This is a genomic window from Isoptericola croceus, from assembly GCF_029382255.1.
GTDB classification, from domain to species: Bacteria; Actinomycetota; Actinomycetes; order Actinomycetales; family Cellulomonadaceae; genus Isoptericola; species Isoptericola croceus.
In genome coordinates this window covers 1-215679 of record NZ_JARLLG010000007.1, presented here as the reverse complement: position 1 = coordinate 215679, position 215679 = coordinate 1, and the positions used below count along the sequence as shown (strand labels likewise).

At 71.3% G+C, this 215679-nt stretch carries 219 protein-coding genes, 7 tRNA genes, 1 other RNA gene and 5 pseudogenes; 89 read left to right on the top strand and 143 right to left on the bottom strand.

From position 1 onward, the window contains the following. Positions 1-82: 82 nt before the first annotated feature. The 6 genes from PZC42_RS15820 to tig all read right to left on the bottom strand — a co-directional run bounded on the left by PZC42_RS15820 (position 83) and on the right by tig (position 6287). Positions 83-1333, bottom strand: coding sequence for a baeRF2 domain-containing protein (locus PZC42_RS15820; RefSeq protein WP_277212543.1), 1251 nt, complete (start codon positions 1331-1333; stop codon positions 83-85). A gap of 129 nt (positions 1334-1462) precedes the next feature. Then, entirely contained in the window at positions 1463-1840 is a 378-nt protein-coding gene (locus tag PZC42_RS15815) for a chorismate mutase (RefSeq protein WP_277212541.1), read from the bottom strand. Positions 1841-1917: 77 nt separating this feature from the next. Then, positions 1918-3183, bottom strand: coding sequence for an ATP-dependent Clp protease ATP-binding subunit ClpX (clpX, locus tag PZC42_RS15810; RefSeq protein WP_277212540.1), 1266 nt, complete (start codon positions 3181-3183; stop codon positions 1918-1920). Positions 3184-3339: 156 nt separating this feature from the next. After that, a complete protein-coding gene (locus PZC42_RS15805) occupies positions 3340-4065 on the bottom strand; it encodes an ATP-dependent Clp protease proteolytic subunit (protein WP_277212539.1) in 726 nt (241 codons plus the stop codon). Positions 4066-4117: 52 nt separating this feature from the next. Then, the gene (locus PZC42_RS15800) at positions 4118-4720 is read right to left on the bottom strand and encodes an ATP-dependent Clp protease proteolytic subunit (protein WP_277212564.1); all 603 of its coding nucleotides are present in this window, start codon (positions 4718-4720) and stop codon (positions 4118-4120) included. A gap of 202 nt (positions 4721-4922) precedes the next feature. After that, the gene (gene tig / locus PZC42_RS15795; RefSeq protein ID WP_277212537.1) at positions 4923-6287 is read right to left on the bottom strand and encodes a trigger factor; all 1365 of its coding nucleotides are present in this window, start codon (positions 6285-6287) and stop codon (positions 4923-4925) included. Between the two features lie 243 nt (positions 6288-6530). On the opposite strand from tig, the gene PZC42_RS15790 reads away from it, so the two are divergent. Further along, a complete protein-coding gene (locus PZC42_RS15790; RefSeq protein WP_277212534.1) occupies positions 6531-7346 on the top strand; it encodes a nucleotidyltransferase domain-containing protein in 816 nt (271 codons plus the stop codon). Positions 7347-7373: 27 nt separating this feature from the next. Here PZC42_RS15790 and PZC42_RS15785 read toward each other — a convergent pair whose 3' ends face one another. Then, positions 7374-7991, bottom strand: a complete 618-nt coding sequence (locus PZC42_RS15785) for a helix-turn-helix domain-containing protein (RefSeq protein WP_277212532.1) — start codon at positions 7989-7991, stop codon at positions 7374-7376. Positions 7992-8058: 67 nt separating this feature from the next. On the opposite strand from PZC42_RS15785, the gene PZC42_RS15780 reads away from it, so the two are divergent. Then, on the top strand, positions 8059-9012 hold the full coding sequence (locus PZC42_RS15780) for an NAD(P)/FAD-dependent oxidoreductase (RefSeq protein WP_277212530.1): 954 nt from the start codon (positions 8059-8061) through the stop codon (positions 9010-9012). 25 nt (positions 9013-9037) lie between these two features. Here the strand turns inward: PZC42_RS15780 and PZC42_RS15775 are convergent, their stop codons facing one another. Further along, the gene (locus PZC42_RS15775; protein WP_277212528.1) at positions 9038-9517 is read right to left on the bottom strand and encodes a nitroreductase/quinone reductase family protein; all 480 of its coding nucleotides are present in this window, start codon (positions 9515-9517) and stop codon (positions 9038-9040) included. 93 nt (positions 9518-9610) lie between these two features. Between PZC42_RS15775 and PZC42_RS15770 the strand changes: the two genes are divergently transcribed. After that, positions 9611-10312 (top strand): TetR/AcrR family transcriptional regulator, encoded by a 702-nt coding sequence (locus PZC42_RS15770; protein WP_277212525.1) that lies wholly within the window; start codon positions 9611-9613, stop codon positions 10310-10312. A gap of 55 nt (positions 10313-10367) precedes the next feature. Here PZC42_RS15770 and PZC42_RS15765 read toward each other — a convergent pair whose 3' ends face one another. Further along, positions 10368-10853 (bottom strand): DUF4190 domain-containing protein, encoded by a 486-nt coding sequence (locus PZC42_RS15765; RefSeq protein WP_277212523.1) that lies wholly within the window; start codon positions 10851-10853, stop codon positions 10368-10370. Between the two features lie 120 nt (positions 10854-10973). Between PZC42_RS15765 and PZC42_RS15760 the strand changes: the two genes are divergently transcribed. Then, positions 10974-11336: a YidH family protein gene (locus tag PZC42_RS15760; RefSeq protein WP_277212521.1), complete on the top strand. Its 363-nt coding sequence runs from the start codon at positions 10974-10976 to the stop codon at positions 11334-11336. Further along, positions 11333-11677, top strand: a complete 345-nt coding sequence (locus tag PZC42_RS15755) for a DUF202 domain-containing protein (RefSeq protein ID WP_277212519.1) — start codon at positions 11333-11335, stop codon at positions 11675-11677. Before PZC42_RS15760 ends, PZC42_RS15755 begins: the two co-directional genes overlap by 4 nt. Before the next feature lie 36 nt (positions 11678-11713). Here the strand turns inward: PZC42_RS15755 and PZC42_RS15750 are convergent, their stop codons facing one another. The 6 genes and pseudogenes from PZC42_RS15750 to PZC42_RS15725 all read right to left on the bottom strand — a co-directional run bounded on the left by PZC42_RS15750 (position 11714) and on the right by PZC42_RS15725 (position 14078). After that, positions 11714-11878, bottom strand: a complete 165-nt coding sequence (locus tag PZC42_RS15750) for an alkyl sulfatase C-terminal domain-containing protein (protein ID WP_498041193.1) — start codon at positions 11876-11878, stop codon at positions 11714-11716. A 72-nt stretch (positions 11879-11950) separates the two neighbouring features. Beyond that, positions 11951-12282: pseudogene (locus tag PZC42_RS15745) on the bottom strand (alkyl sulfatase dimerization domain-containing protein); the annotation flags it as partial. 34 nt (positions 12283-12316) lie between these two features. Next, positions 12317-12580 (bottom strand): hypothetical protein, encoded by a 264-nt coding sequence (locus tag PZC42_RS15740; RefSeq protein WP_277212518.1) that lies wholly within the window; start codon positions 12578-12580, stop codon positions 12317-12319. Positions 12581-12598: 18 nt separating this feature from the next. Beyond that, entirely contained in the window at positions 12599-13189 is a 591-nt protein-coding gene (locus PZC42_RS15735; RefSeq protein WP_277212516.1) for a hypothetical protein, read from the bottom strand. A 4-nt stretch (positions 13190-13193) separates the two neighbouring features. Continuing rightward, positions 13194-13805, bottom strand: coding sequence for a hypothetical protein (locus tag PZC42_RS15730; protein ID WP_277212515.1), 612 nt, complete (start codon positions 13803-13805; stop codon positions 13194-13196). 199 nt (positions 13806-14004) lie between these two features. Next, positions 14005-14078 (bottom strand) — tRNA-Pro (locus PZC42_RS15725). A gap of 132 nt (positions 14079-14210) precedes the next feature. Here PZC42_RS15725 and PZC42_RS15720 point away from each other — a divergent pair. The 5 genes from PZC42_RS15720 (at position 14211) to PZC42_RS15700 (ending at position 18362) form a co-directional block, all read left to right on the top strand. Beyond that, positions 14211-14281: transfer RNA gene (locus PZC42_RS15720), tRNA-Gly, on the top strand. 179 nt (positions 14282-14460) lie between these two features. Continuing rightward, positions 14461-15498 (top strand): lytic polysaccharide monooxygenase, encoded by a 1038-nt coding sequence (locus tag PZC42_RS15715; RefSeq protein ID WP_277212514.1) that lies wholly within the window; start codon positions 14461-14463, stop codon positions 15496-15498. Between the two features lie 522 nt (positions 15499-16020). Beyond that, positions 16021-16956, top strand: coding sequence for a cysteine synthase A (gene cysK / locus PZC42_RS15710; protein ID WP_277212512.1), 936 nt, complete (start codon positions 16021-16023; stop codon positions 16954-16956). After that, positions 16956-17561, top strand: coding sequence for a serine O-acetyltransferase (gene cysE, locus PZC42_RS15705; protein WP_277212510.1), 606 nt, complete (start codon positions 16956-16958; stop codon positions 17559-17561). The genes cysK and cysE overlap by 1 nt, the downstream gene beginning before the upstream one ends. 63 nt (positions 17562-17624) lie before the next feature. Further along, the gene (locus PZC42_RS15700; RefSeq protein WP_277212509.1) at positions 17625-18362 is read left to right on the top strand and encodes a VOC family protein; all 738 of its coding nucleotides are present in this window, start codon (positions 17625-17627) and stop codon (positions 18360-18362) included. A 9-nt stretch (positions 18363-18371) separates the two neighbouring features. Here PZC42_RS15700 and PZC42_RS15695 read toward each other — a convergent pair whose 3' ends face one another. Beyond that, a complete protein-coding gene (locus PZC42_RS15695) occupies positions 18372-18770 on the bottom strand; it encodes an MmcQ/YjbR family DNA-binding protein (RefSeq protein WP_277212507.1) in 399 nt (132 codons plus the stop codon). A gap of 107 nt (positions 18771-18877) precedes the next feature. Between PZC42_RS15695 and PZC42_RS15690 the strand changes: the two genes are divergently transcribed. Further along, positions 18878-19909 carry an LLM class F420-dependent oxidoreductase gene (locus PZC42_RS15690; protein WP_277212562.1) on the top strand — a complete coding sequence of 344 codons (1032 nt, stop codon included), beginning with the start codon at positions 18878-18880 and terminating at the stop codon, positions 19907-19909. A 4-nt stretch (positions 19910-19913) separates the two neighbouring features. Here the strand turns inward: PZC42_RS15690 and PZC42_RS15685 are convergent, their stop codons facing one another. Further along, on the bottom strand, positions 19914-20243 hold the full coding sequence (locus tag PZC42_RS15685) for an MGMT family protein (protein ID WP_277212505.1): 330 nt from the start codon (positions 20241-20243) through the stop codon (positions 19914-19916). Between the two features lie 65 nt (positions 20244-20308). Here PZC42_RS15685 and PZC42_RS15680 point away from each other — a divergent pair, with 65 nt between their 5' ends. Together PZC42_RS15680 and PZC42_RS15675 are read left to right on the top strand one after the other, a co-directional pair. Beyond that, complete coding sequence (locus PZC42_RS15680) at positions 20309-21616, top strand: GNAT family N-acetyltransferase (protein WP_277212504.1); 1308 nt, start codon at positions 20309-20311, stop codon at positions 21614-21616. 27 nt (positions 21617-21643) lie between these two features. Further along, positions 21644-22711 (top strand): protein kinase family protein, encoded by a 1068-nt coding sequence (locus PZC42_RS15675; protein WP_277212502.1) that lies wholly within the window; start codon positions 21644-21646, stop codon positions 22709-22711. On the opposite strand, the gene PZC42_RS15670 is transcribed toward PZC42_RS15675, so the two are convergent. Continuing rightward, entirely contained in the window at positions 22708-23730 is a 1023-nt protein-coding gene (locus tag PZC42_RS15670; protein WP_277212501.1) for an Fpg/Nei family DNA glycosylase, read from the bottom strand. The genes PZC42_RS15675 and PZC42_RS15670 overlap by 4 nt on opposite strands. Position 23731: 1 nt before the next feature. Continuing rightward, entirely contained in the window at positions 23732-24190 is a 459-nt protein-coding gene (locus tag PZC42_RS15665; RefSeq protein ID WP_277212500.1) for a ribose-5-phosphate isomerase, read from the bottom strand. A gap of 81 nt (positions 24191-24271) precedes the next feature. Here PZC42_RS15665 and PZC42_RS15660 point away from each other — a divergent pair, with 81 nt between their 5' ends. The 3 genes from PZC42_RS15660 to PZC42_RS15650 are packed head-to-tail and all read left to right on the top strand — an operon-like array spanning position 24272 to position 28541. After that, on the top strand, positions 24272-26284 hold the full coding sequence (locus PZC42_RS15660) for a M13 family metallopeptidase (protein ID WP_277212499.1): 2013 nt from the start codon (positions 24272-24274) through the stop codon (positions 26282-26284). Positions 26285-26343: 59 nt separating this feature from the next. Next, on the top strand, positions 26344-26871 hold the full coding sequence (locus PZC42_RS15655) for a PH domain-containing protein (RefSeq protein WP_277212497.1): 528 nt from the start codon (positions 26344-26346) through the stop codon (positions 26869-26871). After that, complete coding sequence (locus PZC42_RS15650; protein ID WP_277212495.1) at positions 26868-28541, top strand: PH domain-containing protein; 1674 nt, start codon at positions 26868-26870, stop codon at positions 28539-28541. Before PZC42_RS15655 ends, PZC42_RS15650 begins: the two co-directional genes overlap by 4 nt. On the opposite strand, the gene PZC42_RS15645 is transcribed toward PZC42_RS15650, so the two are convergent. Continuing rightward, the gene (locus PZC42_RS15645) at positions 28535-29497 is read right to left on the bottom strand and encodes a hypothetical protein (RefSeq protein WP_277212494.1); all 963 of its coding nucleotides are present in this window, start codon (positions 29495-29497) and stop codon (positions 28535-28537) included. The two genes, PZC42_RS15650 and PZC42_RS15645, sit on opposite strands and share 7 nt — an antisense overlap. 280 nt (positions 29498-29777) lie before the next feature. Between PZC42_RS15645 and pepN the strand changes: the two genes are divergently transcribed. Then, a complete protein-coding gene (gene pepN, locus PZC42_RS15640; protein WP_277212492.1) occupies positions 29778-32354 on the top strand; it encodes an aminopeptidase N in 2577 nt (858 codons plus the stop codon). Positions 32355-32427: 73 nt separating this feature from the next. On the opposite strand, the gene malQ is transcribed toward pepN, so the two are convergent. Beyond that, positions 32428-34596 (bottom strand): 4-alpha-glucanotransferase, encoded by a 2169-nt coding sequence (malQ, locus tag PZC42_RS15635; RefSeq protein ID WP_277212561.1) that lies wholly within the window; start codon positions 34594-34596, stop codon positions 32428-32430. Positions 34597-34706: 110 nt separating this feature from the next. Between malQ and PZC42_RS15630 the strand changes: the two genes are divergently transcribed. Next, complete coding sequence (locus tag PZC42_RS15630; protein WP_277212491.1) at positions 34707-35702, top strand: mechanosensitive ion channel family protein; 996 nt, start codon at positions 34707-34709, stop codon at positions 35700-35702. A 49-nt stretch (positions 35703-35751) separates the two neighbouring features. On the opposite strand, the gene PZC42_RS15625 is transcribed toward PZC42_RS15630, so the two are convergent. Beyond that, complete coding sequence (locus PZC42_RS15625; RefSeq protein ID WP_277212489.1) at positions 35752-35991, bottom strand: PTS sugar transporter subunit IIB; 240 nt, start codon at positions 35989-35991, stop codon at positions 35752-35754. A 138-nt stretch (positions 35992-36129) separates the two neighbouring features. On the opposite strand from PZC42_RS15625, the gene PZC42_RS15620 reads away from it, so the two are divergent. From PZC42_RS15620 to PZC42_RS15605, 4 genes are read left to right on the top strand one after another with little or no spacing between them, the layout of a single operon-like run. Then, positions 36130-36513 carry a globin gene (locus PZC42_RS15620; RefSeq protein ID WP_277212487.1) on the top strand — a complete coding sequence of 128 codons (384 nt, stop codon included), beginning with the start codon at positions 36130-36132 and terminating at the stop codon, positions 36511-36513. An 18-nt stretch (positions 36514-36531) separates the two neighbouring features. Continuing rightward, positions 36532-37434, top strand: a complete 903-nt coding sequence (locus PZC42_RS15615; protein ID WP_277212485.1) for an acyl-CoA thioesterase — start codon at positions 36532-36534, stop codon at positions 37432-37434. Between the two features lie 45 nt (positions 37435-37479). Next, positions 37480-37767 carry a DNA topoisomerase IB-related protein gene (locus PZC42_RS15610; protein WP_277212484.1) on the top strand — a complete coding sequence of 96 codons (288 nt, stop codon included), beginning with the start codon at positions 37480-37482 and terminating at the stop codon, positions 37765-37767. Next, positions 37764-39293 (top strand): SDR family oxidoreductase, encoded by a 1530-nt coding sequence (locus PZC42_RS15605; protein ID WP_277212482.1) that lies wholly within the window; start codon positions 37764-37766, stop codon positions 39291-39293. Before PZC42_RS15610 ends, PZC42_RS15605 begins: the two co-directional genes overlap by 4 nt. A gap of 31 nt (positions 39294-39324) precedes the next feature. Here PZC42_RS15605 and PZC42_RS15600 read toward each other — a convergent pair whose 3' ends face one another. After that, positions 39325-41163, bottom strand: a complete 1839-nt coding sequence (locus PZC42_RS15600; RefSeq protein WP_277212480.1) for an ABC transporter ATP-binding protein — start codon at positions 41161-41163, stop codon at positions 39325-39327. Between the two features lie 104 nt (positions 41164-41267). Here PZC42_RS15600 and PZC42_RS15595 point away from each other — a divergent pair, with 104 nt between their 5' ends. Continuing rightward, positions 41268-41873 carry a TetR/AcrR family transcriptional regulator gene (locus tag PZC42_RS15595; RefSeq protein ID WP_277212478.1) on the top strand — a complete coding sequence of 202 codons (606 nt, stop codon included), beginning with the start codon at positions 41268-41270 and terminating at the stop codon, positions 41871-41873. A 97-nt stretch (positions 41874-41970) separates the two neighbouring features. On the opposite strand, the gene PZC42_RS15590 is transcribed toward PZC42_RS15595, so the two are convergent. Both PZC42_RS15590 and PZC42_RS15585 read right to left on the bottom strand, forming a co-directional pair. Then, positions 41971-44661 (bottom strand): glycoside hydrolase family 48 protein, encoded by a 2691-nt coding sequence (locus PZC42_RS15590; protein ID WP_277212475.1) that lies wholly within the window; start codon positions 44659-44661, stop codon positions 41971-41973. 101 nt (positions 44662-44762) lie between these two features. Then, positions 44763-47375 (bottom strand): substrate-binding domain-containing protein, encoded by a 2613-nt coding sequence (locus PZC42_RS15585; protein ID WP_277212473.1) that lies wholly within the window; start codon positions 47373-47375, stop codon positions 44763-44765. 124 nt (positions 47376-47499) lie between these two features. On the opposite strand from PZC42_RS15585, the gene PZC42_RS15580 reads away from it, so the two are divergent. The 4 genes from PZC42_RS15580 to PZC42_RS15565 all read left to right on the top strand — a co-directional run bounded on the left by PZC42_RS15580 (position 47500) and on the right by PZC42_RS15565 (position 55492). Then, positions 47500-48549 (top strand): LacI family DNA-binding transcriptional regulator, encoded by a 1050-nt coding sequence (locus tag PZC42_RS15580; RefSeq protein WP_277212472.1) that lies wholly within the window; start codon positions 47500-47502, stop codon positions 48547-48549. A gap of 112 nt (positions 48550-48661) precedes the next feature. Then, positions 48662-50968 (top strand): glycoside hydrolase family 6 protein, encoded by a 2307-nt coding sequence (locus PZC42_RS15575; RefSeq protein ID WP_308199843.1) that lies wholly within the window; start codon positions 48662-48664, stop codon positions 50966-50968. A gap of 115 nt (positions 50969-51083) precedes the next feature. Further along, entirely contained in the window at positions 51084-52532 is a 1449-nt protein-coding gene (locus tag PZC42_RS15570) for a glycoside hydrolase family 10 protein (RefSeq protein WP_277212471.1), read from the top strand. Positions 52533-52762: 230 nt separating this feature from the next. After that, a complete protein-coding gene (locus PZC42_RS15565) occupies positions 52763-55492 on the top strand; it encodes a cellulose binding domain-containing protein (protein WP_277212469.1) in 2730 nt (909 codons plus the stop codon). 111 nt (positions 55493-55603) lie between these two features. On the opposite strand, the gene PZC42_RS15560 is transcribed toward PZC42_RS15565, so the two are convergent. From PZC42_RS15560 to PZC42_RS15520, 9 genes are all read right to left on the bottom strand, one after another. Then, a complete protein-coding gene (locus PZC42_RS15560; protein WP_277212468.1) occupies positions 55604-56101 on the bottom strand; it encodes an acyl-CoA thioesterase in 498 nt (165 codons plus the stop codon). A gap of 77 nt (positions 56102-56178) precedes the next feature. Beyond that, positions 56179-57864 (bottom strand): GTPase, encoded by a 1686-nt coding sequence (locus tag PZC42_RS15555; protein ID WP_277212466.1) that lies wholly within the window; start codon positions 57862-57864, stop codon positions 56179-56181. Then, complete coding sequence (locus tag PZC42_RS15550) at positions 57861-59906, bottom strand: dynamin family protein (protein ID WP_277212464.1); 2046 nt, start codon at positions 59904-59906, stop codon at positions 57861-57863. The genes PZC42_RS15555 and PZC42_RS15550 overlap by 4 nt, the downstream gene beginning before the upstream one ends. Positions 59907-59988: 82 nt before the next feature. Next, complete coding sequence (locus PZC42_RS15545) at positions 59989-60954, bottom strand: aminoglycoside phosphotransferase family protein (protein WP_277212463.1); 966 nt, start codon at positions 60952-60954, stop codon at positions 59989-59991. Between the two features lie 143 nt (positions 60955-61097). Next, positions 61098-62780: an energy-dependent translational throttle protein EttA gene (ettA, locus tag PZC42_RS15540; protein WP_277212461.1), complete on the bottom strand. Its 1683-nt coding sequence runs from the start codon at positions 62778-62780 to the stop codon at positions 61098-61100. Between the two features lie 101 nt (positions 62781-62881). Continuing rightward, positions 62882-63466 carry a single-stranded DNA-binding protein gene (locus PZC42_RS15535; protein WP_277212459.1) on the bottom strand — a complete coding sequence of 195 codons (585 nt, stop codon included), beginning with the start codon at positions 63464-63466 and terminating at the stop codon, positions 62882-62884. A gap of 50 nt (positions 63467-63516) precedes the next feature. Further along, on the bottom strand, positions 63517-65094 hold the full coding sequence (locus PZC42_RS15530; RefSeq protein ID WP_277212457.1) for a GTPase: 1578 nt from the start codon (positions 65092-65094) through the stop codon (positions 63517-63519). Beyond that, entirely contained in the window at positions 65091-66746 is a 1656-nt protein-coding gene (locus PZC42_RS15525) for a GTPase (RefSeq protein WP_277212456.1), read from the bottom strand. Before PZC42_RS15525 ends, PZC42_RS15530 begins: the two co-directional genes overlap by 4 nt. A 95-nt stretch (positions 66747-66841) precedes the next feature. Beyond that, positions 66842-67162 carry a DUF3467 domain-containing protein gene (locus PZC42_RS15520; protein WP_277212455.1) on the bottom strand — a complete coding sequence of 107 codons (321 nt, stop codon included), beginning with the start codon at positions 67160-67162 and terminating at the stop codon, positions 66842-66844. A 365-nt stretch (positions 67163-67527) separates the two neighbouring features. Here PZC42_RS15520 and PZC42_RS15515 point away from each other — a divergent pair. The 5 genes from PZC42_RS15515 (at position 67528) to PZC42_RS15495 (ending at position 68879) form a co-directional block, all read left to right on the top strand. Beyond that, positions 67528-67601 (top strand) — tRNA-Arg (locus PZC42_RS15515). 175 nt (positions 67602-67776) lie between these two features. Then, the gene (locus tag PZC42_RS15510) at positions 67777-67977 is read left to right on the top strand and encodes a hypothetical protein (protein WP_277212454.1); all 201 of its coding nucleotides are present in this window, start codon (positions 67777-67779) and stop codon (positions 67975-67977) included. Further along, complete coding sequence (locus PZC42_RS15505; protein ID WP_277212453.1) at positions 67974-68096, top strand: hypothetical protein; 123 nt, start codon at positions 67974-67976, stop codon at positions 68094-68096. Before PZC42_RS15510 ends, PZC42_RS15505 begins: the two co-directional genes overlap by 4 nt. Positions 68097-68106: 10 nt before the next feature. Beyond that, positions 68107-68745, top strand: a complete 639-nt coding sequence (orn, locus tag PZC42_RS15500) for an oligoribonuclease (protein ID WP_277212451.1) — start codon at positions 68107-68109, stop codon at positions 68743-68745. 58 nt (positions 68746-68803) lie between these two features. Next, positions 68804-68879: transfer RNA gene (locus PZC42_RS15495), tRNA-His, on the top strand. A 142-nt stretch (positions 68880-69021) separates the two neighbouring features. Here PZC42_RS15495 and PZC42_RS15490 read toward each other — a convergent pair. From PZC42_RS15490 to PZC42_RS15480, 3 genes are all read right to left on the bottom strand, one after another. After that, positions 69022-69492 carry a hypothetical protein gene (locus PZC42_RS15490; protein WP_277212450.1) on the bottom strand — a complete coding sequence of 157 codons (471 nt, stop codon included), beginning with the start codon at positions 69490-69492 and terminating at the stop codon, positions 69022-69024. Positions 69493-69746: 254 nt separating this feature from the next. Continuing rightward, a complete protein-coding gene (locus tag PZC42_RS15485; RefSeq protein ID WP_277212449.1) occupies positions 69747-70655 on the bottom strand; it encodes an ATP-grasp domain-containing protein in 909 nt (302 codons plus the stop codon). 24 nt (positions 70656-70679) lie between these two features. Then, entirely contained in the window at positions 70680-72155 is a 1476-nt protein-coding gene (locus PZC42_RS15480) for a dihydrolipoyl dehydrogenase family protein (RefSeq protein ID WP_277212448.1), read from the bottom strand. Between the two features lie 230 nt (positions 72156-72385). Here PZC42_RS15480 and PZC42_RS15475 point away from each other — a divergent pair, with 230 nt between their 5' ends. Genes PZC42_RS15475 through PZC42_RS15455 form a run of 5 tightly spaced genes read left to right on the top strand, consistent with a single transcriptional unit; the run spans position 72386 to position 76947 of the window. Beyond that, on the top strand, positions 72386-73006 hold the full coding sequence (locus PZC42_RS15475) for a biotin transporter BioY (RefSeq protein WP_277212446.1): 621 nt from the start codon (positions 72386-72388) through the stop codon (positions 73004-73006). Positions 73007-73008: 2 nt separating this feature from the next. Then, positions 73009-74460: a class I adenylate-forming enzyme family protein gene (locus PZC42_RS15470; protein WP_277212444.1), complete on the top strand. Its 1452-nt coding sequence runs from the start codon at positions 73009-73011 to the stop codon at positions 74458-74460. Further along, positions 74457-75545 carry an acetyl-CoA C-acyltransferase gene (locus PZC42_RS15465; RefSeq protein ID WP_308199842.1) on the top strand — a complete coding sequence of 363 codons (1089 nt, stop codon included), beginning with the start codon at positions 74457-74459 and terminating at the stop codon, positions 75543-75545. Before PZC42_RS15470 ends, PZC42_RS15465 begins: the two co-directional genes overlap by 4 nt. Continuing rightward, on the top strand, positions 75542-76222 hold the full coding sequence (locus PZC42_RS15460) for an energy-coupling factor ABC transporter ATP-binding protein (protein WP_277212443.1): 681 nt from the start codon (positions 75542-75544) through the stop codon (positions 76220-76222). Before PZC42_RS15465 ends, PZC42_RS15460 begins: the two co-directional genes overlap by 4 nt. Further along, positions 76219-76947: an energy-coupling factor transporter transmembrane component T family protein gene (locus tag PZC42_RS15455; RefSeq protein ID WP_277212442.1), complete on the top strand. Its 729-nt coding sequence runs from the start codon at positions 76219-76221 to the stop codon at positions 76945-76947. Before PZC42_RS15460 ends, PZC42_RS15455 begins: the two co-directional genes overlap by 4 nt. Here the strand turns inward: PZC42_RS15455 and PZC42_RS15450 are convergent. Both PZC42_RS15450 and PZC42_RS15445 read right to left on the bottom strand, forming a co-directional pair. After that, positions 76841-77524 (bottom strand): response regulator transcription factor, encoded by a 684-nt coding sequence (locus PZC42_RS15450; protein ID WP_277212441.1) that lies wholly within the window; start codon positions 77522-77524, stop codon positions 76841-76843. The genes PZC42_RS15455 and PZC42_RS15450 overlap by 107 nt on opposite strands. Next, the gene (locus tag PZC42_RS15445; RefSeq protein ID WP_277212440.1) at positions 77521-79509 is read right to left on the bottom strand and encodes a GAF domain-containing sensor histidine kinase; all 1989 of its coding nucleotides are present in this window, start codon (positions 79507-79509) and stop codon (positions 77521-77523) included. The genes PZC42_RS15450 and PZC42_RS15445 overlap by 4 nt, the downstream gene beginning before the upstream one ends. 198 nt (positions 79510-79707) lie before the next feature. On the opposite strand from PZC42_RS15445, the gene PZC42_RS15440 reads away from it, so the two are divergent. Continuing rightward, the gene (locus PZC42_RS15440; protein ID WP_277212439.1) at positions 79708-80202 is read left to right on the top strand and encodes a hypothetical protein; all 495 of its coding nucleotides are present in this window, start codon (positions 79708-79710) and stop codon (positions 80200-80202) included. Continuing rightward, positions 80199-80819 (top strand): hypothetical protein, encoded by a 621-nt coding sequence (locus tag PZC42_RS15435; protein WP_277212438.1) that lies wholly within the window; start codon positions 80199-80201, stop codon positions 80817-80819. Before PZC42_RS15440 ends, PZC42_RS15435 begins: the two co-directional genes overlap by 4 nt. A 63-nt stretch (positions 80820-80882) precedes the next feature. Here PZC42_RS15435 and trmB read toward each other — a convergent pair whose 3' ends face one another. The 5 genes from trmB to PZC42_RS15410 form a co-directional block, all read right to left on the bottom strand. Beyond that, the gene (gene trmB, locus PZC42_RS15430) at positions 80883-81689 is read right to left on the bottom strand and encodes a tRNA (guanosine(46)-N7)-methyltransferase TrmB (RefSeq protein ID WP_277212436.1); all 807 of its coding nucleotides are present in this window, start codon (positions 81687-81689) and stop codon (positions 80883-80885) included. A 32-nt stretch (positions 81690-81721) separates the two neighbouring features. After that, on the bottom strand, positions 81722-82129 hold the full coding sequence (locus PZC42_RS15425; protein ID WP_277212435.1) for a pilus assembly protein CpaE: 408 nt from the start codon (positions 82127-82129) through the stop codon (positions 81722-81724). Positions 82130-82229: 100 nt separating this feature from the next. Next, positions 82230-82302, bottom strand: a tRNA-Lys gene (locus PZC42_RS15420). A 48-nt stretch (positions 82303-82350) separates the two neighbouring features. Further along, positions 82351-82426 (bottom strand) — tRNA-Lys (locus tag PZC42_RS15415). 87 nt (positions 82427-82513) lie between these two features. After that, entirely contained in the window at positions 82514-82876 is a 363-nt protein-coding gene (locus PZC42_RS15410) for a GroES family chaperonin (protein WP_277212434.1), read from the bottom strand. A 98-nt stretch (positions 82877-82974) separates the two neighbouring features. On the opposite strand from PZC42_RS15410, the gene bcp reads away from it, so the two are divergent. Together bcp and PZC42_RS15400 are read left to right on the top strand one after the other, a co-directional pair. Further along, a complete protein-coding gene (gene bcp, locus PZC42_RS15405; RefSeq protein ID WP_277212433.1) occupies positions 82975-83457 on the top strand; it encodes a thioredoxin-dependent thiol peroxidase in 483 nt (160 codons plus the stop codon). A gap of 92 nt (positions 83458-83549) precedes the next feature. Then, positions 83550-83631 (top strand) — tRNA-Leu (locus PZC42_RS15400). 84 nt (positions 83632-83715) lie between these two features. Here the strand turns inward: PZC42_RS15400 and trxA are convergent. Next, positions 83716-84093, bottom strand: a complete 378-nt coding sequence (trxA, locus tag PZC42_RS15395) for a thioredoxin (protein WP_277212432.1) — start codon at positions 84091-84093, stop codon at positions 83716-83718. 142 nt (positions 84094-84235) lie between these two features. Here trxA and PZC42_RS15390 point away from each other — a divergent pair, with 142 nt between their 5' ends. Beyond that, a complete protein-coding gene (locus tag PZC42_RS15390; RefSeq protein ID WP_277212431.1) occupies positions 84236-84805 on the top strand; it encodes an NUDIX hydrolase family protein in 570 nt (189 codons plus the stop codon). Between the two features lie 34 nt (positions 84806-84839). Here the strand turns inward: PZC42_RS15390 and PZC42_RS15385 are convergent, their stop codons facing one another. From PZC42_RS15385 to PZC42_RS15375, 3 genes are all read right to left on the bottom strand, one after another. Continuing rightward, positions 84840-86486 carry an ATP-binding cassette domain-containing protein gene (locus PZC42_RS15385; RefSeq protein ID WP_277212430.1) on the bottom strand — a complete coding sequence of 549 codons (1647 nt, stop codon included), beginning with the start codon at positions 86484-86486 and terminating at the stop codon, positions 84840-84842. 106 nt (positions 86487-86592) lie between these two features. After that, positions 86593-88263 carry a sodium:solute symporter family protein gene (locus PZC42_RS15380; RefSeq protein ID WP_277212429.1) on the bottom strand — a complete coding sequence of 557 codons (1671 nt, stop codon included), beginning with the start codon at positions 88261-88263 and terminating at the stop codon, positions 86593-86595. Continuing rightward, positions 88260-88583: a DUF4212 domain-containing protein gene (locus tag PZC42_RS15375; RefSeq protein WP_277212427.1), complete on the bottom strand. Its 324-nt coding sequence runs from the start codon at positions 88581-88583 to the stop codon at positions 88260-88262. Before PZC42_RS15375 ends, PZC42_RS15380 begins: the two co-directional genes overlap by 4 nt. Before the next feature lie 268 nt (positions 88584-88851). Here PZC42_RS15375 and PZC42_RS15370 point away from each other — a divergent pair, with 268 nt between their 5' ends. From PZC42_RS15370 to rdgB, 7 genes are all read left to right on the top strand, one after another. Next, positions 88852-89313: a hypothetical protein gene (locus tag PZC42_RS15370; RefSeq protein ID WP_277212426.1), complete on the top strand. Its 462-nt coding sequence runs from the start codon at positions 88852-88854 to the stop codon at positions 89311-89313. Between the two features lie 73 nt (positions 89314-89386). Beyond that, positions 89387-89722, top strand: coding sequence for a hypothetical protein (locus tag PZC42_RS15365; protein ID WP_277212424.1), 336 nt, complete (start codon positions 89387-89389; stop codon positions 89720-89722). Further along, the gene (locus PZC42_RS15360) at positions 89719-91419 is read left to right on the top strand and encodes a sodium/solute symporter (RefSeq protein ID WP_277212423.1); all 1701 of its coding nucleotides are present in this window, start codon (positions 89719-89721) and stop codon (positions 91417-91419) included. Before PZC42_RS15365 ends, PZC42_RS15360 begins: the two co-directional genes overlap by 4 nt. Next, the gene (locus tag PZC42_RS15355) at positions 91406-92746 is read left to right on the top strand and encodes a histidine kinase (RefSeq protein WP_277212422.1); all 1341 of its coding nucleotides are present in this window, start codon (positions 91406-91408) and stop codon (positions 92744-92746) included. Before PZC42_RS15360 ends, PZC42_RS15355 begins: the two co-directional genes overlap by 14 nt. A gap of 6 nt (positions 92747-92752) precedes the next feature. Then, positions 92753-93577, top strand: coding sequence for a LytR/AlgR family response regulator transcription factor (locus PZC42_RS15350; protein WP_277212420.1), 825 nt, complete (start codon positions 92753-92755; stop codon positions 93575-93577). A 100-nt stretch (positions 93578-93677) separates the two neighbouring features. Then, positions 93678-94415 (top strand): ribonuclease PH, encoded by a 738-nt coding sequence (rph, locus tag PZC42_RS15345; RefSeq protein ID WP_277212419.1) that lies wholly within the window; start codon positions 93678-93680, stop codon positions 94413-94415. 2 nt (positions 94416-94417) lie between these two features. Beyond that, entirely contained in the window at positions 94418-95086 is a 669-nt protein-coding gene (gene rdgB, locus PZC42_RS15340; protein WP_277212418.1) for an RdgB/HAM1 family non-canonical purine NTP pyrophosphatase, read from the top strand. A gap of 8 nt (positions 95087-95094) precedes the next feature. On the opposite strand, the gene PZC42_RS15335 is transcribed toward rdgB, so the two are convergent. The 6 genes from PZC42_RS15335 to clpS form a co-directional block, all read right to left on the bottom strand. Then, positions 95095-95379: a hypothetical protein gene (locus tag PZC42_RS15335; protein WP_277212417.1), complete on the bottom strand. Its 285-nt coding sequence runs from the start codon at positions 95377-95379 to the stop codon at positions 95095-95097. A gap of 61 nt (positions 95380-95440) precedes the next feature. After that, positions 95441-95806: a DUF3054 domain-containing protein gene (locus PZC42_RS15330; RefSeq protein ID WP_277212416.1), complete on the bottom strand. Its 366-nt coding sequence runs from the start codon at positions 95804-95806 to the stop codon at positions 95441-95443. A gap of 23 nt (positions 95807-95829) precedes the next feature. Beyond that, entirely contained in the window at positions 95830-96633 is an 804-nt protein-coding gene (locus tag PZC42_RS15325; protein ID WP_277212414.1) for an MBL fold metallo-hydrolase, read from the bottom strand. Beyond that, the gene (gene murI, locus PZC42_RS15320; protein ID WP_277212413.1) at positions 96630-97433 is read right to left on the bottom strand and encodes a glutamate racemase; all 804 of its coding nucleotides are present in this window, start codon (positions 97431-97433) and stop codon (positions 96630-96632) included. The genes PZC42_RS15325 and murI overlap by 4 nt, the downstream gene beginning before the upstream one ends. 100 nt (positions 97434-97533) lie before the next feature. After that, positions 97534-98208, bottom strand: a complete 675-nt coding sequence (locus PZC42_RS15315; RefSeq protein WP_277212412.1) for a DUF2017 family protein — start codon at positions 98206-98208, stop codon at positions 97534-97536. After that, positions 98205-98516, bottom strand: coding sequence for an ATP-dependent Clp protease adapter ClpS (gene clpS, locus PZC42_RS15310; RefSeq protein ID WP_277212556.1), 312 nt, complete (start codon positions 98514-98516; stop codon positions 98205-98207). The genes PZC42_RS15315 and clpS overlap by 4 nt, the downstream gene beginning before the upstream one ends. 74 nt (positions 98517-98590) lie before the next feature. Here clpS and PZC42_RS15305 point away from each other — a divergent pair, with 74 nt between their 5' ends. Further along, positions 98591-100024 carry a nicotinate phosphoribosyltransferase gene (locus PZC42_RS15305; protein ID WP_277212411.1) on the top strand — a complete coding sequence of 478 codons (1434 nt, stop codon included), beginning with the start codon at positions 98591-98593 and terminating at the stop codon, positions 100022-100024. Between the two features lie 212 nt (positions 100025-100236). Continuing rightward, entirely contained in the window at positions 100237-100791 is a 555-nt protein-coding gene (locus tag PZC42_RS15300) for a maltokinase N-terminal cap-like domain-containing protein (protein ID WP_277212410.1), read from the top strand. A 23-nt stretch (positions 100792-100814) separates the two neighbouring features. Here the strand turns inward: PZC42_RS15300 and PZC42_RS15295 are convergent, their stop codons facing one another. The 9 genes from PZC42_RS15295 to PZC42_RS15255 form a co-directional block, all read right to left on the bottom strand. After that, positions 100815-102626: a DEAD/DEAH box helicase gene (locus tag PZC42_RS15295; protein ID WP_438802960.1), complete on the bottom strand. Its 1812-nt coding sequence runs from the start codon at positions 102624-102626 to the stop codon at positions 100815-100817. Positions 102627-102673: 47 nt separating this feature from the next. Then, on the bottom strand, positions 102674-102994 hold the full coding sequence (locus PZC42_RS15290; RefSeq protein ID WP_277212409.1) for a DUF3039 domain-containing protein: 321 nt from the start codon (positions 102992-102994) through the stop codon (positions 102674-102676). Between the two features lie 48 nt (positions 102995-103042). Next, on the bottom strand, positions 103043-103825 hold the full coding sequence (gene nagB, locus PZC42_RS15285; protein WP_277212408.1) for a glucosamine-6-phosphate deaminase: 783 nt from the start codon (positions 103823-103825) through the stop codon (positions 103043-103045). A gap of 50 nt (positions 103826-103875) precedes the next feature. Next, positions 103876-105195, bottom strand: coding sequence for an extracellular solute-binding protein (locus PZC42_RS15280; RefSeq protein ID WP_277212407.1), 1320 nt, complete (start codon positions 105193-105195; stop codon positions 103876-103878). Continuing rightward, positions 105192-106244, bottom strand: coding sequence for an ROK family protein (locus PZC42_RS15275; RefSeq protein ID WP_277212406.1), 1053 nt, complete (start codon positions 106242-106244; stop codon positions 105192-105194). Before PZC42_RS15275 ends, PZC42_RS15280 begins: the two co-directional genes overlap by 4 nt. 1 nt (position 106245) lies before the next feature. Further along, entirely contained in the window at positions 106246-107145 is a 900-nt protein-coding gene (locus tag PZC42_RS15270; RefSeq protein ID WP_277212405.1) for a carbohydrate ABC transporter permease, read from the bottom strand. Further along, positions 107142-108083, bottom strand: a complete 942-nt coding sequence (locus PZC42_RS15265; RefSeq protein WP_277212404.1) for a carbohydrate ABC transporter permease — start codon at positions 108081-108083, stop codon at positions 107142-107144. The genes PZC42_RS15270 and PZC42_RS15265 overlap by 4 nt, the downstream gene beginning before the upstream one ends. Positions 108084-108177: 94 nt before the next feature. Beyond that, positions 108178-109512: an extracellular solute-binding protein gene (locus tag PZC42_RS15260; RefSeq protein WP_277212403.1), complete on the bottom strand. Its 1335-nt coding sequence runs from the start codon at positions 109510-109512 to the stop codon at positions 108178-108180. Positions 109513-109605: 93 nt separating this feature from the next. Then, on the bottom strand, positions 109606-110757 hold the full coding sequence (locus PZC42_RS15255; RefSeq protein ID WP_277212402.1) for an ROK family transcriptional regulator: 1152 nt from the start codon (positions 110755-110757) through the stop codon (positions 109606-109608). 177 nt (positions 110758-110934) lie between these two features. On the opposite strand from PZC42_RS15255, the gene PZC42_RS15250 reads away from it, so the two are divergent. Beyond that, entirely contained in the window at positions 110935-111915 is a 981-nt protein-coding gene (locus tag PZC42_RS15250; RefSeq protein WP_277212401.1) for a DUF4349 domain-containing protein, read from the top strand. Positions 111916-111930: 15 nt separating this feature from the next. On the opposite strand, the gene PZC42_RS15245 is transcribed toward PZC42_RS15250, so the two are convergent. The 6 genes from PZC42_RS15245 to PZC42_RS15220 form a co-directional block, all read right to left on the bottom strand. Next, positions 111931-113091, bottom strand: a complete 1161-nt coding sequence (locus PZC42_RS15245; RefSeq protein ID WP_277212400.1) for a type III PLP-dependent enzyme domain-containing protein — start codon at positions 113089-113091, stop codon at positions 111931-111933. A gap of 7 nt (positions 113092-113098) precedes the next feature. Continuing rightward, entirely contained in the window at positions 113099-114829 is a 1731-nt protein-coding gene (locus PZC42_RS15240; RefSeq protein ID WP_277212399.1) for a BCCT family transporter, read from the bottom strand. 120 nt (positions 114830-114949) lie between these two features. Beyond that, positions 114950-117493, bottom strand: a complete 2544-nt coding sequence (gene hrpB, locus PZC42_RS15235; protein WP_277212398.1) for an ATP-dependent helicase HrpB — start codon at positions 117491-117493, stop codon at positions 114950-114952. Positions 117494-117602: 109 nt separating this feature from the next. Further along, positions 117603-117905 carry a hypothetical protein gene (locus tag PZC42_RS15230; protein ID WP_277212397.1) on the bottom strand — a complete coding sequence of 101 codons (303 nt, stop codon included), beginning with the start codon at positions 117903-117905 and terminating at the stop codon, positions 117603-117605. Positions 117906-118084: 179 nt separating this feature from the next. Further along, positions 118085-118451: a transfer-messenger RNA gene (gene ssrA, locus PZC42_RS15225) on the bottom strand. 120 nt (positions 118452-118571) lie between these two features. Beyond that, entirely contained in the window at positions 118572-118994 is a 423-nt protein-coding gene (locus tag PZC42_RS15220; RefSeq protein ID WP_277212396.1) for a MarR family winged helix-turn-helix transcriptional regulator, read from the bottom strand. A 76-nt stretch (positions 118995-119070) separates the two neighbouring features. Between PZC42_RS15220 and PZC42_RS15215 the strand changes: the two genes are divergently transcribed. Further along, the gene (locus PZC42_RS15215) at positions 119071-119745 is read left to right on the top strand and encodes an SgcJ/EcaC family oxidoreductase (RefSeq protein ID WP_277212395.1); all 675 of its coding nucleotides are present in this window, start codon (positions 119071-119073) and stop codon (positions 119743-119745) included. A gap of 46 nt (positions 119746-119791) precedes the next feature. Here the strand turns inward: PZC42_RS15215 and smpB are convergent, their stop codons facing one another. From smpB to PZC42_RS15170, 9 genes and pseudogenes are all read right to left on the bottom strand, one after another. After that, entirely contained in the window at positions 119792-120295 is a 504-nt protein-coding gene (gene smpB, locus PZC42_RS15210) for an SsrA-binding protein SmpB (protein ID WP_277212394.1), read from the bottom strand. A 118-nt stretch (positions 120296-120413) separates the two neighbouring features. Beyond that, positions 120414-121904 (bottom strand): peptidoglycan DD-metalloendopeptidase family protein, encoded by a 1491-nt coding sequence (locus tag PZC42_RS15205; RefSeq protein WP_277212393.1) that lies wholly within the window; start codon positions 121902-121904, stop codon positions 120414-120416. 4 nt (positions 121905-121908) lie between these two features. Next, entirely contained in the window at positions 121909-122820 is a 912-nt protein-coding gene (gene ftsX, locus PZC42_RS15200) for a permease-like cell division protein FtsX (protein ID WP_277212392.1), read from the bottom strand. Between the two features lie 306 nt (positions 122821-123126). Then, positions 123127-123804: pseudogene (gene ftsE, locus PZC42_RS15195) on the bottom strand (cell division ATP-binding protein FtsE); the annotation flags it as partial. A gap of 251 nt (positions 123805-124055) precedes the next feature. Continuing rightward, a complete protein-coding gene (gene prfB, locus PZC42_RS15190; RefSeq protein ID WP_277212390.1) occupies positions 124056-125165 on the bottom strand; it encodes a peptide chain release factor 2 in 1110 nt (369 codons plus the stop codon). 22 nt (positions 125166-125187) lie between these two features. Next, complete coding sequence (locus tag PZC42_RS15185; protein WP_277212389.1) at positions 125188-125553, bottom strand: ankyrin repeat domain-containing protein; 366 nt, start codon at positions 125551-125553, stop codon at positions 125188-125190. 177 nt (positions 125554-125730) lie between these two features. Then, positions 125731-126828: an RICIN domain-containing protein gene (locus tag PZC42_RS15180; protein WP_277212388.1), complete on the bottom strand. Its 1098-nt coding sequence runs from the start codon at positions 126826-126828 to the stop codon at positions 125731-125733. A gap of 323 nt (positions 126829-127151) precedes the next feature. After that, the gene (locus PZC42_RS15175; RefSeq protein ID WP_277212387.1) at positions 127152-128252 is read right to left on the bottom strand and encodes a ricin-type beta-trefoil lectin domain protein; all 1101 of its coding nucleotides are present in this window, start codon (positions 128250-128252) and stop codon (positions 127152-127154) included. Between the two features lie 654 nt (positions 128253-128906). After that, positions 128907-129062: a hypothetical protein gene (locus PZC42_RS15170; RefSeq protein ID WP_277212385.1), complete on the bottom strand. Its 156-nt coding sequence runs from the start codon at positions 129060-129062 to the stop codon at positions 128907-128909. A gap of 194 nt (positions 129063-129256) precedes the next feature. Between PZC42_RS15170 and PZC42_RS15165 the strand changes: the two genes are divergently transcribed. Then, complete coding sequence (locus PZC42_RS15165; RefSeq protein WP_277212384.1) at positions 129257-131341, top strand: family 43 glycosylhydrolase; 2085 nt, start codon at positions 129257-129259, stop codon at positions 131339-131341. Between the two features lie 160 nt (positions 131342-131501). Here PZC42_RS15165 and PZC42_RS15160 read toward each other — a convergent pair whose 3' ends face one another. Together PZC42_RS15160 and PZC42_RS15155 are read right to left on the bottom strand one after the other, a co-directional pair. After that, a complete protein-coding gene (locus tag PZC42_RS15160; protein ID WP_277212383.1) occupies positions 131502-131834 on the bottom strand; it encodes an ArsR/SmtB family transcription factor in 333 nt (110 codons plus the stop codon). Beyond that, positions 131831-132301, bottom strand: a complete 471-nt coding sequence (locus tag PZC42_RS15155) for an SRPBCC family protein (protein WP_277212382.1) — start codon at positions 132299-132301, stop codon at positions 131831-131833. Before PZC42_RS15155 ends, PZC42_RS15160 begins: the two co-directional genes overlap by 4 nt. A 71-nt stretch (positions 132302-132372) precedes the next feature. Between PZC42_RS15155 and PZC42_RS15150 the strand changes: the two genes are divergently transcribed. Both PZC42_RS15150 and PZC42_RS15145 read left to right on the top strand, forming a co-directional pair. After that, positions 132373-132750: a VOC family protein gene (locus PZC42_RS15150; protein WP_277212381.1), complete on the top strand. Its 378-nt coding sequence runs from the start codon at positions 132373-132375 to the stop codon at positions 132748-132750. A gap of 75 nt (positions 132751-132825) precedes the next feature. Further along, positions 132826-133353, top strand: a complete 528-nt coding sequence (locus tag PZC42_RS15145) for a putative glycolipid-binding domain-containing protein (RefSeq protein ID WP_277212379.1) — start codon at positions 132826-132828, stop codon at positions 133351-133353. A gap of 24 nt (positions 133354-133377) precedes the next feature. Here the strand turns inward: PZC42_RS15145 and PZC42_RS15140 are convergent, their stop codons facing one another. After that, positions 133378-134472, bottom strand: a complete 1095-nt coding sequence (locus tag PZC42_RS15140) for a Fic family protein (RefSeq protein WP_277212552.1) — start codon at positions 134470-134472, stop codon at positions 133378-133380. A 551-nt stretch (positions 134473-135023) separates the two neighbouring features. After that, positions 135024-135329: an RICIN domain-containing protein gene (locus tag PZC42_RS15135; RefSeq protein ID WP_277212378.1), complete on the bottom strand. Its 306-nt coding sequence runs from the start codon at positions 135327-135329 to the stop codon at positions 135024-135026. A gap of 430 nt (positions 135330-135759) precedes the next feature. On the opposite strand from PZC42_RS15135, the gene PZC42_RS15130 reads away from it, so the two are divergent. Beyond that, the gene (locus PZC42_RS15130; RefSeq protein WP_277212376.1) at positions 135760-138864 is read left to right on the top strand and encodes an RICIN domain-containing protein; all 3105 of its coding nucleotides are present in this window, start codon (positions 135760-135762) and stop codon (positions 138862-138864) included. 210 nt (positions 138865-139074) lie between these two features. On the opposite strand, the gene PZC42_RS15125 is transcribed toward PZC42_RS15130, so the two are convergent. Together PZC42_RS15125 and PZC42_RS15120 are read right to left on the bottom strand one after the other, a co-directional pair. Continuing rightward, positions 139075-139848, bottom strand: coding sequence for a FadR/GntR family transcriptional regulator (locus tag PZC42_RS15125; protein WP_277212375.1), 774 nt, complete (start codon positions 139846-139848; stop codon positions 139075-139077). A gap of 67 nt (positions 139849-139915) precedes the next feature. Next, entirely contained in the window at positions 139916-140665 is a 750-nt protein-coding gene (locus PZC42_RS15120) for a FadR/GntR family transcriptional regulator (RefSeq protein ID WP_277212374.1), read from the bottom strand. A gap of 80 nt (positions 140666-140745) precedes the next feature. Between PZC42_RS15120 and PZC42_RS15115 the strand changes: the two genes are divergently transcribed. From PZC42_RS15115 to PZC42_RS15080, 8 genes are read left to right on the top strand one after another with little or no spacing between them, the layout of a single operon-like run. Continuing rightward, entirely contained in the window at positions 140746-142041 is a 1296-nt protein-coding gene (locus PZC42_RS15115) for an ABC transporter substrate-binding protein (protein ID WP_277212373.1), read from the top strand. Next, positions 142038-143051, top strand: coding sequence for a carbohydrate ABC transporter permease (locus tag PZC42_RS15110; protein WP_277212372.1), 1014 nt, complete (start codon positions 142038-142040; stop codon positions 143049-143051). Before PZC42_RS15115 ends, PZC42_RS15110 begins: the two co-directional genes overlap by 4 nt. Next, positions 143051-143878, top strand: a complete 828-nt coding sequence (locus PZC42_RS15105; protein WP_277212371.1) for a carbohydrate ABC transporter permease — start codon at positions 143051-143053, stop codon at positions 143876-143878. The genes PZC42_RS15110 and PZC42_RS15105 overlap by 1 nt, the downstream gene beginning before the upstream one ends. A 4-nt stretch (positions 143879-143882) precedes the next feature. After that, on the top strand, positions 143883-145100 hold the full coding sequence (locus PZC42_RS15100) for a mandelate racemase/muconate lactonizing enzyme family protein (RefSeq protein WP_277212370.1): 1218 nt from the start codon (positions 143883-143885) through the stop codon (positions 145098-145100). Next, positions 145097-145939 carry an amidohydrolase family protein gene (locus tag PZC42_RS15095; RefSeq protein ID WP_277212369.1) on the top strand — a complete coding sequence of 281 codons (843 nt, stop codon included), beginning with the start codon at positions 145097-145099 and terminating at the stop codon, positions 145937-145939. Before PZC42_RS15100 ends, PZC42_RS15095 begins: the two co-directional genes overlap by 4 nt. After that, positions 145936-146883 carry an aldo/keto reductase gene (locus PZC42_RS15090; protein WP_277212368.1) on the top strand — a complete coding sequence of 316 codons (948 nt, stop codon included), beginning with the start codon at positions 145936-145938 and terminating at the stop codon, positions 146881-146883. The genes PZC42_RS15095 and PZC42_RS15090 overlap by 4 nt, the downstream gene beginning before the upstream one ends. Before the next feature lie 41 nt (positions 146884-146924). Further along, on the top strand, positions 146925-147773 hold the full coding sequence (locus PZC42_RS15085) for a fumarylacetoacetate hydrolase family protein (RefSeq protein ID WP_277212367.1): 849 nt from the start codon (positions 146925-146927) through the stop codon (positions 147771-147773). Next, positions 147770-148540, top strand: a complete 771-nt coding sequence (locus PZC42_RS15080) for an SDR family NAD(P)-dependent oxidoreductase (RefSeq protein ID WP_277212366.1) — start codon at positions 147770-147772, stop codon at positions 148538-148540. The genes PZC42_RS15085 and PZC42_RS15080 overlap by 4 nt, the downstream gene beginning before the upstream one ends. Positions 148541-148546: 6 nt before the next feature. On the opposite strand, the gene PZC42_RS15075 is transcribed toward PZC42_RS15080, so the two are convergent. The 8 genes and pseudogenes from PZC42_RS15075 to PZC42_RS15040 form a co-directional block, all read right to left on the bottom strand. Then, positions 148547-149008 carry a hypothetical protein gene (locus tag PZC42_RS15075; protein WP_277212365.1) on the bottom strand — a complete coding sequence of 154 codons (462 nt, stop codon included), beginning with the start codon at positions 149006-149008 and terminating at the stop codon, positions 148547-148549. Beyond that, a complete protein-coding gene (locus PZC42_RS15070) occupies positions 149005-149451 on the bottom strand; it encodes a pilus assembly protein (protein WP_277212550.1) in 447 nt (148 codons plus the stop codon). Before PZC42_RS15070 ends, PZC42_RS15075 begins: the two co-directional genes overlap by 4 nt. Positions 149452-149456: 5 nt before the next feature. After that, positions 149457-149876 (bottom strand): TadE family protein, encoded by a 420-nt coding sequence (locus PZC42_RS15065; RefSeq protein WP_277212364.1) that lies wholly within the window; start codon positions 149874-149876, stop codon positions 149457-149459. After that, complete coding sequence (locus PZC42_RS15060; protein ID WP_277212363.1) at positions 149860-150072, bottom strand: hypothetical protein; 213 nt, start codon at positions 150070-150072, stop codon at positions 149860-149862. The genes PZC42_RS15065 and PZC42_RS15060 overlap by 17 nt, the downstream gene beginning before the upstream one ends. A gap of 18 nt (positions 150073-150090) precedes the next feature. Next, positions 150091-151023, bottom strand: a complete 933-nt coding sequence (locus PZC42_RS15055) for a type II secretion system F family protein (protein ID WP_277212362.1) — start codon at positions 151021-151023, stop codon at positions 150091-150093. Further along, a pseudogene (locus tag PZC42_RS15050) lies at positions 151020-151271 on the bottom strand (type II secretion system F family protein); the annotation flags it as partial. The gene PZC42_RS15055 and the pseudogene PZC42_RS15050, both read right to left, overlap by 4 nt. 320 nt (positions 151272-151591) lie before the next feature. Further along, a complete protein-coding gene (locus PZC42_RS23600; protein WP_306575230.1) occupies positions 151592-152182 on the bottom strand; it encodes an HU family DNA-binding protein in 591 nt (196 codons plus the stop codon). 236 nt (positions 152183-152418) lie between these two features. Then, positions 152419-152652: a hypothetical protein gene (locus PZC42_RS15040; RefSeq protein ID WP_277212361.1), complete on the bottom strand. Its 234-nt coding sequence runs from the start codon at positions 152650-152652 to the stop codon at positions 152419-152421. A 724-nt stretch (positions 152653-153376) separates the two neighbouring features. On the opposite strand from PZC42_RS15040, the gene PZC42_RS15035 reads away from it, so the two are divergent. Beyond that, a complete protein-coding gene (locus PZC42_RS15035) occupies positions 153377-153952 on the top strand; it encodes a hypothetical protein (RefSeq protein ID WP_277212360.1) in 576 nt (191 codons plus the stop codon). 23 nt (positions 153953-153975) lie between these two features. On the opposite strand, the gene PZC42_RS15030 is transcribed toward PZC42_RS15035, so the two are convergent. Next, positions 153976-155742, bottom strand: coding sequence for a sigma-70 family RNA polymerase sigma factor (locus tag PZC42_RS15030; RefSeq protein WP_277212359.1), 1767 nt, complete (start codon positions 155740-155742; stop codon positions 153976-153978). A 359-nt stretch (positions 155743-156101) separates the two neighbouring features. Between PZC42_RS15030 and PZC42_RS15025 the strand changes: the two genes are divergently transcribed. Then, complete coding sequence (locus PZC42_RS15025; RefSeq protein WP_277212358.1) at positions 156102-156479, top strand: ArsR/SmtB family transcription factor; 378 nt, start codon at positions 156102-156104, stop codon at positions 156477-156479. 39 nt (positions 156480-156518) lie between these two features. Here the strand turns inward: PZC42_RS15025 and PZC42_RS15020 are convergent, their stop codons facing one another. From PZC42_RS15020 to PZC42_RS15010, 3 genes are read right to left on the bottom strand one after another with little or no spacing between them, the layout of a single operon-like run. Continuing rightward, a complete protein-coding gene (locus PZC42_RS15020; protein ID WP_277212357.1) occupies positions 156519-156692 on the bottom strand; it encodes a hypothetical protein in 174 nt (57 codons plus the stop codon). 13 nt (positions 156693-156705) lie between these two features. Then, positions 156706-157797 carry a hypothetical protein gene (locus tag PZC42_RS15015; protein WP_277212356.1) on the bottom strand — a complete coding sequence of 364 codons (1092 nt, stop codon included), beginning with the start codon at positions 157795-157797 and terminating at the stop codon, positions 156706-156708. Then, positions 157797-157979 carry a hypothetical protein gene (locus PZC42_RS15010; RefSeq protein ID WP_277212355.1) on the bottom strand — a complete coding sequence of 61 codons (183 nt, stop codon included), beginning with the start codon at positions 157977-157979 and terminating at the stop codon, positions 157797-157799. The genes PZC42_RS15015 and PZC42_RS15010 overlap by 1 nt, the downstream gene beginning before the upstream one ends. A 228-nt stretch (positions 157980-158207) precedes the next feature. Between PZC42_RS15010 and PZC42_RS15005 the strand changes: the two genes are divergently transcribed. Next, entirely contained in the window at positions 158208-158474 is a 267-nt protein-coding gene (locus PZC42_RS15005) for a hypothetical protein (RefSeq protein ID WP_277212354.1), read from the top strand. Positions 158475-158695: 221 nt separating this feature from the next. Here the strand turns inward: PZC42_RS15005 and PZC42_RS15000 are convergent, their stop codons facing one another. The 4 genes from PZC42_RS15000 to PZC42_RS14985 all read right to left on the bottom strand — a co-directional run bounded on the left by PZC42_RS15000 (position 158696) and on the right by PZC42_RS14985 (position 162688). Continuing rightward, complete coding sequence (locus PZC42_RS15000) at positions 158696-160465, bottom strand: alpha/beta hydrolase (RefSeq protein ID WP_277212353.1); 1770 nt, start codon at positions 160463-160465, stop codon at positions 158696-158698. 174 nt (positions 160466-160639) lie between these two features. Further along, entirely contained in the window at positions 160640-161065 is a 426-nt protein-coding gene (locus PZC42_RS14995; RefSeq protein ID WP_277212352.1) for a hypothetical protein, read from the bottom strand. Positions 161066-161163: 98 nt separating this feature from the next. Next, positions 161164-161430 carry a hypothetical protein gene (locus PZC42_RS14990; RefSeq protein WP_277212350.1) on the bottom strand — a complete coding sequence of 89 codons (267 nt, stop codon included), beginning with the start codon at positions 161428-161430 and terminating at the stop codon, positions 161164-161166. Positions 161431-161779: 349 nt separating this feature from the next. After that, the gene (locus PZC42_RS14985) at positions 161780-162688 is read right to left on the bottom strand and encodes a hypothetical protein (protein ID WP_277212349.1); all 909 of its coding nucleotides are present in this window, start codon (positions 162686-162688) and stop codon (positions 161780-161782) included. Positions 162689-163465: 777 nt separating this feature from the next. Here PZC42_RS14985 and PZC42_RS14980 point away from each other — a divergent pair. The 11 genes from PZC42_RS14980 to PZC42_RS14930 all read left to right on the top strand — a co-directional run bounded on the left by PZC42_RS14980 (position 163466) and on the right by PZC42_RS14930 (position 170409). Then, the gene (locus PZC42_RS14980) at positions 163466-163969 is read left to right on the top strand and encodes a hypothetical protein (protein WP_277212347.1); all 504 of its coding nucleotides are present in this window, start codon (positions 163466-163468) and stop codon (positions 163967-163969) included. Then, positions 163966-164493: a hypothetical protein gene (locus PZC42_RS14975; protein WP_277212346.1), complete on the top strand. Its 528-nt coding sequence runs from the start codon at positions 163966-163968 to the stop codon at positions 164491-164493. The genes PZC42_RS14980 and PZC42_RS14975 overlap by 4 nt, the downstream gene beginning before the upstream one ends. Positions 164494-164518: 25 nt before the next feature. Then, positions 164519-165286 (top strand): hypothetical protein, encoded by a 768-nt coding sequence (locus tag PZC42_RS14970; RefSeq protein WP_277212345.1) that lies wholly within the window; start codon positions 164519-164521, stop codon positions 165284-165286. Positions 165287-165320: 34 nt separating this feature from the next. Then, positions 165321-166307 carry a DUF7007 domain-containing protein gene (locus tag PZC42_RS14965; protein WP_277212344.1) on the top strand — a complete coding sequence of 329 codons (987 nt, stop codon included), beginning with the start codon at positions 165321-165323 and terminating at the stop codon, positions 166305-166307. A 231-nt stretch (positions 166308-166538) separates the two neighbouring features. Next, a complete protein-coding gene (locus tag PZC42_RS14960) occupies positions 166539-167786 on the top strand; it encodes a hypothetical protein (protein ID WP_277212343.1) in 1248 nt (415 codons plus the stop codon). Then, the gene (locus PZC42_RS14955; RefSeq protein WP_277212342.1) at positions 167783-168592 is read left to right on the top strand and encodes a hypothetical protein; all 810 of its coding nucleotides are present in this window, start codon (positions 167783-167785) and stop codon (positions 168590-168592) included. Before PZC42_RS14960 ends, PZC42_RS14955 begins: the two co-directional genes overlap by 4 nt. 55 nt (positions 168593-168647) lie before the next feature. Further along, on the top strand, positions 168648-168818 hold the full coding sequence (locus tag PZC42_RS14950) for a hypothetical protein (RefSeq protein ID WP_277212341.1): 171 nt from the start codon (positions 168648-168650) through the stop codon (positions 168816-168818). Between the two features lie 54 nt (positions 168819-168872). Then, the gene (locus PZC42_RS14945; protein WP_277212340.1) at positions 168873-169319 is read left to right on the top strand and encodes a hypothetical protein; all 447 of its coding nucleotides are present in this window, start codon (positions 168873-168875) and stop codon (positions 169317-169319) included. Next, the gene (locus PZC42_RS14940; protein WP_277212339.1) at positions 169316-169798 is read left to right on the top strand and encodes a hypothetical protein; all 483 of its coding nucleotides are present in this window, start codon (positions 169316-169318) and stop codon (positions 169796-169798) included. Before PZC42_RS14945 ends, PZC42_RS14940 begins: the two co-directional genes overlap by 4 nt. After that, positions 169795-170184 (top strand): hypothetical protein, encoded by a 390-nt coding sequence (locus tag PZC42_RS14935; protein WP_277212338.1) that lies wholly within the window; start codon positions 169795-169797, stop codon positions 170182-170184. Before PZC42_RS14940 ends, PZC42_RS14935 begins: the two co-directional genes overlap by 4 nt. Before the next feature lie 27 nt (positions 170185-170211). After that, a complete protein-coding gene (locus tag PZC42_RS14930) occupies positions 170212-170409 on the top strand; it encodes a hypothetical protein (RefSeq protein WP_277212337.1) in 198 nt (65 codons plus the stop codon). 122 nt (positions 170410-170531) lie between these two features. Here the strand turns inward: PZC42_RS14930 and PZC42_RS14925 are convergent, their stop codons facing one another. Further along, entirely contained in the window at positions 170532-171002 is a 471-nt protein-coding gene (locus tag PZC42_RS14925) for a hypothetical protein (protein WP_277212336.1), read from the bottom strand. Between the two features lie 231 nt (positions 171003-171233). Then, on the bottom strand, positions 171234-171974 hold the full coding sequence (locus PZC42_RS14920; RefSeq protein ID WP_277212335.1) for a YfbU family protein: 741 nt from the start codon (positions 171972-171974) through the stop codon (positions 171234-171236). 118 nt (positions 171975-172092) lie between these two features. Between PZC42_RS14920 and PZC42_RS14915 the strand changes: the two genes are divergently transcribed. After that, a complete protein-coding gene (locus tag PZC42_RS14915) occupies positions 172093-173148 on the top strand; it encodes a hypothetical protein (protein WP_277212334.1) in 1056 nt (351 codons plus the stop codon). 3 nt (positions 173149-173151) lie between these two features. Here PZC42_RS14915 and PZC42_RS14910 read toward each other — a convergent pair whose 3' ends face one another. Genes PZC42_RS14910 through PZC42_RS14900 form a run of 3 tightly spaced genes read right to left on the bottom strand, consistent with a single transcriptional unit; the run spans position 173152 to position 175860 of the window. After that, positions 173152-173418, bottom strand: coding sequence for a hypothetical protein (locus PZC42_RS14910; protein ID WP_277212333.1), 267 nt, complete (start codon positions 173416-173418; stop codon positions 173152-173154). Further along, positions 173415-174701 carry an AAA family ATPase gene (locus PZC42_RS14905; RefSeq protein WP_277212332.1) on the bottom strand — a complete coding sequence of 429 codons (1287 nt, stop codon included), beginning with the start codon at positions 174699-174701 and terminating at the stop codon, positions 173415-173417. The genes PZC42_RS14910 and PZC42_RS14905 overlap by 4 nt, the downstream gene beginning before the upstream one ends. A gap of 37 nt (positions 174702-174738) precedes the next feature. Beyond that, positions 174739-175860 carry a hypothetical protein gene (locus PZC42_RS14900; protein ID WP_277212331.1) on the bottom strand — a complete coding sequence of 374 codons (1122 nt, stop codon included), beginning with the start codon at positions 175858-175860 and terminating at the stop codon, positions 174739-174741. Positions 175861-175947: 87 nt separating this feature from the next. Between PZC42_RS14900 and PZC42_RS14895 the strand changes: the two genes are divergently transcribed. From PZC42_RS14895 to PZC42_RS14870, 7 genes and pseudogenes are all read left to right on the top strand, one after another. Continuing rightward, positions 175948-177204, top strand: coding sequence for a vWA domain-containing protein (locus PZC42_RS14895; RefSeq protein ID WP_277212330.1), 1257 nt, complete (start codon positions 175948-175950; stop codon positions 177202-177204). A gap of 82 nt (positions 177205-177286) precedes the next feature. Then, positions 177287-178429 (top strand): sigma 54-interacting transcriptional regulator, encoded by a 1143-nt coding sequence (locus PZC42_RS14890; RefSeq protein ID WP_277212329.1) that lies wholly within the window; start codon positions 177287-177289, stop codon positions 178427-178429. Then, positions 178426-178671, top strand: coding sequence for a DUF7455 domain-containing protein (locus PZC42_RS14885; protein WP_277212328.1), 246 nt, complete (start codon positions 178426-178428; stop codon positions 178669-178671). Before PZC42_RS14890 ends, PZC42_RS14885 begins: the two co-directional genes overlap by 4 nt. Positions 178672-178985: 314 nt before the next feature. Then, positions 178986-179492, top strand: a pseudogene (locus PZC42_RS22675) (helix-turn-helix domain-containing protein); the annotation flags it as partial. A 138-nt stretch (positions 179493-179630) separates the two neighbouring features. Beyond that, the gene (locus PZC42_RS14880; protein WP_277212548.1) at positions 179631-179909 is read left to right on the top strand and encodes a glutaredoxin domain-containing protein; all 279 of its coding nucleotides are present in this window, start codon (positions 179631-179633) and stop codon (positions 179907-179909) included. Then, positions 179906-180103, top strand: coding sequence for a hypothetical protein (locus PZC42_RS14875; protein WP_277212327.1), 198 nt, complete (start codon positions 179906-179908; stop codon positions 180101-180103). Before PZC42_RS14880 ends, PZC42_RS14875 begins: the two co-directional genes overlap by 4 nt. Before the next feature lie 38 nt (positions 180104-180141). After that, entirely contained in the window at positions 180142-180594 is a 453-nt protein-coding gene (locus PZC42_RS14870; RefSeq protein ID WP_277212326.1) for a hypothetical protein, read from the top strand. A 73-nt stretch (positions 180595-180667) separates the two neighbouring features. Here PZC42_RS14870 and PZC42_RS14865 read toward each other — a convergent pair whose 3' ends face one another. The 12 genes and pseudogenes from PZC42_RS14865 to PZC42_RS14810 all read right to left on the bottom strand — a co-directional run bounded on the left by PZC42_RS14865 (position 180668) and on the right by PZC42_RS14810 (position 186370). Continuing rightward, on the bottom strand, positions 180668-181249 hold the full coding sequence (locus PZC42_RS14865) for a hypothetical protein (RefSeq protein WP_277212325.1): 582 nt from the start codon (positions 181247-181249) through the stop codon (positions 180668-180670). A 100-nt stretch (positions 181250-181349) separates the two neighbouring features. Further along, positions 181350-182567 (bottom strand): hypothetical protein, encoded by a 1218-nt coding sequence (locus PZC42_RS14860; protein ID WP_277212324.1) that lies wholly within the window; start codon positions 182565-182567, stop codon positions 181350-181352. Positions 182568-182696: 129 nt separating this feature from the next. Next, positions 182697-182948, bottom strand: a pseudogene (locus tag PZC42_RS14855) (transposase); the annotation flags it as partial. Beyond that, positions 182945-183580, bottom strand: coding sequence for a hypothetical protein (locus PZC42_RS14850; protein WP_277212323.1), 636 nt, complete (start codon positions 183578-183580; stop codon positions 182945-182947). The pseudogene PZC42_RS14855 and the gene PZC42_RS14850, both read right to left, overlap by 4 nt. Further along, a complete protein-coding gene (locus PZC42_RS14845; protein ID WP_277212322.1) occupies positions 183577-183822 on the bottom strand; it encodes a hypothetical protein in 246 nt (81 codons plus the stop codon). The genes PZC42_RS14850 and PZC42_RS14845 overlap by 4 nt, the downstream gene beginning before the upstream one ends. Then, positions 183819-184211: a hypothetical protein gene (locus PZC42_RS14840; protein ID WP_277212321.1), complete on the bottom strand. Its 393-nt coding sequence runs from the start codon at positions 184209-184211 to the stop codon at positions 183819-183821. The genes PZC42_RS14845 and PZC42_RS14840 overlap by 4 nt, the downstream gene beginning before the upstream one ends. A 40-nt stretch (positions 184212-184251) precedes the next feature. Beyond that, positions 184252-184527, bottom strand: a complete 276-nt coding sequence (locus tag PZC42_RS14835; protein WP_277212320.1) for a hypothetical protein — start codon at positions 184525-184527, stop codon at positions 184252-184254. Then, positions 184509-184844, bottom strand: a complete 336-nt coding sequence (locus tag PZC42_RS14830; protein WP_277212319.1) for a hypothetical protein — start codon at positions 184842-184844, stop codon at positions 184509-184511. The genes PZC42_RS14835 and PZC42_RS14830 overlap by 19 nt, the downstream gene beginning before the upstream one ends. Next, the gene (locus PZC42_RS14825; RefSeq protein ID WP_277212545.1) at positions 184841-185266 is read right to left on the bottom strand and encodes a DUF2493 domain-containing protein; all 426 of its coding nucleotides are present in this window, start codon (positions 185264-185266) and stop codon (positions 184841-184843) included. The genes PZC42_RS14830 and PZC42_RS14825 overlap by 4 nt, the downstream gene beginning before the upstream one ends. After that, complete coding sequence (locus tag PZC42_RS14820) at positions 185266-185568, bottom strand: hypothetical protein (RefSeq protein ID WP_277212318.1); 303 nt, start codon at positions 185566-185568, stop codon at positions 185266-185268. Before PZC42_RS14820 ends, PZC42_RS14825 begins: the two co-directional genes overlap by 1 nt. Beyond that, positions 185568-186155: an oligoribonuclease gene (orn, locus tag PZC42_RS14815; protein WP_277212317.1), complete on the bottom strand. Its 588-nt coding sequence runs from the start codon at positions 186153-186155 to the stop codon at positions 185568-185570. The genes PZC42_RS14820 and orn (PZC42_RS14815) overlap by 1 nt, the downstream gene beginning before the upstream one ends. Then, positions 186152-186370 carry a hypothetical protein gene (locus PZC42_RS14810; protein WP_277212316.1) on the bottom strand — a complete coding sequence of 73 codons (219 nt, stop codon included), beginning with the start codon at positions 186368-186370 and terminating at the stop codon, positions 186152-186154. The genes orn (PZC42_RS14815) and PZC42_RS14810 overlap by 4 nt, the downstream gene beginning before the upstream one ends. Positions 186371-186493: 123 nt before the next feature. Between PZC42_RS14810 and PZC42_RS14805 the strand changes: the two genes are divergently transcribed. Continuing rightward, the gene (locus PZC42_RS14805; protein WP_277212315.1) at positions 186494-186826 is read left to right on the top strand and encodes a hypothetical protein; all 333 of its coding nucleotides are present in this window, start codon (positions 186494-186496) and stop codon (positions 186824-186826) included. A 21-nt stretch (positions 186827-186847) separates the two neighbouring features. Here the strand turns inward: PZC42_RS14805 and PZC42_RS14800 are convergent, their stop codons facing one another. The 18 genes from PZC42_RS14800 to PZC42_RS14715 form a co-directional block, all read right to left on the bottom strand. Continuing rightward, on the bottom strand, positions 186848-187825 hold the full coding sequence (locus tag PZC42_RS14800; RefSeq protein WP_277212314.1) for a DUF4192 family protein: 978 nt from the start codon (positions 187823-187825) through the stop codon (positions 186848-186850). Continuing rightward, the gene (locus PZC42_RS14795; RefSeq protein ID WP_277212313.1) at positions 187822-188475 is read right to left on the bottom strand and encodes a hypothetical protein; all 654 of its coding nucleotides are present in this window, start codon (positions 188473-188475) and stop codon (positions 187822-187824) included. The genes PZC42_RS14800 and PZC42_RS14795 overlap by 4 nt, the downstream gene beginning before the upstream one ends. Further along, entirely contained in the window at positions 188472-189185 is a 714-nt protein-coding gene (locus tag PZC42_RS14790; protein ID WP_277212312.1) for a hypothetical protein, read from the bottom strand. Before PZC42_RS14790 ends, PZC42_RS14795 begins: the two co-directional genes overlap by 4 nt. Next, positions 189178-189468 (bottom strand): hypothetical protein, encoded by a 291-nt coding sequence (locus PZC42_RS14785; protein ID WP_277212311.1) that lies wholly within the window; start codon positions 189466-189468, stop codon positions 189178-189180. The genes PZC42_RS14790 and PZC42_RS14785 overlap by 8 nt, the downstream gene beginning before the upstream one ends. 27 nt (positions 189469-189495) lie before the next feature. Then, positions 189496-190107 (bottom strand): hypothetical protein, encoded by a 612-nt coding sequence (locus PZC42_RS14780; protein WP_277212310.1) that lies wholly within the window; start codon positions 190105-190107, stop codon positions 189496-189498. Between the two features lie 88 nt (positions 190108-190195). Then, the gene (locus PZC42_RS14775) at positions 190196-190579 is read right to left on the bottom strand and encodes a hypothetical protein (protein ID WP_277212309.1); all 384 of its coding nucleotides are present in this window, start codon (positions 190577-190579) and stop codon (positions 190196-190198) included. Continuing rightward, positions 190576-190713, bottom strand: coding sequence for a hypothetical protein (locus tag PZC42_RS14770; protein ID WP_277212308.1), 138 nt, complete (start codon positions 190711-190713; stop codon positions 190576-190578). Before PZC42_RS14770 ends, PZC42_RS14775 begins: the two co-directional genes overlap by 4 nt. Next, positions 190710-191321 carry a metallophosphoesterase family protein gene (locus tag PZC42_RS14765; RefSeq protein ID WP_277212307.1) on the bottom strand — a complete coding sequence of 204 codons (612 nt, stop codon included), beginning with the start codon at positions 191319-191321 and terminating at the stop codon, positions 190710-190712. Before PZC42_RS14765 ends, PZC42_RS14770 begins: the two co-directional genes overlap by 4 nt. Before the next feature lie 45 nt (positions 191322-191366). Beyond that, entirely contained in the window at positions 191367-191612 is a 246-nt protein-coding gene (locus PZC42_RS14760; RefSeq protein WP_277212306.1) for a hypothetical protein, read from the bottom strand. Positions 191613-191632: 20 nt separating this feature from the next. Continuing rightward, positions 191633-192067 carry an HNH endonuclease gene (locus PZC42_RS22585; RefSeq protein ID WP_277212305.1) on the bottom strand — a complete coding sequence of 145 codons (435 nt, stop codon included), beginning with the start codon at positions 192065-192067 and terminating at the stop codon, positions 191633-191635. Next, positions 192064-193185: a hypothetical protein gene (locus PZC42_RS14750; protein WP_277212304.1), complete on the bottom strand. Its 1122-nt coding sequence runs from the start codon at positions 193183-193185 to the stop codon at positions 192064-192066. The genes PZC42_RS22585 and PZC42_RS14750 overlap by 4 nt, the downstream gene beginning before the upstream one ends. 94 nt (positions 193186-193279) lie before the next feature. Continuing rightward, positions 193280-193735, bottom strand: a complete 456-nt coding sequence (locus tag PZC42_RS14745; protein WP_277212303.1) for a single-stranded DNA-binding protein — start codon at positions 193733-193735, stop codon at positions 193280-193282. Positions 193736-193863: 128 nt separating this feature from the next. Then, on the bottom strand, positions 193864-198021 hold the full coding sequence (locus PZC42_RS14740) for a DNA polymerase III subunit alpha (RefSeq protein WP_277212302.1): 4158 nt from the start codon (positions 198019-198021) through the stop codon (positions 193864-193866). Between the two features lie 83 nt (positions 198022-198104). Next, entirely contained in the window at positions 198105-198512 is a 408-nt protein-coding gene (locus PZC42_RS14735) for a hypothetical protein (protein ID WP_277212301.1), read from the bottom strand. Between the two features lie 22 nt (positions 198513-198534). After that, on the bottom strand, positions 198535-198750 hold the full coding sequence (locus tag PZC42_RS14730) for a hypothetical protein (RefSeq protein WP_277212300.1): 216 nt from the start codon (positions 198748-198750) through the stop codon (positions 198535-198537). Positions 198751-198882: 132 nt separating this feature from the next. Continuing rightward, a complete protein-coding gene (locus tag PZC42_RS14725) occupies positions 198883-201087 on the bottom strand; it encodes a DEAD/DEAH box helicase (RefSeq protein WP_277212299.1) in 2205 nt (734 codons plus the stop codon). Between the two features lie 32 nt (positions 201088-201119). After that, positions 201120-201839, bottom strand: a complete 720-nt coding sequence (locus PZC42_RS14720; RefSeq protein ID WP_277212298.1) for a hypothetical protein — start codon at positions 201837-201839, stop codon at positions 201120-201122. A gap of 57 nt (positions 201840-201896) precedes the next feature. Then, positions 201897-202340 (bottom strand): hypothetical protein, encoded by a 444-nt coding sequence (locus tag PZC42_RS14715; protein ID WP_277212297.1) that lies wholly within the window; start codon positions 202338-202340, stop codon positions 201897-201899. Positions 202341-202614: 274 nt separating this feature from the next. Between PZC42_RS14715 and PZC42_RS14710 the strand changes: the two genes are divergently transcribed. Continuing rightward, complete coding sequence (locus PZC42_RS14710) at positions 202615-203220, top strand: hypothetical protein (protein WP_277212296.1); 606 nt, start codon at positions 202615-202617, stop codon at positions 203218-203220. Here PZC42_RS14710 and PZC42_RS22580 read toward each other — a convergent pair. The 8 genes from PZC42_RS22580 to PZC42_RS14670 form a co-directional block, all read right to left on the bottom strand. Beyond that, a complete protein-coding gene (locus PZC42_RS22580) occupies positions 203144-205459 on the bottom strand; it encodes an ATP-dependent DNA helicase (protein WP_277212295.1) in 2316 nt (771 codons plus the stop codon). The two genes, PZC42_RS14710 and PZC42_RS22580, sit on opposite strands and share 77 nt — an antisense overlap. Before the next feature lie 32 nt (positions 205460-205491). Beyond that, a complete protein-coding gene (locus PZC42_RS14700; RefSeq protein ID WP_277212294.1) occupies positions 205492-206634 on the bottom strand; it encodes a hypothetical protein in 1143 nt (380 codons plus the stop codon). A gap of 132 nt (positions 206635-206766) precedes the next feature. Next, complete coding sequence (locus PZC42_RS14695; protein WP_277212293.1) at positions 206767-210792, bottom strand: ATP-binding protein; 4026 nt, start codon at positions 210790-210792, stop codon at positions 206767-206769. Next, positions 210789-211871, bottom strand: a complete 1083-nt coding sequence (locus PZC42_RS14690) for a hypothetical protein (protein ID WP_277212292.1) — start codon at positions 211869-211871, stop codon at positions 210789-210791. The genes PZC42_RS14695 and PZC42_RS14690 overlap by 4 nt, the downstream gene beginning before the upstream one ends. Further along, positions 211871-212200, bottom strand: coding sequence for a hypothetical protein (locus PZC42_RS14685; protein ID WP_277212291.1), 330 nt, complete (start codon positions 212198-212200; stop codon positions 211871-211873). Before PZC42_RS14685 ends, PZC42_RS14690 begins: the two co-directional genes overlap by 1 nt. 6 nt (positions 212201-212206) lie before the next feature. Continuing rightward, the gene (locus tag PZC42_RS14680) at positions 212207-212839 is read right to left on the bottom strand and encodes a hypothetical protein (RefSeq protein WP_277212290.1); all 633 of its coding nucleotides are present in this window, start codon (positions 212837-212839) and stop codon (positions 212207-212209) included. Between the two features lie 105 nt (positions 212840-212944). Continuing rightward, positions 212945-213412, bottom strand: coding sequence for a hypothetical protein (locus PZC42_RS14675; RefSeq protein ID WP_277212289.1), 468 nt, complete (start codon positions 213410-213412; stop codon positions 212945-212947). Positions 213413-213503: 91 nt separating this feature from the next. After that, positions 213504-215162 (bottom strand): RecB family exonuclease, encoded by a 1659-nt coding sequence (locus tag PZC42_RS14670; RefSeq protein ID WP_277212288.1) that lies wholly within the window; start codon positions 215160-215162, stop codon positions 213504-213506. Positions 215163-215679: the final 517 nt, after the last annotated feature.

The window sequence follows — 215679 nt, the reverse complement described above, 5'->3', positions numbered from 1 at the left end:
CTGGGGCGGGCGGGGCGGCCCGGGGGGGGGGGGGGCGGCGGGGGGGGGGGGGGGGGCCCCCCCCCCCCGGCGTCCTGGGTGGTCAGATCGCCATGCGACGAGCGCTGTCCCCGCTCATCGAGTCGGCCGACTCGTGCGGGGTCCCGTCGTCGTGCCACCGCAGCGTCGCCCCGACACCGTCCATCAGCTCGACGGAGCCCGCGGGCGCGAACGTGAGGCCGGCGTCCTGCGCGACGGCGGCGCGCAGCAGCGCGGACGCCGCAGGCAGCTCCTCCAGCCCCTCCGAGACGCCCAGGCCCTCGAGCTGGGCCTTCGCGACGCCGATGTGCAGCGGCTCCGGCCCGATCCATAGGTGCCGGCCGTTGAGCAGCCCTCCGAACCACGGTCCACCGGCATCGCCGTCGCTCCAGGAACGCAGGGCACGAGCCGCGTCGTCGGCCAGGTCCTCCGACAGCACGAGGCGCTTGACCTGCCCGCGCGAGAGCATCTCGACGACGTCGTCCACGCTCGTCACCGCCCCCGCCTCACGGCCGAGTCCCTCACGCAGCTCGGCCAGGGATCGCTCCTGACGACGCTCGCGGAACGCGTCGAGCGCGTCGGCCGCCGCCGTCGCGAAGGCGTCCGGGTGCACGCCGGTGCCCTGGCGCCCGCCACCCGGCACCTCGACGGTGAGCCGGGAGGCCTCCTGACCGAGGGCGCCGCGCACGAGGTTCACGGCTCGCACGTCCCCGGTGATCAGCACGATCTCCGGCTGCGCGGCCGCCACGCGTCGCCCGATCTCCGCGGCGACCGCCTCCGCGTTGCGGCGCCACGAGTCCTCGGCGCGGGACTCGATCGTGGCTCGCTTGGTGGACGTGCTGGACGTCTTGGAGACCTCGTCGTGCGAACCCTCGAACGTCTCCGACTCGCCGACCAGGTGGCCCTCGCCGTCCACGGCGCTGAAGTCCGCACCCTGACGGTCGACGGCGACGAAGAGCGCGTCCACCGACTGGTCCGCCGAGCGCGCGGCCTGCAGCAGCGACGGCACCTGGTGCCAGACACCGGCCATGACGGCCGGCGGTTCGCGCAGCACCCGATCGACCAGGACGCCCTCGGCGTCAGCGATGAGTACCCGTCCGTGCGGTCCCGGAACCCTCGTGGGCCGGTCCACCGCCTCGTCCAGGTCGCGGAGCACACCGTCCGGCGCGCCCTGCTTCGCGAGCATCCGCCGCACCGAGCGCCAGCGGTTCGCCACGTCCCGGTCACCGGCCTCGGCCGCACGCGTCGCGTCCAGATAGACGGTCGCGAACGGGCCCGGGTGGCCGACGAGAGGTTTGAGCCATTCGATCGTCATGCAGGATCCCCCTTGGGTCCGTCGACTGTGCCTCCCAGCGTGCGACGGATCCAGGTGGCGCGCCACCCGCAGGACCCGGTCAGCGGGATTCGTTCGCAGTCGACGAAACGAGCGCTACCTCGACGCTCTTCAACTGTAGGTGTCGAGGGGTGGCGCGTTCCCCGCACGCTTGCCGGCCGCGTGCTCGGCAGCGATCCGCTCGTGGTGGCGGATGACCTCCGAGACGATGAAGTTGCGGAACTGCTCGGCAAACTGCGGGTCGAGACCTGCCCCGGAGGCAATCGTCTTGAGGCGGTCGATCTGCTGGCGGTCCCGCTGCGGGTCGGCCGGCGGCAGCCCGTCGGTCGCCTTGAGCTCACCGACCCGCTCGGTCGCCCGGAACCGTTCGGCCAGCAGGTGGACCAGCGCCGCGTCGATGTTGTCGATGGTGCTGCGCAGCGCGAGGATCTCGGGAGGCAGCGCCCGTCCGGTCTCGGGAACGGGCGCTTCGTCGAAGGGCTGGGCCATGTGCCGATCCTACGGTCGCCGGTGGCCCCCGGGGCGCGTGACCGGCATGTGACCTTCGTCCGCGGGCCGGAACGAGGTCAGGCGGACTTGCGGTTGCGCACCGGGCCCGAGGTCCGCGGGACGATGGTCGGGTTGACGTTCTGCTCGACGACGTCGCGCGTGACGACCACGCCCTCGACGTCGTCGCGGCTCGGGACGTCGAACATCACCTGCTGGAGGACCTCCTCCATGATGGCGCGCAGACCGCGGGCGCCGGTGCCACGCAGCAGTGCCTGCTCGGCGATGGCGTCGATGGCGTCGTCCGCGAACTCCAGCCGCACGCCGTCGATCTCGAACATGCGCTGGTACTGCCTGACGAGCGCGTTGCGGGGCTCGGTGAGGATCCGCACCAGTGCCTCGCGGTCGAGCGGGGAGACGGACGCGATGACAGGGAGCCGACCGATGAACTCCGGGATCAGACCGAACTTGTGCAGGTCCTCCGGCCGGACCTCCGAGAAGAGGTCCTCGTCCCCGCCCGACTCCATCGGCGCCGAGAACCCGATGCCGCGCCGGCGTGCCCGGGCGGCGATGATGTCGTCCAGACCGGCGAAGGCACCCGCGACGATGAACAGGACGTTCGAGGTGTCGATCTGGATGAACTCCTGGTGCGGGTGCTTGCGACCACCCTGCGGAGGGACCGAGGCGCTCGTGCCCTCGATGATCTTCAGCAGCGCCTGCTGGACGCCCTCGCCGGAGACGTCCCGGGTGATCGAGGGGTTCTCCGCCTTGCGGGCGACCTTGTCGACCTCGTCGATGTAGATGATGCCCGTCTCGGCCTTCTTGACGTCGTAGTCAGCCGCCTGGATGAGCTTGAGCAGGATGTTCTCGACGTCCTCGCCCACGTAGCCCGCCTCGGTGAGGGCCGTGGCGTCCGCGATCGCGAAGGGGACGTTGAGCATCTTGGCGAGGGTCTGCGCGAGGTACGTCTTGCCCGTACCCGTGGGACCGATCAACAGGATGTTGGACTTCGAGATCTCGACGGAGTCCTCGTCGTCCTTCACCGGCGGGGCGGCCTGCACCCGCTTGTAGTGGTTGTACACGGCGACCGCGAGGGCGCGCTTGGCGCCGTCCTGGCCGATGACGTACTGCTCCAGGAAGGTGAAGATCTCGCGCGGCTTGGGCAGCTCGGTCATCCCGACCTCGGCAGCCTCGCCGAGCTCTTCCTCGATGATCTCGTTGCACAGGTCGATGCACTCGTCACAGATGTACACGCCCGGTCCGGCGATGAGCTTCTTGACCTGTTTCTGAGACTTGCCGCAGAACGAGCACTTGAGCAGGTCTGCGCCGTCACCGATACGAGCCACCTCGGGCCTCCCTTGTCTCGTGCAGGTCCTTCACCCATTCCACACCACCCGGGCCCCGTTGTCAGCACGATTGGCCCGGTGTGGCGTGACCCGGGGCAACCGACCTGTCGTCGGGGCCCCGGGTCACGAGTCGTCGCACGCCTTGGCGGTGACCGGTCAGCGCTCGAGCTGCAGCGCCTTGCGGGACTCGAGGACCTGGTCGACGAGACCGTACTCCAGGGCCTGGGCCGCCGTGAGGATCTTGTCGCGCTCGATGTCGTCGCGGATCTGGTCGACCTCCTTGCCGGTGTGGAAGGCGAGCGTCGCCTCGAGCCACTCGCGCATCCGGATCAGCTCGTTGGCGTGGATCTCGATGTCGGAGGCCTGGGCGTAGCCGCCGTTCTCCATCGCCGGCTGGTGGATGAGGACGCGGGCGTTGGGCAGCGCCAGGCGCTTGCCCTTCTGGCCGGCGGCCAGCAGCACCGCCGCGGCGGACGCCGCCTGCCCGAGGCAGACGGTCTGGATCTGCGGCTTGATGAACTGCATCGTGTCGTACAGCGCCGCCATGGCCGTGAACGACCCACCCGGCGAGTTGATGTAGATCATGATGTCGCGGTCCGGGTCCTGGGACTCCAGGACTAGCAGCTGCGCCATGACGTCGTCGGCCGACGCGTCATCGACCTGGACGCCCATGAAGATGATGCGGTCCTCGAACAGCTTCGTGTACGGGTCCTGACGCTTGAAGCCGTACGGCGTGCGCTCCTCGAACTGGGGCAGCACATAGCGTGCAGACGGCGCGGCGGTGCTCGATCCGTACGGCATCGCGACGCCGCCCGGGCGTGCGGCGCCACCGGCGAGGCGCTCGGCCGTCATCGCGAACTGGTACTCGGGCGAGTAGCTCATGGTTCTCCTCGAAACAGGATGGGTCTTGCGACCGGGGTCGGTGGGGGTGGTGTCAGCGGGCGTTCGTGCCACCGCCACCGGCGACCGACGACGCCGTCTCGACGACGCGGTCGACGAACCCGTACTCGAGCGACTCTTCCGCCGTGAACCACTTGTCGCGGTCGTTGTCCTTGAGGATCTTCTCGAGCGTCTGACCGGTCTGCTCTGCCGTCAGCTCCGCGAGCACCTTCTTCATGTGCATGATGAGCTGGGCGCCGATGCGCACGTCGGTGGCCGTACCGCCCACCCCGCCGGACGGCTGGTGCATCAGCACACGGGCGTGAGGGGTGATGTAGCGCTTGCCCTTCGCCCCCGAGGACAGCAGGAACTGCCCCATCGAGGCGGCCATGCCCATGGCCACGGTGGCGACGTCCGGCTGGATGAACTGCATGGTGTCGTAGATCGCCATGCCGGCCGTGATCGAACCGCCCGGGGAGTTGATGTAGAGGTAGATGTCCTTGTCGGGGTCCTCGGCCGCCAGGAGCATCAGCTGGGCGCAGATCGCATTGGCGTTGTCGTCGCGCACCTCCGAACCCAGCCAGATGATGCGCTCCCTGAGGAGCCGGTTGTAGATGGAGTCGTTGAGGCCGAGGCCCTGTCCTTCGGACCGGGCCATGGGCGTCTCCTGGTCCACCTGCAGCAGATCGTTCACGTCCGTCTCCTTCGGTTCGCTGTCGCTCGACCCTAACGCGCCCCACGGGGCCGAAGAGTCCCTGATGTGCCTTGTTTCGCTGCGGGCGCACAGGCCTGCCACCGGGGACGACGACGGCCCGCACCCTCCGGGAGAAGGTGCGGGCCGTCGTCGTGCAGCAGGGTGGTCAGGCCTTGGCCTGGTCCTCGGTCGCCGACTCCTCGGCGACCTCGTCCTCGGCAGCGTCCTCGGCGGCGGCGGCCTCGGCCTCGTCGTCCTCGGCGGTGCCGATGAACTCGGTCAGGTCGACGACGTTGCCCTCGGAGTCCTTGACCTCGATGTCGCGCAGCGCGACGGCGAGCGCCTTGGAGCGCGCGACCTCGCCGACCATCGCGGGGATCTGCCCGCCCTGGTCGAGGGTCTGGATGAACTGCTGCGGCTCCATGCCGTACTGCTGGGAGGCCTGCACCAGGTACTCGATGAGCTCGCCCTGGCCGACCTGCACCTTGAGCTGCTCAGCGAGGGTGTCGAGCAGGATCTGGTTCTTGATCGCCTTGGTGGCGTCCACGACGACCTCGGCGCGGTGCTCGGAGTCCTCGAGGCGCCCCTCCTGCTCGAGGTGGCGGTGCACCTCGGCGTCGACGACACCCTGCGGCACGGGGATCTCGACAGCCTCGAGGAGCTTCTCGAGCAGGGCGTCGCGGGCGGCGACGGCCTGGTTCGAGGTCTTGGCCGAGGCGACCTGCTCGCGCAGGTCGGCCTTGAGCTCGTCCAGGGTGTCGAACTCCGAGGCCATCTGGGCGAAGTCGTCGTCGGTCTCGGGGAGCTCGCGCTCCTTGACCGAGGTGGCGGTGACGGTGACCGTCGCCTCGTCGCCCGCGTGCTCACCTCCGGCCAGGTTCGACGTGAAGGTGGTGGTCTCGTCGGCGGACAGACCCGTCAGGGCCTCGTCCAGCCCCTCGAGCATGTTGCCCGCGCCGATCTGGTAGGAGACGCCGGAGACGGAGTCGATCTCCTCCTCGCCGATGACGGCCTTGAGGTCGATGACCACGTAGTCGCCCTCGGCGGCGGGACGGTCGACGCCCACGAGGGTGCCGAAGCGCTCGCGCAGGGACTCGAGCCGCTCGTCCACGTCGGCGTCGGCGACCTCGGTCGACTCGACGGTCACGTCGAGGCCGGACAGCTCGGGCAGCGTGAGCTCGGGGCGGACCTCGACCTCGGCGACGAACGCCAGCTGGCCCTCGCCGGCCTTCTCGGGGATCTCGGTGACCTCGACCTCGGGCTGACCGAGCGGGCGCAGCTCGCTCTCGTTCACCGCGTCACGGTAGAAGCCCGACAGGCCCTCGTTGACGGCGTGCTCGACGACGGCACCCCAGCCGACCCGCTGGTCGATGATGCGCGGGGGGACCTTGCCCTTGCGGAAGCCGGGGATGTTCACCTGCTCCGCGATGTGCTTGTAGGCGTGGTCGATGCTCGGCTTGAGCTCGTCGTACTCCACCTCGACGGTCAGCTTGACCTTGGTGGGGTCCAGGGTCTCGACGGCGCTCTTCACTTCGATGGTCTCCAACGTGTCGGGTGCGTGCGCGCGCGTCTCGCCGGTACGTGCCGGGCTGGTTGCTGCGGCGCTGGATGCTGTGCTGTGCGTTGCTGGGCAATGCGTCGTGCTGTGTCGTCGTGCTGTGTCGGAACCCGGTACGGCGGGCGTACGGGCAACCCATCGATCATACGCCACCTCCCGCGGCCCGCGGAGCGGCCGGACGGTGGGATGCGCCACCCCGGGCACTACCCTGGGGCGGTGCGCGCAATTCCTGCGACCCTCGACCCCGGCGTGGTCGCCGAGATCGACCGACGCCTGGCCCTCGTCGCGGTCGAGCACCACGTGCGCGTGCCCTGGGCGGTCGAGAGCGGCAGCCGGGCCTGGGGCTTCCCGTCCCCTGACAGCGACTACGACTGCCGGTTCCTGTTCGTCCGGCGTCCCGAACGGTACCTCGCGCTCTGGCCGGACCGGGACGTCGTCGAGACACCGCTCGACAAGGTCTTCGATGTCAACGGGTGGGACCTGGCGAAAGCCGTCCGGCTGGTGGTGAAGGGGAACGCCACGGTGATCGAGTGGCTGCAGTCCCCGATCGTCTACACCGGGGACGAGACGTTCCGGTACCGCTTGCTCGCGTTCGCCGAGCAGGCTGCCGACCGCGTCCTTCTTGCGCGCCACTACCTGCACGTGGCCCGCAACCAGCAACGGCGCGCGCCGACCCTCAAGCGCTTCCTCTACACGCTGCGCCCGGCCGTGTCGCTGCGCTGGCTCGCGGATAACCCGGGCTCGGGGCTCCCCCCGATGGACCTGCCGACACTCCTGGGTGAGTCCGCTGTCCCTGCACCCGTCCGTGCGGCGGCGGGCGGCCTGATCGAGCTCAAGGCCGTCACGCGCGAGACCGGAACCGCGACACCGCCGGCGGTGCTCACCGAGTTCGTCGCGGACGAGCTCGGCCGAGCCGAGGTCGCCGTCCGGGCGGCCGGCCGGACGAACCGGGCCGACGTACGGGCGCTGGCGGAGCACTGCTTCCGGTCCGAGATCGAGCGGGTCTGGTCGGCGCCCCGACCGCCCGGCTGACCGCGGCGGCACGGGCCGCCCTGCGGGTCACGACGAGCGCTTGGGACGCACCCGGGTGTGCGCCCGCTGACCCTGCTTGCCGAACAGGCTGAGCATCTCGACGGCCTCGCCGTCGGCCGGACCGAACCAGTGCGGCACGCGGGTGTCGAACTCGGCGGCCTCCCCCGGGCCGATGACGACGTCGTGGTGCCCCAGGACCAGGCGCAGCCGGCCGGCGAGCACGTAGAGCCACTCGTAGCCCTCGTGCGTGCGAGGGTCCGGGCGGGTGCGCGCGTCGGACGCCAGGATCATCTTGTAGGCGCCGATCTCCGGCGATCCCGGGGTGAGGGGGATGTAGGTGATGCCGTCGGCCGTGACCGGCTTCAGGTGCACGCGGGGGTCCCCCGTGGTCGGCGCGTCCACCAGGTCGTCGAGCGTGACGCCGTACGCCCGTGCCAGCGGGAGCAGCAGCTCGAGCGAGGGCTTGCGCGCACCCGACTCCAGCCGGGACAGGGTGCTCACGGAGATGCCGGTCCGGGCGGAGAGCGCGGAGAGCGTGATCGCCCGTGCGTGCCGAAGGCCCCGCAGTCGAGGACCGACGGTGCCGAGCGCGGCAGCGAGGTCGTCGCTCCCGGTCGCGGTGTCGTGGCTCGCGTCGTGAGACATCACCGCAGTTTGCCATGTCGGCAACACACCTTGCAATCATGCACGACGGCGTCGCACCCTGGCGACCATGAACGAGACCCTGGACAAGACCTACGACGTGCTGGTGATCGGTGGCGGTGCCGCCGGCCTGAGCGGCGCACTCACGCTGGCCCGCGCCCGATGGAAGGTCGCCGTGCTCGACGCCGGCGAACCCCGCAACGCCCCGGCGGCGGGGGTGCACGGCCTGCTCGGGCGTGAGGGCGTCGGTCCCGCCGAGCTGGTCACCACGGGCCGGGCCGAGGTCCGGGGATACGGCGGCCAGGTCGTGGACGGGCGCGTGGCCCAGGTCGTGCGGGACGACGGCGGCACCCACCCCTTCGTGGTGACGCTCGACGACGGCCGGGTCGCCCGCGCCCGCCGGCTGCTCGTCGCGACCGGGCTCCTCGACGAGCTCCCCGACGTGCCGGGCCTGGCCGCACGATGGGGCCGGGACGTGCTGCACTGCCCCTTCTGCCACGGCTACGAAGTACGCGACCAGCGCATCGGCATCCTGGCCACCGGGCCCCACGCAGCCCGCCAGGCGCTGCTCTTCAGCCAGTGGAGCGGGCAGGTCGTGCTGCTCACCCACACCGCACCCGCGCCGTCCGACGAGGACGCCGCCAAGCTCGCCGCCCGCGGCGTCGCCATCGTCTCCGGGACGGTTCGGCAGGTCACCGCCGAGGAGGACCGACTCACCGGCGTCGTGCTCGCCGACGGCAGCACCGTGGCCCTCGACGCACTGGCGGTCGCGACGACGATGCGCGCCCGGACCGACGTCGTCGGGCAGCTCGGTCTGGAGGTCGCGCCACACCCGTCCGGGCAGGGCGACCACCTGGTGGCCGACGAGACCGGTCGGACGTCCGTGCCCGGCGTCTGGGTGGCGGGCAACGCGAGCAACCTGGCCGCTCAGGTCTCGACGGCCGCGGCAGAGGGAGCCTGGGCCGCAGCACAGATCACCTTCGACCTCGTCGAGGCGGATGCCGTCGCAGCCGTGCGCACCTGACTCGCGCGGCGCGCGCTCGGGGCGGTCACCGCGGGTCGAGCACCACGACCGGTGTCTCGCGGGGACGGGAAGCGGCGAGCCGGTCGAGGTTCTCGCCACCCCACCCCTGATAGGTGGCCAGCTCGTCCCACAGGCGCGCCCGTTCGTGGCCCACGGCCTCCCGTCCGCGCACCCGACGAGGGCCGTCGACGGTGTCGACCTCGACGTCGGGCTGCGCCCGGAGGTTGAGCCACCACGCCGGTGGCGGGTCGCCCCAGCCGTTCATCGCGAGCGTCACGTAAGAGCCGCCGTCGTCGATGTACCCGAGGATCACGGCGCGTTCCTGGCCGGTGCGGCGGCCGACCGTCCGCAGCCGCAGCATGCCCATCGTTCCCCCGGGTGTCGGCCGGGTCAGCGGGTATCGACCGCCGGTCAGCCGGTAGAGGCCGCGCTGCAGCGACCAGACGGTGCGCATGACCCACCGCGGCGGGAGCCACGGCCTCTTCTCAGTCTCGACGGTGTCCACCACGGCCTCCTTGTAGTTCTACGCCGTAGGCCTACGGCATAGGCCTACACCGTAGCGCTACGATGTAGACATGGCAACGGTAGGGTTCGAGGAATGGCCACACCGAGCAGTGCGGGCACACCGGGCACGCGCCGCCGCGGCGGTGCCGGGCTGAGCCGCGAACGCGTCGTCGCCGCGGCGATCGACCTGGCCGACGCCGAGGGCCTCGACGCCGTGAGCATGCGTCGCCTCGCCACCGGGCTCGGCGTCGACCCGATGTCGCTGTACCGCTACGTCGACGGCAAGGACGACCTGCTGGCCGCGATGGTCGACGCCATCGTCGCCCGGATCGAACCCGTCACCGACGCCGGGGACTGGCGCGCCGGAGCGCGCGCCACGATCCTCGCCGCCCGCGCGACGATGCTGCAGCACCCGTGGGCGGCAGCCGTGCGCAAGGCCCGCACCGACCCGACGCCGGCCGAGCTCACCCACCTCGACACGCTGCTCGGCATGCTGCGCGACGCGGGCTTCGACCTCGCGCTCACGCACCACGCGATCCACGTGCTCGGCAGCCGCATCCTCGGCTTCAGCCAGGACCTCTACGACGACGGCGCGGCCACGCCCGAGGAGGCCGCCGCGACGGCCCGGATGCTCGCCACCAGCCACCCGCGCCTCGCCGAGCTCGCCGTCGCCGTGAGCCACGACGGCGCGCTCGGCGGGTGCGACGACGACGCCGAGTTCACCTTCGCCCTCGACCTCGCCCTCGAGGGCCTCGAGCGTCGGCGCCGCGATGCCGAGCGCTCCCGCTCAGCCTGACCCCGCGCCGATGTCCGCAGACCCCCCGCGGGCGCGGTCGTCGTGAGTCCGTCGGTCAGTATCCGGACGCGGCCAGCCCGGCGATGATCAGGACGGGGACGACGATCGTCGCCGTTCCGACCCAGCCGAGGACGATGCCCGCGAGCGCCATCCCCCGGCCCTCCTGCGGAGCCTCTGGCGACGCGTTCCTGATCTGGTTCAGCGCGACGTAACCGAAGACCAGCGCGAGGATGCTGCCGACCCAGTAGAGCCAGAGGATCCCGAGCACCAGCGCGGCGATCGCGAGGCCGTTGGTGGGCGGTCGCACGACGTACTGCGGGTAGGCATATCCCGGTGGGTAGGCCGGATAACCCTGCTGGTAGTAGCCCGGGTGACCCGGCTGCCCCGGTCCCGGCTGCCCGTACCCGGGCTCTGCCGGGGCCTGCGAGTATGGTGCAGACGGCGCGGACGTCTGGTGCTGCTGGTACGGCAGCGGCTGCGTGGGGTGCTCCTGCGGGTGACTGTCGCTCGGGACGGCGTACGGATCGGTCGGGTCGGTCACGGCGGTCTCCGGTTCGCGTGGGCAGGTCGTCGCGCGACTCTTTCGTCGGCGACCGTGCCGACACCGCAGCCAGGTGCCAGGATGGCCGCGAACCCGGAGCCCGCATGCCGAGAGGACCCCATGGCGACCGAGCGCTTCCCCCGGTGGGTGTACTCCCGGGGCACCGAGCCCGACGCCCGGTTCTCCCTGGCGAACGAACGCACCATCCTCGCCTGGGTCCGGACCTCCCTCGGGCTGATCGCCGGCGGGGTGGCGCTCGAGGCGCTGGACCTGCCGATGGAGCCGGGCCTGCGGCTCGTCGCCGCCGTCGTGCTGCTGGTCGCCGGGTCCGCGGTGCCCGTGCTCGCGGCGCTCGAGTGGGCACGCACGGAACGCGCCATGCGGGAGGACGCTCCGCTCCCCGGTGCGATCACCGGGTTCTTGCTGGTCACCACCGTGACCGTGGTCGGCGTCCTGGTCCTGCTGGCGCTGCTGCTGCGATGAGCGAGACCGCCGAGCCTCCCGACCGCGCCGAAGAACGTGGGCTGGCCGTCGAGCGCACCGCACTGGCCTGGCGGCGCACGCTGCTGTCCTTGATGGCCGTGAGCCTGTTCGCGATCCAGGTCGTCCCGGACGCACGGGGTGCGCCGGCGCTGGCCTCGGCCGCGGCCGTCCTCGTGCTGACTCCCCCGCTGTGGTGGTTCGCCAAGCAGCACGCCCGGCACACGCACGTCCAGATGCGCCAGGAGCCCCAGCGGCTGCGGCACGGCCGTCGTATCGCGCTGATCTGCGCGGGGACCGGCCTGCTCGGTCTGGGCGGCATGATCCTGGTCCTCGCGTTCTGAGGGCGCCGGCGAGCGAGGACCAGGGCGCCCGGAGGGTCAGGGTGTCACGATGGCGAAGTTCGTGTCGCCGGGCTGCAGCACGACGTCGATCGTGAGCTTCTCGTCCCACGCCTTCGGGCCGTCCACCTGGATGCCGAGCGCGTCGAACAGCGGCGTCGGGGTGAGCGCGCGGAGCAGGTCGGGCGGGCTCGCGTCCGTCAGCGTCCCGAACAGTCCCTCACGCAGCTCGGTCGCGCCGGAGAGGAAGAAGTTCCGCCAGGTGCCGTTCTCGGCCCCGTAGCCGAGCTGCTCGTAGGTGTCGGCGAGCAGCTCGCGAGCAGCGGTGTGGTCCGGGTCCGCGAAGACGGCGTGGTTGGCCGCCTCGGCCGCCCAGCGGAAGTCTCCGGCGTCGAAGGCCTCGCGGGCGTTCTCGACCAGAGCGTCGACGCCGCCGGCGAACTTCGCGTACCGCTGGGCCCGCTCCACCGGGTGTGCTCCCACAGGTGCGCCGGGTTGCCGTCGAACCGGCCCATGCAGCGCTGGTAGTCGGCCTTGACGTTGTGGCTCACCGAGCCGTAGTAGCCGCGCGCGCTCCAGGCGTTCTCCAGCGCCGGAGGCAGGACCATCTGCTCGGCGATCTCCGACCCCGTCCACCCTGGTTCAGCAGACGCAGCGTCTGGTCGTGGAGGTAGCCGCACAGGTCGCGCTGCACCGACAGGAACTCGACCACCCGCTCGTTGCCCATGTCGGCCAGTGATGGGAGGAGAGCACGACGTCGGCGTCGCCTCCGAACAGGTCGATGGTCTCGGAGAGATAGCGCGACCAGGCGTGGGGATCGCGCGTGGCCAGGAACGGGAGGCTGTCCAGCACGGCCCGCTGCTGGCTGACGATGCTGGGCGCTGGCGGCTTCGGCGCTGTGGTCATGGCCACACCCTGGTGGGCCTAGGCGTTCACAGTTGTGAGGTCGGGCGGTTCGGCGGCAACTTGCGCGAGCGCCGTCATGTACTGGCTCCTGATCGACACCCTGGTGACTTGCTTGCACTTGTACCCCAGAGGTGCGTCGCCCCAGGTGCCATCGACGTAGACCTCGAGAAGGTAGACCCACTTGCCGATGACCGCGTCCCGCCGGCCGATCCAGATGGTGTCTGGGAACCGGAACTCCTGCTCGATTCCCAGCAGCTCATCTCCTGACGCCAAGGTCCCGAGCACACCCTTGGCCGAACCGAGCCTCACGCCGGCGTGAGGAACGACGGGCGGCCAGCTCGGAAGCGTTCTGGCGAATCTCGACTCGAACGACTCCTCGTCCACGCGCCAAGCCATGACATCCCGCAGTCGTATCGCCGCATGGCCGTCGGGATATCCGCCGTCCGAGGTGACCGCAAGGAGCACCCATCGACGCCCGACCGCGACGAGGAAACCTCTGACCGTCTCAAGATGCTTCGACTCGCGATAGAAGACGATCTGGTTCTCGTTGCCCACCTCTTGGGAGAGCGCCCTTCTGAGCGCACGATTCTTCGGCTTCTTTCTACCCATCAAATTACCTCCTGTGTGGGACCAGCCGGCAGGGCACAAACCCAGCGGGGACTTCGTCGTGCTCGACTTCGTACAGGCACTCACTGCAGACGTCGTCGGCTGGGTCGTGCTCGCGCCAGTCATGGCCGCACATCAAGCACTCGCCCACCAGCAGCACCGGAGCAGGCCTGAACCTCCTCCACAGGGGGACGGTCCGCTTCCATTCAACCTGAACTGTGATCCGCCTTCTGTCGGCAAGAGCTCTGAGACCAGGTCCAAGGAGTGCGGCGCGAAGCCCTTCGCGCGAAGCGCCGATGCTCAGCGTGTTCGCGTCGCTGATGTCGAGCTCCGCCGTACCGCACATCATGGAAAGATCGTTCGAGTATGGACCGAACGTCTTGATCCAGTCCCGGACACCTGGCCGTCGCGGATCCAGAGTCGCCATCGTCTTCGTGTTCAGCCTGTCGAGTGCGGCCGGTGCGGCATCGATCCCCTGCTGATGCATGGGGTGATCCGGGTTCTCCCACACGAGAGACAGCCATTCCATGTGCCACAAGGAGGCGAGCTCGACGAGTACGGCACCAACCTGGGGCGCGTCGTCAGGGGCGTATTCAACAAACGCGTAGTTCAGGCTCACGCCGATGGACACCTCCACACTCTGGACCCCATCACTCGGGGACGTCACGGCGAGCGCGCATGGCGTAGGAGCTCCATGACGACCCGTGCAAGGTTCGTCGCGGCAGATCCGAGCCGAGCCGACGCCACGTGATGGAACAGATGCCCTGAGTCGAGTGCGCCCACCCGCACGAAATCACGTTCGTGCAGGTGGGCAGCGGTCGGGGTGACAGGATTTGAACCTGCGACCCTCTGCTCCCAAAGCAGATGCGCTACCAAGCTGCGCCACACCCCGTGGTACCTGTCCGCCCGAGGACGGCAGGCCCGCCGACAGTGTAGTCGGCCAGAGCACCTCGGAGGTTTTGCTAGGCTGACGCCGCGTTCCGAACACGCACCGCGCCGTACGGTGCGGCGCCGTCGGGCACGTGCGGGCGTAGCTCAATGGTAGAGCCCCAGTCTTCCAAACTGGCTACGCGGGTTCGATTCCCGTCGCCCGCTCCCTCCCCCTTCAAGGGGCCTCCACCTGCTCTCCCCGCCCCTCGCACCGGGCGGAGCCGTGCGCACAAGCCGCCGACCAAAACGGTTCGGACAGTGGCCTCGGCCGCGCTCCCATGGCCTGATGGCTCGTGTTCGGGCCGCTTCGCGGCGGCCGCCGTACGAGCACCAGGAGGACATCGATGTCCCGCACGACCCGATGGCGCCAGGCCGCGGCGGTTGCCGCCGCCGCCCTCGTAGCCCCCTTCGCGTTCGTCGCCGTCGCCACGGTGGGCGCGAGCTCGGCCGCCGCCCACGGCTCGGTCACCGACCCGCCCACCCGCAACTACGGCTGTTTCGAGCGGTGGGGCACCGACCACCTCAATCCGGCGATGGCCGAGGCCGACCCGATGTGCTGGGGAGCCTGGCGAGCCGAGCCGGCCGCCATGTGGAACTGGAACGGCCTGTACCACGAGGGCATCAACCACCGGCACGAGGAGCTCATCCCCGACGGTCAGCTCTGCTCCGGCGGGCAGACCGAGGGCGGCCGGTACGACTTCCTGGACACGCCCGGCGGGTGGTACGCCACCGGGGTGGACCACCAGTTCACGCTCACCCTCACCGACGGCGCCAACCACGGGGCCGACTACCTGCGGATCTACGTCTCGAAGCCCAGCTTCGACCCCACGACCGAGCGGCTCGGCTGGGACGACCTCGACCTGCTGCAGGTGACGGACTCCTACCCGACCGTCTCGCCGTACCAGGCCGAGGTGGACCTGACCGGCTACGACGGCCGCGCCGTGCTCTACACCGTCTGGCAGGCGAGCCATGCCGACCAGCCGTACTACCTGTGCTCCGACATCAACATCGGCGGCGAGGACATCGTCGGCGACGGTCCCGCCGACGGCGGGGACCCCGGTGACGGCGGGGACCCCGGTGACGGTGGAGACCCCGGTGACGGCAGCACCGGCGACTGCACCGCCGAGGTCGCCGTCACCAACGCGTGGTCCGGCGGCTACCAGGCCGACGTGACCGTGACCGCCGGTGACGCAGCGATCGACGGCTGGGACGTCGTCGTCCACGGAGCGACCATCAGTCAGGCGTGGAACGGGTCGGCGACCGGCAACACGGTCTCGAACGCCACCTGGAACGGCAGCCTCGCCTCCGGCGCGTCGACGTCGTTCGGGTTCCTCGGCGACGGCGACCCGGGCACCGTCTCCGTGGAGTGCTCGGCGGCCTGACCGACCCCCAGCACGGTGGCCTCGACCCTGTCAGGGTCGGGGCCACCGTCGTTTGTTCGTGCCGTGCACCGCGGTCTGTCGTCCATGGTCCGCGACTCATCGATGCTCTCGATCAGTGAGACCGGCCTTGTCGATCTGTCGGCCGGTCGATAGGCTCGGCGCCGCAGGGCACTTCGCCCTGCACGAGTGCCGACGCACGCGGCCCGAGCCGCCGGACCAGGGAGGAATGCACGATGCCCACCGCGCTCCCCCACCGCGTCGCCCTCGCGGCTGAAACCCGCCGGTGCATGTCGATGTGCCCGCCGGTGTGCGCCGCACCCATGACGGCCTGCCGCTGTCGGTAGAGCGTCCACGTCACGCCTGGCCCCGACCCGATGGGCCGCGGCGACCGTGCGACGCTCGCAGACCAGCGCCCACCATGGGGCCAACCAACCCGGCCAGGCACAAGCACTCGCCACGATCGGTGGCACTCCACGCTCCAACCGCCCTGTCTCACCGCTACCCACGAAGGAAGAACCACTCATGGCCACCATCTACGACGACGCGACGAAGCTCATCGGCCGCACCCCGCTGGTCCGGATCAACCGCCTCACCGAGGGCTCGTCGGCCATCGTCGCCGCCAAGCTCGAGTTCTACAACCCCGCCAGCTCGGTCAAGGACCGCATCGGCGTCTCGATCATCGACGCCGCTGAGGCCTCCGGTGACCTCAAGCCCGGTGGCACCATCGTCGAGGGCACCTCGGGCAACACGGGCATCGCGCTGGCCTTCGTCGGCGCGGCGCGCGGCTACGACGTCGTGCTCGCGATGCCGGAGACGATGTCGAAGGAGCGCCGCGCCCTGCTGCGCGCCTACGGCGCCGAGCTCGTGCTCACGCCGGGTTCGGAGGGCATGAAGGGCGCGGTGGCCGCGGCCGAGAAGATCGCCGCCGAGCGCCCGGGCGCGGTCCTGGCCCGCCAGTTCGCCAACGAGGCCAACCCGAAGATCCACCGCGAGACCACCGCGGAGGAGATCTGGGCCGACACCGACGGCGGGGTCGACATCGTCGTCGCCGGCATCGGCACCGGCGGCACCATCACCGGCGTCGGCCAGGTGCTCAAGGAGCGCAAGCCCGAGGTGCAGATCATCGCGGTCGAGCCCGAGGAGTCCCCGATCCTCAACGGCGGCGCCCCCGGCCCGCACAAGATCCAGGGCATCGGCGCGAACTTCGTCCCCGAGATCCTCGACACCGAGATCTACGACGAGGTCATCGACATCAACGCCGAGACCGCCGTCGAGTGGGCGAAGCGCGCCGCGAAGGAGGAGGGCCTGCTCGTGGGCATCTCGTCCGGCGCCGCCCTGGCCGCCGCCGCCCAGGTCGCCGCGCGTCCGGAGAACGCCGGCAAGACGATCGTCGTGATCATCCCCAGCTTCGGCGAGCGCTACCTGTCCACCATCCTGTTCTCCGACCTGCTCGACTGATGGCAGGCTCCTCGGCGCGCGCGTTCCTCCGTCTCCTCCGTGAGGATGCGGAGGTCGCGCGCGCCCAGGACCCGGCAGCGACGACGCTGGCCGCGGTCGTCCTGACCTATCCCGGCGTGCACGCCGTGTGGCACTACCGTGTCGCCCATGCCCTGTGGCAGCAGCCCGCCCTGCGCCTGCTCGCTCGCGTCGTGTCCCTCGTCTCGCGGCTGTTCACCGGCGTCGAGATCCACCCCGGTGCCCGCATCGGTCGGCGCCTGTTCATCGACCACGGGATGGGCGTCGTGATCGGGGCCACCGCCGAGGTCGGCGACGACTGCCTGCTGTTCCACGGCGTCACCCTGGGCGGACGCTCGATGAGCCCGGGCAAGCGCCACCCCACGCTCGGCGACCGCGTGATGATCGGCTCGGGCGCCAAGGTGCTCGGGCCGCTGTGGATCGGCGACGACGCCAAGGTCGGCGCCAACGCCGTCGTGACCAGGGACGTCCCGTCGGCCGCCGTCGCCGTCGGGGTCCCGGCACGGCTGCGCACGCCCCCGCGGCCACGACCGACCAACGGGCAGACCTTCGAGGACCCCTCCCAGCTCATCGAGTACGTCATCTGACCATCTGACGACGGGTCGGCAACGGTCCTCGATCAGGTGGCTCTGGGCCTAGGATCGGGCGGCATGGCGCTGCAACTCGTGCAGGTGAACTTCAAGGCGCGCGACGACTCGGCCCTCGGCGAGTTCTGGGCGGAGGCGCTCGGCTGGGGCGTCTCCAGCGAGGGCCCCGGCGTGACCAACGTCGAGCCCCTCGGCTTCGACTGGCCGCACCCGACCGCCGTCTGCGTGGACGTCGTCACCGTCCCCGACCCCGAGACCGTGCGGTACCGGACGCACCTCGACCTCGCCAGCACGTCGGCGGCCCACCAGGCGGAGCTGGTCGCGCGCCTGAAGGACCTCGGCGCGACGCCCGCCGACGTGGGCCAGGGCGACGTGCCGTGGGACGTCCTGGCCGACCCGGAGGGCAACGTCTTCTGCGTGCTGGAGCCCCGGTCGATCTACCGGGACACCGGTCCGATCGCCGCAGTGGTGGTCGACTGCGCGGACCCGCGCGGGCTGGCCCGGTTCTGGGGCGAGGCGACGGGCTGGACCCTGCACGAGGCGACCGGCGACCATGTGCGGCTGCGCTCGGCCCAGGGCGTCGGGCCGTACCTGGAGTTCGTCCGCACGCCCGACGAGAAGACCGCGAAGAGCCGCGCCCACCTGGACGTGCTGCCGTATCCGGGTGACGACCAGGCGCTCGAGGTGGAGCGGTTGCGCGCCCTGGGCGCCACCCCGGTCGACATCGGCCAGGGCGACGTGCCGTGGGTGTGCCTCGCCGACCCGGAGGGCAACGACTTCTGCGTCCTCTCGCCGCGCTGACGCGGAGCCTCACTCGGTACGTCCACCCCTCGCGAGATGCTCTGCGGCCAGTCGACGCGGAGCCTTGACGAGCCAGGCGTCCTCCACCGCCTCGGCGAGCTCGGCCTCGTCCACGTCGTCGAGCCGGACGAGCACCGCGGGATAGCCGTCGAAGTGCGGGATCGTGAAGAACGACGCCGGGTGGGCGGCGAGCACCGCCTCCTTCTCGCCGAGGTCGTCGACGGCGAGCCCCAGGATCGGTCCGGTCGGCGGCTCGGCCTCGAAGCGGCGCAGGTCGGCCTGCGTGAACGGACGTTCCCACACGAACTGACGACCTGCGACGCGCCACGTGCGCCAGCCGCGCGAGACTCCCTCCTCGGTGCCGGGGAGCGCGAGCGCGATGCGGGCGACGTCGTCGTAGGTGGCCACTCCTCCAGCATCCGAGGCAACGTCTCAGGTCGCACGTCGGCTAGGGTGGGCAGTACCCGAGACTCGGCGTCTCAGACACGTACTCGACGAGGAGACCCATGACCACCCTGCGCATCGGCATCCAGACCGGCTACTGGTCCCGCAAGCCGCCGGCCGGCATCGTGGAGGCCCTGCAGCAGGCCGAGGCCGCCGGACTCGACTCCGTCTGGACCGCCGAGGCCTACGGGTCCGACGCCTTCACCCCGCTCGCCTGGTGGGGCTCGCACACCGAGAGGCTCCGCCTCGGCACCGGCATCGCACAGATGGCCGCTCGCACACCGACCGCCACCGCCATGCAGGCCATCACCCTGGACCACCTCTCCGGCGGACGGTTCGTGCTCGGCCTCGGCGCCTCCGGACCACAGGTGGTCGAGGGCTGGTACGGCCAGCCCTACCGGCGTCCGCTCGCCCGCACCCGGGAGTACGTCGACATCGTGCGCCAGGTGGTCGCCCGCGAGCGCCCGGTGACGTACGACGGCGAGTTCTACCGGCTGCCGCTGCCCGAGGATGCACCCGGCGCCACCGGGCTCGGCAAGGCCCTGAAGCCGACCGTGCACCCGGTGCGCCAGGAGATCCCCATCGTGCTGGCCGCCCAGGGCCCGAAGAACGTCGCGCTGGCCGCCGAGATCGCCGACGGCTGGATGGCCGGGTTCTACGCGCCGCGCACCGACGCCGAGCACCGCGAGCTCCTCGCCGAGGGGTTCGCGCGCCGCGCAGAGGAACGCTCCCGCCCGGAGGACTTCGAGGTCGTGGCGACCGTCCCGGTGGTCGTGCGCGACGACGTCGAGTCCGCGGCCGACGTCGTCCGCCCGCACATCGCCCTGTACGCCGGCGGCATGGGCGCCAAGGAGGCCAACTTCCACAAGGCCTCGCTCGACCGGCTCGGCTACGCGGAGGTCACCGACGAGGTGCAGCGGCTCTACCTCGAGGGCCGCAAGGAGGACGCGGCCCGAGCGGTGCCGACCGAGCTCGTCGAGGAGATCGCGCTGGTGGGTCCTGCGGCCAAGGTGCGCGCCGACCTCGCCCGGTGGGAGGGCACGGCCCTGACGACGCTGCTGGTCCAGGGCGACGCGGCGTCGGCGGCGGCCCTGCTCTCCTGACCCCTCAGGGCAGCCAGACGGCCCGGCGCAGGTCGACGCGCCGGCCGTCGCGGGTCAGTGGACAGCCCTCGGCACGCAGCTCCGTCAGCGCCCGGTCCAGGTGCCGGGCGGGCGGTGCGCCGGCCGCGTTCACCACCCGCCACCAGGCCACACCGGAACCCGCGCGGGCCATGACCTGACCGACCTGGCGAGGGCCGCCGCGGCCCAGCACCTCGGCCACGGCCTCGGCGACCAGCCCGTAGGTCGTCGCCCGCCCTGCCGGGACCTGTTCGACGACGGCGAGCACCTCGTCCAGGTACTCCTCGGCAGCACTCGTCCCGGGTTCGTCGGTCACGCCGTGACCCTACCGCCGCGCCAATTCGCTGGCGCCCACCCCGGCCGGGCGGCAGGATCGAGCCCGTGACCATCGACGCACCTGCCCCCACCGGGTACCGCTTCCGCCAGCTCACCGCCGAGGACCGGCGCGCCGTCACCCACGTGGACTCGTGGGCCTTCCCGTCGCCGTCCGACCCCGACGAGGCCGAGAAGGGCCCCTCTCCGCTGACATGGGAGCGCGCCGTAGGGGTCGAGGCCGACGGCGAGAAGGCCCCGGGCTCCGAGCTCGCCGCCATGCACGCCTCGTACCCGTTCGCCCACTTCCCCGTCCCCGGCGGCACGCTGCCCACCGCCGGGCTCACCTGGGTCGGCGTGCACCCCCAGCACCGTCGTCGCGGCCTCGCCACCGCGATGATCGACCTGCACCTGGCACGCTGCCGCGAGCGCGGCGAGCCGCTGTCCGCGCTCTTCGCCGCGGAGTACCCGATCTACGGCCGGTTCGGGTACGGCAAGGCCGCCGACGACGCCCGCCTGACGATCCCGCGCGGCGCCCGGCTGCGGGACGTCCCCGGAGCCGCCGAGCACACCGTCCGCATCGAGCACATCGACCGCGACCGCCACGGTGCCCTGGTCGACACGGTGCACCGCGCGGCGGGCGAGTCCCCGGGCGGCCTGGGGGTGAACCGGCCCGGCTGGGCCACGAGGGAGTCCCCCGAGCTGCAGGCCGCCTGGTGGCACGACCCGACGGCGTTCCGCGGTGGCCAGGAGTCCCGCCGCGTCGTCGTCGTCGAACGTGACGGTGAGCCCCGCGCCTACGCGCTCCTGCGCCGCAAGCTCGACTGGACGCACTCCGGCACCGACGGCACCGTCAACGTCCTCGAGGCCGTCGCCCTCGACGCCGCGGCGTCCCGGGCCCTGTGGGGTGTGCTGCTCGACCTGGACCTGATGACCGAGACGAAGCCGTTCATCCTCGCCCCGGACGACCCGCTGCTGTCCCTGCTCGAGAACCCGCGCGCCGCCGGCCAGCGCCGGGTCGACAACGTCTGGGTGCGGCTCGTGGACGTCCCCACCGCCCTGGCCGGCCGGCAGTACGCGGCCAGGATCGACACGACCCTGGCCGTGGCCGACGCCCGCCTGACCGACAACGCCGGCGTCTGGCGCCTGCGGGCCGAGCCCTTCGGCGCGGCCACGTGCGAGCGTTCCGACGTGCCGCCGTCGGACGCCGACCTGGCCCTGGACGTGCGCGAGCTGGGTGCCGCCTACCTGGGCGGGACGTCGCTGGCCGGTCTCGCCGCGGCGGGAAGGGTCGACGAGCTCACGCCCGGTGCCCTGGCCGCGGCGAGCACGGCGTTCGGCTGGCCCGTCGCGCCCCTGTGCAGCTGGGTCTTCTAGGCCGTGCCAGCCCCACTGGAGGCAGGGTTGACGAACCCTGACACGTCCCGCGGCCCCCGTCTGGCCGCCCACGAAGCCGTCTCCGCATCGCTGTCGCGCTGCAGCGACCGCAGACTGCAGGAGCTCCTGGACGCCGCCACACCGATCGGTTCCGGCATCGGCGGGAAGACCCTCCTGCTGGAGGTCGAAGGAACCTCGGTCTTCGTCAAGCAGGTGCGCCTCACCGATCTCGAGCGACGCCCGGAGAACGTCGGCTCGACAGCGAACCTGTTCGAGCTGCCGACCTTCTGCCACTACGGCGTCGGCAGCATCGGCGGCCCCGGGTTCGGCGCCTGGCGAGAGCTGGCCGTGCACACCACGACGACGAGCTGGGTCGTCTCGGGCGACTACGAGGGGTTCCCCCTGATGTACCACTGGCGGGTGCTCACCGATGCTGGCCAGCCGCTCCCCGAGGAGCTGGCCGACGTGGAACGCGCCGTCGCCTACTGGGGAGGCGGACCCGGGATCCGCCACCGGATCGAAGCCCTGCAGCAGTCCTCGGCGAGCATCATGCTGTTCCTGGAGTACATCCCGCAGAACCTGCACGACTGGCTGGGTGTCCAGATCGGGTCCGGTGACGAGGCCGCCGAGCGGGCCTGCGCCATGGTGGACGACGAGCTGAAGGCCGGCATCTCGTTCATGAACGCCCGCGGGCTGCTGCACTTCGACACCCACTTCGAGAACATCCTGACCGACGGCAGTCGGCTGTACTTCGCCGACTACGGGCTCGCGATCTCCTCCGGGTTCGAGCTCGCACCGGACGAGGCCGACTTCTTCGACGAGCACCTCAGCTACGACCGCTGCTACACCGCCACCCACCTGGTGAACTGGCTGGCCGTCGCGCTGCACGGGTACGGACCGGAAGAACGCCGGGCGTTCGTGCGATCCTGCGCCCAGGGGGTGTCTCCGGGGGGCGTCCCGGCGGCGGTCGCGGCCGTCCTGGTCCGTGACGCGCCGGTCGCCGCAGTGGTCGGGGACTTCAGTCGCCGGTTCCAGCGGGAGAGCCGGGCGACGCCCTACCCGCTCGACGCGATCCTCCGGATCGGACAGGCCTAGTTCTGGCAGGCCCCGCACCAGAAGAGGTTGCGCCCGGCCAGCTCCTTGCGCAGGACGGGCGCGCCGCACACCCGGCACGACAGCCCGTCGCGGTGGTAGACGTAGAACGCCTCCGCGGCGGGGACGGCGCCGAGGTCGTCGTCGGTGTTCTGCCGGGTCCGACGGCGGAGCTCGTCCGAAGCCCGCTGCCCGCTGCCCGTCCCGCCGTCGCGGTGCTCGGGCCGTGTGGTGACGATCCGGCCGCTGGCGGCGCCGTCGCGCATGAGGACGACCAGGTCGTCCCACATCGCACCGAGCGCGTCCTGCGGCACGTCGCGTCCCGGAGCCAGCGGGTCGATACCGGCGCGGAACAGCGCCTCGGCGCGGTAGATGTTGCCCACCCCCGCGATCACCGCCTGGTCCATGAGCTGCTGCCCGACGGTCACGCGCGACCGCCGCACCCGTGCCACGAACGCCGCGCGCGCCACGTCGAGCGAGCCACGACCGCCGTCCGGCCGGATCGGGTCCGGGCCGAGCCTCGCCTCCACGCCCGCCTTCTCCGCCGGCGTGAGCACCTCGCACGCGGTCGGGCCGGTCAGGTCCGCCACGGCGTGCGGACCCACCAGGCGTGCCCGGACGGCCCCGCGCGGTGGTGGTGGTGCCCACGGCCCCGCCGGACCCTGCGGCCCGGGTGGTGGGGTGGAGTCCCGCTCGCCGATGCGGCGGCGCGGCGCCCCGATGGCGTGCACGACGTCGGCACTGCCGTCACCGGCGAACGTCCAGGCACCGTAGAGCCCCAGGTGGACGCGCAGCCAGTGCTCCGCGCCGGAGGCGTCGGCCGAGGGATCGGCCGTGGCACCGGCCGCGAAGCCGACGAAGAGCTGCTTGCCCCAGGCCTCGGCCCTGACGAACGTGCCGCCGTCGAGCAGGGACGCGCCCGCCGCGAACCTGCCCTGGGGGCTGGTGACGCGGACCGGCCGGCCGGCGAAGAGCTCGTGCAGGGTGCGGGCGAGCCGGTGGACGGTGTGCCCCTCGGGCACGTCAGGCGGAGGGACGCGACGCCTCGTAGGCGGCGAGCTGGTCGATCCGGCGCTGGTGGCGGGCGTCGCCGGAGAAGGGCTCCGCGACGAACGCGTCGACCAACGCCGTGGCCTCCTCGACCGAGTGCATGCGGCCGCCCACGGCGATGACGTTCGCGTCGTTGTGCTGGCGGCCGAGCGTGGCGGTCTGCGGCGACCAGGCGAGGACGGCGCGCACGCCCGGCACCTTGTTGGCCGCGATCTGCTCGCCGTTGCCCGAACCGCCGATGACGATGCCCAGCGCACCGGGCTCGGCCACGACGGCCTCCCCCGCCGCGAAGCAGAACGACGGGTAGTCGTCCTGGGCGTCGTACTCGTGGGCCCCGTGGTCGACGACGTCGTGCCCGGTGGCGCGCAGGTGCTCGACGAGGTGGGACTTGAGCTCGTATCCGGCGTGGTCGGCGGCGATGTGCAGGCGCATGGCCACATTCTCACCCACGCGCCGACCACCTCGCCGCCCCGTCTCACGGGGCGCACCCCGACCGGTGCGTAGTCTGGCGCCATGACGACCGACGCGACCGGGCTGCGGTCCGGCATCGACACATCAGCACTCGACGACGCGACCCGCCCCCAGGACGACCTGTTCCGCCACGTCAACGGCCGCTGGCTCGACTCGTACGAGATCCCGGCCGACCGCTCCATGGACGGCGCGTTCCGTGCCCTGCACGACGCGGCCGAGGAGCAGGTCCGCGAGATCATCACCGACGCGGGCGCCGCGGCCCGGCGTGGTGCGGCGACGGGCTCCCAGGCGCAAGTGGGCGACCTGTACGCGAGCTTCATGGACACCGAGCGGGTCGAGGCGCTGGGCATCTCGCCGGTGCTCGACGAGCTCGCCGCGATCCGTGACGCCGCCGACAAGGCGTCCCTCGCCCGCGTGCTCGGCACGGTGCAGCGCACCGGCGGCGGCGGCGCGGTCGCCTTCTACGTCGACAACGACGCCAAGGACCCCGAGACGTACGTGACGTACTTCGTCCAGGGCGGCATCGGCCTGCCCGACGAGGCGTACTACCGCGAGGACCAGTACGCCCCCATCCGGGCCAAGTACACCCCGCACGTGACGCGCATGCTGGCGATCGCCGGCGTCGGGCAGGACGCCTGGGGCACGACGGCGGCCGACGCGGCCGAGCGCGTCGTCGCGCTGGAGACGCAGCTCGCCGGGCACCACTGGGACGTGGTGCGCGACCGCGACGCCACCGAGACCTACAACCCCACGACGTTCGACGACCTGGTCGCCTCGGCGCCCGGCTTCGACTGGGCGGGCTGGGCCGAGGCGCTGGGCGCCCCGGACGGCTCGCTCGACGACCTGGTGGTGCGCGAGCCGTCGTTCGCCACCGGCTTCGCCGCGCTGTGGGAGTCGGGCGACCTCGCCGACTGGAAGCTGTGGGCCGCCTACCACCTGATCACCGCCCGTGCGCCCTACCTGGCCGACGCCGTCGTGGAGGCGAACTTCGACTTCTACGGTCGCACCCTCTCCGGCGCGCAGGAGGTGCGCGAGCGGTGGAAGCGTGCCGTCACTGTCGTGCAGGGTGCGCTCGGCGAGGCCGTCGGCCAGGAGTACGTGGCCCGGCATTTCCCGCCCAGCCACAAGGAGCGCATGGACGAGCTCGTCTCGTACCTCGTGGCCGCCTACCGGGAGTCCATCGAGAACCTGGACTGGATGACCGACGAGACCAAGCAGCGCGCGCTGACCAAGCTGGAGAAGTTCACCCCCAAGGTGGGCTACCCCGTGCGGTGGCGCGACTACTCCGGACTCGAGATCTCCGGCGACGACCTGGTGGGCAACGTGCGCCGCGCGCACGCGTTCGAGCAGGACTACGAGCTCGGCAAGATCGGCCGGCCGCTCGACCGCGACGAGTGGTTCATGACCCCTCAGACGGTCAACGCCTACTACAACCCGGGGATGAACGAGATCGTGTTCCCCGCGGCGATCCTGCAGCCGCCGTTCTTCGACCCGGACGCGGAGGACGCGGTGAACTTCGGCGGGATCGGCGCGGTGATCGGCCACGAGATCGGCCACGGGTTCGACGACCAGGGCTCGAAGTACGACGGGGACGGGCGGCTCGAGGACTGGTGGACGTCCTCCGACCGCGCCGAGTTCGAGCAGCGCACGAAGGCGCTCATCGACCAGTACGGCGCCTACCGGCCCGCACAGCTGACCGACGAGGCCGCCCGCGTCAACGGGGCGCTGACGATCGGCGAGAACATCGGTGACCTCGGCGGGCTGTCGATCGCGATCAAGGCCTACCGGATCGCGCTGGGCGGCTCGCTCGACGACGCCCCGGTGGTCGACGGTCTGACCGGCCTGCAGCGGGTGTTCCTCGGCTGGGCCCAGGTGTGGCAGGCCAAGGGCCGTGACGAGGAGGTCGTGCGGCGGCTCGCCACCGATCCGCACTCGCCCAACGAGTTCCGGTGCAACGGCGTCGTGCGCAACGTCGACGAGTACTACGAGGCGTACGACGTCGCGGCGTCCGACGCGCTGTACCTGCCCGCTGACGAGCGGGTGCGGATCTGGTAGCAGGCGGACCATGACGTCTGGCACTCCCGCGCGAGCCGCAGGGGTGCCAGGCTGGCGGCATGCCGAACCTCCCGCCCCCGGACGTCGAGCCGCGCCCCGTCCCCCGGACGCTCCGCCCGCCCGTGCACCGTGTCGATCCCCGCGCCGTGCGCTGGTGGACACTGCGAGGGCTCTGCACGTCAGGGGTCGTCCTGCTCGTGCTGGTGGCGGTCGCCTGGTTGTGGGAGCCGGCCCGGGCATGGCTCACCGCACCGATCGTGCTGGCCGCCGTGTGGACGGCGGCCCGGACCCTCGTCGAACCACGGTGGCGGTCCACCGTGCACCGCTGGGAGACCACCGACGAGGCGGTCTACGGGCTGACGGGGTGTGTCGTGCGGGAGTGGCGGGTGGCACCGCTGTCCCGTGTCCAGACCGTCGACGCCGTGCGTGGGCCTCTCGAGCAGGCGCTCGGCCTCGCAACCCTGCGGGTCACCACGGCGTCGTCGAGCGGCGCGATCAAGATCGTCGGGCTGGACGCGGACGTCGCCGAAGCAGTCGCCGAACAGCTCACGCTCGTCGTGGAGCGTATCCCCGGGGACGCCACATGACGCGGCATCAAGGCGCCGACACCGAACCGGGCGCCGACACCCAGGTGGTCGACGAAACCGTCCTCGAACGTGAGGTTCCGGTGACCGCAGGCACCGCATCGTGGCTGCGCCTGGACGCCAAGATGATCTGGGTCGACGTCGCACAGTCCCTTCTGTCGCTGACACCCGCGGCGATCGCGACCTGGGTGATAGGCGTTGACCCGACCTGGGGTGCGATGTGGCCCTTCGTCCTCGTCGCCGTCCTCGGTGTGATCGGTGCCGCCCGCGATGCGCTGCGGTGGACCTTCACGCGCTACCGAATGTCTGACGAGTATGTCGAGCGCCGCACCGGCATCGTCGTACGGCGCTACCGCTCGGTGCGCCGCGACCGGATTCGTAGCATCGACGTGACGGCCAAGCTGCGTCATCGCCTCGCCGGGCTGCGGGTCGTCCTGATCGGCGCCGGGCAGCAGCTTGCCACCGGAGAGTCCGCGCTGTCCCTGGACGCACTGAACCGCCACGACGCCGCAGCGCTGCGTCAGACTCTGCTTTCGACGGAGTCGGTGGCGCCGGGAGCGCGAACCGCTCCCCCGGACCGCACAGACGTACCCACCGGGCCCAGCAGCGCGGATCGATCGGCCAAGCAGGTCATCGCACGGTTCCGGCCGTCCTGGGTCGTCTACAACGTCGTCGGTGTCTGGTCCGTGGTCGCCGCAGCGGGTCTGCTGTGGGGCGCGTACTGGCTCGTCGCGATGTTCGGCCTCGACCCCGAGACATGGATCCGGCAAAACCTCGGTCCGGGGGAGGTCGGCTGGACCGTCACGATCGGCATCACACTGATCGCCGTGTTGGTGATCGGCACCATGGCACGGGCCGTAGGGTTCTTCAGCACGCACTGGCGCTTCGAGCTCGCCCGGGTTCCCGGAGACGGTTCCACCCAGCTGCGTACGCGCCAAGGACTCTTGACCACACGCGAGGTCAACCGCGACGACCGCCGGCTACGCGGTGTCCACGTCTCGGAACCGGTGCTGTGGCGGTGGTTGGGGGTTGCCGACACCGAGGTGATCACCACGGGGCTGTCCATCTGGTCGGGGTCGACCTCGATCCTGCCCCGCGGCCCCCTCTCGGTCGCCCAGGGTGTCGCCGGAGACGTCCTCGAGATGACACCCGGCCCGTTTTCCCACCGGCTGGTGCCACACCCACGGGCCGCCCTGCGTCGTCGTCTCTGGTGGGCCACGGTCGTGGGCGCCGCGGTGACAGGAACGCTGGGGTGGCTCGCCTCGAACGGAGTCGTCCCGATGACGACGCTGTGGTGGGGTGCGGTGTCCTGGGCCTTCGCCCTCGCCAGTGCCGTGGTGGCGTACCGCTCTCTCGGCCACACGATCGCCGGCCGCTACCTCGTGGTCCGGTCCGGCCTGATGAGCCGGGCCACCACCGTGCTGCGGCGCGACGCCGTGAGCACGATCGCGCTGCGCGAGTCGATCCTGCAGCGTCGCCTCGGTCTGCGCACCGTCTCGGCGATGACCGCCGCCGGGTGGGGTGTCTACGAGGCTCCCGACATCGCGACCGACGAGGCCTTGGCCTTCGCGGTCGAGGCTGCTCCCGGCCTGCTCGAGCCGTTCCTCGAGAACGAGCCGGAGCCCGAGGACGCTCCCTCGCCCGTGCCGGTCCCCGGCCCGGCGCGTCAGTAGGTCCCGACTCCGGCCCGGGCCAGCGAGAAGCCCTTGCCCGTCGGGTCGTGCTGGCAGTACATGCCGTCCTGCCGGCTCGAACAGGTGAAGTCTCCTTCGGTCACCGAGTCGCCGTAGGCCACCTGGTCCCGCTTCTTCGGTGCCTTCTTCGGCTTGTCGGAGCCCGGGACGCACGGCAGGGCGACCGTCCCCTCCTCGTCCAGGGTGACCACGTAGCCGGTCGTGCCGTCGCAGTCCTCCACCGGAGCCGGCTGCTGGTTCAGCTCCGCGATCGCGCACGAGACCTGGTTCTCGAAGATCTCGCAGGAGATGTTGCGCGAGGGCGCGGCGAACTGGGCGACGGAAGCTCCCGGGTCCGCCACGTCCACGTCGGCGTCGCCCTCGTCCGCGTCGCCCTGGGCGTCCTGGCTCGCGACGGCGTCCGGGTCCGTGCCGGCGTCGACCGCCGGTGCGTCCGCACCCCTGAGCGCGTTGAACGCGAACCCGATCGCCACGATGATCAGGATCGCGTCGACCGCGATGAACGCGATCCACCCCGGAGTCAGCCGCGTGCGTCGTGACGGGGCCGGCGCTGCGGGGTTCTGTGCCGTGCCGGGCGGAGGCGCGGCCGACGCCTGCTGGTAGGCATACTGCTGGGGGGTGTACCCGTACTGCTGCTGCGGGGCCTGCTGAAAGCTCGGCTGCTGGTAGGCAGCCTGCTGGTAGGCAGCCTGCTGGTACGCGGGCTGCCGTACCGGCGCGGTGTACGACTGCTGCTGAGGCGCCTGCGGAGGGTGCACCTGGGTCGGTGCGGGCACAGCCGGGGCCGACGGCGCGGGTGCAGCCGGTATCGGGGCATGGACCGCCGTCGGCTGCTGCGCGGCCGTCGCCGGCTGCTGCACGACCGTCGCCTGGCCGTCGGGGAGCGAACCGGGTGCGAACGACGGCGGCGTCGACGCGGAGGCCGCACGTCGCACGGACGTGCTCCCAGCGTCGTCGCCCGGACCCTGCGGGGCAGGACCAGGCGGTGGGGGCGGCGGCACGGTGCCGGACATCGGAGCTCCCTCCCGGGACGGACGGCCGGTACGGCCGGCCGGCGCGCTGACGCGCACAGCGAAGGATGTCATGACCAGGTGACGCAGGTCGAACCCGTCCGAGAATCCATTCGGACGGCCGCGGCCGAGGTGGCATGATCGACGCACGCGACCGCGACGACCTCGTGGTCGTCGCCACCCGTCACCGTCCCAGGGAGCACCCGTGCCCGGAGAGAACCTGACCCGCGTCGAAGCGATCGAGCGCGCCGGGGTCATCACCACCGTCGAGTCGTACGCCGTCGACCTCGACCTGACCACCGGTCCGGAGACGTTCTCGTCCACGACCGTCATCCGGTTCTCCGCGACCGAGGGAGCGAGCACCTTCCTCGACCTGGTCGCCCCCACGCTCCGCGAGGTGACGCTCAACGGCCGCGCGCTCGACGTCGCCGAGGTCTTCGGCGACTCGCGCATCACCCTCGACGGGCTCACCGCCGAGAACGAGGTGCGCGTCGTCGCCGACTGCGCCTACATGAACACGGGCGAGGGTCTGCACCGCTTCGTCGACCCGGTCGACGGCGAGGTCTACCTCTACACGCAGTTCGAGGTCCCGGACGCCCGGCGCGTCTTCGCGACGTTCGAGCAGCCGGACCTCAAGGCGCCCTTCCAGCTCACCGTCACGGCCCCGGCCGCGTGGCACGTCGTCTCGAACCAGCCGACTCCGGAGCCGACGCCCGCCGAGCACGCCACGGAGCCCGAGGTCGCGGCCGCCCGCTGGGAGTTCGGGCCCACTCCGCGCATCTCCACCTATCTCGCGGCGCTGGTCGCCGGCCCGTACGCCGTGGAGCGCGGCGAGGTGACGTCGTCGGACGGTCGCACGATCCCGCTGGGCGTGTTCTGCCGCTCGTCGTTGTCCGAGCACCTCGACGCCGAGGCGATCATGACCACGACGCGCCAGGGCTTCGCGTTCTACGAGGAGACCTTCGGCGTTCCCTACCCGTTCGACAAGTACGACCAGCTGTTCGTGCCCGAGTACAACATGGGCGCGATGGAGAACCCGGGCTGCGTCACCTTCACCGAGTCCTACGTGTTCCGCTCCCAGGTCACCGACGCCGTGCGCGAGCGCCGCGTGGTGACGGTGCTGCACGAGCTCGCGCACATGTGGTTCGGTGACCTGGTCACCATGAGGTGGTGGAACGACCTGTGGCTCAACGAGTCGTTCGCCGAGTACGTGTCCACGCTCGCCACGGCCGAGGCCACCGAGTGGGAGGCCGCGTGGACCACGTTCAACGCGATGGAGAAGACCTGGGCCTACCGTCAGGACCAGCTGCCGTCCACGCACCCGATCGTCGCGGCGATCGACGACCTCGAGGACGTCCAGGTCAACTTCGACGGCATCACCTACGCCAAGGGCGCCTCCGTGCTCAAGCAGCTCGTCGCCTGGGTGGGCCGTGAGGAGTTCGTCAGCGGCGTCTCGGCCTACTTCCGCAAGCACGCCTGGGGCAACACCGAGCTCCCCGACCTCCTGGTCGAGCTCGAGGCCACCAGCGGGCGCGACCTGACGGCCTGGTCGAAGATCTGGCTCGAGACCGCCGGCGTCAACACGCTGCGGCCCGCGATCGAGCTGGACGACCACCGCCGGATCGCGGTGTTCCACATCGAGCAGACGGCACCTGCCGACCACCCGACGATCCGTCCGCACCGCCTCGGGATCGGCTGCTACGACCTCGACGAGACCGGCGCCGTCGTCCGCACGCGGTCCGTGCAGGTCGACGTCGACGGCGCGCGGACCTCGGTGCCCGACCTCATCGGCCTCACCCGGCCCCACCTCGTCCTGGTCAACGACGACGACCTGGCCTACGCCAAGGTCCGCCTGGACGACTCCTCGCTCGCCTTCGCCCTCGAGAACCTCTCACGCATCAGCGACCCGCTCGCCCGCTCGCTCGTGTGGGGCTCGGTGTGGGACGCGGTGCGCGACGGCGAGACCCCGGCATCGGCGTACGTCGACCTGGTGCTGGGCAACATCGCGGCGGAGACCGAGTCCACCACGGTCCGCACCACCCTGGCCCAGCTCGGTCTCGCCGCACGCTCGTACGTGGCTCCGGAGCGCCGGGCCGACACCCTCGAACGCGTCGGCGACACACTGTGGACGCTCGCGCAGAGCGCCGCCGCCGGCTCCGACCTCCAGCTGCAGCTCGTCAAGTACTTCGCGACGCTCGCCTCCACCGACGCCCACGCCGTCCCGCTGCGCGGGCTGCTCGACGGTTCGGTCGAGCTCGACGGACTGGCGGTCGACACGGACCTGCGCTGGGAGCTCCTGCAGGGGCTGGTCCAGCTCGGCGCGGCCGGCGACGACGAGATCGACACGGCCCTGGCCGACGACGACACCGCGTCCGGCCGCCAGGCTGCCGCCCGGGCCCGCGCGGCGACGCCGACCGTCGACGGCAAGGAGCGGGCGTTCGCCTCCGTGGTCGACGACGCCGACGCGCCCAACGCGATCATCCGGGCGACCGCCGCCGGTTTCGTCCAGGTGACCGACCCCGCCGTGCTCGCCCCGTTCGCCCAGCGCTACGTGGACGCGCTGCTGCCGATCTGGCAGACGCGCAGCTACCACATCGCCGAGGAGCTCATCGAGGGTCTCTACCCGGCACCCCTCGCGTCGGCGCGACTGCGGGACACCGTGCGCGGCTGGCTCGACACGCACGCCGACGCACCGGCCGCCCTGCGGCGGATGGTGATCGAGGCGCTGGCCGGCACCGAGCGAGCACTGGCCGCGCAGGAGGTCGACGCCGCCGCGCTCTGACGCCCGGCGCAGCACGGCGTACCGCAGCAGGTGGGCCCGGACCGACCGGTCCGGGCCCACCTGCGCGCAGCGCCTACCGGCCCGCGGCGACCGCGGCGAAGAGCGACCGCAGACGGGCGTTGTCGAAGAGGTCCTCGACGAGCACCACGTTCCCCGCCGAGTCCCCGAGCGGCACCTTCCAGTTCGGGTACTCGGTGTCGGTGCCGGGCTGGTTCTGGGCCCGGCGCTCCCCCACCGCGTCGACGAGCTGGACGCCCACCAGTGCGGCCGGCGAGCGTCGCAGGTACCGGTGCAGGGCCTCGACCACCTCACGTTCGGAGGGGTTGTCCCCCACGAGCCCCTGCTCGGCCAGCACCGCGACGGCCGCGTTCCGCTCGGCGCGCGCCTGCCCGCGCAACGCCTGGGCGTCCTCGGCGAGGAGGCCGAGACGCTCACGCAGGTCGACGTGCTCGCCGGCGAGGTAGCCCGCCGTCGGCGGCATGTCGTGGGTGCCGACGGTCGCGAGCGTCAGACGGCGGTAGTCCTGCGGCGCCGTCGGGCGGCCGTCGGTCTTCTCGAACCAGAACACGGACGTGCCGAGGACGCCGCGGTCGCCCAGGTACTCCCGGACCCACGGCTCGAAGACACCGAGGTCCTCACCGATCACCATGGCTCCGGCGCGCTGCGCCTCCAGGGCCAGGATGCCGACCAGGGCGTCGTGGTCGTAGCGCACGTACGCTCCCTGGTCGGGGCGGGCGCCCTCGGGCACCCACCACAGCCGGAACAGCCCCAGGATGTGGTCGACGCGCAGCGCACCGGCGTGCCGCAGCGCGGTGCGCAGCATGTCCCGGTACGGCGCGTAGCCGGCGCGCGCCAGCGCCCGCGGGTTCCAGGGCGGCTGGGACCAGTTCTGCCCCTGCTGGTTGTACATGTCGGGCGGGGCACCGACGCCGACGCCACGGGCCAGCACGTCGGCGTACGTCCAGGCGTCGGCACCGTCGGGATGCACACCGACGGCGAGGTCATGGACGATCCCGAGCCGCATCCCTGCCTCGACCGCCGTGCGCTGCGCCGCGGCCTTCTGCTCGTCGAACACCCACTGCAGCCAGGTGTAGAAGTCGATCCGCTCCGAGAGCCGCTCACGCACGGCCGCCACCGCCGGCGACGCCGGGTCGGCCAGCTCGGCGGGCCAGGGCGCGCCGGCGAGCTCCTCGGCGATCGCGCACCAGGTCGCGAAGTCTCGCAGGCCGGCGCCCTGGACGGCCACGAACTCCTCGAACGCCGCCTGCCGGGCAGCACGGCGCGGCGCGGTGCACACCACCTCGAGCGCGGCCTTCTTCGCGTCCCAGACGGCGTCTCGGTCGATGGGGCCGCCGTCACCGTCGAGATCCCGCACCGGGTCGGCTGCCCACTCCACCAGCGAGCGGTCGGCCGCCGACAGGTACGCCGTCTCCAGGATGTCCTCGACCCGGACATAGATCGGGTTCCCGAACCGGCGTGACGTCGGCAGGTAGGGCGACGGGGTCACCGGCGTGATCGGCTCGGCCGCGGACAACGGGTTCACGGCCACGAAGTCCGCCCCGGCGCGGTGGGCGGTGAGCCAGGCGAGATCGGCCAGGTCGGCCAGGTCCCCGATGCCCCACGAGGTGCGCGAGCGCACCGAGTAGAGCTGCGCGAGAACGCCCCACGCCTGGCCCCGGGCGAGCATGTCCGGCAGCTCCAGGCGGTCCGGGGTCACCACGAGGGTGGTGGACGACTCGTTCCCCTCGGCGAGAGCGTAGAGCGTGTGCCATCCCAGGGGAACGTCGGCGGGCACCGTGAACGTCGCTCGCCCCACCAGCCGCCCGTCGACCTCGCGCGGCTCGACGTAGACGTCGGACTGCTGCAGATCACGACGGGGGCGGACCGCGTGCCGCCGGGCGGCGGGCTCCGCCCCGTCCAGCTCGAGCCACACGTGCACCGACGCCCCGTCCGTCACGTGCACCGGAACGTGCGACGCCTGACCCTGGCGGACGACGACCGTCGCCGGCAGCACCGACCGCCACTCCTCGTCCCGTGCCCTGCGCACCCCGTGCGAGATCGCCTGCGGGCTCCCGGCGTCCACGCCGAGCGCCTCGAGCACGGCGACCAGGGTCGCGTCGGGCACCCGAGCCAGCCCGCCCCCGAACCGGTGGTACTCGGTGAGCACCCCGTGCGCTGCGGCGAGCTGGTGCAGCTCGGAGCGCGCGCCGTCGTCGGGCACGGTCTGGTCCATGTCCTTCATGCTCACGGGGACGATCCTGCCACTATCGGGCCCGCCGGGCAGACCCCCACGCCCGGAACCGGCTCGACGGCGGTATCTCGGCACCGGCGCCGGCGGTTACGGTGGCCCGCGTGAACTCCGCACTCCTCACCCCGGTTCCACCGACGGCAAGCACCCCGGACCCGTCCCCGACGACCGACCTCACGGACGGGATCGTCGACGCGGGCGAGTCGTTCTGGACCTGGTTCACCGGATGGCCGCTGCGCATCACGATCATCGTGGTGGTCGGCGTCGTCGTCCTGGTGCTGCTGCGCCGCCTCGTCTCGCACGTGACCGAGCGGATCGCGACCGGCGTTCCGCGAGCGACGGAGAAGGGCTGGAAGGCTGGGTTCCGCCGGTCGACCTTCGTCAACGACGCGTTGGTGATCGCCAACCCGCTGGCCTCCGCCCGCCGCGCCCAACGGGCCCGGACCGTGGGCTCGGTGCTCAACTCGACCGCGAACATCGTCGTCGGCGTCATGATCCTGCTGATGATCCTCACGGAGGTCGGCTTCAGGGTGGGGCCGCTGCTCGCCTCCGCCGGGGTGGCCGGCATCGCGCTGGGCTTCGGCGCCCAGTCCCTGGTCAAGGACTTCATCTCCGGCATCTTCATCCTCGTCGAGGACCAGTACGGCGTGGGCGACGTGGTCGACCTGGGTTCGGGCGCCGAGGGCGTCATCGAGGAGGTCCAGCTGCGGACCACGCAGGTGCGTTCGATCGACGGCACGTTGTGGTGGGTGCGCAACGGCGAGATCCTGCGAGCCGGCAACCGCACGCAGCAGTGGTCCCGTGCGCTCGCTGAGGTCCGGGTCCCGGTCGACGCGGACATCGACGTGGTGCGCGCCGCGCTCGGCCGCGCCGCGGACGCCGTCGCCATCGACCCGGAGCTCGCCGACCAGCTCCTCGAACCGCCGTCGGTCCGCGGTGTCGACGCCGTCACCGACTTCTCGATGACGTTCACGCTGCACGCGCAGGTCAATCCGGGCACCCAGTGGGACGTGTCGCGGGCGTTGCTGCGTGCCGCGCAGGCACAGCTGCGCAGGGCCAGGGTGCTGCGCGCCGACGCGGTCGGATCGACCGAGGACTGAGGCCGACGGCGGGCACGTCCTGAGACGTGCCCGCCGTCGCACGTGTCGGTCAGGCCGAGGCGAGGCGCCCGTCCAGCTCGGCAGCCAGGTTGTCCGCCTCGGGGCCGACGATCACCTGGATGATCCGGCCCGAGCGCACCACGCCGAAGGCGCCGGAGCTCTTGAGACCGTTCTCGTCGACGAGCTGGGGATCGGACACCTGGACACGCAGCCTCGTGATGCAGGGCTCAAGCTCGACGACGTTGGTGGTCCCGCCGAGTGCTGAGAGGATGTCGTCCGCCTTGCTCATTCGGTGTCTCCTCAGGAAGTGGTTCGTCGGATCGCGTCGTTGCAGGTCCGTTACCACCTTAACGTCTCGAGCCGACCGACGGGTTCCGGGTGACCATCGCCACGGTCCGTCGGCCCGCCGATCTGGGAAGATGTGGCGGTGACGACACCCACCTTCTACGACGATGTCGGCGGCCACACCACGTTCGAGCGCCTCGTGGACGTGTTCTACGAGGGCGTCGCGGGCGACGAGGTGCTGCGGCCCATGTACCCGGAGGAGGACCTGGGCCCGGCCAAGGAGCGCCTCGTCCTCTTCCTCGAGCAGTACTGGGGCGGTCCGACGACGTACAGCGAGCAGCGCGGACACCCCCGCCTGCGGATGCGGCACGCACCGTTCAAGGTCAACCCGGACGCCCGCGACCGGTGGCTGGCGCACATGCGCGCCGCCGTCGACGCCCTCGATCTCGCCCCGGCGCACGAGTCCCAGCTGTGGGACTACCTGGAGCGGGCGGCCTTCAGCATGATCAACACCTTCGAGGAATGAAGAGGAGTGAGTCTCAGCGTGACCGTGACCGACACCACCGGTGGCCCCCTCGACCAGCTGTTGGCCGCCCTCGACCTCCGGGAGATCGAGGGTTGGGGGCCGCGCGGCGAGGACGACCTCTGGCGTGGGGACTCCGTGCCCGGGCCCGGGCGGCGGGTGTACGGCGGGCAGGTGCTCGCCCAGGCGCTCCTCGCGTGCGGCCGCACGGTCGAGGACGACCGGCTCCCCCACTCGATGCACGCCTACTTCCTGCGTGAGGGGGCGCTCGACTCCCCGGTCGACTTCGCCGTCGAACGTCTGCGGGACGGCCGCTCGTTCAGTGCACGCCGTACCCACGCGATCCAGGCGAACCGACCGATCCTCTCCCTGACGGCGTCGTTCCAGGTGGACCAGCCGGGCTACGAGGCTCAGGTCCCGATGCCCGACGGCGTCCCCGCGCCAGAGGACGTGACGTCGACGTTCGAGGCCCTCGCGGGTGTCGACCACCCGGCGGCCAAGTACTGGTCCGAGGGCTCCGCGTTCGAGCTGGCGCACGTGGGCGGCTCCGTCTACCTCGGGGCCGCGCGCGACCCGCGGCCGGACCAGCTCGTCTGGATCCGCGCCCGCCACACGATCGCCTCCGACGACAAGCTGCTCCACCGGGCGCTGCTGGCGTTCGCCTGCGACCAGGTGATGCTCGAGCCGGTCCTGCGGCAGGCGGGCACGTCCTGGCTGGACGTCGGCGCGAAGGTGCCCATGGCCTCGCTCGACCACGCGATGTGGTTCCACCGCGACGCGCGGGCCGACGAGTGGCTGCTCTACGTCCAGGAGTCCCCCGGCGCCCAGGGCGGCCGCGGCCTGGGGCTCGCGCGGGTCTACGACCGTGACGGGGCGCTGGTGGCGACGATCGCCCAGGAGGGCATGGTCCGCCTGCCCGGCTGAGCCGTTCCCGGTGCGCGATGGCGCCGGCCGCTCCACACTGTCCAGGTGCGACTGCGCCGTGCGTCCCCGTCCGACGAGGGCTACTCGCGCCGTCGGAGGGGCGACGGCTGGGTGTTCCTCCGCGTCGACGGCATGCCCTTGACCGACGGCGTCGAGATCGCGCGGTGCCGGGAGCTGGCGGTGCCACCGGCCTGGCGGGACGTGTGGATCTGCCGCCACGCGAACGGGCACCTGCAAGCGTTCGGCCGCGGCGAGGCCGGGCGTGGGCAGTGCCTCTGCCACCCTCAGTGGCAGGAGCGCGCCGAGCGAGCCGTGCTGGAGCTGCTGGGATGAGGGCCGTCGTCACCGGGGTCACCGGCTACGTGGGCGGGCGGCTCGTGCCCGAGCTGCTCGCCGCAGGGTTCTCCGTCCGTGCCGTCTCGCGGGACCCCGCGCGGCTCGACGGGCGCGAGTGGGCGGACGACGTCGAGCGGGTGGCTGCCGACGTCGGCGACCTGGACGCCGTCCGCGCCGCCCTCGAGGACGCCGACGTCGCCTACTACCTGGTGCACTCCCTGGGGACGGGCCGCACGTTCGAGGCGGTCGACCGCCGCAACGCACTGACGTTCGCCCGTGCCGCCCGGGAAGCCGGCGTGGGCCGCATCGTGTACCTGGGCGGGCTGTACCCGGACGTCCCGGAGGGCGAGCTCTCCGCGCACCTGGCGTCCCGCAAGGAGGTCGAGGAGATCCTCCTCGCCTCCGGGGTGCCGACGGCGGTGCTGCGGGCGGCAGTGATCCTCGGCTCGGGCTCGTCCTCATTCGAGATGATGCGCTATCTCACGGAACGGCTGCCGGCGATGACCACGCCCCGCTGGGTGGACAACCGGATCCAGCCGATCGCGATCCGCGACGTGCTGCGCTACCTCGTCGGCGCGGCGACGCTCCCTCCCGACGTCTCGCGCGGGTTCGACATCGGCGGCCCCGACGTCCTCACGTATCGCGAGATGATGCACCGCTACGCGCGCGCCGCGGGGCTGCGACGGCGGATCATCGTCGGCGTGCCGGTGCTCACCCCGCGGTTGTCGAGCCACTGGGTCGGCCTGGTCACGCCCGTGCCGTCCGGGATCGCGAGGCCGCTCGTCGACTCGCTGCAGCACGAGGTGGTGTGCCGCAAGGACGACGTGCGCCGGTTCGTGCCCGACCCCGCCGAGGGGCTGGTGGGCGTCGACCGGGCGATCGAGCTGGCCCTCGCCCGCATCCACGACGGCGAGGTGACCACGCGCTGGTCGTCGGCCTCGGTGCCGGGGGCCCCGTCGGACCCGCTGCCCACCGACCCGGACTGGGCGGGCGGATCCCTGTACGTCGACGAGCGACGCACCGTCGTCGAGGCCCCGCGCGAGGTGCTCTGGCAGGTGATCGAGGAGATCGGCGGCCAGGGTGGGTGGTACTCGTGGTCGCTGGCGTGGCGGGCACGCGGCCTCCTGGACCGCCTGGCCGGTGGTCCCGGTCTGCGCCGCGGTCGTCGCGACGAGCACCGCCTGCGGGTCGACGACGTGCTGGACTTCTGGCGCGTCGAGGCGATCGAGCCGGGCGAACGCCTCCTGCTGCGCGCCGAGATGAAGCTGCCGGGCCTCGCCTGGCTGGAGCTGCGCGTCGACGAGGCGGCGGCGGAGGCCACGGACGCCGACGACGGCGGCCCGTCTCTCCAGGACGCCACCGGCCCCGGACGGACCTACTTCGCCCAGCGGGCGCTGTTCCACCCGCACGGTCTGGCCGGGCAGGCCTACTGGTGGTCGGTCGCCCCGTTCCACGGGGTCGTCTTCGGAGGGATGCAGCGGAACGTGGCTCAGGAGGCCGAGCGGCTCGCCCAGGACCGCTGACCGCGCACAGACCACCCGCCATCGCCGAGGTTCAGTTCCGCTCCGATGCCACGGGCTCGGCCTCCGTGTCACGGTGGCGCTGGATGCGGAGCGCCGCGACGAGACCGCGGTAGAGCGGGCTGTCCTCGAGCAGGTTCTCGTGCGAACCGCGGGCCACGACCTTCGCGTCGTCCATCACGACGATCTCGTCGGCATCGAGGATCGTCGACAGTCGGTGGGCGATCGTGACGACGGCGCGGTGCCGGGCCCGATCGGCGATCGTCTCCTGGATGGCGGCCTCGGTGAGGCCGTCCACCTGGGCGGTGGCCTCGTCCAGCAGCAGGATCGGCGGGTCCGCCAGGAGGGCGCGGGCGAGGGAGATCCGCTGACGCTGCCCACCTGAGACGTTCGTGTCCGCCAGCCTCGTGTCCAGGCCGTGCGGCAACGACTCGATCTTGTCCGTGAGATGAAGCTTCTCGAGGATGCTCACGATCGCGTCGTCGGAGGCCTCCGGATTCGTGAACAGCAGGTTGTCACGGATGGTGCCGGGCACCACGGGCGTCTCCTGCTCGACATAGGCGAAGGCGCTCCGGATCTGCCCGTGGGCGAGCTCGACGTAGGGGGTGCCGCCGAGCCGGATCTCGCCTGACTCCGGTTCGAGGAAGCGCAGCATGAGGGCCAGCAGCGTGGTCTTGCCGGCGCCGGAGGGTCCGACGAGGGCCAGGTGTCCACGGCGGGGAACGGTCAGGTCGATGCCGTCGACGGCGGGGTCGGCGTCGGGCAGGTACCGCGCCACGACGCCGGTCATCTCCAGAGCCGGCGCGGCGGGATCGCCGACGGGCGCCGCGGCGCGCACGGCGCCGGTCCGGACGGGACCGTCCGGCACTCCCCGGCCCTGCGGGGTCACCGGAACGTCGGCGTCCGGGTCCTCGACCGGCATCTCCTCGATCTGCCGGATCCGGCCGGCGGCGGCGATCCCGGACTGGAGCGTCGTGAGGTTCTGCGTCAGCTCGGTCATCGGGCCCATGAGGCCCCAGACGTAGAGCAGGAAGGCCACGAGCGTGGAGACGGTGATGTCCCCCTCGGCAACCCGGTAGGCGCCCAGGGCGAGGACCACGATGATGGCGCCGTCGATGCCGATCCCGGCTGCTGTCCACGCCCCGGCCTGGATGCGCACGGAGCGGATGCTGTGCCGGCGCGACTCCCCGACATGACGGAGCAGGCTCGCGAGCCGGCGCGACTCGGCGCCGGAGGACTTCACCGTCTTGAAGGCCCTGACCGTCCCCTCCAGCTCCGAGCCGAGGTCGCTGAGCGCGGCCTGCGCCTTCTCCTCGACCACGGCGATCCGTGGCATGAGCACCGAGAAGACGACGAACACCAGGGCGACGGCGGCCAGCGTGGTCAGCAGGAGCGTGACGTCGAGATGCGCCATGAGGACGAAGGAGCCGACGAGCATGATGACACCGTTGATGAGACCGATGATGCTCGAGGAAGCCGCCTGGTTGAGCAGGACGGTGTCCGAGGTGACGCGGGTGACCAGCTCACCGGGCCCGCGGGAGATCAGGGCGAAGACCCGCGTGCCGAGGTAGCGCCGGATCATCCGGCGCCGGGCGTCGTAGACGATGTCCTCGGCCAGCCGCCCCAGGAGGACCCACTGGAACCAGCCGACGGCCGCGCCGAGGACCAGCAGTCCGACCAGGACCAGGACGGGGTCGCGCAGCGACTCCCCCACGGCCAGGGTGTCGAGCACCCACTTGGTCACCAGGGGGCTGGCCAGACCCATCGCGGAGACCATCAACGAGAGCAGGAGCCCCAGGAGCAGGGTCCGCGTGTGCGGCCTGGCGAAGGACCACAGGATCGCCATGCGGGACGAGGAAGGGGTGGCCGACACCGTCCGGTCCAGATTGAGTGCTCCATCCATGGCTCTTAGTAGAACATCTATGTCCTATCTCAGGCAAGAGGTGTCGCAATAGAGGGCACTTGTAGAGTACGGCCATGAGTGAACGCACCGCGGTCCGCGAGCGCACGCGACGAACCCTGCTGCTCGCGGGCATCGAGGTGCTCTCCGGCACACCCGCCGCACCGCTCGGCGAGGTCGCCACCCGCGCCGGCGTCGCCCGGAGCACGCTGCACCGCTACTTCTCGGACCGGAAGGCACTCATCGCGGCGATCTCCGACTTCACCGCGGTGGAGTACGAAGCCGCCGTCGCCAGGGCGTCCGTCGAGGACGGCACGGGACTGGAGGCGTTCAGGCGCTTGTGCCTCGAGCTCATGGAGTCGCTCGACATCCTGGCCTGGTGGATGGGAGCCGGGCTGACCGCCACGGCACAGGACGGCGAGAGCGAGGCCGCCGTCGCGGCCGGCTCGGATGTGACGGACGAGACCGACGAGGAACGGCTCCGCGAGCTCGTCGCGCGAGGACACGACGACGGGACGATCGACCCGGCGCTGAGCGCGGAATGGGTGGAGAGCCTGTTGTGGTCGAACCTCTACGCCTGCCACCATCTCCAGCGATCGGGGTCGGTGACGGCGTTCGACGTCCGTAGCCAGGCACTGCGTGGGCTGCTCAAGGCGGCCGCCGCCGACCCGACGCGCGTCTGACTGCCCCACCACGCCCGAGAGCGGCCGGGTGGCTGCGTCGTGTACGACGCAGCCACCCGACAGCTCTCGACAGGTTCAGCTCTCTACGTCGGGCGGATCAGCCCGCCGGAACCGTCCCGGTGCAGGCGAGCTCCTGCGCGGCCGGTGGTGCGCCGTTGCCGATGAACCCGACCGTGGTGGCCTGGCCCGCGCCGAGGTTCGCGTTCCACGACTCCGGGGTGACGACTCCGCCGGTGAGCGTGCCGCCCCACATGTTCGACGTCGTCAGGCCGTCGGGGACGACGACCTCCCAGCCCTGGACCCCGCCGTCGCCCCCGGTGACGGTGATCGCCCCCTGGTACCCGCCCGACCAGGAGCTGGCCGTGGAGTACTCGGCCGTGCAGGCGCCGGCCGGCGGCTCGGTCTCGCCCTCGCCCGTCGTGACGCTCACGGCCTCGGAGGCCGCCGAGACGTTGCCTGCGGCGTCCCGCGCCGTGACCGTGTACGTGTACTCGGTCAGCTCCGCGAGGCCTGCGTCCGTGAACGACGTCGTGGTGCCGCCGACGCTGCCGACGACCGCTCCGTCACGGCTGACGTCGTACCCGGTGACCCGGACGTTGTCCGTGGATGCGCTCCAGGTGAGCTGCACCGCCGTGCCGTCGGCCGTCGCCGCGAGGTCCTGCGGCACCGTGGGCGCCTCGGTGTCCTCCGGCGGCTCCGGCGAGTCGCCGAAGAGCCGGTCGTAGTCGGCGAGCGCCGTGGCGACCGCCGTCTGCGCCCAGAAGCGGTGGTACGTGAACTCCGGGGCGTCGCCACCGTCGAGGTGGGCCTGCACCTTGTCCCACTGCGGGTCGTCCAGGTAGAAGGACCGGATGTCGAGGAACGACACCCCGGGCTCGATGACGTCGCCGTTGGGCATGGTGCCGCTCCAGCCCTCGGGGACGTAGATGCCGTCGCCGCCGGGCTCGGTGAGCACGTCGTCGAAGCGCGAGTAGTCGCCGCGCGTCTCGGTGGACGCGACCCCGAGCGGGTCGCTGTTCTGCGTCCAGATGGCCTCGAGCAGGTCGTGCGCCGTCTGCTGGGCGGCGGCCTTCGTGGGGCTGTCCCCGGCTGTCGCGGCGTAGTACATCAGCGTGCGGGCGAGCGCGCCGGCCACGCCGACGTCCTGCCCGTAGCCAGTGACCTCGACGCTGAGCCCGGAGTTGTCGCCCGGGTTCGCGGGGTCCCAGTCGTCGGGCTGACCGGACCATCCCAGGTTCGAGGGGATCTGCCAGGAGTCCTCGGTGATGGTGATGTGGTCGATGACCCACGGCGCCCACTTGTCGAGGATGGCCTCGGCCCGCTCGTCCCCGGTCTCGTGGTAGAGCTGCGCGATCCGCTCCACGCCCCAGCCCTGCATGCCCATCCACTCGTTCGACGGCGGGTCGTGGTAGACGGGCGCCTCGGTGTAGGCCATGCCGTAGAAGGTGGCGACATCGTCGGGACGGTCTGCGTAGTGCCCGTCCCAGCTGTTGGTGGAACCGCCCGCGATGCCTCCCTCGGGCGCCTGCAGCCACTGGAAGAGCTCGATCTGTCGATCGAGGCTCTCCGACCAGTCGGTCTGCGCGGTGGGCGAGGCCGGCGTCAGCGCCGGGTCGTTCGCGAGCGCCCAGGCCGCCATCGGGTTCTGGTAGCCAAAGTGCGCGTGGCTCGACCCGATCCGCCAGGCCCACGGCGCGGACGCGTCGAGCGCGCCGCCCCAGGCGTAGTACCAGGACAGCAGGTAGTGGGCACTGTCCTTGCCGGTACCGGCGGGGCAGGACGGCGACTCGCAGCCCGGCGTCTTGAAGTACTTGTCGAACAGCGAGTAGCGCAGGTAGTCGCCCATCTTCGAGGCCTTGCCGACGGTGTCGGCCACGGCCTCGGGCTGGCCCTGCTCCCCGGCGAACTTGTTCGCCCAGTAGGCGGCCTCCACGGCGCGCGCGTCGGCGTCGGGGGCGTTGGTGTACTTCCACTGCTTCGCGTAGGAGGCGTCGCCCGTGAAGAGGTCGAGGTAGCCGTTCTCGCCGCCGAACGAGAAGTCGTCGATGGACGGCTGCGGGATCGTCTCCCAGACGGACTCCTGCGGACCGCGCTGGAACGTGTTGATGTAGCTGGTGCCCTCGTGGTCCGGGCCGAGCAGCTCCGAGGAGCCGGGGGCAGCACCGAACCCGTAGACGTTGTCGACGTCCGCGAGCCAGTGCATCCCGTAGATCTCGTCCGTGCCGTAGGACTGCTGCAGCTCACCGGCGATCGGGTCCGCGCCCACGGAGACGCCGGGATCGAGCTCGGAGGGGTACGCGCTGGGGTGGTTGAACTCGGGCGCGTACGTCGCGGGGCTGCCCGGGTTGTAGGCGGCGTTCGTGGGCTGGTTCTCCGTCGTGGGGATCATGTACTGCTCGAGGATGTCCCAGGCATGGTTGAACGGCTCCCAGTCGCCGGTGACCTGCCCGTACGACGTCTCGAGCCACAGCCAGAACGAGTAGGCCTCGCTCGTGGTCTCGTGCCCGTGGTCCGGCGCCTCGACCATGAGGGTCTCGACCGCGTGGTACGGGATCCCTTCAGGCGAGAAGTAGCCGTTGGCGGGGTCGTGGACCTTGTCGTACAGCTCGAGGAACCGTTGGGTGTACTCACCGCCGGTGTCCAGGTCGCCGAGCGCGGTGACGACGGGTGCGGCGGGTGCGGCCGTGGGTGGGGCCGCGCCGGCCGGGACGGCCGCGAGGAGTGCGGCCAGCGTGGCCGACGCCGCGGCCCCGGCCAGCAGGCGGGAGCGGATGGGTGCGCGATGCATGGTGCAACCTCTCTTCGTTGAGCGGACACCTCGACCATCGACGAGTGGAAGCGATCCCACAACGCGGCGAAACGTTTAGGGCAATGGCGCCACCCACGACGTCAGGCGTGCGCGTCGACCGTGGCCTGCCAGGGCGGGACGTCGACGTCACGGCGCAGCGATGCTTCGACTCGCTCCATGACGTGCGTCGCGACGAGCCGCGTGCCGGTCGGCTCCGTGGTGGCTACCCGTCGGACGTCGGCGCCTGCGCCGAGGACGGTGGCGAGACGTGCGGCCCGGTGCTGGGCCGACCTGCCGTCCTGCCCGTCCAGCAGCACCGCGACACCACCCGCCCCCACCGCCGTGGCGCAGTCGTCCTCGTCGAGCTCCCCGTGCAGACGGTGATGGACCGGACCGGCCGGGGCATCGGGCAACGACACGGCGAGGACCTGCCAGGAGTATGCGGGCAACCTCCGCCGCCGCCGGATCGCCCGGTCGAGCCGGTCGAGGAACAGCTCGCGCGACACCAGTCCGGTATCGGCGTCGACGAACGACCGCTCGACCGGTACCAGCGCCCGCGGCGCCGTCTCGGCGACCACGGCCATCGCCCCCACCAGGCGCACCGGCCGGTCCCCGGCGTCGTGCACGGACACCGCCCGGCACCGCACGCTCAGGTAGGTGCCGCCGGCACCACGCACGCGGTGCTCGACGTCCAGCGGCTCACGCGTGCCGGAGAGCTGCGCGGCGACGGCGGCATGCACCCGCCGGACGTCCTCGGGGTGGACGCGCGAGAACCACTCGCGCGGGTCGTCCGCGAGCGAGGCCCGGTCCTGACCCACGATCCGCGCCCAGGCCTCCGAGTAGTGCACGGTCCCGGCGTCGACGTCCCAGTCCCACGTGCCGTCGTTCGAGGCGATCGAGACCAGGGCGGAACGCTCCTCACCTGCCGCCACGTCGAGCGCGAGCGCCCGCTCCCGCTCGGCCTCCTCGACCAGCCGGCGGCGCTGGGTCTGCAGGTCGGCCAGCGACTCCTCCGCCTCGAGCGCCACGGCGAGCATCGCCGCCCAGTGGTTGTAGCGTGCCCGCGTGCTCGTCGCCCGCGAGTCGACGAGACCACCCACAGCGAGGAAGCCCCGGTCGACGCGGCCGAACGCGACCGGGACGACGACGGTCAGCGAGCGCGGGTCGGTCAGTCCAGGTGGTGGGAACTCGTGCGACGACATGGACCGGCCCACCAGGTGCTCACCGCACCCCCGCGCCCCGACCACCCGCAGCACCCGTTCGCCAGGTCTGGCCAGATCGTCCTCCCACAACGCGAGCGCGGCCGTCGAGGTGCGCGCCCGCGGCATCCAGTCGAGCCGCCGCAACGACTCGCCGTCGGCGCGCATCAGCTCCAGGTCCACGAGGTTCTGGTCGACGAGATCCTGCTCGAGCCGACCCGCCCGCGCGAGGTCACCGTGCGCGCACCCTCGCGCGAGAGCCACGACGACCTGGCAGAGCGCCTCCTCGACGGCCTCTGCGGCCTCGGGCTCGAGGCCTGCGACGACCGGGGGCTCGTCCCCTCGCGCACCCGCCGCGGCCGCACGGACCGACAGCCGCTCACGCACCCGCGCACTCTCGACGCGGAGCGCCGGGACCAGCTGTTCGAGCGCTCCGGGCCCCGGTCGCAGGGTGGCGGTGCGGTCGCCGAGCGCCCGTAGCGCGGCGGCCGGCGGTCGCTGGGCGGTCGCGACACTCGCCTCGATGAGCTGTCGCACCATGGTGAGCCAGGCGTCCGTCGCCCCCGGGTTGCGCACCTCGTCGGCGCGGGCGAAGACGACCCGCGCCACCGTGCCGAGCGGGTCCGGGTCGTGCCGCGGCGTGCTGCCGGCCGTGACCACCGCGCTCCGCGTGCCGCGGGCGCAGCCGCACGACTCGCGCATCACCAGTGCCGCGGTCTCGAGCCGGTGCACGCCCCCGACCTGCTCGCCGCGCACCCTGGCCAGCACGAGCTCGGCCGCACGCTCCCCCACAGCGTCGTGCATGGGGTCGACCGACGTCAGTCGGGGCCACGTGCGCGCACCCACGTCCGAGTTGTCGAAGCCGACGACGGCCTGGGCGACAGGCACCTCCAGCCCGGACTGGTGCAGACCGCGCAGGAACCCGATCGCGTTGCGGTCGGTGGCAGCGACAGTCGCGGTCGTCGGCATCTCCTGGGCCGCGAGCCGCCGGGCCACCGACTCCGCGGCGGCCTCCTGGTTGTCACGGGCCCGGTAGACGTGCTCCGGTGCATGGTCCAGGCCGTGGGCCGCCAGCGCGTCGCGGAACGCGTCGTACCGCTCGGCGATGTCCCGCTGGTCGGTGCTCCCGAGGAACCCGATGCTGCGATGACCGTGCTCGACGAGGTGATCGACGGCGGCCCGCACGCCGCCGACGTTGTCGGGAGACACGGCGGGGGCCCTCAGGTCGTCGGGCTGCACGCCGAGCGTCACGACCGGGACCGGCGACGCGTCGAGGCGCCGCAGGTCGTCGTCCGCGAGCGCGCTGGTCACGACGACGAGACCGTCGTACGCCTCCAGGCCCGGCGCAGCCCGGCGATAGGGCGGGACGGGGAACTCGTCCCGGTCGATGTCGGCCGGGTACGTCTGCACCGCGATGAGCCGGTGCCCCTCCGCCCTCAGGACGCGCGCCATCCCGGCGAGCATCCGCCCGAAGTAGTAGCCACCCACGACCGGGCACAGGACACCGATCGTCATCGGCCTGCCAGGTTTTCTGCCGGCACGTGTCCACGTCGACACCTGCACCACCGTCCTCGCCATCGAGTCCTGCGCGCGCCCCCGCAGATGCATCATGCCCTGAAAAGCGGCAGAGTGTGGGAGCGTGCCCAGAACGCAACGTGGCGGAAGCGCCCATCCAGCCTCCGGACGTCGCGTCACGATCACCGACGTCGCCCGTGCCGCCGGGGTCTCCATCGCCGTGGTGTCCTACGCGCTCAACGGTCGCCAGGGAGTGTCCGAGAGCACCAGGCGCCACGTGCTCAAGGTGGCCGCGGACCTCGACTGGCGACCCAACGCAGCCGCGCGGTCCATGCGTTCTGCCGCCGTGACCAGCGTCGGGCTGCAGGTCCTCGACGGAGCCAGCGCCACCCACAGCCGGTCGGCCGGCCTCGACCTCGCCGGTGGTCTGCGGGGCGCGCTCGGCGACGTCGCGCTCGCGGTCGAGGTCGCGACGGACCGGGAGGCCGGCGCGAAGGACCTCGAGCGGCACTGGAGCGAACGGCGCCACACCGCGTTCGTCGTCCAGGACCTCCTGCTCGACGATCCTCGCAGCCGCGTCGCGGCACGGGTCGGAGCGCGGATCGTCGGAGCCACCCCGCCCGGGGTGGGGACGGCCGGCGTCGAGCGCGGGGTGTGGTTCGACGGCGACGCGGAGGCCGCCGTCGGGCGCTATCTCGTCGACCTGGGCCATCGCCGGGTCGTGCTGGTCGCGGCGGACGCCGACGCCGACGTCACCCGGGCGCTGCATGCGGGGTTGCTGGCCGCCACGGCCGGCCTCGTGGCGACGGTCGACGTCGTCGAGGCGGCCTCGGCCCCGGAGGCCGGGGCGGCAGCCGCACGGCTCCTGGCGGACCAGGGCCGGCCGTCGGCCGTGGTCACCGACGGCGACATCACGGCGCTGGCTGTGCTGGAAGCGGTCCGCCATCGCGGCCTGCAGGTCCCCTGGGACGTGTCCGTGGTCTCCGGGGCCGATGCCGAGACCTGCCGCCTCGTGGACCCACAGCTCACCGCCGTCTCTCGGCCGTGGTGCGCGATGGGAGTGCCGATCGCGTTCGCGCTGGGCGTCACGGCCGACGGCCCGGTCCCGGACCCGCCCTGCGCCCGGCTGGTGATCCGCGGCACGACCGCCCCGCCGTCCACGCCCGGTTCCTAAACGTTTCGCGAGGATGCGCGTGGGAGCGCAACCAGTCCACGTTGGGGACATCGGTCGAACCGTCCGACGCACGGGCGACGAAGCCCGTGCTCCCCGATCTCTGGAGGATCCCGTGCGATCTCGATCCTTGCGGCCCCGCAACGAGGCGATGGCCCGACCCGTCGCCGTGGCGGCGACGCTAGCCCTGGCCGCGGTCCCGCTCATGGCCACCACCACCGCGTCGGCGGCAGAACGTGTCGACAACCCGTTCGTCGGTGCCGACCAGTACGTCAACTCCTACTGGTCGGACAACGTCGTGGACGCCGCGGCGCAGGTCGGCGGCGCCCTCGGCCAGCAGATGCTGGCCATCGCCGACACCCCGACCTCGGTGTGGATGGACCGCACGTCGGCGATCGAGGGCAACGTGGACGGCCCCGGGCTGCGCTACCACCTCGACGCCGCGGTCGAGCAGCAGCAGGGCGACACGCCGATGGTGTTCAACCTGGTCGTCTACAACCTGCCGGGCCGCGACTGCTACGCGCTGGCGTCGAACGGCCTGCTCGAACCGACCCCCGCCGGCATGGCCGAGTACAAGAACGACTACATCGACGTCATCGCCGACATGCTGGCCGAGCCGCAGTACGCCGACCTGCGCGTCGTGGCGACGATCGAACCGGACTCGTTGCCGAACCTGGTCACCAACATCTCCCACGAGCCGTGCCAGGTGGCCGAGCCCTACTACCGCGAAGGGACCGCCTACGCGCTCGACCGGCTCTACGAGGCGGGAAACGTCTACTCCTACATCGATGCGGCGCACGCCGGCTGGCTGGGCTGGGACAGCAACGCAGGCCCCGCGGTCGACGTGTTCAACGGGGTCGTGAACAGCACCGAGCACGGCTACGACACGGTCGCCGGGTTCGTCACCAACACCGCGAACTCGACGCCCCTGCGCGAGCCGTTCCTGGAGGACGAGCCGTTCGGCAACGGCGGGCAGGTACGTCAGGCCGAGTGGTTCGAGTGGAACCGCGACTTCGACGAGCTCGACTGGACCGAGCACCTGTATTCGCTCGCGGTCTCGGCGGGGTTCCCGTCGGACATCGGGATGCTCATCGACACCTCTCGCAACGGCTGGGGTGGCCCCGACCGACCGACGGCAGCGAGCACGTCGACCGATCTGGACACCTACGTCGACGAGTCCCGGGTGGACCGCCGCACCCACCGCGGCGCCTGGTGCAACCCGGCCGGCGCGGGTCTCGGCGAGCGTCCCACGGTCGCCCCGACGGACAACCCGGCATCGCACCTGGACGCCTACGTCTGGGTCAAGCCGCCGGGCGAGTCCGACGGCAACTCCGAGGAGATCCCGAACGACCAGGGCAAGAACTTCGACCGCATGTGCGACCCGACGTTCAACTCGCCCAAGCTGTCCGGCAAGCTCACCGGTGCCCTCGGGGGCGCTCCGCTGGCGGGCCAGTGGTTCCAGGACCAGTTCGAGATGCTGGTGGCCAACGCCTACCCGGCGATCGACGGCGGCTCGGTCGAACCCGACACGGAGGCACCGACCGCACCGGGCGGCGTCGTGGCGACAGGCACCACCGCGACGTCGGTCGACCTGGCGTGGGACGCCGCCACCGACAACATCGGCGTCACCGGGTACACCGTCCTCGTCGACGGCGAGCCGGCCGGCACCAGCGGCACGACGTCGTTCACGCTCACCGGGCTGACGCCGTCGACCACCTACGAGGTGACCGTCACCGCCCGCGACGCCGCAGGCAACGTCTCACCGGCGTCGTCCCCGGTGAGCGTGACGACGGACGAGGCCACCGGTGGTGAGGACACCGAGGCACCGACCGTTCCCGCGGGCCTGACCGCGGACCAGGTCACCTCCTCCTCGGTGCAGCTGTCCTGGGACGCCTCGACCGACGACACCGGGGTCGCCGGCTATCGCGTCCACCGCGACGGCGAGCTCGTGGCGGACGTGGCCGGGACCTCGGCCACCGACGGCGGCCTGGACGCCGGGACCACCTACTCCTACACCGTGACCGCCTACGACGCCGCGGGCAACGCGTCGGCGCCCTCCGAGGCGTTGTCGGTCACGACCGAACCCGGCGACGTCACCCCGGGTGGCGGCTGCACGGTCGACTACGCGGCGAACTCGTGGAACAGCGGGTTCACCGGATCGTTCGTCGTGACGAACGACTCCGACGCGACGATCGAGGGCTGGGAGCTGACGTTCACCTTCGCCGACGGGCAGACGATCGACCAGATCTGGTCGGCACAGGTCTCACAGTCCGGGGCCGCCGTCACGATCACGCCGGCGGCGTGGACAAGCACGATCGCACCGGGCGAGTCCGTCTCGTTCGGCTTCAACGGGTCGCACTCCGGCACGAACACCGCGCCGGACGACTTCGCCCTCAACGGCGTGATCTGCACCACCCCCTGACCCTCCTCTCGTTGTGGGCGGAGAATCTGGCCCGAATCGTGCGGTATGCACTGTTCGAGGGCCCAGATTCTCCGCCCACAACGGGACCGCTCGCTGCCGTAGATCGGAGCAGATCATGCCCACACAGATTGAAAACGTTTTTCCCGCCTCGCGGACCGGCCGGACGACCGCCTGGGCGGTCACCGCCGTCGTCGCCGGCTCCACTCTCGTCGCCACCGCGGCCCTCGCGCCCGCCCGAGCAGCCGAGCCGATCTTCGAGCCCTGGCGCGACGCCGCCGACCGCCACGGCGTCACGACCGGCTTCGCCCTCTCCCCCGCCCACCTCGGCGACCCCGGGTACCGCGCGATCGCCGAACGCGAGTTCAGCCTCGTGGTGGCCGAGAACGCCATGAAGTGGGACGCCACCGAGCCGTCGCGAGGGACGTTCACCTGGGGCCAGGCCGACCAGGTGGCCGCCTTCGCCGAGTCGAACGACGCCGAGCTCTACGGCCACACGCTCGTGTGGCACTCCCAGCTGCCCGGCTGGGTGGAGAGCATCTCCGACCCGGACGAGCTGCGCACCGTCATGTACGACCACATCGACGCCGTCGCCGGCCGCTACGCGGACCAGGTGGACGCCTGGGACGTGGTCAACGAGCTGTGGGAGGGCGACGGGAGCCGACGCCAGAGCGTCTTCCAGCGAGTGCTCGGCGACGGATACGTCGCCGAGGCCCTGACCAGGGCGCGACAGGCCGCACCGGGCGCCGACCTGTGCCTGAACGACTACAGCACCGACGCGATCAACGCGAAGTCGACGGCGATGTACGACCTGGTCGCCGATCTGCTCGACGACGGCGTCCCGATCGACTGCGTCGGGTTCCAGTCGCACCTGATCGTCGGGCAGGTGCCGGGCACCTTCCAGCAGAACCTGCAGCGGTTCGCCGACCTCGGGGTCGACGTACGCATCACCGAGCTCGACGTCCGGATGGACGTCCCGGCGTCGGCGGCGGACCTGCAGCGCCAGGCCGCGGACTACCGCGCGGTGGTGGAGGCCTGCCTCGCGGTCGACCGCTGCACGGGCGTGACCGTCTGGGGCATCGACGACGGGCACTCCTGGGTGCCCGATGTGTTCAGCGGCCAGGGCGCGGCCCTGCCCTGGGACGCGCAGTACCAGGCCAAACCCGCCTACACCGCCGTCGCCGAGGCGCTCGACGCCCGGCCCGACGACGCCGGGCCGACGCCCTCGCCCACCCCGACCAGCGGACCGGTCGACGCGGAGTGCACCGTGACCTGGTCCCACGCGGCATGGGGCACCGGGTACACGGGGTCCGTGACGATCACCAACTCCGGCGCCGAGGCGTGGTCGTCGTGGGAGCTCACCACGACCTTGCCGGGCGGGCAGGTGCTCCAGCAGGGTTGGAGCGCGGACTGGTCCCAGACCGGCAGCACCCTGACGGCGTCGAACGCGGCATGGAACGCCTCGGTCGCTCCCGGCGGCACGGTGCAGATCGGGTACAACGCGGCGCACACCGGCGACACCTCGGTCCCGACCGACGTCGCCGTCAACGGCTCGCCCTGCCACTGACCGCCAATCGTTGTGGGCGGAGAATCTGGCCCGAATCGTGCGGTATGCACTGTTCGGGGGCCCAGATTCTCCGCCCACAGCGGCGTCTGGGCCTAAACGTTTCGGGGGGGGGCCGCGAACGGGTGGTCATCGAAGCGCTTCGACTACGGTGCCGACAGACACGATGACGTGTCGCCCGGGCCAGGTGACCGGCCGCGGCCCGGTCCGTGCACACGAAGGAGTGAGATCGGATGAGACTTCGACCAGCGGCCGCCGCCCTGGCGACCACCGGGCTCGTCGCCGCGGGGGTGGGTGTCGCCGTCGCGCAGACACCGGCCGCGCCGCCGGCGGCCGCCACGGAGAGCGTCGCCGAGGACTACACGTGGGGCAACGTCGAGATGGTCGGCGGCGGCTTCATCCCGGGGATCGTCTTCAACGAGTCCGAACCGGGACTCGTCTACACCCGCACCGACGTGGGCGGCGCCTACCGGCTCGACGAGGACAGCGGCCGGTGGATCCCCCTGCTCGACCACATCGGGTGGGACGACTGGGGGCACTCCGGAGTGCTGTCGCTGGCGACCGACCCCGTCGACCCGGACAACGTCTACGTCATGGCCGGCTCGTACACGAACTCCTGGGACCCGAACAACGGCGCGATCCTGCGCTCGTCCGACCGTGGAGAGACCTGGGCCAGGGCCGACCTGCCGTTCAAGGTGGGCGGGAACATGCCCGGGCGCGGCATGGGCGAACGTCTCATGATCGACCCGAACGACAACGACGTGCTGTACCTCGGCACGGAGGGCGGCCACGGGTTGTGGCGGTCCACCGACGCCGGCGTCACCTGGTCCGAGGTCGAGAGCTTCCCCAACCCTGGCAACTACGTCGCCGACCCCGACGACCCGGGCGACTACGGCACCACCAACCAGGGCGTCGTCTGGACGGTCTTCGACGAGTCCTCCGGCACGGCCGGCGAGCCGACACCGGTGATCTACGTCGGCGTGGCCGACGCCGAGAACAACGTCTACCGCTCCACGGACGCCGGCGAGAGCTGGGAACGCGTACCGGGCCAGCCGACCGGGTTCATCCCTCACAAGGCCGAGCTCGCCTCCGGCCAGCTCTACGTCGCGACGTCCGACACCGGCGGCCCCTACGACGGCGAGCTCGGCGACGTGTGGCGGCTGGACACCGCCACCGGCGAGTGGACCCGGATCAGCCCGGTGCCGTCCGACAGCGCCGACGCCTACTTCGGCTACTCCGGCCTGACCATCGACCGGCAGGACCCGGACACGATCATGGTGGTCTCGCAGATGTCCTGGTGGCCGGACCTCCAGGTCTTCCGGTCCACCGATCGCGGTGAGACCTGGTCGCAGATCTGGGAGTGGGCCGGCTACCCGGCACGCGACAAGCGCTACACCATGGACATCTCGGCGGCACCGTGGCTCGACTTCGGGAGCGCCGGCACCCCGCCGGAGGACAACCCGAAGCTCGGCTGGATGACGGAGACCTTCGAGATCGACCCGTTCGACTCGGACCGCTTCTTCTACGGCACCGGCGCGACGATCTACGGCGGCGACAACCTCACCGACTGGGACGCCGGCGGGACCGTGGAGATCTCCGTCAAGGCGCAGGGCATCGAGGAGACGGCGATCCAGGACCTCGTGGCCCCGCCAGGGCCGGTGGAGCTCGTCTCGGGGATGTACGACATCGGCGGCTTCGTCCACCACGACATCACCCAGGTGCCGAACAGCTTCTACACCCAGCCGTTCCAGAGCGGGGTGCTGAGCGTCGACGTCGCCTGGCACTCACCGAGCACGATGGTCCGCGTGGGCACGGGCAGCGACCAGTACCTCGGGGTCTCCACCTCCAGCGGCGACTCGTGGTGGGCAGGCCAGCAGCCGGCCGGGGTCACCGGCCCGGGCAACGTGGCCATGGCGGCCGACGGCTCGGCGATCGTCTGGAGCACCGAGGGCGCCGGCGTGCACCTGTCCACGACCCTCGGGTCCTCGTGGACGGCGTCGGCCGGAGTGCCCGACGGCGCCACCGTGCGCGCCGATCGTGAGGACCCGTCCGTCTTCTACGCCCTCGCGGGCGGGACGTTCTACACCTCGCACGACGGCGGCGCGACCTTCACCGCCTCGGACGCGACCGGCCTGCCCGACGCCGGCCGGCACCACGTCGAGGCCGCCCCCGGCCACGCGGGGCACGTGTGGGTCGCGGGCGGCGAGACCGACGGCGTGTACGGCATGTGGCGCTCCACCGACCACGGTGAGACCTTCGAGCCGGTGGCCGGCGTCGACGAAGGCGACACGATCGGGTTCGGCAAGGCCGCGGACGGCCGCGACCACCCGGCCGTCTACACGTCGTCGAGGATCGACGGGGTGCGCGGCATCTTCCGGTCCGACGACGCCGGGTCCACCTGGGTGCGGATCAACGACGACGACCACCAGTTCGCCTGGACCGGTGGTGCGATCAGCGGCGACCCGGACGTCTACGGGCGGGTCTACGTCGGCACCAACGGCCGCGGCATCGTCGTCGGTGAGCACGGCGGGGAGCAGCCCACACCTGACCCGACGCCGACGGACGAACCCACCGACGAGCCGACACCCGACCCCACTCCCACGGACGTGCCGACGCCGACCCCCGACCCGACCGCCACGCCGGGCGACGCGACCTGCGCGGCGGTCTACGCCGTCGTCGGACGGTGGCCGGGCGGGTTCCAGGGAGAGGTGACGCTCACCAACACCGGCGACGTGGCGCTGGCGCCGTGGGACCTGGCGTGGCAGTTCTCCGCCGGAGAGACGATCTCGCAGTCCTGGGGTGGCGACGTCTCCCAGTCCGGCGCGTCGGTGACGGTCACCGCGCCCGCCTGGCGCACCGAGCTGCCCCCGGGCGAGTCCGCCACCGTCGGCTTCATCGGCGCGGGCGACCCTGCCGGGGTCACGGGGCTCTCATCGGGCGGTGAAACCTGCTCCACCGACTGACCCACCCCCCACACGTTGTGGGCGCGATTCCTGGCCCGATTCGTCCGGTTTTGCCGGACCTTGCGGCCCAGGAATCGCGCCCACAACGCTCGGCAGGAGCTCGGTGGGGACTCAGCGGCGGCGGCGGAAGGCGATCGGCTCGTCGGCGAACTCCGCGAACACGGCCCGCTCCTCGGCGGTCAGCCGTCGCGGGCGGCCCGTCGCGGCGTCGAGGACGACGATCGTCGTCACCGCCCGGGTGTAGGGGTCCAGCCCCGAGGCCGGCCCCGTCCGCGGGAAGCCGCCCGGTGCGCCGTCGTACACCTCATAGCAGACCTCGAGGGACGCTCCCCCGATCGCGCCGATCCACATCTCGACCCGCACCGGGTCCCGGGAGAACTCCAGCGGGCGCAGGTACTCGATCTGCTGGCCGGCCACCAGCGTGTGCGACGTGGCGTGCGGACCGGTGTCGAGGATCGCCGTCGGCCACGGGTCCTCCGCCTCCGGGTGGCGCCAGAACGCCGTGATGCGGGCGTCCTCCAGCAGCCGGAACATCGCGACGTTGTTGACGTGCTGGTAGGCGTCGAGATCCGACCAGCGCAGCGAGACCGGGACGTGCAGACGAGTCATGCTCGGCATCGTCGCACGCCGGCACCACCGCACCCCACCGACCGGCGTCTCACCCCGGGATCAGTCAGCCCGCTGGATCAGGCCGCCGCGGTCGTCGCATGCTCGCGGCAGGACGCCAGCGCGGACATCTCCGCCGCGACGGGCGCTCGGACCTCGTCGAGCGCCACGGCCTCCACCGACGCGCGCAGACGTCGCCGCACGCGCCCCGCCCGACGGCGTGCACCGAGCGCTGCCACCGGGCGCGAGAGCAGGGCCACGAGCAACCCCCCGAGCACTCCCCCGAGGGCGAGCACCGTCGCCCACGGCACGTCGAAGGCGCCACCGTCCCACCGGGCGAAGTCGACCGTCAGCACCGGCATCAGCAGCTCCGGCAGCTGGAAGTAGCGCAGTGCCGCCGCGACCCCGAGCCACAGCAGACCCACCACCGCCGCCGCGAGCAGCAGCCACTGCAGGGCACCGACGGTGCGCCACCACAACGGGTGCCGCTCGGCCTCCAGCCGGGTCGAGGCGACGGCCTGGTCCAGCGTGTCGGGCAGCCGGTCGACCGCCGCGGTGCCGAGCTCGCGCGCCGCCAGCACCCACGCGTCGGACGCACCCGCGGTGACCTGGTCGACATAGGTGCGCACCGCCGTCGCGGCGGCGGCACGCACGCTCGGACGGGTCTGCGGCAACGACGTGCGGGCGAGATCGGGCCGGTCGACCGGCACGCGCACCTCGTCGCCCCGCAGGCCGAGCCGACGCAGCGGGTCCTTGCGGGCGCGCGCGAACCAGCGAGTCACCGGCCACCCGGTCGCGAGCCGCGCGTCCCGCTTCGCCGAGCGGCGCACGGCGTCCACCACCGTGGTGGCACCCGCCGCGTCCTCCAGCGCGTCCACCAGCGCGCCCTGCGCCCTGTCGGCGGCTCGCACCGGCGGCACCTGGCCACACTCGTCCACCACGCGTCGGGCGACCGCCCGTGTGTCCGCGGCCAGGCGAGCGGTCGCCGCCTCCCGCCGTCGGGCAGCGTCCGCGAGGAGCCCTCGCAACCGGTCGATCCCCTCGCCGGTCCGTGCCGAGACCCCCAGCACGCGAGCGCCCGAGAGACCGTCCTCGGCCACGAGCCGGCGCAGGTCCGCGAGGATCGCGTCGGCCTCGCCGGGCGCCAGCCGGTCGACCTGGTTGAGGGCCACGACCACGACCTCGGAGCGGCCGGCCAGCGGGCGCAGGTACCGCTCGTGCAACGCGGCGTCGGCGTACTTCTGCGGGTCCACCACCCAGACCAGCAGATCGGCTCGCTCGACCAGCCGCTCGGCGCGGACACGGTGCTCGACCACCACCGAGTCGTGGTCGGGCAGGTCGAGGAGAACCAGGCCGGTCGAGATACCGGCCGGCGGCCGGGCACGCCGCAGCAGGCCCGCCGAGCGCCCCGGTGGTGGAGCGTCGGCGTCCGGCTCCATCTCGTGCCGTCGCGTGACGTCGAGCCAGTCCAGGAGGTCGTCCGCGCCGTCGCCCCAGACGGCGGCCAGCGCGTGCGACGTCGTCGGACGGCGCACGCCGGGCTCGGCGAGATCGGCACCTGCCACAGCGTTCAGCACGCTCGACTTGCCCGAGCCGGTGGCGCCCGCCAGCGCCGCGACGGTGTGCTCGGCGCTCAGCCCGCCCCGCTCGCGGGCACGTTCGACGACGCGTCGCGCCTCGTCCGCCAGATCGCGGTCCAACCGGCCGGCGCCGGCCGCCACCGCCTGCTCCAGCGCGGTGGTGCGCGTGGCGAGGTCCGGCCTCATCCCTGGTCCTTCCGTCGCCAGCGCTGCCAGAAGCGCACCTTGGGCTCGGCCGTGGCTCCCGCGTCTTCCTGGTCCGGCGCCGCCTGCTCCCGGCCCGCGAGCGAACCGGGCACGCCCGGGATGCCGTCAGGGCTGGTCGGAGGTCGGAAGGTACCGGCGCCGCGGAGCATCCCGCCGCTCCACGGCCGGGTCAGGCCGTCGTCCGCCCGGGAGCGCGTCGCACGCTCCTGCCGGGCGGCCTCGGCCACGTCACGTGCCGCGGCCCGCAACCGGTCCCCGCGGACGTCGTCGGTGCCGACCGCGTCGAGCTGTGCGGTGTACCGGGCCGACTGGCCGCGCAGCACCGCGTCGACGCGCGCCGTGAGGCGCTCCTTCGCCTGAGCGGCGAGGCGGCGCACGGCGTCGTCACCGAACACCGCCTCCAGCAGCTTCTGTGCGACGACCGCGGTGCCGCCGGCGATGCCGATCTCGAGCCCGGTCAGCCCCGCGGTCGAGGCGAAGACCACGATCATGAGACTCACCCCGAGCGCGTTGACCCCGAACGACAGCGCGCGAGCCGTTCCCCGCCGGCTCTCGCCCTGTTCGCGGACCAGCTCGAGCACGTCGCCCTGCCAGGCGCGGATCGCGCCGGCGACCTCGGGTCGCAGGCCGGGTGCGGTCCGGCTCAGCTCGAGACCGTCGAGGAGCGCTGCCCCCGCCGCGTCGTCGCGCCAGGCGGCGTAGGTACGCTCGGCGGCCTGCTCGGCCGCGTCGAGGACCACCGACTCCAGGCCGTGCGCGATCGCCTGCTCCACCTGCGGCGCTTCCTTGGGGCGGCCGCGCAGCACGCGTCCGACGGCGTCGCGCACCTTCCCGGCCCGGGCCTCCAGCGCGCGGAAGAACTCACCCGTGCCGATGAAGTCCTGCCAGCGGGCGAGCACCTCGCCGCGCAGCAGGGCGCCGTCCGACGTCGCAGCCTCCACCTGCCGCAGGGCGTCGGCGTGGTGGCGATCGACGACGTCACGCAGGCGGGCATCGGCGGCATGCTGGGTGTCCGCCGTCCCGGCCAGCTCGTTCGCGCGGCGCACGAGGTCGTCGACCACGCCGTCGCGCGTCGCGGCGATGACCCGCGCCCTGGAGTCCGGGTCGCCACCGAGACCGGTGAGCCAGGTGGCGAGCTCGCCGACAGCGGGTTCTGGGAGCAGCCCGTCGGTGAGGGCATCGTCTCCCCGGCCTGCCTCCGGGATCACGAACAGGGCAGCCTCGCCCAACCCGTGCTCGGCCATGAGCCGGCGCAGGTCGGCGGCGACCTCCTCGGCACCGGTGTCGACCCGGTCGAGGACGAGGGCGACCTGCGCCCGGCGGCCGGCCGCCGTCGTGAGCAGCTCCCACGGCACGGCGTCCGCGTATCGCGCGGCCGTGGTGACGAAGAGCCACAGGTCGGCGGCGCCGAGGAGCTGGGTGGCGAGCTCGCGGTTGGCCTCCTCCACGGAGTCGACGTCCGGGGCGTCGAGCAGCGCCAGGCCCTGCGGCAGGTTGCCGCTGGCCACGAGTCGCAGGGCACGGGTGCCTGCCGTCGCACGCTCGTCCTGGTGGACCGTCTCCGGTGCCGCGCCGTGGGCGATCGTCCGCGCCAGTCCCGGCAGCACGCGGTCCCCGGTGAACCACCGGGCGTCGAGCGGATGGTGGACGAGGACCGGTGCGCGGGTGGTGGGGCGCAGCACGCCCGGCGACGTCACCTGCTCGCCGAGCAACGAGTTGACCAGGGTGGACTTGCCGGCACCCGTGGACCCCCCGACGACGACGAGCAGCGGAGCGCGCTCGGCGCGCAGCCGGGGCAGCAGGTAGTCGTCGAGCTGGTCGATCGCGCGGGTCAGATCGGTGCGGGCGTGGTGGACACCCGGTGTCTCCAACGGCAGCCGGAGAGCGCCCAGCCGGGCGCGCAGCGCGTCCAGGGCGTCGAGGAGCGCGGCCGATCCGGCGTCAGGCGTCAGCGCGGAGCTCGCCGAGACGACGCCGTCAGCGGGCTCGTCGGGCTCGTCGGGCCGGCCGGTCGCGGTCATGTGCACAGTGTGCACACATCGGACGTTCGGTGCATGGATCTGGCGGACCGACGTGTCGCCTGCTGCCGGTCTGACGGCCTGGTCAGACGGACAGCCGAGGGCGGCGCAGCCAGTCGATGCAGACCGCGGCCTGTGCACGCTGGAACGCCCGGACGTGCGGGATACCCCGTGGGGGAGGCTGCAGCGAGGCGTGGACGAAGTAGCCGGTGAGCGCCACGAGGTAGGCGCGCACCGCGTCCTCGTCGGTACCGACCGGCAGCGGGTGCCTGCCCAGCGCCTCCCACGGCGCCGGTCCGCCTTCGAGCCGGATCGACGGCAGCATCCCGACGACGTCGCAGAACGCCGCACCGCGGACGGCGTAGGGCCAGTCGACGGCGACTGCCCGGAGCGTCCCGCCGGCCCCCGTGAGGACGACGTTGTCGCCCCGCAGGTCGCCGTGCGCCAGGCTCGACCCGGCCACGGCCGCACCGGCATCCGTCTCGATCTCGGCGAGCCGGTCGAGGTTCTCGGTGAGCCACGGATCATAGGTAGCCAGCCCGTCGGGCCGTTCGTCCGCGAGCCGCCGAGCCAGGCCCTGAGGCAGCTCGTCCGCCATCTCCGGGAGCACACCCGGCGCGATCTCGTGCTCGGTGACCCGTCCAGCGAGGGTCATGACGGCGTCCAGCTCGTCGGGCACCCACGGCGAGCGGGGCGACCGCCCGGGGACCGCGTCGAACGCCACCGCGACCCAGGCGTCGTCCGCGTCGCTCGCCGGCACCTCGTGGAGCCAGCGCAGCCGTGGCGTCGGCACGCCGTCGGGCAGCAGCGCCGCACGGTGGGCCTCCTGGCGGTAGAGGGTCGCCGCGAGCTCGTGCTCGACGGCGACAGCCTTGACGAAGACGGGCCCGTGGGGCGTCCACAGCGTGGAGGCCAGGCCGGGCGAGTAGCCGCCGTCGTGACTGGTCCACGCCGTCACGGCCCCGCCGAGGCGACCCTCGAGCGCCGCACGGACGTGCGCGGGGAGCTCCGGCCAGACGGGTCGGGTGCGGGCCTGCGTCGGGGTCGTCATGCCTGCCGATCCTGCCGAATGCGCCAGCGGCGCCTCAAGAAGAATTCATCGCCGACCGAGTGTTGCGGGCGCGATTCTTGGTCGCTGTACCCGTCTCAAGCGGGCAAAACGGGCCAAGAATCGCGCCCACAACGCAAGGGAGGTCAGTCGCGGGTTAGGCGGCGGTAGGTGACGCGGTGCGGACGCGCGGCCTCCGCGCCGAGGCGCTCGACCTTGTTCTCCTCGTAGGAGGCGAAGTTGCCCTCGAACCAGTACCAGTTCGCCGAGTCCTCCTCGGTGCCCTCGTACGCGAGGATGTGCGTCACCACGCGGTCGAGGAACCACCGGTCGTGCGAGACCACGACGGCGCAGCCCGGGAACTCGAGCAGTGCGTTCTCGAGCGAGCCGAGGGTCTCGACGTCCAGGTCGTTGGTCGGCTCGTCGAGGAGCAGGAGGTTGCCGCCCTGCTTGAGCGTCAGCGCCAGGTTGAGCCGGTTGCGCTCGCCGCCGGAGAGCACGCCCGCCGCCTTCTGCTGGTCGGCGCCCTTGAAGCCGAACGACGCGACGTAGGCGCGCGAGGGGATCTCGACGTTGCCGACCTGGATGAAGTCGAGCCCGTCGGAGACGACCTCCCACAGTGACTTGTCCGGGTCGATGCCCCCGCGGGACTGGTCCACGTAGGAGATCTTGACCGTCTCGCCGACCCTGAGGTCGCCGCCGTCGAGCGGCTCCATGCCCACGATCGTCTTGAACAGGGTCGTCTTGCCGACACCGTTGGGGCCGATGACCCCGACGATGCCGTTGCGCGGCAGCGTGAACGACAGCCCGTCGATGAGCTGGCGGTCGTCGAAGCCCTTCTGCAGCTTCTCGGCCTCGAGGACCACGCTGCCCAGCCGCGGGCCCGCGGGGATCTGGATCTCCTCGAAGTCGAGCTTGCGCGTCCGCTCCGCCTCCGCCGCCATCTCCTCGTAGCGAGCCAGGCGCGCCTTCGACTTGGTCTGGCGGCCCTTGGCGTTCGAGCGCACCCACTCCAGCTCGTCCTTGAGACGCTTGGCCAGCTTCTGGTCCTTCTTGCCCTGGACCTCCAGCCGCGCCTGCTTCTTCTCCAGGTAGGTGGAGTAGTTGCCCTCGTAGGGGTAGAGGCGGCCGCGGTCGACCTCGCAGATCCACTCGGCGACGTGGTCGAGGAAGTACCGGTCGTGCGTCACGGCCAGGACGGCGCCCGGGTAGGTCGCCAGGTGCTGCTCGAGCCACAGCACCGACTCGGCGTCGAGGTGGTTGGTGGGCTCGTCGAGCAGCAGCAGGTCCGGCTTCTGCAGCAGCAGCTTGCACAGCGCGACACGGCGGCGCTCACCACCGGAGAGCACCGTGACGTCGGCGTCCGGCGGCGGGCAGCGCAGCGCGTCCATCGCCTGCTCGAGCTGACTGTCCAGGTCCCAGGCGTCGGCGGCGTCGATCGCCTCCTGCAGCTCGCCCATCTCGCCCATGAGCGCGTCGAAGTCGGCGTCGGGCTCTGCCATCAGCGCAGAGATCTCGTTGAAGCGGTCGACCTTGGCCTTGATGGGCCCGACGGCCTCCTCGACGTTGCCGAGGACGGTCTTCTCCTCGTTCAGGGGCGGCTCCTGCAGGAGGATGCCGACCGAGTAGCCCGGCGAGAGCCGTGCGTCCCCGTTGGACGGCTGGTCGAGGCCGGCCATGATCTTGAGGATCGTCGACTTCCCGGCTCCGTTCGGCCCGACGACGCCGATCTTGGCGCCGGGCAGGAAGTTCAGCGACACGTCGTCGAGGATGACCTTGTCGCCGTGCGCCTTGCGCGCCTTGTACATGGAGTAGATGAACTCAGCCACTGGCTCGTTTCCACCGTTCGATCGCGCTGTCTGAGGGTTACCGGCGGGCACGGCGGAGGACCGGCGTGCAGCCGGTCCCCCAGCCTACGCGACGCGGCCGCTCAGCCGCCGACCGGCGCCGCCCCGGTGTCCGTGAGGTGGTCGACGACGTCGGTGTCGCCCTCGTCCAGACCGTCGGCCACCAGGACGTCGGCCGGGCCCGGCGACGAGGTGTCCGCGACGTCGGCGGGCCCGGTCAGCGACCGTGCGTCCTCCGGCGCGGCCTGCACGTCCCACTCCGTGCCCGCCTCGCCGCCCTGGTCCTGACGGCCGGGCGCGGGCTCGTGGACCACCTTGGTGAACCGCGTCAGTCCTCGGGTCGCGTCCGGGCCGATGGCATCCGCCTCCACGACCAGGTTGAACCGGTCACGGCCGTCGCGGTCCGTCCACTCCTCGGCCGAGAGCCGCCCGGTCACCACGACCGGGTGGCCCTGCACGAGCGAGTCGCAGACGGTGCGCGCGGCGCCGCGGAACGCCTTCACCGTGAACCAGGTGGTCCTGCCGTCGCGCCACTCCCCCGTCACCGCGTCGCGTACCCGACGCGTGCTCCCCACGCGGAAGCTGGTCCAGGCGACATCGTTCTGGGACAGGTGCAGCGCCGGGGTCGTCCCGACGTAGCCGGTCACGGTCACGGTGGCTTCGCTCATGCGTCCTCCTGGGTTCTCGGACCGGCACCGTGCCGGCCGTTCCACCAGGCTCAGGCGGACGCAGCCGTCTTGTCGTCTCCCTCGGGCGCTTCTGTGGACGACACCCTGGCTGTGGGTAGCCTCAGTGCCCCGGTGAGCGGCCGGGACGACGGCAGGTCGCGCGCCGACCTGGCGAGCTCGCGCACGCGCCGATGATCGATCAGCACTCGCTGCGTGGGCTCGCCGAGGTGCTGGACCAGCACGTCCCGGACCGCCTCACGACCGTCCCGGGCCACCTCCGCCGCCCGGCGGCGGGCGAGCCGCCGTCGCATCACCAGCCGCACCACCGTCAGCACCACAGCCGCGAGGAGGAGCAGCCCACCGGCGCCCACCAGCACCCGGTCCCAGGGTGCGGGCACGTCCAGCACCCCGGTGAGCGCGAGGGCGCCGGCGATCGCGACGAGCAGCCCGACGACTCCGCAGGCCCAGGCGGCCCGCCGCACCGGGCGCGACGACGCCGGCCCCCGGACGTTCAGGTCCACGCCCTTGAGCGCCCCGGTCACCGCAGCCCTGAGCCCGTCGGCACCCGCCACCGACTCCGCGAGCGACCGCTGCCACCCGGGCCGCAGGGCCGCGCCGGCCCTGGTCAGCCATCGCGCCCGCGAGAGCGCGATCGTGTCCCGGTCGGGGGCGGGGATCTCGGGCATGCCGTACCCGTTGCGCACCGCCGCGCCGACCTGGCTCGCCACGGCGTCCAGCCCGGTGGACCCGACCACCGGCTCGAGCTCGCGGTCCACCGCGGCGTCGAGCTGCCAGGGGACGTCGGCGGGAGTCTGGGTGAGCAACGCCGCCGCCGCGGAGTCCAGCTCCGCGGCGGCCCGTCCGGCGGCGACGGACCGCCGGGCGCAGGCCTCCTCGAGGATCTCGCGCACGTGCGCGATGCCCTCGCCGGTCTTCGCGGAGGCCGGCTGGACGTGCACCCCGGTCAGGCCGTCGTCGGCCACCAGCCGGGTCAGGTCCTCGACGAGGTTCTCCCGCTGCGAGTCGGGGACGGTGTCTACCTGGTTGAGCACCAGCACCATCGAGGACTCCGAGCCCACCTGCGCACGCAGGTAGCCCGTGTGCAACGCGTCGTCCGCGTACTTCTGCGGGTCGACCACCCACACGAGCAGGTCGACCAGCGGCAGCACGCGGTCGACGACCTCGCGGTGTGCCGGCTCGACGGAGTCGTGGTCGGGCAGGTCCAGCAGGACGAGGCCCTCCAGCCCGGCGGCCCCGTCCCCCTCGAGGTCCTCGCTGTGCGTGATCCGGCGTTCGCGATCGACCCCGATCCAGTCCAGGAGCGGTTCCGCGCTGTCAGACCAGGAGCAGGCGGTGACGCGCGCCGTCGTCGGCCGCTTGACCCCGACGTCGGCGAAGGACAGGCGCGAGATCTTGTTGAAGAGGCTGGACTTGCCCGATCCGGTGCCTCCGGCGAACGCCACGACGGTGTGGTCGACGCCCAGCTCGAGCCGACGGCGCACACCCTCCACCGCGGTCTCGACGCGCTGGGCCGTCACCCGGTCCAGCCGCGGCCCGGCGATCGAGAGCGCCTCGGCGAGGTCCTCGGTGCGCGCGCGCAGCGTCGCGTCGTGCGAGGTCGTCGTCATGTGAGTCTCCTCAGCTCGCCGAGCCGCAGTCGCAACGCGGTGGCCGCGTCGTCGGCCAGGTCGGGTGAGTCCAACCGGCCGCGTACGGCGTCGATCTCGGCCTCCACGACGACGGCGGCCCGGTCGGAAAGGTCGTCACGCAGGGCATCGACGGACTCGGTCGCCACCTCGTCGACGACGCGTGAGAGCAGTCTGACGGCGTCGTCGCTGCCTGCCGCCGCGGCGAGGAGGAGCGTCGCGAGGCCACGTTCCCCGAACGCCTTCGCGGCGGCTCGCACCGGAGCCCCGGCGTCGGGTCCGAGCATCCCGGCGACTCGTTCGTCAGCGTCCGCGACCCACTGCGCGACCATGTGCGTCACGGCCTCGGTGCGCGCCGCGGAGCGCTCCTCTGCCTCCGGAATGACGTGCTGTCCGCCGGCGAGCGCGGCCGACCCGCCCAGGATCGCGCGCAGGCGTTCCTCGACCCGGGCGCCGGACGCGGTGAGCGTGCGCTGGGCGGCGGCCTCGACGTCGTCGCGCAGCACCTCGAGCGCCTCGGAGCGGGTGCGGCCGGCACGCCGTGTGCTGCGCACCCGGTCCCCGCGGACCTTGACCCGGTCGACGCCGGCCGTCCCGGAGAGCTCGCGCCACCGCGCCTCGACCGACGCCCCGGCGACCACGCCGGCGGCCACCGCGTCGCGCGCGAGCTTCTCCGCGGCGGGGAGCTCGGCGACGACGATGCGGCGCAGCGCGGTGGCGGCCTCCGCCTGCGCCTCGACCGCGTCGGCCAGCGACATGACCCAGCCGGGCAGGGCGGCGAGCGAGCCCTTGAGCGTGCGCACGATGACGGCGCGCGAGCGTTCGGGCCCGGCCAACATGTTGAGCCACCGCTTGATCTGGCGGACCACCGACTCGTCGAGCAGTCCCTCGTGCGGCCCGACGTCGGGGACCACGAAGAGCGGCGTGTCCGTCATGCCGTGGGCGCGCAGGCGGGCCATGAGGTCCCCACGGATCGTCGTCAGGTCCGCCTGCGGCACACGGTTGAGGACCATCGCGACCGACGCACCACGCTCGGTGGCCCGGGACAGGGCCTGCCACGGCAGCGCGTCGCCGTAGCGCGAGGCGGTGGTGACGAAGAGCCAGAGGTCGGCGCCCTCGAGGAGCTGGTGCGCGGTCGACCGGTTCGCCTGCACGAACGAGTCGAGGTCCGGTGCGTCCAGCAGCGCGGTACCCCGCGGGACCCCGTCGTGGTGGATCACGCGGGACAGCGACGTGATGGGCCCGTCGGCGATGACGTCCGCGTCGGCCGGGTTGAACGCGAGGACCGGCTCGCGGGTGGTCGGCCGCAGGACGCCCGCCTGGGAGACCTCCTCGCCGAGCAGGGAGTTGTACAGCGTGGACTTGCCCGCACCGGTGGAGCCCGCCACCACCACGACGGCGGGCGAGCTCAGCTCCGCGAGCCGCGGCAGCAGGTGCTCGTCGAGCTGGGCCAGGAGGCGGTCCCGCGACGCCGTGGCCTCGTCCGCGCCGTCGATCGGCAACGGGAGGCGCACGTCGGCGACGTCGCGGCGCAGGTCGCGGGCGACGTCGTGGACGGTGAGGCCGAGCTCCTCGGCCGCATCGGCGCCCGGCCGCCCGCCACGAAAGCGGGAGACGCGCGTGGAGGAAGTCACGCGCTCATCCTGGCGTGCGCGGCGGTCGGTGCCAAACGCGCGCGCCGTAGGTGGCACGACAATCTCCGGAAGCCGGGCGACGGCGGGCTCCCCGGTCAGTTCTTCGGCCCGGACCCGTCCGCCTTGCGACCGGTCTCGCGCTCCCACACGTCGAGCTGCTGCGTGAGCGCCCGGGCCAGCTCGAAGACCTGCTGCGGCGGGATCCGCACGCGCGAGACGACCCGGGCCGGCATCACCCGGCCACCGGTCTGGGCGCCGGTCGCCTGGTCGACCGCCGGCTTGGCCGGAGACTTGGCGGCGACGAAGTCGAGGACGAACGACGTCGATGTGTGCCACACCGACGCGAAGTCCGCGGGCACCCCTGCCTCGTGCTCGCTGGGCAGGTCGACCTGGAGCTTGAGCTCGGAGCTCGCCATGGCGGTCCTCTCTGTGGCAGTCCGGGTGGCGGTGTCGCGCAGTTCGACCGTACCCCGCGGCCAGGCCGCAGCGGACCGGACCGATCCGCAGCACACCCCACCACGCGGTCTGCGACACGGCGGTGCACGGCGTGGGCAGGTTCGACGTCCCGCAACACCCTCGCCAGCAGCGCCCGGTCAGCGGGGTCAGCGGGGGCAGTGCGCCGGTGGTGACGAGCCCGACGACGCCCCCAGCAGGACTCGAGCCTGCCCCCTCTGGAGGAGGCGCCTCAGATCACGCGACGGAACGCCTCGGCGACCTGGTCAGGATCAGCGAGGCTCGACAAGTTCCGACGCTCCGACGCTGGGCTAAAATCGGCACGCTTGCCTCCGTAGCTCAGCCGGATAGAGCGGGTCACTTCTAATGACCGGGTCGCGGGTTCGAATCCTGCCGGGGGCACCGATCTGGCCGCATGCGTGCCGTAGCCGATGCTGCCAGCGAAAAAGCCGTGCACCTCGCCCGGTTCGCGGGGCATGCTCGGAACACACCGCGGTGACGTCCGTCCGGCCCGACGCCGGACGGTCGGGTGGTCCCTGGCCCGGACCGACGAACCCACGTCACGAAGGAACGAACGATGCACCCGATCGAAGCGCACGCTGTCGCGCGCGTGATCCACCAAGAGCGCCTCGCCGAGGCCGAGCGTGCCCGACGCGAGCGTCGGCTGCGCGAGTCCCCGGACGGCGCGCCGTCCAGGAGCCGTCGGCGACGCCGTCGCCTCCGCCTGCGGTTCAGGCTGACCCTCGCCGACCTCGCCCGAGGATGGCGGACGGCATGACCGCGCACCCGCACGACACCGAGGGCCCCGGCCGTCACGACGAGCTCATCGTCGCGACCACCGGGGCCCTTCTTCGTGTCGGCACTGCGGTGGCACCGGCTGCCGGCAGCAGACCGTAGGCTGACTCTCGTGAGCCCGAGCAACCCGAACGACCGCATCGTGTGGATCGACTGCGAGATGACCGGTCTCGACCTGCGCGCCGACGCGCTGGTCGAGGTCGCCGCCGTCGTCACCGACTCCGAGCTGAACGTCCTGGGCGAGGGAGTCGACGTCGTGGTCCGCCCGCCCGCCGAGGCTCTCGAGCAGATGAACGACTTCGTCCGCGACATGCACACCACCTCCGGGCTGATCACCGAGCTCGAGGGCGGCACCACGCTCGCCGACGCCGAGGCGCAGGTGCTCGCCTATGTCCGCGAGCACGTGCCCGAGCCCGGCAAGGCCCCGCTGGCCGGCAACTCGGTGGGCACGGACAAGATGTTCCTCGACCGGGACATGGCCGAGCTGGTCGGGCACCTGCACTACCGGATCGTCGACGTCTCCTCGATCAAGGAGCTCGCCCGGCGCTGGTACCCGCGGGTCTACTTCGCGTCGCCGCAGAAGAACGGCGGGCACCGCGCGCTGGCGGACATCCTGGAGTCGATCGACGAGCTGCGGTACTACCGCGAGGCGCTGTTCGTCCCGCAGCCAGGCCCCGACACCCGGTCGGCTCGCGCAGTGGCCGAGCGCATCAAGGAGACCTCGGTCACCACCCGCCCCGCGATGTCCTGATCGCCGGGCGGAGCATGTACACTTTTCGACGGCTGAGGCACTCGTTGTCGCAGCCATGGTGGCTATAGCTCAGTCGGTAGAGCGCCTGGTTGTGGTCCAGGAGGTCGCCGGTTCAAGCCCGGTTAGCCACCCCACGAAGAACGAGGCCCGGGCCTCGGTCGAGGTTCGTCCTTGACCGAGGCCCGGGCCTTCTTCGTGTCGCGGGCGGGGTGCTCTCCGCTCTGCGGGAGGACCATCACCTCTGGCACTCTGCGGGCCGACGCCTTGTCGGGATGATCAGGCTCCGGGGCCTGGCCGAGCTGATCGTCGAGTGCGGCGGACCTGCTCACCCAGGCGTTGGGACCCCCGGTGCTGCTCAACACTCTTGAGCCGGCCGAACGGTGGAAGCCCGGTCTCAGCCCTGCACATGAGCACGGTGACGACACGGTCGACCACGAACAGCCCGCCCATCGCCCACATCCCGGCGGGGGCGCCGAGGCGCCGGTACTCGTTGGCGATCGCGACGTGCAACGCTTCTCGGCCGACGAGCGCGGGCCAGCGGTGACGCGGCCAGGCACGACCCGAGGAGAGTATCGCCGCGCCGAGGGCGAGATCCGCAAGACCGATACCCCGCGCACGTCGAGCCGACCCCGACAGACCCAGCAACCTTCCGAAGCGGTCGGGAGCGACGCTCAGCCCCGCCCCGATGGTCACCGTCGTCACACCGATCGCGTCTGCCAGCGCATCGACGAGCCGGGAGCGTTCCATGGCATGGACATAGGGCATGCCCACGACGCCGAGTCCCCCGCTGACCGGCGGGTTCTCTCGCGCCCTGCCGGCGATTGTGGTCGGGTAGGACGTCGGAACCACCGCACGGGAGGCACAGCCCATGATCGAGTTCCGCTCGGTGACCAAGACATACCCGGACGGCTCTTCGCGCGGTCGCGCTCACGGGCGCTGGGCGCTCTCCGCTTCCGGTCTGACGACCGCGCGAAGAGGACCTCCCTCCCTCCCTGCCGGACTCACCCCAGGCGGGCGACGACGGCGTCCGCGAGCGCCGCAGCGGTCCCGGCCCCGCCGTCGTGCTTGAGCCACAGCGACGGCTCGGTCAGCTCGAGCTCGATGACCGTGGGCGACTCCTCGCCACCGACCAGGTCCACGCGCGCGTACAGGAAGGGTTCGTCGACGCCGAGCTCGGCGCGCGCGACGGCCAACGCACGGCGGGCCACGTCGACCTCCGCGTCGGTGGCGTCGACCGGCCGCATCTTCTCCTGGGCGTAGAGCCCCTGCGTGGGCCGGCTGGGCCCGGTGAGCAGGGCGTTCTTGCGCACGGCGTGCCGGACCTCGCCGTCGACGAAGATCACGCAGGTCTCGCCCTGGGTGTCCACGCTCGTGACGTACGGCTGGATCATGACCGCCCGACCGTCGTCGAGCAGGGTCTTGGCGTGCTCGATCGCCAGGGCACGCGACGCCGCGCTGACGGGCTGGTACCGGCCCGTGTCCTTCGCCCCGGCCGAGACGACGGGCTTGACGACGAAGTCCCCGAAGGCCGGCAACCGGGTGTGGATCGCCCGCTTGGACAGGTGCCGCTCGGGGTCGAGCCAGATGGTCGGGATGACCGGCACCCCGGCGGCGTCGAGCGCCTGCAGGTAGGTCTTGTCGGTGTTCCAGGCGATGACGTCGGCGCTGTTGGCCAGCCGCGGCACGGAGCGCGCCCACGCGATGAACTCGTCGCGGCGCGGTGAGTAGTCGTAGGTCGAGCGCACGACGACGAGATCGTAGGCCGACCAGTCGACGTCCGGGTCGTCCCACACCACCGGCTCGGCGGTGACACCGCGAGCGGCGAGGGCGGGGACGAGCGGACGCTCGTCCGCTTCGAGGTCGGGCAGGACGGAGCAGGTGGCGAGTCCGACTCGCTTCGTCGTGGTCACGGCGCCGAGCCTATCCGCTGGGCGTCACAGCCCATATTCCTCGGCGAAGCGCAGCCAGACCTCCGAGACGGTCGGGAAGGCGGGCACGGCGTGCCACAACCGGCCGAGGGGCACCTCACCGACGACGGCGATCGTGGCCGCATGCAGCATCTCGCCCGCGTCGGGGCCCACGAACGTGGCACCGAGGAGGACCTCGCGCTCGGTGTCGACGAGCACCTGGGCACGTCCCGCGTAGTCCGGTGAGGTGACCCCCGCCCCGGAGACGGCGGACAGGTCGTAGGCGACGGCGCGCACAGGCAGCCCGGCAGCGCGGGCCTCTGCCTCGGTCGGCCCTACCCAGGCCACCTGGGGGCGGGTGAACACCACCTGTGTCCGGGCCCCGTGGTCCGCGCTGGCCGCGTACCGCGTCCAGGAGCGCTCTGGGGCAGGTCGCATCTCGGCGGCACCGTTGTCGGGGCCGTACAGCGTGGCGACGACGTCCCCGGCGACCCGGGCCTCGTACTTGCCCTGGTGGGTCGTCGCGGCGCGCCCGGTGACGTCGCCGCAGGCGAACAACCAGGGCCGTCCCCCGGCGGCGGTGGCCGCACCCAGCACGGCCATGGAGTCGTCGGTGCCCAGCGGCGCGTCCGTCGCCAGCCCGACGCTGTCCAGCCCGACGTCCCCGGTGCGGGGGCGCCGCCCGGTGGCGACGAGCAGCTCGGCGGCCGTCACCTCCTGCGTCCCGCGGCCGTCCTGCACGGTCACCGTGACCGGGCCGCCGACCTCCGGGCGGGAGACCTCGGTCGCCTCGGTGCCGAACCGGACGTCGACCCCGGCCTCGCGCAGCGTGTCTGCCACGGCGTCGCCAGCGAACCGCTCGGCACCGCCCAGCAGCCCGCGACGGGCCAGGAGAGTCACGCGGGTGCCGAGGTCCGAGTACACCGTCGCCATCTCGCAGCCCACCACCCCGCCACCGATCACCACCAGCGACTCGGGCACCGTCTCGACGGCCGTCGCCTCGCGCGAGGTCCAGGGGTTCGCCGCGACGAGTCCGGGCACGGGCGGCAGCACGGGCGCGCTGCCCGTGGCCACGATCACGGCGCACCGGGCGTGCAGGAGGTGCGTCCCGCCGTCGTCCGCGACCCCGGGCTCGGGGGTGACCTCGACGGTCCTCTCCTCCACCAGCCGGCCGTGGCCGCGCACCAGGGCGATGCCGGCCAACTCGAGCCACTTCACCTGGCCCGAGTCGTCGCCCTCGCCGGTCATCTCGTCACGCCAGGCCAGGACGGCCGCGGCGTCGAGCGGACCGGGATCGGCCACGCCGGGCGTCGCCCGCGCCGCCGCACGGGCCGCACCCGGCCGCAGCAGGGTCTTGGACGGGATGCAGGCCCAGTACGAGCACTCCCCGCCCACGAGCTCCGCCTCGACGACGGCCACCGACAGTCCGGTGCGGGCGGCGCGGTCCGCCGCGTTCTTCCCGACCGCGCCGGCACCGATGACGATCACGTCGTACGTCTGCATGCGGGCATCGTCGCGTGCCTACCCCGCGGCCGCCACCGCGTCATCGCCTTGGCCACTGTCCCCACCCCCGGCCCAGGTGGTTTGGTGGATCCCGCAACCGCTTGTGCGTATCGTGCACGACGCCGTCCCGCGGGTGGGCACCCGCACCGGCGCCCCGCGGCGGGCCGGGCCAGCAGAGTGGGGTGCACCGAGCGAGACACCCTGTGACAGCCCTGCGACGAGGAGCATCGATGACCGAGACCACCGGCACCCCCGGGACCGCCCACAAGACCCGTGAAGGCACGCGGCGCGGGCTGGACGCCGCGGACGCCGCCCGGGTCGCCACCTTCGCCGCCCTCATCGCGGTGCTGGGGCTGCCGGGAACGCTCAGCCTGTTCGGCAACGCCGTGCCGATCACCCTGCAGACCCTCGGGGTGATGCTCGCGGGTGCCGTGCTCGGTGCCCGCCGCGGAGCGCTCGCGGTGCTCACCCTGCTGGCGCTGGTGGCTGCCGGGCTTCCGCTGCTGGCCGGGGGGCGCGGCGGTCTCGGCGTGTTCGTCCTACCCTCGGCCGGATACCTCATGGGCTTCGTCGCGGGTGCCTGGGTCGTGGGGATGATGGTCGGCCGGCTCCGCAAGGTCACCTTCGGTGGGGTGCTCGTCGCGGCGCTCGTCGGGGGCGTCGCCGCGATCTACGCGTTCGGCATTCCGGTGCATGCCCTGGTCACGGGAATCCCGCTGCCCCAGGCCGCCTGGTTGTCCCTCGGGTTCCTGCCCGGCGACGTCCTCAAGGCCCTCGCCTGCGCCGGGATCACCGTCGCCGTCGCCCGCGCGTACCCCGCGGCCCTGCGGCACCGCACGCAGGAGGGCTGAGGGTGCCGGTCGCCCACCACGTCCTGCAGCGCGCGGCCGGTCCCGGCAGGGACCGGCCCGCGCTGCGCCACGACCGGCGGACCCGCACGTACGCGGAGCTCGCCGCCGACGTGCGCGCGGGCGCCGAGCACCTCACGGCGACCGGCACCCGTCCCGGCGACCTCGTCGCCCTGCTGCTGCACGACCCGCTCGACGCCGTCGTCGGCCTCCTGGCGGTCGACCTCGCCGGCGGGACCGGCCTGCTGGCCGACCCCGCCTGGCCGGTGCACCAGCGCGCGGAGGTGCTGCGCTCCCTGACACCCGCCGCCGTCGTGCACGTCCCGCTGCCCCGCGCCGCCCCGGCGGCGTCCCGTCCGCCGGTGCCCGGTCCCGGCTCGGCTCCCGACGACGCCGACGTCGCCTGGGCCGGGTTCTCCTCGGGCAGCACCGGCCGACCGCGTGCCGTGGCCCGCACCCGCGGGTCCTGGACCCGGTCTTTCGACGACGTGACCGCCCTGACCGGCACCCGGCCCACCGACACCGTGCTGGTGACCGGGCCGCTGGCCAGCTCGCTGCACTGCTTCGCCGCCGTGCATGCGCTCGCCGTCGGTGCCTGCGCGCACCTCGCGCCCGGGCCGACGGCGACCTGCGCGGCACTCGCCACGAGCGACGTGGCCCACCTGGTGCCGTCGCGACTGGACGACGTGCTCGACGCCCTGGACGCCGGCATGCCCTCGCGGCTGCGCACCGCCGTCGTCGGGGGCGCCGGCCTCGACCCGGTCCAACGCGATCGTGCCGCCACGCACGACCTGGACCTGGTCGCCTACTACGGGGCGGTCGAGCTGAGCTTCGTCGCCGTCGACACCGGCGACGGCCTGCACCCCTTCCCGCGGGTCGAGGTCGCTGTGCGCCCCCAGCCCGGCACGAGCCTCGGCGAGGTGTGGGTGCGCTCGCCGTGGGTGTCGCAGGGCTATCTCGCCGGCGCCCGCGGACCCTTGCGGCTCGAGGACGGGTGGGCCACGGTCGGCGATCTCGCCGAGGTGCCCGACGGCGCAGGTCCCGACGGCGCGGACGGTGCGGTCGTCCTCGGGCCCGGCACCGGGCCGCTGGTGCTGCGCGGCCGGGGCGACGGCGCCGTCCTGACCGCGGGGTCGACCGTGGTGCCGGAGGACGTCGAGGCCGCGCTGCGCCCCGTGCCCGGGGTGCGGGACATCGTCGTGGCCGGGGCGCCGCACCGCCGACTCGGCGCCGTCGTCGTGGCCGTCGTCGAAGCCGACGACCGCCCTGGGCTGCGCGCGCACCTCGAACGGGTGGCCCGCGCCACCCTGGCGCCCGCCCAGCGGCCGCGCCGCTGGTACCGGCTGGACGCACTGCCGCGCACCCCCAACGGCAAGCCGGCCCGCGCCGCGCTCGGCGCACGCGTCGCCGGGTCGGACCCGACGGCGCAGGTCGGCGACCTCGAGGTCCTGCGGTGAGCGTGGTCGTCGCCGCCCGCCGCACCTGGGTCGGGGTGGCGGGTCGCGGCCACCGGCGTGCGGACGAGACGACCCTCGCGGCCGCGGTGCTGGCCGCCGCCGCGCAGGATGCCGGGCTGCGTGCCGTGGACGACGTGGTGCTCGGCAACGCGGCCGGCCACGGCGGGAATGTCGCTCGGCGGGCGGCGCTCGCCGCCGGGCTCACCGCCCCGGGGATCACCGTGGACCGGCAGTGCGCCTCGGGACTGGCCGCCGTCGCTGTCGGTGCCGCGCTCATCGACGCCGGGCAGGCGCGGGCGGTGCTCGCCGGCGGCGTCGAGAGCGGGTCGCGGGCTCCGGCCCGGGCGCACGGATCGCTGTCCTACGACCGCGCCTCGTTCACGCCGCCGCCGTGGGCCGACCCAGGTCTCGGGGTCGCGGCCGACCGCCTGGCCCGAGCCCGCGGGATCGACCGCGAGCGCCAGCACGCGTGGGCCGTCCGCTCGCACGACCGGGTGCGAGCGGCTCACGCCGCCGGCCGGTTCACCGCCGAGGCCGTGCTAGTTGGCGCCCTCGCACGCGACGAGCAGGCCCGGAGGCTCGACCCGCGGGTGCTCGACCGGCTGCCCGGGGCGTTCGTCGCAGGCGGGTCGGTGACAGCGGCCTCCGCCGCCCCGGTCGCCGACGGTGCGGCGGCCGTCGTCGTCGTCCCCGACGGCGTCCCGGGGCTGCGGGTGCGAGCCGTGGCCACCTGCGGCACCGACCCCGCCCGGCCGATGCTCGGTCCGGTCGCGGCGGTGCGCGCGGTGTGCGCCCGGGCCGGCGTCACGCTCGACGACGTCGCGGCGGTCGAGCTCGTGGAGGCTTTCGCCGTCCAGGCGCTCGCCGTGACCGCGGACCTGGGGGTCGCCGACGACCGGCGCTGGAACGCCGATGGCGGCACCCTGGGCCTCGGGCACCCTTTCGGGGCAAGCGGGGCCGTCGCGGTGGTGCGGCTGTTCGCCCGCCTGGTCACGGCGGGGGCGCCCACCGGCACGCTCGGCCTGGCGACCGCGGCCGCCGCGGGCGGCCTCGGCGTCGCGCTGCTGGTCGAGGTGGTCCGATGACCGAGGTGGTGCTGGACGCCGTGCACGTGCGTCACGGCGACCGCGAGGTGCTGCACGGGGTCTCGCTGCACCTGACCGAACGCCGGGTCGCCGTCATCGGGGCGAACGGGTCGGGCAAGTCGACCCTGGCGCGCCTGCTCAACGGGCTGGTCGTCCCGACGTCGGGCCGCGTGCTCGTCGACGGGCTCGACACGCGCCGCCGTGGCCGCGAGGTGCGCCGCCGGGTGGGGTTCGTGTTCACCGACCCCGACGCGCAGATCATCATGCCGACCGTCGCCGAGGACGTCGCCTACTCGCTGCACCGCTCGGGGCTGTCGAAGGCGGAGGTGGCAGCCCGGGTCGCGACCGAGCTCGACCGGCACGGCCTCGCCGACCACTCCGAGCACCCCGCTCACCTCCTCTCGGGCGGGCAGAAGCAGCTCCTGGCCCTGACCAGCGTGCTGGTCACCGAGCCCCGGCTCGTCGTGGCCGACGAGCCCACCACCCTGCTCGACCTGCGCAACACCCGCGCCGTCGCCGACCGGCTCGCCGCGCTGGACCAGCACGTGGTGCTCGTCACCCACGACCTGGACCTGGTCGCGGGCTACGACCGCGTCCTGGTGATCGACGGCGGACGCGTGGTGGTCGACGACGTCCCCGCGGTGGCGGTGCCCGCCTACCGCCGGTTGATGGCGTGAGCCCCCTGCACCGGCTCGGGGCCGGTACCAAGCTGGCCGGGCTGTGCGTGTGCTCGATCGCCCTGCTGGCGGTGCGCTCGCCGGCCGGGGTGGGTGCCGCCGTCGTGGGCGTGCTGGTGCTCTACGCCCTGGCCCGGCTCGGCCCGCGTGCGCTGTGGTCACAGGTGCGTCCGCTGCGGTGGTTCGTCCCGTGCGTCGTCGCGGTGCAGTGGGCCACGCTCGGCCCGCTGGCCGCGGCCGTGCTGACCACCCGGCTCGTGGTGCTCGTCGCCCTCGCGGGGCTCGTGACCCTGACGACGCCGACCTCGCTCCTGCTGGCCGCCCTGGAGCGGGCGCTGCGTCCGCTGGGCCGCGTGGGGGTGGACGCCGAGCGAGCGGCGCTCGTCCTGGCGCTGGCCGTGCGCTCGGTGCCCGTGCTCACGGCGCTGGTGGGGAGCGTGCGCGACGCTCAACGGGCCCGCGGGCGCGAGCACGACGTCCGGGCGCTCGCCGTCCCGCTCGTCGTCGGCGCGCTGCGGCAGGCCGACGCCCTCGGCGAGGCGCTGCGGGCGCGTGGGCTCGACGACGAGGGACCGTCAGGCGAACCGGACGGGGCGGTGCCCGAACCCATGGAGGAACCTAGTTCTCCACGCCACGGGCACGGAGGAAGGTCAGCACGGCTGCTACCCGGCGGTGTGTCGCGTGCTCGTCTGCGGGCAGGGCCAGCTTGGCGAAGATCGCGTTGATGTGCTTCTCCACCGCAGACTTGCTGAGAAAGAGCCCCTGGGCGATCGCCGCGTTCGATCGCCCCTCAGCCATGGCCTGCAGAACCTCCCTCTCGCGGACGCTCAGCTCGCCGAGGAGGGTGCCGCGAGAGCTCTGCTCTCGCCCGAGCAGTCCTTCGACCACGACCGGGTCGACCACCGAACCCCCCGAGGTGACCTCTCGCAGGGCGCGAAGCAGCTCGTCAAGGTCGCCGACCCGGTCCTTGAGAAGGTAGGCGAGCCCGGCCGTGCCCTTCTTGAAGAGCTCGAAGGCGTACAGCGGGCTCGCATGCTGGGACAGCACGACCACCCCTACCCCCGGATGGGTGGCGCGGATCTGGTGGGCGGCGTCGATCCCCTCCATCTGGTGGCCCGGGGGCATCCGGATGTCGACGATGACGGAGTCCGGGCGCAGGTGGGTGACTGCCTCGTCGAGCTGGAGCGCGTCGGGCAGGGTCGCGACCACATCCACCACGCCCGATGACTCGAGGAGCCGCCGTGTGCCCTCGCGCACCAGGTAGTGGTCGTCGACGACGATGACCCGCATCGGCTCGATCATGTCGCGGCCGTGTGGACGGGGAGACGGGCGCTGAGCACAGTTCCGCTGCCGGGAGCCGGTTCGATCCTCAGTGTTCCGGCGAGGGCGGCGATGCGGTCGCTGAGACCCGCCAGGCCCCGTGGCTGCACGCTGTCGGAGCGAAAGCCGGTTCCGTCGTCGCTGATGCTGAGCTCCAGGTAGTCACCCACGGCATGCAGGCCGACACGCACGCCGGAGGCGCTCGCGTGCTTCAGCGTGTTCGCGAGCCCCTCGGTCACGAAGAAGAAGGCGGCGCCCTCGACATCGTCGTCGAACCGGCGCCGGCGCAGGCCAGGCGACGTCTCCAGGGTCACGTCGATCGGCAGCCTGCGGCAGCGGTCCTCGACCGCTTCGACCAGCCCGCCGTCGGTCAGTACCGTCGGATGGATACCCTGGGCCAGGTCGCGCAAGTCTCTCAGGATGCCTCGGGCATCGTCCTGCAGCTCGGCCAGAGGCGCGTCGTCGAGGTGCCCGTCTCGCAATCTCACCCGTGCCAACGCGAGCTTGGCGACGAGCGCGACGAGTTCCTGCTGCGTACCGTCGTGGATGTTCCGCTCGATCCGACGACGCTCTGCCTCGTGCGCGTGGACGATGCGGCCGGCGAGCCTGGCGTTCGCCATGAGGAGGCCGCTCTGCGCGGCGAGCGCGCACACCAGTTCGCGATCATCCTCGTTCAGCACGCCGGCTACCTTCGGCCCGCAGCGGATCGTGCCGAAGGCCTCGCCCTCGCGAGCAATGGGAACGGTGAAGGTGGCTTCCCCTCTCGGTGTTCCCGCTGTGGCCGCCGCGACGGGAGACAGCGACACCTCTGCCCAGCGCAGGCGCGCGGCCTTCCGCACCAGGTCGGCGAGGATCGGGGCGAGGTCCGCCGACGACGTGCCCTGCGTCGTCCGGTCGAACCCTGCGATGGCGCCCATCGGTGTCGGGCGCGCACCGAAGACCCACCGTTCGGCCGTCCGCTGCAGCCGGACGCGCGCGGGATTGAACACCAGTGCCACCACCACCGTCACGAGAACCGCGACCTCCACCTGGAGGAGCGCGCCGGCTGCCGCGAGGCCGAGTCCTGCGGCGATGCCCAGGTACAGCACGACGACGAGAACCGACAGCACTCCGTAGGCGAACCCTCGGGGGATCACGGCGTCGGTGTCGATCCATGCGGGCTGGGTCAGAGCGATGACCACGGTGGCAGGGATGAGGATCAGCGCGGCGGAGCTGAGCGTCACGAGCACGGTGCCGTGGGCCAGTGCTCCGGGACCGAGCAGCGGAAGGGCGACCCACGGCAGGACAGCGAACACGAGAGCCGACGACGACCCGAAGAGCATCCAGCGCAACTGACGGCGTACCGCCGGCTCCTCGCCGCGGTACCGCACCACGACGGCGATGATCGCGGCGACGACTGCCAGCGAGGCGATCGACCGCGCCTGGGAGGTCAGCGGGTCGAGCCAGCCGAGCCAGCGCACCGCGAACGGGTTCTCAAAAGGTCCGATCCCCTCATAGCTCATGGTCTCGACCGGGATGTGGCGTGCGCTCAGCAGCGCGACCAGCATCGGCAGGGGCAGCAGCCAGGTGACGGTGGCGAGGCGCCGTTGGCGCGCAGTACGAGGCACTCCTCGGGGGAACAGCCCGATCAGCAGGACGAGGCAGGCGAGGCCGGCCATCGACATCAGCGCTTCCCCTGCCAGCAGCGGGGCCATCCACGCCTCGACCCCGTTCACCTCGTGGCGCCTTGTCACGAGGACCTCGAGCAGCAGCGGAAAGCACATCGCACCCGCGGTGGCACCGACCAGCAGCCACGTGGTCCGGCTCTCCGGTCGGCGCCGCAGCAGGTAGATACCCGCCACCAGAAAAGGTGCCGGAACGAAGGCCATGTAGACGAGGGCCGTCCATGGAACCGGACGGGCACCCATCGCCAACGAGAACGAGACGACGAGCGCCACCGCAGCGAGTGCGGCCACGACCGACATCATGCGTCTCACTCTGCACAGTCTTGCGCATCGTCACGTCGGGCGCCCGGGTGCACACCACAGCCTGAACCACCCGGCGGCCTGAGGCCTGCTGCACCCCTGCGATACGGCAGGCACCGTTCAGCCGCGCGCCCAGGCGCTCTAGCGTCCGAAGGGAGCGTCGCCACTCCGGGCGGCACCGAGTTCACCGGGGAGAGAACGATGTCCACGAAGCACGAAGAAGAGACACGGTTCACGCACCGGCGGACGGGGCGCCGCTGGACAGGCATCGCCGCGATCGGAGCACTGCTGGCCCTGGTCACGAGCCCGCAGGGTCCGCTCGGTGGCTTCTGGGGAGCACCCTCGGTCGACGAGCTGGGGATCCAGGGCGGCGCTCTTGCCGCGCTGCTCGCGTACGGACTGCTCGAAGCGGTCGGATTCGGCCTCGGCCTCGCATGGCTGTTCACCGCAACCCCGATGCTGAAGCTCGGGCCGCTGGCGCGTGCCACCTATGTGTCGATGGCATGGCTGCTCGTCAGCTGGTACCCGCACGGCGCTCTGCACCAGAAGCTCGATCACCATGACTGGGCCGGACTCGCGAGGATCGAGTGGGGATTCCACGCGACGATGGTGGTCGCTGCCATCATCGTCGGCAACTACCTCTGGCGGGCCGGCGCTGTCGACGGTTCCGCACCGGCGCGGGAGTCACGGGCATGAGCGCCACGGCTGCGGCGAACCACGTCGACGAGAACGCCGGCGAGCGACTCACGGCGCGCCGCGTGAGACTGTTTCTCTGGCTCTCGCTCGCCGCAACAGCTGCTGGTGCGGTCTTCGGCGTGCTCTACTTCACCGTCGGCGGCATCTTCGCACCGATCAGTGATCTCGCCGGTGGATTGATGGGAGTCGCCCTCATTCCCGCCGCGCTGTCCTTCCGTCGCCTGACGGCGCCACGAGGGTGGCCCGCGACAGGTCGCACCGCAGCTGTCGGACTCCTCGGCGGGGCAACGATCATCGCCTCGTCCGCGGGCCTCGTCGTCGGCAACGCGCTCAGGCTCCAGGAGAGCGGGTTGCCCGTGCTCGTGGTGCAGTTCCTGGGTATGGGCATGCTGGGGGCCTGGGTCTTTCTGGTGTCGGCGACGGCACCCCGTCGTGATCTCTTTCGCCGCGGGACGGTCGTCGTCGGCCTGACGACGGGCGCCTGCTATCTCGTCGTCGGGCTGGGTGAGCCGATGCTGGGCTTCCCGGGCGTGCTCACCTACAGCGTGGGAGGCCTCGGGGTTCTCGGTTTCGTCCTCTGGGTCGTGCTGGCGACCAGGGACCTGAGGCGCTTCTAAGCCGTGCCCGGTCCATCGCGGAGCGGGGAGGCAGCACGCTGCCGATCGAGAGGCTCGGACGGGTCAGACCCGGACGAACTCCAGGTCCGTCACCGCACGACCCGCGTTCAGGCCCTTGCGCTCGAAGCTCGTCATGACGCGACCCTCGAACCGCGGGGCACGTCCTCCCGGTCCGTGGGCGTTGCGGAAACCCTCGGCCGCGTCGCCGACCTTGAGCATGACCTCCCCGTACTGGGCCCAGTCCGTGGCGAGTCGCCACCGTCCGCCCGGGCGCAGGACACGGGCCGCCAGCTCGGCGAACTCGGGCGTGACGAGACGCCGCTTGTGGTGGCGCTGCTTGGGCCACGGGTCCGGGAAGAAGATCCACAGCTCGTCCAGGCTCGCCTCCGGCAGCCCGTGGCGCAGCAGCTCGAGGGCGTCGACCTGCATGATGCGCAGGTTGTCGAGCTCCTGGCCCGGGGCTCCCCCGGCGTCGGCGGGGTCCGCCCCGGCATGACCGGCGCGCACGATCACCTGCGCCACCCCGGGGGTGTAGACCTCGACGGCCACGTGGTCGCGCTCGGGGTGGGACGCGGCGGCGTGCACGATGCACTCCCCCAGCCCGGTGCCGATCTCCAGGACCACGGGAGCGGTGCGGCCGAACTCCGCCGCGGCGTCGAAGCGCCAGTCCGGGTCCACGGACAGCTCGCGGTGCTCGCGCGGCACGTCGACGAGGTAGCGGTGACGGCGGGTGTCCCAGGCGCGCTGCTGCCCGACGGTCAGGCGCTCGGTGCGACGCACATAGCTGAGCGGCCTGCGGAAGAAGTTCTCGCCGGTCCTCCGCTCGGTCGGCGGTCGGAGATCGTCGGGAGTGGGAGGCGTCTCGGGCACCGCCCTAGGGTACGGCGCCCAGCCTCCCTGCCCTACTCCCCGGCCAGCTCCACCAGGGCCAGCAGCGCGCGCCCGTAGGCGTCAGCCGGGTCCGTGGCCGTGAACGTGCGCCGCTGCCCGAGGAGGTCGGCCTCGACGATGTAGCTCTCGCCGTCGCGCACCATCGAGCGGAACGTCCGCCCGAGCAGGTCGCGCAGCTGGTCCTCGCGCGGCAGCCAGAGGGTGTCCTCGATGTCGACGGAGTCCAACGCCCACTCGGTGGTCCCGTTGAAGCCGAGCACCGTGCCCGTCGGGAAGTGGTGCGCCTCGATGGTCAGGGTGGAGACGGTGAACACCTCCGCGGCCAGCTCCGGGGCGTCGATGTGGAACCGGTCGCCCTCGGTGGGCTTCCAGGTCAGCCCGGCGTCGCGCAGGCGGGTGGCGAGCTCGGTGGAGATCATCCGTCCATCGTGCCGCCGTATCCCGTCCGCGCGCGAGGGGGCCAGGGCTCACCAGACACGAACGAGGCCCCCGTCGCTGCTGCGACGAGGGCCTCGGCGGTGCGCCATCAGGGACTCGAACCCCGAACCCGCTGATTAAGAGTCAGCTGCTCTACCCATTGAGCTAATGGCGCGCGAAGAAGCGCGGACAACCAACCGGTGACCCGGATCATCATCCTCGCTGGTGCGCCATCAGGGACTCGAACCCCGAACCCGCTGATTAAGAGTCAGCTGCTCTACCCATTGAGCTAATGGCGCGTAGCGGTGTGAAACATTACCAGGCCCGGGCACACCGCCGGTACCCGGACGCCGTGCGAGAGTCTGTGACCTGCACGACAGCCGCCGTCAGAGGTACAGGCCGGTCGTTCCGGCATCGTCGGAACGCTCCGCCACCGCGTGCACGTCCCGCTCGCGCAGCAGCACGTAGTCGGTGCCGCCGAGATCGACCTCGGCCCGGTCCTCAGGGTCGTAGAGCACCCGGTCACCCACGGCCACCTGACGCACGTGCTCCCCCTTGGCGACCACGGTCGCCCAGGTCAGCCGCTTGGGACCCGTCGCCGTCGCGGGGATGACCAGACCGGCCGAGGACTGGCGCTCGGAGCGGTCGGTCTCCGGGTCCACCAGGACGCGGTCGTGGAGCATGCGGATGGGCAACGGCTCGGCCGGCGTGCCGGTCTGGGCGGCTGTGCTGGATGCTGCGGGGCTCACGGTTCCTACGCTACGCGAGCATCGCCGTCGGCCCGGCACGCGGACCGGCGGACGCTAGGCTCGGCACAGCCCGGAACACCTGCTTGAGGAGCAAACCCGTGACCCGTCTCGCCGCCGGCGACACCGCGCCCGACTTCACGCTCACCACCGCCGACGGTGGCACCGTCTCCCTCGAGGAGCTTCGCCTCGAGGCGAAGCACGGTGTCGTCGTCTACTTCTACCCCGCCGCGATGACCCCGGGCTGCACCACCGAGGCGTGCGACTTCCGCGACTCGCTCGCCGCGCTCCAGAGCGCCGGCTACACGGTCATCGGCATCTCGCCCGACGAACCGGCCCAGCTGGCGAAGTTCGTCGAGCGGGACGCCCTGACGTTCCCGCTCGCCTCCGACCCGGAGCGCGAGGTCCTCGAGGCCTACGGCGCCTGGGGCGAGAAGAAGAACTACGGGCGCACCGTGGTCGGCGTCATCCGCTCCACCGTGGTGGTCGGCACCGACGGCAAGGTCACGCTCGCCCAGTACAACGTGAAGGCGACGGGGCACGTGGCGCGCCTGCGCAAGGCGCTCGAGATCGACGTCGACTGAGACGGAGGTGCACCGCCCGCAGCGGAACCGCAGGCTCAGTCGAAGAAGGGCTCGACTGAGACGGCGGCCCGGGTCATAGAATCGGGTCGCACGCGCGAGTGGCGTAACTGGTAGCCGCGCTGGGTTTAGGTCTCAGTGTCTTCGGACGTGCGGGTTCGAGTCCCGCCTCGCGCACTCCCCCCACCCGCCCGGCCCCCCCGCAGGCGGGCCGCCGCCGGACCTGGTCCGGCGGCGGCCGTCGTCCGTGCAGGGGCGCGGTCAGCCCTGCTGCACGCCGTTGGACGCGGCGGCGATCTGTGCACGCACGTCGTCCATGTCGAGGCCCTTGACGGCCTCGACGACCTGCTTGAGCTGGGGGGCCGGCAGGGCGCCGGCCTGGTTGAAGACGAGCACGCCCTCACGGAACGCCATGAGCGTCGGGATCGCGGTGACACCGGCGGCCGAGGCGATCTGCTGCTGCGCCTCGGTGTCGATCTTGGCGTGCACGACGTCGGCGTTGTCCTCGCTCGACGCCTCGAAGACGGGCGCGAACTGGCGGCACGGGCCGCACCAGGACGCCCAGAAGTCGACGAGCACGATGTCGTTGTCCTTGATCGCCTGCTCGAACGTGTCGTCGGTGAGTTCGACGGTGGCCATGCGAAGTCCTCTCGTGGGGGTTGCTCCTTGGCACAGCGTCCCGGGCGGCCCGGGTATTCCACCCGGTCGCACGTGGCCCACATCACCGGGCCGCCGGGCCGAGCGCACACCGGGACCACCGTCGGGCTGGTAGAAACGAAGGGTGACCGACACCGCCGAGTTCCCTCCGGACGACGAACACGAGCACCCGACCGGGCAGACCGGCTGGCTGAGCCCCGAGGAGATCGCCGCCGTCCGCGCCCAGCTGCCGCTGGTGTACGTCGACGCCGTCCCTGTGCGGGTCGACGATTCCGGCGACGTCGTGTCCGTCGGGCTGCTGCTGCGCGCCTCCCCGCTCGGCAGCATGACCCGGGCGCTCGTGACCGGTCGCGTGCTCTACCACGAGCGGGTGCGTGACGCCCTGCTGCGCCACATCGAGAAGGACCTCGGGCCGGTCGCCCTGCCGCAGGTGCCGGCCTCGCCGCAGCCGTTCACGGTCGCGGAGTACTTCCCGACCCCCGGTATCACGCCGTTCCACGACCCCCGGCAGCACGCGATCTCCCTGGCCTACGTCGTCCCCGTCAACGGCGACTGCCGCCCGCAGCAGAACGCCCTCGACCTCGCTTGGCTCACTCCCGAAGAGGTGTGCAGCGACACGGTGCAGGCCGAGATGGTCAACGGCCAGGGCGCGCTCGTGCGCCAGGCGATGGCCTACGTCGGCCGGCTCGACTGACACGCGGGGTAGCGCACGATCGCGCGAGGTAGCGTCAGCCGAGCTCGAGGACCGGCCAGGCAGCCAGGTCCGCGCGCATCCGCCGGTCGTGCGTCGCGACGACGACGGCCGCGGACGTCCGCTCGAACGCGATCGTCAGCGCGTCGACCAGATCGACGGACAGGTGGTTGGTGGGCTCGTCGAGCACCAGCAGGTGCGGCGCGTGCAGCAGCGCCAGCGCGAGGTCGAACCGCCGCCGCTGCCCCACGCTCAGCTCGCCCAGGGGGCGGTCCAGCTCGTCCTCGGTGAGCAGACCGAGCGCCGCCACCGGGACCAGGTGGTCGGGGTCCAGCTCCTCGCGGGACAGCAGCGCCAGCGCCTCGGCCGCGTAGGCGTCGAAGCCCGACCGCGCCGAGAGCTCCGCGTCGGTGCCGTCACCCTGCCCCCGCCCCTCCTGCCCCACGACGCCGATGCGCACGCCGTCGCGGGACGACCGGCTCCCCCGGGCCAACGGCAGCGCCCCCGCGAACGCACCGAGCAGCGTCGACTTCCCGGTGCCGTTGGGCCCCACGACGAGCAGCCTGCCCGACGGCGGCACCGCCAGACGCGTGCCCGGCAGGTCGAGGCGCACCCCGCCGTCGGGCGCCTCGACACGCGGCGAGCGCAGGTCCACCAGGGGCTCGGCGGCATCCCAGCCCGGGGACAGGGCGGGCAGGTCCGGGAAGGTGAGCTCCAGCGGCGGGGGCGGCACGTCGACGGCCTCGGCCTCCAGCCTCTCGACGAGCCGGTCCGCGGCCTTCACGTGGATGCGCGCACGCGTGCCGCGGCGGTGCTTCTGCGAGCCCTTGGGCGGGCGCCACTCGTCCGACAGGCCCTCGTAGGACCGGTCGAGCCGGAACGCGAGGGCGGCGGCGCGCTTCTGCTCGGCCCGGTAGCGCTGCTTCCACCGCTGCAGCGCCTGGTTCTTGGCAAACCGGTAGGCGAGGTAGCCGGGTTGTCCGTACAGCACGGGCACGCCGCCCATCGACGGATCGAGGTCGTACACCGCGGTGACCACGTCGTCGATGAGCTCACGGTCGTGGGTGACGAGGACCACGCCACCGTGCCAGCCGACCACCGTCTGTGTCAGGTAGTCGAGCCCGGAGTCGTCGAGATGGTTGGTCGGCTCGTCCAGGAGCAGCAGGTCGGCCCGTTCTGCCAGGCGGCAGGCCAGTCGGACCCGGTATCGCTGACCGACGGACAACGTCTCCAGGGGCCGGTCTCGGTCGCGGACGGCACCGAGGCGGGTCAGCGCCTCGTCGACACGCCGGTCGGCGTCCCAGGCCGCGACGTGCTCCGTGCGGGCGAGCAGCGCGCTCAGCTCGGCCAGGTCGCCCGCTTCGTGGTCGAACGCTGCCGCGGCGGCCTCCAGGTCGGCGGCGAGCCGACGCAGATCGGCGAGCGTGGCATCGACCAGGTCCCCCACCGTCCGGCCGGGTGGCACCGTCAGCTCCTGCTCCACCAGCGCGACCGAACCGGTCCGCCACACCCGGCCCGACGACGGCACGAGATCGCCGGCGAGCAGGTGCAGCAGGGTGGACTTGCCCGACCCGTTCTCCCCGACGATGCCGAGCCGTACGCCGTCCGAGACCCGCAGGTCGACACCCGTCAGGACGGGACGGCCCGGGTATCCGAAGGCGAGGTCGGTCGCGACGAGATGCACCGCACAACCCTAACCAGGCCCAAAGGAGGCGCCGAATGTCGAGGCCCGGACCGCATTGAGGGGGCAATGCGGTCCGGGCCTCGACACTCGGCGCCTCCAGAGGGTGCTACTTCGGGGCCGGCGCCTCCACGCGCTGCTGCGGGTAGCGGATGCCCTCCACCATCTCCTGGATGTGCTCCGACGGTGGCGCCGTGAGCTTGGACACCACCACCGTGACGATGATGTTCACCAGCGCACCGATCGCACCGATGCCCTCCGGCGAGATGCCGAGCACGTGCTCGTGCGCCGACGTACCGAACACGTCGAGGGTGTAGATCATGTACGACGACGTGAACAGCAGTCCGAGCACCATGCCGGACGCCGCACCGATCGCGTTGGCCCGCTTCCAGAAGATCCCCAGCACGAGGATCGGGAAGAAGGTCGACGCTGCGAGGCCGAACGCGAACGCGACCACCTGGGCCACGTAGGCCGGCGGGTTGATGCCACCGTAGATCGCCACGACGACCGCGGCACCCATGGCGATACGGCCCACGAGCAGACGCTGCGACTCCGAGGCTTCCTTCTTGACGACCCGGAAGTACAGGTCGTGCGAGACGGAGGAGGAGATGACGAGCAGCAGCCCGGCCGCCGTCGACATGGCCGCGGCGAGACCGCCCGCAGCCACCAGGCCGACGATCGGTGCCGGCAGGCCGGCGATCTCCGGCGTGGCCAGCACGAGGATGTCGTTGTTCACGATGAGGTCGGCGCCCGACTCCGGGTCGTTGCTCAGCGAGGTGACCGTCGACGCGCTGTCCGAGACGGTGACCAGCCCGGTCGCGGCCCAGTTGTTCACCCAGGCCGGCAGCGAGGCGACCGCCACGCCGTCGACCGACTGCATGAGGTTCAGCTTGGTGAACGCGCCCACGGCCGGTGCCGTCGTGTACAGCAGGCCGATGAAGAACAGCGCCCAGAACGCGGAGAACCGCGCGCCACGGACGGACTTGGTCGTGTAGAACCGGATGATGACGTGCGGCAGGCCGGCCGTACCGATCATCAGCGACAACGTCACCAGGAAGACGTCGAGCTGCGGCCGGGCGGCGAACGCCTCGGTGTACTGCGCGAGCCCGAACTTCTCGCTCAGCGCGTCGAGCTCGGCCAGGATCTGGCCGAACGTCACCTGCGGCACGGGGAAGCCCGTCATCTTCTGCGCGATGGTCCACGCCGGGATGAGGTAGGCGACGATCATCACCGTGTACTGGGCCACCTGGGTCCAGGTGATGCCCTTCATCCCGCCCAGCACGGCGTACAGGAAGATGATCGCCGCGGCGACGGCCACCCCGCCCTCGATGGACAGGTTGAGGAACCGGCTGAACACGATGCCGCCACCGCGCATCTGGCCGACCACGTACGTGAAGGACACGATGATCGCGGCGACGGCGGCGATGAGCCGTACGTACTCCGAGTACCGGTCACCGACGAACTCCGGGACGGTGAACTTGCCCCACTTGCGCAGGTATGGGGCGAGGAGCAGGGCCAGCAGCACGTAGCCGCCCGTCCAGCCCATGAGGTAGACCGAACCGTCCGACCCCATGAAGGCGATCAGGCCCGCCATGGAGATGAACGACGCCGCGGACATCCAGTCCGCCGCGACGGCCGCGCCGTTGGCGACGGCCGGGATGCCCTGGCCGGCCACGTAGAAGCCCTTGGTCTCCTTCACCCGGCTGCGCCAGGCGATCGTGAGGTAGACCGCGAACGACAACCCTACGAAGACGAGGGACCAAGCCTGGATCTCGTTCACAGCCGATTCCCCTCTCCGTCGCGCTCAGCGACACCGAACTCGTCGTCGAGCCGGTCCATGCGCAGCGTGTACACCAGGATCAGGATGATGAAGGTGTAGATCGATCCCTGCTGGGCGAACCACAGCCCCAGCGGGAACCCGAGCACCACGACGCTGTTCAGCTGCTCGATCAGCAGGATCCCGCAGACGAACGAGACGAAGAACCAGATGCTGAGCAGCACCACCATCAGCCGCAGGTTCTTCTTCCAGTACTCCTGCCGCCAGCCGTTGATCGGCGGCGGCCCCGGATCTGGCGAGCTCTCTCGCGTGGTCTCGGTCATCGGACGCTCCCTTCGTCGCGTTCACCCCGGGCATCGTCGCCCGGAGAACGTCCCCGTACCGGCCGAGCGAAGCGCACCGCTCGTGGTGCTCACAAGACCTGGCTCCCGGACGGTGGGGACCGTCCCGCGAACGGCACCGGGCGGCTCCCGACCGGTGCGCCACCGTCCGCCGACCGCTCACCCACCGGTATCGACCGCTCGCCGGACCGTCGGGACCGTTCGCCGACCCGCGGGACCGAACGAGGGCCGGCGCGCCTACAGTCGATCCATGGCCTCGACGACGAGCACACCCCTCGGCAACCTGCTGCGCGCAGGTGGCCGGGCCGGGAAGCCGCGCAAGCAGATCCTGCACCCCGGCAGCGTCGGCCTGCTGGTCGGAGCGCTCGTGGTGATCGTCGGGAGCCTCCTGCCCTGGGTGATCACACCGGTCGGGAGCATCAGCGGGACCGCCGGGCCCGGACTGTGGACGCTGTGCGGCGGCTTCATCGCCGTGGCGGGCGCCCTGCTGCCCCGGCGCTGGGTCGCGGTGTCGCACAGCATCCTGGCCGGTGGCAGCGTCGCCTTCGTGGCCGGCTGGCAGCTCGTCCGGCTCGTCCAGATCAGCGCAGCGACGGACGCCTGGGGGCAGGCCATGCCAGGCATCGGGCTGGTGATGGTCACCGGCGGAGCGGTGATCCTGCTGGCCACCGCCGTCCGGCTGGTGCGCACGCCCGCCGTCGCGCCGTCGTGACCCGGTCCTGGTCCGACCCCGCTCGGCACCCGGCATTGGCCCGGAGGGCCGACGCTCCGTAAGGTGCTCCGTCATGGAGGACGATGTCGGCGCGCAGCACACCCCGGCGGAGGTGGATGCCACCTTCCGCACGCTGCGACGCGTGGCGGTCGGCTACTTCGTCGTCTTCCTCCTCGCCGTCGCGGCCTTCCCGGTGCTCTCGCTCACGCTGGACTGGTGGTCGCAGGCACGGCTCGCCGGCGGCATGAGCCCCGGGTTCCTCGTCGCCGCCTTCGGTCTCTACCTGTTCTTCGCCGTCCTCGGGATCGCTGCGGCACGCCTGTCGTCGGCGGTCGAGCACCGCATGCTGGACGGCACCCGCGACGACGGCCCCGCCATCGGCCCCGACCCGACCGGTGAGCACCCGTGACCGGGCCCAGCGCCCTGACGCTCGCCGGCGTCCTGATCCTGCTGACCGTGGTCGCCGTCGTCATGCGTCCGCGGGGCACCTCCACCGTGGACTTCTACCTCGCGGGCCAGCGCGTCGGGGTCGCGACCAACGCGTGGGCAATCTGCGGGGACTACTTCTCGGCGGCGTCGTTCCTCGGGGTAGCCGCCGCGGTGTACGCGACGGGACTCGACGGCGCGTGGTACGCCGTGGGCTTCGCCGCCGGGTTCGTCCCGGTGCTGCTCTTCGTCGCGGCTCCGTTGCGCCGGTTCGGCGAGTTCTCCATCCCGGACTTCCTGGGCCGCCGGCTGGGGTCGGAGAAGGTCCGGCTCGTCGCGGTCGGCGTGGTCCAGCTCGTCATCCTGTCCTACCTCGTGCCGCAGGCCGTGGGCTCGGGGATCACGTGGGAGCTGCTCGTGGGTTCCGGTCTCTTCGGCCTGTCCCCGTACGCGACCGGGATCCTCGTCTCCACCGCCGTGGTCACCGGGCTCGTCGCGTTCGGCGGCATGCGCGGCACGACCTGGACGCAGGCGGTGCAGTTCCTGCTGCTGCTCTGCGCACTCATCTGGCTCGCCGCGACCGTCGTCGGCGAGGGTTTCCACTACGGCGACGCCGTCGCCGACCTGTCGGCGGCCCCGCTGGAGAACCCTGCCGACGACGGCGCCCTGGCCACCGAGCAGAACGCGCTGCACCCAGGTGACCCCGCCGTCTTCGGCCAGCCCGGTGCCCGCTACGGCGGCCTGGGCCAGTTCGCCCTCATCGTGACGCTCGCGATGGGCACCGCGGGGCTGCCGCACGTCATGAACCGCTACTTCACGTCTCCCACCGGTGGCGCCGCCCGCACCACCACGGTGTGGGTGCTGTGCCTGGCCGGGATCTTCTACTCCTTGGCGGTCATGCTCGGCACGGCGGCCCGCGAGATCGTCCCGACCGCCGTCGCCGACCATCCCTGGCTGGCGGAGCTCACCGTCGACGGGGTGCTGCGGGTCCCGGAGCACGCCCTGCCCGTCCTCGGCCGCATCTACGGCGGCGACACCGGGATGGGCGTGATCGCCGCCGGTGCCCTCATCGCGGTGATGTCGACCATCGCCGGGCTGCTCCTCGCCGCCGCGGCCTCCTGGGGCCACGACGTCTACGAGCGGCACATCAACCCGCGGGCGACCCAGCGCCAGGCCGTCCTGGCCGGCCGGATCACGACGCTGGTCACCGCGTGTGCGGCCGCGGGCCTGGGACTCACCCTGCGGCCGGAGACCTTCGCCACGGCCACCCCGTCGATCGTGGCGACCATGGTGACGTGGGCGTTCGCGGTGGCCGGGTCAGCGCTGACCCCCGTGTTCCTGCTCGCGATCTGGTGGCCACGGTCGACAGCGGCGGGCGCAGTGGCCGGCATGGTCACGGGTATGGTCGTCGCCGTGGCGATGTTCACGGCGGGCCTGTTCGCCGCCGGCGGGCTGCTGCGCGAGGCGCTGGTCACGCCCACCCTCGTGGCGGCTCCCCTGGCGGCCGCCGTCGCCGTGGTCGTCTCCTTGCGCACCAGCCCGCCACCGGACGTGGAGAAGTCCTGGCTGATCATGCACGGCACCGCCGCGGACCGGCATGCGGAACGCCTGGCCCGGCTGGTCGTGGCCGAGAACCGGCGGCGACGGGCGGATCGGAGGCAGCGGCGTGCGCGGGGGTAGCCGGCCGCTGGCCGGGGTGCTCGTCGTGGCGTGGGGAGCCGTCTACCTGGTCACGCAGGTCCTGGTCACACCGGCCCTGGGGGTGCTGCCGACCCTGGCGGCGGGACTCGTGGTGAGCACCGTCGTCGTGCTGGGGTACCCGTCCGCGCTGCGCGGACCACGCAGCGGGTCGCTCGGCGGGGCCACGGCGCGGAACCGGTCGCGACCTCCGGCACGACGGCCCCGGGACCCACGCGGCGTGCGCGACGGGCTCACCATCGCCGCCGCGGGCCGGTCGATGCCGCTGCGCAACGGGCTCACCCCCGACGCGGCGCGCAGGACCGCCCAGCTCATCCGCCCCCTGCTCGGCGGGGACGCCATCGCCATCACGGACACCGAGCAGGTGCTCGCGTTCGTCGGGCCGGGTGCGGACCACCACCACGTGGGCGGCACGCTGCAGACCCGGGTGTCTCGCCTGGCCATCGGCAAGAAGCGCACCGTCGTCGTGCACGGTCGCGACGGGATCGGGTGCCCGGAGCCGGACTGTCCGCTGCGCACCGCGGTGGTCGCTCCGCTGGCCGTGGCCGACAGGGTCGTCGGCACGCTCAAGGTCTACCGGGTCCACGACGAGCCGGCGCCGCGGGTGCTCGTCGACGACATGGCGTCCATGCTGTCGCTGCACCTCGAGCTGGCCGAGATGGACCGGGAGCGCCACCTCGCCTCGGACGCGAAGCTGGACGCGCTGCGCGCACAGATCAACCCGCACTTCCTGTTCAACATCCTCAACACGATCGCCTCGAAGTCGCGCACCGACCCCGAGGAGTCGCGCCAGCTCCTGCTGCGGCTGAGCGACTTCTTCCGGTACGCGGTGCGCCAGGACGGCCACTTCGCGGAGTTCAGCCAGGAGTACTTCTTCGTGCGGACGTACGTCTCGCTGGAGCAGGCGCGGTTCGGCGACCGGCTGCGTGTGCGCTACGACCTCGACCCGCAGGTGCTGACGGCTCGTGTGCCGGTACTGGTCATCCAGCCGATCGTGGAGAACGCGGTCAAGCACGGCATCGCGGACTCGGTCACCGGCGGGACGGTCCATCTGCGGGCCCGCGTGGACCCGTTGACCCGGACCACCTCGATCCGCGTCAGCGACGACGGCGTCGGGATGGCCCCGGAGATGCTGGACCGGCTGCTGGCGGGCGAGCGCCCCGGGACCGCCGGTCCGCAGCACTCGGGTGTCGGCCTGTGGAACATCTCCCAACGTCTCGACGCGCTGTTCGGCGACCGCTACTCGTTCGACGTCGCCTCCACCCCTGGGAAGGGGACCACCGTGGACCTGCAGATCCCGCTAAGGTGACGCCCGATGATGCGACCCAAGGCCCTGATCGTCGACGACGAGGCCCCTGCCCGGGCCGAGCTGCGCTACCTGCTCGAGGAGGTCGGGCAGGTCCAGGTCGTGGGCGAGGCCACCAACGGTGAGGAGGCCCTGCTCCTGCTGGGCTCGCTCGACTACGACCTGGTGCTGCTGGACGTGCGGATGCCCGGCGGGTCCGGGCTGGAGGTCGCCGCGGCGCTGCGCCAGCAGCCCAACCCCCCGAAGGTCATCTTCACCACCGCCTTCCCGGACCACGCGGTCGATGCCTTCGACCTCGCAGCGGCGGACTACCTCCTCAAGCCCTTCGACGCGGACCGGCTGCGCAGGGCGCTGGACCGGGCTCTGGGCCCCGACGACGGCGCGGCGGCCGGGAGCACCGCTTCCGCTCCGCTGGCCTCCACCGGGAGCCCTGACGCCGTGGGCACCGACTCTGCGGGTTCGGCTGGGTCCGCAGACCCGGCGCCGCGGGGTGACGTCGAGCCGCTGGTCCGCATCCCGGTGCAGAAGGACGGACGCACGGTCCTGGTGGACGGCGCCTCGATCGTGTACGCGAGCGCGGCGCGCGGGTACTCCTACCTCAAGCTCGCCGACGAACGCCTGCTGGTGACCATGTCCCTCAACGAGCTGGAGCGACGCCTGCGCGGGCACTTCTTCCGCGCGCACCGCTCCTACCTGGTCAACCTCGACCACGTGCGCGAGCTGGTCCCGGACTTCCAGGGGTCCCTGGTGGTGGTCATGGCCGACCGGCAGCGCTCCCGCGTGGAGGTCTCGCGGCGGCACGCGCGCGAGCTGCGCCGCCGCTTCGGCATGTAGCCCCCACCCACACCCTCGCCGAACGTCTCGATTCGACACGGTTCGACCCCTCAAACCGTGCCGAATCGAGACGTTCGGCGACACGGATAGGGTGTGGCGCATGACTTCCCCTCGTTCTGACGGCCGCACGCCCTCCCAGCTCCGCCCCGTGACGTTCACCCGCGGGTGGAGCGAGAACGCCGAGGGTTCCGTGCTCGTGGAGTTCGGCAAGACCCGCGTGCTGTGCACCGCCTCCTTCACCGAGGGCGTCCCGCGCTGGAAGAAGGGCTCCGGCGAGGGCTGGGTCACTGCCGAGTACGCGATGCTCCCCCGCGCCACCAACTCCCGCAGCCAGCGCGAGTCCGTCAAGGGCAAGATCGGCGGGCGCACGCACGAGATCTCCCGGCTCATCGGCCGGTCGCTGCGCGCCGTCGTGGACGTCACCGCCCTCGGCGAGAACACCATCGTGCTGGACTGCGACGTCCTGCAGGCCGACGGCGGCACCCGCACGGCAGCCATCACCGGCGCCTACGTGGCTCTCGTCGACGCCGTCGCCTGGGGCGCCCGGCACGGGGCGATCACCGGCGGCAAGCAGGTGCTCACCGACTCCGTCGCCGCCGTCAGCGTGGGCATCATCGACGGTGTCCCGATGCTCGACCTGCCCTACGTCGAGGACGTGCGCGCCGAGACCGACATGAACGTCGTGACCACCGGCTCCGGGTCGTTCGTGGAGGTCCAGGGCACCGCCGAGGGTGTGCCCTTCCAGCGCGCCGAGCTGGACGCCCTGCTGGACCTGGCCACCGCCGGCACCGCCGAGCTGACGGCGCTGCAGCAGGCTGCCCTCGCCGAGGAGCTCTGAACGTGGTCACCGGCACTGTCGCGGTCCCGCCGTCGGCCCGGCTCGTCCTGGCCACGCACAACCGCAAGAAGCTCGTCGAGCTGCTGGCGGTCCTGCGCACGCAGCCCGGTCTGGACGCCCTGCCCGACGACGCGGTCGTCAGCGCCGGTGACCTCGGAGCGCCCGAGCCCGTCGAGGACGGCGTGACGTTCGCCGAGAACGCCCTGATCAAGGCCCGGGCGCTGGCCGCGGCGACCGGGCTGCCCGCGGTCGCGGACGACTCCGGGCTGAGCGTCGACGTGCTCGGCGGGGCGCCGGGGATCTTCTCGGCCCGCTGGGCCGGGCGGCACGGCGACGACGTCGCGAACCTGGGGCTGCTGCTCGCCCAGCTCGGCGACGTCCCGGACGAGCACCGCGGTGCGGCGTTCGTCTGCGCGGCCGCCCTGGTGACCCCGGACGGCCGCGAGGAGGTGTGCCTCGGGGAGATGCCGGGGACGCTCGTGCGTGAGCCCCGTGGGACCCACGGCTTCGGCTATGACCCGATCCTGGTCCCGGCCGAGCAAGAGCCGGGCCCGGACGGCCGGGCGGGCACGCGCACGTCGGCCGAGCTGAGCCCGACCGAGAAGAACGCGATCAGCCACCGCGGCAAGGCGCTGCGCGCCCTGGCTCCGCAGATCGCCGCCGTGCTCTGACGCCCCCGTCAGCCGATGGAGGGCAGGAAGAACCATCCCATCACGGCGGCTCGTGCGAGCGCGAGGAACAGTACCGCCACCACGCCGCCGAGGATCAGCGGGTGCTTGCGTCCGGCGATACCGCAGGCGACCGCGCCGATCACCCCGAGGGCCGGCCACATCATCAGCGAGACGAGTGCGCACGCGGCGACGATGGGCGCGAGGAAGAGCACCACACCGGGGGTCGCGCTCGGGGCCGGTGCCACCGCCGTGCCGTCGGTGTCCTGACCGGTACGGGTCTCTGTCTCGGGCATGGTCGCCATCCTCTGCAGTGGTCGGTGTCGGTCCTGACCGAACCGTACCGCTGGCCAGGGCTCAGGCGGCGCGGCGCTGGGCGAGGGTCGCGAGCAGCCGCCAGCCCAGCATCGTCACCGCGAGGAACACCGCCGTCACGAGCGCGAACGACCACGCGAACCCGCCGGTGAACAGCGGCCGCAGCGCGAGGCCGAGCACCACGGTGGCGAACCAGATCGCCACCCCGGTGGGCCACGGCTGAGCCGGCGCCCGCCAGGCGCGGCTGGCCAGCCAGCCCACTGCCAGGCCGACGACGAAGGGCGCCCCGACCGCCAGCACGTGGGCCACCGAGCCCCCCGAGGCGTGGTTGGCGGTCCCCACGAGGGTGAACACGACGACGCACACCAGGTCGCAGGCGACGGCGGGCCAGACAGGAAGCTGTTTCACGGCCACGAGGCTACCGACCCTCGTCAGAGCTCGTAGACGACCCCGGCCCGAGCGACGTCCAAGGGCCCGTCGTACTCGCCGCGCGCCTCGGCCAGCGTGTCCGCGGAGTCCGTCCAGACCGTCAGGTGGGTCAGCAGCAGACGCCGGGCACCGGCCTCGGCGGCCACCTTCCCGGCACGCCGTCCGGTCAGGTGGATCCCGCTGACGCCGTCGTCGCGGCCCTCGAGGAACGCCGCCTCGCACAGCAGCAGGTCGGCGTCGCGCGACCCCTCGACCAGCGAGTCGCAGTAGTCGGTGTCCCCGGAGAACACGAGAGTGGCCCGTTCGCCCGGACGCTGCGACGACGGCCCGGTCACCCGCACCCCGTAGGCCTCCACTGGGTGGTTGACGACGAACGGCTCCATCGTCAGCGGCCCGACGTGCACCGGCGACCCTGGCCGCCACGTGCGGAACGCGTACTCGGAGTCCATGTTCTCGCCGCCCTCCAGCCCGTACATCGCCGCCGCCCGCTCACGCGTGGTCGACGGCCCGTGGACGGCCAGGTGCCGCGGCTGTCCCGTGCGGTGCGAGCCACGCTCCGGGTGGTAGCGCAGGTAGACGTACAGCCCGGACAGGTCGGCGCAGTGGTCCGGGTGCAGGTGCGACAGGCCGAGCGCGTCGACGTCGAGCGGGTCGACGTAGCGCTGCAGCGCCCCGAGGGACCCGGACCCGAGGTCGAGCACCAGGCTCCACTCCCGCTCGCCGTCGTGGGCCTGGACGAGATAGCAGGACGCGGGTGAGTCCGGGCCGGGCAGCGAGCCGGTGACGCCGACGGGAACGAGCCTCATGCGGTCTCCACGAGATTGACCTCTGGCCCCAGGAAGCGGCGAGCCAGGTGCTCGAACTGCTCCGGGTGCCCGGTGGTGGCGAACCGGTGCACGGGCGGCGGCGCGTCGAGCGGACGCTCCAGGTCGTGCGCGACGAGCTTGCGGTAGACGTCCATCGCCGTCTCCTCCGCCGAGGAGACCAGGGTGACGTCCTGGCCCATGACGTAGGAGATCGGTCCCGTCAGCAGCGGGTAGTGGGTGCAGCCCAGCACGAGGGTGTCGACGCCCGCGGCCTTGACCGGCGCGAGGTAGTCGTTCGCGATGGACAGCGCCTCCGGGCCGGACGTCGTCCCCTCCTCCACGAGGCGCACGAACTCCGGGCACGCCTTGCTGGTGAGCTCCAGCCCAGGGGTGACGGCAAAGGCGTCGTCGTAGGCCAGCGAGTCCACGGTCGCCTTCGTGCCGATGACACCGATGCGCCCCGAGCGCGAGGCGACGACGGCGCGGCGGGCGGCCGGGAGGATCACCTCGACGACCGGGATGCCCCGGCGCACGGTGTATCGCTCACGGGCGTCGCGCAGTGCCACCGCGGAGGCGGAGTTGCAGGCGATGACGAGCATCTTCACACCGTCGTCGACGAGCCGGTCCATCACCGCGAGCGCCATCGCGCGCACGGCTGCCAACGGCTTGGGTCCGTACGGACCGTTCGCCGTGTCGCCGATGTAGTGCAGCTGCTCGTGCGGGAGCTGGTCGAGCACCGAGCGGGCGACCGTCAGACCACCCACCCCGCTGTCGAAGATCCCGATGGGGGCGTCGTTCACGGCTGGCAGCCTATCGGCGCGAGGCCCTGATCACAGGGTTCGTGATCGGCGACACGCGTGGCGGGGGCCACAGGGCACGGGCGACCGGGTCCTGCCGGGCTCAGTCGCGGGCACCGCGAGCACGCAGCTCGGCCAGCATCTCGTCCATGAGGGACTCCTGCGCGAACCCGGCCGCGACGAACACCCCACCCCAGTAGGACCGCTGCTCGGCGTCCAGCCCGGCGCCATCCGTCTCGTCCGGGTCCGCGCCGTCCGCCTCGTCCACGATGCCCAGGCCGGTCAGCACCTCGTGGTGCAGGTGCTCGACGTCGGCGTCGTCGTCCAGCCCGAGCCGCTCGCCGAGCACGAGGCGCACGTCCGTGAGCGCTCCGGCGAAGTCCTGGGCTGCCTCGCGGGCGACCAGCACCTGACCGCCGGAGAAAGCGTCGTCCGGGCCGCCGTCGGCCCCGTCCCCCGTACCGTCGACCGTCTCCGCGAAGGCCAGCAACCGCGCGACCTTGCTCGCCGCGAGATCGGTCTGCGTCAGGTGCCGGAACTCGGCGGCGACGTCGGCGTCGTCGCGGTGGGCGTCGGGCAGCAGCCGCTGCACCGCCGGGTCTCGTGGGACGCGGGCCACGCCGGTGAACGCCAACCCGGTGTCCGTCACGTCGTCCGGCAGCCCGGCGTCGCTGCGCAGCAGTCCCGCGACGTCGCGGGCGACCCGAGCCAGCACCTCGCGCTCCACGGGCTCCCAGCGGGCGACGTACCCGGCGGGCGTCGCACGGAACGGGCTCATGCCTGCACTCCCGCTCCCGGCGCGCCGGACTGCTGCAGCGTGGCCCACAGCCCGAAACCGTGCATCGCCTGCACGTCGACCTCCATCCGCTCGCGGGGGCCGGTCGACACGACCGCCCGGCCCTCGTGGTGCACCTGCAGCATGAGCTTCTTCGCCTTCGCCTCGGGGTAGCCGAAGTAGCTCTCGAAGACGTAGGCGACATAGCTCATGAGGTTGACCGGGTCGTTCCACACGATCGTCACCCAGGGGTCGGCGAGCCGGGACACCTCCTCGGTACGGGTGTCCTCCTGCGTCGCAGAGCTCGTCATCACCACGTCACCAGACTAGGGGGACCCGCGACCCAGATGCTGCTCCCGGGCCCACCGAGCCCTACGGTAGGCACATGAACCACGCGTACCGGGGCAACGGCGCCTCGTCGCCCGAGTCGCTCGCCTCCCCGCACTCCCTCCCGGCCGCTCCCCTGCCGACGCTGCGGCCCTCGCTCGCGCTCCTGACCGACCGGTACGAGCTGACGATGCTGCAGGCCGCGCTCGCCGACGGCACCGCGCACCGCCACTGCGTCTTCGAGGTGTTCACGCGCCGGCTCCCCCCGGGCCGGCGCTACGGGGTCCTCGCGGGGACGGGCCGGGTGCTGGAGGCGCTGCCGGCCTTCCGGTTCGGCGACGCCGAGCTCGCCTTCCTCGAGCGCACCGGCGTCGTCGACGACCGCACCCTCGACTTCCTGCGCGGGTACCGCTTCACCGGCACCATCACCGGCTACGCCGAGGGTGAGACGTTCTTCCCCGGCTCACCGGTGATGCAGGTCGAGGGCACCTTTGCCGAGGCCGTGCTCCTGGAGACCCTGGTCCTGGCGATCCTCAACCACGACTCCGCGATCGCCTCGGCCGCGTCCCGCATGACGAGCGCCGCCGTCGGCCGGCCCGTGCTGGAGATGGGGTCGCGCCGCACCCACGAGCAGGCGGGTGTCGCGGCCGCGCGCGCCGCCGTCGTCGCCGGGTTCGCCGGCACGAGCAACCTCGAGGCCGGCTTCCGCTACGGGCTGGACACCATCGGCACCTCGGCGCACGCCTTCACCCTGCTGCACGACGACGAGAGCTCAGCCTTCGCGTCCCAGGTGGACGCGCTGGGCCCCGGCACCACGCTGCTGGTCGACACCTACGACGTGCCGCACGGCGTCGAGCGTGCCGTCGAGGCCGCGGGCACCGGACTCGGCGCCGTGCGCCTGGACTCCGGCGACCTGGGGGCGCTCGCGGTCGAGGTGCGCGAACAGCTCGACGCCCTGGGCGCGACGGACACCAGGATCGTCGTCACCTCCGACCTGGACGAGCACGCGATCGCGGCGCTCGCCGCCGTCCCGGTGGACATGTACGGCGTCGGCACGTCGCTGGTCACCGGCTCCGGCGCCCCCACCTGCGGCATGGTCTACAAGCTGGTGGCGCGGACCGACTCCACGGGGCGGATGCAGCCCGTCGAGAAGGTCTCGACGCGCAAGTCGAGCCGCGGCGGGCGCAAGGCCGCGGCACGCCGGCTGGGTGCCGACGGCCGAGCCCTGGAGGAGGTTCTCGTCACCGGTCCCGACGAGGCGGTCGTCGCCTGGGAGCCGGACGGCAGCGAGACCAGCGACGACGGTGGTCGTCTGCGGCGGCTGCACGTGCCGCTCGTGACCGACGGCGCGGTGGACTCACGCTGGGTCGGCGCCTACGGGGTGGACAACGCGGCCACCCAGCACCGGACGTCTCGCGCCGAGCTGCCGCGCGGCGCCCGGCGGTTGTCCCACGGCGACCCGGCGATCCCGACGGTCACCTGGGGGCTGTGAAGGATCAGTCCGGCAGACGGGAGCAGTCCGTAGTCCGCGCCGTCGGAGCCGGGGTCACGTCCCTGGTAGTCGCTCACATCGTGCCTCGCGCTCGCTCCGGGCGGAGCGAGTCGAATCGATTGACGCCCGACCTGAGACACCAGCTCTCGGACGGTGGGCCATGAGCAAGACCCTGGCCACGTTCGCCGGGCGGGGGCGTAGGGTGGCTGGCCATGGCGATCCTCCACCAGGCGACCATCGTCCCGAGCAAGCAGGAGATCCTCGCAGGCTGGCTGCCTGACCAGCCGTGGTACCCCGGTGGGGACCTCCGGGTCGTCGGGGGCATCCGGCTCGACGACCCCGCCGGGAAGGTCGGTGTCGAGCTCCTTCTCCTGCACACCGCCGACGGCACCGTCGTCCACGTCCCGTGCACCTACCGTGGCGCCGAGGCGCCCGAGCTCGCCCACGCCCTGATGGGCACCGCGGAGCACTCCGTCCTCGGTAGCCGCTGGTTCTACGACGCCGACGCCGACCCCGTGTACAGGGCGGCCGTACGCAAGGCGATCCTCATCGGGCCTGCCCAAGCCGCCGAGACGGTGCACCGCCTGGACGGGACGGTCGCAGCGCGCACACCCCTGATCCGGGCTCGGGCGATACCGGGTCCGGGCTCCGACCACGCAACCGTCCGGACGGTCCGGCTTCCGCACACGCCCGAGCCGGGGGTTCCCGCGCTGGTCGCGACCTGGGAGGGCCAGGAGGAGCCTCTGACGATGGCCGTCCTCGTCTGACGACAGGTAGCAGCTCGGACGACCTACTTCTTGCCGACGAACCAGCCGCGCACCATCTCCACCCGCTCGGCGAGCTGGTCGGCCGTCGCCAGCGGCACCTCGGGACCACCGCAACGACGCCGTAGCTCGGTGTGCACGGACCCGTGCGGACGGCTCGACTTGCGCGCCCAGGCCGAGACGAGCTTGGACAGCTCCTTGCGCAGCGCGGCCGCCCGGCGGTGCTCCTGCTCCGACTGCTCCAACGCCGCCTCGGACGCCGTGGCCCCCGACCGTCCGTTCGCCTGGGCGGCCTGGTGCTGACGCAGCAGCGTGGTGACCTGGTCGGCGTCGAGAAGTCCTGGGATGCCCAGGAAGTCCTGCTCTGCCGCAGAACCGACCTCGCCGCCGGTGCCGAACTCGCCGCCGTCGAACAGCACGCGGTCGAACGAGGCCTGGGCCTCGAGCGCCTCGAAGGAACCGATCAGCTCCCCCGACGCCTTCTCCTCGCGGTTGGCCGCTGCCAGCAGCGCCGCCTCCGGGTCGTACTCGATCCCCTGCTCCTCGGCCGTCTGCGGCCGGTCGAGAGCGTGGTCCCGCTCGATCTCCATGCCGTTGGCGAGCTCGAGCAGCAGCGGCACGCTGGGCACGAAGATGGACGCCGTCTCGCCCCGCTTGCGGGCGCGGACGAACCGCCCCACGGCCTGGGCGAAGAAGAGTGGCGTGGAGGTGCTGGTCGCGTAGACGCCGACGGCGAGCCGCGGCACGTCCACGCCCTCGGACACCATGCGCACGGCCACCATCCAGCGCTGCGTGCCCGCGGAGAACTCGTCGATGCGGGCGCTCGCGCCGTCGTCGTCGGACAGCACGACCGTCGGGCTGGTGCCCGTGATGCGGGCGAGGTGCCCGGCGTAGGCGCGGGCGTCGGTCTGGTCGGAGGCGATGACCAGCCCGCCCGCGTCGGGCACGGAGCGGCGGACCTCGGTCAGGCGCTTGTCCGCCGCGGCGAGCACGGACGGGATCCACTCGCCGTTCGGGTCCAGCGCCGTCCGCCACGCCTGGGCGTGCATGTCCTTGGTCATGGCCTCGCCGAGGCGCGCGCTGACCTCGTCGCCCGCGCGGGTGCGCCAGCGCATCTCGCCCGAGTACGTCATGAACAGCACGGGACGCACCACGTGGTCGCGCAGCGCCTCGCCGTAGCCGTAGGTGTAGTCGGCCTTCGAGCGCCGGATGCCCTCGTGGTCCGCCTCGTAGGTCACGAACGGGATCGAGGCCGTGTCGCTGCGGAACGGGGTCCCGGTCAGCGCGAGACGTCGGGTGGCGTCCTCGAACGCGTCCCGGACGGCGTCTCCCCAGCTCAGCGCGTCGCCGCCGTGGTGCACCTCGTCGAGGATGACGAGCGTGCGGGCCGCCTGCGTCCGCGCCCGGTGGAGCGTCGGCTTCGCCGCGACCTGGGCATAGGTGAGGGCCACGCCGTCGTAGTGGGCGCCGTGCTTGCCCTGGGAGTTCTTGAACGACGGGTCGATGCGGATGCCGACGCGCGCGGCGGCGTCGGCCCACTGGTGCTTGAGGTGCTCGGTGGGTGCGACGACCGTCACGCGACGCACGATGCCGGCGTCCAGCAGCTCGGTGGCGACCCGCAGCGCGAACGTCGTCTTGCCGGCACCCGGTGTCGCGACCGCCAGGAAGTCCCGTGGCGAGCGCTCGTGGTAGAGCTCGAGCGCTTCCGCCTGCCAGGCACGCAGGTTGGACGCCGTGCCCCACGGGGCGCGGCGCGGGTATGCCGGGCTGAGGTGGGAGGCGGCCGCGACGGAGGGCGACTGCGGCAGCGGCTTGGCCGGCTCGTAGGCAGGCTCCAAGACGGCTTCGAAGAGATCGACGGACTCGGGCTCGGGAAGCGGTGCGCTCACTTCTCGGAGTCGCCGTCGCCGTCCTGCGGGGACCGCAGGCCGTCGTAGATCTCCTTGCAGACCGGGCACACGGGAAACTTCGACGGGTCACGTCCCGGGACCCAGACCTTGCCGCAGAGCGCGATCACCGGCTTGCCGGACATCGCCGACTGCATGATCTTCTCCTTGCGCACATAGTGCGCAAACCGCTCGTGGTCGCCCGGTTCCGCGGCCTGTTCCCGGGTGTCGGGACGCTCGAGGACGCCGGTGCCCGATCCGGTGTCCCGCGAAGGCGCTGCGGCAGGCTGCGAAGGAGGGGTGGAGAGGGGCTCGCTCATGGCCACCATCCTACGTGCCGACCACCGACAACGACCGCCGCGGCCGACCTAGAGCCCTTGCCAGGCAGGCTTCGCTGCATACGTCTGACGGTAGTAGTTCGCCAGCTGCAGACGCGACGCGGCGGCCTCGTCGACCAGCACCGTGGCATGCGGATGCATCTGCATCACCGTGGCCGGCCACATCGCCGAGACCGGACCCTCGACGAGCTGGTGCACGGCCTCGGCCTTCTGCGCGCCGGTGGCGAGCAGCACCAGGTGGCGGGCCTCCATGATGGTGCCCAGGCCCTGGGTCAGGCAGTGCGTGGGGACCTGGTCGACCTCACCGTCGAAGAACCGTGCGTTGTCCTCGCGGGTCTGCTGGGTCAGCGTCTTGATCCGGGTGCGCGAGGCCAGCGACGAACCTGGTTCGTTGAACGCGATGTGCCCGTCGGTCCCGATCCCGAGGATCTGCAGGTCCACGCCACCGGCGTCGGAGATCGCCGTCTCGTACGCCGCGCAGGCGGCCGGCAGGTCGTCGGCCAACCCGTCCGGCCCACGGACCGCCCCCGGCTCGAGGTCGACGCGCGAGGCGATCTCGACGTCGATGACGTTGCGGTAGCGCTCCGGGTGATCGGCGGCCAGTCCCACGTACTCGTCGAGCATGAACGCCCGTGCGCCGGCGAAGGACAGCCCCTCGTCCGCATGCCGTCGGGCCAGCTCGTCGTACACCTTCAGCGGGCTGGACCCGGTGGCCAGACCCAGCACGGCGTCCGGCCGACGGCGCAGCAGCGCCTCGATCGCATCGGCGGCCAGCACCGCCAGCTCCTGCGCGGGAGCGATCACAACTTCCATCGACGTATCCTTCCTCGTCGTGCGGCCCTCCGCCAGGGACGGCGGGCCGGTCAGTTCTCGGCGACGGTGCCGTCCAGCAGTGGCGTGATGATCCCGTCGTACTCCTGGGCCAGCGCAGGGACGCTGCCCCCGCGCGCGATCTCCTTGAAGAGCTCCTCGTAGATGCCGCGGGACTCGATGTCGGCCCAACCCGGTGCGGGCGGTGTGAGCTTCGACGCCTCGGCGGTGGCCACCAGCGTCCGGCCGAACTTGTCCCCCGTCATGAGCTGGGTGAACGTGGTGTTCGCCGGCCCCAGCCCGGCCTCGGCGAGCAGCGTCTGGTACTCGTCGGCGTAGACGACGCGCAGCAGGTCCTCGGACAGCTCGACGTTGCGGGTCAGGGCGGACACCGCCAGGTTGGAGCCGCCCGCGAAGACCGGTGCCACACCGCCGTCGACGCCCGGGAGCGCGAAGATGCCGAACCGGTCGCTGTCCGCCATGCCGTCACGGACCTCCGCTCCGTTGTCGTCGCGCACGACGTCCCCGATCGACCACCGCGCCCAGGAGGGAGCCATGATCGTCGCGGCGGCAGGCTCGTCGCTCGCGATGCCGTCGTTGAGGAAGTTCCAGTAGGCGACGTCGATCTCGGTGGCCGGCAGGTACGAGGCGTTCTGGTAGATGTCCTGCCAGGCCTCCAGGCCCGCGACCGTGACCGGGTCCGACAGGGTCGAGACCCAGCCCTCGTCCTCCTGGACCGCGAGCTCCCCGCCGTGGGCGAACACCCACGAGATGCCGTTGCGCCAGTCCTGGCCGCCTATCGCGAACCCGGCCCGGTTGCCGACCCGGAGCTCCTTGGCGGTCTCGGCGAACTCCTCGAGGGTCCGCGGGGCCTTCGCACCCGCGGCCTCCCAGACGTCCTTGCGGTAGAAGACGTAGCGGGAGCCGAAGTAGTACGGCAGGGCGTAGACCGTGCCGTCGACCGAGCCGGCCTCGACGAACGACGCCAGCAGGTCGTCGCCGCCGAGCTCTTCGTACAGCTCCGGGGAGATCTCGCGGAACGAGCCGGCATGGGTGAACGTCGGCGCCTGGGTGTTGCCCAGCTCGACCACGTCCGGGGTGAGCGCCGGGTCGCCGAGCGACGACTCGAGGTCGCGGACGAGCGTCGGCCACTGCTTCTGCTCGATCGTCAGCGTCGCCCCCGGGTTGCGGTCCTCGAACGTCTCCACGAGATGCTCGCGCAGGTCGGCACCGGTGTCGTCACCCACGAGCCACAGGACGATGTCGACAGAGGTCTCCGGGACGATCTCCTCGGGACCGCAGGCGGCCAGCGCGGGGACGAGCGCCAAGGTCGCCGCGAGGGCGAGGGCGGAGGCCCTGAGCCGTCGATTCACTGGTGGAGCTCCTCTCGGTCGTGTGGCGCCGTCAGGTGCGCCACGGACAGCTGGCCGGCCGGCTCGTGGGCCGGCGGGACCGAGGCTCGCCCGACGACGGCGGCACCGACCGCACCGACCGCGACGCGGCCGGGGGCGAGCCGCACCCGCCCGGGCAGGTCGAGCGACCGCAGGAACCCGGAGGCCGCCGACTCGTCGGTCAGGGCGTCACGAACGACGTCGAGCAAGGGCGGCCCGAGCTGGGAGACGCCACCGCCCAGCACGACGTGCTGCACGTCCACGGTGAGCACGAGCATGCGGACCGCCGCGGCGACGGCGCGGGCGTACCTCTCGCGGGCCGCGACGGCACCGAGGTCTCCCGCGGCAGCGGCCTCGAACATCTCGACCGGGGCCGGCCGCCCCGTGGTGGTCGACCAGAGCGCGGTCACGGCCGACCCCGAGGCGTAGAGCTCCAGGCAGCCCCGCTGGCCGCAGGCACAGGGCGGGCCGGTCGGGTCGACCGGCACATGACCGATCTCTCCCGCAGCCCCGTGGCTCCCCCGGCGCAGGCGGCCGTCGAGCACGATGCCTGCCGCCAGCCCCGTGCCCAGGGCCAGGAACGCGAGATCGGTCGGCCCGCTGCCCGGAGCCTCCGCCTCGACGAGGTGCGCGGCGCCGACGGCTGCCACGTTGAGGTCGTTCTCCACCCCGACCCCGATCCCACCGAGGCGGGTCGAGAGCAGGGTCGCGAGGTCGAGCGGGGCGCCGTCGACCCCGAGGTTGACGGCGTGGCGCACCGTCCCGGCGTCGGCGTCCACGAGGCCGGGGACGCCGACCCCGACACCAGCGAGCGCGCCGAGCGCGACACCGGCCTGCCGGGCGACACCCTGGACGGCCTGCACCGCACCGTCGACGACCCCCGCCGGGCCACGTTCGGTGCGCAGCCGGGCCTGGGCCAGCACCTCGCCGTCGTCGCCGAGCAGCACGGCGAGCGTCTTGGTGCCGCCGATGTCCAGGCCCACGCTGAGGCGGGGCGACGCCCCCGGCGCCGCCGCTGCGATGGTGCTCACGTCAGCCCTTCACCGCACCCGAGACCAGGCCGGAGGTCATGCGTCCCTGCACGAAGAGGAAGAACACGATGACGGGGACGGCGATCAGGGTCGAGGCCGCCATCACCTCGGCCCAGTTGATCCCTCGGTTGGCCGAGGCGGACAAGAAGCTGCGCAACCAGATCGGCAGGGTCTGGGCCGACTCCGCCGGCAGGATCACCAGCGCGGTGGTGAACTCGTTCCACGCCTGCAGGAACGCGTAGACGCCGGAGGCGATGAGGCCGGGGGCCAGCAGCGGGAAGGTGATCCGCAGGAAGGCGCGCGGCCGGGAGAGCCCGTCCACCATGGCGGCCTCCTCGAGCTCGATCGGCACGCCCGCGACGAACCCGCGCAGCATCCACACGGTGAACGGGATGAGCATGGCGACGTACAACGCGGAGATGCCGATGACCTGGTTCAGCAGTCCGAGGCTCGACATCATCTGGTACTGCGCGATGAACAGCCCTTCGGCCGGCAGCATCTGGATGAACAGCACGGTCAGGATGAAGCTCTTCCGGCCGCGGAACCGCCACCGGCTGATCGCCAACGCGGCGAAGAACGCGAACGCGAGCACCAGGACGATGGTCAGTCCAGTGACCATGAGGCTCATTCCGAGGGCGTTGAGGAAGCCGGAGTCGGTCAGGACCGACTCGAGGTTGCTCAGGGTGAAGTTCCACGGCAGGAAGCTCGGGGTGACGCTACCGAGGATGGCGTCCGGCGTCACGGCCGAGAGCATCATCCAGTAGACAGGGAAGACCCACACCAGGGCCAGGACGAGGCCAAGGACGCTCAACAGCACCTTGCCGGGCCGGACTCTCTGGCGCCGGAGCAGCACGCGCCCGGGGGGCGTCACGGTGGCGGTGTCGGTCAGGACTGCGCTCATGCCGCGTCCTCCTTCATGAGATAGCGCACGTACGGCCCCGAGAGCACCATGGTGAGCACGAGGACGAACAGCGACACAGCCGCCGCCCCGCCAAAGCTCTGCTGGCCCATGCCGAGCTGGTAGATGTAGTTGCCCAGCAGGTTTGTCTCGGAAATGGGCGCACCGGCGTCTTGCAGGAGCCGGATCTGCGCGAAGACCCGCAGATCCCAGATGATCTGGAGCAGCAGCACGATGGCGATGACCGGGCGGACGAGCGGCATGATGATCTGCCAGAGGATCTGGCGGGGCCCCGCGCCATCGATGCGCGCGGCCTCGAGCACCTCTTCGGAGACCTGGGTGAGACCGGCATAGATCGACATCGCGACGAACGGCACGGACATCCAGATGACGACGAACGACGCCACCAGGAAGAAGGTCCAGGCCTGGCCGAGCCAGTTGTATCCGCCCATGCCATCTGCGCCGACCTGCACGAGCAGCCAGTTGACGACGCCGGTGCGGTAGTCGAAGAGCCAGCGGAACACCGTCACCGCAGCCACGAGCGGGGTGGCCCACGCCAGGAGGAGGGTGATCTGCATGGTGATGCGCACCCAGGAGTGCACCGCGCGCATGAGTACTGCGAGCCCGAGGCCGATGCCGACGGTGAGCGCGGCGTTGACGAGGCAGAAGGCGACGGACTTCGCGACGACGAACCACACCTCGGAGTCGGTGAAGACGCGGGCGAAGTTGTCGAGCCCGACGAACACCGGCGGGGCACCGAACTGCTGCAGGAGGCCGTACTCCTGCAGCGAGGTGACGACCTGCCAGTAGACGGGGTACCCGAGGCCGATGAGGAGGGCCGCGACGGCGGGGATCAGCAGAATATAGGGGGTGGCCGGCTTGCGCCGGCGGCGGATCGCGATGTCGTCCGGTCCTACGGATTTGGTGGTGGTCGTAGCCATGCGGTCCTCCTTCCCGGAGTCATGGGACGAGCGGGGCGACAGCCGTTCGGCGCCGCCCCGCCCGTCAGTTCAGTCGGTCGAGCGGACGAGACCGTCAGCCGGCCTGGCCGTTGAGCATCGGCGTGATCTTCTCGTCGTACTCGGCGGCGATCTCGGTCACGTCACCGCCCTCGGCGATCTTCTGGAACAGCTCCTCGTAGACCGAGGCGCCCTCCACCGCGGCCCAGCCAGGGGCGGCAGGCGTCAGCTGGGAGGCCTCGGCGGCCGCGACGGCCGTCTCGCCGAACTTGTCGGTCGCCATCACCGAGGTGTGCTCGGTGTTGGCAGGCCCGAGACCCACCTCCGCGAGCATCGTCTGGTACTCCTCCGAGTAGATGATCCGCAGGAGGTTCTCCGCCAGCTCGGGGTGCTGCGACTGGGCCGAGACGGCCAGGTTCGAACCACCGGCGAAGACCGGGGCGACACCGCCGTCGACGCCGGGCAGGGCGAAGATGTCGTAGGTGGAGTCGTCGACCATGCCGTCGCGAACCATGTCGCCCTCGTCGTTCTCCACGAGGTCGCCGATGGACCAGCGGGCCCAGCTCGGCGCCATGATGGTCGCAGCCTCGGGCTCGCCGCCCTCCTCCGGGTCGTTGAAGTAGTCCCAGTACGCCTCGTCGGTGTGCGTCGGGGGCAGGTTCGACGCGCTCTCGTAGACGCCCTGCCACTGCTCCAGGCCCGCAACGGTGTTCGGGTCGGACAGGGTGGAGACCCACTGGTCGCCTTCCTTGACCGCGAGCTCACCGCCGTTGGCGAAGACCCAGGAGATGCCGTTGCGCCAATCCTGGCCGCCGAGGGCGAAGCCGGAGCGGTCGTCGGTACGCAGCTCGGCCACCGCGTCGCCGAACTCCTCGAGCGTGGTGGGGACCTCGATGCCCGCCTCCTCCCAGATGTCCGCGCGGTAGAACATGTACCGCGAGCCGAAGTAGTAAGGCAGTGCGAACTTCTTGTCGTCGACAGCGCCGGCCTCGACGAATGATGGCAACAGGTTGTCTCCGCCCAGCTCCTCGTAGAGCTCCGGCGAGATCTCGCGGAAAGCACCGGCGTAGGTGAACGTCGCGGCCTGCGTGTTGCCGATCTCGACCACGTCGGGGGTGTTCGCGGCGTCGGGCAGCGCCGTCGTGAGCTTGGGCACGACGTCGGACCAGTCCTGCTCCTCGATGCTCAGCGTCGAACCCTCGTTCTCGGCGGCAAAGGTGTCGATGAGGTAGGTGCGCAAGTCTTCGTTCGTGTCGGAGCCGTTGAGCCACAGGGTGATGTCCGCCGGCTCGACCTCGGCGGAGCCGTTGGCCTCGCTGTCCGTGGGATCGCCGTCCGAGCCACAGGCGGCGAGGGTGAGTGCGAGCGTGATGGTCGACGCCGCAGCGACGATGGTGCGTGTTCTTCTCACTGGTTCGGTTTCCTTCCAAATAGGGCCATGCGAGGGCCGGTACCAGATGGCACCGGCATCGTCGGTCAGAGGTGTGGTGTCAGGGGTCGGTGGTCAGGAGACGCCCAGCTGGGCGCCGAGCACGAGCACGGCGGCGCCGGCGAGGACGACGTCGTCGTCGAGCGAGGCCATGCGGAGGTTGAGCCCGGCAGCGGTGGCCGGCATGATCCGGGCGACGAGGGTCTCGTGCGCCGCCGTGCGCAGCGCGCCGCCGAGCAGCTCGGGCGGGCCGGACAGCAGGACCTCGCCGAGGTTCAACGCTCCGACGACCGGGGCGAGGGCCTTGCCGAGGGTGCGGCCGACATCGGCCAGGACGGCGTCCGCGCCAGCCCGGTCGAGACCGTGAACGGCACGTCGCAGCGCAGGAGCCGAGAGGACGGTCTCCAGACAGCCTCGCCGACCGCAGGCGCAGAGCTCGCCGTCCTCGACCGCCGTGACGTGGCCGAGCTCCCCGGCGGCGTCCGCAGCCCCGTGCACCCGCGCGCCGTCGACCATGACGCCGGCGCCGACACCCTGGCCGACGGTCAGGACGAGCATCGAGTCGGCGGCGCCGCCGTAGGTGTACTCGGCGAGCGCCGCAGAGTTCGCGTCGTTCGCCACGTGCACCGGCAGCCCGAGCCGGTCGGTGAGCGTCGCGGCGAGGGAAAGGTTCTTCCACCCGACGTTCGGTGCCTCGACGACCCGGCCCGTGGGATCGACGACGCCCGGGGAACCGATGCCGACGCCGATGACGGGACGGGTGGCCGCCGCGACGAGGCGACGGGCGAACCGGGCGATCAGGTCGACCAGCTCGTCGCCGCGACGGTCCTTCACCTCGAGCGCCCGCCGGACCACGGCCTCGCCCGTGAGGGTCAGCACGGCACCACGCAGCACAGTGTCGTCGGAGAGGTCGACCGCCACGATCTGGTAGGCGTCGGTACGCATCCCGACGAGGATCGCGGGCTTGCCCACCCGGCGACCCGGCTGGGTCCCGAGCTCCTCGACGAGGTCCTCGGCCAGCAGCACCCCGACGAGGTCCGAGATGGTCACCCGGGTCAGGCCCGTCGCCCGCGCCAGGCCGGCCCGCGAGGTGGGACCCTCGTGGAACAGGTGCTGGAGGACGAGCGACCGGTTGTGCGCCCTGGCGTGCTCCGGGAGCACCTTCGAGGTAGCTCGCAGACCGCCGCCCAGACCCCGTTGGCTGGTGCGTGTCGTCGTCGTGGTCATGTTTGTTAGTAGAGCGTCTTAACAGACTGGCTGTCTATCGTTCACGGCGTTCGTTACCTGATCGTTACTGGCTTCTCGTCCCACTCTCCGGGACACAGGTCACGTTCACGGCACGGTCGGATCACGATCTCGATCGCACCGCGCGTCCGGCCAGGTCAGCCGCCTAGAGTCGGTGCCATGCCGATTCGTTCCCTGCCTCGCCGCGCGGCGACGGCCGCCGTCGCCCTGGTGCTCACCCTCGGCCTTGCGGCCTGCTCCGGTTCGGGAGCGGACAGCACGGCCGGCAGCTCCATGGAGATGTCGGACGGTGACACGGCAGCCGACGAGGCTGCCGCCGTGGCGGACGACAACGGCCTCGAGCAGGACGCGACCTCCTCCGTCGTCGACCGCGAGGTGATCGTCAGGGGCTACGTCACGATCGTCTCCGCGGAACCGACGGCCACGTCGGCAGCGCTGATCCGACTCGTGGAGCAGGCGGGCGGACACGTCGAGGAGCGCCACGAGAACCCCGGCGACGAGGGCTCCCCCGGCTGGGCCGAGCTGACGTTCCGCGTCCCGGCTGACCGCACCTCCAGCGCCGTCGAAGCGCTCCACGACCTCGGCACGGTCCAGGACCTCGAGATGTCCAGCACCGACGTCACGAGCCAGGGTCAGGACCTCGACGCGCGGATCTCGGCGCTCACCACGTCCACCGCCCGCCTCAGCGAGCTTCTCGCCTCGGCGGGATCCACCGCGGACCTGCTCGAGGTGGAGCGCGAGCTCTCGCAGCGCCAGGCCGAGCTCGACTCCCTCGCGGCACAGCGCGAGTCGCTCAGCGACCAGGTCGCCATGTCCACCATCCATGTGCGGATCGAGGCACCCGCGGAACAGCTGACCGCTCCGCGTGGTGGCTTCACCGGCGGCCTGGCCACCGGGTGGAACGCGTTCGTCGCCACCGTCGAGACCGTCGTGCTGGTCTTCGGCGTCCTGCTTCCGTGGCTCGCCGTCGCCACCGTCGGGTTCGTCGTGTACCGGCTGGTCCGACGGCGCGTCGGCACTCCCCCGCCCGGGCAGTCAGGCGGCAACGGCAGCCCGGGGAGCGGGCCCGACGACGGCAGCGGCGGCCCGGACGGCCCGGCGACCACGGAGCACGACCGCGAGCCCGAGCTCGTGCGCTGACCGACGTCGTCGGGGTCAGCGGTCCTGCGTGAGCTCGAACGTCAGGATCGCAGCGACCTCGTCGCCGTCGGTGAGCAGGCCCGTGCGGTACTTGTCGAAGGTCGTGCACGGGTGCGAGATGCCGAACCCGACGACCTCTCCCGGGACGAGGTCGTCGTCGGGGACGTGCAGGTAGGCGTGCTGGTCGTCGAGCGCGGTCACCCGGGCGTCCAGGGCTCGGGCTCCGTCGAGCCGGCCCGTGGCGTCGGTGCTGCGGGCGACCAGCGGCACCGGGAGGTCGATGTCGAACGAGACGTTCCGGCGACCCATGCCGCACACCGCCAGGCCACGCTCGGGCGCGGAGAGCACGGACGCCCACACCGTGATCGCCGGCCGCAGCGGCGCGACCCCCAGCCGGGTCCACGGGTCGGCGTGCGCGTAGTGGCCGTGGTCGTGGGCGACGTACGCCCCGGAGCGGACGACGACGCGCGCACCGGGTGCCGCCGTGAGCTGCCGCACCACCACGTCCGTGTAGGCGCTGCCCCCGGCCGACAGCACGACCGGCCCCTCGACGAAGTGCGCGACGGCGGCCCCCGCCTCGCGCAGCCGGACGCACCAGCGGGCGACCGCGTCGAGCTCGGCCGCGCCGGTGCCGCGCGCGACCGGCCCCTCGTAGCCGCTGACACCCACGAGCCGCAGGCCCGCACCGGTGACCCGTCGGGCGAGACCGACGACCCCGTCGACCGTCCGGACGCCGGTGCGGCCGCCGTCCACCCCGAGCTCGACCAGCACGCCGAGCCGCTGGTGCGTCGCGCCGTCGAACGCTCTGCGCAGCACCTCGACGCCGTGGGCGGAGTCCACGCACACCCAGACCTCGTCGGCGTGACCGGCGTCGAGGGCGGCACGGACCCGGGCGGCGTCCCGCGGATCGACCAGCTCGTTGGCCAGCAGCACGTGCCGCGCGGTACCCCATGCCAGCACCGTGCTGAGCTGGGCCGGCGTGGCGACCGTTGCTCCCCAGGCACCCGCCGCGCGTTGCCGGTCCCACAGGGCCCGAGCCATATGGGTCTTGACGTGCGGCGCATGCTCGACACCTGCCGCCGCCAGCGCTCCGGCCACCGTGGCGACGTTGTGCTCGACGGCGGCACGGTCGAGCGCGAGCAGCGGCCAGGACAGGCTCGGGTCGTCGATCCTCATCGAGCTGTCAGGTCTGCTCGCTGGTGTCGGAGGCAGGTAGTGCACCCTCGACCGGCGCGGCAGTCTCGTCGCCCGCCTCCCGGCCACGGCCCTGTCCGGCCACCTTCGGCCGGCCTCGGTCAGCACGGTCACGGCGAGCCAGCACCCCGGCGAACTGCGCCTCGATCGCGGCACGGCGTTCCGAGTGCAACGACTTGAGCAGACTGAACAGCATGAGGAACACCAGGAGGAAGATCGGCAACCCGATCACGGTGATCACCTGCTGCAGCGCGGCGAGACCGTCCGCGTCGGTCAGGCCGCCGAGGATGATCAGCGACGCCGCCAGCGCACCCTCGCTCACCCCCCAGAAGACCCGCTGGCGCGTGGGCCCCGAGTCCGGGGTGCCCGCGCAGAGCATGTCGATCACCAGGGACGCCGAGTCCGACGAGGTCGCGAAGAACAGGGCCACGACCACGACGGCGATGCCCGAGACGAGCGTCGCCGCGGGGAAGTTCTCGAAGAAGGTGAACATCGCCAGCGCGACGTCCTCCGAGACCGCATCGGCGAGCGCACCGCCCGACCCGCCGATGCCGTCGAGCTCCATCGCGGACCAGCCGAAGATGACGAACCACACGGCCGTGAACAACGACGGCGCGATCAGCACACCGCCCACGAACTGACGGATCGTGCGCCCGCGGGAGATGCGCGCCAGGAACACCCCCATGAACGGCGCCCAGGTGACCGTCCAGGCCCAGTAGAAGACGGTCCAACCGCCCTGCCAGCCCCAGCCGTCCTCCTTCGTGAACGGCGACATGGCGTCGTTCCAGAACGCCAGCCCGACGAGATCCTGGAGATAGACGCCGATGCTCTGCGGGATCTGCCGGAGCAGGAAGACCGTGTCCCCGGAGACCAGCACGAAGATCATCAGGCCGACCGCCAGGAGGATGTTGACGTTCGACAGCCGCTTCACGCCCTTGTCGAGACCGGCCACGATCGACCCGACCGCCACGATCGTGAGTACGGTGATCACGCCCACCTGGAGCCACATGCCGTTCTCGACACCTGGGAGGAGCGCGTTGATCCCCGCACCGATCTGCGACGTACCGAGACCGAGGGACACCGCCAGGCCGAACAGGGTGCCGAGCACGGCGAAGATGTCGATCGTCCTGCCGATCGGGCCGTAGATCCGTTCCTTGAGGAACGGGTAGAAGACCGAGCTGACCCGCAGCGGGAGGTCGAAACGGTAGACGAAGTAGCCGAACGCCAGGCCGGGCAACGTGAAGATCGCCCAGGTGTGCAGACTCAGGTGGTACATCGAGATCGACATCGCGTTCTCGGCGGCCTCGGCCGAGTACGGCGGCACGTCGGCCAGGGGCGGCGTCGCGAAGTGCGACATCGGCTCGGCCACGCCCCAGAACATCAGGACCGTGCCGATCCCACCGGCGAACAGCATCGCGAACCACGACAGGTTGCTGTACTCCGGGCGGGCGTCGTCCGGACCGAGCCGCAGGTGGCCGTACCGGCTCAGCGCGATGTACGCGAGGAAGAGCAGCCAGACCGTCACCCCCAGGATGAAGAACCATCCGAGGTTCGTGACGATCCATTCCCGGCCCTGCCCGAACGCGCTGCCGATGGACTCCGGGAAGGCCAGCAGCACCAGCAGGAACGCCACCATGAGCGCGGCCGAGACGAAGAAGATGATCGGGTCCGTCCGCAGCCCCAGCCGCCTCGCGACCGCATCGAGCCTTCCCTCGGTCATGGCATCCCCTCTCCGGTGACGGTCAGCACCCCCACCATGACGACGTGGGACTTCAGTGTCCAGCATTCACAGGATCTCCGCGCGTCGCGGCGCGGCCAGGCAGGCGACGGGCCGCGGGTCTCAGCCGCGCGAAGCACCCTTGGTCCGAGTCGTCGCACTGGCGGCCGCCGGGTCCTCGGGCCACGGGTGCTTGGGATACCGTCCGCGCAGCTCGGCCCGCACCTGCGGATAGCCGGTGCGCCAGAACCCCGCGAGATCCGCGGTGACGGCGGCCGGCCGGCGCGCCGGCGAGAGCAGCTCCAGGACCAGCGGCACCCGTCCACCGGCCAGGGAGGGTGCCCCGTGCCAGCCGAAGACCTCCTGGACGCGGACAGCCAGGACAGGCCGGGCCGGGTCGGAGTAGTCCACACGCAGGGCCGATCCGGTCGGGACGGTGACGCGCTCGGGAGCGAGCACGTCCAGCCGGGAAGCCTCGGGCCATGGGAGCAGCCTGCGCAGCGCCGTCGTCGTGTCCAGGCGGCGAAGGTCTCGGCCGGTCCGCACGCGGGCCAGGTCCGGCCCGAGCCACTCAGGCACCCGGTCCTGCAGGGCCTCGTCGGACACGTCCGGCCACGGCTCACCCAGTGCTGAGTGCAGGAAGGCCAGCCGGCGGCGCAGCGAGACCGCTGCCGGTGGCCACGGCACCAGGTCGAGCCCTTCGGCGCGCAGGCCCTGCTGGACGGCGATGGCGACGAGGTCGGCCGACGGACGGCTCAGGGGCTCCGCGGACAGCTCGATCGCCCCCAGCCGCACCACCCGGCGAGCCACCAGCCGGCCGTCCCGCCACGCGACGTCGTCCGCCGTCCTCAGCAGCCCCGCCCCGGCGTGGCGTGCGGTGGCCTCGTCGATCGGTACCGCCGACCGGACGAGGGCGTCGGGCTGACCGGGCGACCGGGTCGCCTCCGCGACGGCGAGCCACTCGCTGCCGGCCAGGGCTCCCCCGGCGAGGCGCGCCCCGGCTCCCCCTGCCATGAGGTATCGGTCGGTCCCTGGCCGCCTGCGGGCGATGCGATCAGGATGGGCCAACGCCGTCACGGTCCCGACGGCGAGGTCCAGGCTCACCCCGTGCGACCTGGACGACGTCCTGGTCCGGTCGTCCGTCGCGGCCCGGCCCGGTGGCGCGGCGATCCGCTCCCAGCGGTCCGCCTCGCGCCGCCAGGCGCTGCCCCGCCCCGGTGCGGAACGCTGGCGGCGCAGCGCCACCGCCAGGTCGACGTCGCTCGGTCCGCCATCGGCCGCAAGGAGCGCGACGGTCTCCGCGGCGACGCGGGGGCCGACGGCCTCCGCGCCGTCGAGCAGGGCCCGTGCCAGGCGAGGGTCGGTCCCGACCGCCGCGATCGCCCGGCCCCGCGCCGTGACGGTGCCGTCGGACGTCACTGCGCCGAGCTCCCCGAGGACGGCGAGAGCGGCCGCGGCGGCCGGCGGCGGGGGCGCGTCCAGCAGTGCCAGACCTCTGCCCCCCGGCGCGCCCCACAGAGCGAGCTCGAGCATCGGGCCGGTCAGGTCGGCGGTGAGGATCTCCGGCCGGGGGTGGCGCGCCAGACCGGCGTGCTCCGCCGCGGACCAGCACCGGTACACCGTCCCAGGGCTCTGACGTCCAGCCCGTCCTGCGCGCTGCTCGGCGGCGGCCTGGCTCACGCTACGGGTGACGAGCCCGGCCAGGCCCCGATGGTGGTCGGTGCGGGACTCCCGGGCGAGGCCGGCGTCCACCACGACCCGGACTCCCGGGACGGTCAGCGAGGACTCCGCCACCGCCGTGGAGACGACGACGCGCCGGTTCGACGTCGGCTGGAGGGCACGATCCTGCTCGGCCCCCGAGAGGCGGCCGTGCAGCGGCAGCACATCGACCCGAGGCCAGGCGGCGCGGGCGCGACGCACCACGTCGTCGACCTCCCGGGCACCTGGAAGAAAGACCAGGACGTCACCGGTCTGTTCCTGCAGCGCTCGTCCCAGGACGTCGGTGACGTGACCGAGGAACTCACGGCTGGTGCCCGACGGCGTCAGTCGCGGTGCTGTGCGCGGCCCCGGGCACCACACGGTCGAGACCGGGTGCAGCGCGCCCGGCACGGTGACCACGGACGTCCCCGCCCCGAGCAGCTCGGCGACGCGGCCTGCCTCGACCGTGGCGGACATGGCCACGACCGCGAGGTCCTCCCGCAGCGCGGCACGTGCCTCGATCAGCATGGCGAGCAGGAGGTCACCGTCGACCTGGCGCTCATGGATCTCGTCGAGCACGACGGCGCTCACCCCGGGGAGCTCCGGGTCGTGCTGCAGTCGGCGCAGCAGGGTGCCGGTGGTGACGAACTCCACCAGAGTCTCCGGGCCGGCTTGCCGGTCGCCGCGCACCGAGAAACCGGCCGTCCGGCCGACCGGCTCGCCGAGGAGCCCGGCGAGTCGGCGAGCGCCGGCGCGAGCGGCGATCCGGCGTGGTTGGGTGACGACCACCCGGCCGCCCCGAGCGACCGCGAGCGAGGGCGGGACCAGGGTGGTCTTCCCGCTTCCTGGCGGGGACTGCAGCACCGCCGTCCCGGACGTGCGCACCGCTGTCTCGAGCTCACCGAGGCCGCTGATGACCGGGAGGGCCGGCGGCGCGGCGAGAAGTTCGACGAGTGAGGTCGGGGGCATGTGCCCCAGTGTGCCGCGCCGAGCTCGCGCAGCTCGACCTGGTCTGCGGAACCGGCCTCGCCGCACGGGCCCGGAAGGCCGACAGGTCAGGTGAGGTACCTGGGCAGGTCTACTGGCCGTGCGCACACCCCGGTCCACCCGGTCCGCGGATGTCCACGGCCGACGGGTTCGCCTCGGTCGACTTGCAGGCACTGTTCAAGCCCTTGGCGTGCGCCGGGCTCAGCTTGAACGACCCGTCCGGTCCCCCGGGGACGAGCCCTTTGCCCTGTCCCGGCAGGGCGCCTCCACCGACCCAGCCCTCCTTCGTGTCGGACTGACCTGGCGGGTCGACGGTGATGACGTGCGCGGCGGCCGGGGAACCCAGCACCGTCAGTGCCGCGGCAGCAGCCGCCGCGACGATGATCTTCCTCATGACCGGACTCCTTCATCCGTGGGCACCGCCCCGCGGTGGCGCCCGGTCCTCTCATGTTGCGCCCACCCCGTCGATCCCGGCCAGGCCTCACCGCGGAGTTCACCCTCGGTGGGGACCGGCGCGGACGGCGCAGGCATGACGATGCCCCCGACCGCTGGACGGTCGGGGGCATCGCTTCGGTGTGGAGCTGCCGGGAATCGAACCCGGGTCCGGTGACGCTGTTCCAGGACTTCTCCGGGCGCAGTCTGCTGTGCTTTTCTCAGCCCCCACACTCACGCAGACAAGGTGTGGACGGGCTCAGTCGTCTGAGTGTCCCCGCAGCCCCGACGACGAAGGCTGCGAGCAGTGGCTCTCTAGATGACGCGAGCTACCGGGTCGAGAGCAATCCCGGGCTCACGGACTTCGAGACTCGCTCAGGCGGCGAGGGCGAAGTCGGTGCGCTTGTTATCGGCACCTATAGGTTTGCAGGCATCGTTCACGAGATGAGCCTGCCTCCTCGGCCCGCTTCTCCTGGAATCACGACCACCGTCGAAACCGATCAGCCCCTGTGGTGTTGTCAAAGCCCGCTGGCACGGCCGACCTGCCCGTGCCGCCGGGTCTCTCCATCGTAGACGATCAACGCTCGGCCATGCACGGATATTTCCCGCACCCGCCTGGCGGTGCCCGTCAGCGCTCGAGGGCGTCGCGGTACGCGGCGGTCGCAGCATGCAGGTAGACCTCGAGACCTTCGCGCTGGGCGTCGGTGAGGCCGGCGACGGCCCTCCCGATCGGCTCCTGCACCCGCCCGAGGAGGTCGAGCAGGCCGTCGGGGAGCAGGCCGGTGTGGCGCACGAGGGTTCGACGGCGATCGTCCGGGTCGGCCGCACGCTCGGCGATCCCGGCGTCGATCAGTCGGTCGACCACTCGGGTCGTCGCACTCGGCGACAACCGCAGCATCCGGCCCAGCTCGCCCGAGGTCAGCGGGCCCTCGGAGGCGAGCAGGTTGGCCGCCTGGTAGTCGGTCGCACCCAGCCCGCCGGCATCGGCCGCCGCCAGGTGGAACCGGACCACGGCTGCGAGGTACCGGCGATAGGTCGTCGTGAGGTCCACTCGACTCCTTAGTTGCACGTGTGCAATACTTGCATGCGTACACACATTATCTCATGAACTCCCCCCGGAGGACGCGATGACCACGCAGACCGCCACGATCGACGTCACCCACGACGACGCACCCGACCCGGGCACGAGCCGACCCTCGGGCCGACGGCGTCGGTGGTGGCGGGTCGCCGTCGGTGCGGCCGTGATCCTCGCCATGGCGACGGCAGGCTGCCTCACCTACCTGCGGGCTACCAGCGCTGTCGCCGCGAACGGGGTCGCCCGGTGCGCCGACGTGCCGGTGAGCGGTGTCTCCGCGCCGGGCGCGGTCGCAGGCGTCTGCGACGTCGTCGACGGGCTCGAGGCGTCGTGGGCCGCCCACGACGCCTCCGCCTACGGCTCCGCGTTCACCCCGGACGCGACCTACACCACGTTCGCGGGGACGCACTACGCCGGACGCCAGGACATCATCGACAGTCACGCCGCCCTGTTCGACGACGTGCTGAACGGGACCCGGCTCGACAACTCCTACCTCGCCCTGCGGTTCCTCACGAGCGACGTCGCCGTTCTCACCGTCCGGGGCGATACCTACGAGGGCGACACGCCAGGCACCTCGACCAAAGTGCAGACGTACACGCTCGTGCGTGCCGACGGGGGCGATCAGGGCTGGTCCGTCGCCGCGTTCCAGAACACCCAGCGCAAGCCGATCATGGAGCGCATCCAGTTCCTGTGGATGCCCGGCACCGTGCCGGCGGCCGAACGCTGAGTCCGCACCGCCGTCGGGCGCACGCCGCGCTCGGCGGCGGGTCTGCTCAGCCGAGGAGCTCCTTGTGGCGGATGGCCCGCCGGGCCTCGCGCATGTCCTGCTGCTCGCGCAGCGTCTGGCGCTTGTCGAACTCCTTCTTGCCTCGGGCCAGGGCGATCTCCACCTTGGCCCGGCCGTCCAGGAAGTACAGCCGCAGCGGCACGATCGTGTGCCCCTTCTCGCGCGACTTGACCCCGAGCCGGTCGATCTCCTCGCGGTGCAGCAGCAGCTTGCGCTTGCGCCGCGGCGTGTGGTTGTTCCACGTGCCCTGGAAGTACTCGGGGATGTGGACGTTCTCCAGCCACGCCTCGTCGTGGTCGATCGCGACGTAGCCGTCCAGCAGCGACGCGCGCCCCATGCGCAGCGCCTTGACCTCGGTCCCCGACAGGACGATGCCGGCCTCGAAGACGTCCTCGATCACGAAGTCGTGGCGCGCCTTCTTGTTGTTCGCCACGACCTGGCGTGGGTCGTCCGACTTCTTCTTCTTGGCGCCCTTGGCCTTGGTGGACACGGCTCCTCCTCCCCTGGTCGCGGACCGCAGCGTCCCAGGATACGCGGCCCACGACGGCGGTCCAGGCCTTTTCCGCGCTCGGCGATCAGCGAGCCCGGCGATCGACGCGGGCGTCCGGTCAGTTCAGCCAACCACCCATCGGGTCCACCGTGCTGCCGTTGACGAACACCTCGAAGTGCAGGTGGCACGCCGTCGAGGTCCCCGAGCTGCCGGAGTAGCCGATGACCTGCCCCTTGGAGACCTTCTGCCCGACGCTGACCACGTCGCGGGACAGGTGCAGGTAGCGGCTCATGACGTTGTCGCCCTTGTGCCGGCCGTGGTTGATCAGCACGTTGTTGCCCGGACCGCTGCCGAAGTAGGCCTGCTCCACGTACCCGCTCTGCGCGGCGTAGATCGGCGTGCCGCAGTAGGACCGGATGTCGGTGCCCGCGTGCAGGCGCCACGCGTTGCGAATCGGGTGGTACCGCTGACCGTAGGAGCTGGTCACCACGCGGTAGTTCGTGGGCCACCCCAGGAACGGACCCGACGTGGACGAGCCTCCACCGCCGCCGCCTCCGCCACCCGAGCTGGAGCCGCCGCCACCGCCGCCACCGGATCCGCCCCCGGAGCCGGAACCGGAACCACCGCCGCCTCCCCCTCTCGAGTTCTCCCGCTCGGCCGCTTCGCGTTCCGCCTGGCGCTGCTTGCGCTCCTCGGCCTCACGCTGCTTGCGCTCCTCGGCCTCGCGCTTCTTGCGCTCTTCCTCGAGCCGACGGTCGCGTTCCTCCTGCTTGACGATGATCTGCTGGATCTCGTCCTCGAGCGTCTCCCGCTGGGCCTCGTTCTCCTCGAGCTCCGCGACCGTCTCGTCCCGCTTGTCCTCGATCGTCGCCTTGAGCTGCTTCTGGTCCTCGATGAGCTGCTCGACCTCTGCCTTGCGCTCGGCGGCGTCCTTCTCGGCCTCCTCGGCGACGACGACGTTCGCGTCGGCCTCCGCCTTGAGCTCGGTGATGGTCTCGCGGATCGCGACGAGACGCGCCTCCTGGTTGCGCGCGACGGTCTCCGCCTCTTGCAGCTCGGCGACGGCGCGCGACTGGCTCCGCGCGGCGGAGGAGTTGACGGCCACGTCCTCGAGGAACTCGCGCGTGGACTGCGCCCCGGTGACCAGCCCCAGGGTGCTGACGTCGTCGCCGCGGCGGTACGCCTCGCGGGCCATCGCGACGACGTCGGACCGGGCGGCCTCGGCCTTGCCCTCGCCGTCCGCGATCTCCGTCGTGATCCTCGTCTCCTCGTCCTCGGCGTCGGCGAGCCGCTGGGCGAGGATCTGCGCCTTGCGCTGCGCTTCGGCGAGAGCGGCCTGGGCCGCGGCCAGCTCGGCCTGCGCCACCGGCAGGCGCGCCTCGACCGTGTTGAGGTCGAGCACCGCCTGGGCGTACTCGGCGTTCGTGTCCTCGAGGGAGACCTCGAGCTCCTTCCGCTCGGCCTCCTTCTCGCGCCGCTCCTGCTCGGCGGCGGCGCGCTGATCGTCGATGTCGTCGGCGAGCGCGGGTGCGGACGGCCCGAGGACGAGCAGGCCGACGACGGCGGCGCCGACGATCTTGCGCAGGCGGGAGTGCGGGCGACGGTTCACGGGATCACACCCTCGTGTAACGGTGCAGGGTGACGACGGAGGACACCACGGCGAGCGCGACGGCCACACCGAGAAGCAGCGGGGCGATGGCGAGGACGTCGGCGGTGGAGACGTAGTTGACCCAGTCGACGGACTGGGCGAGCCAGTCCACCACCAGGTACTGCACGGCGAGCCAGAGCCCGCCGACGGCGAGCACGGCGCCGACGAGCGCGGCGATGGCGCCCTCCAGCATGAAGGGCAGCTGCACGAAGAGGTTCGACGCACCCACGAGACGCATGATGCCCGTTTCTCGGCGTCTCGACACGGCGGAGAGCCGGATCGTGGTCGTGATCAGCAACGCTGCTGCCAGGAGCATGACCGCGGCGAGACCCACCGCCACCAAGGAGGCCCGGTTGAGCGCGAGGAAGAGCGGCTCGAACGCGGCTCGCTGGTCCTCGACGACCTCGACACCGTCGCGGCCGCTGAGCACGTCGTCGACCACCTGGTACTGCTCGGGGTCGGCGAGCTGGAGCCGGTAGGACGCCTGCATGTCGTCCTCGGTGAGCTGGGTGCCCTGGTAGCCGTCCGGGTAGCGGACGGAGAACGCCTCGAAGGCCTCCGACTTGGACTCGAAGTAGGTCGACGCGACGACCTCGTCGAGCTCGGTGCTGATCGCCCGCTCGATCGCGGCCACCTGGTCCTCCGTGGCCTCCCCCTCGGCGCACGTGGGCATCGTGGAACCATCGGGGCAGAGGAACACGGACACCTCGACGAGGTCGTACCAGTCCCCCTTGAGCTTCGTGATCTGAGCCTGCAGGAGGGCGGCCGCCCCTACGAACGTCAGGGACACGAACGTCACGAGGATGACTGAGACCACCATCGTCGCGTTGCGTCGCAGCCCTTGGAGGACCTCGACGAGGATGAACTGCCACCGCACGGCTCAGGCCTCCTCGGAGCCGGCGCCCGCGCCGGACATCGCGCGACGCGTCCTGCGCGACGGCCCCTCGGTGACGTCGGGCTCCACGGGGTCGTCCGCCAGCGACGCTCGGGCGTCCTGCTCGAGGACGTCCCCCTCGAAGGCTCCCTGCTCGACGGCGGCCTCGGCTGCCTGCTCCGCGGCGACGTCGCCCGGCTCCGGCTGCACGACGATCCTCGGTGTCGGCGCGCCGCGACGCGGGACCCCGCGGCCGGGGGCGTCGAGCACGGGGGCGGGACCGACCAGCGGCAGGATGTCCTCCCGTCGGCCGTACTGGGCGTCGGCCTCGTCGCGCACCACGTGCCCGGTCGAGAGCTCGACGACGCGGCGGCGCATCTCGTTGACGATCTCGTCGTCGTGCGTGGCCATGACCACCGTGGTCCCGGTGCTGTTGATGCGGTCGAGCAGGCGCATGATGCCGAGCGACGTCGTCGGGTCGAGGTTGCCCGTGGGTTCGTCGGCGAGCAGGATCTGCGGGCGGTTGACGAAGGCCCGGGCGATCGCGACGCGCTGCTGCTCGCCACCGGAGAGCTCGTGGGGGCGGCGCTTCTCCTTGCCGTCGAGGCCGACCCATTCCAGGACCTCCGGCACGGTGGTTCTGATGGTATGGCGCGGCCGCCCGATGACCTGGAGCGCGAACGCGACGTTCTCGTAGACGTTCTTGTTGGGCAGGAGCCGGAAGTCCTGGAAGACCATGCCGATCCCGCGGCGCAGCGAGGGCACCTTCCAGGCGGACAGCCGGGTCAGGTCCCGGCCGGCGACGTAGACGCGCCCGCCGGTGGGCCGTTCCTCGCGCAGCACCAGCCGCAGGAACGTCGACTTGCCCGAGCCGGACGCACCCACGAGGAAGACGAACTCCCCCCGTTCGACGTCGACGGAGACCTCGTCGAGCGCGGGCCTGGCCCCCCGCGCGTAGACCTTCGAGACGTTCTCGAACCGGATCACTGCGTGTTCCTCCCCCCGGCGGGCACCACTGTCCCCCGGTGCTCGCCTGATCGAGAGTCGCACGACGGCGGCACCCGCCCGCCGGAGGACACGCCGGTACGGCGTGGGTCGACTCGTTGCTTCGCGCAACTATGACAAATCGCTGAAATCTACATCAAGCGCGAGGTAGCGCACATTCCGGTGAGGTAGCGCACCGCACCGCGAGGTAGCACGCCCGCGCCGCGAGGTAGCGCCACGCAAACGAGCTCAGGTCAGCTGGATCCGCCCGAACGACGCCAGCGGATGCCGGCCTCGATGAACTCGTCGATCGCGCCGTCGAACACCGCCTGGGCGTTGCCCGACTCGTGCTCCGTGCGGAGGTCCTTGACCATCTGGTAGGGGTGCAGCACGTAGGAGCGCATCTGGTCGCCCCAGGACGCCTTGATGTCCCCGGCCATCTCCTTCTTCTTCGCGGCCTCCTCCGCCTGGCGGATCAGCAACAGGCGCGACTGCATGACGCGCAGCGCGGCGGCGCGGTTCTGGATCTGCGACTTCTCGTTCTGCATCGACACGACGGTCCCAGTGGGGATGTGCGTCATGCGCACCGCCGAGTCCGTGGTGTTCACGGACTGGCCGCCCGGGCCCGAGGAGCGGAAGACGTCGATCTTGAGCTCGTTCTCCGGGATCTCGATCGAGTCGGTCTGCTCGATGAGCGGGATCACCTCGACCGCGGCGAACGAGGTCTGCCGGCGGCCCTGGTTGTCGAACGGCGAGATGCGGACCAGGCGGTGCGTACCTGCCTCGACCGACAGGTGGCCGAACGCGTAGGGCACGTCCACCTCGAACGTCGCCGACTTCAGCCCGGCCTCCTCCGCGTAGGAGGTGTCCATGACCTTGGTGGGATAGCCGTGGCGCTCGGCCCAGCGCAGGTACATGCGCATGAGCATCTCGGCGAAGTCCGCGGCGTCGACACCACCGGCGCCGGCCCGGATCGTCACGACCGCGGCGCGGACGTCGTACTCGCCGTTGAGGAGGGTCCGGACCTCGAGCGACCGCAGGTCCTTGCGGATCGACTCGACCTCGGCCTGCGCCTCCTCGAGGGAGTCGGCGTCCTCCATCTCGTTGCCCAGCTCGACGAGCGTCTCGACGTCGTCGATCCGGCTCCCGAGACGCTTCACACGCTCGAGCTCGCTCTGCGCGTGGGACAGCGCCGAGGTGACCTTCTGCGCGTTGTCCTGGTCGTCCCACAGGTCCGGAGAGGCCGCCTGGTCGGACAGCATCTCGATCCGCTCCTGCAGGACAGCAGGGTCGCTCACCGACTCGATGGACGTGAGGGTCGAGCGGAGCGCCTTGATCTCGGCGGGAAAGTCGATGGTGGCCACGATGTTCAAGCCTACCTGCCGCTCAGGAAGCCCCCGGCAGGGTCCGCCCGAACATCGCGGCGGTCGCCCGGGCGCTCGGCTCCCCCGCGTCGACGTCGGCGCCCGCCTCGATCAGGGCCTCGATGACGCCGGGCTCACCCTTGAACACGGCCCCCGCCAGCGGCGACTGACCGCGGGCGTTGAGCCGGTTGACGTCGGCGCCCCGCTCCGCCAGAGCACGCACGAGGGCGGCGTGGCCGTGGTACGCGGCGAGCATGAGCAGCGTGTTGCCCTGGGCATCGGCATGGTCGGTGGGGACCCCGGCGTCGACGAACTCGAGCAGCAGGTTCTCACCGGCGCGGGCGAGGTCGAACATCTGGTCCAGGTCCACGGGCAGCTTGTCGTCCATGCGTGCCAGTATCGCGCGGGGCGGGCGGTACTACTCGCGCACACGGGCCTGCCCGGCGATCGCCCTCGAAGGGCGACCGCCGGGCGGGGCTTTCCTGGCTCACGACACCGGGTCCGACACCCCACCAGGTTCGCAGCCCAACTGCTCAACTCTCTACAGGCCGCCGGTGCGCCGTGGTTACCGTCTGGTCCATTGCTGGTTGGCATGTCCGCCGCAGGTCCAGAGATGGACCTTCGTGCCGTTGTTGGTGCCCCAGCCCGAGGCGTCCAGGCACAGGCCGGACTGCACCCCGGTGATGGTGCCGTCGGCGTTGACGTTCCACTGCTGGTTGGCGTGTCCGCTGCAGTCCCAGATGACCACCTTGGTGCCGTTGCTGGTGCCGTGACCGTGGGCGTCCAGGCACTTGTTGCCGTACACCACGAGCTGCTTGCTCGCGGTGTAGGCCCACCGCTGGTTGGAGCCGCCCCAGCAGTCCCAGAGCTGGACGTCCGTACCGTTGGCGGTGCCGAGCCCGGCGACCTCGAGGCAGCGACCGGAATGGACACCCACGTACTCGGCGTTGCTGCTCGCGGAGCCGACGCTGCCGGGTACCGATTGCAGTGCGTCGTACCAGACCGTGGCCATCTTGTCGTATCCGCCGGCCGTCGGGTGGACCCCGTCCTCCAGGTCGGCTGCCGTCAGGGCGCTGTGCATGTCGACCAGGTGCACGTTCTTGCCGGCGTTCACCTTGCTCTGCACGATGCCGGGAATCGCCGCGTTGTAGGTCTTGACCGCCGCGTCCCCGTCGCCCCACCCGAGCGGAATGATCTGCGCGACGAACACCTCGGCGTTCGGCGCCGTCGTGGTGATGCGGTCGATCAGCGTGGACAGCCGGTCCGGGGCGGTGGCTTCGCCGTCCTTCAGCATGTCGTTGGTGCCGATGTGCAGCAGCACGGTGTCCGGCTGGGAGGTGTTCAGCCAGTTGACGATGTTCGCGTCGATCTGGTCGATACGCCAGCCGGGGTGACCTTCGTGATCGCGGTCGCCGAGACTGGCCGGCCCGTTGGACTGCGACCCGACGAAGTCCACGGTGTGACCGGCGTTGGCGAGGCGCTGCCACAGGCCGATCCGGTACCCGCCGGGCGTCTGCGTGCCCTCGGTGATGGAGTCACCCAGCGGCATGACACGCACGCCGCCGTTGGACTCCGCGTTGGCGGGGCCGATCGGCGCCATCATCGCGGCCACCACGAGACCCAGCGCCGCGATCGGGCCGAGCCACCTTGCTCTTGTTCGCATCATCTACTCCTGGAGTTCGTAGGATCTTCTTCCGTTCGAGGCGGTGGTAGCCGTTCCGTCGACGTCGACTATCCCGACCTGGGCATGCCATGGGAGCGCTAACATTCCACCTCCTGGGAACCCGTCGTCAACAACGATCAGCCGTCTCGCACGGGCCGTCCCTGCTATGGCCTCATCGCGATAGCTACGCACACGGGCCCGCCCGGCGATCGCCCTCGAGGGGCGACCGCCGGGCGAGCTTTCCTGGCTCAAGACTCTGGTGCCGACACCTCGCCCGGCTCGCAGCCCGCCTGCTCAGCTCTCTGCGCGCCGGTGCGCCGTGGTTACCTTCTGGTCCATTGCTGGTTGGCTTGTCCGCTGCCGCAGGTCCAGAGCTGGATCTTCGTGCCGTTGCTGGAGCCCAAGCCCGAGGCGTCCAGGCACCGGCCGGACTGCACCCCGGTGATGGTTCCGTTGGCGTTGACGTTCCACTGCTGGTTGGCTTGCCCGTTGCAGTCCCAGATGACCACCTTGGTGCCGTTGGTGGTGCCCTCACCGGAGGCGTTCAGGCACTTGTTGCCGTACACCCTGAGCTCCTTGCCGGCGGTGTAGGTCCACTTCTGGTTGGAGCCGCCCCAGCAGTCCCAGAGCTGGACGTCCGTTCCGTTGGCGGTGCTGACCCCGGCGACGTCGAGGCAGCGGCCGGAATGGACACCCACGATCTCGGTGGCGCCCCCGGCGCCGACGCTGCCGGGTACCGATTGCAGTGCGTCGTACCAGACCGCGGCCATCTTGTCGTAGCCGCCGGCCGTCGGGTGGATCCCGTCCTGCAGGTCGGCGGCCGTCAGGGCGCTGTGCATGTTGACCAGGTGCACGTTCTTGCCGGCGTTCACCTTGCTCTGCACGATGCCGGGGATCGCCGCGTTGTAGGTCTTGACCGTCGCGTCCCCGTCGCTCCACCCGAGCGGAATGATCTGCGCGACGAACACCTTCGCGTTCGGCGCCGTCGTGGTGATGCGGTCGATCAGCGTGGACAGCCGGTCCGGGGCGGTGGAGACGTTGTGGTCCTGCAGGATGTCGTTGGTGCCGATGTGCAGCAGCACAGTGTCCGGCTGGGAGGTGTTCAGCCAGGTGACGATGTTCGCGTCGATCTCGTCGATACGCCAGCCGGGGTGGCCTTCGTGATCGCGGTCGCCGAGACTTGCCGGCCCGTTGGACTGCGACCCGACGAAGTCCACGGTGTGACCGGCGTTGGCGAGGTGCTGCCACAGGCCGATCCGGTACCCGCCGGGCGTCTGCGTGCCGTGGGTGATGGAGTCACCCAGCGGCATGACACGCACGCCGCCGTTGGACTCCGCACTGGCGGAACCGATCGGCGTCATCACGGCGGCCAGCACCAGACCCAGCGCCGCGATCGGACTGAGCCACCTTGCTCTTGTTCGCATCATCTACTCCTGGAGTTTCTCGGTTCTCTTCCGTTTCGAGGCGGTGATGGCCGGTCCGGGTCGGCGCCGAGACCTCCTCAGCAATGTGAGCGCTAACATTTTGCCGTCTGAAGACCCGTTGACAACACCAAACAGCCCGCCTCCGTCGCCCGCGGCGCCTGTGATCTGAGGTACCGGTGGCACTCAGCTTCGAGTGCAGCCAGCCAGCAGTCGCGCAGCAACGTTGAACCACCCGACAGACGAGCGACCCCACCAACGTCGTCGTTTCCTGCGTGGGGAATGCTCCTGTCCGGCGGCTAGGCGAATCTTCGGTGATCCCTGACCGGCAAGTCAACCCCCCGGCTTGCCGCACAGCCCCTTGTCGCATCAGTACGAGTCGTCGAGCCGCGTCACCCGGCCTCGCACTGGTGGCGGAAACGCGCGGAGGCCTTGACGAGCCGTCATGTTACCGCTCACAATCTCCCTCGAAGCCGACGAGGCTCGGCTCACCAGGCAGGTTGCGTCGTCGAAGCTTCTCTTAGGCGTAGCCACGCCTGAGACAGATGTGAGCGCTACCACACTTGCGCCTGCGCCAGGGCATGCGTAGCGGTTCGCCCGACGTCGGGTGAACCGTCCGGCTTGGTCAAGGAGGACCATGTCCCACTCGTGTAGTTCTCAGTCGATCGCACCGTCGGCGCCACGATGTGCGTCGTTGAAGCGGACGAGCGCGACGAACCGGCAGCTCTCGCTCGTCCCGTGGGGGCCACCTGCTGCGCCGGCACCGTCCTCGCCGACATCGCGGCGGCCTCCGTCGACCGACCGACCCGGCACCGAACCGAGGCGACGCACCCGCCGGTCCGCCGCCCCCCGGTCCGGACCTGCCCTACGAGAGGAACTCCCCTGTCCCTGACACGCCGCACCATCGTCAGCCCAGTCGCCGCGGCGGGCGCGGCCACCGTCATCGGCACCACAACCCCCACGGCGGCGCGGACTGCGCCTGCCCTCGGCTAACGAAAGGAACCACCATGTCCTGGCTCGAATTCCCCATAAGCCGCAGGCGTGTGCTCATCGGCGGAGCCGGCGTGATCGCCGGGGTCGCCGCCGGTACCGCCCTCGACCCGTTCACCGCAGCCGAAGCCCAAGCCATGGAGTCGACCTTCACGAACCCCGTCATCTGGCAGGACTTCGCCGACGTCGAGGTCATCCGCGTCGGCGCGGACTTCTACATGACCGCGTCCACGATGCACTACTCGCCCGGAGCCCCGGTCCTGCATTCCCGGGACCTCGTCAACTGGGAGTTCATCGGCCACTCCGTACCGAGGCTCGACTTCAACAACCACTACGACCTGAACGGCGGCAACCGCTACGTGGGAGGCATCTGGGCCTCCTCGATCACCCACCGCGCCAGCGAGAACCGCTTCTACTGGCTCGGGCAGATCGACTTCCACCGCTCGTTCATGTACACCGCCACCAACCCCGCCGGGCCCTGGACCCGCCACGCCGAGCTCTCCCGCTCCTATTACGACTGCGGGATGCTCGTGGACACCGACGACACCATGTACGTCGCCTACGGCGCCACCCAGATCCGCGTCGCGCAGCTCTCGGCCGACGGCAAGACCGAGGTCCGCAACCAGGAGGTCTTCTCCACCCCGTCGGACATCGGCGTCCTGGAGGGTTCCCGGTTCTACAAGATCAACGGCAGCTACTACATCTTCGTCACCAAGCCCCCGAACGGCCAGTACATCCTCAAGTCCTCGTCGCCGTGGGGACCTTACGAAGTCCGGGAGGTGCTGCTCGACATGCCCGGCCCGATCGACGGCGGCGGCGTCCCGCACCAGGGCGGCCTCGTCTCGACCCCCGGCGGCGACTGGTACTACATGGGCTTCGTCGACGCCTACCCCGGCGGGCGGATGCCCGCGCTCGCGCCGATCACCTGGACCTCGGACGGCTGGCCGGAGGTCACCACCGTCAACGGCGCCTGGGGCAAGACCTACCCGCTCCCGGACCTCACCCCGCACCCGGTTCCACCGCTCACCGGCGCCGACACGTTCACCGCCGCGACCTTGGCCGCCAAGTGGGAATGGAACCACAACCCCGACAACACCAAGTGGTCCACCGGGAACGGACTGAGGCTCCAGACCGCCACGGTCACCAACGACCTGTACGCAGCCCGTAACACCATCACCCACCGCATCCAGGGCCCTACCTCCACCGCCACCGTCGAGCTTGACCCGTCGGCGATGGCGAACGGCGACCGGGCCGGACTCGCGATACTTCGCGACTCCTCAGCCTGGATCGGCCTGCGCCGCGACAACGGGGTCACGCGCCTGTCCATGACCGACGGGCTCGCCATGGACCGGAGTGACTGGAGCACCACCAGCACCGGCACCGAACGCGCGAGTGCGGCACTGTCCGCCCCGGCCGCTGCCGGCACGGTCGACACCTCCGCCTGGTACGTGCTGCTGAACCGCAACAGCGGCAAGGCCCTGGACGTCAGCGGCGTGTCCACCGCCGACGGAGCCGAGCTCCACCAGTGGACCCGCACCACAGGTACCAACCAGCAGTTCCAGTTCGTGGACGCCGGCGGCGGCTACTACCAGATCAAGGTGCGGCACTCCGGCAAGATGCTCGACGTGTCCAGCTGGTCGACAGCCGACGGTGCCGCCATCCACCAGTGGACCGACCACGGCGGCACCAACCAGCAGTTCCAGTTCGTGGACGCCGGCGGCGGCTACGTGCGCCTGATCAACCGCAACAGCAACAAGGCGGTCGAGGTCCAGAACGCGGCGACCAACGACGGCGCCAAGGTCGTGCAGTACAGCGACTGGAACGGCAGCAACCAGCAGTGGCAGCTCGTCCGGGTCGACGGCGGCAGCAACGCCAGCCGAGTCTGGCTGCGCGCCACCGCCGACATTCGACCTGGCACCGGACGCCAGGCGACCTTCTCCTACAGCACCGACGGCACGACCTTCACGCCGCTCGGAACCGCCCACACGCTCGGCAATCGCCCGAACTTCTTCCCGGGCCACCGGTTTGCGATCTTCAACCACGCCACCGTCGCCCTCGGCGGGGCCGTCACCGTCAATCGGTTCTCCCTCACCACACCCTGATCGATTCTCGACCGCAGCAGCAAGGAGCCGGAACGCTCAACGAAGGCGGCAGCACATGCCGGTACGACTGACGCCATGAACGGGCACCGGGAGCATCGATGCGCTCCCGGTGCCCGCGTTCGGGCTCCGAGGTGTTCTCACCCGACGCCGTCCCGCGGTCTCACCCGCTAACTTCCGCGGATCCTTCAGCACGCCGCCTCAGCGCCTCCAGCCGGCGGTCCCACCCGGCGGCAGCGGCCTGGAGCTGGCCGACGGCGGCACTGAGCGCCGCGCCCACGGGCACGTACCGCACCTCACGGCCGTGGCGCTCCCGCTCCACGAGCCCTGCGCGCACCAGCACCTCGACGTGCTGGGCGATCGCCTGCCGACTGATCGGGAGCTCGGCCGCCAACGCCGATGCCGATCGCGGTCGCTCCCCCAGCATCCGCAGGATCTGCCACCGGTTCTCGTCGCCGAGCGCCGAGCAGACCTGGACCACCGCCGACGACGTCATGCGACACCGCCCTCGGCGCCGAGCCGAGCCAGGTCCAGCTCGACGACCCAGCCCTCGGTGTTCGCGTCGAGCATCGCCCGCCGGGCGGAGGCGTCCTCGTCGAGCGAGTCGAACCCGGACTCCACGACGCGCAGGCTGGTCGCCGTCGGAGACAGGGCCGTGAGGTGGAACTCGACCAGGGTGGACGCCCCCGCGTTCAGTGAGCCACGCCGTCGGCCGCTGCTGTTCCCGCTGTAACAGCGGAACGCGACGTACTCCTGAGGGCGCTCGGTCACGGTCCGGACGGCGAAGGCGCCGTGGACCGGGTCGTGCACGACCACCCGACGCTGGCCGTCAGGCTCGATCCGGTGCTCGACGAGCTCGCCGTCGTTGATCCACCAGCCCGGTTCCGTGACCAGCTCCCAGACCAGCGCGCGTGGTGCGGCGATCTCGGTCTCGCGCTCGATGTGGTCGGTCGATGTCGTCATGCAATCAATCTATTGCAGGTGACCCCAAACTGCAATAGCCTGCTTGCACTTACCCGATCCCAGGAGGTCACATGTCCACGCCCACGTTCCGCGGTGGCGTCAACATCGCGATGAAGATCCCCACCGCCCGCTACGACGACACGCTCGCCTTCTACCGCGACACCCTGGGGCTCGACGTCCAGACCGAGCCCGACGCCCCCGGCGAACAGGTCAGCAGGACGGCACGCGTCCAGTTCGGCCCGTGCACGCTGTGGCTCGACCAGGTCGACAGCACCGCGCACCACGACCTCTGGCTCGAGCTCAACACCGACGACCTCGACGCCGCCACGCGGCACCTGGCCGCCCACGGGACGCCCACCCGCGACGAGCTCGAACCCCTGCCCCCTCGCGCCCACTGGGTGTGCAACCCGGCCGGCGTGCCGCACATCCTGCGCGAACCCTCCTCGTGACCGGCGCGTCCCGACCGGGTGCGCGGCAGCGCCCCACCCGCGATCCTGGACGGGACGAGCAAGGAGTGACGGCCCATGGTGATGGTGGTGTGGCACGGCGTCGCCTCCGACAGCGTGGAGCATCTCGACCTCACGGTGCGCGACGGCAAATATCGGGCGCGGTCGATCGTCGACCTCGGGCCGGAGCAGCTCGAGTACGCCGTCGAGCTCGACCCCACGTGGACGTTCATCGCGCTGAGCCTCCGGTCGTCGGACGGGCGCACCCTCGAGCTCGCGCGGGACGACGGCGAGTGGCATGCGGACGGATCGGCCCGCCCCGACCTGGCCGAGGCCGTGGACATCGACCTGGCCTTCAGCCCGTTCACCAACACCCTCCCGATCCGCCGGCTCGAGCTGGCGGTCGGCGAGGCGGCGGACATCGTGACGGCGTACGTCGACCCCGAGACGTTCACCGTCACGGCCGACCCGCAGCGATACACTCGCCTCGCCACCGACCAATACCTCTACGAGTCCCGTGACAGCGACTTCCGGCGCGAGATCACCGTGGACGACGACGGGCTCGTGGTCGACTACCCGGGGCTGTTCACACGCGTCCCGCGCTGACAAGGCGCGGCATGGACCTCTGGCTCAGCGAGCCGGCCGGTCGGATGCGATGTCGTTCACTGCACGCGCGTGTCCCGCGGGGGCACGCCGCTTCCCGGCACGCTCGGCGAAGTCGTCCAGGGCATGCAGGATCTCCAACGCGGACCACGTGATGCCGTGCCGGTGGACCTTGGTCTCGGTCACGACACCCGCTTCGATCAGCGGGTCCATGTGGCGGCGCACATGCCCGCGCGCGATACCGAGCTCCGAGGCGAGCGTGCGGCTGTCGATGACGGGCTGGCGCGTGAGGAGGTCGGCAACGTCGTAGGTGCGGCTGCCGCGGCGCACCGTCAGGCGCTCGTCCCAGGCCTCACGGATCGCTCGGACATCGCCGACCAAGGCCCGGCCGTTGTCGATGGCGCGGTATGTCGACGTGTTGAACATCGTCACCAAGGGTTCGGGACGACCCTCGCGGTAGGCGTCAAGGGCGCGGTAGTAGTCACCAACATGTGCGAGCAAGCCGGCCGACAGGGGCATGGTGACGTTGCGCGTCAGCCCTCTGGCACGCAACATCGCCTGCACGAGGGCACGTCCGGTTCGTCCGTTGCCGTCGGTGAACGGGTGGATCGTCTCGAACTGTGCGTGGGCGATGGCCAGGTGCGGGATGGCCGGCACATCATGCCGAGCCGCGAACCGGGCCAGGTCGTCGATCGCCGCTGGAACGTGGTCGTGGTGCGGCGGCACGAAGTCAGCTCCCGCTGGAGAGAAGTCCGATCCACCGATCCAGACCTGCTCGGTGCGCCACCTCCCGGCCTCCTGCGGGTCGTGCTGCAGCATGAGTTCGCGATGCATCGCGAGCATTGCCTCAGGGCTCATCTCGTCCGCGAGGTCGAGTGCGGCTCGCATCGCCCTGGTGTTGGCGACGATCTGCGGCGCGTTCGAACCGTACTTCGCCGGTCCGAGCTCGGCGAGTGCGATCTGCCGCGCGGAAGCCGTCAGTCGCTCGATCTTCGATGACGCGGCCGACTCGCTGCGCAGCAGCACGCTGGTGAAGGGCGCGAGTTCACCGCCGAGCTCCGCGTCGAAGCGGCTCATCTCGCGCGCTGCGTCATCGGATTCCGCGAAGAGGTCGCCCGGCATCGTCACGGGCCGATCGGCGATAGACGGGACGACGGCGGCGGTGTACCGCCGCAGGGGCGCCAGGCGGCCCGGCTCGGTGCGCGCGGAGACCCACTCGTGGATCTCGGCGCCGACCGGCGGCCACGACAACTGGTCACCATCCATGACCTCAAGTTACCACTTAGCGCCTAACTGGTAACACGCGCCCGATCGTTGTTACCACTTGGCGGCGCCTACCCGGACTCGTGGCACCCCGGGTTGTCGCGCCTCCCGGGTTCAGTGGAGGCTCCTACAGCAGCTCGTGCCAGTGCTCGCGGTCGGGGATTCGCACGCGGTGTCGAGGACCCCGGGGCGTACGCGGTCGCGACGTTCGTCGAGGCTGTCGCGGCCGCCGTCTCGCATACCCCCGCGACGACCTCATCGCGACAGCCACGCACACGAGCCCGCCCGGCGATCGCCCTCGAAGGGCGACCGCCGGGCGGGGCTTTCCTGGCTCACGACACCGGGGCCGACACCCCACCAGGTTCGCAGCCCACCTGCTCAACTCTCTACAGGCCGCCGGTGCAGCGTGGTTACCGTCTGGTCCATTGCTGGTTGGCTTGTCCGCCGCCGCAGGTCCAGAGCTGGACCGTCGTGCCGTTGCTGGTGCCCCAGCCCGCGGCGTCCAGGCACAGGCCGGAATGCACCCCGGTGATGGTTCCGTCGGCGTTGACGTTCCACTGCTGGTTGGCGTGTCCGCTGCAGTCCCAAATGACCACCTGGGTGCCTGGCTGCTGAGCGCCGGCGATCCCGGCGGCCAGCTCCTGGACTGCAGGGTCCTGTGACTTCTCACCGGCGAGCTCAGCCATCTCGAGTGCACCCTGGTGGACGATCGTCATCTGCGCAGCCGCTGCGGGGTCTCTGGCCGGCGTGCTCGGCGATCGTCCAGCAGTTCTTGCGCTCCAACGGCGCGACCAGACCCGGCCAGCAGATCCCGCGCAACGCCACGGGCGTCCCGGCGCGCGAACCGGGCCGCGACCTGCTCGAACGCCGAGTCGAACACGGCACGACACGCTTGAGGGTCTACGCGGTTGGCCGCGGCCACCGCCACGGACTTCTTGTTCCACACAAGCAGCGAAGCATCCCGGCGGTAGCCGCCCCACGTCCAGCATCACCCCAGGTCAGCGACCCGCCGATGGGTAACCATTGAGATCTCACATCATATGTCCTATGTTAAGCGCGTCGCCGTCGACCCAACGCACGCCCCCCAGATGACCCTGCGGTCGCGGTTGCTGCCCGAATCAATGGAGATTCACGAGAGGAACCGGTATGGCTTCGCACTTTCGTGCCAGGCGGACGCTGTCGTCGTTGCTGGCGTTGACCCTGTTCGCACTCTTTGTCGGGGGTTCCGCGCAGTCGGCGGACGCAGCCCCCCAGGCGACGTACTACGTCTCGCCGTCCGGCAACGACTCGAACCCCGGCACAATCGCGGCACCGTTCCGGACGGTGGAGCGCGCGCGAGACGTGGTCCGCACGGTCAGCTCGGACATGACCGGCGACATCCAGGTGTACCTGCGCGGCGGAAACTACCCGGTGACGAGCACCATCGAGTTCGGACCGGGTGATTCGGGCACGAACGGCCACCGGGTGCTCTACTCCGCCTACCCCGGTGAGACGCCGGTCCTCAACGGTGGTGTCGAGGTGACCGGGTGGACGCAGCACAGCGGGAACATCTGGAAGGCTCCGCTCAGCCGCGACAACAAGCTCCGTGCGCTCTACGTCAACGACAAGCGCGCGTCCATGGCGTCCAAGACGATCACCTCGGCCGGCTGCTACGGGACCCATGCGATCACCGCCGGGCAGGCCCCGTGGGCGTGGGAGTCCGGTTCGGAGTGCGACGGGTCCAAGTACAGCCTGTCCGACCTGCCCGCGATCGCGACGAACCAGAGCGACGTCGAGATCGAGACGGCGACGACGTGGACCACGGCCATCGTGGGCGTCCGGCAGATCACCACGAGCTCCGACGGTGCCAACCGTGTCGCGCTGTTCCAGCAGCCCGGCGCGGCCATCGCCCAGGGCGCACACAACGGCGACTTCCAGGCAACCGGTAGCCAGAAGATCATGAACGCCTACGAGTTCCTGGACACCCCAGGCGAGTTCTTCTTCGACCGGACGAGCAAGACGGTCTACTACTACAAGGCCAATAACGAGAACATGGCGACCGCGTCCGTCTGGGCGCCGAACAACGTGACCACGGTGCTCAAGATCGCGGGCACGTCGACCTCGAGCCACGTTCGCAACCTGACCTTCAGCGGCATGACGATCCAGCACTCGGACTGGAACCTGTTCGACGTGGCAGGTTCATCCTTCAAGCAGGCCCAGCAGGGCAACGGCGGCAACCTCGTCTACGGGAGGAAGAACTTCCACGCGTACTTCTACCGCAACATCGAGCTGCCGCCCGGCATCGTCCAGCTTGAGAACGCGGATGGCATCGTGCTGGAGCGCAACAAGGTGCAGCACACCGGCGCCGGCGGTATCACCCTAGACAACGACGTGCGGGACTCGAAGCTGATCGGTAACTACACGAACGACATCGCCGGGTCGGCGGTGAACGTCGGGCATCCGCAGCACATCTACATCGGGGACCACACCAGCACGAACAACGAGAAGTACCCCGCCTCGGCCGAGGGCGTCTGCAAGAACATCGAGATCACGAACAACTACCTCCACGACAGCGCGGTGCTGTTCAACGGCAGCAGCCCGATCTCGGCGTACCTCGTCGACACGCTGTCCGTGCGGCACAACCTGATCGAGAAGGCGCCGTGGAACGGCGTCACGCTGGGCTGGGGCTGGTGGAACTTCGACGGCTCGGCGAACTCGATCGTGCCGAACGTGCCGACCACCACGGCCAAGAACAACGACATCAGCCACAACCAGATCGTCGACACGTTGCAGCGCCTGAACGACTCGGCGCCCATCTACACGCTGGGCAGCCAGCCCGGCACCACCATCAGCAACAACTACCTCCAGGGCGTGCCCGCCGGGCACAAGTACGGGATGCACCCCGACGAGGGATCGGCATTCATCAACCATCACGACAACGTGCTGAACTTGTCGCCCGACGTGGCGTACACGATCGCCTCGGGCACCTGGGGACGCCAGCACGACCTGAGCATCACCAACACCTACAGCACGGTCGGCAAGATCGCCAACAAGAACGTGCCGAACAGCACAATCCAAGACGTGCTCGTCTACCCGGACAACGTCTGGCCGACCGCGGCCTACCAGATCACCGTGAAATCCGGCCTCGAGGCGGCGTACCAGGACATCCTGCCCGGCAACCGAGCGACCACCCCGGACTGGGTACTGCCAGCCAGCACCTCCAACGACGACGGCGCGGCGTCGATCCCGATCAGGAGCACCGGCGATGCGACCAGGACGATCTGGCTGGCCCCCGCGGGGACGACCAGCTTCGCCGACGGCCCCACGATGACCAGAGCGGGCGGCACCGCGACCAGCATCGCGATCCCGGAGTCGCCCGGCGATTACACGCTGTACGTCGTGGATGCCCAGGGCAACCGGTCCGCGGAGTCGACGTCGGTCGTCCGGCAGCAGTGGACCCACGTCGATGACAAGGACGCCCGCGTGACCTACACCGGCGCGTGGAAAAGCTGGAACGACACCAGGGACTTCCACGGCTCGGAGCGCTACACCGCCCAGGCGGGCAACTCCGCCGAGTACACGTTCACGGGTACCGGCGTCCAGTACGTGAGCATGAAGCAGCCCAACATGGGCAAGGTCGACGTCTACCTCGACGGCACGCTCGTCCAGGCCGACATCGACGCCTACGCGCCCTCCGTGACGAAGCAGGTCGTGCTGCTCCGCAAGACGGACCTGCCCGCCGGGCCGCACACGATGAAGATCGTGTGCAAGGGCACCAAGAACCCGGCCTCCAGCAACACGGTGTGTGCGCTGGACGCGTTCTCCAGCGTGGACTTCCCGGCACCGGGCGCCTACTACAAGATCGTGAACAAGAACACTGGGCTCGCGGTGGACGTGGCCAGCGGGTCCACCTCGGACGGCGCAAGGATCGTCCAGTGGGACTACAACAACGTCGCCAACCAGCACTGGAGGTTCGAGCCTGCAGCCTCAGGCGCGTTCGAGGTCTCCAGTCGGAAGAGCGGCAAGCTGATCGACGTCTACCGCGCGTCCACCGCCGACAACGCGACAGTGGTGCAGTGGGCCGACAACGACGGTGCCAACCAGCGCTGGCAGCTGGTCGACGCCGGAAACGGGTACAGCAAGCTGAAGAACGTCAACAGCGGCAAGGTGCTCGCCGTGTCCGGCTCGTCCACGGCGGCGGGTGCCGAGATCGTCCAGGTCACGGAAGCGGGTGGGGACAGCCAGCTGTGGCAGATCATCCGGGTGGACTAGCTCACGACGGGAGAATCGTGGACATCACCAGACGACAGCTCGGCGGGCTCGCCGGCTCGTTCTCCGTCAAGTAGCGGCGACTCACCCCGCCTCGGTCCGCCGACGGTCATCCGGCCGGCGGCGGACCGGGGACGCCGGCGCCGAGATGGGGATCAGGGGGCGAGGTCCCAGATCTCGGCGTCGACGACACCGGACCGTGTCGCTCCATGCTCACGCCTGCCGGCCTCGGTTCGACGACGCCCGGGTCGGCAGGCGGCGACGCTGCCAAGCATCCAGGATGTGCCGGTTCATGCTTTCCTGGGCCGCGGCGGAACTGCCAGCAGCGATCGCGGCGAAGACAGCCTCGTGCTCGTCAAGCGTGTCACGGAAGCTGTCACGCGAATCGACACCGCGGAACCTGCTGCTGTCGCGGGCCCGTTCGAAGAGGTTCCGCGCGATGCTCTCTGCCAGGCGGTTGCCGGAGGATGACATCACGGTCTCGTGGAAGGCGGCGTCCGCCGACCTGAACGCATCCTCGTCGTGCAACGAGTCGCGCATCCGTTGCAGGTGCCCCTCGAGCTCCTTCAGCTGAAGGTCAGAGCGTTGGGTGGCCGCGTCGGCAGCCATCACCGACTCCAGCTGGGCCCGGACAACGCTCAGCTCGTCCAGGACACCGAGAGAATCGTCGTGCTTGATCAGCGCCCTGAGCACGACCTGGTCGAGGCTGTTCCACGAGCTCGTGGGCCGCACCGCGGTACCGCGGCCGCGGGCGATCGTGACCAGGCCCTTCTCCTCGATCCGCTTCACCGACTCGCGGATCACCGTCCGGCTGACGCCGAACTGCTCGGCGAGCGTTCCTTCAGGCGGGAGCAGGTCACCGGGCGCGACGGCGCCCGAGACGATGGCGTCGACCAGGGCGTCCACGACCGCGACCCCGAGCATCGGCGACGGGTCACGCTTCTCCAGGAACGGGAAGCGCGCTGCTGATCGGGGGTCGCTGGGCATGTCGCGATCATACCGAGAAGAGACGTATGACGTACGAGGGCCGCGTTCGGTCGCATACCCTCCGCGGTCAGGCCGGGCGGCGGCGCTCCCAGGCACGGGTGATGTGTCCACCGAGGGCGTCGGCCGCGCCTCCGGGGTCGCGGGCGACCAGGCGGGCGAGAATCTCGGCATGCTCGTCGTTGCTGATCCGGCAGGCCTCTGGGGTCGGACTGCCGGAGTAGAGCGCGCTGGTGCGCGCCTCGGTGTGGACGGTGCGCACGATGGACCTGGCCAGACGGCTACCCGCGGCGCGCATGATGCGGTCGTGGAAGAGCACGTCGGAGTCGATGAACGCCCGGGGCGTGGCGATCTCGGCAGCCATCTGGGCCTGCAGGGCGGCGATCTCGGCCAGGTCGTCGTCGGAGGCGTGGACGGCTGCCTGAACCACCAGCATCGACTCCAGCGCCGCGCGCACACGGACCAGCTCGTCGAGGACCGCGAGTCCCCGCTCGTACCGCACGGCGGCCGCGAGGACGTCGGGCTCGAGGAGGTTCCAGTCGCCCTCGGGGCGGACCACGGAGCCGAGACCATGCCGGACCTCCACGAGCCCCTTGGCCTCGAGCAGCTTCACCGCCTCGCGCACGGTGCTGCGACTGACACCGAAGGAGTCGGCGAGTACCGGCTCTGGCGGGAGCGCGGCCCCGGGCCGGGCGGCGCCGGAGACCACGGTGTCGATCAGGCTGCTGACGACCGCCTGTGCGAGGCGCTCGCGACGGCGGGGGGTCGCGCGGCTCGGTGGGATACCGACTGGAACAAAAGGATTGACGTCAGACATCATACGTGCGACGGTACCGGAAGGGGCGAGGTTGTGGCAGCAGTCACAGCATGCACACCGATCCACAGAATCAGGAGGGCGTCATGCCCACAGCACTCATGAACGGGTCCCGTTCCCGTCGGACCACCGCACGGCTGACCGCCGTGGCCACCGCTCCGCTGCTCGTCGTGCTCGCCGCCTGCGGCGCGGCGTCGGACGCCAACAGCGAGGGCGCGAGCGGCAAGCTCGTCATCTGGGACTGGAAGTCCGGCGACCCAGCCGCGCAGGCGTACGTCGACGCAGCCAAGGCGGACTTCGCGGCGAAGCACCCCGACGTCGAGGTCGAGTTCGTCGCCCAGCCGTTCGACAACTACTACACGCTTCTCGGGACCGCGATCGAATCCGGTTCAGGCCCCGACGTCGTGCTCTTCAACGGTGGGGCACAGCTGCGCGACCGAGTGGACGCCCTGGTCCCGCTCGACGACTACCTCGGCGACAACCAGGAACGCCTGACCGGCTGGGAGTCCTTCCAGGACGAGGGCGCGACGTACGCCGTGCCGATCACCCTGCAGGGCGAGCCGTTCTACTACAACAAGGCCGTGTACGAGGAGGCCGGTCTCGACCCCGAGGCCCCGCCGACGACGTACAACGAGCTCACCGCGGTGTGCGACGCGATCGCCGAGACCGACAAGGACTGCTTTTCCCTGGGCAACAAGGAGGGCATCGCCATGGAGTTCCACCTGTCGACCTTCGGCCCGGGCGTGTTCAGCCCCGAGCAGTACGACGCGTGGCTGGCCGGCGACCGCGACTGGTCGTCGCGCGAGGTCAAGCAGCTCTTCGACATGTGGGTCCAGCAGAACGAGGACGGGTGGTTCAACGACGGCGTCAACTCGACGGCCATGTTCATGGACGAGTTCACCATGTTCCAGGGCGGGGAGTCCGGCAACGTCGTCGGGCTGATCTCCGATGTGGCCCACTGGAAGAGCTTCGACGAAGTCCTCGGCGATGACCTGGGCGTCTACCGCGGTCCGGTCGTCACCGAGCAGGGCCAGTCCCTCCTGCCGGCCGAGGGCGGCATCGGGTACGGCGTCGCCGAGTGGACGGCCGACCCTGACCTGGCCTATGACCTGGTCGACAGCCTGTCGAGCACGGCGGCGCTGACCGCCTTCTACGCCGAGGCCGGCGCCATCGCCTCCGACACGACGATCGACACCTCGGACGCTGGCATCCCCGCGGTCGCGGACATCACGTCGTGGCTCCCGGAGTCCAAGCCCAGCCTGCACACCGCTCTCTCGGCCGACACCCTCGACCTGCTGCACCGGCTCTCGCAGCAGCTCATCGACGGCAAGGTGACCGTGGACGATGCGCTCGCGCAGCTGGCGGCGTCGGACGAGCAATGACCGACGTGAACGCCGCTCGCCTCGGCACTCGGACCGACGCCGGTGACCCCGGCGTCGGCCGAGGGCCGCGGCGGGTCCCTGCCGCGGCCACCTCTGCCCCGGCACCACCTACCGGTCCCAGGGCCGTCGGCTCGCGCCGGCGACCCCGCTGGACCGAGCAGAGGGTGGCGCCCTACCTGCTGGTGCTGCCCGCCATCCTGATCGTGGTGCTGCTGCGCATCGTGCCGCTGGTCATGGGCGCGAACTACTCCTTCACCGGAGACGGCGACGCCAACGGCGTCTGGGTCGGCCTGGACAACTACCGCACGCTGTACCACGACGAGGTCTTCCAGATCGCGATCAAGAACGTCGGGCTGCTGCTGCTCGCACTGCCCGTCGCCGTCGCGATCCCGGGCTTGCTCGCGACCTTCCTCTTCCTGAAGGTGCCCGGCTACCGGTTCTACCGCAGCGTCTACTTCTTCCCGGTCGTGCTCTCACCGGTCATCATCGGCGCGATCTTCAACGTCGTGCTGTCCTTCGGCGGCCCGGCCAACCAGCTGCTGGCGAGGCTCGGGCTCGAGCCGAGGGACTGGCTGGGCAACTCGTCGTACGCGATGTTCACCGTGATCGGTGTGCACATCTGGGCGACCTTCGGCATGGCCCTGGTGATCTTCATGGCCGGCTTCGCCACCGTCGACCAGTCGCTGCTCGACGCCGCACGCTCCGACGGCGCCAACCTGTGGCAGACCGTGTGGCACGTGATCATCCCGGAGCTCAGCCAGACCATCCAGTTCGTCTTCGTGACGACGATGATCGGGATGCTGACCGGGATGTTCGGGCTGCTCTACATCATGACCGGCGGCGGCCCGGGTGGCGCAACCTACCTCCCCGAGCTCTACATCTGGATCCAGCAGGGCCAGATGAACCGGCCGGCGCTGGCCTCGGCCGCATCCATGGTGCTCTTCGTGCTGATGCTCGTCGTCGGCTTCGCCCAGCTGCGCTTGCTCAAGCGCGCGACCAAGGAGACCTGATGGGCACCCGTGGCTTCAGCCGCTGGGTCTTGGCCATCCCGATGGCGCTGCTTGCCGTCGCGACGCTCTACCCGCTGCTGTTCACACTCAACGTCTCACAGAAGACCCGCCGCGAGTACATCCTCGACCGGTTCGGTCTGACGGACACCTTCGGCGTCAGCAACTTCGTCGACGCCTGGAACACCTCGGGGTTGGGGACCTACGCGCTGAACTCCGTGATCGTCACCACGGGCAGTGTCATCCTGCTGCTGCTCTTCGGGTCGATGGCGGGCTTCGCCTTCAGCCAGCTGCACTTCCACGGCAGCAAGGCGGCGTTCCTGCTGATTCTGGGTGCCCTGCTGGTGCCGTTCCAGGTCGTCATGGTCCCGTTCTTCCGGGTGCTGGGCCAGATCGGCCTGCTCGACACGCACGCCGGCCTGATCCTGGCCTACACGGCGCAGTTCCTGCCGTTCACGGTGTTCCTGATGACCAGCTACTACAGCCGGATCCCCGGCGAGATCATCGGGGCGGGGCGGGTCGACGGCGCCAGCACCTTCGGCATCTACCTGCGGCTGATGCTGCCGCTGGGGCGGCCGGCGCTGCTGTCGGTGGGCATCCTCAACGCGCTGTTCTGCTGGAACGACGTGCTCATCTCACTGCTCACCATGCAGTCTGCCGACCACCGCACCCTGATGGTGGGCGTGACCGCGCTGCGGGGCCAGTACTCCGACAACATCCCGCTCTTCGCGAGCGGCGTCGTCATGGCCGCGCTACCGGTCCTGGTCGTCTACCTGTTCTTCCAGAAGCAGATCACCGACGGCGTCACCGCCGGGTCGACGAAGGGATAGCGACATGCGCATCACCGGCTACCGCACGCTCTCGACCCTGCACCGCTGGGGCCGCCCGATCGGCGACGTCAACGGGTATGTCGAGTCGGGCGTCACCCTCGTCCCCGTCGTGCTCCTGGAGACCGACATCGGCCTGACCGGAGTCGGCCTCGGGTCCCACCGCGGCCTGGAGACCGTCTTCCCCGCCATCGAGGGCGAGGACCCCCGCGCGACCGCCGCGCTCTACGACCGGATGCTGGCCTGGGTCTTCAAGTCCGGCCACGGCGGCGCGACGTTCGGCGCGATCGGCGCGCTCGACATGGCCCTGTGGGACCTCAAGGCCAAGGCCGCCGACCAGCCGCTGTGGCGGCTGCTCGGGGCCAGGGACCACGTCGTCCCGGCGTACGCCTCCGGGCTCGACGGGCCGCTCGACGACGAGCGGCTGCTGCAGATGCAGCAGCAGTTCTGCGACCGCGGCTTCCGGGCCGCCAAGCTCAAGGGAGGGCTCGACGTCGGCACCGACATCCGACGCCTGGAGGCGGTCCGGGACCTGTACGCCGACGCGCAGGGCGGTCGCGAGCCCTCGCTGATGCTCGACGCCAACGAGGCATGGTCGCGCAAGGAGGCGATCCGGCACCTGCGCCGGATCGAGCAACACGTGCCGCTGGCCTGGATCGAGGAGCCGGTGAGGCGCTGGGACGTCGAGGGTCACGCCCACGTCGTCCGCGCGGTCGACTCGGCGGTCGCGACCGGCGAGAACCTCACCGGCCTCGAACAGTTCCGCTCGCTGGTCCGCAACGGGGCCGTCGACATCGTGCAGACGGGCAGCGTCTGGGGTATCACCCACTTCCTGCGGGTCGCCGCCCTCGCGCACGCCTTCGACCTGCCAGTCAGCCCGGTCGGCTACAACGCCAACCCGCTCGCGCACGCCGCCGCGGCCGTGCCCAACCACCTCGCCACCGAGGTCCAGGACCTCGGGTTCCCCGAGGGGATCCTGGCCGACCAGCAGTTCGACGACGGGCACCTCGTGCTCGGCGAGACCCCAGGCCTTGGCCTGGAGATCGACGAGGCGGCGATCGTCGCGCTCGGTGCGCAGGCCGACTGGGGCCTGGGTGCTGGTCCTCACGTCCGCCCGCACCGCGCGGGCCGCCGGCTGATCTCGCCCGAACCGCACCTCTTCGCACCACGGGCCCACCAGCTGCCTGCGATCGAGAGCACGGTCAGGGGGAGCGTCAACCCATGATCATCGACGCCCACCACCACCTCTGGGACCTGGCCAGCCGGCCGCAGCCGTGGACGGCCGGGCTGGCCCCGTTGGAGCGCTCGTTCTCGTACGACGAGCTGCTGCCGCAGCTCGAAGCCGCTGGCGTCGACGGCACGGTCGTCGTCCAGACGGTCGCCTCCGTCGCGGAGACAGCCGAGCTGCTCGCGCTGGCCGCCGAGCAACCACGGCTGCTCGGTGTGGTCGGCTGGCTCGACCTCACCTCCGAGTCGTTGGACGCCCAGCTTGCCGAGATGCGGGCCCTGACCGACGGCGACTTGCTGGTCGGCGTGCGCCACCAGCTGCAGGTCGAACCGGACCCGCAGTGGCTGGAGCGGCACGTCGTCCGACGCTCGCTGGCTCGCCTCGGCGAGGCAGGACTGACCTACGACGTCGTGGCCTCGCCGGAGCAGCTGGCCGACGTGTCGGCGACGGTGGCGGCGACCCCGGGTACGTCGTTCGTGCTCGACCACGCGGGCAAGCCTGGTCTTGATGCAGGTAGCCTCGACGACTGGCGCCGCGACCTCACCGCGCTGGCCACCCACCAGAACGTGAGCGTCAAGGTGTCTGGCCTCGTCACCGAGGCCGACTGGCACCGGTGGAGCCTCGCCGACCTGCGGCCTGCGGTCGAGACCGTGCTGGAGACGTTCGGGGCGCACCGCACGATGTGGGGCTCGGACTGGCCGGTCAGCCTGCTCGCCGACACCGACTACGCCCGTTGGGTCGAGGCCAGCGAGGAACTGTTCGCGGGCCTGTCGGCGAAGGAGTCGGCCGCAGTCTGGGGCGGAACCGCCCAGCGCGTCTACAGGCTCACCGCATGAGGGCCAGGACCATCGGCCGCCGCGGCGTCGCGGTCACCGAGCTCGGCTTTGGCGCCGCGACGCTCGGCAACCTCTCCAGGGCGACGCCCGACAGCGACGTGTCCGCCTCGATCGCCACCGCCGTCGACGCCGGGATCCACTACTTCGACACCGCCCCGCACTACGGCCTCGGTCTCTCCGAGCGCCGCCTCGGAGCGGCGCTGGCGGGAGCTCCCGACGTGGTGCTGTCGACGAAGGTCGGCCGGCTGCTCGAGCCGAACCCTGCACCCACCGGCTCCGACCTGGCGGCCGGCGGCTTCGACGTGCCAGACGACCTGATCCGCCGCTTCGACTTCACCCGCGACGGCGTGCGACGCAGCCTGGAGACCAGCCTGGATCGTCTCGGGGTGGACCGGGTAGACGTGGTCTACCTGCACGACCCGGACGACCACGCCGAGGACGCGGTCAGGTACGGCATGCCTGCCCTCGCAGAGCTGCGGGACCAGGGTGTGATCGGCGCGATCGGCGTCGGTATGAACCAGTGGCAGCTCCCCCTGCGGCTGGTCGAGGAGACCGATGTCGACGTCGTGATGCTGGCCGGCCGCTGGAGCCTGCTCGACCGCTCCGGCGAGCCCCTGCTGGATGCGTGCGCGGAGCGGGACGTCTCGGTCGTCGCGGCCGCGCCGTACAACTCCGGGCTGCTGGCGAGGCCTCGCCCGCCGGCCGACGCGACCTTCGACTACCAGCGGGCCGACCCCGCGGTGCTGCACCGGGCTCACACCATGGCCGATGCGTGCGAACGCCACGGCGTGAGCCTGCCGGAGGTCGCGCTGCAGTTCCCTCTGCGGCATCCGGCCGTCGTGTCGGTCGTTGCCGGCATGCGCACCGCCGCGCAGGTGTCCGAGTCGGTGCGCCGGTTCTCGGTGCCCGTCCCCGAGGCCCTGTGGGCTGAGCTCGACAGCTGATCAACCTGCCCGCCACTGAGGAACCCGTTCAAGGAGACAGCATGCGTTTCGCCCGCCTCGGCCCTGTCGGCGCCGAGATCCCGACCGTGATCGTCGGCGGCACCCACCTCGACCTGCGCCCGATCACCACAGATCTCGATCGCGCCTTCTTCGCGGACGACGGACTCGCGCGAGTTCGCGAGGCGGTGTCGGGCGGCACCCTCGCACCTCTCGAGACGACAGGTCTGCGGGTGGGGGCGCCGATCGCACGACCCGGCAAGATCCTGTGCATCGGGCTGAACTACCGCGATCATGCGGCCGAGACCCGCGCGCAGCTCCCGGAGGAACCGGTCCTGTTCATGAAGGACCCCTCGACGGTCGTCGGGCCGTTCGACACCGTCTACGTGCCGCGGAGGTCGGTCAAGACCGACTGGGAGGTCGAGCTCGGCGTCGTCATCGGTTCGACGGCCCGCTACCTGGACTCGCCCGAGGCGGCGCTGGAGCACGTGGCTGGGTACGTCGTGTCGCACGACGTCTCGGAGCGGGAGTTCCAGCTGGAGCGCGGAGGCCAGTGGGACAAGGGCAAGAGCTGCGAGACCTTCAACCCGCTGGGTCCCGAGCTCGTCACCGCCGACGAGGTGGCGGACCCGCAGGACCTACGACTGTCGCTGTCAGTCAACGGCGTCAAGCGCCAGGACGGCACCACCGCCGACATGGTCTTCGGCGTCGCGCACATCATCTGGTATCTCTCGCAGTTCCTCGTCCTCGAACCCGGGGACCTGATCAACACCGGCACCCCCGCGGGCGTCGCGTTGGGTATCGAGGGACAGCCGTATCTCCGCGCCGGTGACGTCGTCGAGCTGTCGATCACCGGGCTGGGCACCGCCTGCCAGACCATGGAGCAGGCGTGAACACCGCAGCCGGGGCCGAGTACGACGGGCTGGTCGCTGCCGTCACGGGGGGCGGCGCCGGCATCGGCGCCGCGATCGTCTCCGAGCTCCTGGCGCGCGGTGCCCGGGTCGCCGCACTCGACCTGGACCCGTCCCAGGCCCCGGACGGTGCGCTGCCGGTCGCCTGCGACGTGACCGACCGAGCCTCGGTCGAGGCGGCGGTCGCCACCGTGACAGCGGAGCTGGGCGGTCTCGACATCCTCGTGAACAACGCGGGCATCAGCGCGGTGGGTACTGTCGAGGAGAACGACGACATCACCTGGGCGCGGGTCCTCGACGTGAACGTGACGGGGATCGCCCGCGTCACCGCTGCCGCGCTGCCGCACCTGCGCGCGTCGTCGAAGGCGTCCGTGGTGAACGTGTCGTCGATCGCTGCGCTCAACGGCTTGCCGCAGCGAGCCCTGTACTCGGCGTCCAAGGGAGCCGTCATGTCACTGACGTTCGCCATGGCCACCGACCACGTCCGCGAAGGGGTCCGGGTCAACTGCGTCTGCCCGGGCACCGTGCACACGGGCTTCGTCGACAAGCTGTTGCAGAACTTCGCCGACCCTGTCGCCGAGAAGGCCGCCATGGATGCCCGCCAGGCCACCGGCCGGATGGTGACGCCCAGCGAGGTCGCACAGGCGGTGGCCTACCTGGCGTCACCTCGCAACGGTTCCACCACCGGTACGGCGCTCGACGTCGACGGCGGCGTCACGCACCTGCGCATGCGTCCCGACAAGGGCTGACCTGGCCTACCCGGCGCGGGCGGCCGCCGTCGCGGTCACGGTGATGCCGCCGCCGAACGCGTCGGTGAACCAGCGCAGCAACGGAGGGTGAGACCTGGCCACCAGGGTCACGCGCGCGCCGCGTCCGTCCGGGCTGACTGCCTCGACGACCTGGACGTCCCGCAGCCCGGGCGCCGTCGAGGCGGGCTGGCGCGCAAGGTGCTCTCCCACGGCCCGCCGCACGTCGTCGTCGCCCAGGGTCAGCACCCCGGCCGCGCCCGGCTCCCCCACGTTCTCGAGGTCGTAGTACGTGGCTTCGAGCATCGAGTCCGCGCCGGCCACCGCGAGGGAGTCGGCGAGGTCGAACAGGTGCTTGCGATCCAGGTGCACCGACGCCGCCGAGGCGACCATCCCGACCAGCATCAGCCCGACGGCCACGAAGCCGGCCGTCAGCAGCATGATCCGCCCGTCCTCGCGGTGCACGGTCACGGCCGCACCGCCACGTGCCGCTCGACGGGCGCCACGTGCGCGGCCTCGACCGGCACTGCGAGCGGCACCCACCCGCGCAGACCGGACGGCACCAGCGGCAACGGCACCTCGTAGCGCACCGACACCCCGATCGTCGCGCCTGGCGTGAGGCAAGGGTCGGCGGAGCACTCCACCGTGAGCAGGTCGGCGCCGTCGACGTCGAACCCTTGGTCGCCGAGCGCGATCCGTGTCGCCGCGGCCGCTCTCGCCGCACCCTCGGCCGACGAGTCGGCGGTCACGACGGCCCGTGCGGCTTCTCGCGCCGCCCCCTCGACGGCGAACGCCGCGGCATGTACCTGGGACAGGGTCACCACCAGGTACACCAGCGGGACCAGCAGCAGGACGCTCACCCCCAGGAACTCGACGACCGCCGCACCCGACTCGCCATCGCGTCGCTCCTCCATCTCGCTCACGAGGCCTCGTCCAGGGCGTGGCCGGACACCGTCATCACACCGGACGGACCGAGCACTCCCACCACCGGCAGCGGAGCACGCACGGTCACCTCAACGACCGGAAGACCCTCCTGGACGACGTCACGCGCCACCACCTCGCGCGCATACCGGCTCCCGAGCGACGCCGTGAGCAGGTCCCGGGTGCGCTGCGCACCGGAGGACAGGTCCCGGTCGGCGCGCGCGGCGACCCGCGCACCCTCAGCCGCGGCGTCGATGGTCAGAGCGCGGACGTGCAGCGCGAACGTCACCTGGACGATCCCGAGGAACAGCGCGAGCAGCAGTGCAGAGATCATGGCGAACTCGGCGACCGCCGACCCCTTCTCGCCACGCTCGTCGGCCGAAGCAACCTCTGGACCCGGATCAGCGACCGGTGACACTCTGGATCGCCTGGGTGAACGCGTCCTCGAGCAGCGGCCCGGCCAGGGCCCACAGCGCCACGACCAGGCCAGCAGTCATCAAGGTCACGAGCACCCAGCCCGGGACGTCGCCCCGTTCGGGGTCGTCCGCGGCAGGCCGTCGGTCTCGCGGCAGCTCCTCATCGAGGGGGCGGTGCGCGGAGGGGTCGTGCGACATGGTGAACCTTTCAGTGGGTCAGAGGCCGATCTGCAAAGTGGCCAGGGACGGAAAGACGGCGAAGACGACCGTGATGGGCAGGATGAGGAAGACGACCGGGACGAGCATGACGACTTCCTTCTTACCGCCTGCTTCCATCAGGGCGCGCCGACCCGACTCCCGGACGTCCTGAGCCTGGGCCCGCAGGACGTCCGCGAGCGGCGTGCCGCGTTCCAGCGCCACCGCCACCCCCTCGGCGAACCGGGTCAGGGAAGGCAGGTTGGTGCGGTCCGCCATCGCCGTCAGCGCCACCGCGATCGGCGCTCCGGCGCGGACGTCGGCGAGCGTCGTCGAGATCTCTTCGGAGAGCTCGCCGCGCGCCGTGGAGGCGACCCGCTCCAGGGCTGGCATCGGCCCTTCCCCGGCCGTGACGGCGAGCGCCAACAGTTCCGCCACCGTCGGGAACTCGGCCAGCATCCTCTCTTCCCGCCGTTGGGCGAGGTTGCTGAGCCGACGGTCGCAGGCGACGAACCCGACGGCACCCGCCAGGATGACCAGGGCGACGAGCGGGATCACCGCCGAACCGCGCGTGGCGGCGAGGAGCACCGCCGACGCGAGACCCACGACGAGACCGAGGACCGTCCAGACGAGCTGGCGCGCGCGAAACTGCTCGACGGTCTCGGCCCGGCCGGCACGATCGAGACGGCGCTGGATCTCCTCGCGGGTCGAGCCGAAACGCTCGAACCAGTGCGCTGCGTCGGACACCCACGGAGCGAGAAGCCGCTCGACCACACCGAACGGTGTGTGCACGACCTGCTCGCGCAGCAGCGCGGACGAGGCGTCGCGAGGCCGCAACGCGGGAGCGAGCCTCTCGTCGAGCGTGATCCTGCGCCCGCGCAGGCCGGCTGCGACCAGGAGGAGACCGACTCCCCCGAGCAAGCCCAGCAGGGCGCCCGTCACCGCGAGAGTCATCGCAGCACCCGGCTCTCCTCGGGCAACCGCCCGATCCTGCGCATGACCTGGTAGGCGAAGACCGAGCATCCCGCGCCGGCCGTGAGGACGGCGACGCCCGCCGCCGAGTCATAGGCCTGGGCCGTCTCCGGCCGGGTGGCCAGGAACGCCAGGACCACCCACGGTCCGGCAGCAGCAAGACGCGCACCGTTGATGGTCCAGGACTGCCGTGCCTCGAGCTCGCCCCGGGTGCGCGCGTCAGCGCGCATCGGCTTCCCGGTGAGGTGCCCCTGCAGGTCAAGATCAGACTACCGGCGGCAGGTCGGGACTCGGCGCCGTTGCCGTGAGCTGCCCACCGACACCGCCATAGCGCCCGGCCCTGGCGGCGGGTCTCCGACGAGCGCACGCAGGCGATCCTGGTGCCACGCTGGTTCAACGACATCACCCGAGTGCCGGCGCCGGTTCGCGATGCCGGGATCTCCCACCCGCTGGCTACTGATGTCTGCACATGCCGATCAATGCCGCCGCCGCCAGGTCGCCCGGTCTGCACAACGTGCTGGCCCACAGGCCCGGGGCAGTCCCGTCCGCGCTATCTCCGTTTGCCAAGCGTCGGCAGGCCGCCGCCGACCTCGGGTGATCCCCTTCGTCCCTGACCGGCCCGCGCGACGTGTTCGATCCAAGCCCTCTCAGCAAGGTCGCCATCGAGGAGCTCGCGAGATTCGTCGGACCACCCGCACCGGCACAGCAGGACTTCGAGGCCGGTGCTCTGATCCTGCTGCCAGATCCTCATGTGACCCCTGCGCTCGCCCGACGAGATCAGCGCCTGCCTTCCATCCCACGGTCGGGCTCGCGGCACCGAACTGGTAGGGGCCGGCGAGGGGGCAACCACACCCGCGACTGACCGTCTCAGCACTTGGCTCGCGGAGATCTTGACGCCGAAACCAGCGGGAATGCGGACCTCACCGCCAGTCCGAGGATTCCGGCCAGTCCGCCCAGGTCGGTCGACCCGTTCAACCTTGAACAGCCCCGTCGCGGTCACTGTCTCACCACGGGCAAGTGCCTCCATGAGGACCTCCTGGAGAGCACTCAGCCACCGATCAACAGCGGACCTGGACAGTCCCGTTCGCTCAGCTAGCGCCGCGACGAGTTCGCTTCGACTTAGGCTCACGACCTGCTCCATCCGACGGGAATTCGGATTCTGGCTGGTAGTCCGACAGTCTGGCATGAATCCCGCGCCTCCTCCCCCACTGCTACTACTACTGCTCGACACTCACCACGCCGTCCACTACGTCGACGACGCGCTCGGACTGCTCGCCAAGGAGTTGGCCTCCTGGTCTACGGCAGTACGACCTGGAGGCAGCGGGTTTCGCTCGATGCGCCGCGAGCCCGACTTCGACTGATCCGCTGGACTGCGCATCAACGCCGTTCGACGGCGCTCGCCCACACCCAAGCCCAGCCGCGGCGGCCGAGGGGGTCGAGGTAGGAGACCTGGACTTGGCGTTCAGTCCATGCAATGGCCTCGCCGTCGACGAGATGCTCACCGCTCTGACGCTGGCGCAGCCAGGCGCGTACCGGTACGGGAGTCTCAGGCCGGACGATCCGAGCTTGCTTGCGCGCACCCTCCGGCGCTGTCTCGGCGTAGTCGCGCATCGGGATGGTCTCGACGTCAGTAGGCCATCCTCCGGGCGGCGGTCGTCGCGAGGTCCCCACCTCCCCAAGATTACCGAGTTTCGTACATGTGTTCGATACTAAGGATCATGTCGGAGCACCTGCCCACGCTCGAGCGAGCCCGCGCAGCCCTCGTAGCCGCGGAACTGCGCTCCGGCGTCCGCCCTGTCATCGGCGCCGACGAGCGCTCCGCCAGAACAGGGGCAAACCTGCAGCTGGCGGCTGTACTCGATGGCGGACAGCTACCTACCGAACAACGAGCGAGGTCACCGGGTCAACGAGCCTGCTGCTCGCGCTCCTGGCCGCCCAGGCACTCACCTGGGCCGTCGACAAGCCCGTCGGCCTCTGCCGGTCGAGCTCGGCTCCGAATGGCGAGGCGACCAACGGCCGGGCTGCCTTCTCCACCGCCCCGAGCGCCGGACCCATCGGTCACGGACAACTCGGAGGCAGGTTCTGCGTCGACGGTCTCACCCGCCGCAGCGGTCGTCACCGTCGCTCTCGTCGCTATGGCCATCGTCCTGGCTGCGAAGGCGCTGCTGCCGCGTCGGGCAACGTGGTGGCCACCGCGGCGGTGGAGGATGGAGCCTGATCGGAAGACCACGCGACGTGATGACCACCCTCGGCTAGCGTGCATGCGTCCGGGCTCGACCGACCGCCGCCGCCTGCGACTTGCTCTCCGACACCGAGGATCGAAGGAGTTCCACCTGTGACTACGGCCCCGACTGGCGCCGGCACCGCCCCGATCTCCGGAGCTACGGCCGTCGATGAGCTGTTGGGCGAACAGCGCGAAGCGCTAGGCCCTCTCATGCCCAGACTCGGACTGACCGTGTACTTGGCGGCCCGGCTCGAATTCACGTTGCGCTTCGTCCACTCCGTTGCCACCAACAAGCGCATCGACCACCGCGTGCCGCAACGCAATCTCGTCGACGAAGCGATCAGAGCCGTGGAGCACGGGGAGAGCTCGATAGAGGTCGGCCTCGTCAAAGATTGGCTCCACAACACTTCCCGCACGCTCGACATGCGAGGCGGTCTGGCGCACGCGCTGTGGTCGGTGACCTCCGACATCCTGCCCGAGGACATGAGACGCACTGGCATGACCGAGGACGAGGTCGCCTCGCACGTTCCAGGCCTGGTGCACCGATCGGAGCTGCGAATCGACCAGACCTTGGCGACCAGCCCCGAGGACCTGGACACACTGTGCAGCGAGATGAACCGCCTGCTCGAGAACGGCGACCGGATCGTGAAGATGACCAAGAGGGCAGCGTCGAGGCCGGAGGTGTAACGCGTGGAGAGTGACCACCGAGGCTACGCCCACCAGCACCATGCCGAGTCACGGGAGTCGAAGTCGCCGCCCGACCGCACCAGGACCACCGAAGTCACGTCCAGGGCGTCGGCCGGGAGGATCGCAAGCTCGAAGTCCAGGTAGGAGTACCCGGCCACGTCCGCGGCGATGTCAATCGCCCAGGTTTCGGGTCCGGTCCTTGTGACCTCGCCGCGTGTGGCACTGACCCCGAGCACGGCGTCGGGCGACGCAGCTTGCACCACAAGACGCAAGTCCTCACCGCTGGCACCGACCGCGATGCGGCACATAGTCGAAGTCTCGCCAGCCGCCGGGCCTTCCTCCACGAGCTCCGGGACGTCCGGGTCGCCGACACCGGGCGCGGTGTCCTCCTCGAGGAACTCGTCGATGCCGGAAGGCAGGCCCTCCTCGCCCGGCTCCTGGACGCCAGGATTGCCGTCGCTGATGGGCAGGTCGTCCTCTGGCGGCGACTGCTCGTCCGGGTCGCCGAACTCTGGCGGCAGCTCGCCCGGCTCTTGGACCTCAGGATCCTTCGCCTCGACGAGCGGGGCGTCGAGCTCGACAAAGTCCTGCTGCTGGCGCTCTGGCAGCGAGGAGACCTCGGCACTGACCTCCTGCACGTGGATCGCGCGGCTCACGTCAGCGGTTTTCAGCTGGCGGTCACGCGCAGTGCCGTGCGCGGGCGCCGCGGGCGACGACTCAGTCCCGGGGGCAGCTGGGACATCGCCATCGTCGGGTGAGGGCTGCGGGTCGGGGGCCGGTGTGATCGCAATCGGCTGCGGGGTCTCAGCAGCAAGCGTTGCGTCGTCGGGAACGACGATCGGTGCTGGGGTGCGCGCTGCAGCTGCGGCGCCCGCGGCGCCGCCTCCTGCATCGTCGCGCATGTCGGCAGGCATCAGGACCGCGGCGGTAGCCACCGCGGCCGCGACCACGGTCGTGGCACCGGCCAGCGCCACCGTCGCGGTCTTGGCAGATGCCCACGTACCCCCGCGGGCGGCCGAGACCGCCTCCCCAGGCACGGCTAGTCCCGTCGAGACCGGGGCAACGAAGAACCACGGAGCGAGAGCGCGCAACGACTGAGCCGCGTCGCCGATGTCGCAGTAGGCGGCTGCGCACGACCCGCACTCGTCCAAGTGTGCCGACACCCGGTCGTGAGCCCGGGGCGGCAGCGACCCACGCTGGTGGCGGCGCAGTTTCGCGCGGACCCTGCGGCACCGTGGCTTCGGGGCATGCTTGGCGTGCGCAGCGGCGAAGTGGTCGGCGAGCCGGTCCTGCGCGCGGGACAGGCGCATCGTGACGGCATGCGCCGAGATCTGGCCAGAGTCGGCGATCTCGGTCACGGACCAGCCGCGTGCATAGCGGGCCAGGAGCACGTCTCGGTCGTCGTCCCCCAGACTGTCCAGCGCTCGACGCATGAGGTCGACGTTGGCGGAGCGCTCGATCTCGTCGGCCGGGTTGGCACCATGGTCGGCCCACCCTGGTGGTACGACCTCGGGGAGCTCGCTGGTCAGCTCCGTGCGCGTCTCTGCCCGGCACATCGTGACGGCCTCGTTCAGCGCGGCTCGCGTGAAGTAGGCCCGGGGGTCGGCAACGACGTGTCCGGCGGCGAGCTTGGCCATGATCTTCTCCATCGCCCGCGCGGTCGCGTCATCGGCGTAGCGAGGCCCGACTTTCGCCAGCACGATCCGGCGCACCGGCTCGGAGTGCTCGACCCACCACTGTTCGGCCAGGGTCTGCCACCGCGTGCCGCCCGTCGTTGTCATGCCACTCATCGCCCCTTGCGTGATGTCTCATGCCGCCCCCACTGGTGGACTCTCGAGCGCGTCGGTGAGCACGGCGATCCACGGCCCGCACTCTCGTTGGTCAGGTTCTCCAGCCAGCGGTTCGTCTCATCGGCCGAGTCGATGGCCTGCTCGCCGACACCTGAGGGTCTTGGTCACGGCAGGTCCTTCCAAATGACGACGGGCAGGTGCGTTCTTCCACGAGGCTTGGTCCACGATACCTATAATCCGTGTCCTCGCATCCTAACGCCGTATACCTGATCGCGTAGTGCGCACTGTGATGCGCGACCTGCGTGCCTCCAGACGGTGTTCAGGTGTCGCCGGACGTAACCTTCGGCCACAATGGGCCAGTGCCCAAGCAGATCGCCAAGCCCGCCGGCCGGCCAGACGAGGTCGAACTCGCCGTCGCCGTCTTCGGCAACCAGGTCAAGCACGAGATCGTCCGGTACCTGTCCAGCCGGGACCCGGCGTTCTTTGGTGACGTTGCAGCCGGGACAGAGCTCTCCCGCAGCACGCTGTCTCCGCACCTGGCAGAGCTCGAGGATCTCGGTGTCGTCGTCGTCGACGTTCCCCGCGGCCAGCGCCGTGGCCGCTCCGTGCGCTACTCAGTCGACCGCGAAAGGGTGGGTCAGCTCCTGCAGGCGTGGCTGACGTACGCCTTCGGCAACGACTCGCTGGGCTACTTCCTGGGCGGGGAGTACCTCAGCCAACAGGACCAGCAGGACTGACAAAGCGCCCCGCCCACCACATCGTGAGCGAGGAACTCTTCACAGGCCAGACCTAGGGCCTTGTTTCAGGAACTGGTGCCCGCGGCTCGCAAGGCCGGCGGACATGGCCAGTAGCAGCTGTTCGGCTTCCACGAGGGTCGCAAGCATGTCGGACCAGCGCGTCTCGTTCTCGACCGGCAGCAGAAAGCGGAGCGCCGGGGCGGGAATGCTCATGTTGTGCACCCTCTCAGGCTTGACAAGAGGTTCCCTTGAACTCCGGCGGAGCGCCGCGATCACTTAGGTCCACGGGCACGATCCGGCAGACGATCTGACGCAGAGCGATCGATCCGGACAGCGGCATGGCCGACATCCGGACCCACCGGTGCGCGCCGCCGCGGTCAGCGAGGCGGACAACCAGAAGCGAGGCTGACGACGACCCAGCAGCATCGTCCACGAACGCGTTCAACCGGCTCAGGTCGTCAGGATGGACCAGCTCCGACAGGTAGCCGCTGGAGACGTCGCGCAGCCCGATGCGGGCCCAGCCCTCCTCGGCCTGACGCTCGAAGGTGCCGTAGGTGACGTCCACGGTCATGAACGCAGCGTCGACGTCGAGGCGAAACATGTCGAGCACCTGCAGCTCGGGGTGGGGCTCGTCGAGGGCGGGTAGGCGTTCACGCACCTGGTCGTCGGAGGCGTGGCTCAGACCGCGCAGGTAGACGCGTCCCGCGTCGTCCGTCCCGGCCCGCGCGACCAGGCGCATGGGCACCTGGCCGGAGCCGATGGGGTCCAGGACGCAGTAGCCGACGATGTGGAGCTCGTCGACGGGCTGCCGCACTCCTTGCTCAATCAGGTCTGCCAGGCGCAGCTTGCTCGCTGGCTCGACCCGGTCGGAGAACCATCGAGCCACGTCGCGGGGCTTGCCGGGGTCGACCGTCGAGTCCTCGTAGATCTTGGCCATGACGTCGTCCCAGTACGCGGTGCGTTGCGCGGGCACGCCAGGTTCGATGACCCACTCCCAGCAGCCCACCTCGGGTGGTGCGTCGCAGTGCTGATCGGCGGGCGCGGCCAGGCCGAGGGCTCCGACGATCGTGCCGGAATGCGGTGTGCGGAGGACGCGGACGCAGATGTCGAGCCTTGCGTCGTCGAAGGTCGCGTGCGAGGTGTGTTCGTCTTGCCCGCCGGTGATCGCGGCCATCATCGCCGGGTGCAGCACGCGCGTCCCGACGACGTCGAGGACCGTGCGGTGGCTGATGCCGGCGAGTTCCTGGTCGCCGACGCTCAGGACCGCACCCGAGACGTCGATGAGGACCCACTGTCCCCCCACCTCAAGCCGGCGCATCAGTCACCCCGGTCGCTAGGGTCGAGGTCGACGTCCTGCAGCGCCAAGGCGAACTCGACCCGCTGGCGGTTGGCGGGCACTGTCATCCACGACGCCTCTCCCCCGGCACGCTCGACAGCGAGGTCGCGAGCTGCCAGCTCGCGCTCGGCACCGACGAGTGCACGTGAGGTCAAAACGGGCATGGTTCTCTCCTGGGATCGGGCCACTGGTCCTTCGGGTACCTGGCAGGACACGAATACGGTCCGCACCATGACGCGACCTGAGGGCAAACTGCGCCGTGACGCACATCACGCCTGTACCGGTTGCCGAGCCCGCCCGGCGCGGTTGACCATCGAATCTCGGCCCTCACTCTCGAGCAGGGGAGCGGTCACTGCCCATTCATCAGCAGCCCTGAACTGGGAGTGATCGTCATGCCTGACGCTCTGTATGCCGCCATGTCGGCCAGCGAAACGTTGCGCGCCATAGCCTCGCAGCGAGCACCGGTCTCCGCGACGCACCTGATCCGCGATGGCTGCGCGTCGGTCGGCGACATCCACGTCCTGCTGGCCAGCCAACTCATCGAGGCACTGTCCGACGGACGCCTGCAGCTGGCCGGCGACGCCGAGGCCGTGCTGCACCAGCAGGCGCGCTCCCTGGTCGAGGCGCCCGCGCACGCCGAGTGCCGGGTGAGCTCTTGACCCCCGACATCGGGTAATTCGCCTCTGGCGCTTTCTTCGCCCCTACCCGAGGGCGCGATGTGCTCGCCGTCGGTTCTGGCTGCCCTCGCGACTCGAACTGTCGTGGCCCCGGGTGACGGGCGGGGGTGCGCCGGGCGACGTGTCGGGGTCGGCGCGCGGAATGCGGGGCGAACGTTGGGGCGGAACGACGCGATGCGGGCGGCCACGAGGGCCACCCGGCGCTACTGGATCGAGGTGTACTCGGGCTCGTAGTCACCGGCGTGGATGCCCGGCTGGCGGCGGCGTCCACCCTGGGGAGCGGGGAGTTCGTCGTCGGGGGCGTAGGTGGTGGCTTCGCCGCCGGTGATGACCTCGACGATGTTGTTGAACGCCGTCGAGCCCTTCTCGTAGACGCCGGAGTGGGCCTTGAACGGCCCGAGGGACTCGACGGTGCCCGAGGTGGGGTCCTCGGCGTCGAGCCAGCCGGTCTCCAGACGGGTGACGCCCTTCGCGGTCAGCGGGGATGCTCCGTGGCCGAGGGATCCGGCATCGGCGCCTTGGATCAGGCCGACGACGCCGTCGTTGCGGGCCATCAGGGTGTAGTGGGGAGCCTGCCGGGTGTGCGGGTAGTCGCCCAGGTCCTCGACGCCGCTGCCCATCCCGGCCGGGGCGACATACAGCACCCGGTCGGCGCGCAGGCCGGCCTGCTCGGCCTTGCCCACGACCGCGGACCCGTAGGAGTGCCCCGTGACCGTCAGCGTCGAGGTCTCGGGGTGGGTGTCGATCGCGGCCGTGAAGTCCCGCAACCGCGGCGCCATGTCCACCGTGTACTTGTCGCTCGCGGCTTGAGCCTTCTGCGGGAACGCGCCGTCGGCCCACGCGATCACCGCCGTCGGCTCCGCGCCCCGCTTGTCCTGGTTGGCTTCCCAGTACAGGTTGTAGGCGCGTTCGTCGGTGCCGTGAAACCTCTCCATCAGCGTGCCGGTGCCGGGCACGTGGACCGCAACGTTGCCCACCCAGTCCGGGATGTCCCCGGCGTCGTCGAACACCCCGTGGTAGGTCGCGATGGACGGCCCGTCGGGGTCGAACGCGACCACGTGCACCCGGTCCGCGACCTGGGGCATGCCGTCAGCGTCGAACCAGAACCGTTCCACGCCCTCGGGGACGGCCAGGTACGTCTCGTAGCCTGCTATGGCCGCCAGGAGGTCGTGTCGTTCTCCCGTCAGGTCTGCATGGGGGCTTGACCCGGCCATGGCGTAGGAGCCGGGCGGGTAGTCCAGCTCCGCGTCGATCTCGGCCAGCCGGGCCTGCAGCCGGGAGATCTCCGCGCGGATGTTGGTCTCGTTGGCCTTCGCCCGGTAACCCAGCGGTATCCCGTCCAGGTTCCCGATCACCCGCGGTGTGGAACGCACCAACGCGTCCTTCTGCGCCGGGCTCAAGGTGTCCCACACCTGGCGCACCGCCGCGGCCGATCCCAGGGCCACCAGCCCCGCGGCCGTGATCGCTGCCGCGTCCCCGGCCCACACCGAGGCCTGCACCCCGGACGCCTGGCCCAGGGAGACCGACGGCACCGCCGAGTCGATCGCGCGCACCACCTCGATCTGCTCCAGGCGCCGGGCCGTCAGCATGTCCGCCTCGACGCGGCGCACCGTCAGGGCGTTCCACTGGTTCCGGAAGTCCTCGACCGCACCGGCCGCCCCGGCCCACCGGTGCCCGGCATACTGCGCCTCGACCGGCAACGCGAACACCGGCGGCGCAACCAGGAACGACGCCGCGTACGGGAACGCCTGCGGCGCCTGCTCCACCGTCAGGTGGCACCACTGCTGCGCCTGCCCGATGGCCTCGGCGCACCCCGCGGAGACACGCCTCGCCGCGACCCGGATCGCGTCCACCTCATCGACGTACTCGCTGTGGATGCGCGCGGCCTGGTCGAACCCCTCGGCCAACAGCCCGAACCGTCCGCCCGCCTCGGTGACCTGCGCACGCAACCCATCGATCGACCGCGCCGACATCTCCCCCAACGCCTCACTCGCAGCACGGGCATGCCGCGACTGCTCCGCGCATGCCTCGGACACCAGACGCAGAGCCTGCGCATACCGGGCCATACCCTCGGTATCACCCAGACCAGGATCCCCGACCAGCACCTGCGCGATCACACCCACCAACCCCTCTCGCAAAGCACCTGGTCAGTCCTTCGTCGTGTGTGGACTCACCAGCGTGATGCTCAGGTTCTGGGGTGCAGGAGGTTCTCGCCGCGTGTAGCCGATGTCCACGTACCAGGAACCGGCATCCGTAGACCGGCGCAGCTCGGTCCCGCCGCCGGTCTCGTGCTCGACGGTCTCGCCCGCGGTCCACCCCTCGGCCACCAGCAGATCCACCATCTGTTGGCCCGCCTCCTGCGGCGTGATGGCGGCCTCGGGCGCCAGCACGACCGTGGCGTTCCATTGCCACCAGCGTTCCGGGTTACGTTCCCGGTCACCGCTCTCGGCATTCACCAGCACCGCCCGCGAGGAGGTGCCGTCGTCCTGCACCCGTTCGACGCCGTCGATCATGGTCAGCAGCGAGGCACCGATCTCCTCGGACTCGGCCTGCAGCTCCGACTCGGTCGCCATCTGTCCTCCCCCTCCACACCCGGCCAGCAACACCATGGCCACCAGCGCCGCCGCCACCCGCCCACGAAGCGTCGTCCTTGTCATGGTCGCCTGCGCGGTCACCGGACCTCCTGCCCGAGGCGGGCATCGATGCCGGCAAAGCTGGAATCCACGGCCTCGAGCCCGGCTCGCGCATCCGCGACCACCCGGCTCAGCGCGTCCGCCGCCGCGCCCAGCGTCACATCCACGGTCGACGCCGCTGCGGACACCTGTGGCGACCCGAAGTCCGGCAACACCAGGCACTGTGACGAACCTGCACGCAGGGCCGCATCCAGGCGTGAGGTCGCCTGGTTCAGGGCCGCCTCGGTCAGCTCAAGATCTGCCACGCACGGCCCCGTCTCTCGTTGTCAGCCCAGTCGATATCCGCCCGGCACACTACCGCCCCGAGGAGCGACCATGCCTACCTGGCGTCACGTCGGAGTGTCGGCCGGTGTGCCGCCGTCGTGCACCGCGACGCGGACGGCACCCAGGCGCGCGACCCGCAGCACCGCACCGCACCACACCGGCCACGAGTCCACCAGGGCGGCCCCGCCCGAAAGCGCACAGCACTTGGTCCTCGTTCCCGACTCCGACGAGGGTGGCGCCCCACGGTTCGCGCACGGCGCGCGCTGGTCTCGGCCCATTCGTGCCTGCCAGGCCGACACCGGGGTATCGGGGCGGCGTCGGCCGAAACGCTCACCGTGGAGGGCTACACGCACCTTCCCCAATACGGGCCGGCACCTCGAACATGTCTTGCAGGACCTCGATCGTCGGGTCGTACCGGTCCGCCAGTCCGTTGAGCCACCGAGACGCCATGTCGGCGGCGCTCGGCGCGTCCTGCGCGCCGGCCGCCGCCTCGCCCAGCGCGGCTGCGTCGTCGACCAGCCACTCAGGTAGCAGGTCGCCCAGGATGGCGAGCAGCGTGAGCACCGATACGTGCTGAGCGCGGTCGTCCGTGCTGACACCAGGGCCGAAGAACTCCGCCAGGGCGGTGACCGCTTCGCGGGCGGCGAGGGCGACGGCGGCGTCTTCCACTGCCGAGGTGATGTCACGGGCGGTGTCGCACAGCTGCTCGCACCGGTCGGTGAGGTCGGTGAAGTCGATCTGGTCGAGGGAAGGATCGGGCCCGCCGTCGAGCCAGCTCCGGACGCGCGCCAGGTCGGTCGGGTCAGTGCGGTCCAGCCCGACGGTGGACAACACGTCAAGCCAGGTGCCATCAGCAGGGTCGTACAGGCCCGTGGCCGAGCACACGAGCGCGAGGCGCACGGCGAGCATCTCGTCGGACTCGGCGACCTCGGCAGGCTCGCTGTCGTCGACCTCGGCGAACACCCGTCGACGTCGGACGAGGTCGTCGGGCAGCCACATCAGCGGGTGCCACATGAAGGCGGCCTCGGCCTCGGGCCATCGCAGCGAGTCGCCCGCCCTGCCGACGTAGTCGGGCACGGGGGTGTTCGCCACGGCGCTGACCAGGATGCCGTCGTGCCCGAGGCCGGACTCGCCGGCGAATGACTCAGCGTGGTCGTCCAGATCGAAGATGGACGAGCACAGCAGCAGCCCTGTGCCAGGCTCGGCGAAGTGGGCGATGCGGCTGGTGGTCGGCGTCATGACAGGTCCTCCGAGGTCGTCTGGCGGCGTGCGTACCCCCTCGTCGTGGACCATGCACGCGAGCTGGAGCCTCCCCCGCGGCCGCAGTCGGAGGCATCCCGCTCCTACCGACGGCCCAGAACCGGCTGCGAGGTGCCCGGGACGGGCGCCGTCCGAATCTCCCGGTTGCTCCCAGCAATCCGTCTGCGGTCCGGTGCCCGCCATGTCGTAGTTGCCCCCGCTTGGGCGCTAAGTCCGAATGGGCACCCCGATGGAGCATCTTCGCCCAGGTCACACGCGGTTTTCGCGCCCCGACCGGCAGAGGGTGCCCAGTGGTGCCCAGTCGCCGCTGGGCACCCATCGCCGCAGGTCAGACAGCAGAAACATGCCCAAAAACGGGGGGTGCCCCGCTGCCCAGTCGCCACAGCAGATACATAGAGACCCAGACATCATTCATTCTTTAGTGAGTCAGACAGGGACACGGACTGAATGAATGATGCGAGAGTCTCTTATATATATATCTACTAACTGGTCAGACTGGTCATCTATCTATCTATCTATCTACGTCACCTCCAAATATGTACTCTGACCTGCAGCAACAGGTTTGCCAGGAGTGTGTACCAACATGCCCAGTCGCACGACACCCGCGCTGGGCGCCCCTCCGCGGTCCCAGCCAGGTTTGCGGCCCCCACCTGCAAAAACACCCTGCCCGGCTTGCCCAGTCGCGACTGGTCACCCCCACACGCCGCTACCAACCGCACCAGTCACCCACGCCGAATCGCTGTCAACACCCCGGGCATGAGCACCTTCACCGAGTCAGCGCACCCGCGGGCGGGCGACGGGAAGTTCGAGGCCAAGGCCGTCAGCGAGGCGCCGGGTGGCACCGAGGCCCTGTCCCCCACGCCCGCACCGATGGACCCCGTCGACCTGGGCGAGGTGCTGGACGCCTACGACCGCCAGATCGGCGCCCTGCAGTCCGACCGCGAGCACCTGGCGGGCCGCGAGGTCGCCCGCGCCGTGACCGCGGCCCACCCGACGGCCGCGCGCCTGGAGCTTGAGCGCGACGACGTCGAGGGCATTTTCACCGCGACCGAGGTGCTCGACGCCCACGGAACCCGGCTGGGGACCTACGACGACCTGGCGCGCACCGACCCGACTCTGGGTCGGCTGCCCGGATGCCTCGGCGCCGACAGCCCTGGCTTCACCTCCCACGACGGCATGTGGGCAGCGAGCTACTGGCTCGCGCTCGACGGCCAGCGGCCGTCTTCACCGGCCCAGCCCGGCCCCCAGGAGCCGGCATGACCAACCCGGCCAAGATCAAGGGCGACCAGACCGAACGCGAAGCGCTGGCGTGGATCGCCACCGGCTGGCCCCACCTGCTGCGCCCGAATGCCATGCGCATGCTCGGCGCCGGCCGCCGCGACGACATCGGTGACCTGTCGGCGATCGACGACGTCGTCATCCAGGTCAAGGCCAGCAACCCGCGCACCCTGACCGCCGCGCTGCGAGCGGCCGCGCACGGTGCCGCCGCCCAGCGCGTCAACGCCGCGGCACGCTTCGAGATGGGCCTGACCAAGTACCCGAACGCCCGCGGCGGCTCCGTGCGCTGGCTGGCCACCTCTCTGGTCTGGCCCGGCCCCGTTGAGGCCGTCCTCGACGCCGGTGCGGCTGTCAGCAAGGCCGTCGTGTTCGTGCGTGACGAGGCCGGGCCGGCCCGCACCGACCGGGTGGCCGTCGTGCACGGTCGTGGACTGCCGGTGATGTACCTCGCCCCCGCCGAAGCGTGGATGTCCGCATTCGAGCACGCCGCCGCCGTCGCGGCCTGAACACCTAGGAAGGGCCGAAGCACCGATGAGCGCACCACCACACCCGAGCACCTTCACCGAGTCAGCGCACCCGCGAGCTGGTGACGGCCGGTTCGCGACCAAGCACGTCGCCGAGGCTGCTGGTGGACTCGACGCCCTGGGGCCTGCCGCCGTGGTCGAGACGGCCACTCGCCACCTGGACCTGGGCGAGTCCACCTACCTGCACCCCGGCCAGCAGCGCAGCCTCGCTGCCGCGCTCGGAGCCCTGGACCGCTGCGACGTCGGCGGCGACGCCGTCGTGGACGTCGATGACGACCACGTGACAGTCATCGTTCGCTCCGGTCAGGGGCGCACCATCGAGGTGGAGGTCACCGGCGGTGCGTCACCGAGCGCGCACACCAGCGTCACCGAGCCATCCAGCGACCTGGACTGCTGGGACGGCGCGTCCGGCGACGACCCCGACACCGTCGCCGAGAGCCTCGGGCGGGCCATGAGCGAGGCGCGCGTGCGCCGCGAGCTCGCCCTGGCGCTCGACCTGCAGGGGTTCAGCGGCGGAGACGGAGTCGACGTCGAGCCCCGTCCGGCGCTGCTGACCGGCCAGCACCCGGCGCTGAACGTGTGGGTCGACGACCTGGACCACCAGGTGACCTGCTACGACACCGGTGAGATCGGCGTAGTCGTTGACGGATCACCCCTACGCCCGCAGGCCTGGACCGACTTCTTCACTGACCTGGGTGAGCGCACCGACGGCACGCTGTCCCCTGGATCGCTACGGGACGCCGCAGCCCGGGCACACGCGGCCGCGGCGGCGTAGTTCGCCGCAGCGATCGGGCGTCAACACACCGGGCATGAGCACCTTCATCGAGGACCTGCACCCCCGCTCGGGTGACGGCAAGTTCGCGACCAAGGCCGTCGACGAGGCCGACGGCGGGCTGTCGGCGCTGAGCCCGGCCGACGCCGCCGCGCCGGGCCGCGACGTGACCGGTGAGCTCACAGACCGGCTGACCAGAGGCGGCATCGCCTGGTACTCCACGCCCGGTGGTTCGCCCGAGATGGCCACCGACTCCCCCAGCGACACGGTGCGCTGCGTGCTGGACACCTTCGATTCCGCTGGGCTCTGGATCCGCAGCGAAGAGATCGCCGGGCGCCTGATCGACGACGGGTTCATTTCCGAGGTGAACTACGGCGACGAAGGGCCGGGACGGTGTTGGTCATTCCGCCCTGCGGAGATCGTCCGTGAGGCGCGCTGGCATGCCGGCCCTGTCGGTCTCGACGCCGATCGGGCGCTGTCCAAGGATCCCGCCACGGCCACCGCGGACGACCTGCACGTGGTGCTCGCCGCCGAGAATGACCCCGCGCTGCCGGAACACCATCGCGCCCAGCTCGCCCAGTGGGCCAAGGGCGCCCGGCACGTGGCCGGCGAGCTGGTGCCCGACTACGACTATAAGGACATCAGCCAGTGGGGGTACGAGCCGAACGTGCACTACACCCGGGTCGGGGTGGCCCGCGGTCAGCGCTCGATCGCGCAGGGCATCACACAGTTCTCCACCGACACCTCGGGCGGGTATGCCCTGTCAGATGAGCGCAACGTCTTCGTGGCGCCGGCGTTGCGCAGCGAAGACCGCGTGTACACCGGCGTCCAGGCCGCCACGGTCGAGGCCGCTTTCCCGCGTGAGGTCGCGGCCGCCGAAACGCAGGACGCGAATGGCGGACGCGGTGACATCTTGACGTTCACCCGCGACGATCTGGCTGCTGCGCGGGTTCACGTACGGGCGAGGGCGGCTTGCGGCGCGCTGTATGACGCCCGCCTGTACGGCGGCGGTTCGACCCGTTGAACCGGGCAGGCAGGCGGAGGCAAGGGCGACATCGGCGAGCTGACGGGCGACGATCGTGGCGCCGCCCGTGCTGGTGCGCGCGAGGCGGCTGACAGTGTTCGGCCGCCCCTCGCGCGCAAGCGCCTCTCGGTAGGCGCCATCCTGCATGTCTTGCTGTCGTGCGCATCCAGTGCGCATGCGAACCCGCCGCGTTGTCGTCGCCCGGCTCGCGAAGCTGTCAACACACTGGGCATGAGCACCTTCACCGAGGACCTGCACCCCCGCTCGGGTGACGGCAAGTTCGCCACCAAGGCCGTCGACGAGGCCGACGGCGGCACCGACGCGCTGGGACAGGCCACTGGCACGTTCGCTGCGACGTCCGTCTCGTCCAACCTCTCGGAAGACGGCCAGGCGCTGTACGACGCCGTGTGCGACCGCGTGGTCGATGCTCATCGTCGGGTCCGAGCCGTCAACGCCGAGACCGAGCCCGGGCGTGCCGAGCGCGCGACCTACCTCGGGTTCGCCGAGGCCACCTCCGAGGCTGCCGCGATCCTGGCCGACCCCGACCTGCTGTCCGAGCCGGACCCTGACGAACGCGCTCGCCAGATCAACGACCTTGCTGATGTCCAGCGTCAGCTGATGCGCCACGACCATCGTCCCGGGCGTCACCCGGCCACGCGCGACCTGACCGACACCGAGACCGACCAGGCGGTCGAGTACCTGGCCGACCAGATCGCCTACGAGCTCGAAGGCCACGATGCCGCCCGCTCGCACGTGGCAGCGTCGAAGTCGGACGGCCGGCTGCACGGCTACACCCACGCTGCCGCGGACATGATCCTCGGTCCCGCCGGCAGCAGGATCGACCTGGAGACCCACCACGCGCTGGCCGTGCGCCTGCGGTCCGTGTGTCGGCCCGAGGACCCGACCGACCGCAAGCTCGACACGGTGCGCGACCTCGCGCGGGCCGAGCAGCGTCGGGTCGAGACCGAGCGCGCCCTGGCAGTCGAGTACGAGGCGACCACCGCCGTGCTGGGGGCCGAGATGCGCCGCCGGACCGCTCGGCGTGAGCTCGACGACGCCCTGGACGCTGCATTCTCGCTGCACGGCCAGCGCAAGGCACAGCCGCCCGAGGCGGGACGTCGGCTGCGCGAGGCCGAAGAGCGCCACGCCGCGGCAGTGGGTGCTTCGCGCGAGGCCGAGGCGTCGTGGGTCCGCGCCCGGGCAGCGTCCGCCTACGCCCAGCGCGACCAGATCGCGAGCGAGGTCGCCAAGCCGATGCCGCAGGTGAACGACGCCTCGTCGTCGTCGTCGGTGGAGGTCCATCTGGTCGCCGCCCGCTCACTGCACGACAACGTGACCTTCGCTCTGCAGGCGACCCCCGCGAACGACCCGGTCCAGCACGAGCGGCTGCGCCAGGCCAGCGAGATGACGACCGCCCGCATCGCCAGGCTCGAGTCCACGTGGCGGGCCGCCAAGAGCCGAGAGGAGAACCCCGCATGAGCGCCTTCACCGAAGATCTCCACCCGCGCGGCGGGGACGGCAAGTTCGCCACGAAGGCCGTGGAAGAGATCGACGGCGGCCTGGTGGCCCTCGACGAGGGCATGGACACCTGCGACTCGTGCGGCGAGCAGGTCTCCTACCTGTCGTCGGACCGCCGCTGCGACGGCTGCACCGAGGCCGACGCACAGGTGGCCGCGCGCCTGGCCGAGGGCGACGAACCCGACGTGCGCTTCTGGGACAAGGTCGCCGAGGTCATGGGCTCCGAGCACGAGTGGGACGACGTCGGCGACTACCTGGACCCGATCTGCGACAAGATCGTCGCCATGGGCCGCCCGCACCCCGGTGACTGGAACGCCGACCGCGACGGTGACTACGCCGATGCGTTGCGCCAGGCCGGGTTCGGGCGCGCGCGGCGAGACTCCGACGCCGGCCGGCTGGACGCGCTGGCCACCCACCTGGCGGCCACCGAGCACTGGGGCGCCGACGAGCTCGACGCCGTGTCCGAGATGGTCGCCGCCTCGGGCCGACCTGATTTCAACACCGACCCGGACGACTATGCCGACGCGCTGCACCGGTGGCGCCTGGAGCAGGGCTACGACTCCCCCAGCGCCCACGACCGTGCCCATGCCCTGGCCGAGGCCGCCGACCTGCCCGTGATGGGTGGCGTCCTGGCCACGATGTCCGACCGCGGCATCGACGTCGACAGCCTCGGCACCGTGCACGTCCGCACCATGTACACCGATCACGTCGGCCCGTTGATCGACACTGCCCGGCCTGGTCGAACCCGACCCCGGACCCGCACCTGACTGGCCCGCCCGCGACGTGCGCGACGACGTGCGCGAGGTGTGTCAGAAGGCAGGCGTGCCGACGCTGGCCGACCTGATCGAGGTCAGCATCGAACGCGGACAGTTCCACGGCGGGCACTCACGTGAGCTCGAGCCCGAGGTGATCGAGCGGATCTGGAACACCCACGCCGGGCCCGACCTGGACCGAATCGAGCAGGACCTGCGCCTCCACGCCGGCCAGGTCTAGACGCCGCCGTTCGCGTGCATGGTCCAAGGCGACCGACCGACACAGGAGTTCTCCATGCACACCACGGCACTCGACATGGCGACCGCGACGGCGGTGTCCGGACCGGCCGGGCCGGAACGCGACGACGTCGTCGCCGAAGTGTTGCGACAGGTGGTGCACGACGGCGGCTGGACCTTGACCGTCCTGACCGGCTCTTCGATCCGGCACGCCGGCTTCCCTGCCCGGGTCGTGGACGTCGTCGATGCCCGTTCACGGCAGGCGCGCGACCTGCTGATCCACATGGGCGGCGGCATCTGGAACCGGCACCTGCTCGTGGTCGACGACGTCGCCGACCTGCCCGCAGCGAACCGTGAGCCGCTGACACGGATCCTGCGGGTGCTGCGCGGCACCGGCCTGACGGTGGTGCTGGCCTGCGAGACTGGCGAGCTGACGGCGGCGGAGCAGGCGAACGTCGCCCACGTCGTCCCCGGTGGCCATCCGCTGTCAACACACCGGGCATGAGCACCTTCACCGAGTCGGCGCACCCGCGAGGCGGGGACGGCAAGTTCGCGACCAAGGCTGTGTCCGAGGCGCCGGGCGGCACCGAGGCCCTGACCGGCCTGGCGGCGACCCCGCCGGGATACGTGCCCAGCTCGCTGCGCGGTCGCGACCCGTTGACGCGCCGCCAGTTCGGCGAGCCGCGCACCGGCGTCTACGGCGACACCGAGTGGATCCACGGCGGCGAGGCGCATCGCACCAACGGCCCGGCAGTCCAGCGCAACAACGGAACCGACATCTGGGCGGTCCACGGCAACCCGATCCTCGTGCGTCACAGCGACGGTGCTGAGACGTGGTGGCTGGACGACCGGCTGGTGGGGCGTGAGGAGTCGACGCGTGAGGACGTGCTGAACCACGCACGCGCGATGCGCGACTGGGACACCGTCTGGGCGATCGAGGCCTACGACGTCTGGTACGAGCGAACACAGGGGGCGACGTCATGACCACCTTCACCGAGTCAGCGCACCCGCGAGGCGGTGACGGGAAGTTCGCGACCAAGGCCGTCGCCGAGGCCGACGGCGGCACCGGAGCCCTGGACACGTCGATCGACGACGCAGGGGTGCGCGGCTTCACCGATCGCGTCGTGGCCGGCGACTTCGGTTGGCCTGCCTACCCTGGCGCGTCCGAGCTGGTCACCGACTCACCCGTCGACGTCATACAGTCTGCGCAGCGCGCGACGGGCCGTGATCCGCGCGATGCGCAGCGCGTCGCGGACGAGCTGATCGCCGACGGAGTCCTGGAACCAGTCGACTACGGCGACGAGGGCCCCGGTGCGTGTTGGCAGTTCGAGCCGGACGAGGTTCTCGGCGAGGTCCTGCAGGACCGCTGACCCACCGGGATCGTCTGGGGCGGCCAGATGTCCATCTGCAAGCACTGCGGCCGGACCATCGCCACCACCGGCTACTGGGCCGGCTGGGTCCACGCCGAAGGCGCCCAGCACCGCCTGGGCCGTTGCCACACCGACGACAGCGGCCTGCCGTACGGCTACAACGCCGAGCCCGCGGGCGAGCCGTGCACGTTCTCGTGCTTCGGCTACGAAGACGGCGCAGCATGAGCCGCCCCAACCGCGCCGCACAAGCGCAAGCGCTTGGCGGGAGCGACGCTCGCGTGCGTGATGGCGCGTTGCCGCGGTCGAGTTCCGACTGCGTTCGATCGAAGCCGGTGGTCCTGCGACCTTCACCTCCTCTCGTCAACACCAGCGCTGAAGCGCTGACGAACCTTGGCTTCGAGCCTCGCGTCATACCGAGCACGAAGCACCATCGCGCCGGTCGCGATGAGAACGCCGTACAAGGCTGCAACGACCGGCACGACGAGAGACTCGTCGTCCAGCCAGCCCCCGTCCCGGGTGGCTGGAATGAGAAGCGCCACGGAGACCACGAGAATCGTCGCGACCAAGGTCACCGTCATGCTCAGACGCGTGGAACGCGCGAACCTGCGCTCCGCTTCCCTCATCCCCAGCAGGACCCGCACTTCGTGGTCCAGTGCGCCGCGCAGCGCATCCCGCCCTCGGCCGTCGGGCAGCGTCGTGAGAAGTTCAGCGTCGCCCTTGATTCGGGCGACTCGGCGCCCATCTCGAGTAAGCGCTGGGATTCGAGAGAGCAGGGCGATGGCTATCCCGCCAAGGAACGTGAAGATCGCTGGCCACATGCGGCGCACCTTAGCTCCCCGAAGAACTGGCGGCGTCCTGGACGTTCGTCGCCCACGAGATACTCCTGCCGGAGGGTCCGATAGCCGCCCACGAGACGCACGCCGTGACCACTGCACGCCACCAAGCTGCAGGACGCCGCCGGAGGCAAGGGCGACATCGGTGAGCTGATGAGCGACGACCTTGCCGCCGCTCGGTGCTGGTGCGCGCGAGCGGCGGCTGACAGTGCTCGACTACGCGGCCGCAGCCACCTTCCGGAGCTCGTCGGCGTTCAGGTCGAGCCTCGCGCGCCGCTGTCCGCGGCCGTGGACCACCTCGCGCCAGATCGGCCGAAAGACCTCGAGCATGCGCTCGTAGGTGGGCAGCATCGGGACGTGGGAGTTGCCGCCGTCGGCGGCGTCGAAGTCGTCCTCGAGGTCGGTCCAGCGCCTGTCGGTCTTGATGAGGTAGCGCAGGTAGGTCAATAGCGAGACCTCGCGCGTGTCGTTGCCGTCGAACCCGTGGAACGTCAGGTCCTCGATCGAGGCGGGGTCGATTGGTGCCTCGAGCCGGGACATCGACCCCTTGAGGACCCTGAACATGTCGAGGATGTCCCACAGCAGAGAGGCCTCGGCGCGAGAGAGCTCGGCACGCAGTGCGCCGACGAGGTTGCCGTACTCCCCTGCGAAGCCGTCACGCAGGATCTCGGCCGCCTTGCGGTGGTGCCGGTCGGGGTGGGTCGGGTCGTTGAGCAGGTCGAGCACGTCGTGCATCAGCGCCATCAGGTAGCGCTCGCTCGGCGCGATGGTGGCGGGCGTGAGGTCGTCGAGGCGCCGGCGGTCTGTTCCAGGCTCTGCGCCGCCCGGAGGTCCGACCAGCTCGGCGATCAGGTCTCGGATGACGTCGCTGGCGCTCTGGTCGTGCGCCTCGGCGTAGGCCTCGAGGGCGGCGCGCTGGCTGTCCTCGACACGGATGGTGATCGGTCGTCGAACCATGGTTCCTCCGTACTACTGTGGCGTCATTCTGTATGCGTCTTACTGTCTTACGTCCAGTGTACGTGCGAACCCGCCGCGTTGCCGTCGCCCGGCTCGCGACGCCGTCAACACACCGGGCATGAGCACCTTCACCGAGGACCTGCACCCCCGCTGGGGTGACGGCAAGTTCGCGACCAAGGCCGTCGACGAGGCGCCGGGCGGCACCGACGCGCTGGCCGACGAGTTCGGCGACTATTGGGACGCCTCGATGTGGGACGAGGCCGACGCGCCGGACCACGACGACCGCGAGGCCGCGCCCACAGCGGAGCCCGAACCGCGCCCGCGCGACGCCCTGCTGGCTCCCACATCAGGCCTGGAGCGTCGCCGTCGAGCGCTGCTGGACTCGCGGGCGTTCATCCCGGCGGTCGCGCTGGACGACGACCTGACGGCCCGTTCGCCGGCCGCCTGGTGGGACGTGCAGTCGGTGACCGCCCAGCACGGCATCGGCGAGCCGCACAAGGTCGACCCGGACACCGAGCTGGCGACCTATCACGGTGGCGGGCTCAGCCTGCGCATGCCCAGCGCGGACGCGCTGCGGGAGTTCTCCCGGCAGGTGGACGACGACACGTTCGACTTCCCGGTCTCCTACTCCCGCGGCGAGCAGGAGGTCTCCGGGTGGGTGCGCGCCACCCGCACCTCGCCGACCTCGTGGTCGGTGCGCCCGCTGTCGATGGACTCCGAGCAGCACGTCCCGGTGCGCGCTGCTGTCACCGCGGTGCTGGAGTCGACTCGGCCGACGCACTCGCTGGACGAGACCCGCGACATCGTGGCCGACTACCGCCGGCGCAGCACCGGCGTTCCGATGACCGGTGTGCGCTCGTCGTGGGTGGACGCCGTCGGCTACGACGACGCCACCGGCACGCTGGTAACTCAGGTGCGCGACCAGGCCTACGGGCACCTGGTCGACCAGAAGGTCTTCGAGCGGATCCGTGACGCGCGCTCCCCCGGGGCGGTGTTCAACGCCCTGGTGCGCGGCAGCGACCGGGCCGAGGTCGAGACCTGCCCGGGCTGCGGACGCTTCACGGTCGCAGGTGGTGCGAAGCACACGTGCGGCGATCCGCGCGTGGTGCGCACCCAGGTGCCGCTGGCCGACCCGGTGCGCCGCCGCGCCGTGGACGCCACCGGCGGGCGGTAGTGCTCAGCTGACTCCCGTGGGGGCGATGTGCACGGCGATCGCCTCGGCGTTGAGCTCGCCGGGCGGCAGACGCAGGCGGCCGCGTGCAGGCAGTGCGACGACCTCGAGGTGGGGCGTGGAGGCACCAGAGGCCAGCAGGTCGGTCGCGGCGGGCATCGCGGTCTCGGCCACGGCTCGTTCGTCGAAGGGGCCGAGGAGCAACCGGCGCTGCGCGGGGCCCTTGCGGACAGTGGCGACGTAGAAGGCGCGAGGCCACAGGGTGCGGCTCACCACGGCTCGTGGGCACACAGCGCCTCGCGCACGGCGACCCCCTTGGCGACCTCTTCCACGTCGAGGTCGTCGGTCTGGCGCAGCGTCTCGACCCACTGCCCGTCGTGGATCCAGGTCAGGTGGGTCAGGTGGCGCGAGGCCATGACGCACAGCCGTCCGGTGGCCAGCGCATGAGTGGAGACTCCGTCCTTGCCGACCAGCGGGTCGAGCGCGACGACGGCGTGCCACTGCCCGCCCTGCAGCCTGTCGGCGGTGCCGACGGCGACCCCGGCAACGCCCATCGCGGACAGGTGCGCTTCCACCGCGCTCTGCTGAGCGTTGTGCGACACCACGACCGCGACGTCCAGTGCCGTGGTGGTGCCGCTGACCTGGTCGCCTTCGATGATCTCGACGCCGATCAGGTCGGCGGCACGGCGTGCGACGAGTGCGGCGGTGGAGGCCGAGTAGGGGTCGGAGGTGGGCGGGATCGTGACGGCCTCGATCTCGTCGCGGCCGCGCAGTCGACGGTCAGGTCGGGCGGAGGCGAACGAGATGTCGTACAGCGGCGCGATCGCGTCGACCGTGAGCTGTCCGAGGCGGTAGGTGCGCGGCAGCGACAGCCGCATCGCGTCATCGCGCTGGGAGAACACCTCGGGCGCGCGCATGTGCGGCGCGGCGGGCATCTGGTCCCAGGCGCTGGTGTTCGCGGTGACCACAGGGCCGATCTGGCCGGGGTCACCGACTAGCACGACCTGCTCGCAGTCCTCGGCCGCGCCGGAGACCAGCTCGAAGGTGGCCTGGTATGCCTCGTCGACGATCAGCACGTCCTTGCGGGGCATGAGCCGGGCCAGAGAAGCCAGGGTGTTGACCAGGATGGTGCCGCGCCCCAGGGTGTCCAGGCTTCGGTCGCCGCTGGAGGGCAGCACCCCGGCGGGCAGGCGTTCAACGGGCCAGGACCGGATCCCGAGGCGCACCACATTGGGGCCGACGAGGGCGGCGATGCGTCCGGCCACTGCGACGGCGGCTTCGCGGGTGAACGCTCCGACGGCGATCGTCAGGTCGGTGCGCCGGTACAGGTGGCAGACCAGGTCGCCGATCAGAGTGCTCTTGCCCGCCCCGGGCGGGGAGTCGATGACGGTCACGGGGCGTCCGGACCACGTCTCGTACATCGCCTGGGCCAGCGTGGACCCCGGCGTCAGCGGGCGCGGCTCGTCCGAGGCTACGGCGGCTTCGACGGTCGGAGCCGCCGACCTCGGCGCGGTCGGTCGCGCGAACCCGGGGGTAGGGAGCGTCTTGGCGTGCATGGCCCGAAGGTTGGAGCGCCAGCGGTGCGGCGCCCGGTCAGCTCGTCGCGGCCAGCGACACGTCCAGCGGAACCTCGCGGCGCGTCCACTGGGCCGGTTCGCGGCTGGCCCAGCGCCGCTTGCCGCCTCCGCGCCGCGCTCCGCCGGTGAACGGCTTGGCGGTCACGTACAGCGGCTGGCCGGTGCGGGCGGCTTCCAGGATGAAACCGCTCTTTCGGGTGCGTCTGCTGGGCAGGGTGAACACCCCGATCAGGTCCTCACCGTCGACCTCGAGGTCGACCAGCGTGGAGTTGCCCTGGGCTGTGTCGAGGCTGAGCGTGACGTCGCGGCCGACCTTGAGCTTGAACGGCTTGGACAGCCGGGCGCGCATCTGCGTGCCGCTGTTCGGGATCGGGGTGGCCAGCGCGACCGAACCGTCGAGCACGCCCCGGTCGCGCAGCCGCACGTCGGCGGCGCACAGGGCCGCCCACTGGTCGGTGATGAACTCGGCTCCGGCGTAGGTCGAGCAGGCGTTGGACAGACCGCCGTAGACGGCGCTGTTCACGGCGAAGGCTTCGGTGCGGGCGATGGCCTGCAGGTGCGGGCTGTGCGTGCCGTCCGTGACGACGGCCAGCAGCCTGGTCATGGCTTCGGGCACGGGGTCACCGGCGATGCCGTAGGCGTTCGCCCAGACGTCGAACGTGCGGCCGGGGTCGTCGCCGGGCAGCCACATCTTGTGCCGCAGCGCCTCGGTGAGCACGACCAGGTGCGGTGCGCTCGGCAGCGAGGTGCACAGCGCCAGCACGCGCCGGGCGCCGGCGATCTCGACTCCGGCGTCCCGCTTGGCGAGCAGGCGGGCGAGACGCTTCGCGGTGGCGCGGTCGTCCAGGACCAGGCGTGAGTGCGGACCGATGATCGCCACGGCGTCGGCGGTGCTGGCGACCTTGCGGGTGCGGCCCTGAGGGTCGCGGCACAGCACGACCTGCCCGTCGTCGCCGGTCCAGGCGTAGTGGTCGGCGGCCTTGCTGGACGCGTCGAGGTCGAACACCTGGGGGACGACGGCGCTGGCCATGCGCTTCCTCGGGCGACCGGCAGCCGACGCGGCGGCACGCTGGCGGGCGTCGTAGGCCTTGAGCAGGTCGCCGACGGCCACGACGGCGGGCGGGTTCGTGGTGTCCATGGCCGCCAGGTTGGAGCGCCAGCGGTCCGGCGCCCGCGGGCACCGCGCGGGCGAGTCTCCAACCTGCGCCGTATGGACCCGCGACCGATGACCGACGAACAGTCCGCCAGCCTGCAGGTGTGGCGCTACCTGGCCATGGAGAAGATGCCCTACATGGCGGGGCTGCTGTTCTCCCTGCGCGTGCTGGACGCCCCGGGGCTGGGCACCCTGGCCGTCGATGCGGGCTTGCGGCTGTACATCGACTTCGATGCGATCGCGGACCGAAGCGACGACGAGCGCGCCCAGATGCTGCTGCACGAGGTCGGGCATCTGTTCGCCGACCATCACCTGCTGGCGGAGGAGCTGGGCGTCGACCAGCGCACGAAGGGCCGGGCGATCAACGTCTCGGCCGACGCGAGCTTGAACGACGACCTGCGTGACGCGGGCTGCGAGATCTTCGCCGACGACGGCGGGTTCATCTTGCCGTCGGTCCTCGGTGAGCCGGACTACAAGACCCCGCACCACTACTACCGCTCGCTGACGGACGACGACGAGGGCCAGGACGGCGGCGATGGGGGCGATGGGGGCGAGTACACCGGCTGTGGGTCGGGCAGCGGCAGCGAGCCTGCACCGTGCGAGCTCGGTGACGACGACGCTGGCGGCACCGCACCGGCGGCGAGCCGCGTCCAAGTGGAGGTGGCCGGCGCGATCATCGAGCACGCCAAGAACCGTGGGCGCGTTCCGGCGGGTCTGGCCGAGCGCACCGAGCAGATCCTCGCCCCGTCGACGACGCCGTGGCAGAAGATCCTGGCCTCGATGGTGCGCCGGGGTGCCGCCTCGCGGGCGGGCACGTTGGACGTGGACACCTCGCGCCGGTCGAGACGTCGTCACGACGCCCGCTTGGGTGGCACCGGCCGTCGCCTCGTGGTGCCGGGGATGCACACGCCGGTGCCGCGCGTGGCGTTGGTGCGCGACACCTCCGGGTCGATGAGCGCGGGTGATCTGAACGCGGTCACCAATGAGGTGGAGGCGATCAGCCAGCGCGTCGGAATCCGCGGGATGGACCTGCGGGTGATCGACGTCGACGCGGACGTGGCAGCCGAACGCGGGTACCGGCGTGCCAGCGACCTGGCGGTCCGCCACGGCGGTGGCGGCACGGACATGCGGGTCGGGATCGATGCTGCGCTGCAGGTTCGTCCGAGGCCGTCGGTCGTCGTGGTGGCCACCGACGGCTACACGCCGTGGCCCGAGGAGCCGGTCGGGGTGGCGCTGGTGTGCGTCATCGTCGGCACCGACGACCAGCGCCCCCGTGCGATCTCGACGGCGCCGTCGTGGGCGAAGGTCGTCGAGGTCGCGACGAGCTAGCCGACCCGCGCGACGGCGGGCGCACGGCGTCGGGGTCTCCAACCTGTCCGGCAGACGGAAGCCACGAGACATGGAGGACCCGATGAGCACGCAGACGCTGACCTTCCCGGCCACACCGATGATGCGGGCGCTGGCTGCGTGCGTGCGCTCGCGCGTGCCGGTCTTGATCTGGGGAGAGCCGGGACAGGGCAAGACCGCCGTCATCGAGTCCCACGCCGCCGCGTGGCAGATGCACTGCGAGACCGTCGTCGGCTCGATCCGCGAGGCGACCGACTTCCTGGGCCTGCCGATCGAGGACGACGGCCGCGTGGTCTACGCGCCCCCGGCGTGGGCGCCGCGTCTGGCCGAGGCCGAGACTGGACCGCTGTTCCTGGACGAGCTGACCACGTCGGCGCCGTCGGTGCAGAAGGCGATGCTGCGGGTGCTGCAGGAGCGCGTGGTCGGCGAGCAACCGCTGGGCGAGAACGTCGCGATCGTTGCGGCGGCGAACCCGCCCGAGACGGCCGTGGACGGATGGGACCTTCCCGCCCCGATCGCGAACCGTCTGGTGCACCTGGACTGGAAGTTCGACGCCGCCACGTGGCTCGACGGTCTGGTGACCGGGTTCGGCACGCTGGACGCGCCGTCGATGGCTGATCTGCTGGGCGAGGCCGACAGCCAGGCGCGCACTGTGGCCGCGCAGACGGTGGCCCGCTTCCTGGCCCACCGTCGCGACCTGATCGCCCCGCCGGTGCCGTCGGACCCGACTGAGGCGGGCAAGGCGTGGGCCTCCCCGCGTTCGTGGCACAACGCCGCCGTCGTCCTGGCCGAACTGGACCCGCGCGACCAGGACGCGTCCGCACTGGTGCTGACCGGCACGGTCGGCGCCCAGGCGGCCAAGGAGTTCATGGCGTGGCGCGCCACGCAGGACCTGGTCGACCCGGCCGAGGTCATCGCCGACCCGCGCAGCGTCGACTGGTCCGGCGAGCGGCCTGACCGGCTGTTCGTGCTGGTGCAGTCGGTGGCGGCGCTGGCGGTCTCGGACGACACCACCGGCACATGGACCGGTGCGATCCGTGCGCTGACGTTGTGCGCCGAGGCGGGCAAGCCGGACGTGGCGCTGGCTTCGATGCGCACCCTGCTCGCCAAGCGGCCCTCGGGCGTGCGGATTCCGGCGCGCACGCGCGACGCGTTCGCGGACCTGTTCACCCACGCTGCGCGCTGGACCGACAAGGAGGCGGCGTGAGCGCCCCGGCCCAGGCACAGGACGTGCCCACGCTCGAGGTGCCCGGCCTGAGCCGGGCGGCCTACCGCGCTGCGGTGGGAATCGGCTACGAACGCTGCGACGTGTGCGCCCATCGCGCCTACGTCGTGACCACGACCGCCGCCGGTCCGCTGTCGTGGTGCGGGCACCACTTCGAGCGGGTGGGGCGGGTTGCCGGCCCGGTGGTGCGTGACGTGCGTGCCCGCCTGCGGAGTCAGCCGTGAGCTTCGCCCGCCCCGTGGCGCCGCCGACGGCGGAGGCGACGGCGTTCCGCGAGGCGCTGTGGGAGGTCTACGACCCGGACCGTGACCTGGACGATGCCTACGTGCGCGACCTGATCGGTCGGGCGGCGAAGGTCTCCGGGGCCAGGAGCAGCCACCTGCTGCGGGCAGGGAACGTGCGCCGGTGGCTGACCGACCCGGACTGGTCGCCGCACGTCGACGATGTCGCTCTCGAGCGGGCTGCTGGGTTCGACTGGGAGGCGATCCGGTCGCTGAACCACGCGGAGTTCTTCGAGCTGGTGCGGCGCCTGGCAGCCATGTTCGACCCGTTCAGCCTCCTCGACGACGACACGCGCTCGGTCTACGACCGCCACGACACGGGTCCTGGACGGGCTGGGGCGCGGCGTCTGGCCTGGCTGTCCGCACCGCGGGGTGACCGGGTGCGGCTGGCAAGGTCGGTGTACGCCGCTCGCAAGGCCGCCTCGTGGGGCGACGAACCGTGCCGCGCGGATCGCGCACGCCCTCGCGCCCCCGAGCCCGGTCCGGCGTGGACCGGGATGCTGGCGGCCGCCCGCCGGCTGGGTGTGCCGCAGATGCGCCTGCGCGCCCACGTGCTGGCCGGGACGCTGCCGGCACGTCGCCGCGAGGGCGACGCCTGGCAGGTGTGTGTCCCGCCCGACGGTCGGCTGCCGGACTTGGACCCCGTGCGCGACCTGCTGACCACCCGCGAGGCGGCGCAGATCCTCGGCGTGGGCGTGAAGTACGTCTACGCCCGGATCTCCGATGGCCGCCTGCCCACAGTGCGGGCCCCTGGCGGGGTCACGGCCGTGCGCCGGTCGGTGGCGATGGCCGCCGCCGAGCTCGAGGGCCGTGGTGTCCGCAGCCGAGCTGTTCGCCGCGCCGGTCCGCTGTCAACACCACCTGTACGACTCGAACGACCTACCGTGAAGGGCTGCTCCCCCATGGCTTCCACCATCACCGTCTACTCCCAGCCCCGCTGCGTCCAGTGCGGCGCGACCTACCGCAAGCTGGACCGTCTCGACGTCGAGTACAGGGTCGTCGATGTCTCCGAGGATCCCGCCGCGGCCGAGATGGTCAAGGCGCTGGGCTACTTCGCAGCGCCGGTCGTGGTCGTGCAGACCCCCGACGGCGGCGAGCACTGGACGGGCTTCAAACCGGACAAGCTGGAACGCGCCGCCGAGCTGGTGCGGACCGCACAGTCGGTCTCGGCAGTCGCATGACGACCGCCGACAAGGCGCCGGTCCGTCCGAAGCCTCCCCGCGAGACGGCGCGTCCGGCTCCGGTCGCCAGTCGTCGTCGGCCGCGCCTGACGTGGGTGATCCCCGCCGCACCTCGTCCTGCGATCGGGGTGCCTGCGGCGGTGGTCGTGGGCCTGACGGCGGCCCTGGCCACCGGAGCACTGATGAGCTCGTGAGCGGGGCGCCGCGCTCGGAGATCTCCAACATCTCTGCCATGACGAGGATGAACGGCGACCTGGACGTCGCACTGGACGCGATCGCGTTGTGCGAATCGGCCACGCTGGGCAATCTCGACGACGTCGAGGTGATCGTCGAGGTCACCGACACCGAGCAGGTCACGCAGTGGCTGGCGCCGATCCTGCGCGACATGCTCGTGCGGTCCCGTATGGGCACGGCGCACCCCTCGGGGCGGTCGCTGCGCGAGGCCGGGCTGTCGGACCATGCGATCCACCAGATCCGTCGGTGCGTGGTCGGCGACGCGATCCCGGAGTTCACGGGCACGCCGGTCGAGCCTGCAGAGCGGTGCCGGCAGATGGCTCACGCGTTCGTCTGCTTCGCCGACGAGATCGCTGCGGCCTCCGGCTCGATGCAGGGCACCCGACTGGCGATGGAGTCGCTGCGACTACTGCGTGAGCGGATCCTGAGCCGGCTGCGGACTGCGCGATGAGTGCGCCACGAGGCGGCCGGGCCGCCGTCGGGCTGACACCCTCAACTGCGTTGAGCCCTCAGACCTCGCCCGCCTACGAGCACTCGAGATCGTCCGGGACCGCGCTGCCGCACAGGTAGAAGTCCCAGTCGATCTCCAATATGTACGGATCGTCGCCGGCCTCGTAATGAAACCGCAGCTCCCCGATATGGCCTCCGGCATCCCCGACGCTGGCCGCGACCATGATCTCGTCCAGTTGGCCGTCGGAACCGGCAAGGTCATCGCATGAAGCGGTGGCGACGTATCCGACAGCATCCGACTCAACCTCACCGTCGAACTCCTCGTCCTGCGGATCCAGAGGTGTTCCATGCGTACTCAAATACGGATCCGACGTGGCGCTGTCGAAGGAGCGCACAAAGGTCTCGACTGACTCGGGCTCCAGCCCCTTGTCCGAACTCCACTCGATCCCGGTGATCCTGACCGGCCCCTTACCTCCGATGGTGCAGGGCAGGAACGACCCGAACGTTCCAGCCCAGACTTCGCCTTCGGCCCGCTCCTCGGGCGGTAGCAATGTGCCTTCGCCCGATCCTCCGTAGGTGAGCGACAGCGGATGCGCCTCGTCGTCCTTGTGCACGGCGCTCGTGGCCGAACACGCGCCCGCGACGAGAAGCAGCACCAAAACCGACACCAGACTACGAACTCTCATCATTCTCAGCCCTTTCATGGGTGAGTGACCAGGTGCGGGGTGGCCGTTCCCGCCACCCCGCACCGTCAGTTCATCGCCGATACAGGGCGATATTTCCCGCCTTCGACGGGTAGGTCTGCTTTCCGCAGAGTTTCTGCTTGTTTCCTACGATGCTGTACTGGTAGGTCTTCGCCGAGTTGAACTGGCCTTCCACAGAGAGGTCGACGCCGATGACCGACTTGAACTTTACTCCAGTGGAGTGCTTGTATGAATGCCCGTCGGACAGACCGCGGGTCCACGTTCCCGCGCTCACGATCGAGCAGTTCTTGTAGGTTGGACTCGGTCGGCTGGAAAGATTGACATGGGTGACTCCGCCGGTCTCGTAGCGAGGCTCCCAGGTGCTCCGACCAGCGCCGCAGGCCCATCCACTGTTATAGTACTTGCCGTACATGACCTCGACGCGGTACGCACGGTACTGCTTGGAGTAGTTCCAATCGTGGCCCCAACTGCCGGAAACCGTCTTGGTGCCGCTGGAACTCCAGCCGCCGTTGCTGGCCGCGATTCCGAAGGTGGTCTTGTGGGTAGCAGTTTTCGAGTACTGCATACGGGCCTTGGTGCCACTGTCACTCCCCTTGAGAGGGTAAGTAGTCCCGACAGTAGCCCACCTCCTACTGCTCTGTTTCAGCGTCTTCTTGGAAGGAGGGCACACTGACAAAGGGACGGCAGTGTCGGTGTCACTGGACGTCGAGAGCACGTTGTTCAGCTTGGAGTTCGATGCGACGCTGGTGAGTACGGCCGATGCGACCTGGGGGCGTGAGGCTGAAAGGGTCGTGGGGCCGTCCGGGTGCTCGGGGATGTACAGCGGGTCGGCCCATGCGCTCTGCCCGTGGAGGTCCAGTTCCTGCACCGACAGCGACGTCGTGCCCACCCAGTCGCTCTTGCCCCCTGAATCGAGGACGGTCACATCGAAGTGGACGAGCCCTTCGGAGTTGATCGCGTCGGCTGGGAGGGAGTCTGCGGGAATGTGGACGGAGATCGTCGTTCCGTCAGAGGAACTGACCTCCGGAACGATCCGGAACGAAGTCAACTCGTCGCCGACTTCCAGCTTCGACTCGTACTCCTGCGACGGCCAGGCGTCGAGGATCACCTGCAGGTCAGGCGAGGCCTTCACTCCTGCCGGCACTTGAAGCTCGAAGGCCACCGGGTCAGGGGCCACCGGGTCAGGGGGGGTGGCCGACGAGGCCGGAGCGAGCCCGACGAGCATGGCCGCGGCAGCCGATGTCGCCAGGATAGCGTTGTGACGCTTCACATCTACTCCTTCGTGATGGGAATGTTCCCTGCGCCAGCGACACTAGCCCACTCACGTATGCTGCATGCCAGTCATCCCAGGACTTGAGGATGATCTGAGGCAGATCCGATGATTCATGAGAAAACTGGCTCAATGCAGTTGAGGGTGTAGCAGGGGTCTGAAGCCTCCGGCCTCCAGCAGGGATCGGGCGATGTAGTGGGTGAGGTTGCGGAAGCCGAGCGCTGAGCCGCGCAGGTGTTCGAGGCGGCCGTTGATCGCCTCGGTGGGGCCGTTGCTCGTTCCGGGCAGGTCGAAGAACGCGAGCACGTCCGCGGCGCGCTTGGTCAGCGTCCGGCCGAGAGTGATGAGCTCGGTGAGGGTGGCCGGAACGCTGCGGGTCAACTCCGGCTCGGGCAGCGATCTGGGCGACCGACCATCCGCACGCCTGCAACGCCTGGACCCTGCGCCTTGTCCCGGTCGCGTCGGTGTTCGCCCCTGGTGCCAGGTCGTCCAGTCGTGGCATCGGCACGGCCAGCAGTGCGCGGGCCGTGCGGGCGCGGGCCCGGGTGCGCGGCGCGCCGTCGTCGCGGTCGCGGCGTCCGAACAGCAGCGGGTACAGGGTCGAGCGGGACACGCCGGCGAGGTCGGCGACCCCGCTTCCAGCCCAGTCCGGCCGCCATGAGCCGGCGCACGTGGGTGACCGCCGGCCGCGCGTCGACGTAGGCGGTGCGGCCGTTGGCCTGGTCGATGGCACGGACCCGGTTGTAGGCGCTGCGGGCCTGGGCACATGGCTGGCAGCGGCAGTTGTCGAGCTGGTACATGGCGTATGTGCCGTGGGTGTGTGCGCCGTCGTGGGCGCAGGTCTTCGGGGTGCGGTCGACCGCGGAGGAGGAGGTACGGCGGCGCCGGGCGGCGTCGGCCTTGGCCTGCCAGCGCTCGCACGAGTGTCGGCGCAGCGCGGCGTCAGCCAGCGCCTGGGAGGCGTACTGGCCGTGCCAGGAGCACGGGCACCCGGCCCGCACGATCTGAGTCATGGGGACCTCTCGTCGTCGCCGTCGGGCACGTCCAGGACGAACTTGCCGAACTGGTCGTCGTCGATGTCGACATGGCGTAGCTCGATCACCGGCAGGTCGTCACCGTCGTCGACGGGCGCCAGGCGAATCGAGGCGATCCGGTAGCCGTCCGGAGTCTCCTGGTAGCGCATCTTCGACATGAACTCGGCCAGCGAGCCCAGCACCTCGTGGTCCATCGGCATGCGGTCGACCATCGTCCTCACGCACCCTTCGTGGTTGCGCTGGCCTTGGTCGAGGCCGCGTCGGTGCGGTGCGGATGCAGCAGCCGACGGGCCTCGTCCAGGTCTGCCAGGGGTGGCACCATGTAGCCGTCGAGGTCGCTGGGGTAGTTCCGCTCGCTGTAGGCGCCCATCGCCGCGGCGACGTCGATCTGGTCGGCGCCGACGACGACGACCTTTCCGCGGCGGGCCAGACGGTCCAGCACGACACGGTGGCCGTACACGTCGCGCACAGCCTTGATGCGCCCGGCGCGGGTGATCGACGCGACGACGCCGAGCTCGACTCGGGCCGGGGAGTTCGCCGTCGCGTAGAACGTGATGATGGCCAGGTCCCCGCGCTTGGCCGGCTTGGCCGGCTTGGTCGTCGTCGTCATGGCCGAAAGGTTGGAGGGCTGCAGTGGCCGCGCCCAGGACTCACCGGGCCGCGAGGCGCTGATCGCGGCGACGTGCCCGCATGACCTCCAGGTAGCGGTCGCGACGCCGCGCACGGCGCACCTCGGCACGCTGGACCGCTCGACGGTCCCACAACAGCTCCCCGCGGGCGATGCGCCGCCACGCCGCGTCGTCACCCCCACGCGGCGGGCGCCAGCGCGCCGAGACGACGATGTCTTGGCAGGGATGGCGTCGGCAGGGGCGCAGGGCCACGGCGCGGCAGCGCACGCACACGAACCTCATCGAGCGAGAGACCATGGGTCCGCCTCCTGGATCGTCGTGTCCCGGCCTGGGTCGATCATCGCTTCGAGGTACTGGGTCTCGAACTCGGTGTAGGTCGTGCGGCCGTGCTCGGCGAACCAGTCGAGCAGCTCGCGCGAGGCGTAGGCGTCTACGCGTGTGCGTGGGCCGTAGAACAGGCTCATCGGGTCGATTCCTGCCTCCCAGCCGCGCCGGTTCAGCAGAGCCGGGCCGAGCGCGTTCTCGGCGGCCGCGTAGCGGGCCTCGAGCAGGTCCTGGAACTCGGCGCGGATGTGACGCCAGGTGTCCATCGCGTGGGTGATGACGGCGCTCATCGTTCCTCCCGGTCGGCTCGGATGCTGACATCCGGAAGGCTGGACGGGTCCGGTCGCTGCGTCCCGGTGGTGTGATGCTCGTGAACGTCGATGCCGGCCTGGTGGGCCAGGCGAGCAGTCATGGAGGCTCCGCGCGAGCCGTCGCGGATGAAGGCGACGCACACGTCGGCGCCCGCGGCGACCATGGCGGCGTTGCGCAGATACCCGGCGCGGCGACCGTGCTGCTGCCAGTCGGCCGGGTGACGCTCGACGTGCCAGCCGAGCTCGCGGGCGACCCGCTCAGCGATCGCGTCGGCTCCGCGTGGGCAGGCACCGGACACGAGGGTGACCTGGCTCGCAACAACACCTGCAGCGCCGGTCAGCGCGCGGCGGATCGTCTCGTCGTCGTCCCAGGTGCGCGACCCGGTGACAAGGATCCGCATCACGGCTGCACCGGGTGCGGCCCGCGCACCATGACGGGGAAGCCGGCCGGGGCGTCGAACACGACCAGGGACCAGCCCTCGGGGATCTCGCGCAGCGCCACACCGGAGGTTCTGGCGTCGGTGGCGGCGGCCAGCGCCTGAGCGGCCTGGGCGGCGACCTCGTAGCGCGGCGCGGTCACGTGGCGGTAGTCGAGGCTGACCTCGTACTTCCACTTGCCGGAGGCGGTAAACAGGTGGCCAGGCACCGCGGCGGGATCCACCTCGGGCTCGCAGGTCCCGGCCGTTGGTCCTCGGAACGCCATCAGGCCACCTGCCCGGCCGGGGTGAAGATGCGATCGCGCAGGCGGCGCAGCTGGTCCAGAGACTCGCGGATGTCGGCCATCGCGGTGTGCGCGGCCTTCTTGGAGGTCCACGTGTCCGACCCGAACCACCAGTAGGCCAGCGCCGCCACGGACGAGACGTCGATGCTGCGGTAGTGCAGGTGCTCGGTCACGGCGGGCAGGTGGGCGTCCAGGAAGTTCAGGTCCAGGCGCACCGAGTTGCCGGCCAGACGGCCCTGACGGCGGGCCGGCGCGAACTGGCGAATGTAGGCCAGCAGCTCACCCTCGACCTGCTCGCGCGGGGTGCCGGAGGCGATCCGGTCCCACAGCCCGGTGCGCTCGTGCATCTGTTCGACGAACGCGTCGGTGTTCGCGCGCAGGAAGTCGATGTCGCCGTCGTAGCGCACCACGGCGTGGTCGCCGGTCTCGTCGAGCAGGTTCAGGTCGGTGTCGGTGATCAGGCAGGCGACCTCGAGAAGCTGGCACGAGTCCGTCTTGAGGCCGGTGGTCTCGACGTCGACCCAGACCAGCAGATCCGGGTCCTCCTCGGCCTTGGGGATGATCGTCACAGGTGCTCTCCTCGCATCCGGGCGCGCCGGGCGCGCTGGTCGACGACGTCGCGCACCCTGATCGCCCAGGCGCCGGCGGCCACGATCAGCGTGCAGGCGCCGATGGTGCGCCCGTCGATGCCGTCGGCGGCCAGCCCCAGGCGCACACCGAGCACGGCCAGGACGGCCGCGGCGGCGAGCGAGAGGTAGATCCCGCTGGGGTGCGTCGTGCTCATGTCCGGCAGGTTGGAGCACCACGCGCACCGCGCCCTGGCGAATCGAACTTTCCAACTTGTTGACAAGTATCCGGTCGTGCCCTAACTTAGAAACAAGTCAACGAGTTAGGGAGCGCACCCGACATGCTGCAGATTCAGCTCGGAACCCGCCGCGAGGCCGACCCCGACGACGCCCTCGGACGCACGGTCGTCGGCTGGTGGCCAGGCATGGACGAGGACGAGGCCTGGGCGTCAGGCCGCGGCGTCTGGAAGCTCAACGCCGACCGGGTCCTGGAGAACGACGAGGTCCAGATCGTGAACACCGAGGGCACCGTGCTCGCCATCGCGCGGATCACCGGTGTCACCAAGCACGGTGACCGCAGGGCGGTCGAAGGCACGCTGATGCGCGGCGACGCCCGCGTCGGCAAGCCGACCACCACCGCACACCGCTCGCGCAACTCCGTCGGGTACTTCTAGCCCAGGGTGACCCCTCCAGGGTCACTCCCCCGCGATCCGGGCGATGTTGGCGGACACCACCCACCCCGGCGCAAGGCCGGCGCTCAGCAGGTCCGCCGCGGTGCGCGCCTGCGGCGACGACGTCACGGTGAGCGCGGCCGAGGCGTGCATCTGGGCCATGGCGACGTCGTCGGCGGACCACCATCCCAGCACCGCCGCGGTGACCAACGCCCCGGCACGCATCTCGAGCGGGGCGTGCGCAGCCGCGTCACGGGCCAGGGTCTCGACGGCGCGAGCGCGTTCGTCGGGCTCCGGAGTCGACATCGCCAGCAGGTGGTCGACGACTTCCAGCAAGCTTGACGGCTGGCCGGGGGCGTCGCTGAGCTCGGTCAGCAGCCGCACCACCACCCCGTCGGTACCCATCACGGCAGCGGCGCGGCCGAGCTCGACCGGGTCGCTGACCGGTGAGGCGACGGCGGCGATGAGGTCGGCGACGTCGCCGGGGCCCGGCGTGTGCTCGGCGGCGCCTCGGGCTGCCGCCCGACGGGCGTCCGGACTGGCCAGGTACGGCATCGACTGCTCGCGCGAGCCGGTGAACGTCTTGTCGTGCAGCACCATGCGGGCGTGCACGCGAGTGTGCTGCAGCTCGCCCAGCGGTGACGCGACAGGTTCCGAGACGTCCAGGTCGAACCAGTCGGTGGCGCGAACCTGCACCGCCACGGCGACACGGAGCGAGGACCGCAGGCGTTCGACGATGCGTCTCGCCTGACCGGTGTCGCCGGTGTAGAGCGCCACGAGCACGCTGTCACCGTCCTGACTAGGAGTCATCTCGGTGGCGATGGACTCGGCGATGCCCGGGTCCAGTACGGGGCCGTGCAGGTCGGTGCGGCGCACGCTGCGCACATGGTGCCCCGTCGGCTCGGACTCGACGACGGCCACCACGATCGAGTCGGCGGGCCAGAACCCGAGCTGGAAGGGGATCAGGGCGAGGATCTCGCGCACGTCGTAGTCGGTGTTCACCGGGGGTCTCCTGTCGTCTCGGGGATGCCGGCGGCGTCCATCAGCCAGGCGAGGGTCTCGGGGGCGATCTCGGCCTGGCGGCCGTCGTTGACGACCCAGAGCGCGAAGTCGTCGCCGAGCAGGTCCATGGCGCGGCGGCGTAGCGACTCGATGTGCTCGCGGCGTTGGTCGCTGGCATGGCGGTATTCCTCGGCGGCCTGGTGGCGCCGGAGGTACTCCTCGCGGGCGGCGGCGTAGTCGCGCAGCGGTGTCCCGGAGCCCAGCAGCCGCAGCACCAGCGCCCGACGGTTCCCGGTGACGCCGACATGCTCTAGCTTCCACGCCTGCTCGGCGTCGAACAGGTGCAGCTCGCCGCCCAGCCACAGGCGCGTGACTTCTGGCATGTCGGGCTCGCCGAGCTCGGTCAGGTCCAGGTTCTCGGCGACCTCGACGACGATCTGGGCGTCGTCGTCGCGTGAGTCGGCGACCGAGACGGTGCGCAGCTCGACGGCCACGGTGACGGTGCGGTGCCGACCTCGCTGCGGGACGTTGACCGGCTCCAGGCGAAGCCGTCCGAACCGGCGCCGCACGCGCACCGGGCCGCCGGGGAAGATGCCGAGCGGCACGGGCGGGGTTCCGGCGTCACGGTCGAGGCACATCACGGCGCTCATCTGCGGTTCCTTTCGGCGTCGTCGATCAGGGAATCCAGGACGTCGGCGCGTACCAGCACCCGCTCGCCTCGACGCAGGGCTGGCGCCAGAGCGGAGCCGTGCTCGATGACCAGCCCGTCGTCGAGCGGACCGTCGACCTGCGACCAGTGGGCCCGCAGCCGCGTCACGGCGTGCTCGGCGGCGTCCTGCTGGGCCTGGCGCAGTACCTCGCGAGCGCGCCGCTCGGCCTGCTCGCCGGCGTACTCGGCCAGGGCGTCGGCCAGCGGGACGAGCGCCTGGTGGGTGGACTGCACCCACGCCACGACCTGACGGCCGGCGCCCAGATCGGGCGCGGGCGGGCAGTACACGACGCACGGCGCCCCGATGATCTGGCCCCATTCCAGTGCCCGGTAGCGGGGCCGGGCCGGGGCGGCGTCGGTGCCCATCAGGTCGACGGTCAGCCGGTCGGCCACAGCGCGCAGCGCGTCGGCGTCGTCGGAGTCGTCGCCGACCAGGCGGGCCAGCAGCAGGCCGGTGCGTCCGCGCGTGGTGTCCTCGGCGAGGCGGACCTTGGCGCGCAGCGGCCGGCCGGGCGCCGGGCGTCCGCGCACCTGCTCGCGCACCAGGGAGCCGTGCAGCAGCATCACAGGTACGGGTGGGTGGCCGATGATCTCGGGCTGGCCGGCGAACAGGCCACGGGTGTGGGGGCGGCTCAGGGTCTGGTCACTCATCGGCGACGACCTCCCACGGTCCCACCAGGCGTGATTCGATCCGCAGCGCGGGCTTGTTCTCGCGTCGCGGCAGATTCGCCAGGGCGCGTTGGGCCTGGTCAAGCGTGGCCATCTCGGCGCCGATCCTGATCGTGTGGGCTCCACCGCCCATCGCCGGCGCGCCGTCGTAGGCGAGCGTGTAGACGCGGCGCAGCCCGGCGGGCGCGAGGCACGTGCTGGTCGGACTCATACCCGGCAGGTTGGAGCGCGGCACCTCCTGCGCCCCGTCAGCGGTGTCACTCATCTGCGGCCTCCTCGGGCTTGATGAGGCTCATGCGGCTGCCTCGAGGTGTCCGACGTGGTCGCGGTAGCGGGCGATGGCCCACGGGATCGCATGGCACGCCCACTCGAAGCGGAACGACCAACAGGTCAGGTCCCACTCCCCGGTGTCGGTCAGCCCGGCGTCGTGCTCGACGTCGAACTCGTCCAGGGCCTGACGGAACGTGGTCTCGTCGTGCAGGTCCTCGTTGGTCGCGAAGGTGGAGACCAGACGGTGCCATGTCTCGCGGCTGCGGCCGGCCCACTCGGGCTCCTCGGTCAGGTACTCGCGCAGTCTCGACACGGCGTGCCCCTCGTCGTACTCGACGACGGCGGCGTGGCGGTCGACGGCCGTGACCTTCTCTCCCCAGTAGCCCAGGTTCGGGCGTCCGGTGCCGAACCAGGCGAACATGTCGGCCTCGCGGGCGAACGTGTACGCGCCCATGTCGCCGGTGTAGGCCAGGTAGCCGGGCCAGGTGACCAGCTGGAAGCCGCGCACGCCGGTGCCGGGCTTGGCCAGCCGGATGTGGCGGTACAGCCCGTCGTCGTGCAGGACGGTCAGCTCGTGCTCGGCGACGTCGGCGGCGAACCGGTCGGCCATCGAAGGCAGCGTCGGGGTGCTCATGACCACGATGTTGGAGCGTCGCGGACGCTGCGCCCGCTACGACGTCGGCCCGGCATAGCGGACACGCCGCTCATTCTGAAATGAGCTCTTAGGCATCGGTGGCCATCTCCTCGTGCTCGGCGCGCAGGTTGTCGATGACGCCGTCGGGCACGCGGTACCCGGCAGCGACGATCTTGACGAGCCGGTCGGCGCACATCGTCGCCGTGTCCTCGATGAAGGAGCGTCCGTCGTACGGTCCGCCGATGGCCACCAGCTCGGCGGCGTCGATGATGCGGGCGACCTCGGCGTGGCGGCGCAGGTAGGCCGCGGCCCAGCCGTGCGGGTCGACGGCCGGGTCGACGCCGATCGGGGCCGGCATCGGTTCGGCCGTGCGGTGCCGAGACGCGGCCACGTGGACCACCCAGCCCTCGTCGGACTCGTAGACGTAGACGTCGCTGGCGAAGTCTTCGCTGGACAACCGGCAGTAGCTCATCGGGGCCCTCCTGGTCCACGGGAGTCGGTCACGGTCGGCGCGCCGTCGTGGGCCCGCATCGGATCCTTGCGGTCGCCCGAGGGCGCCGGGCCGACGATCTTGGCGCCCGCGGCGCGCAGGATCTTGCGGATCATGCTGCCGACCCGCCCTGCTCTCCCTGACGGATCAACTCGGCGATCTCGTCGAGGTGCACGGGCCGGGACCAGGCGTCCCAGCCGACGTGGATCTGGTGATCGTGGCGCACCTGGTCGGCCAGGTGGGTGTGCCCGTGCAGCAGCCAGCGGCCCTCGTCGGGCAGCCGCCACTGGGTGTGGCGCACCTGGGGCGTGCCGTCGGCGGCCGGGTGGTCGGCCTGGTCGTCACCGGTGTCGTACGGGAAGTGGCTCAGCAGCACCTCGCGGCGGTCGATACGACGTCGCGCGGCCGCGGAGACGGAGGCGAACACCTCGAGGTAGTCGCGCTGGTGGTTGTGCGCCTTGCGGTGCATGGGGTGCACGCGGTCGTGGTTGCCGGCCACGAGGTGGTGCGTGGCCTCCAGCGCGCCGATGAACGACAGCGCGCGCCCGGGCGCCGAAGTAGCCAGGTCGCCGAGCCACCACACGGTGTCCTTGGGGCCGATGTGGCCGTGCAGCGCGTCGCACACGGCCTCGTCGTGCTCGGCCGCGGTGTCGAAACCGCGCAGCCGGGCGACGTACTCGTGCCCGAAGTGCACGTCGGAGGTGAACCAGACGTTGGCGCTCATGACCGGCAGGTTGGAGCGGGCCCGGCCCTGCGCCCCCGCCCAGCCTCAGTCCCAGTGGCCTGCGACGACGGGCATCGCGTCCAGGATCCGCCGCTGGCGGACGGGGTCGGAGCTGAGCAGGTCGGTGAGCTCGTCGTCGTCGAGCGTGGCGATCTTGGCACCGTCGCCGGGGCGTGCAGCGAGGGTGGCCCACATCGCCAGTTGGGCGCGGGCGAGCGTGGCAGCGTCGCGGGCGTCGTCGGACTCTCGCAGAAGCTCGCGTGAGGTCTTCGTCTCGGTGGTCGTCAGCATGGTCTCCTCCTGGTGGCGCGTCATCGGGCCAGGCCTTGGCGCCACACGACGTCGGTGGGCTCCCCGGCGGGGAAGTACCGGCGTCGACGACGCTGCAGCCTGTACATGTACAAGGCCCCCGGCACCCGGTCGCTCTTGCGGCGGTTGTGCCGCGCGCACAGGCCCTGGGCGTTCGACATGGCGGTGGCCCCGCCCTTGGACCAGGGGTAGACGTGGTCGCCCTGGGTGGGGCGCGCGGAGCAGCGCGGGCCGAGCAGCGGCTTGTGCTCGCAGCGCATCCCAGCGCGCACGAACATGGCGTGCCGCTGAGCGTCAGAGAACCGGCGTGCCGGGTCGCGCGGCGGGACGAACATCCCCCGGATCACCGGCCCGGCCCAGATCAGCAGCAAGGCCAGGACGACCACGGCCACGATGACCGGGAGCTGCGCCGCCCAAGCTGTCAGCTCGGTGCTCACGAACAGCTCCCGGTCCAGGACTGGGAGATCCGCACGCTCGAGTTCGCCGAGGCGCTGGCGGTGAACGTCCCCGAGCCGGACACGGTCCGAGAGACCGACGAGCCGCCGGAGCCGGAGGCTGACCCTGCCCCGGAGATGCTGAGCTTGACGTCGCCTCCACCGGTGGCGGTGAAGGTGACGCTCGCGTTGTCGGTGCAGGTCACCTGAGCGCTGGCGGTGGCGCGCCGAGGTTCGGGGTCCGGCTCGGGCTTCGGCTCCGGTGCTGGCTCGGGCTTCGGTGCTGGGTCAGGCTGCGCTTCGGGCTTCGAGTCGCCGCCCGAGGAGGTCCGTCCGCCCGAAGAACTGGTCTCCTGCTCGCGCTGAGCCTCCTCGGCTTCGCGCCGCTCCTTCGCCTTCTCCCCCTTGGCCTCCCGGGCCTCCTTCTCCTTCTTCGCTTTCGCTTCGGCCTCAGCCTGCGCGGCGGCCTCGGCCTCAGCGATCCGTTCCTGCTCGAACAGCTCGCGATAGTACGAGGCTGACGCCTCCAGGTCGGCGAGCTTCTCACGGGTGTACTCAGCCTGCGTGGCGGCGGCCTGCCGGCGTTGGGCCTCGACCTTGGCAGCCAGCGCGTCACGTTGAGCGCCGATCATGATGGGGTCGAGGCCAGCCAGGCGCAGACCGGCCAGCGCGCCGCCGATCACCACGACCACGATCAGGACGGCGGCCACGAGGCGCACCCATCGCACGCCGAGGCGGAACGCCACGGTCTGGCCCGTGGTGCGCAGCAGCGGCGCATCCTTCGGGTGGGTCGCTCGGTGCCGAGCCGTCCGGACCACGGGTGTCGGGCCGGACACCGGGCTCGACAGCCCGAACAGCGCGTGCACGCCCGACTCGGGTGCGGTCTCGCGCGGCGGTGCGGCGAGGGTGTGCTGTTCGCCGTCGCTCTCGTCGGCTGGCGGGTCGACGGCCGACGTCGGATCGGACGGCGAGGTGCCGCTCGACGCGGAGCGCCCGTCGTCGTCGGGAAAGCTCACCACCGCCGTGGGATCGGTCTGCGGACTCGCCGCAGACGCGGGGCTCGCTGACGTCTGCCCGGCCAGCGACTCCGCGCCGGTGCTGGTATTCGTATCGCTCGGCACTCGCTCCACCTCCTCACCAGGTTTCATGCACACGAAGCCGGGCAGGCCGCCCGCAGCCAGACCTGCCCGGCCCGTGCTGTGCGCTTCGCGAGGATCAGAAGTCGTCGTCCTCGTCCGCGGGCGCGGCAGCGGCCTTCGCCTTCGGCTTGGACGCCGTCTTCGCGGCGGGCTTCGCCGCGCTCTGGTCATCACCCTTCGGGTTGCGGGTCGGGCTGGCCGTGGCGAACCGCAGCTCGGGCCCGATGTGCTGGGCGACGTAGGAGGTGATCGTGACCTTCTTGTCCTCGCCGTCGATCTCGACGTCACGCTGGTAGGTCTCCGAGCGGCCGACCACGACGATGCGGTCACCCTTGGACAGGGACTCGCCGACGTTCTCGGCCTGCTTGCCGAACACGGTGATGTTGCGGAACTCGGGGTCGCGCTCGTTCTGGCCGTCGCGGGCCGGCGGCAGGTCGAGGGCGATGGAGATACGGGCGCGGGCCATGCCCGACTCGGAGTGCACGACCTCGGGGTCGCGGGTGAGGTTGCCGACGAAGGTGATCGCGTTCATGGGTGCTGCCTTGTCTGTCGTGCCCCGCAGGGCTGGGGTGCCGACACCACGAACCTGATGCCGGGTCGAGTCCGACACGACGTCGTCCTCTACCTGTACCTAGGGACCGGCATGTGGCGGTGATGACATCACGCGGCCGCGTCGCCAGAGATGCGTCGCCGAGATGCGGGGCGCCGAGCCTCGGTCTTGACGACGGGCGAGGAGACCTGCACCCATGCACGCTGAGACGAGGCGATCGCGTCGCGCGCTGCCGCCATCTCGTACTCGTCGGCGGGGCCCAGGTGATCGGTGCCGCTGCGGACCACGACCGCGCCCACGCCGTCCAGGACTCTGACCCACGACCCGTAGGACTCAGGCGGTCGCACGCCCCGCAGTGCCGTCAGCACCTCGCGCACCGGGGCGCCGCTCGCTTCGCGGGCCTCGCTCCACAGCAGGGCGCCGGCCCGCAGGACCAGCACCGGCACCCACTCGTGCGCTCCTCGGGCAGCCGGAGACCGGTCGACCGGCTTCGCGCTGCGCGCGGCCGGGGCGCCGTCGCCGAAGTCGTCCGAGGCGTCGGGGAGGATCTGGGGTCCGTCATAGGCGTAGGCGTCGTCGTACGGCGTGCTATCCGCGTCGCCTGGCTCTGGGCCCACGGCGGGCTCGTCGTCCCAGGGCGGGGCGCCGTCGGCGCGGGTCGGGCTCACCGGCTCCGCACTGTCCGCCGTCTCGCGCGCGTCCTGGCCCAGCGCACCGTCGATGACCCGCAGGGCGGGCCGCGCCGTGGCAGGCGGCACCTCGACGTGGGCGTCGTCGTCGACCTCGACCGGCCACAGGTGGCGCACCACCAGACTCGTGGTCGTCTGCGTCTCGGTCCGCTCCGCACCGGACTCGTCGACGCTGGTGACCTCCCGTTCACGGGTGTTGACCTGCCCGGAGACCCCCACTAGGTCGCCCGGCTGTGGGCTCGCGCCCCAGGACTCGGTGATGCGGCGCAGCTCGTCGTCGAACGCCACCAGCTCCATCGTCGAGCGCGAACCCTCCAACCGGGCGGTGGCCATCCGGCCACGGGCGTACGACCGCTCCGTCCAGTCGGCCAGCACCCCCAGCGTCAGCGCTGCGCCGTCTCCGGTGATCTTGTGCAGTGGGTGCACGGTGCGCCTGGTCGTGGCGTTGGCCCCCTGCGGCATCGGTGGGCGCCAGGCGCGCACCTGATCGCGCAGCGCCACCAACGGGTGCGTACCCAGCACGCAGCCCAGCAGCTCACGCTGGCGCGCCGAGCGCTCGACGACGCCCCACTCGGCGTCCAGGACAGGCGGGGCCATGTCGAGGTCGCCGGAGATCGCGCGGACGGACATCATCATGCCCAGGCGGGGGCCGAAGGCGTCCAGGGCTCCGGCGCCGATCAGCGCCTCCACCACCGAGACGGGCAGAGGTTCAGCACTCGCACGCATCCGCACCACGAAGTCGGCCAGCGAGGTGAACACCCCCGCCCGGTCGCGCTCGGCGACGATGGTCGCCGCGTTCTTTCCCACCCCGGCGATCTCCGCCAGGCCGAGCAGGATGTCGGTGCCGTCGGTCGAGGTGGTCACCGCGGCGCGGTTGACGTCCGGGGCGAGCACCGTGAGCCCTTCGGCCTCGAGGTCGACCAGCGACGCGGCACGCTTGACCTTGCCGTCGGTGCAGGCCAGCACCGCAGCGCCGTACTCCGCCGGCCAGTTCGCCTTGAGGTAGGCCGTGACGTAGGCGACCTGGCCGTACGCGGCCGAGTGCGACTTGTTGAACAGGTACTCCCCCGAGGCCTCGAAGGTCGCCCACAGACGTTCCAGCGTCGCCCGAGAGAACGCCGGGGAGATCTCGTGACCGTCGTCGTCCACCGTCGGACGCATGCCGCCGTCGAACCACAGCTGGGCCAGCTCGGCGAGCTCGGCGGCCTTCTTCTTCGCCACCGCCTTGCGCAGCCGGTTCTTCTCCGAGGCGCCGAAGCCTGCCACGACCGACCCGAGCAGCATGAGCTGCTCCTGGTACAGCACCGTGCCGTACGTCGACCCGAGCACCGAGGCGATCGCCGCCTGTTCGCCCGGGTCCGTCGTCAGGTAGTCGTAGGACACCTCCTCGCGGCCGTTCTTTCGGTCGGCGTAGCGGGTGTGCATGCCCTGGCCGAGCGGCCCGGGCCGGAACAGCGCCACCAGGGCCGACAGGTCGTCGATCGTGCCCGGCGCGACCTGTTCGCACAGCTTGGTCATCCCCGAGGAGTCCAGCTGGAACACCCCGGCGGTGCGGCCTGACTGCAGCATCGTCCAGACCGCAGCCGCCCGTTCCGGGCGGTCCGGACGGTCCGGGTCCAGGGCGTCGACATCGACGTTCTCGCCGGTGTTGGCCTCGACCATGCGCACTGCCTCGGCGGCGATGTCGAGGTTGCGCAGCACCAGGAAGTCCATCTTGACCAGACCGAAGGCCTCGACGTCCGGGCCGTCCCACTCGGTGATGCGCGGAGCATCCAGAACGGCGCCGTTGTCGCGGCGCATCGGCACCAGCGCGTCCAGCGGCTCGTCGGACAGCACCACCCCGCACGGGTGGGTCGAGGCAGAGGCGATCCGGTTCTCCATGCCGCGCGCCAGTTCCAGTACCTGCACGGCTCGCTCAGGATCGCCTGCGACCTGGCGCCGGAACGCCTCGGTCGCAGGATCGTCCGGGTCGTCGACCCGGGTCAGCGGGTACGGCTTGGCCCCCTTCATCGCGACCTTCTTGCACAGCGCGTTGGCCATCGACTGCTCGAACCCGAGCACCCGGGCCGCGTCGCGGATGACCGCCTTGGTGCGCTTGACGCCGAACGAACCGAGCTGGGCGACGTTGTGCCAGTCCCAACGGGTCGCGAAGTACCGCAGAACCTCGGTGCGGCGAGACTTGGCGAAGTCGACGTCGATGTCGGGCAGGCCGGCGCGCTGCGGGTCCAGGAACCGCTCGAACAGCAGGTTGTGGCGCAACGGGTCGATGTTCGTGATACCCAGGGCGTACGCCACCAGCGACCCGGCAGCGGACCCGCGCCCGGGTCCGACCAGGATGCCCTGGTCACGGGCCCAGGAGATCACGTCGGCCACGATCAGGAAGTAGTCCCCGAACCCTGAGGACTTGATCACCTCGAACTCGTAGCGCAGCCGGGCGCGCACCTCGTCGGGAAGGTCCTTGGTCGACGTCGCGGACTCGTCACTGTAGCGGCGCACCGCACCGACGGACACCAGGTGCTTGAGGTAGGCGGTCGAGTCGGCGAATCCGTCCGGCGTGGGGAAGGACGGCATGCGCACCCGCGGTGCCGGCAGGGTGCGCTCGGCGCAGCGCTCGGCGATCTTGACGGTGTTGTCGACAGCCTCCTGCCACCACTGCGCGCCGTCGAACAGGGCCCGCATCTCCTCCTCGGTGCGGAAGTGGTGCCCGTGACCGTGGAACGCGAACCGCTTCGGGTCCTCGAGCGTCTTGCCCGAGGAGTTGGCCAGCCAGGCGGCATGCGTGCGCTCATCGTCGACCGAGAGGTAGTGAGCGTCGTTGGTCGCCACCAGCGGTACGTCGAACTCGGCAGCCAGCTCCCGCAGGGAGTCGGTGACCCGGTGCTGAGCTTCGATGCCGTGGTCCATGACCTCGACGTAGACGTTCTCGCGGCCGACGGCGGCGATGATCTGGGCCAGCTGGTCACGCGCGGTGGCGCGCAGCTCGGCGGCGGCGCGAGACTCGGCGCTCGCCTCGCTGGCCTTGCCCTCGTGGTGCAGCCGCTCGGCCCGGCGCTCGCTCAGCACAGCCCGGTTCAGGTAGTAGGCCAGCGGGCCTCCCAGGCAGCCGGTCAGCACGATGATGCCCTCGGCGTGCTCGGCGACCAGGTCGTAGTCGATCCGCGGCTTGGTCCAGAACGACTCGGTGGCGGCGTTGGCGATCCGCACCAGGTTCGCCCATCCGGTCTCGGTGGCGGCCAGCAGCGTCAGGTGCATGTAGGACTTGTCCCGCTTGGCCTTGCGCGTGTCGCGGGCGGTCTCGTTGTCGCCGTCGTCGGGATCGACGGGCCCGGTACCCCGCTGGTGTCGGTCACCGAACGCCAGGTAGGCCTCGAGTCCGACGATGGGCTTGATGCCCGCGGCCTGCGCGGCCTCGGTGAGCTGCCACGCACCGGCCAGGGTGCCGTGGTCGGTGATCGCCAAGGCAGGCTGACCATCACGGGCCGCGGCGGCGACGTAGTCGCCCACCGAGGCCAGACCGTCCAGCGCGGAGTAGTCCGAGTGCGTGTGCAACGAGACGTAGCCGCCGGTCATGGTGCCCATGCCCTTCCTGTGGTGCGATCGGCGCGGGTGATGGCCCGCGTACTCGGGGTGTTGACGCCGTCGGGCCTCGAGCGACGACCAGGTCAGTTCGTACCGTCCGCGGCGGGCTTCTTGGCGCGCACCGCGACCTTGGCCTTGACCTGCTTGCCCTCGCAGCCGCGCGTCAGGGTGCAGCGCGCGGACACCGCGCCCGAGGAGTACAACGACCACGCACCGCAGGCCGGGCAGACGGCCACGGTGACCATCGGCTTGGGGCGCAGCAACGCCACGACGTCGGCGTGAGCGTCCAGCAGGCGCGCCTGAGCGACGGTGACCTCCAGGGCGCACGCGGCCTTCTCGCCGGCGTCGATCGCGGCGGCCAGGTCGGCCCAGGAGTCGGCCTTGGCGGCCTTCATCAGTCCCAGGGCCAGGCCGGCGGCTCGCACCAGGTCCGGCAGGTCGGGGTCGGGGTCGTTCATCCGCACCGGCGCCGGAGGCTTGCGGGCACTCATGGCGCCCCCGGCAGGTCGAGCATCACTCGATCACCCCGCGATCGGCGATCCGGTTCAACGCGACCCGCACCGCTTCGATGTCCACGTCGGGCATCGGCTCAGGGATGTCGGTGTCGCTACGACCGGACTCGGCCATCTCGTCCAGCGCGTCCAGCACGTCGAGCTCGAGGACGACCGAGCCGTCGTCGGACACGGTCGCCGACAGGGTGACGCCGGCGGCGTAGGTGCGCGTGGCCATCAGGGTGCTCCTCGGACTCGGGGATCGACACCAGTCAGGTTGGAGCGTCCCGCCTGCCACGCCCGCCCCGGGCGCCTGCGCAGGTGCTACTCGACGTCGTCGCCCAGTCCCCGGCCACGCCCCGCGAACCGCTCAGGCGGCGCGGCGACGGCGACGCGAGCGGCGGGAGGCCACAATCTCGGCGACGATTCCGGCGATGATCTGGCTCGGCTCGGCCAGGGCGTCGGTGTGCTCCCCCTCGCGCCACACCGCGACGTGGTTGTCGCCGCCGACCAGCACCTGGTCCAGGACCCCGCCCTTGGTGGCCAGGATGTGCTGGATGCGCTCGTCGAGGGTGCCGGGGGCGACCATCGTGGTGCACAGCACCGGCCGAGCCTGGCCGATGCGCGAGATTCGGTCCTCGGCCTGGGCGATCTCGGCGACCACGTAGCTGGTCTCGACGAACAGTGCGTCGCTGGAGGCGGTCAGTGTCAGCCCGACGCCGGCGGCCCCGATGGAGCACACCAGCACCGGCAGGCGGCCGGCCTGGAAAGCGTCGACGAATCGCTCGACGTCACGCGGCGAAGTGCTGCCCAGGATGTGTCCGACGTGCTGTTCGCCGACGGCCTTGCGGGCGGCGTCCAGCATCGCGGCGGCGACGTCGCGATGGTGGCACCACACCACCAGGGGCCGGTCGCACACCGGTCCGTCGGCGTCGTGGGTGACGGTCGCGGCAACCCACTCGGTGAGCTGCTCGGCCGCGGCGGGCACCTTGGCCATCCCGGCGGCGACGCGCAGCGGCGACATGAGCCCGATCTGCTCGCGCGCCCACGACTCGACCAGCGCGAGGTCGGCGTCGTCGTCCAGGTCGAGCTCGTGGTCCAGCGAGCTCACCCAGTCGGCGACCGTGGCCGTGACCTCGGCGTGCGCGGCGCGGAACCCGGCCAGGTCGACGTCGACGACCTGGGCGCGGCGCGACTTGGTCGGCAGGTCCGGCAGGATGTCGGCCTTGAGGCGGCGCACCCACACGTGGGCGTCGAGCTGCCGGTTCAGGTCGGCCAGTGCGTTCTTGCGCGGCACCCAGGCGCCCCAGTGGTTCTTGCGGCAGTACGTCTTCAGGAACTGGGTGCGGCCGCCGAAGACGGGGTCGAGGTGGCCGGTGATGGCGAGCTGGTTGGTCATCTCGGCGGGGCTGGCGTGCATCGGGGTGCCGGTGGCGCCGATGCACAGGCGGATCGTGGCGGCCAGCTCACGGATCACCTGGGCGCGGGCGGACGTCCACGACTTGGCGCGGTGGATCTCGTCGTAGATCAGCACGTCGGGCGCCCACGCGGTGACCTGGGCGCGCAGCGCGTCGCGGGAGGTCAGGATCGAGTCGGTCATGACCGCCACACCGGCCTCGGGCAGGTCGGGCTGCCTGCGGCCGGGCACGACGGTGACGACGTGTCCGTCCCGGGTGCCGCCGGCGGTGGGGACGCCGCTGGTGGCGGACTCGCGCGCCCAGGAGGTGATGACCTTCGACGGGCACAGCACCAGCACACGGCGCGCTCCAGCGACCGCTGCCGCGGCCAGGGTAGTGCGGGTCTTGCCAGCGCCCGGCTCGTCGCAGTCCAGTGAGTGCCCGGCCGCCAGAGCGATAGCGCCGGCGCGCTGGTAGGGGTACAGATCCAAGCCGAACCAGCCGGGAACGTCCCCTACCTCGGCGACCACCTCGGCCAGGGCGTCGGGGTCAGTGTTGGTGCCAATGGAAGCGGCCAGATGGGCGGTCTGATCGGCCACCTGCTCGGGGGTTGTCGTGCGGTGTGCGGCGGACTCGGCGACCTCGCGCACCCCGTCGGCGAGCACGAGACGCCCCTGGCGGGCGTCGGCGGCGGCAACGACGTCGATCGCGGTGGCGCGCCAGGTGCCGCGGTCCCACACCGCCCCGGCGGGCACGACCTTGGCCCCGGCGTCGTAACCACCCAGGCGCGGGTGGATACGCACCTCGAGCCCGTCGAGCTCGGCGTACGGCGCCGCGACGTCGTCGAGGCTGTCGATCGCGGCCAGGTCGGGGTCACGGACCTTGCTGGTCAGGTCGACGGTGAACCCGGCTTCGACCAGCCTGCGGTGCGGGTGCGGGCCGATGCCGGTCACGACCCAGCGTGAGCGTGCGGAGTCCCACCGGCGCCCGGGCAGGGCGCGCACCCAGTCCAGCAGCCGTTCGCCGGTGCGGGCGTGCCGGGCCGACGGCGCGAATCGAAGAGCGACGGCCGGTGCGACCCAGGTGCGACCCAGGGTCGCCGACGGCGCGGACGCCGGTGGGGGCGGCGCGGGTTGCGGGGCATCGGCCATGTCCCAGTCGTCGTGCGCGGTGGCCATACCTGTCCCTGTGGGGTGCCCGCCCGGTGAGATCACCCGGCCGTGCCGGTGGTGGTCTCCTCGTCGGCCACCTGCCCGGCGGCCCGGAAGGCCGCCTCCAGGTCGATGCCTCGTGCGCGCGCCCAGTGGTGCAGGTCGGTCAGCATGTCGCGTGCGGCGGTGTCCTCACCGACATCGAGGTCGTCGAATCGTGCGCGGTAGCCGTCGATCGTGGCGGCGGCCCGGTCGACGGCAGGGTGCGCGGGCAGCCCGGCCTGGCGAACGGCCGCGACGTCGAAGGATGCCGTGAGTGATCCGTCGCGGTCCTGGCGCCACACGACGCCCTGCTCGACCGTGCCCGGGATCCCGTCTCCCAGCGCGGCCTCGGCGACGACGAGCTCGTCGGAGAGGTCCATGAGCTCGTCGGCGTCGCTGAGCATTGCGCCGTCAGCGCCGTGAACGGCCTGGATGTGCTGGCGGTAGCACCCAAGCTGGTCACACTCGCCGGTCTCGATCCGTGCCGCGTCTGGGTAGCGGATCAGCGTCGCGGTCGTGATGGTGTGCACGGCGACCTGACGTTCGTCGGCCCGCCCGTCGCTTGCCGATGCCGCCATGGCGCTCAACCTGGCCCGACCGGTGTCGACCGCCGCCTGTTCGTCACGTGCGAGCGAGACGTCCAGGGCCTCGGTGCCGCCCGGTGCCTCGTCGACGGCCTTGGCCTCGAATTTCCCGTCGCCCGCTCGCGGGTGCGCTGACTCGGTGAAGGTGTTCATGCCCGGAGTGTTGACGGGGTCCGAGCACGGGCGACGCCGTCGGCCAGATCCGGGTCGTCAGGCGGCGGGCGGCCCGTCGGGGTCCTCACCCGCCCAGGCGATCACGACGGCTGGGGCATCACCCCCGAAGGCGTCCATGCGCACTACGAACCGTTCGTCGGTGAACGTGAAGCCGGTCTCGACCTGGTCGCACGCCTGGTCTCCTCCAGCGGCCACGGCTGCGGCCGCGGCCAGGCGGGCCAGCGCTGTGTCGAGGGTGGACCGCCCGCTGTCGCTCGCCGGGACTGCGGCCTGCCTGCGGGTCCAGGCGACCTGCGCGGCCGGTGAGGTGACATAGACCGAGAACCGCTCGGCAAACCCGACGACGCGAGCCATCCATGTGACGTCGACCAGCTCTCCACGGGCCACCTGAGCGGTGTGCGTCGCGGCGGCGAAGAACTCGGCGAGTGCAGCGTCGTTCACTTCCCGCGCCGGGCCGCCGCCCGCCTGGTCACCGTTCACGGGTCCATTGTGACACTGCTGCCCGTTTTGCCGTGAACATAGTCACGGTCACGTACCCGATCTCGGACCACATTCCGTCGACGTCGAGCAGACGAGATGCCAGGTTGTACAGATGCACACCACGCCGTCACCGATGACCTCGGTACGCCCTGCGCATGCGCCGGGGGTGGCTTGGACCTTGGCCAGCTGCATCGGCCCTCGTCGGGCGCGCCGCACTCTCGCGGTGCTCTCATGGCCGACGTGGCTCTGCCTTGTCTGTCTCGAGCCTGACGTCGTGCACCACGGCCTCAACGTGGTGGCGCTGCTCAGGCGCACGGGACTACGACGCCGGGTCGCGCGTTCGGTGGCGGCAGCCGTACTGCTCGGGACGGCGCTGGGCGGCGTGGGCGGCCTGGCCAAGGCCGGGGTCCTGCCCGAAGCGGCCGCAGCCATCTTCTGCGTGGTCGCCGCGTTGGGCGTCATGAGTCTCGGGGCGTTCATCGGTGCCAACATCGCCATGGGCCTCGCCGGGCGAGCGTCGCTGGGGCGAACCGGTCACGGGCCTCGAGCCCGCCGTCGCGCCGAGCGCACCGCCTTCCGCGCAGCGCAGTGGCAGCTGTCATTAGTCGCAGCGCGCCGAGGAGTCAGCGGGCTGTCCACCGTCGCTGACCATGTTCGTGCCACCGTCCCGCCCGGCGACGTGGTCCGCGCGCACGCCGCCTCGGCGAAGCACGCCCACGTGTACGCGAAGAGGTTCGGCTTCGTGCAACTGACGAGCCGTCCGTGGCAGATGGTCGCCACCGTGACCGGCACATCGCACGCGGCTACGCCGCCCGCCGGCCGGCTGGACTGGCGGCTACCAGGGCAGCCAGCACCTCGCACGCCGCCTCGACGCTCGTGAGCCGGTTGGTGAACTCGGCCAGCGCGCCCAGGTACACCTTGCGGGTCGACTCCGGGTAAGCCATCGGGGTCGACTTGAGCAGCCGCGGGTCCAGCACCGCGACCACCCCGGTGTCGCTGGCCGAGCGGATCAGCCGTCCGGCTGCCTGCTCGATACGCAGCGCGGCATCACGGGCGTAGATCTCGGTGTCGGCCGACCACCGGTTCATCTGGGCGCGCTCCATGATCAGGTCGCGGCGGGCGTCGTCGACGGGGTTCGCCGGCGCGCGCGGCACCCGGTCCAGGACCGTGAGCACGTTGGTCATGCCGGGTGCGTCGGTGCCCGTCATCAGCGACCGGGTGCCGACCAGCACGGCGGACTCCTCGGCGCGCCATGTGGCGACCTGCTGCTCGACCGAGGCGCCGTCCCACTGGCTCAGCACCCGGTAGCGGCCGCGGGCGGACCCGGACAGCGCCTCCGCGTACGCCCTGCCGGACGCCGCCGTCGCGGCCAGCACCAGGGCTCGCCCGCCCGCAGCGTCCACGAGCTGGCAGATCATGTCGCTGGCCCAGGTCCGGTGGGCGTCGATCAGCATCCGTCGTCGACCTCGAGCCGTCTCGACCGAGAGCATCTCGATCTGCGCCGGGGTCGGCTTGGGCACCAGCAGCCGCGAGTTGGCGTAGGCCGCAGCGAAAGGCGAGGGGTAGTCGTTCACGCGTCCGTGCAGACCCAGCTCACGGGTCGCCGTCGCGCCGAGCGTGCCCGAGACGCACACGACCGACAGCGCGTACCGGGGCCGTCCGTCGGCACCGGGTTCGGAGTGCCACCGTTCGGCCACCAGCGGTTCGCCGGACTCTCCGGTCGGCACCGGGGCCGTCCACAGGTTGCCGGCCAGCAGCGCGGCGACCTCGACCGGCGACACCTTGGCCTCGGCCGGTGAGCCGTCGCCGGCACGTTCGACCCAGCGGGCGATGCCAGCAAGCTCATCGCCCAGTGTCGCGACGTCGTCGCGCAGAGCCTCGGCCCGCGTGGTCACCCGGCGCGCGTGCACCTGCGCGGTCACGTCGGCCGATCGGGTGGCTCGGCCGAGCATCCCGGTCAGGCGTTCACACCAGGAGCGCACCGCTTCACCGAGCCCGTCGAGGGGGTCGGTGCCGGTTTCGACGGCGGCGACCTTGCCCGGCGCCAGGCCAGCACCAACGGTCTCGTCCAGCACGGCGGCGATGTGCTCGCCGTCGGCGGTCAGGTTCGCCACCGGTGGGGAGGTCTCGTCCAGCACGGCGGCCGCGGAGCGCACCAGGGAGCGCAGGCGGCGCCCCGAGACGGTGCCCGAGCCTTGGGAGCGCACGGTATCGGCCAGCGCGTGCGCCTCGTCGACCATCACGTGGTGGATGGGCCCGACCTTGGCGTTGCCGATCACCACGGGTGCCGACGTGGCGGCCTGGATGGCCAGCAGCGCGTGGTTGGTGACCACGACGTCGGCCGCGGCAACCTGTTCGCGGGCGGCCACGGGTGCGCACAGGTCAAACAGGGGGCACCCGTCGCCGACGCACTCGGTGGCCGTCACGCTCAGCGCCGACCACATCTGGTCGGTACACACTCCCGGGTAGTCCGAGCGAGACACGACCTCGCGCTGCGCCAGAGCATCGGCGGCCCAGACGATCAGGTCGCGCATCGCCTTGCGATCCACCGGACCGGTGCCGACATCGACCGTCGTCGCGCCACGTCCGCGGCCTCGGGCGGGCCTGCCGGCCGCGGTGCGTGCAAGCTCTGTCAGGTCGTTCGACGGCGCAGGGCTCCCAGTCGCCGCGGCGAACGCGGCGGCGGCGTCCTTGACGCGCACCGCGCACGGGTAGTTCGCCCAGCCCTTGTGAACCGCGACGGCCGGCCGGTACCCGGTGGCGGCTTCGACGGCGTCGGCGACCACGGGGGCGTCCTTGACGATGATCTGATTCTGCAGGCTGCGCGACTCGGTCGAGATGACCGTGCGGCGACGGTCCAGCGCTGCGGCCTGCATCGCGGGGACGAGCAGTGCCAGGCTCTTTCCCACCCCGACCGGTGCCCTGCCGCAGGTCTGACGGCCAGGCTCGGCCAGCGCCGCCAGCACGTCCTGGGCGAGCGAGACCTGACCGGGCCGGCCCTGGGCATCGGGCAGTCCGGTGATCGTCCGCACGGTGGCAGTCAGGGTGTTCAGCATCGCGTCGGCGTCCACGCCCGGGGTGCTGGGATCCCAGGTGACCGGGGCCTGGTCGTCAGGCACGCTCGGATGATCTTCGGCGGGCGTCAGGGCGCTCACGGAGCTTCCTCACCCAGCTCGGCGAGCAGGTTGGTCAGCGTGACGTGCACAGTCCGCTCGTCGCGACCCAGCGCAGAGGACTCGAATGCAGACAGGTGATCGGCGAGCACCTGGTCGAACTGCTCGGCGGCGCGTGCCCGCTGCAGCACGAGGACGGCCTTGGCTTCGTCGCTGGTGCGTCGGTCGTCGCTGCGGACCAGCGTGCGGGCCACCGCCAGCCACGAGAGCGTCAGCCGCTGGGCAGAGTCAGCGAACCCGACCTGACGCGAAGCACACCGCACTGCGGACAGCAGCCGGGCCTCGAGCCGCTTCGCCGGCCGCTCCGGCACCGCGAGGATCTCGGCGACCAGCAGATTCGCCGCTTCGTAGGCCATGTCGGTGTCGGTGCCCACGTACCCGCGCAGGGTCGCGGCGTCCTCGACGTCGAAGTCGTCCCACAGGGCTGCCAGTGCGTCGTCGGCGCCGTAGTGACGTTCGGTCAGTGCTCGCCAGGCGGCGCCCGGATTCTCGGCGCAGGCGCGGCGCAGGCGCGCAGCTTCGGCCAGGCGATCCGGGGCGACCAGGCGTGGCAGGCCGAGCGCCACGCGCAGGGCACGGCCCCGCTCCGCGGCCACCATCTCGTCACGGCCGGGGGTACGCGAGGACTCTCGGACGGCGTCCAGGCGAGCCAGCAGGTCTTCGGTGTCGGCGTCCAGCACCGTGCCCGCGGGGTCGGAGCCGGGGTCGACCGCGGTCGGCAGGTCGGCATCCAGCGGCCCGGCGGTGCGCGACTCGCTGTGCGCGGCGCACATGTCGCGCAGCTGGCGGGTGGCGTAAGTGCGTCCGAGCTGGCGTGCCCACCCTGACAGCGAGCAGGCGTCCGCGATGCGGGTCAGGTCCAGCCCGTCGTCGGCGTAGACGCGCCGCACGAGGAACTCCAGGGTGCGTGCGCCCAGCTCGTCGGCCAGGTGCGGGCGGTAGGAGGCGACTTGCCTGGCCAGGCTCGCGGTGATCCCCGAGCGGTAGACCAGGTCGGCCATCGCGGCACGGACGTCGAAGTCGCTGACCTGACCGGCCGCCCACGCCTCGGCGACGGACGTGGCGCGCGTGTCGACCTCAAGGCTGTCCAGCGGCGCCGTGAGGGTGGTGGGGGCGTTCATGGCCCGGAGGTTGGAGCGCCGCCCCCGCTGCGCCCAGGCCGGTCAGGTGCACGCCACGGGCCCCGGGCGAGTGCGTAGTCCGCCTGCGCCCGGGGCCTGCGTGCTGCGCCGTAGGTGGCGCGTACCCGGTGGTCAGGTCACGGCCTGCTGAGCCTCCTGCTCGACCTGCTCGCGGTCTCGCTGTGCCCGTAGACGCCGTTCGACGTCCTCGGGCGAGGTGGAGGCATCGGACATGAAGGTGTGCGGGATGCGCACCTCGACCGGCACGACCCGCTCGGACAGGTCCTGGTAGTAGGCGATCGTGCCGCGCAGGATCTCGCGGGTGACCGGGTCGCGCAGCGCCCGCATCGAGTGCCAGTTCGGCGCTGTCTCGTCCTGCCCGGAAGTACCCATCGTTGCTGCGGCGGTGATCCGGCTCATCCGTTCCGGCGTGACCTCGAGCTTGCAGGCCGCCAGGGCGGCGGCGGCCTCGTCCTCGTCCTTGATCGGCAGGATCAGCGAGCGGGAGATATAGCCCGCCAGCCCGGCGCTGAGCACGTCGCTGGGCCGCTGGGTGAACAGCATCGGCAGCACCCGCTGGGAGCGGGCCAGGCGGCCCAGACGCTCGATCTCGGTGCGGCCACCTTCACCGGCGAGGAACACCCACGCCTCGTCGAGCATGACCACACCGTCACGTCCGCGCACCGCGGCCGCCGAGCCGAACACCATCATGCGCACCAGCGCCATGGCGATGCGCTGGGTCAGCGTCGGGTTCTTCGCGCCGGGCTCGGGCAGGTCGAGGTGGGCGGATCCGACACGGACGTAGGTGATCTTGTCCGAGACGCGCAGCCCGCCGTCGGCGGACGCGTCCATGCCGATGCAGGCGGCGAACATCGCCGAGCTGTTCCTCAGGGCGAGCACCGGTTCGACCATCTCCTCTGGCGCCGCTCCGGCGTCACGTGCGAACGTCAGTGCCTGGCCCACCGTCCGCGCTCCGAGGCGTACGCCCGTGTCCAGGGCGACGGTCAGAGGTGTCTCGAACTTCGAGGCGTCCGGCCCCCACGGGTTGATGGCCATGAGCATGGACGCAGCCATGTCTTTGCCTTCGGCGGCTGACGTGGAGAACAGCAGTGGGTCGAAGACGCCGTCGGCGGTGACGAGGTCGTCCAGGGATGCGACTCGTCCACCGGAGAGCAGGACGGCCGCCGAGTGGTCGCTGCCAGAGTTGTGCGTGGGAACGAAGCCGGCGCACAGGTAGGTGTGGTCGGCGGAGTCGACCCTCACGCATCGCGCCGGGCGCGACGGGACGGGACGGATCTCCCGGATGTACAGCGCCGCGGAACGTGAGTGCTTCGGCGACACGGACGACGGCAGCAGGTCCAGCTTCCGGCTCAGGCGGAACACTGGCTTCGACGTCCTGAACGACACCACCCAAGACGTCCCCGTGACGCGTCGCGTGCGTGTGCCGTCCTCGTCACGCTCGGTGATCACGCTCGGCTCGGTGTTGATGGTCGCCTTGATCCCCAGCGACCGCACCAGCTCCATGAGCCCGCGTGCGATGGTCTCGCGGTTCTGCACGAACCGGCAGCTTCCACCGCGCTTGACGGTGCCGTCAGTGTCCATCAGGCCCTGCAGCAGCGCGAGCCGCTGCCCAGCAGATGCCCGCAGGTACGCCGCCGGGATGTGCCTGTTGCCCAGCAACTCGAGAGTGCGAAGCTGCTCGTGCAGGGAGACGTTGGTTCGGGGGTCGTCATGCGGTGTGCCGGTCCTGTGCATCCGGTTCCACTGCGTGCCGCACGCGGCGCAGTACCTGCCTGGCCTTGACGTGCGCTTGGCCCAGGCGTCGTGTCCACGCCCGCACCTGCTCGTGTCCATGGAGAAACGCATGTTCCACGTGCTGCGTGTGCCACCGTCCTTGGACACTGTCACGCCGGGCCAGACCTGCTCCATGATCTCGGTCATCTCGGCGACGTCCTGGTCGCCCACGCAGATGTCACCGCTGCGTGCGCTGCCGTCTCCCAGCCAGGCGCCCAACAGGTACGGGTCCACGGGTAGGTCACGCTCGGAGAGATCCGGCGCGACGGACAACGGGATCGAGTAGTTGGGGATACCGTTCGACGTCCGCACCCCGGCATCGATCAACTGACGGGTGGTCATCTCGCGCAGCGGCACATCCTGGCCAACAGACCTCTGGTGCAGATACTCCAGGACACGTCCCATCGCTTCTGACCAGGGGTAACGCACAGGAGAGCTACCCGTCGAGTTCATCCTCTTGGCGAGGAACTTGCGAAGGTTCCCGCGTGAGGTGAGCGACCTGACGTCGACGGCAGCCAGATCGTCCCTCAGTTCGCTGACGAGTGCGGGCCGCATGCTGTTTCCGCGTGCCCTCATCAAGGTGTCGAGGGCGTGCGCCTCCTTGCGGAACCTCTCGGCACGCTCGCGCGCCTCCGGGGTGCTCGCTTTGGAGATCCGGCGGCGGTCGAACATCGTGTGCACCACCCATTGGTGCTCAGCGTCGGCGGTGATGACCTGCCCATCGTCCAGGACGATCTCGTACAGGTCTGGCTTCTCGAAGATCGGCGAGAGGTGCGTGACGGTGCACGGCTTGCCGTCGCGACCGATCAGCGTGTCGCCGACCTCGACGTCGCCCATGGACACCGACCCATCGGGCGTGATGAGACGCTCGTCGAGCGCCAACGCCTTGGGGTCGATGAAGACGCAGGGCACGCCGGTGCGCGCCCACTGGTTGGCCAACCACAAGGCGATCTGGGTCTTGCCGGATCCAGTACTTCCGTAGCAACTCATCAGAGGCAACGTGTCGCCGACTGACGCCGCCCTGTTCGACACCAACGCCGCCTGCCGGTCCAGCTCGGTGAACCCCAGCACCGCACCCTCGCGGTCCCCCACGCGCGCCAGCGAGTTAATGCCCGCGGTGGCCACGACGTCGGACGGCATGTCGTGCAGCAGCGGGTTCGCACGCACCCGCGAGGCGAGCATCATCTCGAAAAGCGCCGCCTTGTGCCGGTACTGCATCGGGCGCAGCCTCGGTACGAGGTCGCCGAGCGTGGTGTCCAGGTCGTCGACGATCCCGTCGAAGGCCACCAGCGTGGAAGCCTCCGTCAGCGTGGGGGTGCCCCCTCCGGTGCGGTAGCGGTCCTCGATCTGCTCCAGCGCACTCAGCCGCTCGTCCTGGTCGGCGCGCGAGAGCTTGCCCGCCTCCATCCGAGTCTGGATGTCCGAGATGTTCTTCTTGCGGCGGCGAGTGAGCTCCTCAGCCGTCACCTTGGCCGGCTCCAGCATCCCCCGCGTCGAGACCGCCAACGCTCCCGCCGTCCACAGCTGGGCACCCCACAACGCCTCCGGGTCCGCCGCCGTGATGCGGTCGTACTCGAAGTTTTCCACCGCCGCGACCGTCACCGCGGTCTGGTCGGCCGAGCGCGGCCACGAGCTGCAGTCCGTGACGTCCCCACGCGCCACGGTCTGCAGCGCCGACGGGGAGTTGAAGATGTGCGAGTGCGTCGGGTGGTGGACCATCGGTGTGTCCGGCGGACCACCGAGGGTGTACCAGGCATCGGCCAGACGCATGTCCTCGCTCGAGGCCGCCACCATCCCGCACCGGCGTGCCGTAGCCGAGACCGACGCCAGGTCGCGGTCGAAGTCCGCCAGCGGGGTGCCCACACCGGCGGTGAAGGTGTCCACCAGCGAGTCCAGGCCCGCGGCCAGCTGCTGGCGCACCGAGCCCGACCCCGAGATCAGCGAGGGGCGCAGCTCGATACCGACGAGCATCACACGGTGGTACGTCAGCTCGTCGTGGTACGAACCTGACAGGTAGCCCGCCAGCGGGTGCATGCTGTCCGGGGTCCACAACTTCGGGATCGAGATCGCCAGGACGTGGACGTTGCGGTAGGCCGACTTCGAGGTCCGACGCCCGCCTCGGGCCACCCGCGTCTCGGCGGCCAGCGCCGACAGGTAGCCCAGCAGAGGCGAGGCTGCCTCGACCTGCTCGCGCGGGCTCTTGGCATCCACGATCGCCGCCGTCGGCACCGCGCGATACAGCCACACGCTGCCGTCGGTGCCCACGACACGACCGTCTGCGCGACGCGAACGCATCGCGGTCGGCCACCACGTCTCGGTCTCGACCTGCTCGAAATGCGGGCCGGAAGCGTTCTTGCGGCTCATGAGGACTCCTCCTGCTCGGTCGTCTCGGTGGCCTCCTCGCCGGACTCGACGCCCTCGGAGGACGACGGCGTCGGTTCGGGCGTCGCGAGGGTGTCCTCGACCTCGACCATCCGGCCGGTCACCGCGTTGGCGTACGGGGTCAACTGCGGGCCCGTGCCGGGGGCGCCCCAGGCCACGACCTTCGGGCTGGCGGTGTCCGCACCCGTGACCAGCACGTCGAACGTCATCGGCGTGCTGTCCAGGCTCATCTCATCGATCAGCTCCTCCTGACCGGCCCACACCAGGGACAGCTCGGCGCGCACGACCATCTCCGGCGCCGCGAGCTCATCGAAGTCCGGGGTCAGCGCCGCCCCGAACCGGGTCTCTGCCGTGGCCTGCGCAACTGCAGTCAGCGGAACGTACGAATGCTCCTCGGACGGGTCCGAGACGTTCTGGCGCAGAGCCACCGGGTCACCAGAGGCGTAGGCGCTCGCCCACGAGGCGACCGCGTCCGTCACTGACTCCGGCACGGCGAGCGGGGTCGTGTCGGGCCACCCCTCCAGCTCGGACCAGGCCGAGACGTCCGCCGCCGGAGCCACCGGCTCCAACGACGGCGTACCGACCACCACGGCGCCGAGCGCGTCGGAGATCGCGACCTGCACCCCGGCGGTGTACAGCCGCCCGTCGTCGGTCACCAGCGTCATGGTGTGCAGCTCGAGGTCATGGTGCGGGTCGTCCGGCCCGGCAGCAGGGTCGGGCGGACGGACGACGAACTCAGCACCGTCCCACGACTGCACCTGCCCGCCCGGAAGCGGTGACGGCTCGGACATGAGCCACTGGCGTACCGCCTGTTCGGCGGCGGCGCGCCCGGGAGTCGAGCCCTGCACGGCGGCGACCTGGTCGTCCTCGGCGCCGGCCTGCGAGACGATTCCCGCGCCGATCAGCATCGGGATCAGTGCCGGCCAGGCCAGCACGACCCACCGTGCCCGGCGCCGACGACGCGTCAGCTCGACCGCGTCCGGCATCCCCGCACGGGGAACCTCTTCGGCACCGTCCCACGCCGTCTGGGCGGCCTTCCTCGATCGCTTCGCGCGTGCCATCACAGCACCTCTTCCAGGTCGTTGCGTGCCCCCGAGCGGCCCAGCATGGACAGCCGGGCCCCCGCGGTGTGGGCGATCATCGAGTCCAGGTCACCGGCGAGCAGCTCGAGCACGTCGCGTGAGCAGGTGCCCTCCTCGCGTGCCAGTGCCATGCGCACCGACGCCGACGGGTGGGTGGCCAGCGCTCGCTCGCAGGCGGTGCAGCGCACCTGGCCGCGGGGCACCTTGGCGCTGCACACCGTCCAGCACGCGCGGCACGAGCCGGGCGCGTGGTCGATCGGGTGCGTGTGGTCGTCCAGGACGGGACGCCACGAGCGGCAGCGGGCCACCAGAGCTCACCAGCCCCGCTTGGCGAGCGTCAGCACACCGTCGAGCAGGTCACGGCTCGGCTGGCCGATCTGCTGGACGGCCTTGGCCAGGGACAGTGCCGCCTTCGAGTCGGCCCCAGGGATCTGACCCTTGATCAGGTCGAGCTTCGCGGCGAGGTTCCACACCGCGCGCATGCGAGGCCGCTCCATGCCCAGGGTCAGCACGCCGGCCTCCATCGGGTCGGCGTCGGCGATCGACAGCAGGTCGGTGACCGGGTTCATCGCCGAACGGCTCGAGGTCATCACGGCCACCGTCAGGTCGATCGGGTCGGTGCCCGAGACCGACAGCAGGGAAGCGAGCACCTCGAGCTCGGTGGAGTCCGCGGTCGAGGTCTCCACCGTCTTGGTGGCGATGCGACGGATCGTGGCGCGGTCCGGGCCGGAGGACTTGCGGGCCTTGCCCGCCTTGCCGGACGCGGACCCGGTCGCCGGCGAGTCGTGGTCCACGTCGCCGTCGTCACCTCCGCCCGGAGCGGGGTCCTGCTGCCCTGCGTGCTCCATGGTCGACTCGTCGTGCTCGGCGGCGGAGACGGCGCTGTCGGCCTCGTCGGGCGAGCCGGTGGCGTCGTCGGCGGTGAACGTCGGGGCGGTGAAAGCCATGTCGAATCTCCTGGTCGGGGCGGTGTGTGCCTACATGTGGGTCCATGCACACGAAGCGGGGCGGGTGCCCGGGTGGGGCTCGGTCGGCCGGGCACCCGCACTTGCTCAGGCGGCGTTCTCGGTGGCCTCGCCGCGGTCCTCGATGTGTCGCAGCACGCGCGACTTGTTGCCGTTCTTCATCGTCTCGACCTCGATCCAGACCACGACCTTGTGCCCGACCAGGGAGCGCACCTGCTTGGCCATCGCCAGCCCGACCGGGTTGTCGGTGCGCTCGGTGCGCACCGACTCGGTGCCGTCGTCGCTGCGCTCGGTGCCGGTGTGCAGCGTGATCAGCCCGCGCGTGGAGGACTGCTCCTTGACGATCGACACGACCGTGCCGGTGAACACCTTGGCCGCGGCGACCTGCTCGACGGCGCGGAAGGCGGGGTGTTGATCGTTGCCCGCCACGGCGGTGAAGCGTGCGGCGGTTCGTGCGACCTCGGACTCCCAGGCGGCGGAGTCCTCGCCGACGGGGCCGACGGCCGACATCGCGGCGACGACGATCTGCTGTTTGGTGGCGGCATCGATGTCCATGGCTCTTCTCCTGGTGTGCAGTGGTCGGTGTGCTGTGGCGGGGTTGGAGCCGGACCGGACAGGCGGGGCACGTCCTGCCCGGTCCGGGGTCTTAGGAGGCGACCGAACGGGGGCCGGTGGCCGGGGTGGGAAGCTCGCCGAGGATGGTCACCGCGCCACGGCGCGGCCCGTTGTCGTACAGGTCCAGCGCAGCGCGGGCGATCGAGACCGCGCGACGGGTCGCGCGGGTCTGCCACACCGCCCAGGCGTCCTCGTCGGCGCCGAACGGCAGCGGCATGGTGGCCAGCACCGTGCGCAGCGCGCCGCGCAGGCGCGTGTTGGCGCCCATCCCCCACTCGCGGGTGCCGGTGACCTCTTCCTGGGCGTCCAGGACGACCTCAGCCAGCACGCTCTTGAGTGCGGTGACCGCCGACCCCTTGACCTCGAGCCCGGCCTCAGCCAGCGCCTCGACGGCGAGCTCGGCGACGCCGAACACCGCGGTGGCGGCGTAGGAGTTCATGGACAGGTGTCCGTCGACGGTCTCGCCCTCCCAGGGCTTGTTCTCCCGCCAGGCGCTGCTGGTCATCGTGGCTTCCTCCGTGTCGGTCTGCGTCTCGCTCGTCGTGACACCGGCAAGGTTGGAGCGCGATGGCGCCTGCGCCCCGTGGGGGTCGTCGAAGAACCCGTCGCCGTCGGCGGCGTCCACCGTCTGCAGCGGCGGCTGCTCGTCACCGGCGACCTCGTCGTCCCAGTCGCCAGCCAGCACCGTCGGGGTGTCGGCCGAGGGCACGTCAACGCCGGTGGTGGCCGTAGACGTCATCGCCCGCACCGTGGGGATGCCGAGGTCGACCTCGCTCGGAGCGCCGCCGGCGCGGTCGGTCTTGCCCTCGGCCTTGGCGGCCGGGCAGGCGTTGACCAGCGGGCACCAGCCGCACAGCGGCGAGGTGCGCAGCGGCACTGCGGCGTCGCGGGCGTAGGTGCGCAGGTCCGACCAGGCGGCGGCGAACCGGTCCAGGGTGGGCTTCATGTTCTTGCGGCCCAACGGCACGCGCACCTGCTTGCGGTGGGTGACGTAGTACAGCCGCCCCTCCAGCGGCAGGACACCGTCGGCGACCCGGACGGCCTCGGCGTACAGGCGGATCTGGTCACCGTGATCGTCGTTACCGAACCGGTCCGGGCCGGGACCCTTGGCCTTGCCTGCCTTGTAGTCGCCAACTCGCGAGCCCGTCTTGTTGCGGGCGTAGATCTCTTCGAGCCGGTCGATCAAGCCGACGAACGGCACCCCGGCAACCTCCACGCCGTCCATGCGCCGCTCGTTGGCCAGCACCTTGACCTGCGTGGGGTCCTCGATCTCGAAGATGCCGGAGTAGCGGTGGGCGACCTCCTCGCGCCACAGCCCGCGCACCTCGGCGTCGGCCATCTGCTCTGGGTGCTCGGCGGCATATCGGCGGGCGACCTGCCCGGCGATACGTGCTGCGGCCAGGCGGGTTCGCTCGGTCGAGGGCAGCGAGTAGAACCCTTCGAGCACCGAGTGCGCCCCGGTGCCCAGCGTGTTCGCCGCGAACGGGTCCTCCGGCACCAGAGGTGACAGAGCCTTCTCGGCCAGCCATCGAGCCGGGCAGCCTGCCATGCCCTGCGCCGTCGACGGACTCAGCGCGGGCCGGTCCAGGATCCGGTGGATCTTCTCCGAGCTGATCGAGAGCTGGTCGCCGTCGAACTGCAGCCCGGGCAGCAGCGGGTCGTGACCATCGTTCTCGGAGTCGGTGCGCATACCCGTTCTGTGGGCCGGGCGCGAACGATGAAGCCGTGGCGCGACGCCGCAAGATACAACGATCGGCGTCGGTCCTGCAGACGGTCCACCAACGAGTCAGACGCCAAGACGCTGAGCAGCAAGTAGCGAGTGCCACAGGCGTAGGCAACGATGAGGGTAGAACGGCTACTTGTTCGTACGGTGCGCCTCGCCAAGCTCGACGTAGATGTCCTCCTCGATCAGACCGTCCAGGGCCTGCCCGAGCTCCTCGACGGTATGGGTGTCCGGCTCGTCCACGATCAGCGAGTCATACCCATCGCTAGTCGGTCAGTTTCCGAACCGCCGACGGGTTCGCTCCGGAGCCTGTGGGTGGTCAATGGGAAAATGGTCTCAACACGCGTACCCCGCGGCCCACGAGGAGACCGACGATGTCTATCAGCACCGCAGCAGCCACCGCCATCCGTGGCCACACCGACCTGGCCAACCAGCTCGCCGCTGCTTCCGGGGTAGGACTTGTGAGCAAGTACGCCACCGCTGT

Bases quoted from the DNA above. Each gene is read 5' to 3' on its own strand.
- PZC42_RS14785 (WP_277212311.1), bottom strand. From the start codon at position 189,468: ATGAGTGACACCGCTGACGGGGCGCAGGAGGTGCCGCGCTCCAACCTG.
- PZC42_RS15270 (WP_277212405.1), bottom strand. From the start codon at position 107,145: ATGAGCGCAGTCCTGACCGACACCGCCACCGTGACGCCCCCCGGGCGC.
- PZC42_RS15715 (WP_277212514.1), top strand. From the start codon at position 14,461: ATGTCCCGCACGACCCGATGGCGCCAGGCCGCGGCGGTTGCCGCCGCC.
- PZC42_RS15325 (WP_277212414.1), bottom strand. From the start codon at position 96,633: ATGAGGCTCGTTCCCGTCGGCGTCACCGGCTCGCTGCCCGGCCCGGAC.
- clpS (WP_277212556.1), bottom strand. From the start codon at position 98,516: ATGACGAGCTCTGCGACGCAGGAGGACACCCGTACCGAGGAGGTGTCC.
- PZC42_RS15255 (WP_277212402.1), bottom strand. From the start codon at position 110,757: ATGACCACGACGACGACACGCACCAGCCAACGGGGTCTGGGCGGCGGT.
- PZC42_RS15155 (WP_277212382.1), bottom strand. From the start codon at position 132,301: ATGACGACATCGACCGACCACATCGAGCGCGAGACCGAGATCGCCGCA.
- cysK (WP_277212512.1), top strand. From the start codon at position 16,021: ATGGCCACCATCTACGACGACGCGACGAAGCTCATCGGCCGCACCCCG.
- PZC42_RS15010 (WP_277212355.1), bottom strand. From the start codon at position 157,979: ATGCCCGTTTTGACCTCACGTGCACTCGTCGGTGCCGAGCGCGAGCTG.
- PZC42_RS15440 (WP_277212439.1), top strand. From the start codon at position 79,708: ATGTCCACGAAGCACGAAGAAGAGACACGGTTCACGCACCGGCGGACG.
- PZC42_RS15770 (WP_277212525.1), top strand. From the start codon at position 9,611: ATGGCCACACCGAGCAGTGCGGGCACACCGGGCACGCGCCGCCGCGGC.
- PZC42_RS15040 (WP_277212361.1), bottom strand. From the start codon at position 152,652: ATGCGCGACTACGCCGAGACAGCGCCGGAGGGTGCGCGCAAGCAAGCT.
- PZC42_RS15290 (WP_277212409.1), bottom strand. From the start codon at position 102,994: ATGAGCGAGCCCCTCTCCACCCCTCCTTCGCAGCCTGCCGCAGCGCCT.
- PZC42_RS15450 (WP_277212441.1), bottom strand. From the start codon at position 77,524: ATGATCGAGCCGATGCGGGTCATCGTCGTCGACGACCACTACCTGGTG.
- PZC42_RS15535 (WP_277212459.1), bottom strand. From the start codon at position 63,466: ATGAGCGAAGCCACCGTGACCGTGACCGGCTACGTCGGGACGACCCCG.
- PZC42_RS15370 (WP_277212426.1), top strand. From the start codon at position 88,852: ATGGCCTCGACGACGAGCACACCCCTCGGCAACCTGCTGCGCGCAGGT.
- PZC42_RS14875 (WP_277212327.1), top strand. From the start codon at position 179,906: ATGACGACCGCCGACAAGGCGCCGGTCCGTCCGAAGCCTCCCCGCGAG.
- PZC42_RS14810 (WP_277212316.1), bottom strand. From the start codon at position 186,370: ATGAGCACGACGCACCCCAGCGGGATCTACCTCTCGCTCGCCGCCGCG.
- PZC42_RS15090 (WP_277212368.1), top strand. From the start codon at position 145,936: ATGAGGGCCAGGACCATCGGCCGCCGCGGCGTCGCGGTCACCGAGCTC.
- PZC42_RS15215 (WP_277212395.1), top strand. From the start codon at position 119,071: ATGACCACGCAGACCGCCACGATCGACGTCACCCACGACGACGCACCC.
- PZC42_RS15240 (WP_277212399.1), bottom strand. From the start codon at position 114,829: ATGACCGAGGGAAGGCTCGATGCGGTCGCGAGGCGGCTGGGGCTGCGG.
- PZC42_RS15650 (WP_277212495.1), top strand. From the start codon at position 26,868: ATGACGCGGCATCAAGGCGCCGACACCGAACCGGGCGCCGACACCCAG.
- PZC42_RS15185 (WP_277212389.1), bottom strand. From the start codon at position 125,553: ATGGACGACAAGCTGCCCGTGGACCTGGACCAGATGTTCGACCTCGCC.
- malQ (WP_277212561.1), bottom strand. From the start codon at position 34,596: ATGAAGGACATGGACCAGACCGTGCCCGACGACGGCGCGCGCTCCGAG.
- PZC42_RS15060 (WP_277212363.1), bottom strand. From the start codon at position 150,072: ATGTCGCACGACCCCTCCGCGCACCGCCCCCTCGATGAGGAGCTGCCG.
- PZC42_RS14925 (WP_277212336.1), bottom strand. From the start codon at position 171,002: ATGTGGCCAGCGATCTTCACGTTCCTTGGCGGGATAGCCATCGCCCTG.
- PZC42_RS14965 (WP_277212344.1), top strand. From the start codon at position 165,321: ATGAGCACCTTCATCGAGGACCTGCACCCCCGCTCGGGTGACGGCAAG.
- PZC42_RS15000 (WP_277212353.1), bottom strand. From the start codon at position 160,465: ATGTCGGCGCGGTCGATCGATGGGTTGCGTGCGCAGGTCACCGAGGCG.
- PZC42_RS15300 (WP_277212410.1), top strand. From the start codon at position 100,237: ATGGCGATCCTCCACCAGGCGACCATCGTCCCGAGCAAGCAGGAGATC.
- PZC42_RS15030 (WP_277212359.1), bottom strand. From the start codon at position 155,742: ATGAGTGGCATGACAACGACGGGCGGCACGCGGTGGCAGACCCTGGCC.
- PZC42_RS15820 (WP_277212543.1), bottom strand. From the start codon at position 1,333: ATGACGATCGAATGGCTCAAACCTCTCGTCGGCCACCCGGGCCCGTTC.
- PZC42_RS14825 (WP_277212545.1), bottom strand. From the start codon at position 185,266: ATGCGGATCCTTGTCACCGGGTCGCGCACCTGGGACGACGACGAGACG.
- PZC42_RS15520 (WP_277212455.1), bottom strand. From the start codon at position 67,162: ATGGCGAGCTCCGAGCTCAAGCTCCAGGTCGACCTGCCCAGCGAGCAC.
- PZC42_RS14840 (WP_277212321.1), bottom strand. From the start codon at position 184,211: ATGACGACGACGACCAAGCCGGCCAAGCCGGCCAAGCGCGGGGACCTG.
- PZC42_RS15490 (WP_277212450.1), bottom strand. From the start codon at position 69,492: ATGGAACGCTCCCGGCTCGTCGATGCGCTGGCAGACGCGATCGGTGTG.
- PZC42_RS14890 (WP_277212329.1), top strand. From the start codon at position 177,287: ATGAGCACGCAGACGCTGACCTTCCCGGCCACACCGATGATGCGGGCG.
- PZC42_RS15590 (WP_277212475.1), bottom strand. From the start codon at position 44,661: ATGCATCGCGCACCCATCCGCTCCCGCCTGCTGGCCGGGGCCGCGGCG.
- PZC42_RS15480 (WP_277212448.1), bottom strand. From the start codon at position 72,155: ATGCAGACGTACGACGTGATCGTCATCGGTGCCGGCGCGGTCGGGAAG.
- PZC42_RS15815 (WP_277212541.1), bottom strand. From the start codon at position 1,840: ATGGCCCAGCCCTTCGACGAAGCGCCCGTTCCCGAGACCGGACGGGCG.
- PZC42_RS14955 (WP_277212342.1), top strand. From the start codon at position 167,783: ATGAGCGCCTTCACCGAAGATCTCCACCCGCGCGGCGGGGACGGCAAG.
- PZC42_RS15175 (WP_277212387.1), bottom strand. From the start codon at position 128,252: ATGCGAACAAGAGCAAGGTGGCTCAGTCCGATCGCGGCGCTGGGTCTG.
- PZC42_RS15805 (WP_277212539.1), bottom strand. From the start codon at position 4,065: ATGAGCTACTCGCCCGAGTACCAGTTCGCGATGACGGCCGAGCGCCTC.
- PZC42_RS15130 (WP_277212376.1), top strand. From the start codon at position 135,760: ATGGCTTCGCACTTTCGTGCCAGGCGGACGCTGTCGTCGTTGCTGGCG.
- PZC42_RS15160 (WP_277212383.1), bottom strand. From the start codon at position 131,834: ATGACGTCGTCGGCGGTGGTCCAGGTCTGCTCGGCGCTCGGCGACGAG.
- PZC42_RS14970 (WP_277212345.1), top strand. From the start codon at position 164,519: ATGAGCGCACCACCACACCCGAGCACCTTCACCGAGTCAGCGCACCCG.
- PZC42_RS15145 (WP_277212379.1), top strand. From the start codon at position 132,826: ATGGTGATGGTGGTGTGGCACGGCGTCGCCTCCGACAGCGTGGAGCAT.
- PZC42_RS15735 (WP_277212516.1), bottom strand. From the start codon at position 13,189: ATGGGTAGAAAGAAGCCGAAGAATCGTGCGCTCAGAAGGGCGCTCTCC.
- PZC42_RS15085 (WP_277212367.1), top strand. From the start codon at position 146,925: ATGCGTTTCGCCCGCCTCGGCCCTGTCGGCGCCGAGATCCCGACCGTG.
- PZC42_RS15555 (WP_277212466.1), bottom strand. From the start codon at position 57,864: ATGAGGCCGGACCTCGCCACGCGCACCACCGCGCTGGAGCAGGCGGTG.
- PZC42_RS15165 (WP_277212384.1), top strand. From the start codon at position 129,257: ATGTCCTGGCTCGAATTCCCCATAAGCCGCAGGCGTGTGCTCATCGGC.
- PZC42_RS15265 (WP_277212404.1), bottom strand. From the start codon at position 108,083: ATGGCTACGACCACCACCAAATCCGTAGGACCGGACGACATCGCGATC.
- hrpB (WP_277212398.1), bottom strand. From the start codon at position 117,493: ATGCCCCCGACCTCACTCGTCGAACTTCTCGCCGCGCCGCCGGCCCTC.
- PZC42_RS15135 (WP_277212378.1), bottom strand. From the start codon at position 135,329: ATGACGATCGTCCACCAGGGTGCACTCGAGATGGCTGAGCTCGCCGGT.
- PZC42_RS15510 (WP_277212454.1), top strand. From the start codon at position 67,777: ATGCACCCGATCGAAGCGCACGCTGTCGCGCGCGTGATCCACCAAGAG.
- PZC42_RS14775 (WP_277212309.1), bottom strand. From the start codon at position 190,579: ATGAGCTACTGCCGGTTGTCCAGCGAAGACTTCGCCAGCGACGTCTAC.
- PZC42_RS15655 (WP_277212497.1), top strand. From the start codon at position 26,344: ATGCCGAACCTCCCGCCCCCGGACGTCGAGCCGCGCCCCGTCCCCCGG.
- PZC42_RS15115 (WP_277212373.1), top strand. From the start codon at position 140,746: ATGCCCACAGCACTCATGAACGGGTCCCGTTCCCGTCGGACCACCGCA.
- PZC42_RS14730 (WP_277212300.1), bottom strand. From the start codon at position 198,750: ATGGCCACGCGCACCTACGCCGCCGGCGTCACCCTGTCGGCGACCGTG.
- PZC42_RS23600 (WP_306575230.1), bottom strand. From the start codon at position 152,182: ATGGAGCAGGTCGTGAGCCTAAGTCGAAGCGAACTCGTCGCGGCGCTA.
- PZC42_RS15505 (WP_277212453.1), top strand. From the start codon at position 67,974: ATGACCGCGCACCCGCACGACACCGAGGGCCCCGGCCGTCACGACGAG.
- PZC42_RS15475 (WP_277212446.1), top strand. From the start codon at position 72,386: ATGACCGAGACCACCGGCACCCCCGGGACCGCCCACAAGACCCGTGAA.
- nagB (WP_277212408.1), bottom strand. From the start codon at position 103,825: ATGGAAGTTGTGATCGCTCCCGCGCAGGAGCTGGCGGTGCTGGCCGCC.
- PZC42_RS14930 (WP_277212337.1), top strand. From the start codon at position 170,212: ATGTCCATCTGCAAGCACTGCGGCCGGACCATCGCCACCACCGGCTAC.
- PZC42_RS14960 (WP_277212343.1), top strand. From the start codon at position 166,539: ATGAGCACCTTCACCGAGGACCTGCACCCCCGCTCGGGTGACGGCAAG.
- PZC42_RS15350 (WP_277212420.1), top strand. From the start codon at position 92,753: ATGATGCGACCCAAGGCCCTGATCGTCGACGACGAGGCCCCTGCCCGG.
- PZC42_RS15055 (WP_277212362.1), bottom strand. From the start codon at position 151,023: ATGACTCTCGCGGTGACGGGCGCCCTGCTGGGCTTGCTCGGGGGAGTC.
- PZC42_RS15785 (WP_277212532.1), bottom strand. From the start codon at position 7,991: ATGTCTCACGACGCGAGCCACGACACCGCGACCGGGAGCGACGACCTC.
- PZC42_RS15425 (WP_277212435.1), bottom strand. From the start codon at position 82,129: ATGATCTCCACCGAGCTCGCCACCCGCCTGCGCGACGCCGGGCTGACC.
- PZC42_RS14745 (WP_277212303.1), bottom strand. From the start codon at position 193,735: ATGAACGCGATCACCTTCGTCGGCAACCTCACCCGCGACCCCGAGGTC.
- PZC42_RS15020 (WP_277212357.1), bottom strand. From the start codon at position 156,692: ATGAGCATTCCCGCCCCGGCGCTCCGCTTTCTGCTGCCGGTCGAGAAC.
- PZC42_RS14670 (WP_277212288.1), bottom strand. From the start codon at position 215,162: ATGCGCACCGACTCCGAGAACGATGGTCACGACCCGCTGCTGCCCGGG.
- PZC42_RS15005 (WP_277212354.1), top strand. From the start codon at position 158,208: ATGCCTGACGCTCTGTATGCCGCCATGTCGGCCAGCGAAACGTTGCGC.
- PZC42_RS14700 (WP_277212294.1), bottom strand. From the start codon at position 206,634: ATGAACGCCCCCACCACCCTCACGGCGCCGCTGGACAGCCTTGAGGTC.
- PZC42_RS14980 (WP_277212347.1), top strand. From the start codon at position 163,466: ATGAGCACCTTCACCGAGTCAGCGCACCCGCGGGCGGGCGACGGGAAG.
- PZC42_RS15755 (WP_277212519.1), top strand. From the start codon at position 11,333: ATGAGCGAGACCGCCGAGCCTCCCGACCGCGCCGAAGAACGTGGGCTG.
- PZC42_RS15095 (WP_277212369.1), top strand. From the start codon at position 145,097: ATGATCATCGACGCCCACCACCACCTCTGGGACCTGGCCAGCCGGCCG.
- PZC42_RS15125 (WP_277212375.1), bottom strand. From the start codon at position 139,848: ATGCCCAGCGACCCCCGATCAGCAGCGCGCTTCCCGTTCCTGGAGAAG.
- PZC42_RS15445 (WP_277212440.1), bottom strand. From the start codon at position 79,509: ATGATGTCGGTCGTGGCCGCACTCGCTGCGGTGGCGCTCGTCGTCTCG.
- PZC42_RS15070 (WP_277212550.1), bottom strand. From the start codon at position 149,451: ATGGAGGAGCGACGCGATGGCGAGTCGGGTGCGGCGGTCGTCGAGTTC.
- PZC42_RS14915 (WP_277212334.1), top strand. From the start codon at position 172,093: ATGAGCACCTTCACCGAGGACCTGCACCCCCGCTGGGGTGACGGCAAG.
- PZC42_RS14830 (WP_277212319.1), bottom strand. From the start codon at position 184,844: ATGAGCGCCGTCATCACCCACGCGATGGACACCTGGCGTCACATCCGC.
- PZC42_RS15110 (WP_277212372.1), top strand. From the start codon at position 142,038: ATGACCGACGTGAACGCCGCTCGCCTCGGCACTCGGACCGACGCCGGT.
- PZC42_RS15375 (WP_277212427.1), bottom strand. From the start codon at position 88,583: ATGACCGAGACCACGCGAGAGAGCTCGCCAGATCCGGGGCCGCCGCCG.
- PZC42_RS15565 (WP_277212469.1), top strand. From the start codon at position 52,763: ATGAGACTTCGACCAGCGGCCGCCGCCCTGGCGACCACCGGGCTCGTC.
- PZC42_RS15460 (WP_277212443.1), top strand. From the start codon at position 75,542: ATGACCGAGGTGGTGCTGGACGCCGTGCACGTGCGTCACGGCGACCGC.
- PZC42_RS14985 (WP_277212349.1), bottom strand. From the start codon at position 162,688: ATGACGCCGACCACCAGCCGCATCGCCCACTTCGCCGAGCCTGGCACA.
- PZC42_RS14895 (WP_277212330.1), top strand. From the start codon at position 175,948: ATGACCGACGAACAGTCCGCCAGCCTGCAGGTGTGGCGCTACCTGGCC.
- PZC42_RS15250 (WP_277212401.1), top strand. From the start codon at position 110,935: ATGCCGATTCGTTCCCTGCCTCGCCGCGCGGCGACGGCCGCCGTCGCC.
- PZC42_RS14695 (WP_277212293.1), bottom strand. From the start codon at position 210,792: ATGAGCCGCAAGAACGCTTCCGGCCCGCATTTCGAGCAGGTCGAGACC.
- PZC42_RS15625 (WP_277212489.1), bottom strand. From the start codon at position 35,991: ATGAGCAAGGCGGACGACATCCTCTCAGCACTCGGCGGGACCACCAAC.
- PZC42_RS15550 (WP_277212464.1), bottom strand. From the start codon at position 59,906: ATGACCGCGACCGGCCGGCCCGACGAGCCCGACGAGCCCGCTGACGGC.
- PZC42_RS14880 (WP_277212548.1), top strand. From the start codon at position 179,631: ATGGCTTCCACCATCACCGTCTACTCCCAGCCCCGCTGCGTCCAGTGC.
- PZC42_RS14720 (WP_277212298.1), bottom strand. From the start codon at position 201,839: ATGAACACCTTCACCGAGTCAGCGCACCCGCGAGCGGGCGACGGGAAA.
- cysE (WP_277212510.1), top strand. From the start codon at position 16,956: ATGGCAGGCTCCTCGGCGCGCGCGTTCCTCCGTCTCCTCCGTGAGGAT.
- PZC42_RS14935 (WP_277212338.1), top strand. From the start codon at position 169,795: ATGACCACCTTCACCGAGTCAGCGCACCCGCGAGGCGGTGACGGGAAG.
- PZC42_RS14940 (WP_277212339.1), top strand. From the start codon at position 169,316: ATGAGCACCTTCACCGAGTCGGCGCACCCGCGAGGCGGGGACGGCAAG.
- PZC42_RS15120 (WP_277212374.1), bottom strand. From the start codon at position 140,665: ATGATGTCTGACGTCAATCCTTTTGTTCCAGTCGGTATCCCACCGAGC.
- PZC42_RS14690 (WP_277212292.1), bottom strand. From the start codon at position 211,871: ATGGCACGCGCGAAGCGATCGAGGAAGGCCGCCCAGACGGCGTGGGAC.
- PZC42_RS14725 (WP_277212299.1), bottom strand. From the start codon at position 201,087: ATGGCCACCGCGCACGACGACTGGGACATGGCCGATGCCCCGCAACCC.
- PZC42_RS14735 (WP_277212301.1), bottom strand. From the start codon at position 198,512: ATGAGTGCCCGCAAGCCTCCGGCGCCGGTGCGGATGAACGACCCCGAC.
- PZC42_RS15230 (WP_277212397.1), bottom strand. From the start codon at position 117,905: ATGAGGAAGATCATCGTCGCGGCGGCTGCTGCCGCGGCACTGACGGTG.
- PZC42_RS15305 (WP_277212411.1), top strand. From the start codon at position 98,591: ATGAACCACGCGTACCGGGGCAACGGCGCCTCGTCGCCCGAGTCGCTC.
- PZC42_RS15545 (WP_277212463.1), bottom strand. From the start codon at position 60,954: ATGACGACCCCGACGCAGGCCCGCACCCGACCCGTCTGGCCGGAGCTC.
- PZC42_RS15740 (WP_277212518.1), bottom strand. From the start codon at position 12,580: ATGACCACAGCGCCGAAGCCGCCAGCGCCCAGCATCGTCAGCCAGCAG.
- PZC42_RS15605 (WP_277212482.1), top strand. From the start codon at position 37,764: ATGAGGGCCGTCGTCACCGGGGTCACCGGCTACGTGGGCGGGCGGCTC.
- PZC42_RS14740 (WP_277212302.1), bottom strand. From the start codon at position 198,021: ATGGGCACCATGACCGGCGGCTACGTCTCGTTGCACACGCACTCGGAC.
- PZC42_RS14675 (WP_277212289.1), bottom strand. From the start codon at position 213,412: ATGGACATCGATGCCGCCACCAAACAGCAGATCGTCGTCGCCGCGATG.
- PZC42_RS14680 (WP_277212290.1), bottom strand. From the start codon at position 212,839: ATGGCTTTCACCGCCCCGACGTTCACCGCCGACGACGCCACCGGCTCG.
- PZC42_RS15315 (WP_277212412.1), bottom strand. From the start codon at position 98,208: ATGAGCCCGTTCCGTGCGACGCCCGCCGGGTACGTCGCCCGCTGGGAG.
- PZC42_RS14905 (WP_277212332.1), bottom strand. From the start codon at position 174,701: ATGCACGCCAAGACGCTCCCTACCCCCGGGTTCGCGCGACCGACCGCG.
- PZC42_RS15365 (WP_277212424.1), top strand. From the start codon at position 89,387: ATGGAGGACGATGTCGGCGCGCAGCACACCCCGGCGGAGGTGGATGCC.
- PZC42_RS15800 (WP_277212564.1), bottom strand. From the start codon at position 4,720: ATGGCCCGGTCCGAAGGACAGGGCCTCGGCCTCAACGACTCCATCTAC.
- PZC42_RS15335 (WP_277212417.1), bottom strand. From the start codon at position 95,379: ATGCCCGAGACAGAGACCCGTACCGGTCAGGACACCGACGGCACGGCG.
- PZC42_RS14945 (WP_277212340.1), top strand. From the start codon at position 168,873: ATGCACACCACGGCACTCGACATGGCGACCGCGACGGCGGTGTCCGGA.
- PZC42_RS15105 (WP_277212371.1), top strand. From the start codon at position 143,051: ATGGGCACCCGTGGCTTCAGCCGCTGGGTCTTGGCCATCCCGATGGCG.
- PZC42_RS14820 (WP_277212318.1), bottom strand. From the start codon at position 185,568: ATGGCGTTCCGAGGACCAACGGCCGGGACCTGCGAGCCCGAGGTGGAT.
- PZC42_RS14765 (WP_277212307.1), bottom strand. From the start codon at position 191,321: ATGAGCGCCAACGTCTGGTTCACCTCCGACGTGCACTTCGGGCACGAG.
- PZC42_RS14795 (WP_277212313.1), bottom strand. From the start codon at position 188,475: ATGAGCGCCGTGATGTGCCTCGACCGTGACGCCGGAACCCCGCCCGTG.
- PZC42_RS15780 (WP_277212530.1), top strand. From the start codon at position 8,059: ATGAACGAGACCCTGGACAAGACCTACGACGTGCTGGTGATCGGTGGC.
- PZC42_RS15760 (WP_277212521.1), top strand. From the start codon at position 10,974: ATGGCGACCGAGCGCTTCCCCCGGTGGGTGTACTCCCGGGGCACCGAG.
- PZC42_RS14805 (WP_277212315.1), top strand. From the start codon at position 186,494: ATGCTGCAGATTCAGCTCGGAACCCGCCGCGAGGCCGACCCCGACGAC.
- PZC42_RS14870 (WP_277212326.1), top strand. From the start codon at position 180,142: ATGACGAGGATGAACGGCGACCTGGACGTCGCACTGGACGCGATCGCG.
- PZC42_RS14995 (WP_277212352.1), bottom strand. From the start codon at position 161,065: ATGGCGACCGAGTCGGAGCTGCAGGCCGAGTCCGAGGAGATCGGTGCC.
- PZC42_RS15015 (WP_277212356.1), bottom strand. From the start codon at position 157,797: ATGCGCCGGCTTGAGGTGGGGGGACAGTGGGTCCTCATCGACGTCTCG.
- PZC42_RS14760 (WP_277212306.1), bottom strand. From the start codon at position 191,612: ATGCTGACGACCACCGAGACGAAGACCTCACGCGAGCTTCTGCGAGAG.
- PZC42_RS15100 (WP_277212370.1), top strand. From the start codon at position 143,883: ATGCGCATCACCGGCTACCGCACGCTCTCGACCCTGCACCGCTGGGGC.
- PZC42_RS15150 (WP_277212381.1), top strand. From the start codon at position 132,373: ATGTCCACGCCCACGTTCCGCGGTGGCGTCAACATCGCGATGAAGATC.
- PZC42_RS14900 (WP_277212331.1), bottom strand. From the start codon at position 175,860: ATGGACACCACGAACCCGCCCGCCGTCGTGGCCGTCGGCGACCTGCTC.
- PZC42_RS14975 (WP_277212346.1), top strand. From the start codon at position 163,966: ATGACCAACCCGGCCAAGATCAAGGGCGACCAGACCGAACGCGAAGCG.
- PZC42_RS15570 (WP_277212471.1), top strand. From the start codon at position 51,084: ATGCCCACACAGATTGAAAACGTTTTTCCCGCCTCGCGGACCGGCCGG.
- PZC42_RS15595 (WP_277212478.1), top strand. From the start codon at position 41,268: ATGAGTGAACGCACCGCGGTCCGCGAGCGCACGCGACGAACCCTGCTG.
- rph (WP_277212419.1), top strand. From the start codon at position 93,678: ATGACTTCCCCTCGTTCTGACGGCCGCACGCCCTCCCAGCTCCGCCCC.
- PZC42_RS15665 (WP_277212500.1), bottom strand. From the start codon at position 24,190: ATGCGCCTGCACATCGCCGCCGACCACGCCGGATACGAGCTCAAGTCC.
- PZC42_RS15560 (WP_277212468.1), bottom strand. From the start codon at position 56,101: ATGACTCGTCTGCACGTCCCGGTCTCGCTGCGCTGGTCGGATCTCGAC.
- PZC42_RS15180 (WP_277212388.1), bottom strand. From the start codon at position 126,828: ATGCGAACAAGAGCAAGGTGGCTCGGCCCGATCGCGGCGCTGGGTCTC.
- PZC42_RS15700 (WP_277212509.1), top strand. From the start codon at position 17,625: ATGGCGCTGCAACTCGTGCAGGTGAACTTCAAGGCGCGCGACGACTCG.
- PZC42_RS15435 (WP_277212438.1), top strand. From the start codon at position 80,199: ATGAGCGCCACGGCTGCGGCGAACCACGTCGACGAGAACGCCGGCGAG.
- PZC42_RS15140 (WP_277212552.1), bottom strand. From the start codon at position 134,472: ATGCCGGGCGACCTCTTCGCGGAATCCGATGACGCAGCGCGCGAGATG.
- PZC42_RS15585 (WP_277212473.1), bottom strand. From the start codon at position 47,375: ATGACGATCGGTGTCCTGTGCCCGGTCGTGGGTGGCTACTACTTCGGG.
- trxA (WP_277212432.1), bottom strand. From the start codon at position 84,093: ATGGCCACCGTCGAACTCACCGACGACACGTTCGAGCAGGCGATCAAG.
- PZC42_RS14850 (WP_277212323.1), bottom strand. From the start codon at position 183,580: ATGACTCAGATCGTGCGGGCCGGGTGCCCGTGCTCCTGGCACGGCCAG.
- PZC42_RS15660 (WP_277212499.1), top strand. From the start codon at position 24,272: ATGACGACCGACGCGACCGGGCTGCGGTCCGGCATCGACACATCAGCA.
- PZC42_RS14835 (WP_277212320.1), bottom strand. From the start codon at position 184,527: ATGGTCTCTCGCTCGATGAGGTTCGTGTGCGTGCGCTGCCGCGCCGTG.
- PZC42_RS15530 (WP_277212457.1), bottom strand. From the start codon at position 65,094: ATGACGACGACCTCGCACGACGCGACGCTGCGCGCGCGCACCGAGGAC.
- PZC42_RS14770 (WP_277212308.1), bottom strand. From the start codon at position 190,713: ATGATCCGCAAGATCCTGCGCGCCGCGGGCGCCAAGATCGTCGGCCCG.
- PZC42_RS15245 (WP_277212400.1), bottom strand. From the start codon at position 113,091: ATGAGGATCGACGACCCGAGCCTGTCCTGGCCGCTGCTCGCGCTCGAC.
- PZC42_RS14920 (WP_277212335.1), bottom strand. From the start codon at position 171,974: ATGGTTCGACGACCGATCACCATCCGTGTCGAGGACAGCCAGCGCGCC.
- PZC42_RS14780 (WP_277212310.1), bottom strand. From the start codon at position 190,107: ATGAGCACCCCGACGCTGCCTTCGATGGCCGACCGGTTCGCCGCCGAC.
- PZC42_RS14790 (WP_277212312.1), bottom strand. From the start codon at position 189,185: ATGAGTGACCAGACCCTGAGCCGCCCCCACACCCGTGGCCTGTTCGCC.